Below are 225763 nucleotides of genomic sequence, written 5' to 3'. Positions count from 1 at the left end.
CTGGCATCTCGTCGGTGGCCGACCTCAAGGGCAAGACCGTTTCGCTGGACGAGCCGGGGTCGGGCACGCTGGTCGATGCCCGTATCATCCTGGGCGCCTATGGCCTGAGCGAGGATGACATCGACGCCGCGTTCCTCAAGCCCGATCAGGCTGCCGACCGTATGCGCGACGGCGCAATGGATGCGTTCTTCTTCGTCGGGGGATTCCCTGCGGGTGCCATCGCCGAACTGGCCAGCCAAGAGGACATCAGCCTCGTCCCGATCACCGGTGCCGAGGCCGATGCAGTGACAGGCGAATACACCTTCTTTGCCGAGAACGTCGTGCCCGGCGGTACGTATGAGGGCGTTGACGAAGATGTCACCACCCTGTCCGTCGGCGCCCAGTGGGTGACCAGCGCCGATCAGCCCGAAGACCTGATCTATGGCATCACTGCGGCCCTGTGGAACGACAGCACCCGCAAGCTGCTGGATTCCGGGCACCAGAAGGGCAAGGTCATCACGGCCGAAACCGCCCTTGATGGCGTTGGCATCCCGCTGCACCCCGGCGCGGAAAAATTCTATCGTGAAAAGGGCCTGATCGAGTAATCAGCCCTGACCGGCCCGCCCCACGCGGGCCGGTTTTTCCATCCCCAAATCACGGCAGCGAGGCATTAATGTCCGAGACAACCGAGCCCGAACGCGTCAAGGCAATGACCGACGCGGAAATGAAGGCTCTGGAAGAAAAATACGACCCGGAGGTTCGGTTCAGACCCCTTTTGCCCGGCATGGGATGGGTCGTCGGCGGCGTCCTGTTTGCGCTGTCCTGCTATCACTTCTACACTGCCGGACACGGCATTCCGCAGGCGACACTGCACCGGGGCGCGCATCTGGCGTTCACCTTGGGCCTGATCTTTTTCTCCTTTACGGTTTTTTCCCATACCGAAAAGCCACGAAATACTCTGCTGACGCCGTTGGGCGTTTCGCTACCTGACTGGATCCTCGCCATCGCCGGCATCACCGCCGCGCTCTATGTGCCGTGGGTGTTCAACGATCTGGCATTCCGTGTCGGCAACCCGCTGATGATCGATGTGGTGATGGGCACCATCCTGATCGTCGTCCTGATGGAAGCGACCCGCCGCGCCATGGGATGGCCCCTGCCGGTCATCGCGATCCTTTTCATGGCCTACGCCTATTTCGGCCGCTCAATGCCGGGCGTGCTGACCCACCCCGGCGCCAGCTGGACCAACATCGTCAACCACCTATACCTGACATCTCAGGGCATATACGGCACCGCGCTGGGTGTGATTGCGACCTATGTGTTTCACTTCGTTCTGTTTGGCGTGATGGCAACGCGCATCGGCCTTGGCCAGCTGTTCATAGACCTTGCCTCGGCGCTCGCGGGCCGGTTCGCGGGCGGCCCGGCCAAGGTGTCGGTGGTGTCTTCGGCCATGCTGGGGTCTATCTCGGGCTCGTCCATCGCCAATACGGTCACCACCGGATCGCTGACCATCCCCGCGATGATCCGCATCGGATACCCCCGCCACTTCGCCGCAGCGGTCGAGGCCGCCAGTTCGACCGGTGGCCAGATAACACCTCCCGTCATGGGCGCGGTCGCGTTCCTGATGATCGAATACCTGGGCGTTCCGCTGACCACGATCCTGACGGCGGCGCTGGTCCCGGCCTTCATGCACTTCTTCGGCGTGCTGGTGCAGGTCCACCTTGAGGCGCGCCGTCGCGGCCTGCGCGGCATGACCAAGGACGAGCTGCCCGTCGCGTGGACGGTATTCAAGGCCGGCTGGCTGACCACCCTGCCGCTGTTCGTGCTGATTGCGACGCTGCTGTCGGGCAAGACGCCCTATCTGGCCGCCTACTACGGTATCTTGTCGTGCATCCTTGTGCTGGTGATCCAGAACCTGCTGCGCCACGGAACCGACATCGCGGGGTTTGCGAAACAGACCATGTCCGAGCTGTGGGACAGTTTCGTCACCGGCGCCAAATTCTCGCTGGCGGTCACGGCTGCTGCGGCGCTGGTGGGGGTCATCATCGGCGTCGTCACCCTGACCGGCGTCGGCTTCAAGATCGCCTATATGGTCACATCCGTGGCGGCGGGCTGGGCCGAGGATGTCTGGGGCGTCCTGTCATTCCTGCCGTTTGAGGTGATGTCGGTGTCCGCCCTTACGCTGCTGTTCACGCTGATCATGACGGCGGTCGTCTGCATCCTGATGGGGTGCGGCATCCCGACGACGGCGAACTACCTGATCATGATCGCCGTCGCGGCGCCGATCCTGGGGATGTTGGGGGTGCAGCCGCTGGTCGCCCACTTCTTCGTCTTTTACTATGGGGTCATGGCCGATATCACGCCGCCCGTCGCGCTGGCCGCCTATGCGGCGGCGGGCATCGCGGATTCCAACGCGTTCAAGACGGGCAACACGGCCTTCCGTCTTGGTATGGGCAAGGCACTGGTGCCGTTCGTCTTCGTCTTCTCGCCCTCTCTGCTGCTGGTGGTCGACGGGTTCACCTGGACGCAGTTCTTCATTGGCGTATCAGGCGCGATGGCGGGTATCTGGATGCTGTCGGCAGCCTTCGCCGACTGGCTGATCGGCCCGATGCGCGGCTATGAGCGTGCGCTATTGGCCGTGTCGGCGATCCTGCTGGTTGCACCAAACCTTTACGCGACGCTTGTAGGGCTTGCCCTGATCACGCCGGTTGTCCTGCGCCAGCTGCCGATGCTGCGTATGTCCCCGACCGAGCGGAACACCATCTGAAACGCAAAAGCCGGGCCAACGGGCCCGGCTTGCGTCCATTGCCAGAAGCGATCTTATAGTCGGCTGCCTGCTGCCCAATCCCAATACATCTCGCGCAGTCGACGTGTGACGGGGCCGACCTGATAGGTGGTGGTGTCAAAGGCTGACACCGGCGTCACCTTGGCCATGTTACCGGATAAAAACACCTCGTCGGCGCTGTGAAAGTCGTCAAAGCTCAGCATTGTCTCATGCACAACCATGCCCGCCTTGCGCATATTCACGATATGGCGCGCCCGCGTGATTCCGGCCAGAAACGTCCCGTTGGGTGCAGGCGTGAACACCTCGCCATCCTTGACCATGAAGACGTTGGCGGTCGCACTTTCGGCCACATTTCCCAGCGCGTCAGCGCACAGAACATTGCCAAAGCCCTTGGCCTGCGCCTCGGCCAGCATGCGTGCGTTGTTGGGATAAAGGCAGGCCGCCTTGGCGTTGACGACGGCATCCTCCATAACCGGGCGGCGGAACCGGGTGCGCGTCAGCGTCGTCGCCGCACCCTCCGGCGGCATCGGGATTTCCTCCAGGCAAACGGCAAACCCGGTCGAGGAACGATTGGGCATGATCGCCATATAGCCCGTATCCTGCCCCCAATACATCGGCCGGATATAAACCGCGGCGCCCGGTGCATAGGCCCGCAGCCCCTCGCGAACAATCTCTACCATGTCATCCACCGCGACAGTGGGGTCCAGCATCAGCGCCTCCGCTGACCGGTTCACCCGCGCGCAATGCAGATCCAGATCCGGCACCAGGCCATGTGCCAGCCGTGCGCCGTCAAATACGGCGCTGCCCAGCCACATACCATGATCGGCGGCCCGCATGATCGGCGCGTCGCCCTCACGCCAAGCGCCCTCGAAATAGGTCCGAATGTTAGTGCCTGTCGCCATTGCGCGCCCCTGCTTTCATCGTTCCAAAAATACTCCCGCCGGAGGCGCCCGAGAAAATTCGCGAATTTTCTCACTAAAGCGTTTCGCGAAATGCTTTAGCGGCCGACCATACCGACAATCTCGTAGGTCTTGTGCAAGATCGGCGCTGCGATCTCGCGCGCGCGATCCGATCCGCGGCACAGGATAGCGTCGATTTCGCTGACATCCTGCATCAGGCGGCCCATTTCGTCGGAAATGGGTGCCATGCGGTCGACGGCCAGATCGGCCAGCAGCGGCTTGAACTCCGAAAATGCCCGTCCGCCCATGTCACGCATCACTTCCTCGGCGCTCATCCCGGCCAGACCGGCATAGATGTTGACCAGATTGCGCGCCTCGGGGCGTCCTTCCAGCCCCTCCAGATCCGACGGCAGCGGCTCGGGGTCGGTCTTGGCCTTGCGGATCTTCTTGGAAATGGTGTCTGCGTCATCGGTCATGTTGATCCGGCTCATGTCCGAGGGGTCGGATTTCGACATCTTTTTCGACCCGTCCCGCAGGCTCATCACGCGCGTGGCGGCGCCTTCGATCACCGGCTCGGGGCTGGGGAAGAAATCGACGCCGTAGTCGTGGTTGAACTTGGCCGCGATGTCGCGGGTCAGCTCCAGATGCTGTTTCTGGTCCTCGCCCACCGGCACATGGGTGGCGTGATAGACCAGAATATCGGCGGCCATCAGCGCGGGATAGCCGAACAGCCCAAGCGAGGCGTTCTCGGCGTTCTTGCCCGCCTTGTCCTTGAACTGGGTCATCCGCTTCATCCAGCCCATGCGCGCGACGCAGTTGAAAATCCACGCCATCTGCGTGTGCTCGGGCACCTGGCTCTGATTGAACAGGATCGACTTTTCCGGATCGAGCCCCGAGGCGATGAACCCCGCCGTCAGCTCGCGCGTGGCGTGGCGCAGCTTGGCCGGGTTCTGCCAGACGGTGATCGCGTGCAGATCAACCATGCAGTACAGCGACTGCACCCCGCGATCCTGCGCATCGGCGAACCGCTTCAGCGCGCCCAGATAGTTGCCCAGATGCAGATCGCCCGAAGGCTGGATGCCCGAAAACACCCTTGGGGTGAAGGCCGCATCGCTCATTGCTCATCTCCGTCTGGATTTCCGTGCACGCCTCGCTTACCCATGCGCTAATGTCCCGTCAAGCAAAGGCCAGAGCAGCCCCATGAGCCATCCAGACGATTCCAGCCCGTTCAATCCGTTGCCGCCCGTCGTGGTGGTGCTGTTTCTGGCCGTCGCGATCCCCGAGATCGCGTTCTTCCTCGGCTCCAAGGGGCTGATCGGCGGCCCGCAGGCCGTGGGCTGGCGGCAGGCGGCCATTCAGGACTACGGATTCAGCGGCGATCTGCTGCGCTGGATGATCGCGAACGGGATCTACCCGCCCGAGCATCTGTTGCGTTTTGTGACCTATCCATTCGTGCACGGCAGTTTCAGCGAAATGTTGTTTGCCGCCGCGCTGCTGCTGGCGATGGGTAAATTCGTGGGCGAAGTTTTCCGCCCCGTCGCCACGCTGGCGGCGTTTTTCATCCCTGCCATCTGCGGAGCGCTGGCCTATGGGCTGATCGCGCGGGACAATCCGTGGCTCTATGGTGCGTTTCCCGGCATCTATGGCCTGATTGGCGCGTTTACCTACCTGCTCTGGCTGCAGCTGGGCCAGACGGGGGGCAGCCAGTCACGCGCCTTTGTGCTGATCGGGTTCCTGATGGGCGCGCAGCTGCTGTTTTCGCTGCTGTTCGGCGGCACGCTGCGCTGGGTCGCGGACGGGACCGGGTTCCTGACCGGGTTCATCGCGTCCTTTGTCCTGCGTCCCGGTGGCTGGACCAAGCTGCGTATGAAACTGCTTCAGCGCTGACGCTTCAGCGCTGCTTTCAGCTCGGATTTGCGGAAAGCGCCGACCATGCGCCCTACGTAGTAGTAGACGACCGAACCCAGCACGATCAGCAGCAGCAGCGCCAGCCCGCGCCAGCCGGGGATGCCGAAGAAGGGCGACAGCGCCACCATCAGCCCCCAAAGCGCGGCGCCCATCACCGCCGAGGCCACGCAGATCCGCCACAGTCGGCTGCGGAACCGGTCGTCGAACCGCGCGACATCCCCAAATGGGCGCACGCCGCGCGCCAGCAGCCATACCATCGCCCAGCCGGCAATGGTCGTGCCGAGCGCCGCCGCTATCCAGCCGATGGCAGGGGCAAGGCCGATGGCCAGGCCTGCGTTCACGACCAGCGACACCAGCGCATAATAGAACGGCCGCTTGGTATCCTCGCGGGCGAAATAGATCGGTTGCAGCACCTTTTGCAGCACGAAGGCCGGCAGGCCCAGGCCATAGATCGCCACTGCCAGCGCCGTCGCGGCGGTATCGTCATAGCCGAAATTGCCACGCTGGAACAGCACCGTGATCAGCGGGATCGGGATAACCACCAGCGCCACGGCGGCAGGGATGGTCAGGGCCAAGGACACCTCGCCCGCGCGGCTGAGGGCCATGCGCGCGCCAGTGCTGTCATCGGCGCGCAGGCGGCGTGACAGGTCCGGCAGCAGCACGATGCCCACGGCGATGCCGACCACACCCAGCGGCAGCTGGTACAGGCGGTCGGCGGCGTATAGCCAACTGACCGCGCTCTCGAAATTGCTGGCCACCTGCTGGCCCACCAGCAGGTTGATCTGCATGACCCCGCCCGCCAGCGCGGCGGGGACTGCGACGCGCACCAGCTGGCGCATCGCAGGCGTCCAGCGCGGGCGCACCGGGCGCACCGAATGACCGCCGCGCCGCGCCGCGACCCAGACCAGCACCAGTTGCGCGACACCCGCGAACGGGATCGACCAGACCAGCGCGCCCGGCACGCTGCCCCCCGTCCAGACGGCCACGCCCATCGCACCGCACAGGATGACGTTCAGCAGCACCGGCGCGGCGGCGGCGGCAACGAACCGCCCGCCCGAATTCAGCACGCCCGACAGCAGCGCTGCCAGCGATATGAAAAAGATGTAGGGAAACACGACGCGCCCGAATTCGACCGTCAGGTCGAACCGTTCGTCCCCGGAAAACCCCTCGGCGGTGGCCCAGACCAGCGCGGGCATGAAGATCATCGCCAGCGACACGACGAACAGCAGCACCAGCGCCAGCCCGCTGAACGCCAGAGAGGCAAAACCGTTCGGATCTTCGCCCGCCTCCAGCCGTTTAGAAAACATCGGCACGAAGGCCGCGTTGAACGCGCCCTCGGCGAAAAAGCGGCGGAACATGTTGGGCAGGCGGAACGCGGCGACGAACGCATCCATGACCGGCCCCGGCCCGATCAGCCCCGCAATCATCACGTCGCGCACAAACCCCAGTACGCGGCTGAGCATGGTCCAGCCGCCCACGGTGAAGATGCTGCTGATCAGCCGCACGGGGCGCGCTGTCTGGGGGATATCTGCGCTCACTCAATGGCCCTTTGCGTGCCTTCGGTAATGGCCGCGCGCAGCTTCGCTTCCAGCGATTTCTGCTTGGCCTCCGAGTAGAATTTCAATCCGAACATGTCCTTGACATAGAAGGTGTCGACGACCTGTTCTCCGAATGTCGCGATGACCGCGCTGGCGATATAGACGTTGTTTGCCGCCAATGTGCGGGTCAGGTCATAGAGCAGCGCGGGCCGGTCGCGTGTATCGACCTCGATGATCGTATAGATCTCGGATCCGTCATTGTCGAAGGTGATATGCGTCGGCACCCGAAAGGCGCGCTCGCGCTTCTTCAGCTTGTCGCGCGATTTGATCGCGTCGCGCGCCACCACCTCGCCGCGCAGCGTTTTCAGGATGGTCCGGCGCAGGCGCGGCAGGCGCTCGTCCGCGAAGGGGTGGCCTTCGCTGTCCTGTATCCAGAACACGGCGGTCGCAAACCCGTCCTTGGACGTATAGGTGCGCGCGTCGACCACGTTGGCCCCCACCAGTGCAAGCGCGCCGGCAAGGCGCGAAAAGATACCGGGATGGTCGGCCAGCACGAAACAGGCGCGGGTGGCATCGCGGTCCTCGTCGGGGTGCATGTCGATGCCGATGTTGTCACGGTTTCCCTCGTGGTCGATCTCACGCAGGAGATTGGCGAAAATGACATGCGCGGTGACGTGCAGGCCCTGCCAGTAGGGGGGGTAATGGCGCGCCGTCTCGGCCTTCAGCGCCTTGACGTCCCATCCTTTCAGGGCCTTGCGCAGGCCGTTCTTGGCGTCCGAGCCGCGCTGTTCGCGGTTGATATCCTCCAGCCCGTTTTCCATCGCGCCCAGCGTCTGACGGTAGAGCGCGCGCAAGAGCGACGCCTTCCAGTTGTTCCACGTCCCCGGCCCGACGCCGCGAATGTCGCAGACCGTCAGCACGCACAGCAGGTCCAGCCGCTCGCGCACCTGCACCGCCTTTGCAAAATCGCGCACGGTGCGCGGGTCGGCAATGTCGCGTTTCTGCGCCATGTCCGACATCAGCAGGTGATAGCGCACCAGCCATTCGACCGTGTCCACCTCGCGCGGCTTCAACCCCAGACGCGGCGCCACCTTGCGCACGATCTTGGCGCCCAGGATCGAATGATCCTCGGGGCGGCCCTTGCCGATGTCATGCAGAAGCAACGCGACATAAAGGATGCGCCGGTTTACCCCGTGTTTGAGGATGGACGAGGCGATGGGCAGCTCTTCGATCAGTTCCTCGCGCTCGATCCGGGCAAGGTGGCTGATGCATTGGATCGTGTGTTCGTCGACCGTGTAGTGGTGATACATGTTGAACTGCATCATCGCGACGATGGGTTCAAATTCGGGGATGAAGGCGGACAGCACGCCCAGCTCGTTCATGCGGCGCAGCGCGCGCTCGGGGTTGCCGTGTTTCAGCAGCAGGCCGAGGAACAGCTTTTGCGCGTCCGGATCATTGCGCACATCGTCGGTAATAAGGTCAAGATTCGCCGTGACCAGCCGCATCGCGTCGGGGTGGATCAGCAGGCCGGTGCGCAAGCCCTCTTCGAAGACGCGCAATATGTTCAGCGGGTCGGCCAGAAAGGCCGCGTCGTCGACGATGGCAAGCCGCCCATGCAGCTGGGTATAGCCGTCCTTCAGCTTGCGTCTGCGGCGCAGCAGGCGTTGCAGCAGGGGCTGGGATTTGACATGCGCCGCTTCCAGCTTGCTCAGGAAGATGCGGGTCAGATCGCCCACCGCTGTGGCATGGCGAAAATAGTCCTGCATGAAGATTTCCACGCCCCGGCGTCCGGCGCGGTCGGAATATCCCATCCGCTCGGCGACGTCGACCTGTAGATCGAACGTCAGCTTGTCAACGGGTCTGCCCGTGATCAGATGCAGCTGGCAGCGCACCGCCCAGAGAAAGTTCTCGGCCTGCGTGAAGGTGCCGAATTCCTCTTCGGTGAACAGCCCGTGGTGCACCAGCTGCGCGGTGTCGGGAACGCGGTAGATATATTTGGCGATCCAGAACAGCGATTGCAGATCACGCAGCCCGCCCTTGCCCTCCTTGACGTTGGGCTCGACCATGTAGCGCTGGCCGCCCTGTTTTTCATGGCGGGTCTCGCGTTCTTCCAGCTTGGCCTCGGTGAATTCGCGCTGGGTGCCGGAAAAAAGGTCGTTCCACAGGCTATGGTTCAGCTTGGCGGCCAGCCGCCTGTCGCCGGTCAGCCAGCGGTTTTCCAGCAGGGCGGTGCGGATAGTGAAATCCTCGGCGCCAAGGCGCAGGCAATCGCGGATGGTGCGGCTGGAATGGCCCACCTTCAGCCGCAGATCCCACAGGATATACAGCATCGATTCGATCACGCTCTCGGCCCAGCCGGTAATCTTGTAAGGGGTGAGAAACAGCAGATCGATGTCCGAATGCGGCGCCATGTCACCCCGCCCATAGCCACCGACCGCCAGCACGCTGAGATGCTGGCCGCTGGTCGGCGTGGGCAGGGGGTGCAGCACCTCGGTCGCCAGGCGATAGGCGGCCAGCACAATGCAATCGGTCAGCCAGCTATAGCTGTGGACGGCTTCGCGCGCGCGCAGCGGATTGTCGGCCAGCGCGGCGGCGATGGCATCGCGCCCGCGCTGCATCGCATCGCTCAGTACGCCCACCGCCATCTTGCGCAGATCGCCGGGGGGCACGCAGATGCCGTCGTTCAGCGCAGCCTGTACCGCCCCCCGGTCAAAGATATCCTGCGCCGGACAGATCAGGTCGTCCGGGGCCGGATCACGCGCCGGCGTGGTGTTCCTCAGCTGTGACATGTGGCGCCGCTTGCCGCCGGATCAGAAGCCCGCACCGCCAAAGCCTTGCGGCGCCGGATCAAGGATCACGACCTTGCTGTTGCGCACCGTGGCCACGGCCAGACCGCGCTGGTTGGTGCCGTCGCTGCGCAGGCGGAACACGCCGTCGACGCCCTGAAAGCCCGCCGATTGCGTCAGGCCCGACTTGGACAGCGCATCACGCTTGCCGGTCTTGATCAGCGCACCGATGGCGGCGATGCCGTCATAGCCCAGTCCGGCGATGGGATGGGGTCGGTTGCCATTTGTCTGCTGGAACCGCGCCTGGAACCGCGCCGCCTTGCCTGTGTCGGGCACGGCGAACCAGCCACCCTGGACGCCGGGCAGGTCCAGCGTTTGCGCTGGGGTATCCCAACGCGCAAGGCCGATATACTGGATCGACGCCGGGCTCAGCCCGTTTTCGGGCAGCATCTGCGAAAACAGCGGTAGCGCACCAGCAGAGTTCGCGGTCAGGAAAATCGCATCGGCTGCGGTACTGTCGGCGGTGCTGGTGATCTGCGGCACGGCGGCAACGACGCCCTCCTGCGAGAAATCATAGCCGATGTTGCCGACGATCTGCGCACCCGCGCGCGAGGCGGCTGATGCAATGGCCTGCTGGCCCAACTGACCGGCGAGGTTGTTGGAATACACCGTCAGGATGCGTTTTTTGTTTTGCCGCACGGCAAAGCGCGTCAGCCGCTCTGCGGTGTTGTCAAAGGTCTGGCCGAGGATGAACAGGTTGCCGCCCGCGATGGTCGGGTTGTTCGAAAAGGCCAGCACGTTCACATTCGAGGGCGCCACCGCGACAGCCACGGCATTGGCCGATTCGGCATGCAGCGGCCCGATGATGATCTTGGCCCCGTCTGCCACGGCGTTCAGCGCCGCCTTTTGCGCCTGTCCGGGCTGGCCAGCGGTGCCGTATACCCTGAGGTCAATCTTGATGCCGCCCAGATCCGCCACGGCCATGCGCGCCGCCGCTTCGAGGTCGCGCGCCAGCGCCGCCTCGCCCGGTGCGGAAGAGCCATGCGGCACCAGCAGCGCCACCGCGACCGGCCCGGAGGGGTCGATGGGCTGCCCTTGCCCGCCGCCACTACCCGGCCCCATAGGCTCGCACGCGGCGATCCAGAGAATGGACAGCACCGCGATGATACGGGCCAGCAGCTTGCGGGCGATTGGCAAAACAGCGAACATGGGGGATACCTCGTTTCGGGATGAAAGGCGCCTGTTGGGGCGCCCGTGTTTCCCGGTCAATCATAAACGTCATGTGGGGCGGGTCCAGTGGTGAATCTGAACAGGCAGGCCCTGGCGGCTGGTATTTATCTGGTCGCGACCCCGATAGGGGCCGCGCGCGACATCACGCTGCGCACTCTGGACATACTGGCCAGCGCCGATGTGATCGCTGCCGAGGATACACGCAGCCTGCGCAAACTGATGGATATCCACGGGATCGCGCTGGAGGGGCGCCCCCTGATCGCCTATCACGATCACAACGGCGCACAGGCCCGCCCCCGCCTGATGGCGGCGTTGGAGGCAGGAAAGTCAGTCGTTTATGCGTCCGAGGCAGGCACGCCCATGGTGGCCGATCCCGGCTTTGACCTCGCCCGCGCGGCGATTGCCGGGGGGCATGGACTGATCTCGGCGCCCGGCCCGTCGGCGGTGATTGCGGCGCTGACGCTGTCGGGGCTGCCGACGGACCGGTTTCTTTTTGCCGGGTTTCTGCCCAACACCAGCTCTGCGCGAAAAACCGCGCTTCGCACGCTGGCCCCGGTGCCCGCGACGCTGGCCTTCTATGAATCACCCAAGCGTGTCGCCGCAATGCTGCGCGATGCCGCCGAGGTTCTGGGCGCGGACCGCCCTGCTGCGGTGTGCCGCGAATTGACCAAGAAATTCGAGGAGGTCCTGCGCGGCACGCTGTCCGATCTGGCGGAGGAACTGCGAGGCAACCCGCGCAAGGGCGAAATGGTCGTGCTGATAGACAGGGCGGGGGAACTTTCTGTTAACCAGTCTGATATAGAACAGGCCCTGCGCGCTGTGATGGGTGATATGTCGGTACGCGACGCGGCGGATGCAGTGTCGCATGATCTGGGGCTGAAACGGCGTCAGGTCTATCAGATTGCCCTGCGTCTGGGTGCCGGTGACGGAGGGGCCGATGACTGAAATTCTGAATCAGCGCGATGCGGCGCGCGCACCCTCGGCGGCGCGGCGGGATCGCGGCAAGCGCGCATATAACAGCGGGCTTGCGGCCGAAGAGCGTGCCGTTGCGCTCTACACCGCCGCCGGATTGCGCCTGCTGGAAACGCGCTGGCGTGGCAAGAGTGGCGAGATTGACCTGATTTTCGCCGATGGTGACGACATCGTTTTTGCCGAGGTCAAACAGGCCCGCACCCATGACGCCGCCATCGCCAGTCTGCGCCCCGCTCAGATGCGGCGCATTCACGCCGCCGGGTCGGAGTACCTCGCGCATTGCCCCAAGGGACAGCTGACAGATGTACGGTTCGATCTGGCGGTGGTCGATGGTTCGGGGCGCTGTGATATCCTGAAAGGCGCGTTTTCGCATTTCTGAATTGCGCCCCATCTGCCCATGGCGCATGTAGGCTGGACAGCAAACCGGGGGCTATTGCCATGAAAGTTGCGTTCCAGATGGACCCGATCGGTCCGATCGATATCAACGCCGACAGCACTTTTCGCCTGGCCGAAGAGGCGCAGGCGCGCGGACATGAGCTGTTTTACTACACGCCGCAGCACCTTGCCTTTGACGAGGGACGTATCACCGCACGCGGCCAGTCGCTGAATGTGCAGCGCGTGAAGGGGGATCACGCCATTCTGGGCGAGATGCAGACCGTCGATCTGGCCGATTTCGACGTGGTCTGGCTGCGGCAGGATCCGCCATTCGACATGTTCTACATCACCACAACGCATCTGCTGGATCGCCTCGCGCCCGGCACATTGGTGGTCAATGATCCCTTCTGGGTGCGCAATTTTCCTGAAAAACTGCTGATTCTCGACTTCCCCGATCTGATGCCCCCCACGGCCATCGCGCGCGATCTGGCGACGATCCGCGCGTTTCGTGACCGGCACGGCGACATCATCCTGAAGCCGCTTTATGGCAATGGTGGCGCAGGCGTGTTTTTGCTGAAAGGTGGCGACAGCAATCTCAGCTCGCTGCACGAAATGTTTACAGGGTTCAGCCGTGAGCCGCTGATCGTGCAGAAATTCCTGCCCGACGTGTCCAAGGGTGACAAGCGCGTGATTCTCGTCGATGGCGAACCCGTGGGCGCGATCAACCGGGTGCCCGCGAAGGGTGAGACGCGATCGAACATGCATGTGGGTGGACGGCCGGAGAAGGTTGAGCTGACCGATCGGGACCGCGAGATTTGCGCCGCGATTGGCCCGCTTTTGCGCGAAAAGGGGCAGGTATTCGTGGGAATCGACGTGATTGGCCGCTACCTGACCGAAATCAACGTGACCTCGCCCACCGGTATCCAGGAGCTGGAGCGTTTTGACGGGGTCAATATTGCGGGCAAGATATGGGACGCGATCGAGGCCCGTCGCGGGTGAGCCTGCGCGCCCGGCTGCTGTGCGGCTGGCTGCGCCAGACCGAAAAGCGCATCATCGCCCGCGCGGAGCAGCCCGCGCAGCTGCGCCGTCATATGGAGCGCAGTGCGCGGCTGTTTTTCCATCCGCCAAAGGGCGTGACATTTGATGACATCACGCTGGGCGACTCGACGCTGGCGGCGACGCGCGTAACGCCGGTGGATCCGTGCGTTGGCCCGCTGATCCTGTATCTGCATGGCGGCGGGTATATTTTCGGCTCCCCGCGCACCCACCGCGCCATGATGGCGCACTTGGCGGCGCGCACGCGGCTTTGCGCCGTTCTGCCACGTTATCGGCTGGCGCCGGAGCATCCCTTTCCTGCGGCGCCCGAGGATGCGCTGACCGCGTATCGCGCTGTGATGGATCATCCGGGCGGGGTTATCCTGGGCGGCGACAGTGCGGGCGGGGGGCTGGCGCTGGCCCTTCTGGCGCAAATCGGCGGGTTGGGATTGCCGCAGCCGCTGGGCACGTTCTGTTTCTCACCTCTGACCGACATGACGTTTTCCGGGGATAGCTTTGCGGCCAACGCAAAGGCCGATCCGCTGCTGCCGGCGCATCGGGCGCGGGACATGGCGCAGATGTATTTGCGGGACGGTGACGCCGATGATCCGCGCGCGTCGCCGCTATACGCCGATTTCGCGGGGGCCGGGCCTGTGTGGCTGACCGCCGGGGATACCGAAATCCTGCTGGACGATACCCGCCGCATGGCGAAACGCCTGTTGACGCAAGGTGTCGATGTGACCTGCATCATCGAGCCGGGTCTGCCGCATGTCTGGCCATTGATGCATGCGCTGCTGCCCGAAGCGCGTCAGACGCTGTCCGGACTGGCGGGATGGATTACATCTCTTTCGCGGTTGTGATGCGGTAGCTGGCGGCCTCGGCCACATGGGGGCGACGCACTGTTTTGGACCCGTCCAGATCGGCGATGGTGCGGGCCACGCGCAGCACCCGGTGATAGCCGCGTGCCGAAAGACCGAAGCGTTCCGCCATGCGCGACAGCAAGGCACGGCCCTCTTCATCGGGTGTTGCCACCGCGTCGAGTGCGGCGCCTTCGACATCCGAGTTGAGCCGGATGTCCGGCGCGCCCTGGTAGCGCGCCATCTGCAGCGCGTGGGCTGCCGCAACACGCGCTGCCACATCGGCCGAGCTGTCGCCGGAAGAGGGCAAATCCAGATCGGCAAAGCTGACGGGGGGCACCTCGACCCGCAGATCAAAGCGGTCCATGAGCGGCCCGCTGATCCGGCCCAGGTAATCTTCGCCGCAGATCGGGGCCCGGCTACAGGCGCGACTGGGTTCGCTGAGGTAGCCGCATTTGCAAGGGTTTGCCGCAGCGATCAGCATGAAACGGCAAGGGTAGGTGACATGCGCGTTGGCGCGGGCGATCATGACTTCGCCGGTCTCGATGGGTTGGCGCAGGGTTTCCAGCACGCTGCGGGAAAATTCGGGGAATTCGTCCATGAACAGCACGCCGTTATGCGCCAGGCTGATTTCGCCGGGGGTGGCCCGGCGTCCGCCACCGACCATGGCCGCCATGGAGGCGGTGTGATGCGGCGCGCGGAAGGGGCGGGTGCGGCTGATCCCGCCCTCGTCCAGCAGACCGGCAAGCGAGTGGATCATCGAGGTTTCAAGCGCCTCGCGCGCGCTGAGCAGCGGCAGGATACCGGGCAGGCGCGCGGCCAGCATGGATTTGCCCGAACCGGGCGTGCCGACCAGCATCAGGTGATGGCGCCCGGCGGCGGCAATTTCCAGCGCGCGTTTTGCACGCTCCTGGCCTTTGACATCACGCAGATCGCGGCCCAACGGGGGCGCCACCACCTCGCCCGGCTGGGCGGGGGACAGGGGTGCCTGACCGGTATAGTGCCGCACGACGTCAGCCAGAGTCGCCGCGCCGATCACATGCGCGGCGCCGACCCAGGCCGCCTCCGCCCCTGATGCCCTGGGGCAGAGCAGTGTGCGGTCCTCCTCGGCGGCGGCCATGGCGGCGGGCAGGGCGCCGATCACGGGCATGATGGTGCCGTCCAGCGACAGCTCGCCCAGTGACGTGGTGCCCTCGATCGCGTCCTTGGGGATGATGTCCAGCGCGGCCAGCAGGGCCAAGGCGATGGGCAGGTCGAAATGGCTGCCCTCCTTGGGCAGGTCGGCGGGGCTGAGATTGACCGTGATGCGTTTGGACGGCAACGCGATCGCCATCGAGGTCAGCGCCGTGCGCACCCGGTCGCGCGCCTCGCTGACCGCCTTGTCCGGCAGGCCGACAAGGCTGAAGGTCGGCACGCCGGGCGTGACGGCGCATTGCACCTCGACATGGCGGGCCTCTACCCCCTCGAAGGCGACGGTGTAGGCGCGCGCGATCATCTCCTGCCCCTCTGGCTTTTGGTTAACGCTACGGTGACAGGGATTTAAGAATGGTTAACGAAGCCGTAGAACAATGCAGTATCAAGGCAGATAATTGATGCCCTCCGCATGCCAGCGCCTGCCGTCATGGCGCAGGGCCGTGATGGACAGGTTGTCGATGCGGTGCCCAAATGCCTGATAGGCGCTGATCCCCAGCGCGGTCTGCACCTGCGTCAGGATTGCGCCCATATGCGCCACGGCGATGATGTCGCGCCCCGGATGGGCGGCGCGCAGAGTGCCCACCGCCGCCGTCACGCGGGCGCTGGCGTCGTTCCAGGATTCGCCGTCGGGCGCAGTCAGATCACCGGGGGTTTCCCAGAAGGCGCGCAGGCGCTCGGGCTGCGGCGCGCTGTCGAAACTGGACATTTCCCACGCGCCGAAGTTGATTTCGCGCAGGCGGGGATTGTCGGGCAGGCGCAGGCGGGCGCCCTGAATGGCGGTGGCGGTATCATGTGCGCGGATGAGGTCGGACGACACCACCAGCGCATCCTGCGGCAAATGCGCCGACACGCGCGCCAGCTGCGCGGTATCGCTCAGATCGGCGGGCAGATCCGTCCAGCCGACCATCGCGCGGGCATGGGTCGGCCCGTGACGAACCCAGAAAAAGCGGCTCAAGGCAGCGTTCCCTTCAGCGTCATCGGCAGCCCGGCAGCGACAAAGACGACCAGTCCGGCCTGCTGGGCCAGTCGCTGGTTCAGCGCCCCTTGCGCGCGCTGGAACCGCCGGGCCAGCGCGTTTTCCGGCACGACGGACAGCCCGACCTCGTTCGAGACCACGACGACCGGCGCGGCGCAGGTGGCCAGCGCGTGCAGCAGGTTTGCCTCGGCTTTGGCAACGGTGGTCCCGGCCAGCATGTGATTGCTGAGCCATAGCGTCGCGCAGTCCAGCAACACCGCCTGTTCCGCACCTGCATTGGCCAGCGCCGGGCCAAGGTCCATGGGCGCCTCGACCGTATCCCAACCGTCACGCGCACGCGCCTGCCGGTGGCGCGCGATCTGAGCGCGCATCTCATCGTCATGCGCCTCGGCGGTGGCCAGATAGAGCCGCCGGTCGCTGGCGCGGCGCACCAGCCCTTCGGCAAAGCCGGATTTCCCCGAGGCCGCGCCCCCTAGCACCAATGTCAGGCTTGGCAACATATAAGTATGAACCTTTTATGATCCGAAACGTTATCTTTCTCGTAACAGCTAGCAAATCACTGAGGAAGAGCGCGCATTGGCGTGCCCAGCCGGGAGAAGATCGATGGCGTTGGATGTCCACCACACCAGCTCGATGTCGCGCAAGGCCATGAAGGCCGAATTGCTGGATGCCGAGACCGAGCTGAAACTGGCCTATGCCTGGCGCGACCAGCGCGACGAAGAGGCGCTGCACCGCCTGATTACGGCCTATATGCGGCTCGCCATATCGATGGCGTCCAAGTTCCGTCGCTACGGCGCCCCGATGAACGACCTGATCCAAGAGGCAGGTCTGGGCCTGATGAAGGCGGCGGAAAAGTTTGATCCCGATCGCGGTGTGCGGTTTTCGACCTATGCCGTCTGGTGGATCAAGGCTAGCGTGCAGGATTACGTCATGCGCAACTGGTCAATGGTGCGAACCGGCTCCACATCCTCGCAGAAATCGCTGTTCTTCAACATGCGCCGCGTTCAGGCCCGGCTGGAACGCGAGGCGATGGCGCAGGGCGCGGAACTGGACGGCTATCAACTGCGCGAGATGATCGCGCAAGTGGTGGGCGTGCCGCTGCGCGATGTGGAGATGATGCAGGGGCGGCTGTCGGGGTCCGATTTTTCGCTGAACGCCACACAAAGTTCCGATGACGAGGGTCGCGAGTGGATCGACGCGCTGCAGGACGATGCGCCGCGCGGCGATGAGCTGGTCGAGGTCGATCACGATCTGGCGGCGCTGCGCAAATGGCTGCGCGCCGCGATGGACCAGCTGAACGAGCGGGAGCGCTTTATCGTGCGCGAGCGCAAGCTGCGCGACGAGCCACGCACATTGGAGAGCCTCGGGACCGAGCTGAACCTGTCCAAGGAGCGTGTGCGCCAGCTTGAGGCGGCGGCGTTTCAGAAAATGCGCAGGACGCTGGAGGCGACCGGTACCGAAGTTCAGAGCCTTCTGACGTGAGGCTGGCCGCCATTGTTGCTGCGCTGCTGTTGGCTGGACCGGCAGCAGCGCAGGACGTTATCGTTTTGGGCGAAGTGCATGACAACCCCGCCCACCATCGCGTGCAGGCGCAGCGGGTCGCGGCGCTAAGGCCCAAGGCACTCGTGTTTGAGATGCTGACGCCCGATCACGCCGCGCGCGTATCGCCCGACCTGATAGGTGATGCCGATGCGCTGGCCGATTTGCTTGACTGGGCCAACAGTGGCTGGCCGGATTTCTCATATTATTACCCGATCTTCGCCGCGGCGCCGGACGCCGTCATGTATGGCGCGGGCGTTTCACGCGATGCTGCGCGCGGCGTGATGGAGACGGGTCTGGCGACCGCTTTTGGTGCGGGCGCCGCCGAGTACGGGCTGGATGCGCCGCTGCCCGATGACCAGCAGACGGCGCGCGAGGCGCTTCAGGCGCGCGCCCATTGCGGCGCCCTGCCGCCGGAAATGCTGCCCTCTATGGTCGACGTTCAGCGCTTGCGCGACGCCAGCCTGGCCCGCGCCGCGCGGCAGGCGTTTGACCAGACCGGCGGGCCGGTTGCCGTGATCACCGGCAACGGCCATGCGCGCATGGATTGGGGCATGCCCGCGCTGCTGGCGCTGGCCGCGCCGGATCTGGTGGTGCGCGCCCTCGGTCAGGGTGAAGATGGCATCCCGCCGGGCGGCAGTTTTGACGAGGTGACGGACGCCCCGGCGCCCGAACGGGGCGATCCCTGCGCGGTGTTCAACTAGCCGCGCCCTTGTCTTGGGCGCGGGGCGGCCCTAGTGTCGCCCCGCGCGCTTGAGGAGTATATGATGCTGGCTTCCAAACGGATTTTGCTGATCATCGGGGGGGGCATCGCCGCCTTCAAGGCGCTGGATCTGATCCGCCGTCTGCGTGAACGGGGCGCCACCGTCACGCCGGTTCTGACACGCGCCGGGGCCGAATTCGTCACGCCGCTGTCGGTGTCGGCGCTGGCGGGGCGCAAGGTGTTCACGGATCTGTTCGATCTGACCGACGAGGCCGAGATGGGCCATATCGAGCTGAGCCGCAGCGCCGATCTGATCGTCGTCGCCCCCGCCACGGCGGACCTGATGGCAAAGATGGCGCAGGGGCAGGCGGGTGATCTGGCCTCGACCCTGCTGTTGGCCACCGACACGCCGCTCCTGATCGCGCCCGCGATGAATGTGCGTATGTGGCAGCACAAGGCGACACAGCGCAATATCGATACCTTGCGTGGCGACGGCATTATGTTTGCTGGTCCCAATGACGGCGACATGGCCTGTGGTGAACATGGCCCCGGTCGCATGGCCGAACCGCTGGAGATCGTCGCCGCAATCGAGACCGCTCTGGCGGATGGGCCGCTGAAGGGGCGGCGCATTCTGGTGACGTCCGGCCCGACGCACGAGCCGATAGACCCGGTGCGCTACATCGCCAACCGATCTTCGGGCGCGCAAGGCACCGCTATTGCCCGCGCGCTGAGTGCCCTTGGCGCCGATGTTGTGTTCGTCACCGGGCCTGCGGATATCGCCCCGCCCGAGGGGGTCGATCTGCACCGCGTCGAGACCGCGCGTGAGATGCTGGCCGCCTGCGAGGCGGCGCTGCCGGTCGATGCGGCCATCTGCGCGGCGGCTGTCGCGGATTGGCGCATGGCCAGCGCCGCAATGTCCAAGATGAAAAAGACCGCAGGCGGCCTGCCGCAGTTGGAGTTTGCCGAAAACCCCGATATTCTGGCCACGCTGTCGCAGCGCACGCAAGGTCGGCCCGCCCTCGTCGTCGGTTTTGCCGCCGAAACCGACGATCTGGAGGCGAACGCAACAGCCAAGCGGTTGCGCAAGGGCTGCGACTGGATCGTCGCCAATGATGTCAGCGCGGCAACCGGCATCATGGGTGGCACCGAAAATGCCGTATTGCTGATCACGGACACCGGGACCGAGGCATGGCCGCGTATGCCGAAGGACCGCGTCGCGGCGCGTCTGGCACAGCGTATCGCAGACGCGTTGGCGCCCGAAACGCAATAGCGCATCCATGTTGCAAGTATTCTGAATGACAGCGCGTGATCGCGACCAACGCGCGTCAAGAACAAGAGTGCTCTGCCGCTGATGCGGTGTGGGCCTTGTGCGATTCTACCCGACGTGCAACTGTCGTCACGCATGTGACCGGCGATTGCAGAATTTGTGATCACGGCCAGATGCGTGTGATCACAAATAGCGGTTCTTCGGACCGTGCCTGTTGTTTTAGTCAATTTGGGGCTGGGCAAGCGCGTCTGGACAGCTAGAACAATCTGTAAGAGATTGCTTCGGTGCAGTGCACGCCCGACGCAAGTGCCAAGCAAAGGATTGAACGATATGGCAGATGTGAACCGGGGCGACCGTCCGCTTTCACCGCATATTTCCATCTACCGCCCGCAGCTGACCTCGATGACGTCGATCCTGACGCGGATCACGGGCAATGCCCTGCTGGTCACGGCGCTGCTGATCGTGTGGTGGTTCCTTGCCGCCGCAACATCGCCCGAGGCTTTCGCGACAGCGAATGGCGTTCTGACCAGCTGGTTCGGTGATCTGGTCATGGTCCTGTCGCTGCTGGGCATCTGGTATCACACGCTGGCCGGCGTCCGCCACCTGATCTGGGATACCGGATCGATGCTGGAAATCGACAAGGCGGAAATGCTGGGCTGGATCTGCATCGGTGGATCGGTCGTGCTGACCATCCTGACAATCATCATCATCTGAGGGAGCTGGCACATGCGCTATCTGACAGATCGCAAACTGGCCGAGGGGCTGGGATCGGCAAAATCGGGGGTCAAGCACCACTGGTCGATGATCCTCAGTTCGGTCGCGCTGCTGGTGCTGATCCCGCTGTTCATCTTTACCTTCGGCCCCATCCTGGGCGCGCCCCATGCCGAGGTGGTGGCCTATTTCGGACGCCCGTTCCCGGCGATCGTGGCCGCGCTGACGCTGATCGTGGGCTTTCGCCATTTCGCGGGCGGATGTCAGGTGATGATCGAGGATTATGTTCATGGGCTGGCGCGGAAGGTGACGATCCTTCTGGTGTATTGCCTATCCTATGCTGCGATGGCGGTGGGCGTTTTCGCCATTGCCCGCCTCGCCCTGTAAACAGACCGGAGTGACGACGAATGGCCGAATACCAATACGAGACGCATGATTATGACGTCGTGGTCGTCGGGGCAGGCGGTGCGGGCCTGCGCGCCACGCTGGGCATGGCCGAACAGGGGCTGCGCACCGCCTGCGTGACCAAGGTTTTTCCGACCCGCTCGCATACCGTTGCGGCGCAGGGCGGCATCGCCGCATCGCTCAGCAACATGGGGCCGGACCATTGGCAGTGGCACATGTATGACACGGTCAAGGGCTCTGACTGGCTGGGCGATACCGACGCGATGGAGTATCTGGCGCGCGAAGCGCCCAAGGCCGTCTACGAGCTAGAGCATTACGGCGTGCCGTTCTCGCGCACCGAAGAGGGCAAGATCTACCAGCGCCCCTTTGGCGGCCACACCACCGAATTTGGCGAAGGCCCCGCCGTGCAGCGCACCTGCGCCGCCGCCGATCGTACCGGCCACGCGATTCTGCACACGCTCTATGGTCAGAGCCTGAAGCAGAAGGCCGAGTTCTACATCGAATATTTTGCCATCGACCTGCTGATGTCCGATGACGGCGCCTGCACCGGTGTTGTTTGCTGGAAACTGGACGACGGCACGATGCATGTCTTCAACGCCAAGACGGTGGTTCTGGCCACCGGCGGCTACGGGCGCGCCTATTTCAGCGCCACCTCGGCGCATACCTGCACCGGCGATGGCGGTGGCATGGTGGCGCGGGCGGGCCTGCCGCTGCAGGACATGGAGTTCGTCCAGTTCCACCCCACCGGCATCTACGGCGCGGGCTGCCTGATCACCGAGGGGGCGCGCGGCGAGGGCGGCTATCTGACCAACTCCGAGGGCGAGCGGTTCATGGAGCGCTACGCGCCCCAGTACAAGGATCTGGCGCCGCGTGACTATGTCAGCCGCTCGATGACGATGGAAATCCGCGAGGGGCGCGGCGTCGGCAAGGAGGGGGATCACATCCACCTGAACCTGTCGCACCTGCCGCCCGAGGCGCTGCACCTGCGCCTGCCGGGCATTTCGGAATCTGCCCGGATTTTCGCGGGCGTCGATGTCACCAAGGAACCGATCCCGGTTCTGCCCACCGTGCACTACAACATGGGCGGCATCCCCACGAATTACTGGGGCGAGGTGCTGAACCCGACGGCGGATAACCCGACCGCCACGGTTCCCGGCCTGATGGCCGTGGGCGAGGCGGGTTGCGCATCGGTGCATGGGGCGAATCGCCTTGGCTCGAATTCGCTGATCGACCTTGTGGTGTTCGGCCGCGCCGCTGCGATTCGCGCCGGCAAGGTCGTGGACCGCGATGCCGCCATTCCCGCCACCGACAAGGTCGGCGTTGACAAGGCATTCGAGCGTTTCGACAGCATTCGCAACGCAGATGGCGGCACCCCCACCGCCGAGCTGCGCATGGAAATGCAGAAAACCATGCAGGCGGACGCCGCCGTGTTCCGCACGTCGAAAACGCTGGCCGAGGGCGTCGAGAAGATGAAGGTCATCGCGGCCAAGCTGGACGATCTGCACGTCACCGACCGCAGCCTGGTGTGGAATACCGACCTGATGGAATCGTTGGAACTGACGAACCTGATGCCCAACGCGCTGGCCACAATCAACGGCGCCGAGGCCCGCCAAGAGAGCCGCGGTGCCCACGCGCACGAGGATTTCTCCACGCGCGACGACGAAAACTGGCGCGTCCACACGATCGCGCGGGTGCATGGCACCACCGTCGATCTCAGCTATCGCCCGATCATCGAGACCCCGCTGACGACCGAGGCCGAGGGCGGCATTTCGTTGAAGAAGATCGCGCCGAAAGAGCGCACGTTCTGATGAAGGCGCTGGCCATATTGGGCCTCGGCGCGATGGTGCTGACCGGCTGCGCGACGGCCAATGACATGGCCGACGATCTGGCGCGGGGCCGGGCCAAGGCCGTGGTCAACGGCTATGTCGGGGACAGGTATCCGGGCCTGAACTCGGCGCCGATCACAGATTGCATCATCGATGCGGCGGATGCCCGCGAGATCCTGCAAATCGCCAGCGCCACGGTGACGGGCCTTGATGCGGGAACGGCCGAACAGATCAGCCGGATCGCCCGGCGTCCCGAAGCCTTGCAATGCATTGCCCAAAACGGCCTGAGCCTTTTGGGTTGAGAGGAGTAGAAGATGGTTCAACTCACACTGCCGAAAAACAGCCGCATGGTGACGGGCAAGACGTGGCCCAAACCCGAGGGCGCCACCAACCTGCGCAAGTTCAGCATTTACCGCTGGACGCCCGATGACGGCAAAAATCCGCGCGTCGACACCTATTTCGTCGACATGGACGATTGCGGTCCGATGGTTCTGGATGCGCTGATCAAGATCAAGACCGACATCGACCCGACATTGTCGTTCCGCCGGTCCTGCCGCGAGGGGATCTGCGGCAGCTGCTCGATGAATATCGGCGGGATCAACACGCTGGCCTGCATCTATGGCATGGATGAGGTGAAGGGCGATGTGAAAATCTACCCGCTGCCGCATATGCCGGTCGTGCGTGACCTGATCACCGATCTGTCGCATTTCTACGCGCAGCACGCCAGCATCCAGCCGTGGCTGGAGACACAAACCAACGCCCCCGCCAAAGAGTGGAAGCAGTCGATCGAGGACCGCGAGAAGCTGGATGGCCTCTATGAATGCGTGATGTGCGCCTGCTGTTCGACCGCGTGCCCCAGCTATTGGTGGAACGGCGACAAGTATCTGGGACCGGCGGCCCTGTTGCACGCGTATCGCTGGATCATTGATTCTCGGGACGAAAATACCGGCGAGCGGCTGGACGATCTGGAGGATCCGTTCAAATTATACCGCTGCCACACGATCATGAACTGCACCAAGACCTGCCCCAAGGGGCTGAACCCCGCCAAGGCGATCGCGAACATCAAAAAGATGATGGTAGAACGCGCAGTTTGATCCTGAAGTGACGCAAACAGTATGGCACGCCGTATCGCGGCCTGCTTTTCTGTGCCATGGTCATAGACCTTGTGAACAATCTGCGCACCCGGCAGTTGACTGCTGGGAAAATAAGTTAAACACTGGGAATGTCAGAGTGGGGAATCGTCATGGGCGCAGATCAAGGTAGTGGTGTATGGAAATCCGGGCGCGGCAAAGGTCGCGTTACGCCCAAGGGCCGTCAGCTTGACGATCAGGCCTGGAGCGAAGTTCAGGCGCTTCTGGACGGGCGTGACATCCGGCGTGACCATCTGATTGAGTATTTGCACTTGATTCAGGACAAATTCGGCCACCTGTCGGCCGCGCATCTGCGCGCTCTGGCCCAGGAGATGCGTCTGGGCATGGCTGAAGTCTACGAAGTCGCAACCTTCTACGCGCATTTCGACGTGGTCAAGGAAGGCGAAACACCCCCCCCCGCGCTGACGATCCGGGTCTGCGATTCGCTCAGCTGCGAACTGGCGGGCGCACAGGAATTGAAGGCGGCGCTGGAAAAGGGACTGGACCCTGCCGAGGTGCGCGTGCTGCGGGCGCCCTGCATGGGGCGCTGCGATACCGCGCCGGTTCTGGAACTGGGCCATGCCCATATCGACCACGCCACTCCCGAAAAGGTAAACGCGGCGATTGCCGCCGGTGATACTCACCCCCATATTCCCGATTACGAAACGTTCGAGACCTATCGCGCCGATGGTGGCTACGAAGTGCTGGCGCAGCTGCGCAAGGACGGCAATTTCGAGACGCTCCAGCAGACGTTGCTGGATGGCGGCCTGCGCGGCCTTGGCGGCGCTGGATTCCCGTCAGGCAGGAAGTGGGGCTTTGTCCGCGACGCCCCCGCTCCGCGCTATCTTGCCGTGAATGGCGACGAGGGCGAGCCGGGTACGTTCAAGGATCGCTATTATCTGGAACGCACGCCGCACCCCTTCCTGGAGGGGATGCTGATCGCGGCCTGGGCCGTCGAGGCGCAGACCTGTTTCATCTACATGCGTGATGAATATCCCGCCGTGCTGGAAATCCTTGCCCGCGAAATCGCGGCGCTCGAAGATGCGGGGATCGTGACCAAAGGGTATATCGAAGTGCGCCGCGGTGCCGGCGCCTATATCTGCGGCGAAGAAAGCGCGATGATCGAATCCATCGAAGGCAAGCGCGGCATCCCGCGCCACCGCCCGCCCTTTGTGGCGCAGGTCGGCGTGTTTGACCGCCCGACGCTGGTGAACAACATCGAAACCCTGCACTGGGTCACGCGCATCCTGCGCGAGGGCGGCGAGATCCTGTCGGGCGTTGAAAAGAACGGCCGCAAGGGTATGCGCAGTTATTCGGTTTCGGGGCGCGTCAAAAATCCCGGCGTGCATCTGCTGCCTGCCGGATCGACGATAACCGATATCATCGAGGCCGCCGATGGCATGCTGGACGGGCACGCCTTCAAGGCGTATCAGCCGGGCGGACCGTCCTCGGGGCTGCTACCCGCGTCGATGAGCGATATTCCGCTGGATTTCGACACGCTGCAACCGCACGGCACCTTTATCGGATCCGCTGCCGTGGTTGTTCTCAGCGACAAGGACAGCGCCAAACAGGCGGCGCTGAACATGCTGCGGTTTTTCGAGGATGAGAGCTGCGGCCAGTGTACCCCCTGCCGGGTGGGCTGCGAAAAGGCCGTCAAGCTGATGGAAGCTGACACGTGGGACCAGCCCTTGCTGGACGAACTGTGCACAGCCATGGTCGATGCGTCTATCTGCGGTCTGGGACAGGCGGCTCCGAATCCGATACTCTCGACGATGAAGCATTTCCCGGAGGAAATCTGATGCTCGACACCACAACGGAGACAGTCACTTTCACGCTCGACGGCGCCGAAGTTACCGCACCCAAGGGCCTGACGATCTGGGAAATCAGCCATGGCCGTGGCCTGATCATCCCGAACCTGTGTCACAAGCCGCAGCCGGGCTATCGCCCGGATGGCAACTGCCGCGCCTGTATGGTCGAGATCGAGGGCGAGCGCGTGCTGGCTGCCTCTTGCATCCGCGAGCCGGGCGATGGGATGGTGGTCAAGACCGACACCGCCCGCGCCAAGCAGGCCCGCAAGATGGTGATGGAAATGCTGGTCGCCGACCAGCCTGAGCAGGATGTCGCGCACGATAAATCCAGCCACCTTTGGGATATGGCCGCGATGCAGGGCGTCGAGGCCAGCCGCTTTCCCAAACTGGAAGACGGGCGCATCCCGCTACTGGACGACAGCCACGTCGCGATGAGCGTCAATCTGGATGCCTGCATCCAGTGCGGCCTGTGCGTGCGCGCCTGCCGCGAGGTTCAGGTGAATGACGTGATCGGCATGGCGGGTCGCGGGCATGACGCCTACCCGGTGTTCGATTTCGACGATCCCATGGGCGAATCAACCTGCGTCGCCTGTGGTGAGTGCGTTCAGGCCTGCCCCACCGGCGCGCTGATGCCGTCGAGTGTGGTTGACGAGAACCAGGTCGGTGACAGCGCCGATTTCGACTCTGAGACCAAGAGCATCTGCCCGTTCTGCGGTGTTGGCTGCCAGATTTCGCTGAAGGTCAAGGATGGCAAGGTCAAGTATGTCGAGGGCATCAACGGCCCCGCAAACGAGGGGCGGCTGTGCGTCAAGGGGCGCTTTGGCTTTGACTACATCCACCACCCCCACCGTATGACCAAGCCGCTGATCCGCCGCGATGATGCCCCCGCCAAGGGGCTGAACGTCGACCCCGGCAACTGGAGCACGCATTTCCGCGAGGCAAGCTGGGACGAGGCGCTGGATTTCGCCGCGAACGGCCTGAAGGGCCGCGGGCGCGAAGTGGCTGGTTTCGGCAGCGCCAAATGCACCAACGAAGAGGCGTATCTGTTCCAGAAACTGATCCGTCAGGGCTTTGGTCATAACAACGTCGACCACTGCACGCGGCTGTGCCATGCGTCGTCGGTGTCCGCGCTGATTGAAAACGTCGGATCGGGAGCGGTTACCGCGACCTTTAACGAGATCGAAAATGCCGATGTCGCCATCATCATCGGCGCCAACCCGATCGAGAACCATCCCGTTGCGGCCACCTATTTCAAGCAGTTCACCAAACGCGGTGGCAAGCTGATCGTGATGGATCCGCGCGGCGTGGGCATGAAGCGTTTCGCCACCCACATGCTGCAATTCCGCCCCGGCGCGGATGTCAGCATGCTGAACGCGATCATGCATACGATCGTCGAGGAAAACCTGTACGATCAGCAATATATCGACGCCTATACCGAGAACTGGGAGGCGGAAAAGGCCCATCTGGCCGATTTCAGCCCCGAGAAAATGGAAGGTATCTGCGGCATCCCGGCGGATGAGTTGCGCGAGGTCGCGCGCACCTTTGCGGGCGCGAAATCTGCGATGATCTTCTGGGGAATGGGCGTTTCGCAGCACATCCACGGCACGGACAATTCGCGCTGCCTGATTTCGCTGGCTCTGATGTGCGGTCAGGTCGGGCGCCCCGGTGCCGGACTGCACCCGCTGCGCGGCCAGAACAACGTGCAGGGCGCGTCCGACGCGGGCCTCGTGCCGATGTTCCTGCCCGACTATCAGAGCGTGACGGATGACGGCGTGCGCCGCGCGTTCACCGAGGTCTGGGAAAGCGGCGATTTCAGCGCTGAAAAGGGCCTGACCGTGACCGAGATCATGGATGCGGTCCATGATGGCGACATCAAGGCGATGTATATTCTGGGCGAAAACCCGGCCATGTCCGACCCCGACGTCGAACATGCCCGTGACGCGCTGGCCAAGCTGGATCATCTGGTCGTGCAGGATATTTTCCTGACCGAAACGGCGAACTATGCCGATGTGATCCTGCCCGCCTCGGCCTTTGCGGAAAAATCGGGGACGGTTACCAATACCAACCGTCAGGTGCAGATCGCCCGCCCCGCCGTGCCGCCGATGGGCGACGCGCGCGAGGATTGGAAGATCACCATCGATCTGGCCAACCGTCTGGGTCTGGGCTGGTCCTATGACACGCCCGCCGATATTTTTGCCGAGATGAAGCTGAACATGCGCAGCTTTGACAACATCACGTGGGAACGGCTGGAAAACGAGGGCGCGGTGACCTATCCGTCGCTGTCGCCGACGGACCCCGGTCAGCCCATCGTGTTTGGCGACGGCTTCCCTCGGCCCGAGGGGCGCGCGCGATTCACGCCTGCATCGGTCATCGCACCGGACGACGTGCCGGACGCGGAATATCCGATGATCCTGACCACGGGCCGCCAGCTGGAACATTGGCACACCGGGTCCATGACGCGCCGGTCCAGCGTTCTGGACGCTGTCGAGCCCGAGGCGAACTGCTCGCTGCACCCGTCGACCCTGCGCAAGCTGGGCGTCGAGCCGGGCGAGCATGTGAGACTGACCACCAAGCGTGGCAGCATCAGCATCATGGCGCGGGCCGACCGCGCCGTGGCCCCCGACATGGTGTTCCTGCCCTTTGCCTTTGTCGAAGCGGCAGCCAACATCCTGACCAACCCGGCCATCGACCCTTATGGCAAGATCCCAGAGTTCAAGTTCTCTGCCGTTAAGGTCGAAGCGGACAACACCTCATCCGTCGCTGCTGAGTGACGAACGAATAACCCCAGGAGAGTACCTTAATGTCCTACAAGAGCGATATCGAAATTGCGCGCGCAGCAAACAAGAAACCGATCCAGGAGGTCGGTGACAAGCTGGGCATCCCCAGCGAACACCTGCTGCCCTATGGCCACGACAAGGCCAAGGTATCTCAGGCCTATATCGACAGCGTTCAAGGCAACAAGAACGGCAAGCTGATCCTGGTCACAGCGATCAACCCGACCCCGGCGGGCGAAGGCAAGACCACGACGACGGTTGGTCTGGGCGATGGCCTGAACGCGATCGGAAAAAAGGCGATGGTGTGTATCCGCGAGGCATCGCTCGGGCCGAACTTCGGCATGAAGGGCGGCGCCGCAGGTGGCGGTTATGCGCAGGTCGTTCCGATGGAGGACATGAACCTCCATTTCACGGGTGACTTCCACGCGATCACCAGCGCCCACTCGCTGCTGTCGGCGATGATCGACAACCACATCTATTGGGGCAACGAGCTGGAGATCGACATCCGCCGCGTCGTGTGGCGCCGCGTCGTCGACATGAACGATCGTGCGCTGCGTCAGATCACGGCATCGCTGGGCGGCGTTTCCAACGGCTTCCCGCGGGAGACCGGCTTTGACATCACCGTGGCGTCCGAAGTCATGGCGATCCTCTGCCTTGCCAACAACCTCAAGGATCTCGAAGAGCGTCTGGGCGACATGATCGTGGCCTATCGCCGCGACCGCAGCCCCGTTTTCTGCCGCGATATCGAGGCACAGGGCGCGATGACCGTCCTGCTGAAAGACGCGATGCAGCCCAACCTGGTGCAGACGCTGGAAAACAACCCGGCCTTCGTGCATGGCGGCCCGTTTGCCAACATCGCACATGGCTGCAACTCGGTCACGGCCACGTCGACTGCTTTGAAGATCGCGGATTTCGTGGTCACCGAGGCGGGCTTTGGTGCGGATCTGGGTGCCGAGAAGTTCATGAACATCAAGTGCCGCAAGGCGGGCCTTGCGCCTGATTGTGTGGTGCTGGTCGCCACGGTGCGCGCGATGAAGATGAACGGCGGCGTCGCCAAGGGCGATTTGGGTGCCGAGAATGTCGATGCGGTCAAGGAAGGCTGTGCCAACCTCGGGCGTCACATCGGCAACCTCAAATCGTTCGGCGTGCCGGTGGTCGTGGCGATCAACCACTTCGTCAACGACACCGATGCCGAGGTTGAGGCGGTCAAGGATTACGTCAAGGGTCAGGGGTCCGAGGCGATCCTGTCGCGTCACTGGGAGCTGGGCAGCGAAGGTAGCGCCGATCTGGCCCGCCGCGTCGCCGAAATTGCGGAGAGCGGCGAGGCCAAGTTCAAGCCGATCTATCCCGACGACATGCCGCTGTTCGAAAAGATCGAAACGATTGCCAAGAACATCTACCATGCCGACGGTGTGGTGGCTGACAGCAAGATCCGCGATCAGCTGAAGCTGTGGGAAGAGCAGGGTTATGGCAATCTGCCGATCTGCATGGCCAAGACGCAGTACAGTTTTACCACGGATCCCAATCGTCGCGGCGCGCCCACGGGCCATTCGGTGCCTGTACGCGAAGTGCGTCTGAGCGCCGGTGCCGGTTTTGTCGTCGTCGTCTGCGGCGAGATCATGACCATGCCGGGCCTGCCGCGCGCACCTGCCGCACAGTCGATCCGCCTGAACGATGGCGGCGAGATCGAAGGGCTGTTTTAAACAGCGCGGATCGCCGGGGGCACCCCGCCCCCGGCGATCCGGTCACCGCCCGTTGGGCGGCTCCTGCGCTCCGCGCGGGGATATTTTCAGCAAGAAGAAAGCGGGGGCGATGCCCCTTGTTGCATAGGAAGGGCGCGCGATGACGGCTCAGGTAATTGACGGCAAGGCCTTTGCGGCCGAAGTACGTGGCAAGGTGGCGGAACATGTGGCCCGCCTCAAGGATAAGCACGATCTGGTGCCCGGCCTTGCCGTGGTTTTGGTGGGCGAGGATCCGGCCAGCCAGGTCTATGTGCGCTCGAAAGGCAAGCAGACGACCGAGGTCGGCATGAAAAGCGTCGAGCATAAGCTGGATGTGGACACCTCCGAGGCGGATCTGCTGGCGCTGATTGATCAGTTGAACAATGATGACAGCATTCACGGCATTCTGGTGCAGTTGCCGCTGCCGAAGCATGTGGACGAGGATCTGGTCATCAATTCCATTGATCCGGCCAAGGATGTGGACGGGTTTCACATCTCGAATGTGGGCCTGTTGGGCACGGGGCAGAAAAGCATGGTCCCCTGCACGCCCTTGGGTTGCCTGATGATGCTGCGTGACCATCATGGATCGCTGTCCGGCATGAACGCGGTCGTGATCGGACGGAGCAATATCGTCGGCAAGCCGATGGCGCAGCTGCTTCTGGGCGATAGCTGCACCGTGACGATCGCGCATTCGCGGACCAAGGATCTGGCCGATGTCGTGGGCCGCGCCGATATCGTCGTCGCCGCTGTGGGCCGGCCCCAGATGGTGCCGGGCGACTGGATCAAGGAAGGTGCAACCGTCATCGACGTCGGCATCAACAGGATCGAGAAGGACGATGGCAAGACCAAGCTGGTTGGCGACGTTGACTATGCCAGCTGCGCCGCACGCGCCGGGGCGATAACGCCCGTTCCAGGCGGTGTGGGGCCAATGACGATTGCCTGCCTTTTGGCTAATACGTTGACGGCTGCCTGCCGCGCAAATGGTCTGGAAGAACCGGAAGGCCTGACTGCTTAACGCTGCGCTAACATTTTTGACTGTACCCTCGGGTCATTCCTTTGATTGGGAATGGCCCGACTTTTTTGCGGAGCATGGGAGTGGCGTAGGCCGCTGTGCCGATCGGAATCGTCAGCGGCCCGCCTTGCCCCTCCAACCGAAAGTGCGATTGGGACACCGAGATCCAGCAGCAGGCCGCACACCTAGCATACCAAAGCTGTCCTATGGTTGACCAAGCGGCGACGGGCCAGGTGCAGGGCCTGAATATCCTGCTGCGCTTCGGATTTGGTCGGCGCAAACTTCATAGTGTGGTGTATGAGGGCCGTGCTAATTGCCTCGGCATCATTGGGATCGTTCTTTTGGCGTTTCAAGAACGGCTTCAAATACTGCGGCGCGATCACCTCGATCGTATGGCCAAATACCTCAAGCTGCCCTTGCCAATTGAAGACTTCTGTGCAGGCCTCGACGCTTGTGAGCAGGGCCCCGGCTCAGCAATCACTGCCAGAAACCCTTACCGGCGGCGGATCCCCGACGGCGACCGGGGGCAGCGAGTACCGTCGGTCAAATATACCGAAGGGCTGGCTGGGGCCATCGGATACATCACGTACAAAAACCAGAAGAGGTGTTTTGTGACACTTTGAAAGCAAATGAAAAAGCGGCCTGTTTTTGAACGAAACATTCTCCGGTAGATCCGGGGCGGTTCAATATGCCTTGCCGTGTCAGGCTGAGGTCGATCCGGTATCGACCGACCATCGACATGCGTTCAGGAGGGTTCACCCCCTTTCGGCAGAATGCTGTGCGTTTGCCGGCCCGATCCGCGGGACAAAAACGATTTGTAACGCCAGATTTCCGATCTTGCCACGAAGCTCCCTGACTTCGGCCTCGGTGTCCTCGACTTTTTTCGCCTCGCCCAAAAATACCCTTTTAACTGTCAATTGCCTGCTGTTTTCACCTGGTTACATGCGTTGGATGACTCTGGTGCTTTACGGCAATTCTTGCGCGATCCTGCCACCACAAACTGCCTCAGGGGCTACCAGTGGTTTTGAACTCGTCCGGAAATCGGCGTCTCGTCGTCATTTGCGTATCCAGCCCTGAAGGTCGAAAACACCTTGGCAGGTCACCCAGTTTTTCCGGGTCACTATCCCGATAGGGCTCTGAAAAGTCTCAATGTTTCGCGAATTATCTCGCCTCAAACATCCAGTTCCTCCACGAAACGCGCATTCTCCTGGATATATTCGAAACGCAATTCCGGCTTTTTCCCCATCAAACGTTCCACCAGATCGCTGGTTTCACCCGGTTCGTCCTCGTCGATGGTCACGCGGATCAGTTTGCGGGAGTTTACGTCCATCGTCGTCTCTTTCAGGTCTTTCGCGTCCATCTCGCCCAAGCCCTTGAATCGGCTGACGTCGATTTTGCCCTTGCCGCCCAGACCCTTGGCCAGCCACATGTCGCGCTCGGCCTCGTCGATGCAATAGACACGGCGCGCACCTTGGCTGAGGCGATAGAGCGGCGGGCAGGCAAGGTAGAGGTGGCCCGCGTCGATCATCGGGCGCATCTGGGTGAAGAAAAACGTCATGAGCAGCGCCGCGATATGAGCGCCGTCAACGTCGGCATCCGTCATAATGATGATTTTGTCATAGCGCAGATCGTCGAGGTTGAATTTCGAGCCGAGGCCGACGCCAAGGGCCTGCGTCAGATCGCTGATCTCCTGATTGCTACCCAGCTTCGAACTGGCGGCGCCCAGCACGTTCAGTATCTTGCCCCGCAGCGGCAGCAGCGCCTGAACCTTGCGGTCGCGCGCCATCTTGGCTGAGCCGCCGGCCGAATCCCCCTCGACGATGAACAGCTCTGTCCCGTCGCGGGTATTGGATGAGCAATCGACCAGTTTGCCGGGCAGGCGCAGTTTCTTGGTCGCAGTCTTGCGCTGGGTCTCTTTTTCCTGACGGCGGCGCAGCCGTTCTTCGGCGCGCAAGACCAGAAAATCGAGGATGGCGCCGGCCGATTTCGTGTCGGCGGCCAGCCAGTTGTCGAAATGGTCCCGGACGGAGTTTTCGACCATGCGCTGCGCATCGACGGTGGCCAGCCGGTCCTTTGTCTGTCCGACGAATTCCGGCTCGCGGATAAAGCAGGACACCAGTGCCCCCGCCCCTGTCATCAGATCCTCGCGGGTGATGGTCGCGGCCTTCTTGTTGCTCACCAACTCGCCGTAAGCTTTGATACCCTTGAGAATTGCCGCCCAAAACCCTGCCTCATGCGTGCCGCCCTCGGGGGTGGGGACGGTGTTGCAATAGGATTGGATGAACCCGTCGCGCGCAGGCGTCCAGTTGATCGCCCATTCGACCTTGCCCGGCACCTTGAATTTTTCAAAGCTGACGGACCCGGCAAAGGGCGTATCGGCATATGTGGTCGCACCGCCCATCGCCTCGGTCAGGTAGTCGGACAGGCCGCCGGGGAAGTGGAACTTGGCCTCGCGCGGGGTTTCGCCATCGTCGATGTCTGTTTTCCAGCGGATTTCCACGCCCGAGAACAGATAGGCCTTGGAGCGGGCCATCTTGAACAGGCGCGCGGGTTTGAGCTTCAGCGTGCCGAAGATGTCCGGGTCAGGGTGAAACGTGACGGCCGTGCCGCGCCGGTTGGGGGCCGCGCCGATCTTCTCCAGCGGGACCACCGGCAGGCCGCGCGAGAATTCCATCGCAAAAAGCTCCTTGTTGCGGGCAACCTCGACGCGCAGATGATCCGACAGCGCATTCACGACCGAACTGCCGACCCCGTGCAGGCCGCCCGACGTCTCGTAGCTGTCTCCCGAAAATTTGCCGCCCGCGTTGAGCGTGCAGAAAATGATCTCCAACGCGGATTTTGCCGGGTCCTTGGGGTGCGGACCGGTCGGAATACCGCGCCCGTTGTCGCGCACCGATACGTGGCCATTCTCGTGCAGCTCGACTTCGATCCATGTGGCGTGACCGGCCACCGCCTCGTCCATCGAGTTGTCGATGATCTCGGCCACCATGTGGTGCAGCGCGCGGTCGTCCTTGCCGCCGATATACATGCCGGGACGCAGGCGCACATGCTCCATGTCCTCAAGGACTTGGATAGACGATGCATCATAGTCGCCCGAAGATGTGGCGGCGGTCAGAAGGTCGGACATGGGGTGCGCTGCTCTTTATTTTTGAGGTCTCGCAATTATGACAGAGCGGCGGGCCGGTTAAAAGCAGCGCGTGTCATCATCCGGGCATTACGCGCTGCAATGTCAGGGTGGCCCCGTGTCCCAGATCAACAACCCGAGAAGATTCATCGACAACAGGCCAACGGTAAGACACGCCAACCGCCAACGGGTGCGTCCATGTCCAGGATCGCGGATGAAACGCCGAAACTCCGCCAATTGTTCACCAAGCGTCGGCCACATGCCGCCGCGCGCCTCGGCGGCCTGGCGGGCGGCGCGGGACAGCGAGAACAGCCCGCTGAACATGCACCAAATCCACAGCACGAACAGAACCGATGATACAGCCAGCCACAGCGATTGAACCAACGGTATCATTGGGCCTGCCGACTTGGCCATGAACGCGCCATCTTTCACCCTTTCACCCGTTACGCGGCGGAAACCATCGCAGCTTCCGCAAGCTCATCAACACCCTGTCGTGCCGCCCGAACGCGGCCACCGCTTTACTTTGCGGCGATTCGCATGAACAGATCGCTAAGATGACCGAGCATATGAAGGGCCTTCTGATCACCGCGCTCGGCGTGTTGATGGTTGTGCCCGACTCCCTTTTCGTGCGTTTGATCCAGGCGGACCCGGTGACGATCGTGTTCTGGCGGGCGTTTGTAGCAGGCAGCCTGATCTTTACCGGATGCCTTTTGTTTCAGGGGCTGGCAGGGTTTCGTGCTGTTTTGAAAACGGGCTGGCCCGGCGCGCTGTATATCGCCCTGATGTCGACGACGGCGCCGGGTTTCGTCATGGCGATCGCGCTGACCAGCGTGGCAAATGTCGTATTCATCTTTGCGTCGATGCCGATCTTTGCCGCGATTTTCAGCCGCATTTTCCTGCGCGAGCCTTTCAGCCTGCGAATGATTTTGACCATGGCCGCCGTGCTGCCGGGCCTTGGTATCATTGCCTACGGCAGCACCGAAAATGCCATCGCCAACTGGCGCGGCGATCTGATTGCGCTGACAGTGTCGGCCAGTTTTGCCGCGGCTTTGACCACCGTGCGCAAGGTGCGGGCGACCTCGATGGTCCCGGCCATCCCGATATCGTATTTCCTGTCGGCGCTGATCATGCTGATCTGGGCCACGCCGGGGCAGGCGATGCCGTCGCAATGGCCGCTGGTGCTGGGCCATGGCGGGTTCATTGCCCTGTCCACCTGCCTGCTGACGCTGGGACCGCGCTATCTGGCCTCTGCCGAGGTGTCGTTGCTGATCTTGCTGGAATCCGTGCTGGCGCCGCTGCTGGTCTGGGTCGCCATCGGCGAGGATCCGGGGCCGTGGGCGATATCGGGCGGCGCCGTCGTGATCAGCGCGCTTCTGGTGTCGAACATGGTTGCACTGCGCAGAAGGCCGCAAAGGCGCGCCTAAAAGTTCGCGTCGATCCCCGGCAGTTTCAGCGCCAAAATCAGATCGCGCAGTTCCTGACGGGCGGCAATATTCGAGATGTTCAGCTGCTTGACGCCCACGTCCTTGAGGTCCAGCAGGGTCAGGCCGCGCGGAAACAATTCGCGAAAGATCACCCGTTCGTTAAAGCCGGACGCGACGCGAAACCCAATCCGTTTGGCCAGATTATCCAATGCGGCGCCCATTTTTTCCTTGTTTACCATGGCCTGTGCGCCAACGCGGTTGCGCACAACCACCCAGTCGATGGGTTTCAGCCCCGCCTGCGCGCGCAGCTGGCGCGCGTTCCAGACCATTTCGGAGTAGACCGACGGGCCCAGAATCTTGCGCCCGTCCGCGTCAACATGGGCCAACAGGTCGAAATCGACAAAGCTGTCATTGAGCGGCGTGATCAGCGTATCGGCCAGACTGTGCGCCACCTGGCTTAGGCGCGTATGCGAGCCGGGGCAGTCGATAATGATAAAGTCGCTATCAGGCTCCAGTGACGCGACCGCCTCGGACAGGCGGCGATCATAGAGATTTTCACCGGGGTCGAGGACGGATTGATCGACCTCGGGTAATTCGTGATAAAACGGGCTGGGCAGGTCGACGCCGGATTTGGCAACGAACGCCTTGCGGTTATCCGAGTAGCGCCCGAATGTCTTCTGCCGCAGGTCCAGATCCAACGCGCTGACGGTCTTGCCCATCCGCGCCAAAGCGGTCGCAACGTGCATCGAAACGGTCGATTTACCCGCGCCGCCTTTTTCGTTTCCGACGACGATTATATGCGCCATGTCCCAAGATCCCTTGCCCCGCGCCCTCGGCACGGGGCGTTTTTTTTGCATAGTATCGCGCGGCCCTGGAATAGGAAAGGGCAGGTGCTGCGCGTCGTTGCCCCGTGGCGTTTGAACCAGCAGCGAGCGTGCTGCAATGCAAAAGAGCGGCCCTTTGCGTGGGCCGCTCTTGAAGGTTGTCAGTCTGGTGCGCTCAGCCTTTCATGCTGTCCCAAAACGATTTGACCGACCGGAAGAAGCTCTTGCTTTCGGGGTTGTTGTCCTCCGACAATGCCTCGAATTCGCGCAGCAGGTCTTTTTGCCTGGAGGTCAGGTTCACCGGGGTCTCGACCGCCATTTCGATGAACATATCGCCCGCCCCGCCACCGCGCAGGGCTGGCATGCCCTTGGATCGCAGGCGCATCTGTCGGCCTGACTGGCTTCCGGCGGGGATCTTTACCTTGCTGCGGCCACCGTCGATGGTGGGCACCTCGATATCGCCGCCAATCGCTGCGGTGATCATCGACACCGGCACCTTGCAGTAAAGGTTGCTTTCCTCACGCTCGAACAGCTTGTGCTTGGTCACCTCGATAAAGATGTAGAGGTCCCCCGGAGGGCCGCCGCGCATGCCGGCCTCGCCCTCGCCGGACAGGCGGATGCGTGTGCCGGTCTCAACCCCCGCGGGGATGTTGACGCTGAGCGCGCGGTCCTTCTCGACACGGCCCTGACCGCCGCAGCCCTTGCACGGGTTCTGTATGATCTGGCCCATGCCCGAACATGTCGGGCAGGTCCGCTCGACGGTAAAGAAGCCCTGCTGCGCGCGCACCTTGCCCATGCCCGAACAGGTGGGGCAGGTCGTCGGCTCGGCGCCGCCCTCGGCGCCCGATCCGTCGCAGGATGTGCACTGAACCGAGGTGGGCACGTTGATCGTCTTTTGAAGCCCCCTGAAGGCCTCCTCGAGCGTGATGCGCATGTTGTAGCGCAGGTCGGATCCGCGTGCGGCCCGCTGCCGCCCGCCGCCGCCGCGTGCGCCCATGAAATCGCCGAACAGGTCGTCGAACACGTCGGAAAAGGCGCTGGCGAAATCGCCCTGGCCCTGTCCGGGTCCGGGGCGCCGGCCGCCGCCGCCACCACCACCCATGCCACCCTCGAATGCGGCGTGGCCAAAGCGGTCGTAGGCTGCTTTCTTCTCGGCGTCCTTGAGGACGTCATAGGCCTCGCCCGCTTCCTTGAACTGTGTCTCGGCGTTAGGATTGTCCTTGTTGCTGTCGGGGTGCAGTGCCTTCGCCTTCTGGCGGTAGGCCTTTTTGACTTCATCTGCCGAAGCCCCGCGCGCAACGCCCAGGACCTCGTAATAATCGCGTTTGGCCATTCGAGAACTCCTATACCTGAAACCAATCGGGCCGGCCTGACAGAGGACCGGCCCGAAGGTTTCTTAGCGGTGCATTAGCCGCGCTTGCTGTCGTCGAGGTCCTCGAAATCGGCATCGACGATATCATCGTCGCCCGGTCCTGTGGCCTCATCGGTCGCTTTCGGGCCGCTGTCGTCATCGTCCTGCGCGGCCTTGTAGATCGCCTCGCCCAGTTTCATGGCTGCCTCGGTGACGTTCTGGATACCCGACTTGATCTTGGCCGCGTCTTCCTTTTCCAGATCGTCCTTCAGTGCGGAAATCGCCAGCTCGATGGCTTCGATCGTGGTCGGGTCTACCTTGTCGGAATGCTCTTCCATCGACTTTTCGGTCGAGTCGATCAGGCTTTCGGCGTGGTTTTTCGCTTCGACCAGCTCGCGGCGCTCCTTGTCGGACTCGGCGTTCTCCTCGGCGTCCTTGACCATATTTTCGATGTCCTCATCGGACAGGCCGCCCGACGCCTGGATCGTGATCTTGTGTTCCTTGTTGGTGCCTTTGTCCTTGGCGGAAACAGATACGATGCCGTTGGTGTCGATGTCGAAGGTCACTTCGATCTGGGGCATGCCGCGCGGTGCGGGCGGAATGTTTTCCAGATTGAACTGGCCCAGCATCTTGTTGTCGGCTGCCATCTCACGTTCGCCCTGGAACACCCGGATCGTCACGGCGCTCTGGCTGTCCTCGGCGGTGGAAAATACCTGAGACTTGTTCGTCGGGATCGTCGTATTGCGGTCGATCAGGCGGGTGAACACACCGCCCAGCGTTTCGATGCCCAGCGACAGGGGCGTAACGTCCAGCAGGACGACGTCCTTGATATCACCCTGAAGAACGGCAGCCTGAATGGCGGCGCCCATCGCGACGACCTCGTCGGGGTTCACACCCTTGTTCGGTTCTTTGCCGAACAGTTTGGTCACCTCTTCGATCACCTTGGGCATGCGGGTCATGCCGCCGACCAGAACGACCTCGTCGATGTCGGACGGGGACAAACCTGCATCCTTCAGCGCAGCCTGGCACGGCTTGAGCGACGCCTTGATCAGATCGCCAACCAGCGATTCCAGCTTGGCGCGGGTCAGTTTCATGACCATGTGCAGCGGCTGGCCGCTGGAACTCATCGAGATGAAGGGTTGGTTGATTTCCGTCTGCGAGGACGAGCTCAGCTCGATCTTGGCCTTTTCAGCGGCCTCTTTCAGACGCTGCAGCGCCATCTTGTCCTGCGTCAGGTCGACCTGATGCTCTTTCTTGAACTCGGCCGCCAGATAGTTGACGATCCGCATGTCAAAATCTTCGCCACCAAGGAACGTATCGCCATTGGTCGCCTTGACCTCGAACAGGCCATCCTCGATTTCCAGGATGGTCACGTCAAATGTACCGCCGCCAAGGTCATAGACCGCGATTGTCTGTGCGTTGTCCTTGTCCAGACCATATGCCAGCGCGGCTGCTGTCGGCTCGTTGATGATGCGCAGCACTTCGAGGCCGGCAATCTTGCCCGCGTCCTTGGTTGCCTGACGCTGGGCGTCGTTGAAATAGGCCGGAACGGTGATGACGGCCTGCGTGACAGCCTCGCCCAGATAGCTCTCGGCGGTTTCCTTCATCTTGCCCAGAATGAACGCGCTGATCTGGCTGGGCGAATACTTTTCGTCGCGCGCCTGTACCCATGCGTCGCCATTGCCGCCGTCGATGACGGTGAAGGGCATGTTTTTCTTGTCTTTGGCCAGATGGCTGTCATCGGCGCGGCGGCCGATCAGGCGCTTGACGCCAAAGACGGTGTTTTCGGGGTTCGTGACCGCCTGACGTTTGGCCGGCTGGCCGACGAGGCGTTCATTCTCGGTGAAGGCGACGATCGACGGCGTCGTGCGCGTGCCCTCGGAGTTTTCGATCACGCGTGCGGTCTTGCCATCCATGATGGCGACGCAGCTATTGGTTGTTCCCAGGTCAATACCAATGACTTTGGACATATTTTAATCCCTTTCTCTTAGGCGATATGACAGGGCGCGACCCATTACGGCATCCCGGCCCCGGTTTGGTTGGCAACGTAGCCGGCATGTGCTGGCCCAGGCTCTGGGCGTATATAGGGAGCGGTTCATAACCCTGCAAGCGGTGCAGGGCTATGCATTTTGCACTTTTGCGCTAAATTTCTGCTCGGAGGGGCGCCATGATCGAGTTGGAACTGCGCGGCTTTCGCATCCTGCCCGGCTATCTCGGTGCGGGCCGACAGGCGGCGTTGGTGGCCGCGCTGCGGGATATCGTGGCGCAGGCGCCGCTATTTGCGCCGGTTACGCCGTCCGGCAAGGCGATGAGCGTGCGGATGACATCGGCCGGGCGCTTTGGCTGGGTGCCCGGCCCGTCCGGCTATCGCTACGCCGAAGCGCACCCGCAGGGGCAGGCATGGCCCGCAATTCCGGATGCGGTGTTGAACATCTGGCGCGATCTGGTCAGCGACGCGCGCGATCCCGATTGCTGCTTGCTGAATTATTATGGCGAGGGCGCGCGCATGGGGCTGCATCAGGACCGTGACGAGGCTGATTTCAGCTGGCCGGTGTTGTCGGTTTCGCTGGGTGACGAGGGGCTTTTGCGCGTCGGGAACACAGCGCGCGGTGGCAGCACCGTGTCGCACTGGCTGCGCTCGGGCGATGTGGTGGTGATGGGCGGCGCCGCGCGGCTGACATACCACGGTGTGGACCGGATCAGGTTTGGCTCGTCCACCTTGCTGCCCAAGGGTGGGCGGATCAATCTGACCTGCCGCGTGGTGGAGTGACAGGCGCTTGCCAGACTGCGCCCAATGTTCAAAGCTAAAGACCCTAATTGGAGAAACACCCATGGAATATAATCCGACGACCGACACTTGCCCGCTGCCCTATTCCCCGTTCAAATCCTGCACCGTGCCGCGCCCCATCGGGTGGCTTTCGACAGTCAGCGCGGCGGGGCAGCACAACCTTGCGCCCTACAGCCAGTGGCAAAATCTCACCTTTGATCCGCCGATGGTGATGTTCGCCGCCAACCGCTATCCCGATGGGCGGCGCAAGGATACGGTTCTGAACGCCGAGGAGACCGGCTGGTTCGTGTGGAACATGGCCACCTATGATCTGCGCGAGGCGGTCAATATTTCGGCCATGGCCGTCCCTTTTGGCGAAGACGAGTTCGAGGCGGCAGGCGTAGCGCGCGAGGCTTGCGTGCTGGCGCCCGGTGGCCGTGTCGCCGCCAGCCCCTGTCATTTCGAGTGCCGGTATCTCAGCACACACCATCTGCCGGGCGCCACGGCTGTGGGCAGCGTCGATGTGGTCTATGGCCGGGTCGAGAATATCCATGTGAAGGACGAGGCGCTGACACCCGAGGGCAAGCTGGACATCCCCCGCATCCAGCCGCTGGCGCGGATGGGATATTACGACTACACCGTGGTGCGCGACACCTTCGAGATGCGCATCCCCAGTGCCTCGGGCGCCGAGGCGGACGGGCTGGAGGGACGGGCGTAGGCGTGGCGGCGCCGTTTAAGCGAAGAAAAGCGGCGCGGAGTTGATGTGCGATCGGGCGGCGCTCAGAAGGGGGGCGGCGCCCAGCGCCTTAACCGGCCTTCTTTGGCTCCACATTCACCTGATGCGGGAAGGGGATGGAAATGCCCTGCGCGTCGAAATCCTCCTTGATGGCTTTGGTCAGTTCGAATTTCACGTTCCAGAAATCATCGGTCGAGGTCCACAGCCGCGCCGTGATATCGACCGCGCTGTCGCCAAGGTTCGTCACACGCGCCCACGGCTCCGGCTCGCTCATCACGCGTTCATCGGCGCGGGCATTGTCGAGGATGATCTGCATCGCAGTATCGGCGCTGTCCGCGTAGTCAATGCCGAACACCAGATCCAGCCGCCGCGTGTCATGCGCCGAGTAATTGGTGATGATCGATCCCCAGGCCTGTCCGTTTGGAACGATGATCTGCACGTTCTGCGGTGTCGTCAGCTCGGTGAAAAACAGCGCGATCTCCGTCACGGTGCCGCTGGTGCCGCCGATGTCCACATACTGCCCCAGACGGTAGGGGCGGAAAATCACCAGCATGATCCCCGCCGCCAAATCGGCCAGAGTGCCTTGCAGCGCCAGGCCGATGGCCAGCGTCGCAGCACCCAGCACGGCAACCACGCTGGTTGCCTCAATGCCGAACAGGTTCAGCACCGCCAGCAGCACTATGATGCGGATCGCCCATGTCGCGACTGTGGCGGCGAAGTTGCCCAGCGTCTTGTCGATGCGCTTGTGCTTGTTGACCTGCCGCCGCACGAAGCTGCCGACAAATCCCGCGACCGTCCAGCCGACGATCAGCACGACCAGCGCCTTGACCGCGGCGATGATCAGCGGCGTATAGGCGCCCAATTCTTCGATCACGTTTTCCATATACATCCTCTAAATCGTAAAAGTTTATTTCGGGTTTGGGCGCGTATAACGGGCCCTTTCCGATAGAAAAAGGCCCCGGAATGTCCGGGGCCTTGCGCCAGCTTCGCATTTCGGCGCAATCAGCGGGTTTTGAGGGCGTCGCGGATCTCGATCAGGATGTCCTTTTCCGACGGGCCGGTATGAACCTCGGGCGCGACCTCGTCAGGTTTTTCCGCCAGCGATTTCACCTTGTTGACGTATCGCACCAGCATGAAGACGACGAAGGCGATGATGAAGAAATTGATGACGGCCATCAAGAAGGATCCATAGGCAAAGACGGAGGCCCCCGTCTCGCGGGCCTGTTCCAGCGACGCGCCGGCAGGGACCTCGCCTGCCAGAACGGCGTAGTTGTTGGTAAAATCCACACCGCCGGTAAAAAGCCCGATAATCGGATTGATCAGATCCCCCACCATCGATGTGACGATCGCGGTAAAGGCCGCACCGATGATGATGCCGACGGCCATGTCCATGACATTGCCCTTGGCGATGAAATCCTTGAATTCATTTAACATAAAAGCTCCTGGTTAAAAATTGTAGTACGTGACGCTATTTTGGCAGGGTGCCTTCCAGCACATAGCGCAGCATCTGCACCACCTGCTGCGGCGTGCGCGCGACGGCCAGTGCGGCGGCATTGACCTCTTTCAGCGCGTGGTCATGCTCGGGCGGTTGCAGGATGATCAGGGACGTGCCCAGAGCGGCGGCATAGCCTGCATCAAAGGCGGCGTTCCACTGCTTGTACTTGTCACCGAAGCGCACGACGACGATGTCGGCCTCTTCGATCGCCTGCCGCGTGCGGATCGCGTTCAGTTTGGCGCCCTTGTGGTCGTGCCAGAACTTGTCCGGCTCGGCGCCCAGGATCGCCACGCCACAATCGTCGCTGGCGCCGTGATCGGTGACGGGGGATGTGAACGTGACGTCCAGATCCTTTGCTCCCTGTTCGATCTGGTCGCGCCAGTCGGTGTGAATTTCGCCGCTCAGATAGACGTTCAGCATCTCATTTCTCCTTGGTTCAGCCGCGCAGGACGCCGCCGGTCGCCTTGGCGACCTTCTCGACGATCCTGGCCGATACGGCCTCGATGTCCTTGTCCTTCAGCGTCGCCTCGGTCGGTTGCAGCCGCACGGTGACGGCCAGTGATTTCTTGCCCTCGCCCAGCGATCCGCCGATGAATTGGTCAAAGACACGCACATCCTCGATCAGGGCCTTGTCGGCGCCAAGTGCCGCATTGACCAGCGTCAGCGCCTCGACATCCGCCTCGACGACAAAGGCAAAATCACGCTCGACCGCTTGCAGATCGCGGATCTGCGCGGCGCCGCGATTGGCCGTGGCGTTGCGCGGCAGCGGGATTTCGGCAGGCCAGAGGGTAAAGCCGACGGCCGTGCCCTTGATGCCCATTGCGCGCAGCGTCTTGGGGTGCAATTCGCCGAAGATGCCCAGCACCTTTTTCGGGCCCAGACAGATCATGCCGTGACGGCCCGGATGCCACCAGTCGCGCGCGCCGCGCAGGATCTGGACCTTGGCGGGGGTGCCGATGGCGGACAGGATCGCTTCGGCGTCGGCCTTGGCGTCATAAAGATCAACGGCGCGGGCGGAGCCATGCACGTCCTTCGGCCCGGTGCGCCCCATCAGGAGACCCGAGACCTGCAAATGCTGCTCGCCCGGCTCGCCGCCGTGGAAGGCATGGCCGACCTCGAAAAGCGCCATGTCGGAAATACCGCGCGCCTGATTGCGCGCTGCCGCCTGCAACAGGCCTGGCAGCAAGGCAGGGCGCATATGGCTCATCTCGCTGCTGATCGGGTTGGCCAGCATCGTGGCATCATCGCCGCCGCCGAACAGCGTGGCCGAGGCATAGTCGATGAAGCTGTAGGTGACGCATTCATTATACCCCAGCATAGCCGCCGTGCGCCGCGCGATCTGCTCGCGCTTTTGCATCGGCGACAGGATCGGGGCAGGCACGCCGGCCTGCGCGCGGGGCAGGGGGCGACCGACCAGCTTGGTCAGGGACGCGATGCGCGCCACTTCTTCGACCAGATCAGCCTCGCCCTGCACATCGGGGCGCCAGCTGGGAACGGTGGCCATGTCGCCTTCGAGGCGGAAGCCGAGGGCCGTCAGCGTCTGGCGCTGCTCGGCCTCGGGAATGTCCATTCCGACAAGCGATTGCACGCGTGCAGGGACCAGCTTGTAGGCGCGGGCCGTGTCCGGCACCTTGCCCGCCTGCACCACGTTCGAGGGGGTGCCGCCGCAGAGGTCCATGATCATCTGCGTCGCCAGATCGACCGCCTCCATGTTGAAGGCCGGGTCGATGCCCCGCTCGTTGCGATAGCGCGCATCGGAGTTGATTTTTAGCGCGCGCCCCGTGCTGGCGATCTGGACGTGATCCCAGACAGCGGCCTCAAGGAACACATCGGTCGTCTCCTCGGTGCAGCCGGCTGCCAGTCCGCCCATGATGCCGCCGATGCTTTCGATGCCATTGTCATCGGAAATCACCACCTGACCGGGTTGAAACGTATAGTCTTTCTCATCCAGCCCGGTCAGCGTCTCGCCGCCCCTGGTGCGGTGGATGCGCAGATCGCCCTGCACCTTGCCTGCGTCAAAGACATGCAACGGGCGGTTGCGGTCATAGGTGAAGAAGTTCGTCACATCGACGAGCGCCGAGCGTGGGCGCAGCCCGATGGCGCGCAGGCGGTCCTGCAGCCATTCGGGGCTGGGGCCATTTTTCACGCCGCGAATGAGGCGCCCGGCGAACACTTCGCAGCCGCTTTGCTGCGTGTCCTCGTTGATGGTGACGTTGATCGGGCAGGGGAACTGCCCTTCGACATGGGCGGTGGGGGCGTCTTTCAGCGTGCCCAGACCGCGCGCTGCCAGATCGCGGGCGATGCCGCGTACGCCCAAGGCGTCGGGGCGGTTGGGGGTGATGGCGATCTCGATCACCGGATCGACCTTGGCCGGGTCATTTTGCGCCAACCAGTCGATGTAACGCTCGCCGACCTCGCCCGAGGGCAGCTCGATGATGCCGTCATGCTCCTCCGACAATTCCATCTCGCGCTCCGAGCACATCATGCCGTGGCTCTCGATGCCGCGGATCTTGCCGACGCCGATGGTGGTGTCGATGCCCGGAACGTAAACGCCCGGCTTGGCGACGACGACGGTGATCCCCTCGCGCGCGTTGGGCGCGCCGCAGATGATCTGAAGCTCGCCCTCGCCGGTGGCCACTTTGCACACGCGCAGGCGGTCGGCATCGGGGTGCTGCTCGGCATGCGTTACCTTGCCCAGCGTGAAGTCGGCCAGCCGCGCGGCGGGGTTGGTGACGCCCTCGACCTCAAGGCCCAGATCGGTCAGCGCATAGGTGATCTCATCGACACTGGCCGTGGTGTCGAGATGGTCCTTGAGCCAGGAAAGCGTGAATTTCATGTGCCGTCATCCGCAGGTCATTAGGGTCGCGCCCCGCATACCGCAGAAGGCGCCAAGGGGGAAGGGCGGAGGCTGGGGCGCCCCTTCGTCCGGAATCAAGGCGAAGCCGCCGGACGAGCGCCTGCCCGTTCCGGCGGGCTGGCGCTTTGGAGGCGTAGCGCATCGCTGATGGGGTGGAGGGGCTTGGCGGGCATAAAGCGCGCTGTATGAGCGTTGCAGCGCCACCCCACGGGCAGGCGCTCGTCCGGCTTGGGTGAGTACGTCGAAGATTCTAATTTTGCCGCAAAGAAGAAACTGAATTAGGCGCCAATTGTATTCGATACGTCAGAGGAGCTTAAATTACTGACTCCCAAAGCTTTATGGTTGCAAGTATTGGCAGAATTAAGGCGTACAGTACCGCTGCTCGTTGAGATATCCATAGCATCTCCTCTTTAAGCAAAGCATCTTTCATGAGTGCATCTTGTAATAAAATGCTGCTTTTACGAACATCGCGAACATTTTGCCAACTACCGACCAGAAAATTGTCGATCTGCCGGGTTCCAATGATCGAGGCAACAAGGAATGGAATTCCCATTATGATAAAAAGTGATGATGTGGCAGCAAACGCCTTAGCGTTGGTTGCAGCTTCAGACTGTGTTTCCAAGTAGAAACCAGCTGATGCCGCGGTGATGATGCCGGCGAAGAAAAGCGACCAGATGGTAGCTAGAACTCCGTTCTTAGCTTCTACTTTTTTCAGAATGCCGAGCAGAATCTCATGTTCACCGGGACTTAACAACAAGTTGATGTTGGAAATTTGGCAACTTGAAGTTAGTTGATTTCTATCTTTCATCACTGCGTAGTCACGCAGGCGCTTTCTCAGCACCGACATCTTATCGTGACAGCCCGTTAGCCGGACGAAGCGCCAAACCAACAATGACGTCCAAAAGAATATCGTTATCGCGCAAGCAAGATAGAAGGAGTTCACCGACTCAACCCACCTCGCAACGTCGGCACATCCAGCGCCGCGAACCCGTAATGCCGCAGCCAGCGCAGGTCTGAATCAAAGAACGCCCGCAGATCGGGAATCCCGTATTTCAGCATCGCGATCCGGTCGATCCCCATGCCGAAGGCAAAGCCCTGCCATGCGGTCGGGTCGATATTGCTGGCCTCCAGCACCTTCGGATGCACCATGCCGCTCCCCAAGATCTCCAGCCAGTCATCGCCCGTCCCCACCTTCAACGTGCCGCCCTCCCATGAGCAGCGGATGTCGACCTCGGCGGACGGTTCGGTGAACGGGAAATGTGAGGCGCGGAAGCGCAGTTCGACGTCGTCGACCTCGAAGAACGCCTTGACGAACTCCTCCAGCACCCATTTCAAATTCGCCATCGAAATGTCCTTGTCGATGGCGAGGCCCTCGATCTGGTGGAACATCGGCGTGTGCGTCATGTCATAATCGGCGCGGTAGACGCGGCCCGGCGCGATGATGCGGATCGGCGCGCCCTCGGCCTGCATCGTGCGGATCTGCACGGGGCTGGTATGGGTGCGCAGCACATGCGGCGGGCGCTCGTCCCCCTCGCCGCGATGGGTGTAGAACGTGTCCATCTCGGCCCGCGCGGGGTGGTGGCCGGGAATGTTCAGCGCGTCGAAATTGTACCAGTCGCTTTCGATCTGCGGCCCTTCGGCCACGGCAAAGCCCATGTCGGCGAAGATCGCGGTCACTTCCTCGGTCACCTGGCTGATCGGGTGGATGGTGCCGTGGCGCCGTGCGCGCACCGGCAGCGTCACGTCAAGCCATTCACCGCGCAGACGCTCGTCCAGCGCGGCGTCGCCCAGCGCCTCTTTCTTGGCGGCGAGGGCGGAGTTGATCTCATCCTTCAGCGCGTTCAGCTTCGGCCCGGCGATCTGGCGCTGCTCGGGCGTCATCTTGCCCAGTTCGCGCATGTGCAGGCTGATTTCGCCCTTCTTGCCGACGGCCTGCACGCGCAGATCCTCCAGCGTGGCCTCGCCAGCGGCGTCGGCTATGAGACGGATGTATTTATCGCGCAGATCGTCCATCGGGGCATCCTCGGTCTGGTATGATGTGCGAGTTACCGCGCATCCCCCTTGCTTGCAAGCCTGCGTGCGGATCTGGTGCGGCCGGGCAAACGAAAAACGCCGCCCCCGGGGGAGCGGCGTTTCCAAAAGCGAAAGGCGGGTGGCTCAGAAGCCGAGGCCTTCGTATTTCTTCTTGAACTTGGACACGCGGCCGCCGGAATCCATCAGGCGTCCCGAGGCGCCGGTCCAGGCCGGATGCACGGTGGGGTCGATGTCCAGCGACAGCTGGTCGCCTTCCTTGCCATAGGTCGAGCGCATCTTGAGCATCGTGCCGTCGGTCATCTTGACGTTGATCTCGTGATAATCGGGGTGGATGTCTTTTTTCATCGGTCCGCTCCTCAGGCTTTCTTGGGCTTATAGGTGCTGTCTTCGGCGATACGGGCCGACTTGCCGCGACGCGAGCGCAGGTAGTACAGCTTGGCGCGGCGGACGCGGCCACGGCGCACGACCTCGATGCTGTCGATATTGGTCGAATAGAGCGGGAACATACGCTCCACCCCTTCGCCAAAGGAAATCTTGCGGACGGTGAACGATCCGGCAATGCCTGCGCCATTCTTGCGGCTGATGCAGACACCCTCAAAATTCTGCACGCGGGTGCGCGTGCCTTCCGTCACCTTGAAGCCGACGCGGATGGTGTCGCCGGCCTTGAAATCGGGAATGGATTTGCCAAGCTCGGCAATCTGTTCCGCTTCGATCTGAGCGATTAGGTTCATCGCTGGTCTCCTGGGTTGCTTGCGGTTTTGTTCCGCAAAGGTTTTCGCGCCCCGAGAGCTGGTGGTCTTTAACCGGATTCCCCTGACCAGATGTCAGAAGTCCGCCCCAGATCGGATCGTCCTTTATATTCGAGGTGCCGGGGCGGGCCTGTAACGGATGCAAAGATCATCCGGCAAGGTGGCACGCCTTACGGCGCCCGACTCGGGCTGTGCCGGGACGGGATGCGCGGGATTTAGGGCAGATGGGGGGATAATGCAAGTGCCGCCATGTGCCGGTGGCGCGCGTCACTTTTGGCGTTTTGCCCACAGATCGGGGCGCCGCTGTTGGGTGATGCGTTCGGCCTGCGCCTGCCGCCACTTGGCGATTTCGCCGTGATTGCCCGACATCAGCACATCGGGGATCGTCCGCCCCTGCCATTCGGCGGGCCGTGTATATTGCGGATGCTCCAGCAGGCCGCCTGAATGGCTTTCATCCACCGCGCTTTGCGCATTACCCAGAACACCGGGCCGCAGCCGCAGGGCCGCGTCGATCATCGCCTGCGCCGCGATCTCGCCGCCGGTCATGACGAAATCCCCCAAGGAGACCTCAATAGCGCCGTAATGTTCGATCACGCGTTCGTCCAGCCCTTCGAACCGCCCGCAGATCAGGGTCATGCCGGGGGCCTGCGCCAGATCCTGCGCCATCGCCTGATCAAAGGGGCGGCCCCGCGGGCTGAGGTAGATCAGCGGGCTGCCCAGCGCGGCGCTGGCTTGTGCCGATTCAATCGCCGCGCCCATGACATCGGCGCGCAGCACCATACCGGCGCCGCCCCCCGCCGGCGTGTCATCGACATTGCGATGCTTGCCGATGCCATGGTCGCGCAGGTCAGTCGTGCCCAGCGACCACAGGCCATCTGCCAGCGCGCGCCCCGTCAGGCTGAGGCCCAGAACGCCCGGAAAGGCCTGCGGCAACAGCGTGATAACCTGCACGTGCCACGCCCGCGCCAGCCTTTCAGGCGCACCCATCAAATCGCGCGGCTGCGCGCTGAGGGTGACGGATTTGCGGCCCAGCGACCGTGTGGGGATATCGGGATCGGACATGCGCCTGTCTTAGCGCAGATTGCGGGCGGAGCGACAGGCGAATTCGCCTGCCGCCAACACGTCACGCGATCGCAACGACACCAAAGAGCAGCAACAGGAAAAAGATCAGCGCAATTGCGATCAGAATTTTGGCGCCTGATAGCGCGACACCTGACAATCGACCAAATCCCAAAATCGCGGCAATAGCTGCGATGGCCAGTAGAATGAGAATCCACTTGATCATGGGGTATATCCTTCCGTGAGGACGCGGGGCGTCATGCCGCCGCCTAGAAGGTTCAACTCACTGACGTGTTTTAGGTTCCCGCGACGTCACCGCCTGCAAAAAGGCCCTCGGGCGGATCGGCCACAATGCGCTGGGCGCGCAGATCGACTGTCGGCACGGCGGCCTTGGTGAAGGGCAGCAGCACCGTCTCGGCGGTGCCGGGCACGGACAGCTCCAGCAGATCCGCCGCGCCGTGGTTCAGCACGGCCTTGACCACGCCCAGTACCGCGCCGCCGGTATCGACCACCTCCAGCCCGACCAGATCGGCGTGATAATATTCGTCATCGGGCAGGCCGGGCAGAACGGCGCGGGCCACGAACAACTGGACGCCGCGCAGGGCGTCGGCCTCTTCCTTGGTGGTGATTCCGGTCAGGCGGGCGGTAAAGCCGTTCTTGGTCTGGCCTGTCAGGGTCACGTCATAGCTGTGATCGCCAGTCTCGGTCGTCAGCGTTCCATAGGCCGCGATATCCTCGGGCCGGGCGGCAAAGCTTTTCAGGCGCACTTCGCCGCGCACGCCAAAAGATCCGGCAATCGCGCCGATACAGATAAGATCGCTGTCACCCGTCATCGCGTTTCTCCCTCGCAAAGGCCTTGTGTGACCTGCCCGCCCGCTGCCGTGCAGCGCTCGGAATGTTGATGTTTCGCGTATCCCCAACCGGCAAGGAAAAGGACACCCCAAAAGATGAGCTTGCGCAACATCTGTCTAGCGTCTCAGCACGGGCAGGGACGGTGCGCGTGTCTCCCAGCCGGCTGTTTCCAGCTCGGGGGTCAGGCTGTCTGCTTCGGGCCATCCGATGCACAGATAGGCAATCAGGTGCCAGTCCTGCTGCGCATCCAGATCGCGCGCCAATCGCGCGGGGTCGAGGATCGACACCCAGCCAACGCCTGCGCCCTTGTCGGTGCTCTCGTCGCACCAGATTGCCAGATGAACAGGGGCGTCGCGCATGCCCGACAGTTTCAGCCCTGCATAGAGCGCCGCCCGCTCGCCGTTATATCCGGCCAGCGCATCGGCATTGGCCGCCTCGAAATTCGCCAGTGCGGCGGCGCGGGCAGCATTGCTGTCCACCCGCATCAGGCGCCAAGGCTCGCTGAGTCCCACCGACGGGGCCAGGTTAAACGCATCGAGGCAGCGCGTCAGCGCTGCCTCGTCTACTGGATCGGTGCGAAAGCGGCGCACATCGCGCCGCCAACGCATCAGATCGGCCAGCTGCGCCTGGAAGTCTGGTGTGAACGCGGACATCCCGGCGCGCCCTGGCTTATTCTTCCGCGGCGGCCTCGGCGGGGGCTTCCTCGGCGGGGGCGTTGGCGGCCTCAGTCGCTGCGGCGGCCTTGGCTGCGCGCTCTTCTGCGCGGTCCGTTGCCTTCTTGCCGGGCGTACCCTTTTTCAGGTTGGCGCGCTCTTTCTTGTCGCGCACACCTGCAGCTTCCAGCATGCGGGCGACCCGGTCGGTCGGCTGCGCGCCCTTGTCGAGCCATGCCTGAATGCGCTCGATATCCATCTTGACGCGCTCTTCGCTGTCTTTCGGCAGGAGCGGGTTATAGGTGCCCAGCTTTTCGATAAAGCGGCCGTCGCGCGGCATGCGGCTGTCGGCGGCGACGATGGAATAATGCGGGCGCTTTTTGCTGCCGCCGCGGGCGAGACGAATTTTCATGGCCATGGGGGTATCTCCTAAGGGGGTTGTTTACGATTGGTGCTGTTTATGATGCTGAATGACTTCAGCGATGATGAAGTTCAGGAACTTCTTGGCGAATTCAGGATCCAGATCGGCCTGATTCGCCAAATCCTCCAGTCGTGCGATCTGTGCGGCTTCGCGCGCGGGATCGGACGGGGGAAGGTCGTGTTCGGCCTTGAGGCGGCCGACGGACTGGGTGTGCTTGAACCGCTCGCCCAGCGTATAGACCAGAATCGCGTCCAGCCGGTCGATGCTGTCGCGGTGATCCTTCAACAGCTGTGCGGCCCTGGCGGCGCAATCGGTCACGATGCGGTCCCCTTGGCGGTGGGAGCAAGGCCCAGATCGGCGGGGGAGGGGTGACGATAAATCATGTCCTCGCCCATATAGGGGTTCTTGTAGGTCCGCTCGTAACTCGCGCCCATCCGCTGGGCCAGCGCGATGGAGCGGGTGTTGCCGGGCACGATGTGCGATCCGACGGATGAGAGGCCGAAATCGGTATAGGCCCATTCGCGGGCACGCATCGCGGCCTCATAGGCAAAGCCGCGCCCCTCGAACCCCTCAAAGACGACATAGCCCAGCTCGGGCTCGGGCCAGCCTTCTGGGCACCAGATGCCGGTCAGTCCGCAGGGCTGGCCGCTGGCCTTGTCCTCGATGATGAAATAGCCGCAGCCGCGCAGCGCCCAATGGCCGATATTCATCGCGAACCAGCGCCATGCGCGGCTGCGGTCCGGTTCCACTCCGAAGCCATGGGCGCGGACCGGGTCCATCAGGAAGCTCGCCACCGGCTCGTAATCAGCGGCCTCGGGCGCGCGCAGGATCAGCCGGTCTGTTTCAAGGCGGGGAATGTCGAGAATCATCATGCGTCCTTCACTGCCTGAGCTTGCTCGGGGCGGGGATGCCTCCGGCGGGAGTATTTGAGGAACATTGAAAGCACCGGTTTATTTCTTTTTACCAAAGCCTGACAGGCCGGGCGGCAGGGCGCCGCCGCCCATGCCGCCGAGGCCACCCAGACCGCCGGGCAGCTTGCCGCCCATTTTCTTGGCAGCCTGTTCCAGCGCCTTGGGGTCCATGCCGGCCATGTCCTCGGGCGACGGGCCGCCGCCTTTGCCGAACATGCCCTTCATGGCCTGCTTCAGCATGCCGCCCTTGCCCATTTTTTTCATCATGTCGGCCATCTGACGGTGCATCTTCAGCAGCTGGTTCAACTGGCTGACTTCCAGCCCTGCGCCCTTGGAGATGCGCTTCTTGCGGCTGGCCTGAAGGATCTGGGGGTTGGCACGCTCTTTTTTCGTCATCGACTGGATCAGGGCGACTTGGCGCGCGATGATCTTGTCGTCAAAACCGGCGTCCTGCACCTGTTTGGCCATTTTGCCCATGCCGGGCATCATGCCCATCACGCTTTCCATACCGCCCATCTTTTGCATCTGCTCCAGCTGCATCCGCAGGTCGTTCATGTTGAACTGACCCTTCTGGAAGCGCTTCATCATGCGCTCGGCCTGCTCGGTCTCGATGGTAGCTTGAGCCTTTTCTACAAGGCTGACGATATCGCCCATGCCGAGGATGCGGCCCGCGATCCGCTCGGCCTCGAACGTCTCGATCGCGTCCATCTTTTCGCCGAGGCCGACAAAGCGGATCGGCTTGCCGGTGACGGCGCGCATCGACAGGGCGGCGCCGCCGCGTCCGTCGCCGTCCATGCGGGTCAGGACCACGCCAGTGACGCCGATCTTGTCGTCGAATTCGGTGGCGACGTTGACGGCGTCCTGCCCGGTGAGGCCGTCGACCACCAGCAGCGTTTCGCGCGGGTTCACGGCGTCGCGCACGGCAGCGGCCTGCGCGATCAGCTCGGCGTCGATATGCAGGCGTCCGGCGGTGTCCAGCATGTAGACGTCATAGCCGCCCAAGGACGCCTGCGTTTTCGCGCGCTTGGCGATGGCAACGGGATCTTCGCCCTTGACGATGGGCAGGGTGTCGACGCCGATCTGGGTGCCAAGGATCGCCAGCTGCTCCATCGCAGCGGGGCGGTTGACGTCGAGCGACGCCATCAGCACGCGCTTGCCCTCGCGCTCGGTCAAGCGCTTGGCGAGTTTCGCGGTCGTCGTCGTCTTGCCCGAACCCTGAAGGCCGACCATCAGGATCGGCGCGGGCGCGTTGTCGATTTTCAGCGCGCCGGGATCGCCCTCGCCGCGCAGGGTGTCGATCAGCGCGTCATGCACGATCTTGACGACCTGCTGGCCTGGGGTGATGGATTTCAGGACCGACTGGCCGGTTGCCTGTTCCTGCACCTTCTTGACGAAATCACGCGCGACGGGCAGCGATACGTCCGCCTCCAGCAGGGCAACGCGGACCTCGCGCAGGGCGGTTTTCACGTCGTCCTCGCTGAGCGCGCCCTGTTTGGTCAGGCGATCAAAAACCCCGGAGAGGCGTTCGGATAGATTTTCAAACATCTGCCGGGCTCCTTGCGCCGCTCATCTATAGTGCAGCCCGCAAGGCCGCGCGAAGGACCAAACCAGTAACGCCCCCGTGGGCGCAGACGCGCTGACGGAGGGCGATCCCGGCCTAAGGCCATGGGACCGGAAGGTATGACGCTTCCGGGTATTGAGGCGCTTTTTACGCAGCGCATCTGCCCGAGTCAAGGCGGGCGTGGCGGTGCTGGCCGGGGCAAGGCTGCGGCGGCGCGATTTTGCGGTTCCCTGGCGCCCTGGCGGGTTGATGGGACTCTAACTTTGTGCCGACGTTCGAGGCGCTGAAAATCGCGCCGTCGGCGTCGGCTGTGCTCACACTGCAACATGCCTCTCTTGCGCCATCCCTTGCCGGGTGCGTTGATTCTGGCCGGTGTCGGGCTGACAGCGCTGGCATCGATGCTGCTGAAGGTCGAAGGATAACACAGTGTTGTGGAACCAATCATGCCGACCCGCGTTGTGGCCCGGTAAACAACTGGAAAGAGGGCTCAATGCGCAACATTATTTATCTCGTCGGTCTCGTCGTCATCGTTCTGGCCATCGTCAGCTTCGTTTTGTAGGGCAAGAGGGGGCCGGTCAGGCAGTTCAGCAGCCAGAAAGGTTTCGAACGCTTCCAGATCCACGGGCTCGAACTGACCAAAGCCCTGCATCCAGACCGATGCGGCGCGCAGGGCGCCCGGCTCCAGCTTGCACCATTTGACGCGGCCGCGCCGCTCTTGACTGATCAGGCCTGCCCGGACGAGGATGCCAAGATGTTTAGATATCGCGGTAAGGCTCATCTCGAACGGTTCGGCCACATCGGTGACGGCCATGTCGTCCTCAAGCAGCATCGACAGGATGGTGCGGCGGGTCGGATCTGCCAATGCAGCGAATGTCAGATCAAGCGGTCCGTTCACATTAAGCCCTCCCTGGGTGCGCCTGTCGCGCCCGGGGCGACGGGCGTTTGTGGCCGCAGATGCACTCATAGCAAAAGGAAAGCGCATGTTCAGCCATATCATGGTTCCCGTCGATCTGGTCCACAAGGACAAGTTGCAGAAGGCACTTGATGTCGCGGGCGACACTGCGAAGCGTTACTCGGCGCCGGTACACGTTGTTACCGTAACCGGCGATCTGCCCGGCCCGCTGGGGCACACTCCGGCACAGAAGATTGAGGCGCTGAACACCTTTGCTGCTGAGTTGAGGGAAAAATACGGCGTCGAAGTCGAAGCGCATCCGGTCATGTCCAATGATCCCGCGACAGACACGACACGGCGCCTGTTGGCTGCGATTGATGATATCGGGGTTGATCTGGTCATCATGGCATCGCACCAGCCGGGCATCATGGAGCATATCTTCAACTCGCATGGTGGCTATATCGCCCGCCATGCCAAATGTTCGGTCTTCGTGGTCCGTTGATCTGCGACGATCGGGCTAAGTGAACCATCCGGTTGAATAAGGTTTGGCTGCTCAGATGGCGCGTCTTGGTTCGTGTGGCGGACCTTGCACGCTTTCATCTCTCGGAAAGTTCTGAATAAAAACATGGTCTTGCGTGTCTGGCGTCGTGTTAATCCGCGCGCTTGACTCACTGCGCCCCGCCGCTTAGCAATGCGCCAACCGTTACGGGTGAGGGCAGGTGTTGTGACAGACCCCGATGAGCGCGCCAAACTTCGCGATCTCGAAGACCGGATCAACGCATTGAAGGCCCCGAAAGGGGTCAAGCCCCATACGGACGAACATTATTCCCAGGCACATCTTGCCTGGCGGATGGTGATTGAATTGGTGGCCGGTCTCGCGATCGGCTTTGGTATCGGATACGGGCTGGATCACCTTTTGGGGACGCTGCCCGTCTTCTTGGTGCTGTTCACATTGCTGGGCCTCGCCGCAGGGATCAAGGTGATGATCCGCAGCGCGCAGGAAATCCAGCAGACAAAAGAGGCCGAAGAGGCCGCAGGCAAGCCGCCACCCGGTGGCTCAGACGTGAGGGTGAAAGATGGCGACTGATGTGAATGGGGCCGCAGAGCAGTCCGGCGGGCTGGTGTTCCACCCGATGGATCAGTTCATTATCAAGCCCCTGTTCGGTGACGGCGCCGTCGGCATCTTTACCGTGACCAACATCACCCTGTGGATGGCGATCACCGTGCTCGCGACCATCGCGCTGTTGGTGCTGGGCTCGTCGGGCCGCTCGACCATCCCGACGCGGATGCAGTCGATTGCCGAGCTGGCCTATGGTTTCATTCGCAAGATGGTCGAGGATGTCGCTGGCCGCGATGCGCTGCCGTATTTCCCCTATATCATGACGATCTTCATGTTCGTCGTCATGGCGAACTTCGTCGGTCTGCTGCCCGGCGCGTTTACCGCGACCAGCCATATCGGCGTGACAGCCGTGCTGGCGTTGCTGGTGTTCATCTCGGTCACCCTGATCGGCTTTTTCAAACATGGCGCGGGGTTTCTCAGCCTGTTCTGGATCAGCGCCGCGCCGCTGCCGCTGCGCCCCATTCTGGCCCTGATCGAAGTCATCTCCTACTTCGTGCGCCCCGTCAGCCACTCCATTCGTCTGGCAGGCAACATGATGGCCGGTCACGCGGTGATGAAGGTCTTCGCGGCCTTTGCCCCGATGATCATCATCTCGACGGGCATCGGCCTTGTCGTCACGCCGCTGTCGATCCTGGCCATCGCCGCGATCTACGCGCTGGAAATCCTCGTGGCCTTCATTCAGGCCTACGTCTTTACCATTCTGACCTGCGTCTACCTCAAGGACGCGCTGCACCCGGCGCACTGATCCGCAGGTTGAAATACCGAACAATACCGGCGGGGCGACCCGCCGATCGACCAAACGACATACCGCAAATTCCAAAGTAAGGAGACATCTCATGGAAGGCGATATCGCAACAATGGGCGCATATATCGGCGCAGGTCTGGCATCCGTCGGCATGGGCGGCGCAGCCGTCGGTGTGGGCAACGTTGTCGGCAATTTCCTGTCCGGCGCCCTGCGCAACCCCTCGGCTGCCGCAGGCCAGACAGCGACCATGTTCATCGGCATCGCGTTCGCCGAAGCGCTGGGGATCTTCTCGTTCCTCGTCGCGCTTCTGCTGATGTTCGCCGTCTAAGAACCACGGTAGACTATCCTTACGGGATGGGTGAAGGGCATCGTGCCTTTCACCCTCTCTGACTGACAGGTTCTCTGAGAAAGGACGTAAAACATGGCTACCGAGACCGCTGCCGCGACAGGCGGGCATGTCAGCCCCATCGCCCTCGAAGAGGCCGGCATATGCGTTGATTCGCATGGCGGGGCGATCGGCCTGCCGCAACTTTGCCCCGACTGGATGGCCAATCAGATCTTCTGGCTGGCGGTTGCGCTGGTCGTGATATTCTTTGTGCTGTCGCGCATCGCGCTGCCGCGCATCGCTGCGATCCTGGCGGAACGTCAGGGCACCATCACCAATGATATTGCCGCCGCCGAGGACCTCAAGGTCAAGGCGAGCGAGGCCGAAAAGGCCTATGACAAGGCGCTGGCCGACGCGCGCAGCGCAGCGCAGACGATCGTCGCCCAGACCAAGACCGAGATCAAAGCCGACCTCGACGCCGCCATGGCCCATGCCGATGCGGAAATCGCCGCCAAGACCGCCGAAGGCGAGAACGCGATTGCCGAAATCCGCGCCGGCGCTTTGGAAGCCGTCAAGGACGTGGCCAAGGATACGGCCCGCGAAATCGTCGCGGCCATGGGCGGGAAGGCAGATGCCAAAACCGTCAATGCCGCCGTCACTTCGCAGATGAAAGGGTAACGCCATGCGCATGATCGCAACCTTGATCGCGGCCGTCGCAGCCAGCCCCGCGCTGGCGGCAAGTGGCCCGTTCATCTCGCTGTCGAATACGAATTTCGTGGTAACACTCGCGTTCGTTCTGTTCGTCGGTTTCCTGATCTACATGAAGGTGCCCGGCAAGATCGGCGAGCTGCTGGACAAGCGTGCCGACGGCATCAAGTCCGAGCTGGATGAGGCCCGCGCCCTGCGCGAAGAGGCGCAGGCGCTGCTGGCCACGTATGAGCGCAAGCAAAAGGACGTGCAGGACCAGGCAGACCGCATTGTCGCCCAAGCCAAATCCGAAGCAACGACCGCAGCCGAAGAGGCGCGCGAGGATCTGAAAAAATCCATCGCCCGCCGTTTGCAGGCCGCCGAAGACCGTATCGCATCCGCCGAGGCCGAAGCCGTGCGCGAAGTGCGCGACCGTGCTGTCAGCATCGCAATCGCCGCAGCGCGCGCTGTCATCGCCCAGCAGATGACAGCGGCCGAGGCGAACAAGCTGATCGACAGCGGTATCGATACAGTCGCGGCCAAGCTGCACTGATTTCTGGGTACAAGCCCAAATGAAATGGCCCGGTGAGTTTCCTCGCGCCGGGCCATTTTGTGTTGCGCGACACGGGTCGACGTCAGCCTGCATATTTAGGATTGAACAAATGAAAGGGGGCCGTTGAACCGGCCCCTCAATCACGTCTGCTACGATCGTTCCGTCGTCGTCTGCCTGTCGTTCGTCGTCTTCTGAACCGGTGGTGGGGTGATCAGCCGCTGGCCGATCTCAAGCACCGGATTTACCTTCCGCTATCCGCGATGGCGGCATGTGAATCGCCTGATTTCACCGTGTAAAACCATCGCTTATTGCGGCTCTGCGAGGCGGGGTCGGGCGCGCTGGTATCGCCGCGCTCGTGCGCTGTCGGTTGAACCAAGAAAAGCGTCATCAAGGTGCCCGGAAAACCCATTGAAAGCAAAGTGATATGGGTCATTCGGTGCGCGCGCGTGTCACGGGGCGGGCGCAGTTCGATGCCTGACATTCCGCGCCGCAAGCCATTCTGCCGACCCCTCCTGAAAATTGGGCACAGTGCCCATGTTGCGAATACATATTGAAGTCGTCGCAAGATATAGAGGCAAAGCCGCGAATCGGTCAATGGCCGCAGGCGCTGAAAAACGGGCTGGGCGGGCCAGATTCATCCCCCGAGGGCGAAAAACCGAATCGATACGGAGGGTTGAGCGTGTGAAATTTTTTTACATGCCTTAGGTGTTTTCTCGCAAAATATGCCCGGCTAGGTAGAGCGATCCGCAGATCAGGATACGGGCCCGAGGGGCCTCGGCGACGATCCGGGCCAGCGCGGCGCGAATATCGGGCGCGCACTCCGCCTGCATCCCCACAGTCCGTGCGGCTTTGGCGGTGTCCTCGGCGGGCAATGTGTTGGCCTCGCCGGGGATCGATACCGCGATCAGGGTGTCAGCCTCGGCCGCCAGCGGGCGCAGATAGCCGCTGATGTCCTTGGTGTTCAGTATGCCGCAGATCAGATAGGTCGGACGCTTTGGCAGGCTGGCCAGATGCCGACCCAACGCCTGCCCGGCCGAGGCATTGTGCCCGCCGTCCAGCCACAACTCCGCCTCGGGCGCTGCTTCGGTCAGGGAGCCGGTATCGAGCCGCTGCATCCGGGCGGGCCAGACCGCGCGCGTGACGACGGCAGCCTCGGCCACGTCTTCGCCCGTGTTCAGATGGCGCAGGGCGGCCAGTGCGGCGCCGGCGTTTTCGATCTGGTGCGCGCCCGGCAGGTTCGGCAGGGGCAGGTCCAGCAGGCCGTTCTCGTCCTGATAGGTCATGCGCCCGGCCTCGGCCTGGACATGCCAGTGCTGCCCATGCGCCAGCAGCGGCGCGCCATGACGCGCGGCGACATCTTCGATCACAGCCATCGCCTCGTCCGGCTGGGGGCCGACGACGCAAGGCACGCCGCGTTTGATGATGCCGGCCTTTTCAAACGCGATCTTGGCCAGTGTATCACCCAGATATTGTTCGTGATCGATGCTGATCGGCGTGATGATCGTGAGGGCAGGCCTGGCCACGACATTGGTCGCATCCAGCCGCCCGCCCAGCCCGACCTCGAGCAAGGTGTAATCGGCGGGCGTGCGCGACATGGCCAGCAGCGCGGCGCATGTCGTGATTTCGAAATAGGTGATGCTATCGGTGCCGTTGGCGCGGTAGCATTCGTCCAGCACAGCGCTCAGCGCGTCCTCGGATATCAATTCGCCCGCCAGCCGGATGCGTTCGTGGAACCGGGCCAGATGCGGGGAGGTATAGGCGTGCACGCGCCGTTCCGCCGCCTCCAGACCCGCGCGCAGCATGGCCTGCGTGCTGCCCTTGCCGTTGGTTCCGGCGATATGGATGACCGGCGGCAACGCATCCTGCGGATTTCCCAGCGCCTCCAGCAGTCGCCACACGCGGTCCAGTGTCAGATCGATGATCTTGGGGTGCAGCGCCATCATCCGATCAAGAATGACGTCCGAGCCTTGGGCGCTCATTTCTTGGCCTGTGCCTTTGCTTGTTCGTCCGGTTCGTCCGGTTTGGCCGGGGTCGGCTTGGCGTCCTTCGGCGCAATTTTCGGGCCTTCGGGTTCGTTTTCCGTCAGGGTGGGCGGCGGCAGATCGCCGGCGATGGCAGGTGTCAGGCCCAGCAGCATCCGGGTGATCGTGATCAGTTCGTCCCGCATCTTGGGGCGGGGCGTGACGCGGTCCAGCATGCCGTGGTCCAGCAGGTATTCGGCGCGCTGGAACCCTTCGGGCAGCTTCTCGCGGATGGTCTGCTCGATCACGCGCGGCCCGGCAAAGCAGATCAGCGCGCCCGGTTCGGCGATCTGCACATCGCCCAGCATCGCGTAGGAGGCGGTGACGCCCCCCGTCGTCGGATGGGTCAGCACCACGATATAGGGCAGGCCGGCCTCTTTCAGCATCTGGATCGCGACAGTCGTGCGCGGCATCTGCATCAGCGACAGGATCCCCTCCTGCATGCGCGCGCCCCCGGCGGCGGAAAACAGGACCAGCGGTCGTTTCAGCCTCACCGCCGTTTGGGCCGCCGCGATGATCGCGTTGCCGACATACATGCCCATCGAGCCGGCCATGAACGAGAAATCCTGCGCGGCAGCTACGATGGGGGTACGGCCGATTTCGCCTGTGGCGACCAGCATCGCCTCCTTCTCACCCGTGGCCTTCTGGGCGGCCCTAAGGCGATCGGGATATTTCTTTTGATCGCGGAAATGCAGCGGGTCGGCCTTGGGTGCGGCCACGGGCACCTCGGAAAAGGTGCCGCTGTCGAACAGCGCCTGAAACCGCGCACGCGGCGCGATGTTCATGTGATGCCCGCAGGAGGTGCAGACGTTCAGGTTCAGGCTGAGTTCGCGGTGAAACAGCATGGTGCCGCATTCGTCGCATTTGGTCCACAGGTTCTCGGGCATCTCGCGGCGCGAGAAGATCGAGTTGATGCGCGGACGCATGTAATTGGTGATCCAGTTCATGTGGCCTGCCTATGGGACGTTGCGGATTGGCCCTGAAATAAGCCGCGCGGACGGGAAATGCAATCAGACCCGCAAGGCCAGCCTTGCCGCCAGCCACGAACACAGCAGCACCAGCAGGTCGACGGGCAGCCATTGCAGCAATAGCGCGGTATTGTTTGGTCCGAACGGATAGGTGTATAGCGCCAGACCGTCAAAATTGCCCTGCGGCGCGATCAGCGCGATGGCGCTGAGGTTGTTGATCAGGTGCAGCGCGATTGCGGGGCCGAGCGTTCCGCTGCGCGCGGTCAGATCAGCGGCAGCAAGGCCGAAAAGGATCGCCCAGACCACGATCAGCCACGCCGCATCGCCCATGATACCGGGCTGATAATGCAGCAGGCCAAACAGGACCGACGGCAGGATCATCCAAACTGCCGGGTGGGCGAAACGCGCGGCCAGCTGACTTTGCAGATAGCCGCGAAACAGGATTTCTTCGGCGCTGACCTGAATCATCAGGCCCAGCACCGCCGCCGGCAGGAACATCAGCCATGTGCCGGTGGGCAGGTTGGGCAGGATGGCAAACGCATCGGGCATCGGCAGCAGTGACACCACGACGTAGATCGCCAGAATAAACACCAGCGCCCGCCGCGCCTGCGCCCATGCCAGCGCGCGGGGGCCGATGATGTCGGGCAGGTTGCGCCGATGCAGTATCGGCAGCACAAGCGCCAGCGAGACGATCAGCAGGCCAAAGACGAACAGATTGACCAGCGCGCCGATGGGGGTGGTCGCCGCGGTAATCCCGTCCCCGTCCGGCCCCCATGCAGAGGCGGGCAGAACCATGCTGCACAGCCAGCCATAAAGGACCGACAGGGCCAGAAATATCACCACAACCAGCGCGCAGCCCGCCAGCAGCCGCCACAGGGCGGCAGACGGCAGGGCGGGGGCGATCAGGCGTCGGTGGGCAGGATAGCGCATGGCGCGACGCTACCTGTGCGCCGCGCGCTGTGCAATCGCGGATGCTTGCGCCCTGCGCGCCGCTCGCTTATTCCAAAGCCAGCATATTCTCAGCCCAGTTTTTCGCGAGGCCATCATGACCAAGTTCGACAAATCCAAACTGCCCAGCCGCTACGTCACCGAAGGCCCGGCCAAGGCGCCGCACCGCTCGTACATGTACGCGATGGGTCTGAGCGAGGAGGAGATTCATCAGCCCCTCGTCGGTGTCGCGACCTGCTGGAACGAGGCCGCGCCGTGCAACATCGCGCTGAGCCGTCAGGCGCAGGCGGTCAAGATGGGGGTCAAGGCGGCGTCCGGTACGCCGCGCGAATTCACCACCATCACCGTCACCGACGGCATCGCCATGGGCCACGAGGGCATGCGGTCGTCCTTGGCCAGCCGCGAGGCGATTGCCGACACGGTCGAGCTGACGATGCGCGGCCATGCCTATGACGCCCTTGTCGGCCTTGCCGGCTGCGACAAATCGCTGCCGGGCATGATGATGGCGATGGTGCGGCTGAACACGCCGTCGGTCTTTATCTATGGCGGGTCGATCCTGCCGGGACGTGCGCCCCAGATCGACGAGATCCCCGAGGATTTCCGCACCCGCGATCTGACCGTGCAGGACATGTTCGAGGCGGTCGGCCGCCACCAGAACGGCACCATGTCCGACAAGGCGCTGGACGTGCTGGAACGTGTCGCCTGCCCCAGCGCTGGCGCCTGTGGCGGCCAGTTCACCGCCAACACCATGGCCTGCGTTTCCGAGGCGATCGGCCTTGCACTGATGAACAGCTCGGGGATGCCCGCGCCCTACGAGAGCCGCGATCAGTATGGCGAGGCGTCGGGCCGCGCCGTGATGACCCTGCTGGAGAAGAACATCCGCGCCCGCGACGTGGTGACGCTGAAATCGCTGCAAAACGCCGCGCGCGTCGTCGCCTGCACCGGCGGGTCCACCAATGCGGGTCTGCACCTGCCCGCGATTGCGCATGAGGCCGGCATCGATTTCTTCCTTGAGGACGTCTGCGACATTTTCCGCGACACGCCTTATTTCGTCGATCTGAAACCGGGCGGCGCCTATGTGGCCAAGGATCTCTATGATGTCGGCGGCATCCCCGTGGTGATGAAGGAACTCCGCAAGGCCGGCCTGATCCACGAGGATTGCATCACCGCCTCTGGCCGCTCCATCGGCGAAGAACTGGACCTGATCGACCGCGAGGCGGATGGCAAGGTGATCTATCCCATCGAGACGCCGATCACCAAGACCGGCGGCGTCGTTGGCCTCAAGGGCAATCTGGCCCCCGAGGGCGCAATTGTGAAGGTCGCGGGCATCGCGCCGGAAAATCAGGTCTTCACCGGTCCCGCCCGCGTGTTCGAAAGCGAAGAGGATGCGTTCGAGGCCGTGCAGAACCGTGGCTATTCCGAGGGCGACGTGATTGTCATCCGCAACGAAGGCCCCGCAGGCGGGCCGGGCATGCGCGAGATGCTGTCGACCACCGCCGCCCTGTCGGGTCAGGGCATGGGCAAAAAGGTGGCGCTGATCACCGACGGCCGTTTTTCCGGCGCGACGCGCGGTTTCTGCGTGGGCCATGTCGGCCCCGAATCCGCCTATGGCGGGCCGATCGCGCTGCTCAACGACGGCGACATGATCACCATCGACGCGATCAAGGGCGTGCTCAGCGTCGATCTGAGCGATGACGACCTGGCCCAGCGCAAGGCCGCATGGCCCGGCCCGCGCGAGACGATGTATGCGACGGGTGCGATCTGGAAATTCGCCCAGCTGGTCGGTGCCACCTACAAGGGCGCCGTCACCCATCCCGGCGCCGAGGCCGAGCGTCACATCTACATGGATATCTGAGGCACGGCTTGGTCCGCCGCGCTTTCATGCTGCGCGCCGCACTGGTCGCGGCGCTGATCCTGCCCCTCGCTGCTTGCCTTGGCGGCGAGGGCGCGACCGGCCTTGCCGCCAAGGCTGGGGGCGGACAGCGCAGCGCGGCATTCTATGGTGGTGATGTGATCGTGACCGGCCCGCCGGGCTATTGCGTCGATCCAAATAGCGTTCAGCGCAGGGCCGACAGTGGCTTTGCCCTGATGGCCAGCTGCGGACATCTGAGCACCGCGCCCAGTGGCTATGTCCCCGCCGCCGTCATCACCGCGTCTGTCCTGCCGCGTGACGCGAGCGCGTCGATACCGACAGCTGCGCGGCTGGCCGGGCCTTGGGTGGATGCCGGGGTGGCGCAGCAGATCGACACGGATGACATTGCCCTGATTCAGGTCGCCCGAGGCGGCGACAGCCTGCTACCCTCAGGTGATCCGCGTCACTGGCGCGGTGCGATGTTGATCGGCGGGCACTTGATCGGCCTTGCCGTATACGGCGATGCAGGCGCGGACGTTTCGGGCAATGCGGGCCGGGCGCTATTGACTGATACGGCCGCGGCGATGCTTGCGGCCAGCCCCGTGCGTGCGCCGAAATAGACAAAGGCGCGCGCGTCCCCGAAGGCCGACCCGCAAGGGCGGCACCCTCGGGCAAGATGGTGTCGCGCCAAAATCTGCGCGTCAGACCTAGGTAAGCCGAATAAATGTCGGCAAGGTTTCGTAAGCCGACTTAATTTTATAGAAGGCATCGCTAGTGCAAGGTAGAAACAGGGTAGAGGGGAAGGGGTTACAGTATATGCAACTGCGCAGTGCTTTTGTGGACTGGATCGTGCATCGGCGCGGGCTGCGCCGCTGGACCCGCGCTGCCCGCCGCGCACCCGAGATGCCCCTTGCCGAACTGCGGAGCGAACGTAGCAAGGCCCGCCATCTGCTATATTTTCTGCATGAAATGGTGGCCATCGCGGAAAACCGGCTGGCGCGACCGATCGTTGGGTCGAACGCGTTTCCCACACCACACGGCACCGATTGGGAATGGCGCCCGGCGTTGTGGAACCTGCCGCTGGCCAGCCGCGGCCTGTCATCTGTCGCCAGCAAATCCAAGCTGGGCGATGATCTGACATTGTTTCACGATTGTGCATGGTCCGAGTTGATATTGCGGCAGGTGCGCAACAGCCGCGCGGCGGATCTGGCGCCCTACGGGCTGCGCATGGATGTCTTTGCCTTCGATGGCTCGTTCCTGTCGGTCGTTCTGGACCTGCCGCAGAGCGCGGTCGACGGGCTGAAAAAGTCCCACCTGCTGCGCATGACGACCATCGTCGAGCTGGAAAAACCGCTTGAGGTTTTTGCCCGGATCAACATCAAACACGGCCCGAACACCGAACAGATCGTGCGCAAACTGCCGCCGGACGACGGCGAGATCGTCGTCGAATTCGATCTGGCCTATACCGGCCTCAACGAAAAACGGATCGAGCGTGCCTGGGTCGACCTGATCTTTGAAACCCCCGAGATGAGCCAGATCACCTTGCGTGACCTTACTTTCAGCCGCCGCCCGCGCGCAGAATTCTGAACCGGGAAGGCCCAGACATGAGCATACTGAGATGAGCAATCTTACACTCACCAAGATCCGCCTGTTCGAAGGCGTCTGGGAAGGTCAACTGACCCATGAGGGTGTCAGTAAGGCCCGGCCCGATATCGAGGTCACGCATCTGGAGCGGCCCATTCCCGACGTCCAAATCATCGAAAGCAAGGCAGACGGAGTCTGGACGTTGCGTGTGCCGATCCCCGCCGAAGTCATTGCCGACGGTGTCCAGACCTTCCTGATCCGCGACCGGAGCGCCGACGTGATACTGGACAGTTTCACGCTGATGTCGGGCGATGCGCTGGGCTATGATATCCGGTCCGAAATGGCCCTGCTGCGCGCAGAGCTGGACATGCTGAAACGCGCCTTTCGCCGCCACTGTCTGGAAACGACCTGAGCTACCGGCGCGTGATTCTTCGCGAAAAATGGGGGTGCGGCCTCAGGCGCCCTCGGGTGTGTCATCCGGTCCGGTGAATTCATGCGCGGTCAGGCTGCGCGGGGCGGGCTCGACGTTGGCGGGCTTTTCAACCAGCTGCGATGTGGACGACACGACGCCCAATTCCTCGAACTTGCGGGCAGAGGGCAGAACGCGCCCTTCCAGCGATCCGACGGCCCTGTTGTAGTGATCCACGGATTGGCCCAGCGAGCGGCCGACCTTGCCCAGATGCTCGGCAAAGACGCGCAGGCGGTCGTAGATCTCCTTGGCGGTCTTTTGCACCTCTTCGGCGTTCTCGGCCATCTTGTCCTGCTGCCAGCCATAGGCGATCGCCTTGACCAGCGCCATCAGGGTGGTCGGCGTGGCAATCAGCACCTTGCGCTCGAACGCGTATTCGATCAGGCCGGGGTCGGCCTCGGCGGCGGCGGACACGAACGTCTCGCCGGGGATGAACATCACCACGAAATCGGGGGTCGAGCTGAGGTTGTCGTGATAGGCCTTGGACGACAGATCATTCACATGTTTGCGGACCTGAACCGCGTGCTGCTTGATGAACTGGCTTTGCAATTCGGGCGTGTCGGCCTCCAGCGCGTCCAGATAGGCCGATAGCGGCGTCTTGGCGTCAATGACGATGCTCTTGCCACCTGGGATATGCACGATGGCGTCGGGCCGCCGCTGGCCCTCGTCGGTGTCGAAACTTTTCTCAAGGTGGAAATCGACCCGCTCGGTCATGCCGGCCATCTCGAACACCTGCCGCAGTTGCATTTCGCCCCAGCGCCCGCGCGTCTTGGGCGCGCGCAGGGCCTGCACCAGGCGGCGGGTTTCCTGACCCAGATTGGCCTGTCCCTCGGTCAGCGACAGGACCTGCTGCTTGATCGTGCCATAGGCCTCGTTGCGGGCCTTTTCGATTTCGCCCATGCGCAGGTCGAACTTGCCCAGCTTGTCATCCAGCGGCTTCACCAGATCGCGGATCGCGGCGTGGCGGCGGTTCAGATCCTCGTCGGCGGATTGCTTGTGCGTCTTGAAGCGCTCGGACACCAGCGACAGGAATTTTTCGGAATTGGCCGATAGGGCGCCCGAGGCCAGCGCGTGAAAGCGGTCCTCCAGCTGTTTTTTCATGTCCGCCAGATCGGCCAGCCGCTGTTGATGCGTCTCTTGCAGGCTCTCCAGCCGTTGCGCCAGAGACGCGGTTTGCACCTGCTCGTCCAGCAGTTCAGCGCGCAGCGCCTCGATGCGATCCTCCAGCGCGGGAACCCGGTCGGCGAGGGGCTGAATACCGGCCAGATGCCGGTGCAGTCTGTTCGCCTCGGCCTCGTTTCGGCGGGCGCGGCGGGCGGCCAGAAGGGCCACCAGCGCAAGCACCAGCGCCAGCGCGGCGGCGCCTGCGGCGACGGCCTGCCACTGGGGGAGGGTCAGATCCAGATACTGCTGCATGCGCCTGTCCTCGTCGGTGCGGAGATTTGGGCCAACTGGCGTCAAACCCTGCGGGACCGCAACCCGCAAAACGGTTTAGGTGCGCCCGAAAAGCCGTTCGATATCGCTGAGCTTCAGCGCGACATAGGTGGGGCGCCCGTGGTTGCACTGGCCCGACATCGGGGTAGCCTCCATCTCGCGCAGGAGGGCGTTCATCTCGTCCGCCTGCATCCGTCGCCCCGACCGGATCGAGCCGTGGCAGGACATGCGGCTGAGGATCGCGTCGATGCGCGCGCGCAAGGTGTCGCTGCCGCCCTGATCGCTCAACTCGTCCAGCACGTCGAGAATCAGCGCACGCGCATCCACATTTCCCAGAATGGCAGGGGTTTCGCGCACGGCGACGGCGCTGCCGCCGAACGGTTCGATCGTCAGGCCAAGGGGGGCGAGGTCGGGCGCGGCATCGGTCAGGGTGGCGCAATCGGCCTCGGGCAGGTCGATGATCTCGGGGATCAGAAGGGCCTGCGCCGCGATGCCGTGTTCGCCCATCTGGCGTTTCAGCCGCTCGTAGACCAGCCGTTCATGCGCGGCGTGCTGATCGACGATGACGATGCCCTCATCCGTCTGGGCGATGATGTAATTCTCATGCACCTGTGCGCGCGCGGCGCCCAGCGGGGCAGCGGTGAGGGGCTCGTCCGCCGGGTGCTGGTTGGCTGGCACAGGCTCGGCGCGCGCACTGTAGCTGCCCTGCATTTCGGCAAAGCTGGGGGCCTGACCGGCATAGCTGGCGGCGCGGGCCTGCGCGGATGGGCGGTCCATCTGGTAGACGCGCGGGGGGCCTGTCGGCTCGGGCGTGAACGCGCCCAGCGTGCCCGCAGCGACAGTCGAGGAGGCACGATGCCCCGCGCCGGCCAGCGCATGGCGCAGGCCCGACACGATCAGCCCGCGCACGGTGCCGGGATCGCGAAAGCGCACCTCGGACTTGGCTGGATGCACGTTGACGTCCACCAAGTTGGGCGCGCAATCGATGAACAGCGCCGCCACCGGATGCCGGTCGCGGCTGAGAACGTCCATATACCCCGCACGCAGGGCGCCGATCAGCATGCGGTCGCGCACCGGGCGGCCATTGACGAACAGATACTGCGCCACCGCCGCGCCGCGCGAATAGGTCGGCAGGCCCGCGTAGCCGGTCATGTGAAACCCGTCCCGCTCGGCATCGATGCGCATGGAATTGTCAGCAAAATCGCGGCCAATGACGCGGGCCAACCGGGCGTGCAGCGCATCGAACAGATCGCCGGTTTCGGCGTCGGCGCGGAATGTCTGCCGCCCGTCGCCGCCCCCGGACACATCACGCAGGCTGAAACTGATCGACGGCTCGGCCATCGCCAGCCGCTTGATCACGTCGCCAATCGCCTGCGCCTCGGCGCGATCGGTGCGCATGAATTTCAGCCGTGCAGGTGTGGCGTGGAACAGATCGCGCAGCGTGATGACCGTGCCGCCGTTCAAGGCCGCGGGGCGTATATTGCCCACCTTGCCGCCCGTTACGGCGATTTCGGCGCCGTCATGCCCGGCGGCGCGAGACGTCACGGTCAGTCGACCTACGGCACCCAAGGACGCCAGAGCCTCGCCGCGAAAGCCGAAGCTGTGGATGTTCAGCAGATCGCTGCCGTCGATCTTGGACGTGGCGTGGCGGGCCAGTGCCAGCGGCAAATCGCCGGGCGTCATGCCGCAGCCGTCGTCGGCCACCCGGATCAGGGTTTTCCCGCCATCCGCGATGTCGACGGAAATGCGCCGCGCGCCCGCATCTATCGCGTTTTCGACCAGTTCCTTGACCGCCGAGGCGGGCCGCTCCACCACTTCGCCGGCGGCGATACGGTTGATCGCGGCGTCGTCCAATTGGCGAATGACAGGGCCGGGGTGGCCGATATGGGGGGCGTGATGCATCATGCCACAAAACCTAGCATATCGGCGTTCGATTCGGCCACCCGATTGCGCTGTGATGCAAGACGTCCGCCGGTGAGCAAAAAATGGCATGTGGGGCTGTGCGCCCTCCACATTCGGGGTAAAGGACGATAGGGTCGTCCCAATCAGGGGCCAAGCCTCGAAACCGGCCGGGCAGGGCATAGATGAGCAATTCAGGACGCCGCAAGCCACCCTTGGTGGCAGACAAGCGCAAACCCAAGACGAAACCCAAGCCGCCGGCCAAGCCGAGCAGCCCGCGCAAGCCGCGTAAACGCGCGGCGACCAAACCGCGTGGCGGAAATTTCCTCACGCGCGGGATCTTTGGCGTGCTGCGCTGGATCTTTCGCATCGTTTGGGGTGTCGGCTGGCGGTTGACGGCTGTTGCGCTGCTGATGCTGGGCGGCTGGGTCGGCTATTACTACTCCACATTGCCCGAAGCCTCGGCCCTGCTGGACGGGCGGGCGCGGGGATCGGTCACACTACTGGACCGCGACAGCGACGTGTTTGCCTGGCGCGGCGATCAGTTCGGCGGGGCGGTGAACGCGCAAGCGGTGTCGAAACACCTGCGCAACGCGGTGATCGCGACCGAGGACAGGCGATTCTACATGCATCCCGGCGTCGATCCTGTCGGCATCGCCAGCGCGATCAGCATCAACCTGAGCGAGGGGCGCGGGCCGCTTTCGGGCCATGGCGGATCGACGCTGACCCAGCAGACAGCCAAGCTTTTGTGCCTTGGCAACGAATATGTCGAGGCCGACTGGGAGAGCCAGACCGCCTACGAGGCCGATTGCCGCCGCGGATCGCTGGGCCGCAAGGCCAAGGAGGCGGTCTATGCGCTGGCAATGGAGGCCAAGTATTCCAAGGAAGAAATCCTGTCGATCTACCTGAACCGGGCCTATCTGGGCGGCGGCGCCTACGGCGCCGAGGCGGCTGCGCAGCGGTATTTCGGCAAACATGCGGCGCAGTTGAACCCGGCCGAGGGCGCGATGCTGGCGGGGCTGTTGACCGCGCCTTCGACGCTGGCGCCGACCAGTAATATCGAGCGTAGCCAGAACCGCGCGTCGGTCGTGGTCGGCCTGATGCGCGATCAGGGGTTCTTGTCGGATTCCGAGGCCGCCGTTGCACTGGCCAATCCCGCCGAACTGTCGCAGGCAGCCGAGCGGCAGGCAGGCGGGTATTTCGCCGATTGGGTCATGTCGTCCGGTCCCGAATTTTTCACGCGCGACACGACCGAGGATGTCATCATCCGCACCACGCTGGACCAGCGCATCCAGCGCGCCGCCGAGGCCGGGCTGGAGGCAGTTTTCGACGAAAAGCTGCGCAAGGGGTCCAAGGTACAGGCTGCGGTTGTCGTCATGTCGTCGGACGGTGCCGTAAGGGCGATGATCGGCGGGCGCCAGACCAAGGTATCGGGCGCGTTCAACCGCGCAACGCAGGCCAATCGGCAGACCGGCAGCAGCTTCAAACCGTTCGTTTATGCGACCGCGCTGGAGCTGGGCTATTCCAGTCAGGACACGGTGGTTGACGAACCGTATTGCATCAACATCCCCGGCTCGGGTCAGTGGTGCCCCAGCAACTACGACAGGCGGTTTCATGGCCGTGTCACGCTGGCCGATGCGTTGAAGAAGTCCTACAACATTCCCGCCGTCAAGGTCGCGGAAAGCGTCGGACTGGACCTGGTCCGCAAGGTCGCCAGCGATTTCGGCATCCAGAGCGATCTGGCCGCCGGCCCCGCGCTGGCGCTAGGCGCGTCGGAAAGCACCCTGCTGGAAATGACGGGCGCCTTTGCCGGTATCCTCAATGGCGGATCGTCCGTGACGCCCTACGGCCTGATCGAGCTGAAGCTGCTGGGATCGGACCAGCCCGTCATGGGCGCGGGCGGCGGTATTGGCGAGCGTGTCATCCGCGAGGATGCCGCGCGCGAACTGACCTGGATGATGAGCCGTGTCGTCGATGGCGGCACCGGAGCACGGGCCAAGCTGCCGGACCGCGAGGCGGCAGGCAAGACGGGCACGACGCAAGCGGCCCGGGATGCGTGGTTCCTGGGCTTTACCGCCGATTACGTGGCGGGCGTGTGGATGGGATACGACGACAATACGCCACTGACCGGCGTCACCGGCGGCGGCCTGCCGGCCGAAATCTGGCGCGAGGTGATGGTGCGCGTCCAGGAGGGCATGCCAGCCACCCCCCTGCCAATGGATCGCCCCCGCGTGCAGCCCGTTCAGCCGCAGGTGGCCGAGCAGCCACAGCAGCAGGGCACCCAAGGCCGCCAGCCCGCCCCACGTCGGCAACAGAACCGCGAGGGACCGATCACCAGCATCCTGCGCCAACTGTTCGGCGGGTAGTCGGGCGGGTCTGCAGGCGCTGGACAAAAAAATGCGCGGCCCCGAAAAGGCCGCGCGCTGAAACTCTTGAAATGCGCGGGGATTATCCCGCCTGACGCAGATCCGCGATCAGCGCGTCGATATTGCCCTGCCTGCGATCCAGCATCGAGCCGATTTCGGTCCGCTCGCTCAGGCGCAGGCTGATGCCTTCGATCACCATGTCGAAAAACAAATCCCGTCCCGACCGGTCCGACACCAGAAACCGCACGTCAAAAGGCGCCTCGCCGCGCAGGTTCACAAGGCCTTGGACTTCGTACCACGATTTCACCGTGCGCACGCCCTGCACCTCGATCTGGCCGCCCACGAATTCCTTGAACCGCTTGCCGTATTTGCGCGCGATATAGCCACGGAATGCTTCGGTAAACGCGCGCATCTGGGCCGCACTGGCGCGGTTGGCGTCGGCGCCCAGCGTGCTGCGCGCGATCAGGTCGACATCCCCGTACTGGCGAAAAATCGCTTCGAAACCGGCGGTCATGGCGGCCGACGATCCGCGCGAGGCGATGACGCGATTGATTTCACCGACCAGGCCGTCGACCAATTGGCGTGCGCCCGCTTTGGTCAGGGCCATGGCGCCGCGCGGTAATGCGGCGACGCAGGCTGCGCCAAGGCCGACGGTCAATATGCTGCGGCGGGTGACATTACTGCTCATAAGGATCCTCAAAATCTGCACTCACGGCGGGGCGCACGGCCTGCGTCGCCGCATCTGACCCGGTTGTATCGTTGGGGTCGAGATAGGCGTCGCTGCCGCCCCTTCCAACCTTGTAGCGGCGATTCTGCAAGTAAAGCGACCGGGTGGCAGCATAGCTGTCGGCGCTGTCATCGAGGACCGAGTTGATGGATTCACTGTAGCGCCCGCGCCCGGTCAGAGCCCGCGCGCCGCGCGCTGTGGTGGTATAATAGATCTCGGGTTCTTCGATCACATAGCCAAGCGGGTTGGTGAACAAGTCCACCACACGCCCCGCCACTGCCCGGCTGGTCGACGGTCCCAGCAGCGGCAATTCGATATAAGGCCCTTCGTTCACGCCCCATGTATAGAGCGTCTGCCCGAAATCGGCATCGGTCGCGGCGGGCATGTTGAGTTTCGTCGCGACGTCGATCATGCCACCAAGGCCCAGCGTCGAGTTGACAAGAAACCGGTAGAAATCCGAGGTCATGCCCACGCCGTTGCCCTGCAGTGCGCTGTTCACCATGGCGCCGGGCAGCGACAGGTTGGTCGCGAAATTGCTGATCGCCGTTTCGGCGGGGTCGGGCATAATGGCGCTATATCCCTGAGCTACAGGGCGTATAATTGCGCGGTCGACCCGTTTGGAGTTTTCGTGATTGATGCGATTCGATTCCTCGAAGGGATCGTATGGCGCCGCGCGCGTCAGCGCCGGGTCGGGCGAGGCGCAGGCCCCAAGCAGCGCCAGCGCCGTGGCACAAACGACCGCGCGAGGCGTCCAAGTCGCGGAAATAATGGAAAGTCTTGTCAACTGATCACCTTTGGCCAGACTTGATCCGCCACCGTGCAGCGGTGCGAACTTCTGAAAAATGGCACCGTGTCAAAAGGGTGCCGCGACAGGAGCGATGATGATTGCGCGCACACCTTGCCCGCAGGCGCGCCAGCGCCCAGCGCTCTATCCTTCGCGAGTTACCGTTTTTCGCGTCTGCGCGCAAGTATGGCCACTGCCGCGCCGTTTCGCCTGTTCCCTGTTTTTGCCGTTTTCATCTGCCGCCCCAAGCGTTAGCGTCCGGCCCGGAACGATCCGTATCAACCCATCATTCAAGGAGCACGGCACATGGGGAAATTCGAGACGAAACTGGCCGAGATGGGCGTCACCCTGCCGGACGCGCCGGCCCCGGCGGCCAATTATGTGCCGTTCGTGCAGGTTGGCGATATCGTCTATGTGTCGGGGCAGATCTCGCAGGACGCATCCGGCCTGCTGACCGGCAAGCTGGGCGATGACGTGGACGTCGCCGCTGGTGCTGCCGCGGCGCGCGCGTGCGCGATTTCGCTGCTGGCGCAGGTCAAGGCGGCCTGTGGCGGCGATCTGGACCGGCTGGTGCGGGTGGTGAAGCTGGGCGGCTTCGTCAATTCGACGCCCGAGTTCACCCAGCAACCGCAGGTCATCAACGGCGCGTCCGATTTCCTGGCCGAGGCGCTGGGCGACGCGGGCAAGCATGCGCGTGCTGCCGTCTCCGCTGCCTCGCTGCCGCTGGGTGTTGCGGTCGAAATCGAAGGCGTGTTTCAGATCGCATGACGGCCCTCGATCCGGCCTTTCTGCGGCTGCCGCTGGCCCACCGTGCCTTGCACGATCTTCGGGCGGGGCGGCCAGAAAATTCCTGTGCGGCGATCCGTGCGGCGGTGGATGCAGGCTACGGCATCGAGATCGACGTGCAGGTGTCGTCGGACGGCGTCGCCATGGTGTTTCATGACGACGATCTGGATCGACTGACGGATGCCACCGGTCCGGTCCGCGCGCGCAGCGCGGCCGGGCTGGGGGGCATCCCGCTGAAAGGCTCGGATGAGGGCATCCCGACACTGGCCGAAGTGCTGGCGCTGGTCGCAGGGCGTGTGCCGCTGCTGATCGAGGTGAAGGACCAGCACGGCCAGATGGGCCCGGTGGATGGCGTGCTGGAGCAGGCCGTCGCACGCGATCTGATGGGTTACAGCGGCCCCGTCGCCGTGATGTCGTTCAATCCCCATTCCGTTATCGCGCTAAGGAATGCCGCCCCGAATGTGCCGCGCGGGCTTGTCAGCGGCGCCTTCAGGCCCGAGGATTGCCCCGAACTGCCCGAAAATATGCGCGCCCGGCTGCGCGGCATCCCTGATTATGCCGAGGCGGGCGCCTGTTTCATCAGTCACAGGTGGGACGATCTGGACCGCCCCCGCGTGCGCGATCTGGCCGCAGCGGGGGCTGCGATCCTGTGCTGGACTATCCGCAGCAGGCAGTCCGAAGCTGCCGCGCGCCGTGTGGCCGCGAATATCACGTTCGAGGGGTATCTGCCGGATCTGCAACCTTGAATTGCGCACCGGAAGGCACAGGTTAAGCCGGGGCAGCGGGGCGACCAAACCATGACAACCGGCAGCGAAATCACCATCCGCGCCCATGGCGACCTGAGCGGAATTTCCGCCGCCGCGTGGGACGCCTGTGCCTGCCCCGAGGCGGCGGCGTGCGGTCGCCCCGCCGATCCCTTTACCACCTACCGGTTTCTCAAGGCGCTGGAGGATAGCGGCTCGGTCGGGGTCGGCACTGGCTGGCAGGCGCAATACCTGACTGCCGAGACGGGCGGGCAGATTATTGCCTGCGCGCCGCTTTACGCCAAATCGCACAGTCAGGGCGAATACGTCTTTGATCACGGGTGGGGCGATGCCTATCAGCGGGCCGGCGGGCGCTACTACCCCAAGATGCAGATGGCGGTGCCGTTCACGCCGGTGACGGGCCGCCGTTTCCTGACCCGTCCGGGGTTTCAGGATATGGGCCGCGCCGCGCTGATGCAGGGCGCCGTGCAGATCGCCGAGGGCAACGCGCTGTCATCGCTGCACATTACCTTTTGTACCGAAGACGAGGCCAGGGCCGGCGCCGATATGGGCCTGATGCAGCGCACCGGGCAGCAGTTTCACTGGGTGAACGACGGCTATGGTGATTTTGACGCATTCCTTGCCGTTCTAAGTGCGCGCAAGCGCAAGAATATTCGCAAGGAACGGCGCATCGCGCAGGATTTCGGCGGGCAGATCGTGCACCTGACCGGGGACGCGATAGAGCCCGCGCATTGGGACGCGGTCTGGCAGTTCTATCAGGATACCGGCGCGCGCAAATGGGGCACACCCTACCTGACGCGCGCCTTTTTCGACATCGCGAATCAGACCTTGCGGGATGACATTCTGTTGATCCTTGCGCTGCGGGATGGGCAACCGGTGGCGGGTGCGGTAAACTTCATCGGTGCATCGGCATTATATGGCCGCTACTGGGGCTGCGCCGAGGATCATCCGTGCCTGCATTTCGAGCTGTGTTACTATCAGGCGATTGACTACGCGCTGACCCATGGCCTGACCCGGGTCGAGGCCGGCGCGCAGGGCGAGCATAAGCTGGCCCGTGGATACCTGCCCGTGCCCACCCGTTCGCTGCACTGGATCCGTGATGCGGGTTTTGCCGAAGCGGTGGCGCAGTTTTTGCGCGCCGAGGGCGCGGCGGTAGAGCAGGATATAGAGATACTGACGTCCTACGGGCCGTTCAGGAAAACCCCGAAGGAGGATCACCAATGACCGAGAAGCTCAGCGATACCGCGCGTACGACCATGATCGACCCTCTGCTGAACGAGGGATGGAGCCTGGTTGACGGGCGCGATGCGATTACCAAGGAGTTCAAGTTCGCAGATTTCACAGAGGCGCTGGGCTGGATGGTGCGCGCCGGCGTCTGGGCCGAAAAATGGAACCACCATCCCGAGTGGAGCAACGTCTATAACAAGGTTTCGGTGACGTTGAGCACGCATGATGTCGACGGGTTGAGCGCGCTGGACGCGAAACTGGCACGTAAAATGGATATTCTGGCGGGCTGACAGCGGCGCGCGGGCGAAAATTCGCGAATTTTCGGGGTGGTTTTGCAAGCGGCGGCGCGGATGGTAGACGCCGCCGCTTTTGGTGGGAAGAGAAGAGGGGCGTTGCGCGCGTTTCGCCTCAAGTGAGTGTCTCAAGTTTAAGGCGAAACGCTTTAGGATATTTTCAGCAAGAAGAGTGGGCGCTTACATCGCTTCCAGGAGAGCCTCGCCTGCGGATACGTTACACAGGCCCGGGTTTTCCTCTTCGTGGAGCAGCGTGACGGTACCATCCTCGACCAGCATCGCGTAGCGCTTTGAGCGGTCGATCAGGCCGGCCGGGGGGGCGGTGAAGTCCATGCCCATCGCCTTGGTGAAGGTGCTTTCGGCGTCGCCCAGCATGGTGATGCCGGCGGCGGTGGCGCCTGTCGCCTCGCCCCATGCGCCCATGACGAAGGGGTCATTGACCGAGATGCAGATGATCTCGTCCACGCCTTTGGCGGCGAATTGGTCTGCGGTGCGCACGAAACTGGGCACGTGTGCGGTGGTGCAAACGCCGGTATAGGCCCCCGGAACGGCAAAGATCACCACCTTGCGGCCGGCTGTCTGGGCTGCCAGATCGACAGGTTCTGGGCCGTCTGCGCCAAGGCGGGTGAGGGTGGCGGTGGGCAGTTTGTCGCCCTTGGAAATGGACATGATCGCATCCTGACTGTTGATTGCACTGATATGGCCAATCGATATAGGCTATGTGCTGGCTGAGCCAATGAAAAGTACTGGCGCCCCAAGCGGACAGGAGCGGGACATGTCGAATATCGTGGTCATCGGTGCGGGGCAGGCGGGTGCGTCGCTGGTCGCACGTTTGCGCAAGAACGGGCATGAGGGCACGATCACGCTGATCGGTGAAGAGACGTCGCCGCCCTACCAGCGCCCACCGCTGTCCAAGGCGTATCTGCTGGGGGATATGGATCTGGAGCGGCTCTATCTGCGTCCGTTGAGTTATTACGCGGAGGTGCGTGTTGATCTGCGTCTGGGCACACGGGTGGATCGGATAGACCCTGCCACGCGGCAGGTGCATATCGGGGATGAGGTGGTGCCTTTTGACACGCTTGTGCTGACCACGGGGTCGGCGCCCCGGCGCCTGCCTGCTGCTATTGGCGGCGCTCTGGAGGGCGTGCATGTGGTGCGCGATCTGACCGATGTGGATGCGATGGAACCGCGGTTTGGCCCCGGCGCGAAGGTTCTGATCGTCGGTGGCGGTTATATCGGGCTGGAGGCGGCGGCGGTTGCGGCCAAGAAGGGCCTGAACGTCACGCTGGTCGAGATGGCCGAGCGGATCCTGCAACGGGTCGCGGCCCCGGAGACGTCGGATTTCTTTCGCGCGCTGCACCGCGAGAACGGCGTCGATATTCGCGAAGGTGTGGGGCTGGACCGGTTGCTGGGCGAGGGGCATGTTTCCGGCGCGCGGCTGAGTGACGGGACCGAAATCGAGGTGGATTTCGTCATCGTCGGGGTTGGCATCGCACCCGGCACCGCACTGGCCGAGGCGGCGGGTCTGGAGATCGACAATGGCATCAAGGTGGATGCGCAGGGCCGCACCAGCGATCCGGCGATCTGGGCAGCGGGCGATTGTGCGTCCTTCCCGCATGGCGAAGGGCGGTTGCGTCTGGAAAGCGTGCCGAACGCTATCGACATGGCCGAATGCGTTGCGGACAACATCATGGGCGCGGGCAAGGTATATGTGCCGCAGCCGTGGTTCTGGTCGGATCAGTATGACGTCAAGTTGCAGATCGCCGGGCTGAATGTGGGCTATGACCGCATTATCGCGCGACCCGGCAGCAGCGAAGGCTCGGCGTCGTTCTGGTATTACGCGGGCGATCGCCTGCTGGCTGTGGATGCGATGAACGAGCCGCGCGCCTACATGGTGGGAAAACGGCTGATCGATGCTGGAAAATCGCCGTCGCCTGACGCCGTGACGGATCCCGAAACCGACCTCAAATCTTTGCTGAAGTGAGGATCATCGCCGGAGAGGCGCGCGGCCGCCGCCTGGCCGCGCTGGGCAAGGGCGACGCCGCCGCGCAGCTGCGCCCCACGTCCGACCGGGTGCGCGAAAGCCTGTTCAGCGTTCTGACGGGATTGGGCGTGGTCGAGGATGCCGAGGTGCTGGACCTCTTTGCCGGTACGGGTGCGCTGGGGCTGGAGGCGCTGTCGCGCGGCGCGACATCGGCCCGTTTTGTGGAAAATGGGCGCACCGCGCTGGGTTTGCTGGATCAGAACATCCGCCTGACGGGCATGGCGGATCGCGCAACGGTGCTGCGCCGTGATGTCGGGCGTCTTGGCCCTGTCTCGGGCGCGCCCGTGACGCTGGTGTTCATGGACCCACCCTATGGCCGCGGTCTGGGCGAGGTGGCACTGGGCGCCGTGATCGCCGGTGGCTGGCTGGCCCCCGGCGCCCTGATCGTGTGGGAGGAAAGCGCAGCGATCACCCCGCCAACCGGCTGCACCCTGCGCGACCAGCGCCGTTATGGCGATACGCAGATTTCGCTGATGGACTGGGCGGGATAGCAGGCGGGGGTGCCCAGCGTTCAGAACGGCAGGTCGCGCCCTTCAAGGACGTGAAACGGATAGGCCTTGCCGTCCATCACCCAGGCAAAGCCTGCATCGGTGTGCAGCACAGTGTATCCGGTCCAGCCGACTGCGTCGAAAAAGCTCTCATATTGATGGCTTTCCGGGTTGACGCGCCACTTGCCTGTCAGGGGGTCGGCGTTCGCGGGGACGAAGATTGTCGTTCCATCGGGGGCGAAATAGGATTTATAGGCAGTCCCGTCCCACTGTCCTTCGACGGTGTTGCCCGACAGGAGGCGCGCGATCTCGTCGGCGCTCATTCTGGTTTCCTGAGCAAAGGCAGACGCACCCAAGCTGCTCAGTGCGAGCACGCAGAGCGCGGCGGCGTTGAAGAAAAAGCGACGTCTCATGGCGGTGATGTCCTTTTGTCTACGGTCGGAACTGACCCCGCGATATGCCGGTTGGCTTGCCCCGCAAGGTTCAACCGAGTGAGGATAGCGCAGCACCGGGCATTTTCAAGCTGCCTCTGAGCGGCGCGGCTGGATCAGGATGGCGCGAAAATCGTTGACGTTGGTCAGCGTCGGGCCGGTCACGACCTGCGCGCCCAGTGCCCCGAAAAAGCTGTGGGCGTCATTCTGTGCCAGAGCATCGGCGGGGTCGACGCCGCGCTGCGCGGCGCTGGGCAAGGTGTCCGGGCCGACTTGGGCACCGGCGACTTCGGCGGCGCCGTCGACGCCGTCGGTATCGCAGGCGATGGCGCTGATGCCCGGCGCGCCGTTCAGCGCAATGGCCAGTGCCAGCGCATATTCGGCATTGGGTCCGCCGATGCCATTTCCGCGCCGCGTCACCGTCAACTCGCCCCCGGTGAGCAGAAGGATGGGCGCGTTGCCCGGTGCCATGTCGGCCTGAACCTCCAGTGCCTGCTGCGCGTGCAGGGCGGCGACCTCGCGCGCCTCGCCCTCCAGATCGTCTGCACCGATCCGGGCGTCCAGCCCTTCGGTGCGGGCCAGTTCGGCAGCGGCGGCCAGCGATTGAGACGGTGCGGCGTACATGACGTTCTGCACATGCGAGAGGCGGGAATCACCCGGAGGGACCGCATCGCCCGGCCCCGTCAATGCGGTGCGCACGGATGCGGGAATGTCGATGCCGTAACGGTCGAGAATCGCCAGCGCGTCCTGTGGTGTGCTGCCTTCGCCCACGGTCGGTCCCGATCCGATCATCGCCGGATCGTCCCCCGGCACGTCCGATATCAGCAGTGCCAGCATAGGCGCAGGATGGGCGGCGGCGGCCAGCCGCCCGCCTTTGACGCGGCTCAGATGCTTGCGCACCATGTTCATCTGCCCGATGGGCGCGCCCGAGGCCAGCAGCGCCTGATTGACCGCCTGCTTTTCGGCCAGCGTGATGGTGCCGGCCGGGGCGACCAGCAGCGCCGACGCCCCGCCCGAGATCAGCGCCAGCACGAAATCGTCTTCGCCGGCGCCGTGCAGTAGCGCCATCATATCGGTGGTGGCTGCCAGCCCGGCGGCGTCCGGCACCGGATGGGCCGCCTCGACGATGCGCACGCCCTTGCAGGGCCGACCATAGCCGTAGCGGGTGATGACCAGCCCCTCGCAGGGGCCCCATTCGGCCTCGACCGCCTCGGCCATGCGAGCCGACGCCTTGCCCGCCCCGACCACCAGAACGCGCCCGGCGGGGCGGGGCGGCAGGGAGGTGGCCAGGCTTTGCATCGGGTCGGCGACCTCGACCGCGCGGTCAAACAGGCGGCGCAAGAGCGTTGCGGAATTATCGGTCACGGGGCGGCCTCATTTTTATGTCACAGCGGCTATGTTAGCGATCACATGCGCCGACAGACAAGAGCTTTGTGCATGTGGGGTGCCGCCCGCGCGCTTGACAATGGCGGGGCGCCGCGCGACAGAGCGGCCATGTTCATGACCTTTCTTCACGTGGCTCTGGGCGGTGCCATCGGCGCCAGCCTGCGTTTTGGCGCTGGGCTGTGGCTTGCGCGCATGGCAATACCCAACTTACCGCTGGCCGTGATGTCGGTCAATGTCATCGGATCGTTCCTGATGGGCGCGTTTGCCGTCTGGTCGCTGGAGCGCGGACATGAGGCCCTTAACCCGTTCGTGATGACCGGTATTCTGGGTGGGTTCACCACCTTTTCGGCGTTCTCGCTCGAGGTGCTGACTCTTATCGAACTGGGGGAATTCGCCATGGCGCTGCTGTATGTCGCGCTGTCAGTGGGACTGTCGATTGGCGCCTTGGCGCTGGGATTATGGTTAATGCGGGGTGTGCTGGCATGAGCGGCGTTCAGACGATCTATGTATCAAAGGACGACACGGATCAGCGGTTGGACCGCTGGTTGCGTCGCCAGTTTCCGCATTTGCAGCAGGGCCGTATCGAGAAGATGTGCCGCAAGGGCGACCTGCGCGTCGATGGCGGTCGGGTCAAGGCCGCGACGCGGCTGGAGGTGGGGCAGGCCGTCCGCATCCCGCCGCTGCCCGACCCGGCCGAGGCAAACGCGCGGGCGCGCGCCCACGTCACCGATGCCGACGCGGCGATGATCCGCGCCTGCGTGATCTACCGTGACGATCACGTGATCGCGCTGAACAAGCCGCCGGGGTTGCCGGTGCAGGGCGGCTCGAAACAGACGCGCCATGTTGATGGTCTGGCCGAGGCCCTGCGCTTTGGCATGGAAGAAAAGCCGCGGCTGGTGCACCGGCTGGACAAGGATACCTCCGGCGTTCTGGTGCTGGCCCGCACGCGCGAGGCGGCCAAGGGGCTGACCGCCGCGTTCCGCCATCGCAACACCCGCAAGCTGTACTGGGCCGCCGTTGCCGGTGTGCCGACGCCGCGCATGGGCACGATCAAGTTCGGTCTGGTCAAGGCGCTCGGCCACGGCGCCAAGGGCGAGGGCGAAAAGATGCACGCCCTGCATCCGCGCGATGTCGAGGACACCCCCGGCGCGAAACACGCCACCACCGATTACGCAGTGCTGGAGGCGGTGGGCGCGCGGGCATCCTGGTGCGCCTTGGTGCCGGTTACGGGCCGCACCCATCAATTGCGTGCGCATATGGCCGAGCTGGGGCATCCGGTGGTTGGCGATGGCAAATATGGCGGTTCGGGGCAGGAAAACCTGGGCGATGGCTGGGGCGCGCAACTGGGCGGCGACATCAGCAAGAAGCTGCATCTGCATGCCCGCTCGCTGAAGATCGAGCATCCGGTGACGCGCGCGATGTTGCATCTGACCGCGCCGCTGCCAGCGCATATGCAGCATACCTGGGACACCTTCCAATGGTCGCCCGCCGACGTGCCCGCCGATCCGTTCGAGGGACTGGAATGACGGCACCGCTGCGCCTGATCATTTTCGACGTGGATGGTACGCTGGTCGACAGTCAGGGCGATATCGTCGCGTCCATGCACCACGCCTTTGCCGAGGTTGGCGCACCCGTGCCTGACCGCGCGGCGATCATAGGCATTATCGGGCTGTCGCTGGATGTGGCGATGGCGCGGCTTGCACCGGATCTTGGGCCAGCTGCGCATGATGCCCTCGTCGAAGGGTACAAGCGCAGCTACATGGGCCTGCGCGCGCAGGCGGGCGCGGCGCAATCCTCGCCGTTGTTTCCCGGCACGCGCGGCATGCTGGAGGCGCTGGCCGCGCGGAATGATCTGCTGCTGGGTGTCGCCACCGGCAAATCGCGTCGCGGGCTGGACAAACTGCTGGAGGGGCACGGCCTGAATGGCCTGTTTGTCACAGAGCAGGTCGCCGATCATCACCCGTCAAAACCTCACCCGGCCATGCTGCACACCGCGCTGGCCGAGACGGGGACAGACCCGCGCGATGCGGTGATGATCGGGGACACGACATACGATATGGACATGGCCCGCGCGGCCGGTCTGCGCTGCATCGGCGTTGAATGGGGATATCACCCCGCCGCCGATCTGCGGGCCGACCACATGTTGACCGGTTGGGCCGATCTGCCCGGCTGCCTTGCGCAAATGTGGGGCGTGCCGGCATGACCGAGTGGGCCGCCAAGAGGTTCTGGACGGGCGCGACCGTTACCGAAGCGGAAACGGGCTATGGCATCGCGCTGGATGGCCGCGCGGTGAAAACACCGGCAAAGATGCCGCTGGCCGTGCCGACCCGCGCGCTGGCTGCTGCCATCGCCGCCGAGTGGGACGCCGTGGGCGAGCGGATAGATCCGCGCGCCATGCCGATGACCCGCTCGGCCAATGCCGCCATCGACAAGGTCGCACATCAGCACGGCGAAGTGGCCGACATGATCGCCGCCTATGGCGGGACGGATCTGCTGTGCTACCGCGCCACCAACCCGCAGGAACTGGTCCTGCGCCAGTCCGAGGAATGGGATCCGTTGCTGGATTGGGCCGATTCGGCGCTGGGCGTGCGGCTACGCCCGGTCACGGGCGTAATGCCCGAGGCGCAGGATCCTGCGGCGCTGGCCGCATTGCGCGCGCGTGTCCATGCGCACGATCCGTTCGCTCTTGCCGCGCTGCATGATCTGGTGGCGTTGTCGGGATCGCTGATCATCGGGCTGGCGGCAGAGGCAGATGCACGGGACATCGCAACGCTCTGGCAAGTCTCGCGTCTTGACGAGGCATGGCAAGCCGAACTGTGGGGCGCGGACGAAGAGGCCGAGGACATGGCCGCCGTCAAGCGCGCGGCGTTTTTACACTCTAAGGAATTTTTCCTGCTTCTGGGTGAAGCCAGTGCCCCGTCAACCCCTACCTAACTTGGGGTCAAGGGGTGAATAGGCAACTACTTTTGATCATGCGATACTTGACCTAGAAGAGTAAACTCCGCCAGACTGTGCCGCACTGTGTGGGCCTGTTCTTGCTGTTTTTCCTTGGTCTGTGCACGCCAAAAAAAATCCACTCGATTATGAAGTGTGAAAAATCAGGAAGAGTAACGATGAACAAATCTGCAATTCTCGGCGCGCTGGCATTGGTTTGCCTTTCCGCCGGGGCCTCTGGCGCTGGGACGCTGGATGATGTGAAGGCGCGTGGTACGCTGAATTGTGGCGTCACGACAAGGCTTGTGGGCTTTGCCGCGCAGGATGCGAACGATGAATGGCAGGGCTTTGACGTGGCAATCTGCCGGGCGGTTGCCGCTGCGGTGCTGGGCGATCGCAACGCTGTCAAATTTGTCCCGACGACCGGCAAGACGCGCTTTGACGCATTGTCCACGACGGAAGTTGATCTTTTGGCGCGGAACACGACATGGACGTTCAGCCGCGATGTTGACGAGAGGTTTGAGTTCGTCGGCGTCAATTATTACGATGGTCAGGGGTTCCTGGTCCCAAAGGAAATGCCCGTTACGTCTGCCAAGGATCTGAATGGCGCGACGATCTGCGTTCTGAACGGCAGTACGTCCGACCTGAATCTGGCCGATTATTTCCGCAAGAACAATATGGGTTTCAAACGCTTGGCGGTCGAGAGCAACGTAGAGGGCCAGAAGGAGTATCTGGTCGGCGCCTGCGATGCCTATACCGCCGACATGTCTGGTCTGGCCTCGATCCGGGCCACATTCGAAGTGCCGGGCGAGCATATCCTGCTACCAGAAATCATCTCGAAAGAGCCGCTTGCGCCGCTGGTTCGCCAGGGCGACAGCGAGTGGGCCGATGTCGTCCGCTGGACGCTGAACGCGCTGATCGCCGCCGAGGAACTGGGCATCACCAGTGCCAATATTGTCGAGCTGTCGGCGCAGGTCGGCGACGTACCTGAAATCAACCGGATCCTCGGCACCGAGGGCAATCTGGGCGAGCAGCTGGGCCTTACCGCGGACTGGGCCAAGAATGCGATCATTGCCGGCGGCAACTATGGCGAGATCTTTGAGAAGAACATCGGCGAAGCCTCACCCATCGGTCTGGCGCGCGGTTTGAACGCACAATGGACGGATGGTGGCCTGCTGTATGCGCCCCCCTTCCGCTAAATATATCTGCCCCAAGGGCAGAGCTGTACAGGATACTTGAATCGCGATTCTTGTTGACGTCAGGGTAGGGGCTTATTCTACTTCCTCCGACACCCTTTTGCGGAATACCTCGGCGGGTCTCTTCCAGCCGAGGTATTTGCGGGGGTGCGTTGTTGGGGCGATCACTGATCATCTTCGTGGATCAGGGCCAGATCGTAGAACAGAACCGAGCCGGAGGCGTTTTTCAACAACCCCAGATCCGAACGCACGCAGCCGTTTCTGAGGCAGTTTTAGGGCGCTGACGCGAATGGCCACCGGGCGCGGCGCTACGCCCGGCTCAGCGGTGGAAATACGTCATGTGAAACGCCGACTGTTCGGGATCGCGCCCAAACGTCTGCGACACCGGGCAGACACGCCGGGCCTTGCAGCCCTCAGACAGGCAATCCCTGCCTGCCTGGGTATTCAGAAATCCATGGCAGGCCGCAACGTCATAGCCCCGTGCGGCACTTAGCGCATCCACCGGGCACGCGGTCATGCAGGGCTGATCCGCGCAAGTCTCGCAGGGCGACCGTCCCGTCGCAGGCAGCACGATTTTCTGCGAAAATCGCAGCGCGCCGCGATAGGATACCATCATTCCGGCAACGTCATGCACCAGCATCCCCGCCGGGCTTTGCCATGCGCGGCCCGACTCCACCGCCCAGCGCAAGAACGGCAAATACGGCGGCCCGCCAAATGGAAATAGCGCCTCGGCCCCCAGTGCCAATGCAAGATCGCCGATCACCCGCCGCGACCAGCGATCGATAGGGTCGGGGGCGCCGTCCTGCATTTCCGGGGTGGCGATCATCATCGGCCAGAAACCGGGTGAGGGCCCCAGCAGAATTACTGTGCCGTCATCCTCATGCACGCCGCCCATGACATCGAGGCAATGCCCGGCGGCGGCCCGGACGATGTCATCGTAATCCGGCGCGTTCATGCGCGGATCATCGAGCCTGCGCCATGGTCCGTGAACAGCTCCAGCAGCGGCGCGTTGGGCACGCGGCCATCCAAAATAACGACCGCCCGCACGCCGCCCTCTATTGCATGCAGGGCCGTCTCTGTCTTGGGGATCATGCCGCCCGAAATCGTGCCATCGGCGGTCATCGCGCGCACCTGATCCGCCTTGAGGTCGGTGATCACATTGCCATCGGCATCGCGCACCCCGTCGACATCGGTCAGCAACAGCAGGCGGTCAGCCTTCAGCGCAGCCGCAATGGCGCCCGCCATCGTGTCGCCGTTGATATTGTAGGTCTCGCCATTTCGGCCTGCGCCAAGGGGGGCGATCACCGGGATCGCATCGTCGCGGAACAGCGTTTGCAGAATGCCCGGATCGATCTTGCTGGGCACGCCGACCAGCCCCAACGCGGGATCGGCCGGATCGCATGTCACCAGATGCGCGTCCTTGCCCGACAGACCCACGGCGCGCCCGCCCTGCGCATTGATCGCCTGCACGATCCGCTTGTTCACGCGGCCCGACAGGACCATTTCCACCACTTCCATCGTGGCCTCATCTGTCACCCGTTTGCCGTTCACGAAGTCGGATTGGATCGCCAGTTTCTCCAGCATTTCGTTGATCATGGGGCCGCCGCCATGCACGATCACCGGATTCACGCCGACCTGCCGCATCAGCACGACGTCGCGCGCGAATGTCTCCATCGCTGCGTCGTCACCCATCGCGTGGCCGCCGAACTTGATGACGACGATCGCCTCGTCGTAGCGTTGCAGATAGGGCAGGGCCTCGCTCAGGGTGCGGGCGGTCGAAATCCAGTCACGGTTCATGTCACGTTGCTTCATCGTTTGATCCATCCTCGGTCCGTTATCCCCACTCGCGGCGCGGTGCGCAAGGCTCAGACCAGATCAGCAATGGTGGCGCGCAGCGTGGCGATGCCCTCGCCCTTTTCGCTGGAGGTCAGGATCATCTCGGGGAAGGCGGCTGGATGGCGCGCAAGCTGCCCGCGCACCTGTGTCAGGATATCGTCCAGTGCCGTGCCGCGCAGCTTGTCCGCCTTGGTCAGCACCACCTGAAACGTGACTGCTGCGCTGTCGAGCAGTGACATGATTTCGTGATCCACGGCTTTGACGCCGTGACGCGTATCGATCAACACGAACGCGCGGCGCAGGTTCTGGCGCCCTGACAGGTAGCGTTTCAGCAGCGCCTGCCATTTTTCGACGACCGGTAGCGGCGCGTTGGCATAACCATAGCCGGGCAGATCGACGAGGTAATGACTATCGGCCAAGGTGAAAAAGTTCACCTCCTGCGTGCGGCCCGGTGTGTTCGATGCCCGCGCCAGTGCCTTGCGGCCCGTCAACGCGTTGATCAGCGTCGATTTTCCCACGTTCGAACGGCCGGCAAAGCAGACCTCGATCCGGTCCGCCTCGGGCAGGCCCGACATGGCGACGACGCCCTTCAGGAAATCCGTTTCGCCCGCGAACAGGATGCGGCCCCGCTCGGCGGCATCCTGCTCGGGCTCATCCGCAATGGGGAAGGGAAGCGTTTCCATCACAGAACCTCTGCGGTGTCTTGAACGGCGATCTCGCCGCCCTGCATTACAACGGCGTAAACGCCGAATTCCTGAGTGCCCCGATATGTCTTCAACGCGCCCAGCGTATCGGCGTCCCGTTCGCCCGTCTGCGGGTTCGCGGCGGTGGCAAGGCAGCGCACGATATGCTCGCGCACCTCCAGTTTGGTACCGCCGATATGCAACGTTTTGCCGATCCACTCCCGCTCGGTCCAGGGGGCCAGACCGTCCAGAACAATATTGGCGCGCCAGCGCGTCAGATCCAGATCCTGCCCGATCTTCTCCGAAAGATCACGGCTTGAGGCGCTGTTGACGATGCTGACGGAGGCAAAATCGCTGTCGGTGATGCCGCGGTCCGTTGCCTGTACGAGGCGCGCCGGTGCTGCCCGGTCTTCGGGCATCAAAGGGCGGACCCAATCCAGAAACGCCTGCGCGTCGCCGTCCGGATCGAACGTCAGATCGGGGCGGTCGGGGTGGCGCAGCGTGACGGTGCCGGCTGCTTCATCCGACACCGCGCTGATCGCCATGAGTTGCGGCGCCTTTGCTGCGCGGGTGAAGTTCTGGCATGGCGCCCAGCCCGTATCGCTGACGCGGGCCTGTTCATGGGCGACGGCCCAGCGGCGATCCCACGGGATCGTTTCCCCTTCGGTCAGGATCACGCGGCCCAGCGCCTCGCGACCATGGGCCTTGATCGGGTGCCGCCAGATCGCGCCCACGCGCGCCGTCATTTATCGCCCTTGGTCGTCTTACCCGGCGCCTCGGTCTTCGGCTTGCGCTTGAACCCATCGAGGATGTTGCCGAACACGTCAGGCTTGTAGCCTTGGCTGCGCATGATCGCATATTGTTGCGTAAAGGTGATCGTGTTGTTCGCGATCCAGTACAGCACGAGGCCGCTGGCAAACTGGCCCAGCATGAACATGAACACCCATGGCATCCAGGCAAAGATCATCTTTTGCGTGGCGTCGTTCGGTGTCGGGTTCAGCTTTTGCTGCAGCCACATCGAGATACCCAGAAGGATCGGCAGCACACCCAGCGAAACGATGGCCAGCGGCGAATCGGCGCCGGGGGCCGCGTAGGGCAGCAGGCCGAACAGGTTCAGGATCGACGATGGGTCCGGCGCGCTGAGGTCTTGGATCCAGCCCAGCCACGGCGCATGGCGCAGCTCCAGCGTGACGAAGATCACCTTGTAGAGCGAGAAGAAGATCGGGATCTGAAGCAGGATGGGCAGGCAGCCCGATGCGGGGTTCACCTTTTCCTTCTTGTAAAGCTCCATCATCGACTTTTGCATTTTCTGCTTGTCGTCGCCGGCCTCTTCCTTGAGCTTTTCCATCTTCGGCTGCAGCTCTTTCATGCGCGCCATGGACACGTATGATTTGTAGGCCAGCGGCAGCAAAAGCGCCTTGATCATCAGCGTCAGGCCGATGATGGCCCAGCCCATGTTGCCGATCATGTTGTTCAGGTAGTGGAGGACGGCAAAGATCGGCTTGGTCAGGAAAAAGAACCAGCCCCAATCGATGGAATCGACGAATCTGTCGACGCCGTCATCGTTCTGATACTCGCGGATCGTCTTCCATTCCTTGGCACCGGCGAACACCTCCAACCGGGTGCTGGCGCTTTCGCCGGGGGCGAGGGTCTGGGTCGGCATACGTGTGGTGGTCTGGTAGATATCGCGCGCTGAATCATGCAGCGTGGTGACGTTGAAGCCGCCCGTGTCGCGCGGAATCAGCGTCGTCATCCAGTATTGATCGGTTATGCCGGTCCAGCCGTTCTGCTCGACCGCGATGGTGCGGACATTGTTGGCCGGGTCGAAATCGTCGTAATCGGTTTCCGTCAACTCGCCGTCGGCCATACGGATGCCGCCCTCGTGCAGGATGAAGAAACTCTTCAGATCCTTGGGCAATCCGTGGCGCGCCAGAATGCCGTATGGCGCCAGCGACACCGTGTCGGTTCCGGTGTTGCGGGCCGATTGCTGGATGTCGAACATGTATTTGTCGTCGACCGAGATGGTGCGGGTGAATTGCAGGCCTGCGCCGTTGTCCCAGGTCAGCGTCACAGGCGTTTCGGGCGTCAGAATCGCGCCATCCTCGACCTGCCAGGACGTGTTCGCGCCCGGTACGAGGTCGCGGTCCAGTCCAGTGCCCGGCGCCCAACCAAACAGGGCGTAATAGGGCGCATCGCTCCCGACGGGCGACAGAAGATCGACAATTTTCGAGTCGGGCTTGATCGTCTCGCGATAATTTTTCAGCGACAACTGATCAATGCGGCCGCCCTGCAGCGAAATGCTGCCTTTCAGGCTGGGCGTGTCGATTTCGACGCGCGGTGCATCCGCGACCTGTAGGTCGGTGTTGTCGGCGTCGGGCGCTGCGCCGGGGGTGCCATCAGCCACGCCGGGTGCGGCAGCGATACCCGGCTCAACCGCGGGGCCATCTGCTGGCTGGCTGGTTGCGGCAGGCGCACTGACATCCTCCGGGGGGGCGTCCGGGGCTGGGAACAGCACGAACCACAGCATGATCACGACGAAGCTCAGCGCGGTGGCGAGAATTAGGTTCTTGTTCTGATCGTCCATTCCTGGAGGCCACTCATCTGTTGGGAAGTCACGGGTGGTTCAACAGAGTGCGGCCCCAAAGGTCAAGGAGATTCCGGGCAAAGCGTCCATCCGGCACAGGGTTCATCGCGTTCTTCAACTGATCCGGCGGCGAATTGGCGGCACAGCCGTCAGCTTGGCGAGGTGGGCATGCATCCAGTCCGCCGTCTGGTCCAGCGGCATCGGACGCCCGATACCATAGCCCTGGACATGGCCGCAGCCCAGCCGCGCCAGCACCGCATGTTCGCCCGATGTTTCGACCCCTTCGGCCAGCGTGGCAAGGCCCAGATGCTCGGCCATGGTCAGGATCGCCGCGACCATGCGCTGTTGTTCGGGGTCGCGGTCGACCTTCATCACGAACGACCGGTCGATCTTCAGCCGCTGTACATCAAACCGCCGGATGGACGAGATCGAGGCATGCCCGGTGCCAAAATCGTCCAGATCGATCTGGCAACCCAGCCGCGATAGCCCGGCAATGTTGCGCACAACGGTGTCATCAGGCGATGATGCGACGACAGTCTCCAGTATTTCGACGGCCAATCGGTCAGCCGACAGCCCGAAGCGGTCCAATTCCCATTCGATTTTTTTGACGAGGCCCGGATTGCGCAGTTCTTCGGGGGCGAAGTTGACGCCGACATGCGGCACGTCCAGCCCGGCCGCGTCCCATGATTTCAGCGCCGCCAGCGCGTTATACAGTATCACCTCGCCCAATCGCTCCATTTTGCCTCCTTGCTGGAGGGCGGGCAGAAATTCGGCTGGGGAAATGAGGCCGCGTACCGGGTGCGACCAGCGCGCAAGCGCCTCGAAGCCGCTGACGCGGCCTGTATCCGTCGAGATTTGCGGCTGATACCACGGCTGAATCTGGCCGTTTTCCAGCGCCTCAGCGGCTTCGCGTATCAGATCGGCATCGCAGGTGGTCGATGGTCGCGTCATGTCGCGACTGTAAGCGCGGGTGGCCGATGGCCCGTGGCGGCGTGCCTCGGCCAGGGCAATGATGGTCGCGTTCAGCAGGGCCGGTCCGGTCCGGTCCTGCGTGCTGGCATCTTTGAGCCCGGTGTCGATGGCAAGGCCGACAGAGGCGGTGACATAGGCGGTCGCGCCGTCGATGGCGATGGGGTCCTCCAGCGTGGATTGCAGGCGACCGGCCATGTGCAGCATGTCGCCGAGGTCCAGTTGCCGCACCGGTGCCACGCAGATGGCAAAGATATTCTGCTCTACCCGAAAGACCGCATCGCGGCTGCGCAGGGCCGAACGCAGGCGGTCTGTCAGTTGCGTCATCATTGCATCGCACGTGCCGTCGCCGAACCTGCCCAGCAAGGCGTCGTACTCGTCCAGTTCCAGCAAGATGCAGCCCGTTCGGCGCGACGTTTCCACCGCATTGCGGACCGCCGCGTTGATCGCCTGATCGAATCCTTCTTCGCCCGGTTCCGAGGCGGGCGACCGACGGGGACTGAATAATGTGGGCCAAAATACGCCTGAAAAGGCGAGGCATATGGGAAAGCCGAGCGCGATCATGATCAGCATATCTTCGCCGCCGAGCCAGAAGCCGCACAGCACCAGCGCAGGCAGGAACGCAAGGATCGCAGGGCCAGTCTGCATCTCGCGCAGGCTGGCACGCAGGGCAGTCAGTAACGGTCGGAACGGCAGGGACATCGGGCAGCGCCTTCTCAGATTGCCCGGCCACCCTACGAACGCCCTATCAACAGTCGCTTAACGCAAACGTGGAACATCCCCAAAATTTTCATCGCTTTTTACAGACCCCAAGGAAAGCCCGGCGAAATCAAATAGCTGAGGGTCCAGAAGGTGGGATGGCCGCGCGTTCATCAATGCGCGGAACATCACTTGACGGCGCCCGGGGCTGTTCGCCTCCCATCCGTCGAGGATCTGTTTGACCTGCTGGCGTTGCAGCCCGTCCTGACTGCCGCACAGATCGCAGGGGATGATCGGATAGTTCATCGCGCGCGCAAATCGCTCGCAATCGGCCTCGGCCACATGGGCGAGGGGCCGGAAGACGAACAGATCGCCCTCCTCGTTGACCAGTTTGGGGGGCATCGTGGCAAGGCGCCCGCCGTGAAAGAGGTTCATGAAGAACGTTTCGAGGATATCGTCGCGGTGATGGCCCAGCACGACTGCGCTGCACCCTTCCTCGCGCGCCACGCGGTACAGATTGCCGCGCCTGAGCCGCGAGCAAAGCGCGCAAAACGTGCGCCCTGCCGGGATTTTGTCAACCACGATGGAATAGGTGTCCTGATACTCGATCCGGTGCTTTACCTGCATCTTTTCCAGAAATTCAGGCAGCACCGTCGCCGGAAATCCCGGCTGTCCCTGATCCAGATTGCAGGCCAGCAGATCGACCGGCAACATGCCGCGCCATTGCAGCTCGTGCAGGACGGCCAGCAGCGTATAGCTGTCCTTGCCGCCCGAAAGGCACACCAGCCAACGCGCGCGCGGACCTTCGCGGTCGACCATGCCGTACTGGTCCACCGCCTCGCGCGCGAGGCGCACGATGCGTTTGCGCAGCTTGCGGAATTCCGTACTGCGGGGCGCCCCGTAAAAGAGCGGGTGAATGTCGTCGGCATCATCCAGCATGGGCTTGCTGTAATCCACACATGGCGGCCAAACAAGGGGGGAACGTTGCCTTGCGGTGGCGCGTTGTCGGCGTGAATGTATCATGAAAGGAGACTCCATGACCCGCTCAGGATTGATGATGGCAACAGCCATGGCCGGGGTAATCGCCAGCAGCGCCAGCGCGCAGCCCGGCGCAATGGCGATGCTTAAGGGGCAGGACGGGCAGGACGTCGGCCATGTCATCATCAGCCAAGGGTCAGCCGGCACGCTGTTTCACGCCGAATTGTCTGGCCTCACCCCCGGTTGGCACAGCCTTCACGTGCACGAAGTCGGCTCTTGCGAGGAAGGTTTTGAAGCTGCGGGCGATCACTATGCGCCGGATGGCAACGGCCATGGCCAGCTGGCCGAAGACGGCGCCCACGCGGGTGATTTGCCCAACATCCACGCAGGATCGGATGGCACGGCCATGGCCGAATTCTACAGCAGCCGGTTGACGGTGGCGGAAGGCGCGGCGCCGCTGATGGACGAAGACGGATCGGCCATCGTGATTCATGAAAATGCCGACACCTATCAGACAGATGCAGGGGCCGGAGGGCGCGTAGCCTGCGGTGTGATCACGCAGACCAAGTAACAGATGCGCTTGCAGGCGCGTCAGTCAGGTCGTCTCAGTCGGGTACATTATCGATGCCCGATCCGCCCCACGGGTGGCACCGCGCGATGCGTCGCAGCGTCAGCCACCCGCCTTTGACACCGCCATGTCGCGCAAGCGCCTCAAGCGCATAGGCGCTGCATGTCGGATGGTATCGGCAACCATGACCCACCCATGGGCTGAAGATCAGACGATAGCCACGCACCGGCAGCGCAAGGCACCACGCCAGCGGGGTCATTTGGGAGGTTGGTGAAGTTTGCGCAGGGCATAGGCCAAATCGCCCTTGAGCGCGTCAAACGGACGCGAGGCCGTCGCATCTGCGCGGCCTATCAGTACGTAGTCCCAACCGGGAAGACCCTTGTCAGACAGAACCGCGCGGGCGGCCTCGCGCAGGCGGCGTTTGGCACGGTTGCGCGCCACTGCGTTGCCAACCTTTTTCGAGCAGGTAAAGCCAACGCGAATGCCCTCTGCAACCTCGGTATCGGGGCGGCGGCGGGCCTGAACCATCATCGAGGCGGTGCCTTGCCGACCGGCGCGGGCCGCGCGCAGGAAATCCTTGCGCGTTTTCAGCACGGTCAGCGGGCGTTGCGCCTGATCTGTGGCAACAGGACACGACAAAACCGCCGGGGACGTGCACCCGGTCGATGGAACGGGGGCCTCCGGCGGTGTCATCTCGTCGTCCAGTCTACAGGCGCTTATGCGCTCAGCGACTTGCGGCCACGGGCGCGGCGCGCATTCAGGATCTTGCGACCGGCTTTGGTGGCCATGCGCGCACGAAAGCCGTGGCGCCGCTTGCGAACCAGGTTCGAGGGTTGAAAGGTGCGTTTCATCGCTCCGTCTCCAAACTTTGTGCGGATGGACGCGTTCTTGAGGAATCGCGCAGCATCCGGGTATATCCGAAGCCCGGTCTATAGTAGGGGCATTTACCCAAGTCAAACCCCGGCCAGCCATTTATTGCAACAAAATCGCAGCGCCCGCCGCCGCGATGTTACAAAGGACGCCCAAGTACGCCTAGGAGCGGCCTCCGTGGTCACAGGTGATCAATGGCGCGTGATATGGCTATTCAGCGGGCCGGGATGGGGTCATCTAGGAAGGCAGGCGTATCAGAAAAGGAATTTCCATGCAAAAGGCCGGCCCGACCCGCAAGCATCCGGTGCTGCGCCACGCGCCGCTGGCGTTGATCGTTCTGATAGCGGCCATTGGTGCGTTCACCTTGCGGGACTACCTCAGCTTTGAGACGCTGCGCGAGAATCGCGAGGCGCTGCTGGCGTATCGGGATGCGCATTTTGCGATGATGGTGGCAGTGTTCATCGGGGTCTATGTTCTGATCGTTGCGTTTTCATTGCCCGGCGCGGCGGTTGCGTCGGTCACCGGGGGGTTCCTGTTCGGGATCGCATGGGGAACCACGTTTAACGTCGTCGCGGCATCCCTGGGCGCCATCGCGATATTTCAGGCGGCCCGCATGGGGCTGGGTCAGTCGCTGGCCGCCAAGATGGAGGCAAGCGACGGTACGCTGAAGCGTATAAAGGACGGGTTGAACGAGAATGAGATCAGCGTTCTGTTCCTGTTGCGGCTGGTGCCTGCGGTGCCGTTTTTCGTGGCGAACCTGCTGCCGGCGCTGGTTGGCGTGAAATTCCGCAACTTTGTGCTGACGACGGTGCTGGGGATCATCCCCGGCGCGCTGGTGTTCACATGGATCGGCGTCGGGTTGGGTGAGGTGTTCGACCGGGGTGGTAGCCCGGATCTGAGCCTGCTCTGGGAGCCGCAGGTGATCGGGCCGCTTCTGGGCCTCAGCGCCTTGGCCGCGCTGCCGATCGTGTTGAAGGCGTTTCGCCAGAAGAAGGGTATTTAGGCCAATGAAAAACATCGAAACGGATATTCTGGTGATCGGGGCAGGATCGGGCGGCCTGTCAGTTGCGGCGGGGGCGGCGCAGATGGGCGCGCGCGTCGTGCTGCTGGAAGGGCACAAGATGGGCGGCGATTGCCTGAATTACGGCTGCGTGCCGTCCAAGGCGCTGATCGCGGCGGGCAAGTCGGCCCATGCGCAGGCCCATGCCAGCCGCTTTGGCGTGGCCGATGTTGTGCCGGATGTGGATTACGGGGCCGTCATGCAACATGTGCAGGACGTTATCGCCACCATCGCCCCCAACGACAGCGTCGAGCGGTTCAAGGGGCTGGGGGTGAAGGTCATTCAGGAATACGGCGCGTTTATCTCGGGCAGCGAAGTGCAGGCGGGGGAGGTCGTTATTACCGCGCGGCGCATCGTGATCGCCACCGGGTCCAGCCCGTTGGTGCCGCCCATTCCCGGTCTGGATACCGTACCCTACCTGACAAACGAGACGCTGTTCGATCTGCGCGAGCGCCCCGAACATCTGCTGATCGTCGGCGGCGGGCCGATTGGCATGGAAATGGCGCAGGCACATCGGCGGCTGGGCTGCGCCGTGACGGTGATCGAAGGCGCCAAGGCGCTGCTGAATGACGACCCTGAAACCGCCGCTATTGTGCTGGATGCCCTGCGCGGTGAGGGGGTCGAGATCGCCGAGGATGCATTGGCCAGTGAAATCCGCGGAACGGCGGGTGCCATCGAGGTCGAAACCAGGGACGGGCGCGTGTTCAAAGGTTCGCATCTGTTGATGGCGGTGGGGCGCAAGAGCAACGTGGACCGGCTGAACCTGACTGCGGCGGGTATCGAGACGACGAAACGTGGCATCAAGGTGGACGAGCGGCTGAAGACCACCAATAGCCGCGTTTACGCCATTGGCGACGTGGCGGGCGGCCTCCAATTCACCCATGTTGCGGGGTATCACGCGGGTATCATCATCCGCTCGGCCGTGCTGGGCCTGCCTGCCAAGGCAAAGACCAGCCACATCCCATGGGCCACCTATACCGCACCCGAGCTGGCGCAGGTCGGTCTGACCGAGGCCGAGGCACGCGAGAAACACGGCGCCCGGCTGGAGGTGGTGCGGCACGAATACACCGAGAACGACCGCGCCATCGCCGAGCGCAAGACAGCCGGGCTGATCAAGGTGATGGTCGTGCGCGGGCGCCCCGTCGGCGCGTCGATCGTGGGGGCGCAAGCGGGCGAGTTGATCAATCTGTGGGCTTTGGCGCTGGCAAACGACATGAAGATGAGCCAGATTGCAGCCATGGTCGCGCCCTATCCAACACTCGGCGAGGTGAACAAGCGTGCCGCCGGCGCCTATTTCAGCCCACGTTTGTTTGACAGCGTCTGGGTCAAGCGCGCGGTGCGCGCGGTTCAGCGCTGGCTGCCATAGGCAAGGGGCGAGGCGGCAGATGAACACACTCTCCGGCCGTTTTCTGATCCTGACGGCGATCTTCGTGATGCTGGCCGAGGTGCTGATTTTTGTGCCGTCGATCGCCCGCTTTCGCGAGGATTTCCTGCTGTCCAGGCTGGAGCGCGCGCAGATCGCATCGCTTGCCCGGCTGGCCGGCGACGACATCAGCCCCGAGTTGGAAGAAGAGCTGCTGGCCAATGCCGGCGTCTACAACGTCGTCCTGCGCCGCAATGATGCGCGCCAGCTGGTGCTGTCGTCACCGCTGCCCTCGGCCATCGCGGCGACGTTTGATTTGCGCGATGCCGGTGCGGTGACCCTGATCCGCGATGCGCTGATGCGGCTATGGCGTCGCGGCGACGAGGTGGTACGCGTGATCGGCTCGCCCGTGCGCAGTGCCGGCATGCTGATCGAGGTCACGATGGAGACGGGCACCCTGCGCACCGCGATGATAGATTATGGCCTGCGAATTCTGGTGCTGTCTGCCGTCATTTCCATCATCACCGCGGTTATGCTGTTCCTTGCCGTGCGCGTGTTTCTCGTGCGGCCCATCAGCCGCGTCGTCACCTCGATGAAGACCTATGCCGGCGCCCCGGAGGACGCGCGCGGCGTCATGGTGCCGGGCTCGTCCATAACCGAGCTGCGCGAGGCCGAGGAAACGCTGGCCCTGATGCAGAACCAGCTGATCAGCGCCCTGCGCCAGAAGGAGCGTTTGGCCGGCCTGGGCGGCGCGGTGGCCAAGGTCAGCCACGATCTGCGCAACATCCTGACCAGCGCGCAACTGTTCACCGACCGGCTGGAGACGTCACAGGATCCGATGGTCAAACGCATGGCGCCCAAGCTGGTCAATTCCATCAGCCGTGCCGTCAACCTGTGCGAATCGACGCTGGCCTATGGCAAGGCCGAAGAACCGGCGCCGCGCCTGTCACGGTTCGCCCTGCTGGATATCGTGACGGACGTAATCGACAGCGAACGGCTGTCGGCAGGGGATGTCGATATCAGCTTCTCCGAAGATGTACGCGCGGGATTTCAGCTGCGCGCGGACCCCGAGCAACTGTACCGTGTCATCGCCAATCTGGTGCGCAACGCCCGTCAGGCCATCGTAGCAAGCGGTAAACCCGGCGAAATCTCTGTTCAGGCGGACGACACCGACGATGCCGTGCTGATCCGTATCAGCGACACCGGCCCTGGCCTGCCGCCCAAGGCGCGCGAGCATCTGTTCACCCCCTTCCAGGGCGGCGCGACCAAGGGAGGATCGGGGCTGGGCCTGACCATCTCGGCCGAACTGGTCCGCGGCCACGGCGGCACCCTGACGCTGGAGCACACCGGAGAGGGCGGTACGTCGTTCCTGATCGTGTTGCCCAAAGGTGATCTGGCCTAGCGCCATATTTTCTGCCGATCCCCTCTTGCAAAGCCCAATCCCAGCCGGTAATCCCTGCCGCGTGGACCGATAGCTCAGCTGGATAGAGTACCTGACTACGAATCAGGGGGTCGGGGGTTCGAATCCTCCTCGGTCCGCCACAATTTCCCCCTGAAAATCCAGGTAAGCATCTGAATACAATAGATAATATCGCGATTCTTGCGTCTTGACTCTAACTATTTGCATGACGTTTCGCATGACAAATTGCATGACATTGGTCTATAAGTGTGGAGCCGATGTCATGGGGTTTCGCGATGCAAAAAGACTTGAAGCTGACCAACCGGGGCGGTGTCTGGTATCTTGTGAGGCGCATCCCGAAGCGGTTTGAACCCGTCGAGACCCGTAAACGTATCGTGTCAATCTCACTTGAAACGGACTCCCACCGACTAGCACGGGACAAGGCGGCTGGCGTCTGGCAGGCGCAGCTTGACCATTGGCAGGCCAAGCTTGATGGGCGGTCCGCGGATGCCCGTATTGCATATGAGGCAGTCCGCAAGGTGGCACAGGGACGGGGCTACAACTATCTTCCGGTGTCGCGGGTTGCGAATCTTCCTGACGACACGTTGTTGAATCGGATAGATGCCATCACGGAAACAGACGGCAGCTTCGACCCGATCGAAGTTCAAGCCTTGATGGGGACGGTCGAAGATCCTCCGCTCCTTATGTCCGAGATCTGGAAGGAGTTTTACAAGTTGACGCCGGACCGAAGATTGGGAAAATCCCGCGACCAGATCAGGAAGTGGGAAAATCCATTCAAGCGGGCGATTAACCGCTGGATTGCGGTAAACGGTGACGGTGCGTTGACCGCCGTCAGGCGGGACGACTTTCTATCGTTCCGGTCTTTCTGGATTGAAAAAGTCGATCTTGAGGACCGTTCCAACAATACGGCGAACAAGGACTTTGATAAACTAACCAACGCCCTTCATACGGTGATGGACGGTTTGGGGTTGGATCTGATTCTGCCCATCCCCAAGCGCAATTGGCGACTACCGAAAGTCGATCCGGTTTCGCCGCCGCCGTTTTCCTCGGAGTGGATTCAGGACAAGATTCTTGCTCTCCGAGCGCTCGATGGGCTCAACGATGAAGCGCGCGCAATCCTATTGATTTGCGTAAATACAGGAGCACGTCCTTCCGAAGTCGCGACCCTCATGCCTGAGCGTATCGCATTGAGTGCAAACACCCCGCATATTCAGATTCGGGCAGACGGGCGTGTGGTGAAGACCAAGAGAGCTGTTCGCGACATTCCACTTGTCGGTGTCGCCCTGGAGGCCGCCCGGAAGTTTTCCAATGGGTTTCCACGGTATCGCGATACCCCGTCATCGCTATCCGGTATCCAACTCAAATACATGCGCAACAACGGCCTGATGGAGACAGAGGATCATGTTATCTACAGTCTGCGCCATTCATTTGAAGGCCGGATGCTGAAGGCCAACTTCCCGGAGCGTGTCAAAGCGGACCTCATGGGGCATGATATCAACCGTGAACGCTATGGTGCGGGTTTGCCGCTGGCAGACATGGCGGCACTGTTGGACAGCATCTCGTTCTGAGCTGCCAGCACGTGCGGGCGCTGATCTGAGCCTTTGTCTCTTTTGCCTGTCTTGTCACGGCCTCTGCACGCATTTCCTCCAATCGTGCCCACACAGGGCCTAGGGCTGGATCATGAGGGAGGGCGCGAGCGATCTTGGACATTGCGGCTTCGATGCGCGTGATATGAACGGCGTCGGAAGATGCAGCGGTGGAAGGCAATGCTGTTGGCAGTGACTCCCTCTGCATGTATGTCTTCCGCTTGCGCGCCATGGCGTGCCGTCTCCGTGCGCCGCAAGCTGTTGAAAGCGGGGGCGTTCTTGATGTGTCTGGTTGTGAGGTCTGTGGGACCGGGCTGGGTTTACATTACCGCAGACGGCATCATGATTGCGCCTCCTAAATCCGGGTCGGAGCGTCAAACCTGTGGAAAACTATGGCAAAAATACGGAAGACTCGCGCTTGGGAGAGCGCCGCTTTCGGAGATTTGAAACCGCGATGCCCTCTATCCGCCCAAGACACGATCAACCGGGGCTGCAGGCAGGGGTACATTATTGATGTGCGGCCATGGAGCGGCCCGGCTGCCGACGCAGTTGATGAGCGCGCACCTATTACAATTGGGGATCACTCTGCCGCTCAGCTGGGCATGGGGCTGGCAATGTTTGAGATGAGCCATGCCCTACATTGCGTGTCCAAGCCGACGCGCGGATCTGCCGCCGCTGGTGGCATCTACCAGAACCCGTCTGCCGCAGGGTGACCTAACTTCCTCTGAAGGCAATTAACCTGTGGAAAAATATGGGAAATCTGCAAGATTCACGTTTGACTTAACATTGCCCGACCTAAGCTCCGCTTGCTTGTAAAGGAAACGCGCCGCGCTCCCTTTTGAGGAAGTCGGATTTGATGCCAGATACTCAAAATTAGCATTTTCGATTTTCACGGTCCTCGTTGATCTTGACATCAAGGCTCCTCTAACGCCGGGGGTAAAACCCGCTGGAGCCATGTTGATCCCCGAAGGAGGAGCGGATGGCACGTCCACGCAAACACGACAGTATGAAGGTGAAGCGGCGCGAAATCTCAGCGACCGATGCCGAATGGAAGGCCGTGAAGGCCGAAGCCGAGGAGGCGGGTCTCAGCGTCTCGAGCTACCTGCTCGATCGACGCGCGACGGCGCGCTCTAGGATCTCAGGCTCGAGGCCGTGCGGTGTGCTTTGACCCTCTCGTGGTTTGTAGGCAAACCCCTGTCGGGCAGCGGATAGGTTGCATCAATCGAGATTGTCTTGTGGTCGGGTGCCTCGGCGGCCAGGCCCGTCATGATTCGCGCGAACACCCCCAATGTCGCTCCACCGTTTCCAGCGGTTGTAGAGGGTCTTGTGCGGACCATACTCCCGGGGAGCATCGCGCCAGCGCAACCCATTGCGATTTATGAAGATAATGCCACTCAGAACGCGCTGGTCACCGACACGCGGTACCCCATGGCTCTTCGGAAAATATGGCCGAAACCGCGCTATCTAATCTTCGCTCAGCCCGTAAAAATTGCTCATCAGCACCCCCCATCACTCCGGGAGCTTGAATCATCAAGGACTCGTAGCTTCAAGCCAATCAATGGGTCCAGAGCCTAGTCACCTGAATCTGAAGTTCCTGCCAGTGTTTTCTGACAGAACCTTTTGACGGAGGCTAGGATTTCGTCGGCGGACTTGACCCATTTGTAGGGCTTGGGGTTCTCGTTGTGGGCATCGATAAATGCGGCGATATCGGCTTCGAGTTCCGCGACAGAGCGGTGAACGCCGCGCTGGATTTGTTTGCGGGTTAACTCGGCAAACCAGCGTTCGACCTGGTTCAGCCAGCTTGCCGATGTCGGTGTGAAATGCACATGCCAGTGCGGGCGGCGCGCCAGCCATGCCTTGACCCCCGGCGTCTTGTGGGTGGCGTAGTTATCCATGACGATATGCACGTCCCGCCCCTTGGGTATCCTGCGGTCGAGTTCCTTGAGGAAGTCGAGGAACTCCGTCGCGCGGTGGCGTTTGTAGCACTTCCCGATCACCGCTCCGGTGGCAATGTCGAGGGCGGCAAACAACGATGTCGTGCCGTTTCGGGTGTAGGTATGGGTTCTCCGCTCGGCCACGCCGGGGGCCATGGGCAACACCGGCTGTTCGCGATCCAGCGCCTGAATCTGGGATTTTTCATCTACACAGTCCGTCCTGAACATCGCCATCAGGTTGCCAGTTTGCCGCCCTGACCTCTTCGATCACGTGCCATTTCCGCGTGAACGATCATGCATGCTTGGCAGATCAGCCAAATCAGTTGAGACAAAAGGACCCTAAGGTGCCTGAGGATCATGCGAATGTTGTGACCACAGCCGCAAAGGACGGCGAAGAGGGCATCTCCGGCGGTTCCCTTCAAGGGGCTTCGCGTCAGGCGTCCGTCGTTCTTCATGTGGCCGATCATCGGTTCGATTGCGCTTCGCCGTCGCAGGAGCCTGGCGATGGTTCGGGTTACGCCACGCTTGGCACCGCTGAGGAAGACCTTCACATTCTCGACGCCGTGGCCACGGTATCCGCGATCGACAAAGGCCATCTCGGGCCGCTGGTCGGTCAGGATTTCGACCTGCTCCAAGGCCTCGCTCAGCGTGTGGCCATCGTAGGGATTCCCCGGCAGCGCCCGCATCCCGACCACGAAGCCGCCTCGGTTGGTCGTGGCCACGCTGACTTTGGTGCCGAACTCGTAGCGTTTGTGCGCCTTGCCCTTGGAGATGCAGTCCACCGCCGGTTCATGCAGGCTGTAGAGCTTGCCCCTGTCCTTCGGCTTCTGCGCCAGCAGCCGGCTCACCAGCACGATCATCTCCACCAGGCGCGCCCTCAACGCCCCTTCCGGAACCTTGTCCAGTTGCCGCTCGACGTCGCGCAGCACGCGACCGGTGTAGCCCTTGAGACGGCGCAGTGCCTTGCGCATCCGCTTGAATTGGCGGGCATGGGCATAGCGGCCCACCTGGCCGGCCAGCCGGGGTGCGAGGCGGTTGTAGTTCTGGCGCAGGCCGATCCCGGCCTCGCGGGCCAGCCCGACCAGCTTGCGCCGCGCCGTCTCATACAGCCGCGCATCCGTCGGGTGTGCGATGTTCTTTTCCATCACCGTGGTATCCACCGTGACCCGCTTGAGGTCATCGCTCTTCACCGCCCCGGCGCGTTTCCCGGCCTCGATCGTCTGGGTCAGCAGCCACTCGACACCTTCCTCGCCGATCCGTTTGCGCCACCGGGTCAGCGACGACGGGTCGATTGGCAGGCGGTGCTGAAAGAACGTCTCGCCGCAGAAATGCTGCCAATACGGGTTTTCGGCCCACCGGGCCACGACCGCCTCGTCCGAGAGCGCGAAGGCATGCTGGAGGTAGCACAACCCCGCAACCAGCCGCGGCGGCGTCGCCGGGCGGCCGGTATGGGACGGAAAGAACCCGGCCCATTCCCGCTCGAAGATGTCCCAGTCAATCAGGGCGGCCAGCTTCACCAGCTCATGGCGCATGTCGATCATCTCGACCAATCGGGCGCGCAGAAGATCGTCTTGTTCCGGGGGCGGTTTTCGCGGCTTCATATCACGGCTCATAATTGCAGAGTTTCTGCCCACACAATACCAAACCCTGCACTTATGACTCAACAAAATCGACCTGTTTCCCAGCAAAATCAGATGTCTGGAAGTTGTTCAGATTGGACTACACACAATACGATAGCCCGGTTCGGCGGCGACATGTAGAGGCCGACCACGTCCTGCACCTTGTCCACGAACAGCGGGTCGGTGGACAGCTTGAAGGTTTCAGCGCGGTGCGGCTGCAGCCCAAAGGCGTTCCAGATGCGGCGAATCGTGGTGTGTGACAGGCCGATTTCTTCGGCCATCGACCGGATCGACCAATGGGTTGCATCCTTTGGCGTGGTTTCCAGCGTTCGTTTGATCACATCGGCAACCTGTTCGTCCGAGATCGTTCGTGGGCGGCCCGCGCGATACTCGTCAGAAAGGCCTTCGATGCGCTGCTCGGCAAACCGCCGCCGCCACTTGCCGACCGTATGCTCGGAATGGCCGAGTTCGGCGGCGATCTCCTTGCTGGTCAGGCCGTCAGCGCACCTCAACACGATCCGGCACCTGTCGGACAGCGACCGCGCCGCCTTGTGCCTGCGCAACTGCGCTTCCAGAAAACCGCGCTCCTCATCGCTGAGTGAAATCGCAACAGATGCCCGACCCCGCATGCCGTACCCCCCAAAATTTGCCTCATATCAATGATGGCAAATTTGGTTCCGGGTGACTAGCATTAAATATGGACCGCAATATTAAAGCCCTTTTGCTTTGGAGACCTGATCTGAGTTTCAACTGATACTTAGAGGTGGTTCGGTGTGTCTGAACAGTTCCGCGCCGTTTCTTGGTGGATTTCCCGCTCGGTTATGCCGCCACCGGGATTGGCTGCGGCTTGATGTGATATGCCTGATGGGGCGTCTGCCCGTCCAGCGATGAATGCGGTCTCCTTGTGTTATAGAACGTCAGGTAGCGGGCAATGCCGCTGCGGGCTGCCGACACGCTGTCGTAGGCGTGCAAATAGACCTCTTCGTATTTTATGCTCCGCCAGAGGCGTTCGACAAAGACGTTGTCGCGCCAGGCCCCTTTGCCGTCCATGCTGATCTGGATGTCGGCGTCCTTCAGCGCCTTGATGAAGTCGATGGATGTGAACTGTGACCCCTGATCCGTATTCATGATCTCCGGTTTGCCATATCTGCGCATGGCTTCATTCAAAGCCTCCAGGCACGGTGCGGTTTCCAGCGTCACCGACAGCCGCCAGGCCAGCACTTTGCGGCTGAACCAGTCCAGAACCGCAACCAGATAGACGAACCCTCGGGCCATTGGGATGTATGTAATGTCCATCGCCCAGACCTGATTGGGGCGGGTCACGGCCAGTTTGCGCAGCAGATAGGGATATATCTTGTGGCCGGGTGCCGGTTTCGACGTGTTTGGCCTGCGATAGAGCGCCTCGATGCCCATGATCTTCATGCAGGTCGCGACATGCAGCCGCCCGACGGTGAAGCTTTCCTGCCTGAGCAGGCCCTTCATCATCCGACTGCCAGCAAACGGATATTCCATGTGCAGCGCGTCGATCCGGCGCATCAGCTTGAGGTCCGCGTCGCTGGTCGGGCGTGGTTCATAGTAGAGACTCCCTCGGCTGATCCCGAGAAGCCTAGCCTGCCGTGTAAGGCTCAGCCTGTGGTTCGGGTCCGTCATTTCCTTGCGCTCCCTCTCGGCAGATTGCTATGCAATCGCCTGCCGGGCAGCGGGACAACAGACCGGCCTTGTCGAGCGCTCCTTCTGAAAAATCATTTTCCAGCGCTAGCTGGCCAATCTTCGCATGCAGAGATTTGACATCGATCTCCGGCTCCCTCGACGCATTGGGCTTATCGTCAAACACATCTGACACGCCGTCCAGGAGCCGGTCCTTCCACTGCTTGATCTGGTTGGCCTCTCATGACATTCGCTGTGCGAATGCACTGCCGGTAATAGATGCAGATCAAACTGTGTCGCCAGCTCGCTCATCGTTCTGTCGCCCTTCAACGCCGCCAATGCGACCTTCGCCTTGAAGGCTGGGCTGTGGTTCCGTCTGGGACGTCTTGTCATCTTCGCTCCTTAATCCCGACAAAGCTGCCGGATTGGGAGCAGAAAATCCACCTAACTCAACTGTTCAGATTTGTCAGGCCACCTCTAACCCCTGCGACCCGGTGCGCATTTTCTTGATCGCCGCCGTTGGATTGTCAGGCCGCCAGCCGATTTCAACGCCGTGGTTGAGCAACATGCGCAACATCCGCAGGCGGTTGTTGCGAGCTGAGGGCCGATCTGTCAGCGGCTCCAAGAGCTTCACAACGTGCTGACGTTTCATCTGCTCGACCAGCCGGTGCCCATGCTCATCGCGCAACCGTTCGATCTCGCGCCGATATGTCGCCTTTGTGCTGTCACTCAGCGACACATACTGGACCTGTCGCGCTTTAGTGCCGCTCCTTTGATAGCATTTACTGCAACAAGGGAGACTGACTATGGGACTGAAGCGGACAGACGAATTTAGGCAAGATGCGGTGCGGATCGCACTGACCAGTGGGTTGACGCGTAAGCAGGTGGCTGATGATCTTGGTGTCGGTATGTCGACGCTGAACAAATGGATCACAGCACACCGAGACACTGATGTGGTGTCGAAAGAGGATTTGGGACTGGCTCAAGAGAATGACCGCCTCCGGCGCGAGAACCGTATTCTCAAGGAGGAAAGGGAAATCCTAAAAAGGGCCACGGTGTTCTTCGCGCGCCAAAAGCCGTGAGGTTTAAGTTCATCGAGGAGCCCCAATCTACGTTTTCCATTGGCCGGATGTGCCATGTCATGGATGTCGGTCCACGCGGCTTGCGTGCTTTGCGCACCCGCCCTGCCAGCCGTAGGCAGCGATCTGATCTGGTCACGTTGGCTCATATCAAAGAGCAGTCGCGCCTCAGCCTGGGCAGGTATGGCAGGCCACGGATGACGGAGGAGTTGAAGGAGATCGGCCTAGATGTTGGCCACCGTCGCGTCGGCAGATTGATGCGTGAGAATGGCATATCCGTTGTCAGAACCCGCAAGCACAAGGTGACAACAGATAGCGATCACAAGTTTAACATCGCGCCAAACCTGCTGGATCGTGACTTCAGCGCGAACAAGCCCAATCGAAAGTGGGCGGGCGACATCAGGTATGTTTGGACCCGTGAGGGTTGGCTGTATCTCGCTGGGATCCTTGACCTGCATTCGCGGCGTATCATCGGTTGGGCCGTCTCAAATCGGATGAAGCGTGATCTGGCGATCCGGGCATCGAAGATGGCAATTGCGTTCCGGTCACCGCCCCAGGGCTGCATTCATCACACGGACCGTGGCAGTCAGTATTGTTCACACGACTACCAGAAAATCCTACGCCAACATGGGTTCAAGGTATCGATGAGTGGCAAAGGCAATTGCCATGATAATGCAGCTGTCGAGACCTTCTGTAAATCCATCAAGGCTGAACTGATCTGGCGACATCCGTGGGAAACACGGCGGAAGGCCGAGATGGCAATCTTTGAATACATCAATGGCTTCTACAATCCGCGCCGCCGACACTCAGCACTGGGCTGGAAAAGCCCTGTCGCTTTCGAACGAAAGGTCGCTTAAACGAGCACTTGGGCCGGCACTAAAGCGCGACAGGTCCAAACTCAGGGCTCTTGTAGTAAGAGACAACAAGGGCGTTGATCGTGCCGCGCTTGGTGGCCGCTGCGCCGATTTCCTGCGATCTGTGACCTCTGACCGCCCGCTCACCGTTTTCAGCCGGTTCTCTGAGGACGAGCGAGCCAATATTGGCATTCATACCTGCCCGGATGGCGATCACAACGCCACGCATTTCGCTGATGTCGACTATTCGGAGTTCTTGCCCGACCTCTTTCAGATGAACCCAGGCCGCTTTTATCTCCGAAAACGGTCGGCATTCTACCGTTCTGCAAGGCGCGACATATCGCGCAATCCAAGAGATTTAAACTTAAAGTTGTCGTAACGGCAGGGGTTGAGTAGGCTGTTCTTATACCGCGCAACTGGAGAGAATATCATGAAGAAAACACTCGCATTACTTGCAGGTAGCGCACTGGCGCTGATCCCTGTCGCAAGCCTGGCACAAGAGGCCGCGATTTACAGCGGGATGGACCGAATTCACCCCGCATGGGCCGAAAACGGCATGGTCGTGGCCCAGGAACAAATCGCCGCAGAGGTTGGTCGTGACATTCTCGCGGCAGGCGGCAATGCGGCCGATGCTGGCGTGGCCGTGGCGTTTGCATTGGCGGTCACGTTACCCCGTGCAGGCAACCTTGGCGGCGGTGGTTTCATGATTGTGCATGACGCAGACTCCGGCGAAACAAAGGCCATTGATTACCGCGAGATCGCGCCCATGAGTGCCGACCGCGACATGTTCCTTGATGATGAAGGTAACGCAGACAGCCAGAAATCCCGCTTTTCCGGTCTAGCCACGGGGGTGCCGGGCACTGTGGCAGGGATGCAAATGGTATTGGAGAAATACGGCACCATGACCTTGGCCGAGGTGATCGCCCCTGCCATCGAACTGGCGCGCGATGGGATCGTCGTCACTGCGGATCTTGCGGATAGCCTTATCGGACTTGAGCAGCGGCTGAAGGCATGGCCGTCGTCAGAGGCGATCTTTTACAAGGAAGGCGGTGCGTTCTTTGAACCGGGCGATACCATCGTTCAGGCCGATCTGGCCGCGACGCTTCAGCTGATTGCCGATCAGGGGCCTGACGGCTTTTATACAGGTGAAACGGCGCAGGCTATCGTGGATGCAGTGAGCGCCTCAGGGGGCCGTATCACGATGGAAGACATGGCAGCCTACGAGGCCGTCAGTCGCGATCCTGTCAGTGGCACCTACCGCGGTTACGAGATCGTCTCGATGCCGCCCCCGTCATCCGGTGGTATCCACATCGTCCAGATCCTCAACACGCTTGAGGAATATCCTATCAGCTTTCTGGGGCATAATTCGGCTGAAACAATTCACCTGATGGCCGAGGCGATGAAACGCGCCTATGCCGACCGGTCCGAATATCTGGGCGACCCGGAATTTTATGATGTGCCACAGGCCGAGCTGATTTCGAAAGAATACGCTGCTGATACGCGCGACGGCATATCGCGCAGCCGGGCAACCCCGTCGGATCAGATCAAACCCGCCGATCTAACCCCATATGAAAGCGATCAGACCACGCATTTCTCGATTGTCGACAAAGATGGGAACGCCGTTTCCAACACCTATACGATCAACTTCTCCTACGGGTCGGGCATGGTTGCGGACGGCACCGGCGTTTTGATGAATAACGAAATGGACGATTTTGCTGCCAAACCGGGCGTGATGAACGCTTATGGCCTGATTGGTGGCGATGCGAACGCGGTCGAGCCGGGCAAGCGTCCTTTGTCGTCGATGAGCCCGACAATTGTGATGAAAGACGGTGAAGTCTTTATGGTCACGGGCAGCCCGGGTGGGTCGCGGATCATCACGACCGTGCTTCAGATCATCATGAATGTGGTCGACCATGGTATGAACGTGGCCGAAGCCACCGTCGCGCCGCGCATCCACCACCAGTGGTTGCCGGAAGTGCTGCGCGTGGAAGAGGGGATCAGCGCTGATACAGTCGCGGCGCTGGAAGCCAAGGGTCATGTCGTCGAAGTGATGGATACTATGGGATCGGCCCAGTCTATCGTCGTCGACGGCGACGCCGGTCTGTTGCTGGGTGGCGCGGATACACGCCAGACCAGTTCAGCTGCGCGCGGCTATTAAGGCGTTTCGCCTCAAGCTTGAGGCGCTCACTTACGGCGAAACGCGTGCAACGCCAACATGTTGCGCTTTAACGTAAATTGCCGGGCGGCCCCCAAGCCGCCCGGCCTGCTCACGTCGTGGGGCGGAGGTCTGATGCCCGGCGAGGCGCAAACAGCGTGATCGCCGCCAACGCAAATCCAGCCTTGCGCAAACCTGCCACCACACATCACAGCGGCTATTGATCGCCGGGCCACCGCAGCGGAACGGCCGCAAAAATCAGCCGCCGTGCGCAGCGCGTTTCGCGGCCATGATCGTGTGCGCCAGTTGCTTGGTATAGGTTTCGAGCCGCTCCAGTTGTTCGATCGCGTTTGTGCTGTCGCGATGCTCCAATGCCGTGATGATAGCCGAGTGGATCGCGACAATCTCGGCCCGCGACCGGGCGGTGAAGGTGATCATGTTCATCAAGGGCTGCATCGCCTCGATGGAGCCTGACAGCTGGTAGGACAGCACCGGGTTCTGTGCGCCATCGACCAGCGCCCGGTGAAATGCCACGTCCGAAGCGCAGAACGCCTCGTCGGTCAGCTCGGGCGTCGCTTGTCGCATGATCTCGTTGCGCATGAGGGTCAGGTGTTCAGGCGTTCGGCGCGCTGCCGCCAGCGGCGCACAGGCCCGTTCAAGCGCAAAACGGGCTTCGCAGGCGGTGTCGAAACTGACCCGGTTCATGCTGAGAAGAAGGGTCGATGTCGTGATCAGTTGCGCGCGCGCCTCTGCGTAGGACAATCGCTGGACGAAAGCCCCGCCAAAAGCGCCGCGCTGCGTGCGGATCAGGGACTGTGCGGCCAAGCGTTTGAGCGCCTCCCGGATGGTCGGGCGCGAAACGCCGAATTGGGTGGCCAATTCGGCCTCGGAGGGCAGGCGCTCATCGACGATCAGATCGCCCGAAACGATCGCGTCTCGAATGGCTTTCGCAATCTGCGCAGGCAGGCCCACTGACTTGTCAGGATCAATTTTCATTTGTCAGACGTTTAAAAGTCTGACATCTAAAAAGCAACCACTGGTTTTGACAGCAATCCCTGACCCGGAGGTCATTGTGCTCGCAGACCGCATTCGATCCATGCTTGGCGTGCATTGGCTGATGCTTTTCGGAGTGATCATGCTGTCATGGGCTACGCTATACGCGATGGCGATACCGTCGGATCTGCGCGAAGCATCGCGCATTTTCGGGTCCGAGTTCTGGGTTACGCTTTGCAACGTCACCCCTGATCTGGCCGGGTTCGGGCGCGTCATGCTGATGTGGCTGTTGATGTCTACTGCGATGATGTTGCCCACCGCACTGCCGGCCTTCGCCGCCTATGACGACATCGGACAGTCGGGGGCGCATACAGCGCTCTTTCCGCTCGTTGCAGGCTTTTTGGCGGTTTGGGGGGGCTTTGCGCTGGGTGCTGCCGGCCTTCAGATGGCCCTCTTTCGCTTCGATTTGGTCAGCAGCTTTGGCGACAGCCGCTCGTACTGGCTGTCGGTCGCGCTTCTGGCAATCGCCGGGGGGTATCAGCTCACACCGCTGAAGGACGCGTGCCTGAGCAAATGCCGCGCGCCGCTGACCTTCTTTCTACAGCACTGGGACGTCGGCCCGTGGGGCATGGGGCTGCGCCTTGGCGCGGCGTGCCTTGGGTGCTGCTGGGCGCTGATGCTGCTGGCGTTTGTGGGCGGTGTCATGAGTCTTGCCTTCATGGGGATCGCGACCCTGTTCATGATACTTGAAAAATTGCCTGAAATCGGGCGCTGGCTCAGTCGACCGTCGGGCTATGCATTATTGGGCGGGGCCGGTTGGCTGGCCGTCACGGGACTTTAACGGGAGGATTACACATGGCGTTGGACGGACAGATCGGGACGGTCCCGTGGACAATGAAGGGGGAGTTGATCCTCAACTGCAACTGCACGGTCTTTTGCCCTTGCGTGATTTCGCTGGGCCAGCACCCGCCGACCGAAGGGCATTGCCAAACCTGGGGGGGCATTCGCATTGATACGGGCCAATATGGCGATGTGGATCTGGCGGGCCTGAATGTCGGTCTGATGATCGAAATCCCCGAGCGCATGGCGCGCGGCAACTGGAAAGTCGCCCTCTTTATCGACGACCGTGCCAGCGACGATGCCTATGACGCCCTCGTCACCATCATGTCGGGCAAGGCGCGCGGCACCACGGGCCTGTTCAGCATTCTGGTAGGCGAACTGCTGGGTCACGAGCGCCAGCCGGTCACCTATGAGACCGAAGGCAAGACCCGCCGCCTTGTGGTCGGCAAACGCATCAAGGGCGAGGTCGTGCCTGTCGCGGGCAAGAACCCCGAGGACGATCTGGTGGTGACGAATACCCAGTACTGGATGGGCGCGGACATCACCGTCGCTACGGCAAATCAGGGCCGTTTGCGTGCCTTCGGGCGGGTTTGGGACTTTGAAGGGCGCTCGGCCGAGATTTGCCAGATCGACTGGCACGGACCCAAGTAGGCGACTTTTAGCGGAGGAGGAGACGCGATGCGGGTTCATTTCGAAGCCGGGGCGGCGAATGCAGCAAACTACGTGCCACTGTCGCCGATCTCACATCTCAACCGCGCGGCCAAGGTCCACGGATCACGGCCTGCGGTCGTCTATGGCGACCTGCGCTATGATTATCGGACGCTTGCCACGCGGGTGCGCGCCGTCGCCGGGGCGTTGCAGGCGCGCGGCATAGGGCGGGGCGATACCGTTTCGGTCATCTGCCCCAACATTCCCGAACTTTACGAGTTGCACTATGCCGTCCCGATGATCGGGGCGGTGTTGAACGCAGTCAATACCAGACTCGAAGCGCAGACCATTGCCTATATCTTCGACAATGCCGACACCAAACTGGTCATCGCCGATAGCGTTTACACCAGCCTCGTCCACGCTGCGTTTGACATCTCGGGCACTACCCTGCCGCTGGTCACGATTCGCGATGGGCAAGGCCCCGATGCGGGATCGGTGGGCACATCCGACTATGGCCGCCTCCTTGACGGTCCGGCCTTTGCCGGATCGGGCCTGCCCGAAGATGAATGGCAGGCGCTGGCGCTAAACTACACCTCCGGCACGGCGGGGCTGCCCAAAGGTGCGGTCTATCACCATCGCGGTGCTGCGTTGATGGCCATGGGCACCGCAAACGCATGGCAGATGCCGCACTTTGCCTCGTATCTGTCGGTGGTGCCGATGTTTCACTGCAACGGCTGGTGTCATCCTTGGATGCTTCCACTTATGGGCGCAAAGATGGTCTTTACCCGCGATCCGGTCCCGCAACGGATTTTCGACGCGATCGAGGCCGAGACCGTGACGCATTTGGGCGCCGCCCCGATCGTGCTACAAATGCTTGCAGAAAGCCCGCACGCGCCAAAAACACCCTATGCCCCCCGCCTGCGGGTGATGACAGCCGGGGCGCCGCCCCCGCCCGCCATCCTTGAAAAGACCGGCGCGATGGGCCTTGATGTCATGCACGTCTATGGCCTGACGGAAACTTTCGGCCATATCACCCAGTGCCTCTGGCAAGAAGAATGGGCCCGTCTGACCCCCGCCGAGCAGGCCGAGTTGCAAGCCCATCAGGGCATTGCCTTCCCCATGGTGGAAGAGGTCGCTGTCCTTAATCGCGAGACCGGCGATCCTGTGCCGATGGATGGCGAGACCCAGGGAGAGGTGGCCATTCGCGCGAACACGGTGATGAAGGGCTACCACAAGGACGAGGCCGCAAGCGCGAAGGTCTTCGCGAATGGCTGGTTCTGGTCGGGCGATGCCGCTGTCGTCCACGAAAATGGCTACATGCAAATACGGGACCGGTTGAAGGACGTGATCATCTCCGGAGGCGAGAACATCTCGTCCGTCGAAGTGGAGGCGGTGCTCTATCGCCATCCCGATGTACTGGCCGCCGCCGTGGTCGCGAAACCTGACACCAAATGGGGCGAGGTGCCCTGCGCCTATGTCGAACTGCGTGAGGGGAAAGCCCCCAGCGCGCAGGACATCATCAGATTCTGTCGCGGTCATCTGGCGGGATTCAAGACCCCCAAGGCAGTGGTGTTTGGCGAGCTGCCCAAGACCGCGACCGGCAAAATCAAGAAGTTCGAGTTGCGCCAGCAAGCGCGTGCAGAAGGATAACGCCCGATGGCCTTGATCTCCCCTTCGCGGCGGTTGCGCCGTACCCCCTTCTCGGACGGGGTCGAAGCCGCCGGGGTTGGCGGCTACACCGTCTATAACCATATGCTTTTGCCGACATTCTTCGAAAGCCCCGAGGCTGACTATCGCCACCTGAAGATGCATGTGCAGGTTTGGGACGTGGCCTGCGAGCGGCAGGTCGAACTGCGCGGCCCGGACGCCGCGCGCCTGATGCAACGCCTGACGCCCCGCGATCTGCGCGCAATGCTGCCCGGGCAGTGTCTGTATATCCCGATCGTGGACGAAACTGGCGGAATGCTGAACGATCCCGTTGCAGTAAAAATCTCTGACGAGCGCTACTGGATCTCGATCGCGGATTCGGACCTGTTGCTATGGGTGAAGGGCATCGCCAACGCCCACGGCTATCAGGTGCTCGTGGACGAGCCGGACATCAGCCCACTGGCGATCCAGGGGCCCAAGTCGGATGATCTCGCCGCGCGGGTCTTTGGCGAGAATATCCGCCTTCTGCGTTTCTTCCGGTTTGGTATTTTCAGCTTTGAAGGTCATGACGTGATTGTCGCGCGGTCCGGCTATTCCAAGCAAGGCGGGTTCGAGATCTATGTCGAAGGATCCGAGCTGGGCATGCCCCTCTGGAATGCCCTCTTTGCTGCGGGCGAGGATCTGAACGTCCGCGCCGGGTGCCCCAATGCCAGTGAACGGATCGAGGGCGGTTTGCTGAGTTATGGCAATGACATGACTCGCGAAAATACCCCCCATGAATGTGGTTTGGGCAAGTTCTGCGATACGCAGACGGCCATCGGGTGCATCGGGCGCGACGCGTTATTGCGTGTCGCCAAAGACGGCCCCATTCAGCAAGTGCGCCCCATCAGGATAGAGGGGCGTGTGGCCCCCTGCGACCGGGCGTGGCCCATAATGGCCAAGGGGCAGAACATCGGTCAGATCACCTCAGCCGCGTGGTCGCCGGATTTCGATTGCACCGTCGCGATCGGGATGGTGCGGATGACCCATTGGGACCCCGGCACCACGTTACAAATCGATACGCCCGAGGGCACGATCCAAGGGGTGGTCCAAGAGACGTTCTGGATTTAGCGTCATGGAGCGTTGTGGCGAAAGCACTCCAAAGCCTATCAGCCCCACTGTGTAATGGGCTTGCGCGCGCTGGCCCTGCTGGGACCCAAGGCCAATCATGCGCTGACGTTATGCAACGTCGGGGATAGTCAAGGCACTGATCTGCCTTTTCTCAAGCCAGGAAAAGAAGACGGAACGGCATCAAAACGTCAACATTAAAGGGAGGTTACGATATGTCTGGATCGAATGGAAGCTGCTGCGCAGGCCCCGGCTATGCATCGCCGCAAGACGCCATAAAGGCGCCACGCGAGAAAGTCGTCTACACGATTTGTATCTACACCGGCACCGGAGTTGAAAAGCCTGACTACCTGGCCACCATCGATGTTGATGAAGGCAGTCCCACTTATGGCAAGGTCATTCATCGCACCGAAATGCCCATCGTCGGCGACGAGTTGCATCACATGGGTTGGAATGCCTGCTCATCGTGCAACACAGACGGCAGCATGGAACGCAAATACCTGATCATTCCCGGCGTTCGCACCACGAATTTCTATATCGTCGATACCGCCACCGATCCGCGCAAGCCGACCCTGCACAAGACGATCGACGGGGACGAGATCAAGGCGAAAACCAATCTTTCCGCCCCGCACACGGTGCATTGTCTGGGCGCGGATATCATCGTGTCAATGCTGGGTGACGCCGACGGAAACGGGCCGGGTGGCTTCCTGCATCTGGACAAGGACTTCAACATCATCGGCCGCTGGGAAAACGACCTCGGCGAGATGAAGTACAACTATGACTTCTGGTATCAGCCACGCCACAACATGATGATCTCGACTGAATGGGCGTCGCCCAACACCTTCATGCCGGGGTTTGATCTGGAGGATGTGGCGCGCGGAAAATACGGCCAGCACGTCCATTTCTGGGATTTCAAGAACCGCAAGGTCGAGCAATCGGTCGATCTCGGCTCTGAGGGCCTCATCCCGCTTGAGGCGCGCTTTCTTCACAACCCGGACAGCACGCATGGCTTCGTCGGGGCGGCGCTGGCGTCGAACATCTTTCACTATCACAAGGATAACGGCAAGGTCGAGATCACCAAGGTCATCGACGTGCCCACAGTGGATGTCGAGGGGTTCCCCGTGCCGATGCCCAGCCTGATCACGGACATCCTGATATCGATGGATGACAAATATCTCTACTTCTCGAACTGGCTGCACGGCGACCTGCGCCAGTATGATATTTCGGATCCGGCGCACCCCCAGCTGACCGGTCAGGTGTGGATCGGCGGGTTGCTTGGCAAGGCGCCAGAGGTCAACGGCCGGACGGTGGACGGGGCGCCGCAAATGATCCAGCTATCGCTGGACGGCAAGCGCATGTACGTCACCACGTCGCTGTTCTCGACCTGGGACAACCAATTCTACCCATCGATGAAGGACAAGGGCGGCCTGATGGTGGTGGTCGATTGCGACAATGTGAATGGCGGCATGAAGATCCGCGATGATTTTCTGGTGGATTTCAACGACGAACCGCATGGACCGTCCCGCGCCCACGAAACGCGCTATCCCGGCGGCGATTGTTCGTCCGACATCTGGATCTGACGCGGCACTTTACCATTCCCCGGCCTGCACCGTTTGGCCGGGGCTGCTTTGCACGGAGGTCATATGCGTAAACACAAAGTCACATTCCGTAACCGCGATGGCCTGTCTTTTTACGTTGGCGAGGACGAGGCAATTATCGATGTGGTCGAGGCGGCAGGTTACGTCCTGCCCATCGCCTGCCGATATGGCGGTTGCATCACGTGCGCGGCCAAATTGATTTCGGGGTCTGTGCGTCAGCCAAAGGGCACAGCGCTGAACAAGCGGCAGGCATCCGAGGGTTACGTGCTGCTTTGCGTCGCCCGCCCGAACGAGGATTGCACTTTGGACGTGGGCGTCGAAAGCCACGACCGTCTTTATGTGAACCCATTTGCCAGCGCCGCCGCCGTTAAGCAGCTTGCGCGGGTGCGCGTGAAGTGACGCTCTGGCCCAATGGCAATGTGTTCGATCGCAGGAATGGCGCCATTGCGAAGTTGTCGTTCAGTTTGATCGCATCTGGCTGGATGGGTTGTGCCTGGGAAACCGGACCGTCGTAACCCGTCTATGACCCTTGCTGAAGCCTTTGGTGGCAAACGACACCTTATCGTTTCGCTGACACCAGAAGCATCATCGGCCGTTCCATTTCGTCGGCCAGCGATGGATTCTCCGCGATCTGCTCAGGTGTCGGGGCGAATTCTTTGACCTGCACAATCTGGAATCCGGCGCCGATCAACGTATTGAGCGTCGTGCCTAGTGTTCGATGATGTTTGAGGACACCTTTGGCAAACCAGTCCGTCCGGCGCTCACCTTCGACAGAGTAGCCGTTGACAGGCCAAATCTTGTCCCCATCGTCACCTACAATCCAATCCGGGTGAGATGTCGCCATGAAGATCGGATGCTCTATGGTGAAAACGAAATCGCCGCCCGGCGTGAGGGTTTGATGGATCACACGGACGAGGCGGGCGAAGTCGTGGATATAGTGGAAGGTCAGGGCACTATATGCGACGTCAAACGCCGCCGGCGGCAGGTCCAGGGTATCGAGATCGGCGATGCGGTATTCGATCGCGGGATCGGTCGTATCCGTCTTCGCGCGTTGAATCATCTTCTCTGAGACATCCAGCCCCAGCACCGAATCCGCACCCTGCTCGCGCATCCAGCGCGAGGCCCAACCGAAGCCGCAGCCAAGATCGACGACGCGCTTGCCGGATAGCGCAGGTAGCATCGCGCGGATGGCGGGCCATTCGGGCGCGCCATCAAGGCCCCGAACCTGCCGGGGAAGCTGGCTGTAGCCCGCGAAAAAATCAGGGTTGTCATAAATGTTCTGTGCGATGTTGTCCTCCATCGGGTTAATGCCCGCGCCATGAAATCAGGGGCCAGCGGGCGTAGGAACTGAGGTATGAACGCGCCCGGGGCCGGGGGCAGCGATGGCTTCGGGCTGTGAAGGGAGAGGCCATACTGTCAATCACAACGCAAAGACTCTTGTCAAACTATCCCAGAAACGGGCCACTTCATTCTAACTTGTCGTGAGAAAGGCCAGTCAGGGCGCGGGCAGATGCTCCAGCTTGCCTGGATTATCGAATATATTGTGCTCTATGTTACCATTGGTCAAAATGGTCATGTCAGAAAAGCGCAGCGTATTGGTGGCACCCAAGCCGTCCGCCTCGACCCAGGTCAGCAGGACGATATCATCGCTCAACCGGCTGTAGATATAGCTTTCCTTGTCGCCAGCGTGGTTTGTGCGGGACGCCAGCGTCCTGTCAGAAGTTGTATTGACGGTTCCTTGTTCCGGGTTCCCCAATTCATGTGCCCACACTGAATGAACGGAGATTGCAGGTTGTCCAGTTACGCCCTGTTGGATGCTTCTATTGGGAATCATCCTCCCAACCTTCATCAAGGTGTGATCCGTCACAGAACGGTTTGTTGTTCGAAAGCCCGCAGCGGCACAGGACATATTTGGCCTGGCTTGCCCCGGCGCCATTGAAGTCCGCACCAAGGGCGACATTTTTGACGCGATAGGGCCCGTTGCGTTCTACCATCACATCAATGTCGCCGTTCACCATGTGCTGAGGATCGGTTTTGCTGACTTCAAGCCGCAGGGCACCAGATGGGCAGTTTGATATCGCCGCGAGCAGATCGGCGATCTTGCCGTTCTCGGGTATCACCCACGGCTTGCGGCTTGGATCAAATATCGCACGGGATGCTTTCACACATTCAGCAGCATGCGAGCACAGGACGGGTGTGTAGTGCACGGTCACATCAGTGCCTTCGACGTTGCCGTCATATTTGATCGGGGTGTTGCGTATTCTGGATCTGTCTGACGTGCTGGAAAATCCAGCCGCCTTATGAGAGCCGTCGCAAAATGGCTTTTTCGACGAATGCCCGCATCGGCAAAGCGCCGCCTTCTCGCCAGCGTCAATCATGTTGCCCGCACCGTCGCGTAGGTTGGGCACGCCCGTGACCATCAACGGGCCATCAGAGACGGGTGTGATCCTGGGTTGATTTGTCAAGACGACATCTCCTTTTGGGGGTGAATTCACGCTGAAGCGCAAGTCCCGCGTGGTCAACTCGTCTGGGTAGTATCTCACTTTCCACTAGTTTTGTCTGCAAGCCACTGTCGGCGCTTGATCGTCCCCGCCTCGCGACCTGAGCTTGACCATCCCATGCTTGGGGCGGTCGGCCAAGGCCGACGCGTTCGACCCTTTGGAAAAGCCGAATGCCCGGTATGAAAAATATGATTCTCATCAAGGGGTAGAACCGCAAACGCGCTCTGGGCTGCCGAGGCTTCACTTGCAGGTGCCATATCGGTGGAAGAAACAAGTCCGAGGCTGTCCGCCGGGTTACTGTTGAACAGGCCATCTGCGACGGAGCAGCGCGTGGCGGCAAGTGTCGCTTTTAGTGACAGGAGTCAAATTGTGACAAACCCAAGCGCCGCAACAACGCTTGAATTTGAAAAATGGCATGAATATTTGAACATGGGAAGTTTTCATTAAATTCAGGCGGATAACTGAAAGTGATGACAGGAGTACTGGCCGGATTTTTGATGGCTGTTGTGTTCGGTGCGACCGCCTTCTGGGCAGGCTCCGAATTCGGAAAGGCGCGCTATGACGACCCGCGCCTTCAGTCAGGTTATTTGCCTGTCGTGTCAGGATCTGGTTCCTTTTGGCGGTTTCTCCGCCAGTTGGGCGTAGTTGCAGCCGCTGGCAGTTCGAAGGTCGGGAACACGCATCCGTCCGCCTCGCCCCGGCGGAGCAGTGCGGAGTATCCTGCGTTATCCGAATGCGGATTATTTCGCCTTGGCCGCGTCGCGGAGCAGTTCACGTGCCATCGACGCCTCTTGCGTGTCGCCCACGGCAATTTCTGCGATCCGGTCCATAAGGTCACCGCGAAGAGAACGGGAAGCGAGGCTGTCCAGGGCGGCTCTGCGAAGACCCGTGCGCTTTGCCGACAACGCCGCAAGAAACGCAGCGTCGACCGCGCCCGTCTGCGGCATCCGGCGCAATGCTCGAATGGCCGCGACTGCAGCAGGATCGCCGTTTGCGATGGCCGCGGCGATTTCATCGACCGCTTCGGGGGCACCGGCATTGCCCAGCGCGTTAAACCAGCGGACGCGATCTCCTGACCACCGCGACAGCAAGGGGGCCAGCGCCCGGTGCCCGTCCAGAGTGCCGCGCCTGCGATAGGCCTCCGCGCCCAGACCATATGCTGCCTGGGTGCCGACCAGCGTGTCGTCGATATGGTCTACGAGAAAGGTGCGCGTTGCGGGGGTCATCCTACCTGCAAGCCGCGTGCCCAGCGCGCGCACGACCTCGCGCCGCAGTTTGGCCGCACCGAGCGTACCATCGCCCGCCAGGTCATGAAAAAGACGTCGAAGCGCGGTCTGCGCCGCGTCCGTGCCCGCCTGTCCAAGCGCATGGATATAGATTGCGCAGGTCTGCTCCCCGCCTGACGTGCAGGTAGCGGCCAGATCCTCTGCGGCCTTGTGATCGATTGAAAGCAACGACCGCAAGGCGATGAGCGCCTGCCGTTTTTTTGTATCGTTCAGGGTTCCGTCGGCGAGCGTCGCACGTAGATCGGCCAGATCCCGTCCGCCGAGAATTGCCATGGCCGCCGCATGACGCCGCGCGTCCTCTGTCGGTGGATCAAAGAGGCGCTGCGAGGCGCCCGCCGTCGGTGACAGATGCTCGGGTCGGTGTTCGCGCCATGTCATTGTCATGTGCGACCGGGCCTCGGCGTCAGGTATGTTCGAACCCGACGCTTGGCGCGATATAGTCTCGTCGGTCTGTTGAAAGACGATGCGGCCCTCGTCGAGCCTCGCCTCGCTGTGCGACACCAGACCCGCCTCACCGGGCCGCACAGCACGCAAGGCCCCGTTGCTGGCGATCATCAGATATTGATCCTTTCGCCGGGATATAGTCGATCCGTTTCGCCGGTAATGTGCCCGCGCGAGACCGACCGTATCGGGCTCGATCGTGGTCCAATCCGATGATTCCCGCACGATAAATGGTACCATCGCCGCGAGCCCCGAAAGGAGCGTTCCGCCCCCCGCTGAAATCCCGCTGGGCAGCCGGACCGAGGCCAGCGCACCATCGTCAAGGAATGCCCAGCCCACTGTGCCTGCGATCTCGTCACAGGCCGCCCGCATCTGCGGACCCGGAGCGCCGCCCACGGCATCTGTGCAAGTCAGTTGCGACAAAGCGAATGCGGCTTGCTCGATTTCAAGCGCGCCCTCCACGCGAAAGCCGCCGGAAATTTCGGTGCCCGCAATCGACAACGTCGCCCGGTAGGTGAATGTATAAATCTCACCCGCTGCCGAGGGATCGGCAAGCGCCAGCAGGCCTGTTAGGGCCAGTAATCTATGGAACCGGGGTGCCACAGAAACCCAGCACATCCCAGCGGTCGGGATCGGTGATGTTGGCATTGAACTCCTCGCCCAGAACATCGAACGGAACGGAATCGGGGGACGGATTGGTCAGAATTGTGTCCGGCATGGCGGCGAAGAACGGCCCGTTGCGCTGTTCGCCAAGCGGCAGACCGGCCATGCCAAAGCCCGGCAGGGTGCCAGCGATGACTGTGCCGGATGCATCGAACATCCGACCGCCGCAGGTGGCGCCCAGCGGATCGCTGACATCAACCGTGCCGCCATCCCCGCAGGACAGGCCCCGTCCGTCTGGCAAGCAGCACCCCGAGGCCGGTATTGCGCCACAGAGGTTGCCGGGCTGCACCGTGGCGCCACAAGTAGGCAGGCTGGGCGTGATCGACAGAAAACGCGAGCGCGGACCTTCCCAACTGGCCAGCGTCTTGTCCCATTGCCGCGTCACGAACAGGAACCGTGCACGCAGGAATGCCTTGATCCGCCCGTCGAGCCATGCGCCGTCGCCCGCGATATTGTAGCCCCATGTGCCGCGCCATTGTGCGCCGGTCGGCGGGACAAGTGCCGACTGCCCGGCCAGACCGGCCGGCGTCGGAAGTGCCAGCGGAGAACCGGGAATGGGGATGCTGACGGGGAACCCTCCCGGGTCGATCGGCACCAGGGCCCGGTCAAGCCCGAAATCCGCGACCGTGGGCAGTTCGACTCCCGCCAGCAGCAATTCGCCCTGAATACCCGCCGTGACAGCCGCGATCAGGATGTCCAGCCCGCCATAGAGGCTCATATAGGTCCACAGACCGGCCCGCGGCGTCACCTGAACCCCGGCGGCAATCTCGGGTTCGATGACCGGCGCGTTGTCCGGCGCGGTCCAGTCGGTCTTGCTTTTGGCGGTTGCTTCGAAACCGATCTTGCCGACGACATCCAGTTCGACCCCGATACGGAACGGCCCGATATTGTGCTCGATCCGCTGCGCGGCCCGGCTGTAGCCGATATCGAGTTCGATGATTGACTGCACCCAGGCATTTTCTGACGCTTGCGGCTGTACCGCCTCATAGGCGGCGAGGGCTGGAAGATAGCCATCCTGCACCCGGTCGCGATAGGTGGCGAGGATGGCGACCGCGTCGGCGCGTGTGGTAATCGACCGGTCGCCTGCGGGGCCGTAACGATTGTGCAGGTCCGCCGCTATCAGGGCATCCCAGAACGCCTGGTTGGTCGCCTCCTCCTCGTCGCGCAGGGTTTGCAATGCGGCTTCGCATTGTGCGCGCAAGGCGGGTGCGGTGGCGCCGCTGTCCGACCCCAGCCCACTGATTTCAACGAATCCGCCGCCAGCGCCAAGCACGATGCCGTCGAAGGATTCGCTTTGATCGTCGATCTGCAATTCATAGTCACGCGACCAGCCACAATTGCGCAGATCGACACGCGCGCGGACCTCGAACAACTCACGCGCCAGCCCGTCGGCGCGATAGTCGATCCTGTATTCGGCCCCCGCGCGGGCGCTATAGCCGATGGATGGATAGTAAAGGCCCTGAAGCCGCAGATGGGCATCGGTCAGCCCGCCGCGCCCGCGGATGAACCACCGATCGTTGCCTTTCTCGAAATCCCAGTCAAACGGGTTGTCCGCTGCCTGTCCGGGCAGGCAGATCTGCTGGACATCTAGCGGATCCTCAAGATCACATGTGCCGCTGAGGCAGTCTTGGTCGAACCGGCAATCGTCACCCAGCGGCAAGCCGACGAAGTTGTAAGGTTCTACCGGCACCGGCGAGAACTGGCTGAAATTGGCCGCGTTGGTGCCTATGTCGAACGCGCTGTCGGCGCGCTCTTGCACGCTGTCCCAGATGCAGGGCCAAATCAGCCGTGTTCCGTCAGTGCCCAGATCCGTCCCCGGCGTCGGCCCGGTGGGCGGTGGCAGAGGTTGAAGCGCCGGAAATGACGGGTCATCCGTCTGATCGGCTGCCGAAGCGCCGCCGATATCGTTTTCGTCGGGGCAGACAGTGATCGCAGTGCATTCGGCCAGCGGCGGCGCGCTGCCGCACGCGACGGGAAGGGCGCCGCCAAACAGCGGCTGGCAAACGGTCGTTGCAAACCCCTCGCAACCCTCCTGGCTTGCCTCGTCCAGCGAAACCTCGGTGAACTGGCCGTCCACTTCCCGGCAATAGCGTGGCTCCTCAACGCAGTCCTCTCCCGGCGCGCGCTCGGCGGTATCCACCAGATTGCCGTCTTCGTCGAATATCAGCTCCAGGCCCGGCAGGCATTCCTCAGGTGTCAGAACCGGCGGTCCCGCCGGTCCGCCCGGTGGCCAGTCACGGTCAGGATCGAACGGATCCCACTGTGCCACGCAGCCGCTGTCATCAATGGTGGGCACACAAAGCATCGCCTCGGCGGTCAGCCGAAGCCGGTCAATCGCGCTGACGTCTCCGCCATGTGGGCGCGCGGTGTAGGTAACGTCGACCTCAAGCGGGGCATCGGCCGCGATCAGCAGAGTGCCTGCGCGATATTGTTCCACCGCCGACAATTCCAGCGCGCTGCGGATCTCGTCGCATTCGACCGACAGGCCGGCCCCGGCTGGCACGCTGTCCTCGATGGTGTCGCTGGTATCTCCGGACGATTGAAATGGCAGCGCCCGCACGAACCGTTTGGCTATTGCGACGGGCTGACTGGATGGATTGTAGATCTGCACCATGGTGGCATAGACGCCACGTCCCACACCTTCCTGCTTTGTCTCGTCGGAGGGGCCGCAAAGAAAGCTCGCCGCATAGATGGCACTGCCGGTCAGTGCTTCTTGCGCGGCAGCACCTGAGGGAAATAGCAGCAGCGCGAAAATACCAAAAGCATGCCGCATCGCACCTACTCCTGACGCTCAACGCAAAGCATGTTGTTGGTCTCGTCGCTTTCGATCACCATCGGGGGCGCGTCGACGGTGGCGCAGATCTGGCAATTGGGGTCAAAGCAATTTCCGCCCGGAGGTGACGTAAGCGGCACCTTCACCGTGGCGCCCGCCGCCAGACCGCCGGGTTGATCCAGCGTAACAGCAACCGATTGCGAGGGGTCCAGCAACACCCGGGTCGTGAATGCGCCAGCATCCCCGGCGCCGATATTGGCCAGACTGATACGTGCGGTCGTCACGCAGCTTCCTGTTCCGGTCGGGCAACGAACATTGATGGAGTTGATCGAGCGCACCACAAGATCCGGTAGCTCCTCCGGTTCGGATGGAGGGGTTTTAATCCGCTGCGCCTCGACTGTCTCGACGTCGATCGTCGACACGTCGCCATCATGCGGGCGCGAGGAATAGGTCACGGTGACGACAAGATCGCCGTTCGCGACGACGTGCAGGATGCCGGTCCGAAACTGAGTCGTCATGGAGGCCGGCAGCATCATCCGCAATTCATCGCATTCGATACCGATCGCCTGCTGCGGGCCTATTCTGTCCCTTGCCGGATCGCCAACCGTGCCAGCTGTCTGAAACGGCAGTGCTCTGGCCACATTCTTGGAGAACGCGACGGTCCGTGCAGGCGCCGGATTGAACAGCAGGATCGACGTGGCGTGGACACCACGCACCACCCCCTCCTGAAAGCCTTCGACCGAGGGACCACAGAGGAATTGTATAGGATAGACGGCCGTGTCAGCCGCGCTGTCAGCCGATTGAGCAGAGGCCGGTGAGGCCAACATACAAAGCGTTGCGGGAACGGTCAGAAAGCAATGTGTGAAAATCTGTTTGAACATGACTGGCTCCTTGTGGGATCCGCGTGTAAATCACGAGTCGTGCAATAGGCGGCAATTCGGCGGTGTGCCAAGCCACGCGCCCGCCATTTGGAACGGACAATACATTGGCAATTCGCTAAAGCGTTTCGCGAAAAACCTGACGCGCAGCTTTTCGCGAAACGCTGCGCAACATGTTGGCGTTGCGCGCGTTTCCGCCTCAAGTGAGCGCCTCAAGTTTAAAGCGAAACGCTTTAGGCGGCAGTGGTCTGCAACGATCCAGAAAATTAATCGGAAACTGGGAAAGCGTGCTGCATCGAAGCACTTACGCGCAACTGGTTGAGCTATAATGAGCCGCTACAAATCTGATCCAAGCATATCACAAAAAAGTCAATCAATCCAGAACCCGTCCCCCAAGCGCGCCGGAGCCCCCCCCGCGCAGGGCGGCGTAGGTGCCTCGCCTTTATAAACGAGCGATCCTATAAACGAGTTGGCATGTTGAACAAGCGTGTCCTGCAAATGAACCCTTCACGCCGAGAGGTTGCCAATGCCATCAAGTAGCTGGTCAGGAAAGGTTTCTGATGGAATGTAAAGTGGAAGAAAAGCGGCAGGGACTGTTCCCTGCCCGCTATAGTGACGGTCGGGGCAAGCAGCGCGATCAGGCTTTCAACCTGCGCCTCCGGCAGCGCGATAACAAGCTCCGTGCCTTCTATGGCTTCCGCGACTTGGACAGAACTGACCTGCTCACCGTGAATCCATATGTTCAAATTCCGACCAATCGATTGCGCAGTAAACCCCTCCAACGCACCTGCAATCGCCGGTCTCAGTTTCAGGTAAACTTGCGGTTGCCCTGCAAAAATTAATTTGCGCCTCAATACCGGGAATATCCCGGTCGGTCACCCGGATAGGTCCCAACCGGAATTCTGCGACCTGCGCTCGCACCTCCTCAGTTGGGTGTAGTTCTCCACCCGCCTCAACCCTCCAGTTTGTGAATCGGCATGCGAAAGTGACCCACTACCCATCAATGGCGCGGTACACCTGAGACGGTCAGGGTCAACAATAATAGGCAGTACGCCAGTTGACCGCTGATTCAGTGGGCCGACAACATTCGCACTGCTGAGTGTCGGTTTCTATGGCTTGTCTAGGTCATGTTGACAAAAGGCGCACCCAGAGGCGGATGGACGTGATGTCTATGAAGCCAAGGAAACTTTCGGCGGTTTTGTCGTAGCGGGTTGCGATGCGGCGAGCGTTTTTCAGTATCGATGACGGGTCGTTCGTCCCACAAGGTGCAGCGCGAGTTCTCTGGGCTGCGCAGGCGCTATTGGGGCCGCAGGTGCTGGGGTCGCGGGTATTTCTCGCCCACTAACGGTGCCATCACGGAAGACATCGTACTTCCAGTACTTGGAAAAACACATCGACGATCCTACCGGCGCCAGCCAGTAGTGGTTCAGTTCCTTCGTCGAACAGAGCTCATACCTCGGCAAATGACCAAGCTAAGCGACCCAAATGACCAACAGCATGCGCAAACTGGTCAACTATCGTGATTAGTCACAAACAAGAAAAGTGGTGAGCCGGTCGGGATCCGAACCCGAGACCTACTGATTAAAAGTCAGTTGCTCTACCAACTGAGCTACCGGCCCACTAGGTGGCGTAATTAGAAAGACATGGGCCGGGGGTCAACCCCAATTCTGCCACTAATCCTGCGCAATCTCTGGATTCATTTCGGGCAGGGGTTTATATGCCGCCGCATGGATATGCGCGCGCACATCGGTCTGCCCTTCATGAAGATGCATGGGCTGGGAAACGACTTTGTCGTTTTTGACGCGCGCACGCGCGATGTGCCGATGAATGCGGCGCTGGCGCGGGCCTTGGGGGATCGGCGGCGCGGGATCGGGTTTGATCAATTGGCGGTTATAACGAAGGGCGCCGGGGATGCACATCTGACCTTCTGGAACACCGATGGCAGCATCGCGGGCGCGTGCGGCAATGCCACCCGCTGCATCGCGCGCTATCTGATGGACGAAGGCGGCAAGGACGCGCTCCACCTGACGACCGCACGCGGCGATCTGTATGCGCGGGACGCGGGCGGCGGTCTGACGGCGGTCAACATGGGCGCGCCACAGCTGGATTGGCAGGATATTCCGCTGGCCGAGGCGATGGATACGCTGCAATTACCCATCGAGGGCGGGCCGGTTGCCAGCGGCATGGGCAACCCGCATTGCACCTTTTTCGTCCCCGATGCCGAGGCAGTTCCGCTGGACCAGTTCGGCCCCCGTTACGAACACCATCCGCTGTTCCCCCAGCGCACGAATGTGCAAGTGGCCAGCATCATCGGCCCCGATCACATTCGCATGCGGGTTTGGGAGCGGGGGGTCGGCCTGACGCTGGCTTCTGGCTCCTCCTCCTGCGCAGTGGCGGTTGCGGCGGCGCGGCGCGGGCTGACGGGGCGGGCGGTGCGGATTGATCTGGACGGCGGCACGCTGATGATCGACTGGCGCGATGATGGCGTCTGGATGACCGGCCCGACAATGCATGTGGCCAGCGGCACCCTGACGCCGCAATTTCTGGAGAGCTTGCGATGAGCGCGCCGATCTTTTCCAACCATGGCTGCCGCCTGAACGCGTATGAGACGGAAGCGATGAAGGAACTGGCCGCAGGGGCCGGGCTGGAAGCGGCCGTGGTGGTCAATACCTGCGCCGTGACGTCCGAGGCCGTGCGCAAAGCGCGTCAGGACATCCGCCGCCTGCGCCGCGACAACCCAAACGCGCGAATCATCGTCACCGGCTGCGCCGCCCAGACCGAACCCGCAACGTTTTCGTCGATGCCCGAGGTCGACGCCGTCATCGGCAACACTGAAAAGATGCAGGCAGACACCTGGGCCGGGTTGGCGGGTGATTTCGGGACCGAGCCGGTGCAGGTGGACGACATCATGTCCGTCACCGAAACCGCGGGCCATCTGATCGACGGGTTCGGCACGCGCAGCCGCGCCTATGTGCAGGTGCAGAACGGCTGTGACCATCGCTGCACGTTTTGCATCATACCCTATGGCCGGGGTAATTCGCGCTCTGTGCCTGCGGGCGTTGTGGTGGACCAGATCAAGAGGCTGGTGCAGCGCGGCTATAACGAGGTGGTGCTGACCGGCGTCGATCTGACCAGCTGGGGCGCCGATCTGCCCGGCCTGCCAAGGCTGGGCGATCTGGTGATGCGCATCCTGCGGCTGGTGCCGGATCTGCCGCGCCTGCGCATCAGCTCGATCGATTCGATCGAGGTGGATGACAACCTGATGCAGGCCATCGCGACCGAATCGCGGCTGATGCCGCATCTGCATCTGAGCCTGCAACATGGCGACGATCTGATTCTCAAGCGGATGAAGCGGCGCCATTTGCGTGACGACGCGATTGCGTTCACCCAAGAGGCGCGGCGCCTGCGCCCCGACATGACCTTTGGCGCCGACATCATCGCCGGTTTCCCGACCGAGACGGAGGCGCATTTTGAAAACTCCCTTGCGTTGGTCACTGACTGCGATCTGACATGGCTGCACGTGTTCCCGTATTCTCCGCGCCCCGGCACGCCCGCCGCGCGGATGCCGCAGGTGAACGGCGCCGCGATCAAGGCGCGCGCGGCACAGTTGCGCGCGGCGGGCGATGCGCAGGTGGCGCGGCATCTGGCGGGGCAGGTGGGACGCGATCATGCGGTCCTGATGGAAAGCCCGCATATGGGTCGGACCGAGCAGTTTGCCGAAGTCGCCTTTGACGATCCCCGCCCCGAAGGGCAGATCGTGCCGGCGCATATCACCGGGGCGCGCGACACCCGGTTGATCGCGGCCTGATGCATCCGAACCCTGTCTATCGCGGTGCCAGCGCTGTCTTTAACCTCGATTTTGCGCGGCATCAGGGCTTTGGCATGTTGGCTGTCGCGGCAGATGGTGCGCCGCTGATCAGTCATATTCCGTTCATCCTGAACGCTGGCGGTGACGTGGCCGATTTCCACCTTGTCCGCTCGAATCCCATCGCGCGGATGATCAAGACGCCGACGCCTGCGCGACTGGCGGTGCAGGGCCCGCATTCCTACATTTCGCCCGATTGGTATGGGGCCGAGGATCAGGTGCCGACGTGGAACTATGTCGCGGTGCATCTGGTGGGCGAGATCGCATTGCGGCCACAGGGTGAACTGCGCGATTTGCTGGACCGGCAATCGGCGGTATTCGAGGACCGGCTGGCGCCCAAAACGCCATGGACCACGGCCAAGATGACGCCCGAGGTGCTGGACCGCATGATGCGCCAGATCGTGCCCTGCCGTATGCGCATCGCCGAAGTGCATGGCACCTGGAAGTTGAACCAGAACAAGCCCGATCCGGTACGCGAATCGGCGGCGGACCATGTCGATGCCTACGGCATGGGGCAGGAGATCCGGCTGCTGGCGGCGCTGATGCGCGGCGCCTGAGCGCTATGGACAGGCCTTGGGTGGCCTTCTACGCTGCGCCGCGTGACGCCAGCAAAAGGAGCGCACCGAGATGAAGCTGTTGATGGGGCCCACGTCGCCCTTTGCCCGCAAGGTTGCTGTTGTTCTGCACGAGCTGGACATGACCAACGCAGTCGAGCAGGAGGTCGTGTCCACCACCCCGATCCAGAGCGACCCCGCCGTCGTCGTCGCCAATCCGCTGGGCAAGATCCCGGCACTGATTCGCCCCGATGGCCCGGTGCTCTATGACAGCCGGGTGATCTGCCGATACCTCGATTCGCTGGCGGGCGGCACGCTTTATCCGCAGACGCGCCTGTGGGAGACGCTGACGCTGGAGGCGACGGGCGATGCCATCATGGATGCGGGTGTGCTGATGATCTACGAGATGCGGGTGCGCCCCGAAGACAAGCAGTGGGACGGCTGGCTCGATGCGCAATGGACCAAGGTCACCGCCGCCATGGACGCGCTGGAGGCGCGCTGGATCAGCCATCTGGCGGGGCCGCTGGACATGGGGCAGATCGCCGTTGCCTGCGCGCTCAACTATATCGATTTCCGGCAGGGCGATCGCGGCTGGCGCGATGCGCGCCCGCAACTGGCGGCGTGGCTGGATGGGTTCTCGCAGCGCGCCAGCATGCAAAAAACCCGGCCTGAATAAGCCGGGTTTCGGTACATCTGGTCGCCAATGGCAGATCAGAAACTATAGCTGACGCCGACATTCACGGCATGCGTCACCAGTTTGGTGCGCAGCTTGCCGTTCGCCCCGCCGGGGTCGCCATTGATCGTCACGTCATTGTCCGACCAGGTGATCTGATATTCACCGAACAGCGCCCAGTTGTCGCTGAGCGCATATTTCATGCCCGCAATGCCACGCAGGGCAAGGCCGGTCATCTCGTAATCATGGGTGCGGTTCGTCGCGCCGACGGCCAGAATGTCGACATGCGGAATGGCGACCCCGATGCCTGCACCGGCATATGGGGTGAAATTGCTGCCCTCGAGCGCGCCGGGGAAACGCTTCATCACGTTGGCGGTGATGATGTTGTGGCCGTCGGTGAACTCCAGCCGACTGACGCCGATCGCGGCCTGATCTGCGGCACTGGCATAGGCCTTGGTATGGGTCCCTTCGATGCCGAACCCCAGATTGCCGCTGGTCCACCACATCGCACGGCCGCCATAGTAGAACGGGTTGTCAAAGGGTTTGCCCTTCCAACTGACGTTGCGATCAAACGCCGCGCCGCCGTTTGGCAGATAACCGGACGCGTCGCTGTCATTCGCGCTCTGGGCGCCCAGATAGAGACTGAGTTCGAATTCGGCGGCAGCGGGGGAGGCCATCAGCAGAATCGCTGCGGCTGCGGTCGGGAGTGTCTTATGCATGTCGGGCGCTTTCTGCTGGGACGGGATTTGCCCGTCACATATACCTCCCGGGCCGCTGTCTCAAGCGCGACACATGCGCGCTGGGCCATTGGACACTGGACGCGCTGGAAAACCCTCGCTAAAACCACGCAACGTAAAGGTCGCGGGTCTTCTGTGGCCCAAAAACCGTACGGGTCTTTTTTTTGGCCCTTGAGAATGGAGTAAACCTCGTGTCCCACGCAGACGATCACGAAGGCACCCGGAGGGACTTCCTCTACTATGCCACTGCCGGCGCCGGCACTGTCGCAGTCGGCGCTGCCGTATGGCCGCTGGTCAACCAGATGAACCCTTCGGCTGACGTTCAGGCGCTTAGCTCGATCCGGGTCGATGTCGCGGATGTCGAGGTCGGCACCCAGATCACGGTCAAGTATCTGGGCAAGCCTGTCTTTATCCGCCGCCGCTCTCAGGCCGAGATCGACGCCGCGCGCGACGTGGATGTCGCCAATCTGATCGATCCCACGTCGCAAAACCCGAACCTGAACGGCATTCAGCCCGCGACCGACGCGAACCGCACGCTTGCCATGCCGGGCGCCGAAGGCGACGCTGCCGAAGAGTGGCTGGTGATGATCGGGGTCTGCACCCATCTGGGTTGCGTTCCCATCGGCGATGGCGCCGGCGATTTCGGCGGGTGGTTCTGCCCCTGCCACGGATCGCACTACGACACTGCCGGGCGCATCCGCAAAGGGCCCGCGCCCGAGAACCTGTGGATCCCTGTCGCCGAATTCGTCGACGACTCAACGATCAAACTGGGATAAGGACAGAAATAGATGGCTGGTATTCCGCACGATCATTACGAACCCGGCACGCGGGGCGAAAAGTGGCTGAACAGCCGCTTGCCCATTGTCGGGCTGCTGTATGACACATTGATGCTTCCGACCCCCAAGAACCTCAACTGGATGTGGATCTGGGGCATCGTTCTGACCTTCTGCCTCGCGCTTCAGATCATCACGGGCATCGTCCTGGCGATGCATTACACACCGCATGTCGATTACGCCTTTGCGTCGATCGAGCATATCATGCGCGACGTGCGCGGCGGTCACTTTATCCGATATCTGCACATGAACGGTGCCTCGCTGTTCTTCGTCGCCGTCTATCTGCACATCTTCCGCGGTCTCTACTACGGCTCCTACAAGGCCCCGCGCGAAATTACGTGGATCATCGGCATGCTGATCTACCTTTGCATGATGGGCACCGCCTTCATGGGCTATGTTCTGCCATGGGGTCAGATGTCGTTCTGGGGCGCCACGGTCATCACCGGCCTTTTCGGTGCAATCCCGTTCATCGGCGAGCCGATTCAGACATGGCTGCTGGGCGGACCGGCGGTGGACAACGCCACCCTGAACCGTTTCTTCAGCCTGCACTACCTGCTGCCGTTCATCATCGCGGCGCTGGTGGCTGTCCACATCTGGGCCTTCCACAGCACGGGCAACAACAACCCGACCGGTGTCGAAGTGCGCCGCACGTCCAAAGCCGAAGCCGAAAAGGACACCGTCCCCTTCTGGCCCTATTTCGTGATGAAGGACCTCTTTGCGCTGGCTGTTATCCTGGTTGTTTTCTTTGCGATCGTCGGTTTCATGCCGAACTATCTGGGCCACCCTGACAACTACATCGAGGCGAATTCGCTATCGACGCCTGCGCATATCGTGCCGGAATGGTACTTCCTGCCCTTCTACGCGATCCTGCGTGCCTTCACCTCTGACGTCTGGGTCGTGATGGCGGCCAGCTGGATCACCGGCGGTATCGTCGACGCCAAGTTCTTTGGCGTGCTGGCGATGTTCGGCGCGATTGCGGTCATGGCTCTGGCACCGTGGCTGGATACCTCCAGCATCCGGTCGGGCCGCTACCGCCCGATGTTCAAGTGGTGGTTTGGCCTCTTGTGCCTGGATTTCATGGTGCTGATGTGGGCAGGCGCCATGCCGGCGGAAGGGATCTATGCGATCATCTCGTTGATCGCATCGGCCTACTGGTTCGTTTACTTCCTGATCATCCTGCCGCTACTGGGTGTGATTGAGAAACCGCAGGCGCAGCCCGTGACGATCGAAGACGACTTCAATGCGCATTACGACGCGCCGACCGGTGGTACCCATACCACCGTCAAACCTGCCGAATGAGAGAGGACATGAAACCAATGTTCAGTAAAATTGGCGCGCCTCTGGCCGTCGCCGTCGCCCTCTCGGTTGCTTCAGTCTCGGGGAATGTGGCCTATGCCGCAGGTGCCGAGGCGCACATTGACGATATCGATTTCTCCTTCGAGGGACCGTTCGGCAAGTTTGACACGCTGCAGTTGCAACGCGGCCTGAAGGTGTACACCGAGATTTGCGCAGCCTGCCATGGCCTGCAATATGTGCCCATCCGCACATTGCATGACGAGGGTGGTCCGCACTTGCCAGAAGATCAGGTGCGCGCCTATGCGTCCCAATTCGAGATCTTCGACCCCGAGCTGGACGATTACCGCGAGGCAAAGGCGTCGGACCATTTTCCCGGTTCGGGTCTGGAAACCGCGCCCGATCTGTCGCTGATGGCGAAAAAGAGGGCTGGTTTCCACGGGCCGTACGGCACCGGCATCAACCAACTGGTCAAGGGCATCGGCGGGCCCGAGTATATCTACACCCTGCTGACCGCCTATGAGGATCCCCCCGAATGTGCCCCCGAAGACTTCCCGGGCAGCTATAATACGGCCTTCGCCGTTGGCGGGTATCCGGACGAGTGCAAGGACGAAGCCGGCCACCACACCACACCCGGCAGCTGGATCTCGATGGGCCAGCCGCTGTGGGGGGACGACGTCGAATTCGACGACGGCCATCCCGCTGACATGCATAACGAGGCCAAGGATGTCGCTGCGTTCCTGATGTGGACTGCCGAGCCCAAGCTGATGGCACGCAAGTATGCCGGCTTGACCGGTGTTCTGTTCCTGACGCTCCTGTCCGTCCTGCTTTACCTGACGAACAAGCGTCTTTGGGCGCCGATCAAAGGTAAGAAACGCAAGCACTGATACGGACACGCCTTTCCGGCACCGAATCACACCCCGTTCGCCCCGGCGAGCGGGGTTTTTCGTATTTTTTGTCCAAATGTCGGAACTCTCCCGCGCTGGGGCGTCGTTGCTCCTTCAGTGATGTAAAGGATGGAGAAATGCCCAAGACAGCAAAACTATACCGAATGGCCATGCCGGATCATCTCTGTCCGTTCGGCCTGAAGTCCAAGGCCCTTTTGGAGCGACGGGGATACCAAGTCGAAGATCACAAGCTGACGACCCGTGATGAAACGGACGCCTTCATGCAAGAGGCGGGCGTCGACACAACGCCGCAAACCTATATCGACGGTGACCGAATCGGTGGCCATGACCTGTTGCGCAGCCACTTTGGTCAGCATGTGCGCGAGGAAGGCGAAACGAGCTATACGCCGATCGTCGCGATCTTCACCACGACTGCCCTTATGGCGCTGGCGCTGTCATGGGCGGCGTTTGACACGTTGCTCACCATCCGTACATTGGAGTGGTTCATCGCGCTATCCATGACGGTTCTGGCGATCCAGAAGCTGCAGGATGTCGAACGCTTTTCCACGATGTTCCTGAATTACGATCTGCTGGCCCGTCGATGGGTACGCTACGCCTATCTCTATCCATTCGGCGAGGCGCTCGCAGGCGTGTTGATGTTGTCGGGCACGGCGATCTGGCTGGCATCGCCGGTCGCGATCTTCATCGGGGGTATCGGTGCCGTATCGGTCATCAAGGCCGTCTATATCGACAAGCGCGAGTTGAAATGCGCCTGCGCGGGCGGCGATAGCGATGTGCCGCTGGGGTTTGTTTCGCTGACGGAAAACCTGATGATGCTGGGCATGGGCTTCTGGATGCTGCTGACCTGATCGAAGCCCGGGCTCAGGGTCTGCGCAGCGTGTCCCCATAGCTGATCGTCGGCTCCAGCGCGACATGCACCGGCGATTGATCGGCGTCCGGCTGGACACGGTCCGCTATGATCTGCGCGGCGCGGCGTCCGATCTCGTGTCGGCACGCGTCCATCGTCGCCAATTCGCGCGGCAGTCCCTTGATCATATCCAGACCGTTGAACCCGGCAAGCCCGATCTGGTTCGGGATATCATAGCCATGCTCCAGCAACCAAAGCAATCCGCCTGCGCCGATCATATCATTGGAATAATAGAGAAAATCCAGCTCTGGGTCGCGCTCCAGCAGCACTTGGGTCATCTCGCGCCCTTTGACCAGCGCCGAACCGCCAGAGTAGAACTCGCGCTCGGTGATCTCGACACCGGCCTTGGCCAGCACGCTGGTCAGGCCCTCGTACCGTTTACGTGCCCGGTGGTCGCGCGGCATCGTCGTCCCCATGAAGCCGATGCGCCGATACCCCCCCTTGAGGATAGCACGCCCCATCTGTTCGCCCGCCCGACGATGCGAAATACCAACGACCGAATCGACGGGCGTGCCGTCGACATCCATGATCTCGACGACGGGGATACCGGACGCCCGCAACATGGTGCGCGATGCCTCTGAGTGTTCCAGCCCCGCGATGATGACACCAGAGGGGCGCCATGACAGCATCTCGTACAGGACCTTCTCTTCCTTCTCGCGGGTATAGTCGGTCAGCCCCATGACGGGCTGCAGTTCGGTTTTTTCCAGAACCTCATTGATGCCGGTCATTACCTCGGGAAAAACCATGTTGGACATCGACGGGATGATGACGGCGACCAGATTGACACGGCTCGACGCCAATGCGCCGGCGATTTTGTTCGGCACGTAGCCAAGCGCCTTGGCACTGGCCAGCACCCGCTCGCGGGTGGCCTCGGATACGTCTCCGCGGTTCCGCAGCACGCGGCTAACGGTCATTTCCGACACGCCCGACGCTTCGGACACATCACGCAAAGTCAGGGGGCGATCATGGCTGGAAGTCACTTTATGGATCCTGCTATTTTTTTTGATGTTACCGCGAACATCTGTGCCGGATCAAGCACCCTGCAAGATCATGCTGCACGGCGAATTCTAACATGACAATCTTGGTTCACCACGCTATTCAAACGCCTACGGCCCCGTGGCTCAACTGGATAGAGCAGCCCCCTCCTAAGGGGCAGGTTATTGGTTCGAATCCAATCGGGGTCACCAAGTTTTATGGGTATTGTTGTGTCGCGTCATTTGCTGCACCCGTGGCTGGGGTGATTTCCTGTTTTCTAGCGCCCCCAGCGCCCCTGATTGGTGTGCGGGCTGTGGGGCCAATAGACACGTTCTTTGGTCACGATGCTCGTTGAAAAGAAGCCAGAGGCGTCGGCAATGCTGGCGCCGCTTCAAGCGCCTAAGTGATCGCGGGGTGGTTGAGCGTGTGCGGTGCCGGGCGCCATCTCAGGTCGACCTTGATCATGATTTGCGCCCATGCGGTTTTGATTGGTGTTACGCGCTGGCCTCTCCAAGACACGGCCCAAATATCGCCGAGCGCATGCCAGCGGCGAACGTGTCCGAGCAGTTGGCGGGGGAGCCGAGCGGGCGGTCGTCGCTTTTTGGTGGCGCGCCCGACTTCGCCCATTCGGCATAAAACGCCCGCGTTATCCGCAGGCAACGCTGGCCGGTACAGCGAAGATGCCTTCCAGGAGGCGTTAGGCGATCTTGCGGACGGTCTGGCGGGCACGCTGTCTAGTTCGCACGCCTATGATGTGTCTCGTACCTACGCGACGGGAAGCGCCTTGCGCCCGTCGAAAATATGCGGTGCAGATGTGTACGTCGGACTGGTGGTGCTATCTCGGCCGCCGCCGCATTTTTCGATAGGACGCTATTGGTTTTGGCGTCGCGCGTGTCGTCGTCCGAAGGAAATATCAGGCAATCCTTGCTTCGACGAAAACCTCGCTGGCCAGATTGGGCAGTCGTTTGCCCAGCTCGTATAGTCCGTTCATCACCTCCCGCCCCAGGTCGCTGACCAAGGGTTCCATTTGCTGATGCGTGAACGGTTTGACCAAATGTCCGCCGGTGGCCGTGACCGACAGGCCGTGATCCTCCAGTTGGGCGACCAGATCAGGCAAGTCGTATACGCGGGGTTGTTGCAGGCTCGCGTTGCGGGGGCTTATCGCCTTGACGTCATCGATCAAACCCATCGCCTGCGCCAGTTGGCGATGGATGGACTGGGCATTGGGCACGTTGATGTGCAGGACGGTTTCGGGGCCCATCCGCTGGCGCATGGCAGAGATCAGCTGATCCGAGTCCGGGACTTCATGCAGCAAACCTGAACAGAGCATCAGATCAGCCGCATTCGGAACCTGCTCGGTCACGTTCTCGAAGAAACCCTGGATCACCCGCAGGCCGGGCAGGGGGCTTGCGCGGGCATGATCGGAAAAAAACTGCGAGGGCTCGATAATGGTCCAATCGCTCCAGCGTCCCCCGGCATCCCAATATCCCTTGGCCTGCAAATCGGCGCCGCAGCCCAGTTCGATGACCGTTTGCGGGCTGTGATGGGCCAGACGCTCGAGCACAAGCTGGCGGCGGTAGCGCACCATTTCAGCCTCAAATCCAAAATCATCCAGGTATTCGGTCGTGTAGGACGTGATACTTTTTGTCATTCCAACCCTCTGCGTGAAGCTGATCGGGGTTTAAAGGCTTGATGAGTCCGAAAGCTGTTTGATGATACGCGCGCGGTCCTGACCGAGCAACCGGCGAAGCCTGCGCTTGAACCTTTTGATGGGGCGGTTCTGAGACGAGGCCTCGTAAGGCGTGACCCCGTCCGCGGCCTGCTTGCCGACAAGCGCCTTCTGAAAGAAGGCGAACTGCTCTGCGTTTACGGCCGTTGAAAAGGCGTGATGAAGGTGCGGAGCACGGTCCGCCAGAAGATCACGGATGATTCGGATATGCGTGGCGGCGAAAGAGCAGTTGGCGCCAAGTGTTGGCAGCATCGTCGTCAGGGCGTCACCGACGGCCAGATAGTTTGCAGGCGCGGCCCCGGTTTCAAAAACGCTGACATTCCATGTGTTGCGCGGGTTGATGTAGATCTTGTTGGGGCCGACCGGCTCGGCCGCCTCGATCCAGGCCGCGACATGCGGGCTTTGGCGACAAAACGACATAAACGCCTCGCGGTCGCGCATTTCACGCAGCAGCGCCTTGTGTGCGGCGTCAATGGCCAGAGAGATCGAAAACCAGCCCCCGGCACCGGGATAGAGCATCATGGCGATGGCGCCGAAGTCGTGGGGGCATTCGATCAGCGGATCTGGAAGAGGCCGCGCGCGCGTATCAAGGCCGCGAAAGAACTGGGTGATATACACGACATTACCGGGCTGGTTGATCACACCGCTCTCCGTGTCGGCCAGCGTGGTCATGATGGGCGACTTGGTCCCGGTTGCGTCCAATACCAGTGTCGACGGGCAAATCGGAATAGGATCACCAGACGTCAACGAAATGGCCGTTATTCTGTCAGCCTCTGTTTTTGCACCGGAAACGGTGGCGTCGACATGGCGTGTTTGGATCCGTTGTCTGAAAAGCGTTTCGACAACCTCGTCAAACTGCCAACGGGTTGCGAACATCCGGCGGGACCCGGCGGGGGCGTCACCGCTCAGGCGGTAGGAGCCGGGAACAAACCGGCAGCCATGGTCAGCCATGGCAGGTAACAGGCTTTGATCAATGCGCTCCAGTTCCTGCTCAAGGCGCGGCAAAAAGATGTGACTATGCGCATGTTGCCCCACCAAACCGTCAAGCGTTTCAGCCCCCACGTTCCTTTTCGGCGGCGCGATCATCGACCTGACCGGCAGAACGGGATCCAGTGCGATCGCCGCCAGATGCGCGGAATATCCGTTTCCCAGAATGAGAAGATCGCTGAAGTCACTCTGCCTTGTCATCGCGCCTCAATCGGTTTTGATGTTGGATCTAGTGAGTCGGATATGGCTCAAACCCATCGAGTCGCCAATTCCTTGCTTATCCTGCTCTTGATGTCCTCTGGCAAGGCGGCGCGCCTGATTTGCAGGTACAAGTGAAGCCGTGCACCAGCAGAGAGATCCCGCCAAAGCCGCTTGGGCAGGGCAATCTCATGCTGATCGACCCATCTGCGCGCATTGTAGTCAGAGTCGCGACGACCGAGCGGCGGTAGGTAGTCGAGCGGCGCGACGACGTTGCCCTGCGCGGCAGATATAACGCGCTCGGCCACCGCAGCGTTAGAAAAATCCTGAACGAGGCTTTTCTGGACTGCCCCCAGATCGAAAGGATAGGCCCCTCCGTTCAAGAATGTCTTAAGCGCGGACGCAAGCGCATCGACGGTTTCGAACCTCAACTTTTCGGAAGGGCTAACCCCTGATGCATTGCTGGCGTTGGGCGCAAAGCAGGGAACGCCAAGTGCGGCTGCCTGTGGATAGGCCGTCCCCCCATCGAGGGGGAAACTGTCAATATAGCAAGATGCGGATTTTAGGATGTCCTCGACCTCACCTTGCGGCAATGGGCCGCGTAGATGAACGCGGTCCGGATAGGCGGTCGTGACGTCTGCCCACCAGTCATCTTTGTGCGATGGGCCGATCAGGATGACATCGTTGGCGACGTGCGGCAGTAGCTCCATTAGAAAATCAGGAAAGCTCAGACCCGGTGTCGGGCGGAACTTTCCCGGTCCGCCCATGGAGACGATGGGGCCGTTTCGCGGAGCTATGTGGCTTGATACAGAGGCGACATCATCATCAACGATCGGGATGCCCATGAAGCTCTGCGTGCGCGCCGCGCGGCGGTCGCGGGTCGTCTTCCATCCTGTCATGCAGATTTCCAACACGACATCGGCGGCTCCCGGCCCTAGGCTGAAGACATGATCGGCGTGATTAACGAATAGGATCTTTTTGTTTTGCGCCCACAAAACGCGCGCGGCAAAGGCCGCCGCAGCATCATCGGGATGCGTATGCAGGAGGATCGTCCCGGCGTTCTGCGCCGCTGCAACGATGGCCGCTGCCCGCGCGGATGGCTTGCCTTTCAATCTGGTAACGGGGCCCGGAAACTCGGCCACATGATTGCCTTTGCGGGCGTCGGTCAGCAGCAGCGCCTGCGTCCCATGGCCAGATAGCCCGGCGCTCAATCGCCAAATCAGGCGCGAATGCCCCCCTTGGACATGGGTCTGCGTGGCGATGTGCAGAAAGTCGGCCTTGGGCAAGGCGGGCTGCGTGGATTTCAGGGAACTGTCTGCCCATTTCTCGAAAAAGGACTCTTCGAGGCTCTCGTTGCCGAAATGGCCCGAAATATTGTCCCAGTGCAGCCGCGCATAGAGACGTAGCAGCGCCAGCCCGTCGTTCAGACTGCCGCTCGACAGGACGGCGGACGCAAGTATGCTGGAAAAGGTCTTGAGAGTTACACAGGACTGCGATGTTTTCACGTCAAACCCCAATTACACTGATTGAACAAAATGCTTCGCTCGCCGAGCATGTCCATTTGCCTCAATAGGGCGCCGCATGCCAAGTGGGTCAATCCGTCACATGAATCGCTACAGATAGCCTTCGGTGCGAAAGCTCAGCTCGCAGGATTTGCCGATGATCAGATGGTCGTGCAGGGTGATTCCCATGACCTCGGCGGCGTCCTTGATTTTTTGCGTCATCACGATATCGGCTTCCGACGGGGTCGGATCGCCTGATGGATGATTATGAACCAGGATCAGGGCCGAGGCATTCAGCTCCAGCGCGCGTTTTACGACCTCGCGGGGATAGACCGGGACGTGATCGACGGTGCCGGTTGCCTGCTCTTCGTCCGCGATCAGCACGTTTTTTGTGTCCAGAAAGAACAGTCGGAACTGTTCGGTGTCGCGATGGGCCATGGTGGTGTGGCAATAATCCAGCAGGGCGTCCCAAGAGGAAATCACCTGCCGCCGCATGACGCGCGCGCGCGCCAGACGCTGGCTGGCGGCCTCGATGATCTTGAGTTCGACGATGACAGCCTCGCCCACGCCGGATATTGTTTGCAGGCGTTGGGCAGAGGCCGACACCACGCCGTTGAAATCCCCGAACTGGTCCAGCAGGGCGCGCGCCAGCGGTTTGACGTCGCGCCGGGGGATGGCGCGAAACAGGATCAGCTCAAGCAGCTCGTAATCGGGCATCGGTCCGGCGCCGCCTTGCATGAAGCGGGCGCGCAGACGGGCGCGGTGGTCGCGGATATAGGACGGCTGCGCCGCGCCGGGCGTGACCACCGTGTCCGGCGCCTCGTCGCCGCCAAAGAGGGGCAGGGCAGCCTCGCTGAAATGGGAATAACCGCTCATGCAAGGTAGAATTGCCGAAACTGATTAACGCACGGTTAATATCACCCAGCCTTGGCCGCATCCGCAGCCTCCCTCAGTTTTCAAACCCGGTCGGGGCATTGATACCGGTCCGGGTTTGCCCCCATATTGGCGGCGTCATAACCCAAGGAGCGACCCCATGGACCTGCGCAGGATTTCCGACACTTTCAGCGTCTCGCCCCAGATTGATCCGGGCGATGTGCCCGGCATCAAGGCAGCGGGGTTTCGCGCGATCCTGTGCAACCGTCCGGACGGCGAGGAGGCGGGACAGTGCGACCATGCCCAGATCGAGGCCGCAGCGCAGGAGGCGGGACTGGCATTTCGCAGCGTGCCGATCACCTCGGGCGGTGTCACTGGCGCAGATATGGATGATTTCAACGCCGCTCTGGCCGAAATGCCCGGTCCGGTGCTGGCCTATTGTCGCAGCGGTACACGCTGCACAATGTTGTGGAGCATAAGCCAGATCGGCCAGATGCCAGCGGATCAGATCGTTGCAGCGGCGGCGGGTGCCGGATATGACATGCGCGGTGTCGTCGCGCAGATGTCGGGCCAGACTGGTCGCCAAGGCTGATGGATCAGCCATGGGGTGTCCTGAGCGAAGAGGGCGGACGCGTCACTCTGCATGAATTTCAGGGTGACAGGCTGCGCACCCGCGATTTCGCGACGATCGAGGCCGCGCAAACCGGATCGGGGGTGCCGGCCGGCAGGCTGGTGGGGTTGAAGGCGGCGCCGGACGCCGAGGTTCCCGCGCCGATCCTGCCCACGGCGCCGGGCGCCTTGGGCGCGGTACGGCAGCGCGCGCCCTATGGTTTGGTGCCTGCTGCCGCGCGTATTCTGATCGCCGGTGCGCTGGCCGAGCGGCCTGATTGGGATGGCATCATCTGCCTGCCGGGCGCCGGGCAGACGCTGTGGGTGCATGTCAGTGCGCGCGAAATCGTCAGCTTTCAGGGGGCGGCGACGCATCGTTTGGCCGCGGCATTCGGCGCCGGTGGTGGGCCTATGGACCGCGATGCGCTGGGCGATACACTGGCCCGGCCCGAGCGTCTGGCGGTGCAGTTACAGTCGGCCAGCCTGATGGGCGATACTGCGGCGATTATCGGGCATCTGATCGGGGCGGAGCTGGCGGCGATGCGCCCCTTTTGGCTGGGCCAGCAGGTGGTGATCGTCGGTGGGGCGATGCCTTATGGCGCAGCGCTGGCAGAGCAGGGCGTGCAGGCCGAAGCGGTGACTCAGATGCTGGCTTGGCGCGCGGGGCTGGCGGCGCTGGGACGTGCGGTGGGTTTGGTTGAATAAACTGTCAGATGCGGCGCGACTGGATTCTGAGGGATTTGGGTATTTCCACCAAGAAAAAGCCAAGCGCGCGGCAGGGGCTGGTGGCCAAGTAAGGGGCCGCTGAAGGAGCCCCTTACAGGATGGTTTCAGTGGCCCTTGGCGAAGGGGGCGGCATCGCCCCACAATTGGCGCACGCGTGCGTCGCGGCCGCAGGCGCTACGGTAACGCTTGTAGGCTTCGGCCTGATTCTTGATGCCGAAACGGGTGATTTGCAGGTCGCCGCCCTTGTAATAGCCCTGATGGTAATCTTCGGCCTCGTAGAAGGTCCGAAGCGGCAGGACGGGCGTCACAATCTTTTGCCCCAGTTTCTGCTGGGCCTGCGCGATGGCCTGTTTTGCATCCTCGGCCGCCTGCCCATCGGCAAATATAGCGGTGCGGTAGCTGTCGCCGCGATCGCAGAACTGGCCGCCCGCGTCAGTGACGTCGACCGAGCGCAGGAACATCGCCAGAAGCTGTTGGCGCGACACCTGGGCGGGATCGTACATGATTTCTACCGCCTCATAGTGGCCGGTATCGCCGCGTGTGACTTGTTTGTAGGTTGGATTTTTGGTGGTGCCGCCAGTGTAGCCGGACACGACCTCGGACACGCCCTTGACGGATTCGAAGTCTGCCTCGACGCACCAGAAGCAGCCACCGGCGACGGTCAGGGTTTCGGTGGCGGCCGCATGGGCCTGATTGCCCTGGGTGGCAAAGCCGACGACGATCAGCGCGCCCAGCAGGGATGTCTTGAGTTTCGTCATGGCCTTTGTCACGGGGGTCTCCTCCTGAAGTTCTGCGCGACCATGGCGCAAGGCAGCGCCTCCGCCAAGCCTGCGAAACACGGTCTCACGCAAGGGTGAGATCAGGTTACCGGCGCCAAGCGGCGGTTTCAGATCTCGTAGCGTTTCAGGATCTTGTCCACGCGCTGTCCAGAGGCCAGCGCGACATCTGCGCGGCGGGCATAGTCGCGAAAGCCGCGGCTTTGGTAATAGATCAGCCCGCCCTCGTTATCAGCGCGGATGTCGGCGCTGATCCAGACATATCCCAGCGCGCGGGCGGCCTGCGCCGTTGCCGTGAAGAGGGCCGAGCCGATCCCGAGCCCGGTGCGCCCGATCTGCACGAAGGTCGCGATATCGCAGGCCTCGGGCGGCAGGGCGGCGGAGGGTTCGATATACTGAAACCCGCGCAGGGCGCCTTCGCGGTTCAGCGCGACATGCCAGGCGGACCGGCCCGGCGCCGATTGCATCATCCGGGCCATGTCGCCGGTCGAGATGGGGCGGGTGCGGGCGGTGGTGCCACCTGCCGCGACGATTTCGTTCAGCAGTTCGGCCAGCGGCGCGGCATCGAGCGTGGTGGCGCGGCGCACGGTGATCATCCCATATGCTCCAGCAATTCGGCGGTGCGCGCGGTATAGGCGCCGCGCGTCTCCAGCGGGGGGCGCAGGCGGATTGTCAGCCCCTCCATCAGCGCCGGATCGGGGCGGCCAAAGAAGCGGTCAGCCTCGCCTGCCTCAAATCCGGCGATCTGGGTGGCCTCCATCCATGCGCTGACCCTGTCGGCCTTCTTGATCTGTTTCTTGACCGATTGAGGGATGGCGGCAGGCAGGCCGAAACGGATGTGAATGGCGACTGTCAGCCGTTTGTCCAGTTCCTCATAGCCGGGGCCGACGGCGTTTTTGACCGGCGATATCATGTCGCCGATCACGTATTCGGGTGCATCATGCAGCAGTGCGGCCAAGTGCCATTTCGGCGGTGCCTTGGGGGCGATTCGACCAAAAATCTGTTCGACCAGCAGCGAATGTTCGGCAACCGAATAGGCGTAATCACCCAGCGTCTGACCGTTCCAGCGCGCCACGAAGGCCAGGCCGTGGGCGATATCGGCAATCTCGATATCCACCGGGGTGGGGTCCAGCAGGTCCAGCCTGCGGCCCGAAAGCATTTTCTGCCAGGCGCGGGGTTTGGGCATGATTTTTCTCCGCCGACTCTTTGCGACCACCCATAAGGCCGGCGCGCGCGGGTTTCCAGCGCCTCGGCGCAGCCGCGCATTGCTGCATGGGCAGCCAAGTGCTATCTGCGCCTCAACCAAATTTTCTCAAGGAGCCGTTCAAGATGGCACAAGACTATATCGTCAAGGATATCAATCTGGCCGCCTATGGCCGCAAGGAATTGGATATCGCAGAAACTGAAATGCCCGGACTGATGGCGCTGCGCGAGGAATTCGGCGCGACAAAACCGCTGAGCGGGGCGCGCATCGTTGGCAGCCTGCACATGACGATCCAGACGGCGGTACTGATCGAGACGCTGAATGCGCTGGGCGCCGATGTGCGCTGGGCCTCGTGCAACATCTTCTCGACGCAGGACCACGCGGCAGCCGCGATTGCCGAGGGCGGTACGCCCGTTTTCGCCATCAAGGGCCAGACCCTGACCGAGCATTGGGATTATCTGGATCGCTCGTTCCAGTTCCCTGATGGCGCGAACATGATCCTCGACGATGGCGGCGATGCGACGCTTTACGTCCTGCTGGGCGCCCGCGTCGAGGCGGGCGAGACGGGCCTGATCGAAACGCCCACCTCGGAAGAGGAAGAGGCGATTTTCGCCCAGATCAAGAAGCGCATGGCACAAACCCCCGGCTGGTTCACCAGGACGCGCGATGCGATCAAGGGCGTATCGGAGGAGACGACGACAGGCGTTCACCGCCTCTACGATCTTCACAAGAAGGGCCAGTTGCCCTTCCCGGCGATCAACGTGAACGATTCTGTGACCAAGTCGAAATTCGACAACAAGTACGGCTGCAAGGAAAGCCTTGTCGACGGCATCCGCCGCGCGACCGATACGATGATGGCCGGCAAGGTTGCCGTCGTCATGGGCTACGGCGACGTGGGCAAAGGCAGCGCCGCATCGCTGAGCGGTGCTGGCGCGCGCGTCAAGGTCACCGAGGTCGATCCCATCTGCGCGCTTCAGGCGGCAATGGACGGGTACGAGGTGGTCCTGCTGGAGGATGTTTTGGCAACTGCCGACATTTTCATCACAACGACCGGCAACAAGGACGTGATCCGCATCGAGCATATGCGCGAGATGAAGGACATGGCCATCGTCGGCAATATTGGCCATTTCGACAATGAAATTCAGGTTGCCAGCCTGAAAAACCACAAATGGACCAACATCAAGGAACAGGTGGACATGATCGAGATGCCCTCGGGCAATCGTCTGATCCTGCTGTCCGAGGGGCGTCTGCTGAACCTTGGTAATGCCACCGGGCATCCCAGCTTTGTCATGTCGGCCAGCTTTACCAATCAGGTGCTGGCGCAGATCGAGCTGTGGAAGAATGGCGGGCAGTACGAAAGTCAGGTCTATATCCTGCCCAAGCATCTGGATGAGAAGGTCGCGCGCCTGCATCTGGACCGCATCGGCGTCAAGCTGACCCCGCTGAGCGCCGAGCAGGCCGCCTATATCGGCGTGACGCCGGAAGGCCCCTACAAGCCCGAGCATTACCGCTACTAAGCGGAAAATTTCCGTTTACTACCATGCAGACAGGCAGGTTTCCGCGCAGGAAGCCTGCCTGTTTTGCTTTGCGCCCCGTAGACGGGAACCAAACATGCGCGGCACGCCTTATCCGTTCGTAACGTGACACCAAGGAGGACGTACCATGAAACTCAAGACCCTTATGATGAGCGCCGCCATCTCCGCCCTGATTGCAGGCAGCGCGGTCGCGCAAACAGAGACCACGGACACCACCGCCGCTGATGGCACTGTCGCCGCAACCGGCGACACGGATGCCGCCGTGATTGCGCCGCAATTCACGTCGATCAGCGAGATGACGGTTGGCGATCTGGTCGGTCAGAATGTCTACGAACCCAATGGCGAGACGATCGGCGATATCGATTACGTCGTTGGCAGGGACGGCGGTGCGCTGGCTGTGATCGGCATCGGTGGCTTTCTGGGGCTGGGCGAATATACCGTCGGCCTGCCATTGAGCGACTTCACTTATGATGCATCGCAGCAGATGGTGACTCTGGACACGACCAAGGAGGCGCTGAAGGAGCAGGTCGAGTTCGACGAATCGGATGTCGAGAGCCTGCCCGACGAGACGCCGCTGGCCAGTCTGATTGCCAGCGCGGACGCGACTGGCAGCGACGCGGTAGTGGATGACATGTCGGACGACACCATGGCTGTAGACCCTGTGGTGCCGGATGAGGGCGCCGATATGAGTGATGAGGGCGCCGATATGAGTGATGACACCTCCGTCACAGGTGGCGCCGTCACGGATGACAGCGCAACGTCGATGGAGGCCCCCGCAGAGGCCGATACGATGACAGACGACACTGCGGTCGAAGAAAACACCACCACCGAATGACGCGGTGATGGCACGCGATTTTTGAGGCAAACTTTACCCCCGGCCCCTGCGGCCGGGGGTTTTTCGTGCGCAGATCTGCTGCAAAATACGCAGCAGGGATTTTTTCTTGGTCATGGTGTCGCGACTCAGTAGTGTCTGGGCAGGCCGGAGCGAGGCCATACAGAGTGGACAGCAGGACGCACCCTGCGGCAGAGGAGATTTGAGATGGGCAAACGTGATGATTTGATTGCGCGCTATGCAGAGGATCTGAAGAACAAGTGCGGCATCACGCCGGACATGGATCTGCTGACCAAGGTCACGATCGGCTGTGGCCCCTCGATCTACAATGCGGATTCGTCGACCGTGGCCGGCAGCCAGTCAGGCGAGTTGGAGACGGTCAAGAACAACTTCTTGGTCAAGAAGCTGGGTCTGGCCGATGGTCCGCAATTGATGGAGGCGATTAACAGCGTGCTGGACACCTATGGCCGGTCCGAGCGGAACAAGTATCGCGCGGTTGTCTATTACATGCTGACCAAACATTTCGGAAAAGAATCTGTTTTCGGCTGAGGCCCCTTTTCCGGCGTTCCTGTTCGTTTCGAGCCTTGGGATTTGGGTATTTTTACCAAGAAAAAGCAGCGGGCGCGCATGTCGGACTGGCCCGTTGGCAATTTGCGCCGTTGCGGCGTGGCAATCATCGGATCATCGCCTTAAGTATTGGTGGGACGGTCGTTGGGGAAGGATGATCCGGGCATGACACATCAATCGACAGAATTTCGCGCTCCGCCGGATCGCGGCGAGGCGCGGGATGCGTTGGCGCTGCTCCGGCGCTGGGCGGCGCAGGCCAGCCCCGAAGAGGTGGCGGATCTGGACCCGGCGATCTCGCGTCTGCTGCCGCGCGGCGAGGTCGCGAATTACCCGGCGCTGTCACGTGCCTATCCGGAAGACTTCAAGCCTGACGATGCGTATCGCGCCACGATGCCGGATTTGCAGAACGGGCCGGCGTCGCTGATCAAGGGATCGCACCAGCCGCTACAGCATGTGGGTATCTCGAATTTTCGCCTGCCGATCGGATTTCACACCAAGGGCGGCGGTGACCTGAGGCTGGAGACATCGGTAACCGGCACGGTCAGTCTGGAGGCGGGCAAGAAGGGCATCAACATGTCCCGGATCATGCGCAGCTTTTACAAGCATGCCGAACGCACATTCAGTTTCGAGGTGATCGCGGACGCGCTGGACGACTACATCAACGATCTGGGCAGCGTCGATGCGCGCATTCAGATGCGGTTTTCCTACCCGGCCAAGGTGCAGTCGCTGCGCTCGGGGCTGGAGGGCTATCAGTATTACAATATTGCACTGGAACTGGTCGAAACCAACGGCGTGCGGCGCGAATTCATGCATCTGGACTATGTCTATTCCTCCACCTGCCCCTGTTCGCTGGAGCTGAGCGAGCATGCGCGGCAGGCGCGCGGCCAGCTGGCGACGCCCCATTCACAGCGATCGGTCGCGCGTATTTCCGTTGAGGTGAAAGGCGGCGATTACCTGTGGTTCGAGGATCTGATCGAAATTGCCCGCAGCGCCGTGCCGACTGAAACGCAGGTAATGGTCAAGCGCGAGGACGAGCAGGCCTTTGCCGAGATGAACGCGGCAAACCCGATTTTCGTCGAGGATGCGGCGCGGCTATTTTGCGAGGGGCTGCTCGGGGATGCGCGCATAGGTGATTTTCGTGTCGTGGCCAGCCATCAGGAAAGCCTTCATAGCCATGATGCAGTCAGTGTTCTGACCGAAGGGGACACGTTCGTGACCCAGAGCATGGACCCGAAGCTGTTCTCGACGCTGTTTCATACGGGCTGAGCCACGCCTTGGGGGAATGAGGCGGACAGGCGGATTTCCGTTCAAATGGCCGGTGGCGTTCATATCGCTTGGGGGACGGCACACGTTATGCGATAGTGATTCGAGTTTAACCCTCTGCCAAGGGAGACAAACTATGTCCCGCTCATACGTTCCGCCCCACTATACCGTCGTTGGGATCCAGATGATGGGTCGCATGTTCGAACAACAAGTGCGCATTGCGCAGACGCTTGGCGCTGTTGCGCTTGCGAGCAACCCGTTGCTGAGTCGTCGAACTGCGACCGATGGCTCCGACGCGGTCAAGATACCGCATCCGGCATCCCCGACCTTTACGACACCAGCGCGCCGACCGCGCGTGCAGTCCGCGCGGCCGCAGAAAATGCCGCAAATGGCCAAGAGAACACACGCGATGCCAGTCTGATTCGGGGCGACAGCCGCGCCCGCGATCAGCTTGGACGGCTGCGTGTTCGACATGAAGGCCGCCCGCCGCTACTGACAATGTCCTTTTCAGACGTCAGAAGCGGCGTGACGATGCCGGTCAGGCGAGTACATCTTAGACGGCGTCGAGCGCCTGCAGGATATCGGCGATCAGATCATCGGTATCCTCGATTCCCAGCGACAGCCGCACCAACCCCGGTGTGATACCAAGCGCCGCGCGCTGATCTTCGGGCAGGCGTTGATGGGTTGTGGTTGCCGGATGGGTGATGATGGATTTAGTATCGCCTAGGTTGTTCGATATCAGCACGATTTTCAGCGCGTTGAGGAACCGGAATGCCTGCGGCTGATCGCCCAGGTCCAGCGCGACGACCGTGCCGCCCTTGCCAATCATTTGCGTGACCAGATCGAATTGCGGGTGGCTGGCATGGCCGGGATAGATCGCGCGGGTTAGCTTGGGATGATCCTGCAGCGCCTCGGTTAGTGCCAGCGCGGTCGCGGCCTGTGCGCGTACGCGCAGGTCAATCGTCTCAAGCCCCTTGAGCATGATCCAGGCGGTGAAGGGCGACATGGAGCCGCCGGTGTGCTTCATGTAGGGTTCAAGCGTACCGCGGATGAAATCGCGCGTGCCGAGGATGATACCGCCGAGCGCGCGGCCCTGACCGTCGATATGTTTCGTCGCCGAATAGACGACGACATCGGCGCCCTGACTGATGGCGCGGGAAAAGACAGGGGTGGCAAAGACGTTGTCGACAACCACCAGCGCGCCGTGTTCGTGGGCCAGCTGCGAAACCGCTTCGATATCGACGACCTCAAGCGTGGGGTTGGCGATGGTTTCGAAAAAGACGGCCGTGGTATCCGGGCGGATGGCGCTGCGCCACTGGTCCAGGTCGGTGCCGTCGACAAAGGTGACTTCGACACCGTAACGCACCAGAATATCGCTGAGCACATAAAGGCACGAGCCGAACAGCGCGCGCGCTGCGACGACATGATCGCCGGCCTTGAGCATCGAGATCAGCGCGCCCGATACCGCGGCCATGCCGCTGGCGGTGGCAAAGGCGTCCTCGGCCCCTTCCAGCAGGGCGATGCGTTTTTCGAACATCGACACCGTCGGATTGCCGTAGCGGGCGTAGATGAACTCGTCCGGCCCGGCCTCGACAAAGCGGGCCTGCGCGGCCTCGGCCGTGTCGTAGACAAACCCTTGGGTGAGGAAAATCGCCTCGCTCACCTCGCCCCACTGACTGCGGGACGTACCGCCATGCACCATCGCGGTGCGTGTGTTCCAATCATCTGTCATGTTCGACCTCCGGGGGCGACGCCCCAATAAAACCCCAGCCGGTCATGCGAAAAAGGGGGCCTTTTCCGTGACCTTTTAGCGGATATGTTTAACGTGGTCCGCAATCCGGTAACAAATCACCACGGTTTCCGCTTACTCTTGCCGTGTGCTTGCGTCAACCGGAGGAGCCTCCGGCGGGGATATTTTAAGCAAGAAGAAACGGGCGGTCAGTCTTTGGGCTGGGAGCTGTGTTCGGAGAAGAGTTTGGACTGGGTGACGAAGAAAACGAAGATCGCTGCCGTGAGGCCGAAGGTTTTGAAGTAAACCCATGTTTCCTCGGACTGGGTGCGCCATATGATCTCGTTCAACAGGGCAAGGCCGAAAAAGAACAGCATCAGGCGGCGGGTCAGGATCATCCAGCCCTCATGGGTCAGCGGCATGACGGTATCCATGACCGATTGCAGGTAGGACCGCCCTCGCAACAATCCGGCGCCGAGGATGCCACCGAACAGCAGGTAGATGATCGTCGGCTTCATCTTGAAGAACCTGGGATCGTTGAACCAGATACTGAGCCCACCGAACACGGTGATGAGGATTGCCGTCATCGCCTGCATTTTTGACAGGTGGCCGGTCAGCCCCCACAGGATGCCGATGGAGATCAGGAAGACAGGGATGAACCCGGCGGTGACGACGATGAAGCCGTCATATTCGGTGCCGGCAATCAGGAACGTGCGGTCCTTTAGCCAGATATACGCAACGAAGAAGGCCAGGATCGGGCCGAGTTCGAGCGCGGTCTTGAGGCTGCCGTTGATCTTGCGTTCGTTCATGTCGTCTCCTTTATCCGCCCATTTCTACTATCACGGCGCCGATGGCAATCAAGCACATCAGCGCGGTGCGGCGCGGGCCTACCGTTTCGCCCAGCACCAGCCAGCCGATAAGGGCCGCAAACACGGTCGAGGTTTCGCGCAGCACTGCGGCCTCGCCGACATTGCCCAGGCGGGTGGCCATCATGATCGACCCGAATGAAAAGAAGGCGACGATGCCGCCGATAACACCGCGCACCATCAGCGGACCGGGGGCGGGGGGCGCAGGCATCGCGCGCCAGCGGCGCAGCGCGATCACCGGCATGGTCAGCCCGTCGATCAGGAAAAACCACGCGAGGAATGTGAACGGATTGGCGGTCGCCCGAATGCCGTAGGCGTCGTAGGTGGTGTAGGCCGCGACCAGCAGGCCGGTCATCAGGGCCAGCGTCAGCGCGGCGTGCAGGGTGCTGCGTTCTGCCGTGAGATACATCAGATTATAGGCGGCCAGCCCGAAGATGCCCGTCAGAAGCACCGCGACGCCGGCCCATTGAATGAGGTTGAACTGTTCGCCAAAGATCAGATAGGCGCCGATCACCGCGAATAGCGGCCCGGTGCCGCGCACCACGGGATAGACCACCGTATAGGCTCCGCGCGTGTAGGCCATGGCCTGTAGCACCTTGTAGACGATATGGATCGCCCAGGCGCCGACGAAAATGGGCCACATATGCGGTTCGGGCCATGGCACCACGAAAAGGGCGAAGGGCGCGGCCATCACCGCATAGCTGGCGTCGATCGCGCCGCGCGTCAGCCATGGATCGTGCCGCCCCTTTTGCAGCGCGCCAAAGGCTGCGTGCAGGACTGCGGCCAGCAGGGCGAGCGCGAGCGCCAGATGGTGGCCCGATGGCGTGCCTTCCAGCGATATAAGCCAGTCGCTCATATGGGACGTCCGCACCGTTTGCCCATTCCCTTTGGCGCGGGCGGCAAGTTGGAAATCAACCCAATGCGGCTGACCGAAGGGGTGACGGCCTGGATCCTCGTTGCCTCGGGCGGCAAGGGGCGCAACACGGGCCCCGGTGCATCCATGTGGCTGGCAGGCGGCATCGGTTTGGCTTGCGGATCTGGGTAGATGTCGCTGGCGGCCCTAGTGGTCATGGTCACGATGCAGGCGGTGGTGGGGTGTGCCGGGCGACGGACCCGGTCGAAATCAGCGCGTTCATTCGGGGCCGAGGCCGGTCAGGGCGGCGGCAAACTCCTCGGGGTCGAAGGGGGACAGATCGTCGATCTGCTCGCCCACGCCGATGGCATGGATGGGCAGGCCGAACTTGTCAGCCAGTGCCACCAGAACGCCGCCGCGCGCGGTGCCGTCCAGTTTCGTCATGATGAGGCCCGAAACATCGGCGAGTTTCTGGAACGTTTCGACCTGGCTCAGCGCGTTCTGGCCGGTTGTGGCGTCCAGCACCAGCAGGGTGTTGTGCGGTGCGGTGGGGTCTTTCCTGCGGATGACGCGGACGATCTTGGCGAGTTCCTCCATCAGGTCGGCACGGTTTTGCAGGCGTCCTGCGGTGTCGATCATCAGCAGGTCCACGCCGTCCCGCTCGGCCTGCTCCATCGCGTCCCACGCGAGGCTGGCCGGATCGCTACCCTCGGGCGCGGTCAGCACCGGCACGCCTGCGCGGTCGCCCCAGATCTGAAGTTGTTCGACTGCTGCCGCGCGGAATGTGTCGCCGGCGGCGATCACCACTGTCTTGCCCGCCGCCTTGAACTGGCTGGCCAGCTTGCCGATGGTCGTCGTCTTGCCCGAGCCGTTGACGCCGACCACCAGCACCACCTGAGGCGTCTTGGCGTAGAGCGGCATAGGGCGGGCGACAGGGTCCATGATGCGGGCGATTTCGCGGGCCAGAAGCTCCTTGATCTCCTGCGCGGACAGGCGTTTGCCCATGCGCCCCTCGGCCATGTTGGCAGTGACGCGCAGCGCGGTGTCGACGCCCATGTCGGCGGTGATCAGCAGCTCTTCGAGCTGTTCCAGCATGTCGTCGTCCAGCAAGCGGCGTGGCGCCTTGGCCAAGTCGCGGCCCAGAAGGCGGCCCATCAGGCCCTTGCGCGGCGCGGTATCGGTACTTGGCGGTGTCTCGATCGGGATTTCGATAGGCGTCGGGGTTGGTGGCGGTACCGCACGCTCCATGGGGATTTCTGCCGGGGGTGTCGGCGGCACCTCGGATGGCGGCGGGGGACTCTCCTGTGGAGGCTGCTCTGGCTCCGGTTCCGGCGCTGGCGCAGGTGTTGGCGCAGCTGCCGGGTCCGGCGCTTGGTCCGCGTCCTGCATGATGGCGTCCAGTCCTTCGTCCAGCTTGGACGAGGAGTTGAACAGTCGATCCTTGAGCTTTTTGAAAAACGCCATGACGCCCCCGAAATTGCAGACCTCACATGACCTAATCCGCTTGGCGCCGATATGGAAGGGATGCGATGCGTACCGGGCATGCGATGCCGTCGGTAGATCAGGAACGCCGCGCGGGTTTTTCCTGATATATGTGTCCTCTGTTAATACCATAGGGATATCGTAGATGTTTGCGGAGACGGGCAGAGGTGTCGGAATGCTCCTTTTCTACTGCGCCACGCTTGCGCCTGCGGGGTTGATTGCGCTGGGCGCTATGATTGGCGGCCCATGGCCGACGTTGGCGGTCGTGTACATGACCGTTCTGGTTACTGCGCTGGATCGGCTGTTGTCTGCCGTTGCGCGCGACGATACGGAGGGGGACGGCGACTTTCCCGCAGCCGTGCCATTCTGGCCCTTCTCGGAAGTGTCCCTTTCATCCTGCTGGCGCTCGCGGCTGCGCTGATCTTTGGTCAGATCGCGCATCCGGTAGCGCAGAGTGTGATTCACAAGCCCGCGCGCGCGGCCCGTCTGCTGGGCCGGTTGGTCTATACCAGCCTGCTGGTCGGGCACCACGCCAGCGCTCATCGGCGCGTGGACAATTGGGCGCCGCCGCCGGGCGCGACGTGAAACATCGCTGGCCAGCGCCCCTGTGCTTGTGGCAAGATTGCCTGATGCGCACCCTCGTACTTGCCTGTTGCATGATTGCTGCCCCGGCCTCGGCCGAGGACCGCCTGACGGCGGAGCAGTTCGACGCCTACACACGCGGTCAAACCTTCGTTTACGGCAGCATGGGCACGCCCTACGGCGCCGAGCAATACATGGAGGGCCGCCGGGTGCGCTGGTCCTTTCTGGATGGCCGGTGCCTGGAGGGTGAATGGTACGAACGTGGAGATCTGATCTGCTTTGTCTACGACTTGGAGCCTGATCCGCAATGCTGGAGCTTTCGGCACGGCACCGATGGCCTGATCGCCCAATTCGCCAACGATCTTGCACTGGACGAGCTTTATGAAGTCGAGCGCAGCGCGCAGCCGCTATCCTGTCCGGGGCCGGACGTCGGCGTCTGACAACAGGGCGCGACCGCTTTGCCAAAAGAGATCTTATGCCTTCGGCGAGGATATTTTGTGCAAGAAGAACGAATACCCCCAAAGGGCTTTCATCGTTCTGTAAATACTAAAATTCTATTGCAGATCAAATAGATGCCGCTTGTTGATCCATGTGTCTGGCCCGGATTCAGATCCGCAGGAAAGGCTGCGCGATGCGCGGTATCAACCCCCGAAACCTGAGCGGTGCGTCGGTCGCGGCAAGGCAAATGCAATCAGCGCCGATGTCGGCGACCGGAGTATGATCCAGATCTTCGTCCGCGATCTCAATGTCGCCCTTGGCAAAGCGCGCTGTATCATCCGCAAAGGCGCCTTGCAGGACCAGCGTCATTTCCATTCCGCGATGGCCGTGATCCGGCACGGCGCTTCCGGCAGGGATATACAGCAGGCGTGCCGTCGCGCGCCCATCCGTGGGCAGGATCGCCTGACGGATCCCCATGCCGACAGGGCGCCATTTGACGTCCTGAAGATCGCCGCCGATATAGCTGAGCAACGGCGCGGGCAGGACGCTGCGGCATTGCGGCGCGGCGAGCGCGGGGCGCCCCGCCTTGGCCGCAGCCAGGCAGGCTTGCAGACTACCCTTTGCCATCGGGGCGCTGTCCTGACCTGCCAGCAATGCGCCGCCGATGCTGTCGAACGCGCCCAGATGCGCGCGGCAGGTATCGCACATGGTGATGTGCGCGGCGATGGTCAGGTTGAACGCCTCGGGCAGGGTGCCGGCGGAATAGGCCATCAGCAGGGCATCAGTCAGGTGGTGTTGAATGGTCTGTGTCATGGCTGTCTTCAATTCATCGCGTGGCGCAAACGGTCCAGCGCCAGTCTAATGCGGGATTTGATCGTGCCGAGCGGCAGGCCCGTCTGATCGGCGATTTCGGAATGGCTGAGGTCGTGGAAATATGCGGCTTCGATCAGCGTCTTCTGCTTGACTGGCAGTGCGGCTATGGCCCGGGTCAGATCTTCGCTGGCCTGTTCCAGCGCCAGGACATCTGCCTGGTCCGGCGGCGCCTCGGGGGTCCAGTCAATTTCCTCTGGTTGGGGGCGGCGGGATTTGCGCAGCGCGTCAATGCGCCGGTTGCGCGCGATGGTAAAGATCCAGGTGGCGGGGCTGGCGCGCGAAGGGTCGAACTGATGCGCCTTTTGCCACAGCGTCGCCATCACGTCCTGCGCGCATTCCTCGGCCAATGTTGCGCTGGCGCCCGATTTGATCAGGTAGCCTTTGATGCGCGGCGCGAAATGGGCGAAAAGATCGGCAAATGCGGCCTCGTCCGCGTCGTCGCGGATGCGCGCGATGCAGGCGGTCCAGCGGCTGTTTTCGCTTTGCCTGTTGGCGGACACGTGGCGAATTCCTGACTTTTGCATGGGCATGACGCCAGGCAATCGGCATCGGGTTGCGGGTGCGCTCTCAGACGCGCCAATGAAAGATGCCAAGTCATGGTGGCCAGTGTCAATTGTGCAAATCATGCAATTCTTACGCTGGACAGGTGCGATTGGATCACACTGACCGCGTAAAAAAAATAATATGCATCCGAAACACGTCCCGCCGCGTAGACCCCTGAACAAACAAGAAAAATGGATTCACCGCCTTATGCCATTCGAGCTACAGCCCGCCGCGCGGCGCAAGATTGCAATAATCGGTGCGGGCATTTCGGGGATGGGCGCGGCGCACAGGCTGTCCGAAATCCACGACGTCACCCTCTATGAGGCCGAGCCGCGACTTGGCGGACATGCGCGTACCATCATGGCCGGAAAGAACGGTGATCAGCCGGTGGATACCGGGTTCATCGTGTTCAATTATGCCAATTACCCGCATTTGGCCGACCTGTTTGAGCAATTGGACGTGCCGGTGGTGCCCAGCAACATGAGCTTTGCCGCGTCGATCGACGGCGGGCGGCTCGAGTATGGGCTGGCGGGCGCCGGAGCGGCCTTTGCGCAGTGGCGCAACGTGGCGCGTCCGGCATATTTGCGGATGTTGCGCGATATCTTCCACTTTAACGCCCGTGCGGTGGGCGCAGCCCAAGGCGCTGATATGACCATCGGCGATCTGCTGGTGCAGTTACGTTTGGGGCCGTGGTTTCGCGACTATTACCTGCTGCCGCTGTCCGGTGCGATCTGGTCGACGCCGACCGAAAGGATCATGGATTTCCCGGCCGAGACGATGATGCGGTTTTTCGAGAATCACGCGCTGCTCGGGTATGCAGGCCAGCACCAGTGGTACACGGTTCAGGGCGGATCGACGCAATATGTCCAGCGGCTTGAGGCGCATTTGCGCCGCCTTGGCGCGCGGCTGCGTACCGGGTGCCCCGTGCAGGCCGTGCGGCGGTTCCCCGGCGGCGTCGAAATCAAGGCACGCGGCGATTGGGAGCGGTTCGATGATGTCATCATGGCCACCCATTCGGACGATTCACTGCGCTTGCTGGCCGATCCCACCCCGGATGAGGCGCGCCTGCTGGGCGCGATCGCCTACCAGCCCAACGATATCGTGCTGCACTCCGATCCGTCGGTGATGCCGCGGCGCCGCGCTGTCTGGTCGTCCTGGAACTACACCGAAGAGAGGGGCAAGGCCCATAATCGCATCGATCTGACCTATTGGATGAACAAACTGCAACCGATCCCGCTGAATGATCCGCATTTCGTCACGCTGAACACGGCGCGCAACATCCGCGAGGATCTGATTCATGACCGTGTCACGCTGCGCCATCCGGTGTATGATCGCGCGGCGCTGGCGGCGCAGGGACAGATTGCCGCGATGAATGGCGCGCGGTCGACATGGTTCTGCGGGGCGTGGATGAAAAACGGTTTTCACGAGGACGGGCTGGGCAGTGCCATCGATATCGCCGACGCGATTTGCGCGCGCGGAGCGTTGGCGGCGGCATGAGCCGGGTTGATCATATTGCAGGTCACACCTGGCACGGGCGCAAGGGGGCGGTGCGCAACGCGTTTCGCTATTCCATCGACTACGTGCTGCTGGACGCCGAAGATCCCGCGCCCGCCGCGCCGCGCCTTTTTTCCCGCAACGGCGCCGGGCTGGTCAGCCTGCATGATCGCGACCATGGCGGCGCGCCTGGGCACGGTATCGGGTCGGCATGGGTGCGGCAGGTGCTGGAGGAATACCAACTGCCCTCACCTTCGCGGATTGAGCTGCTGGCGCAACCCCGCCTCCTCGGGCATGTATTCAACCCGGTGTCGTTCTGGCTGTGCCGCGATGCGACCGGTGGGTTGCGGCAGGTCATTGCCGAGGTCAGCAATACGTTCGGGGATAGGCACAGCTACCTGTGTCACAAGGAAGATGGGTCTGTCATCGAGGCCAGTGATCGCTTGCGCGCGGCCAAGATGTTCCACGTATCGCCGTTTCAGCAGGTCGATGGCGGGTATGGATTCCGCTTTGACATTCGCGCTGACCGGATCGGGATCTGGATCGATATGACCGGCGGCGATGGCGGGTTGACTGCCACGCTGGTCGGGCCGCGACGCCCGCTCAGCAATCGCGGTCTGCTGCGCGCGATGTTGCGCCGGCCCTTGGGCTCGCGTCGGGTACTGGCGCTGATCCACTGGCAGGCGCTGAAACTATGGTGGAAAGGCGCCAAATACCGCCCCCGCCCCGAGCCGCCGGAGCGCGAGGTATCGCGTTGAGCGGCGGAAATCGTCATCGACGGTCCTACCGGCGTCAGCCGGTCGTTCAGGATGACCCCGGAAGTGGCCGCACAGGAGATGATTGAGATGATGTATGGCGAGGGCGCGACGCCGCGCCATTTTCCGCGGCTATTCAGCAATCTTTTCCGATTCAGCCGGATCTGGCCCGATCGGATGAATAACCGGGTTTTCGCCAGATAAGTAACGCCTTCAACCAAGTCAGGCGTTGGGATTTGGGTATTTTAACCAAGAAAAAGCCGGAATCAGCGCCCAGTCCAGTGCCCTCAATGCGCTGCAAATCGCCGCGTTCCACGTAAAGAACTGGACAAGCGCCGCGCCGCTTCGCAGGGTGCATCGCGGATGGATCAGGAGATAGGTGCGATGACCAAGGGTATGACACGGCGCGGGGCGCTGACCACTTTGGCAGGGGGCGCTGCGGCGCTGCCGCTGTGGGCGCGCTATACCCATGCGCAGACGGTCGAGCCGATCAAGATCGGGTTTCAGGTGCATCGCACCGGCATTGGCGCGGCCTACGGGCGCTGGTACGACCGGACTACAAACGCTGCGGTCAAGTTGATCAACGAGGGCGGTGGCATCAATGGCCGCATGGTGGAAATGGTCGCCGAGGATGACGGCACCAACCCCAAGCGTGGCGCCGAAGTGGTCGAGAAATTCGCCAACCAGCATGGCTGCGACGTGGCCTACGGCACTCTGTTTTCCCATGTCGTGATCGGATCGGCTCCGCGCGCGGGCGAGCTGAAGCTGCCTTATTTCGTGGTGTCCGAGGGGCATCACGTGGCCAGCGGGATGCTCAACCGCTACACGCTTCAGCCCGGTATCACCGATGTGAAAAGCCAGGTTCTGGCGATGGCGCCCTTCGTGGCGGAAAATCTGGGCAAGAAAGTGACGATGATTTTCGCCGATTTTGCGTTCGGGCATAACCACCGCGATTTCTTTACCCAAGCGATCGAGGCGCAGGGCGGCGAGGTGCTGGCGCATATCGCGATCCCGCCGAATGAAACGTCGTTCACCCGCTATTTCCCCAAGATACCGCGCGAAACCGAGGTTCTGTATCATGTGATGGTCGGGCCGTCGGTGCTGACGTTCGTCAAGGAACTGGGCGAATTTTTCGGCCCGTCGGCGCCTGCGCTGTTCGGGTTCATCGATTCTCTGGAGGCAGTGGATATCACCAGCCCCGGTCTGGAATTTCTGGAAGGCACCTATTTCTGGGAGGGGATGTGCCGCGACGCCCAGCCGGACGAGACCGAGGACGAGGCATTCTATCGCGCCGCGGTGGGGGTGGATGCACATGGCGCCGCCATCGAGGACCCGAGCGACGTGTCGGCCTACGGGCATATGTTCGGCTGCTGGGTCACGCTGCACGCGATCAAGGCGGGAATGGAGGCCGCAGGCTATCGCGGGCCGCAGGACCGCGCCGCGCTGATCGAAGCGACCGAAGCGCTGGGCGATATGCCGCACAGCCGGGCCTATCCGCAGGGCCCGATGCGGTTCAACGGGCGCACGCACCAGGTGTTCGGGCAGCAATATATCAGCCGTGTCGAGGACGGGCGGCTGGTGCGGGTGCATACCACCACCATCGACGAATCGCTTTATCCGGACGAGGTGGATTATACGCAGCAGCCGCTGTAGGGCTGCTGGTTGTAGCCCCAAAAGGGAAACTTGATATGAAGCTGAGTGATTACAAGGCGTTGAGCTTTGACGTCTATGGTACGCTGATTGACTGGGAAAGCGGGATGATCGCGGGGCTTGCGCCGCTGACCGATCAGCTGAACCTGCCCCGCGACGCCATACTGGAGGCGCATGCTCATCACGAGAGCACCTGCCAGCGCCTCACCCCCGGCAAGGACTATCGCGACGTTCTGGCGACCGTCTATAAGCGGCTGGCCGAGGAGTGGGGCTTGCGCGCGACATGGCAGGAGGCGCAGGTTTACGGCCGCTCGGTCCAGCATTGGCCGGCCTTTGCCGATAGCGCCGACGCGCTGGCCTATCTCAGGGACCACTTCAAGCTGATCGTGCTGTCCAATGTCGACAATGCCAGTTTCGCGTTTAGTGATGCCAAGCTGGGCACGCCCTTCGTGGCCAGCTACGTCGCCGAGGATATCGGCAGCTACAAGCCGGACTCGCGCAACTTCGATTACATGCTGGTGCAGGCCGCGCGGCTGGGGCTGTCGCCGGGCGATATCCTGCACACCGCCGAAAGCATGTTTCACGACCATGCCCCGGCCAATCGGCATGGGCTGGCAAATTGTTGGATCTATCGGCGCCACGACAAGGACGGGTTCGGCGCCACGATGGACCCCGGCGATATGCCCAGCTATGACATGATGTTCCATTCGATGGCCGATCTGGTCGCCGCGCATCGCGACGAACTGGCCGAGGCGGGCTGACGCAGGTGGAACTGGGCCCCTATCTGCTGCTGGCGACGCTGGAGGGCGCTGTCATGGCATCAGTTCTGGCGCTGACGGCGGTTGGGCTGAGTCTGGTGTTCGGCGTGATGCGGGTGGTCAACATCGCGCATGGCGAGTTTTTCATGCTCGGCGCGGTTCTGGCGTGGTACGTCACGCAGTTGGTGGGCGGGCCGCCCGCAATCGGCTTTGCCGTGGCGCTGGTGGTGGCACCGCTGATCGTCGGGGCCATTGCCGTGGCCGCCGACATGACGATCCTCAAGCGGCTGGACTATGACCCCGAGCGGACCATCGTTGCCACGATTGGCCTGCTCTATATCATCCAGCAGTTGACGCTGATGGGGTATGGCCCCGAGGCGCGGCCTGTCGCGCCGCCCTTTAACACCCGCCTCGCGTTGCCGTGGTTCGAGGTGAAGGAGGGCGCGCTGGCGCTCTATTGGCCATGGGGGCTGAGCACAACCAGTTACAAGCTGGCGGTGATCGGCGCCGGGGCTGCCGTGCTGCTGGGCGTCTGGGCGATGATGGCGCGCACGCGCATCGGGCTGGTGATGCGCGCGGTGCAGGCGGATCGCGACATGGCGCTGGCCTTCGGTATCCCGGTCGAGCGGGTCTATGCCATGGTGTTCGGCATCGGCGCGGCGCTGGCGGCGCTGGCGGCTGTGCTGATCGTGCCGATTTCGCAGGCGCATTACCTGATGGGGGCCGATCCGCTGCTGCTGGCCTTTACGGTGGTCATCATCGGCGGACTGGGCAGCCTGCCGGGCACGGTGGTCGCGGCCATCCTGATCGGGCTGAGCGACGGGATCATATCGGTCTTTTTCTCGCCCACGCTGGCCAAGATACTGGCGACGCTGCTGGTGGCGCTGGTGCTGGTGTTTCGCCCGCAGGGCCTGTTCGGCACGCGCGCCGCATGAGGGTGCGGTCGCGTATTCTGGCCCTGCATGGTGGTCTGTTGGCGTTGCTGCTGGTGGGGCATTTCGTGCTGCCGGTCTATCATCACGGCAACATGGCGCGCATCATGGTGCTGGCGAGCTATGCCATCGGATACAATATCGTCTTTGGCTACACTGGTCTTCTCAGCCTTGGGCACGCGCTGTTCTTTGCCGCCGGGATGTATGGGATGGGGCTGAGCGTGCAGCATCTGGGTGTCGGGCCGGGGGCGGCGCTGGTGATCGGGGTTGTGGCCGGTGCCGCGATCTCGGCGCTGCTGGGGCTGCTGGCGCTGCGCACGACCGGCGTGGCCTTCATGATCGTCACGCTCATGTTTGCGCAGGCCGGATACCTGAGCGTGCTTTACTTCGGGGACTGGACGCGGGGCGACGAGGGGTTTGTCATCGCGCGCGCGTCGCGTGTGCTATGGGGCATTGATCTGGCCGACGCTGGCAACCGGTATCTGGCCGCGCTGGCGCTGTTTTCTGCAGCGCTGGGGGCCTGTCTGTGGCTGGTGCGCGCGCCCTTCGGGCGCAGCCTGATCGCCATTCGCGAGAACGAGGCGCGCACACTGATGCTGGGCTACGATACGTTTCGGCTAAAGCTGGCGGCGCTGACCATTTCCGGCGCGATTTCGGGCGCGGCGGGCGCGGCATATGCGGTGCTGTTCGGTTATGCCGGGGCCAGCTTTGCGGGTGTCGAATACTCGATCCTGCCGCTATTGTGGGTGCTGCTGGGCGGGGCGGGCACGGTGCTGGGGCCGTTCATCGGCACGCTTTTCATGTTCTACCTGATCGATCTCAGTTCAGGCGTGACGACCGCGTATATGCTGATCGCCGGCGTCGCGTTGGTGCTGCTGACGCTGTTCGCGCCGCAGGGCCTGATGGGCGAGCTGCGCCGTCGCATCTGGGGGTGGCTGCCATGAGCCTGCTTAGCGTGCGGGGTTTGAGCAAGGATTACGGCGGTGTGCATGCTGTCAGCGATGTTACGCTGGACGTGCCGCAGGGCGAGGTGCGCGCGCTGATCGGCCCGAATGGCGCGGGCAAGACCACGTTGGTGGGGATGATCAGCGGACGGATTGCCCCCAGTGCGGGGCGGGTTGCATTCGCCGGGCGCGACATCACGCGCCTGCCCGCGCATAGGCGCACGCTGCTGGGCATGGCCTATACGTTTCAGATCACGTCGGTCTTTGCGCGGTTGCCCGTGGCCGAGAATGTTGCGCTGGCAGCAAGGCGCCACATGCCGGGCCACGAGGTGCCGGGGGCGGTGCGCGCGGCCCTGGCGCGTGTCGGGCTGGAGGATACGGGCGCACGCGCGGGCGATCTGAGCTACGGACATCAGCGCCTGCTGGAGATTGCCATGGGGCTGGTGCAGGCGCCACGCCTGTTGATCCTGGACGAACCGACGCAAGGGCTGTCCGAGGGCGAGATTGCGGCATTTATGGCGCTGGTGCGTGAGTTGGCCGACCAGACGACCATCCTGCTGATCGAGCATAACATGGACGTTGTCATGGCGCTGGCGGACCGGGTGACGGTACTGAGCGCGGGCGAAGTGCTGTTCGAGGGCACGCCCGCCGAAGTGCGCGCCGATCCGGGTGTGCAGTCGGCCTATCTGGGGACGCCGTGATGCTGAAGCTGGACCGCATCAGCGCCGGATACGGCGCGGCGCAGGTGCTGCGCGAGGTGTCGCTGCATGTCGGCGCGGGCGAGATCCTGTGCCTGATGGGCCGCAACGGTGCAGGCAAGACGACGCTCATGCGTGCGATCATGGGGCTGTTGCCGCTGATGGGCGGGCGGGTGATGCTGGACGGCGCCGAGGTCAGCGCCTTGCCCGCGCACAAGGTGGCCCGCGCCGGGATCGGCTATGTGCCGCAGGGCCGGCGCCTGTTTGCCGGGCTGTCGGTGGCGCAGAACCTTGAGATCGGGATACGCACCCGCGCCAGCCCGCCCGAGGTGCTGGACGAGGTGCTGGAGCTGTTTCCGCGCCTGCGCGAACGCTATCGCCAGTCGGCGCAGACCCTGTCGGGCGGCGAGCAGCAGATGCTGGCCACCGCCCGCGCGCTGTGCCTGCGCCCCAAGGCGCTGCTGCTGGACGAGCCGACCGAGGGCTTGCAGCCGTCGATGGTGGAGGCGATCCGCAGCGTGACGGTTGCCATGCGCGCCAAGGGGGTCGCCATCCTGCTGGTCGAGCAGCGCATCGACGCGGTTCTGGCGGTTGCGGACCAGGTCGCGTTTATCGAAAACGGGCGCGGGGGCGAAGTAGTGCCAGTGGATGCGCTGAACAGCGATCGCAGCCTGGCGTCGCGGTATCTGGGTGTTTGACAACCCGAACAAGCGCCGGGCGATCAGGCCCGGCGTTTTAGATTGGCTGCGACCGCTGCGGATTACAGGGTGATGACGAAGTGCTTTGTCACATCCTCAAGGATCTTCCATGTTCCCTTGAAATCGGCTTCGACGACAAACGCATCGCCCGGCCCAACCTCGACCGCGTCGCCGCCGTCGGGCGTGATGATGATCCGCCCTGAAATCATATGGACGAATTCGTAATCGGTATATGTGGCATGGAAGGTGCCGACAGTTGCCTGCCATGTTCCGGACAGTACCTTGCCATCCTCGGTCGTGTGCTGGACCGTGGTTGTCATGGTCGGCTCGCCTTCGACGACTTTCCAACCCGGCAGGTTATTGGTGTCGCCGCCTGATACGGCTCCGAATTTAACGAGAGTATCGCGTGCCATAGAAAAATTCCCTGTTTTTATGCCAAAGCAATGGTGCTCGAAGCTCACCATAGCCAATGGGGGGAACTAAACAACTTGGATTTCAGGCGGAACGTGGGTGTTGAATTTATTCGGAAATGGCGCCTGTATCCGGGCCGGGCGGCGCTTCTAACCCTTCGGGTTTACCAGCGACGACAAAGCTCAGCTTGGCCGGGTCCAGCAGATCACGCGCGACGCGGTTGATCTGCTCCAGCGTGACGGCATTTACCTGATCGTTGCGGGTGGCGATATAGTCGGTCGGCAGCCCCTCGACCTGCATTTCCACGGCGATGTTGGCGATAGGCGCGTTGCCGTCAAAGCGCAGCGGGTAGGCGCCGGTCATGTAGGTCTTGGCGTCCTCCAGCTCCTGCGCGGTCACGCCGGTGTCGCGCATTTTCTGCCACTCGTCCTTTATCACCTCGATTGCCTGCGCAACGCGGTCATTGGCCGAGGCAACCTGCCCCATCCAGAGCTGCGCGCCGTCCTTGTCGACGAGGTAGGAATAGACGCCGTAGGTCAGGCCACGTTTTTCGCGGACCTCATGCATCAGGCGGCTTTCAAACCCGCCGCCGCCCAGGATCTGATTCAGCAGATAGGCGGCAAAGAAATCCGGATCGTCCCGGTCGATGCCGGGCTGGGCGAAGGTCACGACGGATTGCGGAGTTGCATAGTCGATCACGGTGATCCCGCCGGGCAGATCGGTCTTGGCGCCGCCGGGCAGGTCGATATCGGAGGATTCAGGCAGGCCATGGGTCAGACCCGCGACCAGCGCGGTCAGCTGATCTGCCGTGATGTCGCCCACGGCAGCGACATAGAGACGGTCGCGCACCAGCGCGGCGCGGTGGGCGGTGATGATATCATCGCGCGTCAGCGCGGCGACACTCTCCAGCGTGCCGTCCTTGGAGGTGGCATAGGGATGGTCGCCAAAGGTCTGCGCATCGAACGTGCGCGCGACGATCGCGCTGGGGTCTTTTAGATCGGATTCGATGATCGAATTGACCTGTGCGCGCACCCGGTCGATGGATTTCTGGTTGAAGCTCGGAGTCACGAGGCTTTCCCGCAGCAGGCCGACCGCCTGATCGCGGTTCTCGCTGAGAAAGCGGGCCGAGACGGCAAGCATGTCGTCACCCACGCTGTAGGAGAAGTTGGCGGCCAGCGCCTCGGCTTGGCGGGCAAACGCGCGGCTGTCCATGTCGCCTGCGCCTTCCTCCAGAAGGCCTGTCATCAGGTTCGTCGCGCCGCGTTTGCCCGGCAGGTCCAGCGAGGCCCCGCCGCGAAAGCGCAATTCAAGCGCGACAAAGGGGATCGTGTGATCCTCGACCAGCCACAGGTCGATGCCGCCGGGGGTGGTCAGGTCCTGCACCTTGATTTCGGCGCTGGCAGGCGCGGCCAGAAGCGCGGTGGCCAGAGCGGCGGCCAGATGCATCATGCGGGAAAGGGTCATTGCGCAACCTCCGGGGCGGCTGTGGTAGTGGGTGTTTCGGGGGTGCTGAGATATCCGGTGACGGAATTTCTGTCGTCGAACAGATCGCGTGCGGCCTGCATCACGTCATCTGCCGTGACGCTTTGCAACACGTCCGGCCATGCCTGCACGTCAGCGACTGTCAGCCCCGAGGTCAGCGCCGCGCCATAGCGATTCGCCAGCCCGTTCACGTCGTCGCGGGCATAGACCTGCGCGGCGCGCAGCCGCATCTTGATCCGCTTCAGCTGGTCCGTATCGACGCCGGTTTCCAGGAACTCGGCGATGACGCCGTCCATCGCTGCCTCGGCCTGCGGCAGAGGGGTGCCGGGGACCGGCACGACGAGCAGGGTAAAGCTGGTGTCGTCCAGCGAGATACCATCATACCATGCTGCGGACTGGACCGCGATCTGGCTGTCGAATTGCAGCTTTTCGGCCATCACCGATGTGGTGCCGCCGCCCAGGATCTCGGCCAGCACCGACAGCGCGGCGGCGCGGGACTGATCGCCGCTGTCGCGTTCGGGGGCAAGGTAGCTGCGCGTCAGGTAGGGCTGCGCAACGCGCGGATCCTGCATGGCCAGTCGGCGCGCGGCCATCTGGCGCGGCTCTTGCGGGCGCACGCGATCGGGAAGGGCCGGGTTGGCGGGCAGGGGGCCGTAATATTTCTGGGTCAGTGCGTATACGTCCTGCGCCACCACATCCCCCGCAACGACGACGATGGCGTTGTTGGGCGAATAATACTGGCCGTAGAAGTCCGTGGCATCCTCCAGCGTCAGCAGCGGCTGTTCGTGCTGCCACCCGATGACGGGATCGCCGTAAGGGCTGTTCAGATACTGGGCTGCGTTCTGCTGTTCGCGAAACAGCGCGCCGGGGTTGTTTTCAACGCGCGAGTTACGCTCTTCGATGATGACGTCGCGTTCGGTGGCGACGTTCTGTTCATCCAGTTGCAGGTTGACCATGCGGTCGGATTCCATCTGCATCATCAGCTCCAGCCGGTCCGCTGCGACCCTCTGGAAATAGGCGGTATAATCATAGCTGGTAAAGGCGTTGTCGTTGCCGCCCTGCTTGGCCACGGTGGACGAAAATTCGCCCGGTGCCAGTTTCTCGGTGCCCTTGAACAGCAGGTGTTCCAGAAAATGCGCCACGCCGGACGCGCCCGGCGGCTCGTCCGCGGACCCGGCGCGATACCACACCATATGGGTGACGACCGGCGCGCGGTGGTCCTCGATCACGACAAGGTCGAGGCCATTGTCCAGCGTGTAGGTTGTGACGTTATCCGTCATCGGGGCGGCGTCGCTGCCTGCCCCGTCCTGCGCCGTGGCGGTGAGGGGGAAAAGGGCGGTCAGGGCGATCAGCAGGGCGCGCATAGGGGCCTCCGGTTGGGACGGGCATGGCGCATAGATACAGTCGCAGGGTGCGTGTGCAACCTGCGATGCCGCATCTGTGATTTCAGCGAAACACGCGGCCGGGCAGGCCGCCGCGCATTACCGTGCCGGTGGGGACGAGGGGGTGACGACGCCGCTGCGCTGCATGCGCTGCTTTGCGGCCTGCGCGTCCAGCCACTGCTTTTTGTAGGCGTCGGTATAGTCGTCGTAGGGGCCGATATTGAAGATGTTCACGCGGCCGTGGCGGCGACGTGTGTCGGCATCCTCGTACGCCAGTTCCTGACGGATGGCGGGGTTCACGCCGTATCGCTGGGTCTGATTGAGCAGCCCCGCATCGCCGCGGCCGACGCCCGCAGGCACCGTCGCAGCCGGATTGCCACCGAGGGCGGCGATGCCTTCGGCCCTGGGGTTCGTGTCGACCAGATTTGCGCCGCCGGGCGTGGGGGCGGGCAGGGTGTTGTAGGTTTGCGGCGTCTGCAGCGGCTTGGTGGGCAGGACGGTGAATTCGTCAGGCCCGTCGCTGGTGTTCTTGATCCGGGACAGCTTCCCGTTCTGCCCGCAGCCAGCGACGGCGAGGGTCATGATCGTCAGTGCAATGATGCCGCGGCGCATGGTCGAGGCCCTTCTGTCATAGATGTTTGCAAGATGGTCTATCGCATGTTCGCCCCGGCGTCACGCGGGCTTTTTGCCCGGAGTGAAGATCACCATGCCCAGCGCGCCGGCAAAGATCGAGATATCGGCGATATTGAACGCGAAAGGATTGTTCAAACCACAGCAGGACATGTTCAGGAAATCCGCGACCGCGCCATAGAGAACCCGGTCGATCACATTGCCCAGCGCGCCGCCGACCAGCAGCCCGGCGGCGATTTTCTGCCACTTGCCGCCCGGTTCATGATGCGCCCACCACAGCACCGCGCCCGAAATGACCAGCGCGACGGCGATCAGCACCCAGCGCGTCACGGGCGACTCCCCGGCCATCAGGCCAAAGTTGATGCCGTAATTCCACGCCATGCGCAGGGTCAGGAAGGGCGGCGCGACCTCGATCGTGCCCAGGGCGCGCAGGTCCATCCAGTGGACCACCAGCCATTTGCTGGCCTGATCCAGAAGAAAGACCCAGAAGGCTGTCCAGAATGCCGTTTTCATCGCATCCTCCTGCGCGTGCTGCGTATCAGTGCCGGAAATGGCGCATGCCGGTCAGCACCATTGCCAGCCCGGCGTCGTCTGCGGCGGCGATCACATCGTCGTCGCGCATTGATCCGCCGGGATGGATCACCGCCGTTGCGCCGGCCTCGGCTGCGGTCAGCAGGCCGTCGGCAAAGGGAAAGAACGCATCCGACGCCACCACGCTGCCCTGGGTCAGCGGCGCGGGCAGGCCCAGTGCATCTGCCATGTCCTGCGACTTGCGCGCGGCAATACGGCAGCTGTCGACGCGGCTCATCTGGCCTGCACCAACGCCGACGGTTGCGCCATCCTTGACGTAGACGATGGCGTTGGATTTGACGTGCTTGGCAACCTTCCAGGCGAACAGCATGTCGGCCATCTCGGCCTCCGTCGGCTGGCGTTTGGTGACGACCTTCAGATTGCCCGCCTCCAGATGGCCGTTATCCTTGTCCTGCATCAGGTATCCGCCCGATACCTGCCGGATCGTCTGGGCGGCGGCGCGCGGATCGGCCATGCCTTCGGTAATCAGCAGGCGCAGGTTCTTCTTGGCCTCGAAGATGCGGCGCGCATCGTCGTCCGCGCCGGGGGCGATGACGACCTCGGTAAAGATCTGCACTATCTCCTCGGCAGTGGCGCCGTCCAGCGGCTGGTTCAGTGCGATGATGCCGCCGAAGGCCGATGTGCGGTCGCAGTCGAAGGCGCGCATATAGGCGTCCTTCAGCGTTGTTGCGCGGGCCACGCCGCAGGGGTTGGCGTGCTTGATGATCGCGCAGGCAGGGCCGTCTTGCGGGCTGAATTCGCTGGCCAGTTCGAACGCCGCGTCGGTGTCGTTGATGTTGTTGTAGCTCAGCGCCTTGCCCTGAAGCTGCAGCGCGGTCGCCACACCGGGGCGGGCGCTGCCGTCGAGGTAGAAGGACGCGCCCTGATGCGGGTTTTCGCCGTAGCGCAGCTTTTGCGCCAGTGTGCCCGCGACCGTGCGGCGACGCGGAGCAGTATCGCCCTGCTGTGCGGCCATCCACGTGGACACCGCCGAATCATACGAGGCGGTGCGCGAATACGCGGTCATCGCCATTTTCTGGCGGAAGGCGAGCGTGGTGCCGCCGTCATGCGCATCCATCTCCTCCAGCAGGGCTGCGTAGTCTTCGACATCGACGACGACATTCACAAAGCCGTGGTTCTTCGCGGCGGCGCGAATCATCGCCGGGCCGCCGATGTCGATATTCTCGACGCAGGTGTCATAGTCGGCACCCGCCGCGACGGTGGATTCGAACGGATAGAGGTTCACCACCAGCAGATCGATCGCGGCGATGCCATGCTGTTGCATCGCTGCCACATGATCGTCGTTGTCGCGCAGCGCCAGCAGGCCGCCATGCACCGCAGGGTGCAGCGTTTTGACCCGCCCGTCCATCATCTCGGGAAAGCCTGTCACATCAGCCACATCGCGCACGTCCAGCCCTGCATCGCGCAGCGTTTTCGCGCTGCCGCCGGTGCTGAGCAGTTCGACGCCGCGCTCTGACAGGGCCCGGCCCAGATCGATCAGCCCGGTCTTGTCGGACACGGACAAAAGGGCGCGGCGGAGGGGAACGATATCGGTCATAGGGTTTCCTGCGTGTTTGACGTCTTAGCCGGTTTCGGGCGCAAGGTACGGCGCGTCCTGCGCCAGATCGCGAATGCTGATCGGGGTATCCTGCGCCTTGGCCAGCGACCATCTGATGCGGCCCGCATACTCCAGCGCGGCGCCAGATAAAACTATCTGTTTGCTTGCACGGGGCTTAAGCCGGGTTTTTTCCAGATACACCGACGGCTCCAGCGTGATATGCGCCCGCGCGTCGGTGCGGAATACCCAGATTTCACCGCTGCGCAGGGCCAGCGATACGGCGGCGCCGCCCATGTCCAGTGCGGCGTCGACCTCGGGGTGGAGATGAAAGTGGATCTGGTAGGGCACGCCCTGCATGGCCCCCGCAACCAGCGCCCGGTCAAACCGGCGCTTATCCGTGTCCGACAGCGCCAGCAGCATGTCCTCGCCCGCGACACCGCGCCCGTCGAACGTCATTTCGATGGTGCGCGCATGGGTCAGGCCGAACCGAGCGGCATAGCCATCATGCCCCCCTTCAAAACGCAGGCCATCGGACGCCTGGCTCATCTGCGAGGGCACATCGCAGGGGCCGCTGACCAGCCAATCCGCCTGCGCACCCTCGCCCAGCCGCGCGCTGGAGTCGCCCGCGATCACCAATGTGGAGTGTGACGGCGTTGCGCGCCCGGCGCGCCGCCATTCGGCGCCAAAGCTGGCGCCTGATCCGCAGTTGACGATCAGCTGCCGACGCCCCGATGTCAGCTCGAACGCCAAGGTCGAAGCATGCGCGTTTGCCGAGGCCGGCCCGGCAGGCGGCGGCGCCGCATCCACAATGACCGAGGTGCGCCCGGCGCTCAGCCGTGCATAGCCCATCGCCAGCCCGTCCTTTTGCCGCCCCTTGACGCCACTGGCCGCCAGCGCGGTATCCAACCGCCCCTCCAGCCCGTGCCCGCCGCCATGAAAGCGGGCCAGTCCGCCATCGGCATGGCGCAGGGTGCGCAAGGTGGGAGCGATGCGCCCGGTTGCGGCGCTCAACGATAGGGGCGGTGTCTGGCCTGCATCCTCCAGCGCGGCGATGGCCCATGTCAGCAGGGTAAAGATGTCCAGCAATTCCTCGGGGTTGCGGGTCGCCAGCAGCCCTTCTGCGCCGATATGCGCGTCACATTCGCGGCCCAGCGCAGTTGCGGCGACAGGCGCGTGCCCCTGCATCCCCTCCAGCGCGAGGCCCGCATGGATCAGGCCGGTCAGGGCCTCGATCCGGGGCAGGCCGGGGGCGGTGGAGTGCCAGCGTTGGCTAAGAAACAGCGTCTGCTGCGCGAGCGCGCGATAGAACACGTCCCACGCCGCCTTGTCCTGTCCGCCCAGCAGGAACAGCGCGTGGTTGATCCAGCGGATCAGGCGCCGCCCGGTCAGCTCGGGCGTCCAGCCGGGGCCGCGCCCGGCGCCGTAGCGGGCGATCCACCCGGTGGTCCACCCTTGGGCACAGGCGCGTGCGGGGGTATCGCCGACGGCGGCCAGATCGTCCAGCCAGGCAAAGCCGTGCATTTCAGCCTCGAACGCGGCATCGGGCGCGACCAGATCCCAGATCGCGGCACCGGGCCGTTCCAGCAGGTGGCCCGCGAACATGAAATTGCCCGCCGTCAGTTGCCGCCCACGGGCAAAGCTGCCGATCATACGCGGCTCGGGCGAGGACGCGAAGGCGGTCGCGGGATTCGTCCGCCCCGCACGGCGCGCGGCGACGCGGTTCGCCCAATGCGTCCATTTCGCCCGATATGTGCCGGAAAATCCCATGCGCCTCGCCTTTGGGCGCTCTTTGCGGCGCCATTTCAGCAGAGCATATCGCGCAGCGTAGGCCGAGTCACCGCAGGATTGCGAAAATTAGCCGAAGCGGGTCAGGGGCGCAGCACGGCGATGTAAAACCCGTCCATGCCGCCGATATCGCCCCAATAATCGGGGCGCAGGCGCAAGCCGCCCTCTTCGGTGATCCAGTCGGGGTCGATGCCGGGCATGTTCAGCGCGTCGCGGTCGACCGTCAGACCCGGATGGCGCAGCAGCGCGTCGTCCACCTGACATTCGCCCTCGTCCGGCAGCAGCGAGCAGGTGCAATAGACCAGCCGCCCACCGGGTTTCAGCAGGCCCAGCGCGCGGTCCAGCATCGCCGCCTGAAGCGCGATCAGATCGCCGATTTCCGAGCCGTCGCGCGCATGGGGCAGGTCGGGGTGGCGCCGGATCGTGCCGGTAGCCGAACAGGGCGCGTCCAGCAGGATCGCGTCATAGCTGCCATGATGTGTCAGCGCGTCACCCGTCACCAGACTGGCCTCCAGCCCGGTGCGCGCAAGGTTTTCGCGCACCCGCGCCATGCGCGCGTCCGAGATATCCAGCGCGGTGACGTTCGCGCCCGTAGCCGCCAGTTGCAGCGTCTTGCCGCCCGGCGCGGCGCACATGTCCAGCACCGCCTCGCCCTTGGTCGCGCTCAGCGCGCGGGCCGGGATCGCGGCGGCGGCGTCCTGCACCCACCAATCGCCGGTGTCATAGCCCGGCAATGCGCTGACCTGCCCCGCATTATGCACGCGCACAGACCCCGTGGGCAGCACAATGCCGCCCACAGCATCCGCCAGTTCGGTCACGTCGCTCTTGGGTGTCAGGTCCAGCGGCGCAGCTGCGAAATGCGCGGCCTCGAACCCGGCGACGGCCTTGGCGCCATAGGCCTCGGACAGGGGGGCGCGCAGCCATTTGGGCAAATGCGGCACGCGCAGGATGGCCCATTCGGCAGGCCCATCGGCGGCGACCTTGCGCAGCACGGCGTTCACCAGCCCCTTGAGCCGGACAAAGCGTTTGTCGCCCGCGACCAGCCCGACGCAGTCGTTGACCACCCCATGCGCATCGCCGCCAAGGCACAGTTCGACCGTGCCCAGCCGCAGGATGTTCATCACCGGCAGGGGCGGTGGTTTGCGCAGATGTTTGCCCAGCACGCGGTCGGCCCGCTCCATCCCGCGCAGCGTTTGCGTGGCAAGGCGCTGGGCGCGGGCGCGGTCGGGCGCTTCCAGCCGATCCAGCGCGCCGGTGGCCAGAAGGTCCGCCATCTGGCGATGCTCGCCCAGGATCTGGTCCAGCAGGCGGGTGGCGGCGGCGCGCGGCGATGGCGGGGGCATGGCAAATCCTTGCTGAATGGTGACGGCGGCGTATATCAAGGGGCAGCGCCAAAAGGAACCCTTGCCATGTCCGACCGCCCCGATCTGCCACCCAGTTTGCCACCTGAGGCCATCCGCGCCCTCGCCGAAGCAGAACAGCGCCGCGCCGCCGCCGATGACCGCGCGTTGCCCAAGGAACTGGGAGGTCGCAAGGACGGACCCGAGGCCGTGCGCTACGGCGATTGGGAAAAGAAGGGCATCGCCATCGATTTCTGATGGCTTGACGCCGCTGCATCGCGCGCTCATCTTGGCCCAAGTAACAGGGGCGCCGCGACGAGGGCTGAGATGCACCCTTCGAACCTGAACCGGATCATACCGGCGGAGGAAGTTGCAGCGCAGGCAGGGCCATATCGGCGCCTTGGAGCGATGTTTCCCTCTGCGGCCAAGGGGGACCATGATGATTGACGCAGGGCACTATCTGGCGCAGATGCGCGCCCGCGCACCGCTGGTGCAGAACATCACCAATTATGTCGCGATGAACGTGATGGCCAATATCATGCTGGCGATCGGGGCCAGCCCGGCCATGGCTCATGCCCAAGGCGAAGCGGGCGAATTCGCTGGGCTGGCCGATGCTCTCAGCGTCAATATCGGCACGCTCGATCCCGACTGGGTGATCTCGATGGAGGAGGCCGCGCGCGTCATGGCGCAGGCGGGCAAGCCGTGGGTGCTGGACCCGGTCGCCGTCGGCGCCACCGCCCTGCGCCGCGATGCCGGTGCGCGCCTGCTGGCGCTGAAGCCGACGATCATTCGCGGCAACGCCTCCGAAATCATCGCGCTGGCAGGGGCCAATGCGGCGGGCAAGGGTGCTGATACCGCCGATACCGTCAGCAATGCGACAGGCGCGGCGCAGACGTTGGCCCGCCAAACCGGTGGGGTCGTCGCGGTCACCGGCGCGGTCGATTACGTCACCGATGGCGATGCCGCGTATCGCATTGCCGGGGGGCATGCGCTGATGCCGCGCATCACCGCTCTGGGCTGTTCGCTGACCGGGGGTGTCGTCGCCTTTGCGGTGGATCAGCCCGCGCTACCTGCGACCGTCGCCGCGCTGGCCAGCTATGCCGTTGCCGGTGAAATGGCAGGCGATGCGGCCAAGGGGCCGGCCAGCTTTCAGGTGGCGTTTATCGATGCTCTCTACGCGCTGACGCCTGCCGACGTGACGAAGCGCGCGAGGATCACCGTAGCATGAGGCTGGGTCCGGTCTATTTCATCACCGATCCCGATGCGCCCGCATCCGTGCCTGATCAGGTGCGCGCCGCCGTCGCCGCAGGTGTCGGCATCGTGCAACTGCGCGACAAACATGCCAGCGATGCCGAGATGGTCGCGCTAGCCCGCGAGGTGCAGCAGATCACCCGCGCGACAGGCGCGGCGCTGGTCATCAATGACCGGGTGCAGGTGGCCATCGATGTTGGCGCCGACGGCCTGCATGTGGGGCAGGGCGATGGTGATATCGCCGCCATTCGCGCCCGGATCGGGCCGGATATGGCTCTGGGCCTGTCGATCGAAATGCAGGCGCAACTCGGCGCTATCGCGCCAAACAGCGTCGATTATCTGGGCGTCGGCCCCTTGCGCGCCACGGCGACCAAGCCGGATGCGGCGCAGCCTCTCGGCATGGACGGGCTGGCGCGGATCATTGCTGCCACGCCGCTTCCTTGCGTTGCAATCGGCGGTATCAAACCCGGCGATGCGGGCGCGATCCGGCAGGCGGGCGCGGCCGGCATCGCCGTCGTTTCCGCCATATCGCGCGCGCCGGACATGCAAGCCGCAGCGCGCGCCCTGATCCACGAATGGAGCGTAAAATGATCCCCAATATCCTGTCCATCGCCGGGTCTGATCCGTCAGGCGGAGCCGGTATTCAGGCCGACATCAAGGCGATTTCGGCCAATGGCGGCTATGCCATGGCCGCGCTGACCGCGCTGACCGCGCAGAACACGCGCGGCGTGCAGGCGGTGCAGCTGGTCTATCCGGCCATGGTGTCCGCGCAGATCGTCGCGATCCGCGAGGATATCCGCATCGACGCGGTCAAGATCGGGATGCTGGGCAATGCCGAGATCATCGGCGTGGTCGCGGATGCGCTCGCCGGGCTGGATGCGCCCATCGTTATCGACCCGGTCATGGTGGCCAAGGGCGGCGACCGCCTGCTGCATACCGATGCGGTGGCCGCCCTGTGCGAGCGCCTGTTGCCCATGGCCGCGCTGATCACACCCAACCTGCCGGAGGCGGGGGATCTGCTGGACGTTCCCGAGGCGCAGAATGAGAACGAAATGCACGCCCATGCCGAAGCTCTGCTGGCGCTGGGTGCGCCTGCCGTTTTGCTGAAGGGCGGGCATCTGGCGGGCGATAGCAGCCCCGATCTGTTGCTGTCGGCGCAGGGCGCGCATTGGATGACATCAAAGCGCATCGACAGCCGCAACACGCACGGCACCGGCTGCACATTGTCGTCGGCTATCGCCGCCCAGCTGGGGCACGGGCATACGTTGCCCGCTGCCGTCGCACGCGCCAAGGAATATGTGACGCAGGCAATCGCCTATGCCCATCTGCTGAGTGTCGGCGCCGGGCATGGCCCGACCCATCATTTTCACGCTACGGCGCGCGGCGACTAACCCAGCGTCCTGACCTATCGCATGACTTTCCCCATGGAATGTGGTTTGTCGGTGCATTGAACGCCCCCAAGAGGCACGACATGACGCAGCTCCCTGATTTTCGGCTGGAAACCCATTTCGCCAAGTGGGAGTTCAGCGCCCGCCATCACATGACCGCCTCGGACGCCGAGGCGATGTCGCTGGCCGACCTGCTGGAGATGGCCAGCGACGCGGATCGCGACGCATTCCAGACCATGTGGCTGGGCTATACCGAAACATGGGGCGCGCCTGCGCTGCGGGCTGAAATCGCGCACATTTATGCGGGCCGCGCACCGGAGGATATCCTGTGCTTTGCCGGGGCGAGCGAGGGGATATTCGCCGCCAATTCCGTGCTGCTGGAGCGCGGCGATCATGCCATCGTGGTGACGCCCAACTACCAGTCGCACGAAACCCTGCCCAGTATGATCTGCGCGGCGACGGGCGTGCCGCTGGACCCGGATGATAACTGGTCGCTGGATATCGACCGGATCAAGGCCGCGATCCGCCCCAACACCAAGCTGGTCACGATCAACTTTCCACATAATCCGACCGGAGCGATCCTGCCGCTGGACCGCTACTGCGCGCTGATAGATCTGTGCCGCCATCATGGCATCTGGATCCTGCATGACGAGATTTTCCATGGGCTGGGACCATCGGGCGCCCGGCATCTGCCCTTTGTTGCGGACGAATACGAACGCGGGCTGTCGCTTGGCGTGATGTCCAAATCCTACGGCCTGCCGGGGCTGCGCATCGGCTGGATCGCATGTCAGAACCGCGATGTCCTAAGCCGTATGGAGCGGATGAAACACTACCTGTCGATCTGCAATTCCGGCCCGTCCGAGCATCTGGCGCGCATCGCGCTAAAGGCGCGGGACCGCATATTGGCGCGCAACAATGCCATCGTCGACGAGAACCTGCCGAAATGGGACGCGTTCTTTGCCCGTCATCCCGATCTGTTCGACTGGTCGCGCCCGGACGGATCTTGCATGGGTTACCCGCGCTATCTGGGCGCCGAAGGTGTCGAGGAGTTCGCCCGGAGGCTGGTCGAGGAGGCGGGCGTGCTGGTCCTGCCCAGCACGATCTACCGCTCTGATCTGGGCGCGACGCCGGTGGACCGGTTCCGCATCGGGTTCGGGCGCAGCGGGCTGGACGAGGGGCTGGCGGCGATGGAGGCGCATGTCACGCGGAACAGGGCCTAGCGACGGCACCGGCTCAGCGGTCGGGCGGGGTCCAGTCCTTTTCCATGTCGGCGTTGCGCCGACGCAACCGCAGGGCCAGCCCGACGGACACACCCACGCCGATGGCGATGGTCAGATCCGCAAACACCGTCAGCACCAGCGTCAGGACCAGCAGCACGCGATCCGAAACACGGCCCTGCATGTAGCCGCGCCACTTATGCGGCTCGCTCATGTTCCACGCGGTCAGAATCAGCAGCCCGGCCAGCGCGGGCATCGCCAGATAGCCCGCCAGCGGCGCGGCCAGCAGCATGATCAGCAGGATTGTCAGCGCGGCAACGATGCCGGCCACGGGCGTCTTGCCACCCGCGCGCACGTTTGTCGCGGTGCGGGCGATGGCTCCGGTGGCGGGCAGACCGCCGAACAGGGCTGAACCGATGTTGGCGCAGCCCTGCGCCAGCACTTCGGCGTTCGGCCTGTGCTGGCCGCCGATCATCTTGTCCGCGACCATCGCCGACAGAAGCGATTCGATACTGGCGAGGAAGGCGATGACAAACGCGGAGGGCAGCAGTTCGATCATCCGCTCAAGGCTGATGTCGGGCATCTGCGGCATGGGCAGCGCGCCGGGCAGGGCGCCAAAGCGGGAAAAGATCGTATCGACCGGCAGCATGGCGATGGCGACGATGGCCGATGTCACGCCCACGGCGACGATCAGGCCGGGAAATTTCGGCGCAAGGCGGCGCAGCGCGACGATCATTGCCATCGTCGCCAGCCCGATCCCCAGTGCGGTGATGTTCAGCGTGTCCCGCGCAGCCCAAAGCGCCTGTGTCTTGGCAATGAATTCCGCCGGGATTTCGGCGATGGACAGCCCGAACAGATCGCTCAGCTGGCTGGTCGCGATGATGACGCCGATCCCGATGGTGAAGCCGTTGATCACCGCCTCGGGCACATAAGCGACAAGGTTACCCGCCCGCAGATACCCCGCAACCAGCATGATGATCCCGGCCATGAAGGTGGCAAGGACCAGCCCGTCATACCCGTATTGCTGGATGACGCCGAACACGACAACGATGAACGCGCCGGTCGGCCCGCCGATCTGCACCCGGCTGCCGCCCAGCAGCGAAATCAGAAGGCCGCCGACGATGGCGGTCACCAGCCCCTTTTCCGGCCCCGCCCCCGACGCGATGGCGATGGCAAGGCTGAGTGGCAGCGCCACCATGGCCACGGTCAACCCGGCGATCAGATCGCTGGTGAATTGCTGGCGGTCATAGTTGGCCAGCGTGGTGAGGATTTTGGGTTTCATGCGAAGATCTACCCGCAACTTCAAGCTGTGATAATGCAATGCTGACATGCGCACGGCGCGCAGTTAGCCGTCGCCCAGCCCCAGCACGTCCAGCATGTCATACGCGCCCGGATCGCGCCCCTGACCCCAGAGCGCGGCCTTGAGCGCGCCGCGCGCGAACACGGCGCGGTCGGTGGCGATGTGGCGTAGCACGATCCGCTCGCCCGCGGCGGCGAAAATCACGTCATGTTCGCCCACGATGTCGCCACCGCGAATGGCGCTGAACCCGATATGCCCCCGCTCGCGCGGGCCGGTGATGCCGTCGCGGGCGCTGTCGGCGACACGGTCCAATGCCACGCCGCGCCCGGTGGCCGCAGCGTCGCCCAGCATCAGGGCGGTGCCGGACGGGGCGTCGACCTTTTGATTGTGGTGTGCCTCGACGATTTCGATGTCGAAATCCTCGTCCAGTGCGTGTGCGACCTTTTGGGTCAGCAGGGTCAGCAGGTTGACCCCAAGGCTCATGTTCCCGGCGCGCACCTGCACCGAATGGCGCGCGGCGGGTTTCAGCGACTCCAGCTCCTCATCGCAAAACCCGGTCGTGCCGATGACATGCACGGCGCGGGCCTGCGCGGCCAGCTTGGCAAAGGCAAGTGTGGCGCTGGGGGCGGTGAAATCGATGATGGCCTGCGCGGGCGCGAACGCCTCCAGCGCGTCGCCTGTCACCGTCACGCCCAGCGGCGCGCCGCCCATCGCCGTGCCGACGTCCTGCCCGATCCACGCGTGGCCGGGCCGCTCGACCGCACCGACCAGATGGGCGCGGCCACTATCGCGGATGGTCTGGATCAACATCCGGCCCATCCGGCCCGATGCGCCTGTCACTGCAATGCCCGGTCCTGTCGTCATGTCGCGCCTCCGTGAAAATCGCAGCGTTCAAAATCACAGCCTTGATAGCGCGGGCATCACGGCTTGGCAAAGGGCGGTATAGGGACTAAATGCATGGGCATGGCAAAGAACAAGTTTTCAGATGGCGCAGGCCCGACGCAACGACAGCTACAGGTGGGCGAAAATGTCCGCCGCACGCTAGCCGACGTGCTGATGCGCGGCGATATCCACGATGCGGACCTTGCCCGCATGTCGGTGACGGTGGGCGAGGTACGCATGTCGCCCGACCTCAAGATCGCGACGGCCTATGTGATGCCGCTGGGCGGGCGGGGCCAGGATGAGCTGGTCGGCCTGCTGGCCCGCAACAAACACGAGCTGCGCCGCATCGTCGCGAAAAAGCTGGGGCTGAAATACGCGCCCGACCTGCGGTTCCGGCTGGACAGCACGTTCGATCAGATGGACGAGACGCGCCGCCTGTTCGCGCAAGGCGAGGTTCGCCGTGACCTGGAGGATTAGGGCACCGCTCTGGGCCATGCTGGCCCTGGTGTTTCCGGTCCAGTTGTGGGCGGCAGAATGCCGCAACGATCAGTTCGAGAATGCACGTTATTCCATCTGCGAAGTGGACATGACCCGGGGCGATCTGCGCGTGTTCCTGAATGACCCTGACACTGGCAAGACGCTGGGCAGCTTCAGCGCGGTCAATGGGATGCTGGGCAAGGACGGGCTGGCGCTGGATTTCGGCATGAACGCGGGCATGTACCATTCTGATCGTCGGCCTGTGGGTCTCTATATCGAGGACGGGCAGGAGGCAGCGGGCATCGTCACGCAGGAGGGGCCGGGGAATTTCGGCCTGCTGCCCAACGGTGTGCTGTGCATCCGCGAGGGCCGCGCCGATGTGTTCGAGACGCTGCGCTATGTGGATGAGGCCCCGGCGTGCCGCCATGCCACGCAATCGGGGCCGATGCTGGTGATTGACGGCGCGCTGCATCCGCGTTTCCTGACAGACAGCGACAGTCTGTATGTTCGCAACGGGGTGGGCACCACGGCGGACGGCACGCGGGCGGTGTTCGTGATTTCGACCGATCCGGTGAATTTCCACACCTTCGGTCGGTTTTTCCGCGATCATCTGGGCCTGCCTCAGGCGCTGTATTTCGACGGCAATGTCTCGCGCCTCTATGCGCCCGACCTGGGGCGCAGCGATATCGGGTTTCCCATTGGTCCGATCATCGGCAGCGTGAGCGCCGCGCCGCAGGGCTGATGCGACCCGGCTCAGGCAGGCAGGTGGCAGGGCGCGCGATTGACAGCCACCGGGGCTTGGGCTAGCCCCCGCACCTTGGAGACAAAGGGGCAAGGCATGGCACGCAAGCGCAAGGGTCGCGACATTTCCGGGTGGCTGGTAGTGGACAAACCCGCCGGCATCACCTCGACCTCGGTCGTGAACAAGGTGCGCTGGGCGCTTCAGGCGAAAAAGGCCGGTCATGCCGGCACGCTGGACCCCGAGGCGACCGGCGTTCTGGCCATCGCGCTGGGCGAGGCGACCAAGACGGTGCCCTACATCACCGACGCATTGAAGGCGTACAAATTCGAGGTGCGGTTCGGGGCCTCCACCAATACCGACGATGCCGAGGGCGAGGTGATCGCCACCAGCGATACCCGCCCCACGGATTCCGACATCAAAGAGGCGCTGAATGGTTTCGTCGGTGACATCATGCAGGTGCCGCCCAAGTTTTCGGCGGTAAAGATCGACGGCGAGCGCGCCTACAAGCTGGCGCGTGATGGCGAGGACGTGACGCTGGCCGCGCGCCCGCTGTGGGTCGATGAACTGCTGCTGGCGGACCGCCCGAGTCCGGACAGCGCCGTGCTGGAAATGGTCTGCGGCAAAGGCGGCTATGTGCGCGCCATCGCCCGCGATCTGGGCGATATGCTGGGCTGCAAGGGGCATGTCACATGGCTGCGCCGGGTGTGGTCCGGCCCGTTCGAAGCCGAGGACGGTTTGACGCTGGATCAGATCGACGCGATGGCGCATGACCCGGCGCTGGATGCCCATCTCCTGCCGCTGGAGGCGGGGCTGACCGATCTGCCCGAACTGCGATGCACGCCCGAAGGCGCGGCCAGACTGCGCAACGGCAATCCCGGCATGGTCTATCCCGGTGACGCCGAATATGGCGATGAATGCTGGGCCTCGCTGGAGGGCCGGGCCGTCGCCGTGGGCATCTACAAGGCGGGCGAGATGCACCCTTCCCGCGTGTTCGTGGACCCGGTGTGATCACCCGGACGCACCAGAAGGGTGACGCGGCATCGACCGCCGTCTACTCCGATTGCGAACGCTACCGCTATGCGTTGACCCGCGTCTGGGACGAGACGGGCAAGCGGGCCCATTTCATCATGTTGAACCCCTCGACCGCGACCGAAGAGGCCAACGATCCCACGGTCGAGCGGTGCGAGCGCCGCGCGCGTGCGCTGGGGTTCGGCGCGTTTCGCGTCACGAATATCTTTGCCTGGCGCGACACCGATCCGCGGGCGATGCGCGCTGCCGCCGATCCGGTCGGCGCCGCCAACGACGCCGCCATTCTGGAAGGTTGCGACTGGGCCGATACCATTGTCGCTGCATGGGGCACACATGGCGCGCATCAGGGGCGGGGCGCGAGCGTGGCGGCGTTGCTGGCCGCAACCGGGCGCGACGTACATCATCTGGGCCTGACCAAGGACGGGCACCCGCGTCATCCGCTTTATATTTCCTACGCACGGCAGCCCGACCTGTGGGACATGCCGCACAGGCGTTAACCACCGGGGCGCAAATTGCTGTCAAAAGAACGCTGCCCGGCGCAATGTTGAGCCGGGTAGATGGGATTGCTGACATGTTCTTGCTTGCGGGCCTTATGGGAATGATGGCGCTGGGCGCGACGGCCTTTCTCGGCATGTCGTCCGATGACGAGGATGGGGTCACCGCGCAGGATGTGCCCGATGACGATATGCCCGACGTCGAGGTGCCGGATACAGACTCATCCGAGGGCGGCACCAGTATCATGGATTTCGCCACCGCAGCGCCGGGGCCGACTGACGATTCCGAAACGGCCGAGCAAGTTGCGGTGGGAACATCGGGCGACGACCATATGGACGGCTCGGATGCGGTGGATGTGGCGAACGGTTATGACGGCGACGACGCGATGACCGGGGCAGAGGGCGATGACGACCTTTGGGGGTCGCTGGGCGATGACACGCTGAGCGGTGATGCCGGGAACGATACGCTGCACGGCGGCGCCGGAAACGATGTGATGCAGGGCGGTGACGGCGACGACCGGATGTTCGGCCATGGCGACGATGACACGTTAACCGGCGGTGCAGGCGACGACAGTCTGGTCGGAGGCGCAGGTGACGACGTGCTGGATGGCGGCGCAGGCGCTGACGCGCTCCACGGCGGTCTGGGCGACGACGCGCTGCGCGGCGGGGCGGGTCACGATACCCTGTTCGGTGGCTGGGGTGACGACACGCTGACCGGGCTCGAGAGCGATCAGGAAACCGAAGGCGTGACCGATACCGACGTCGCGGACTACCTCAACGGCGGCGGCGGCGACGATCTGATCACGGCTGGGGTCGGCGATATCGTCACGGGCGGGACCGGCGCCGACACCGTGCTGCTGGGCGACTGGCTAAGCGCGGATCATCAGGCCGAGATTCTGGATTTTGTACCGGATGAGGATACGCTGATGGTCGTTTATGACGACCTCGAAGATGCCGAGCCTGACGTCGATCTGGTCCCCGATCCGGATGATTCGGGTGTCCAACACGTCATGCTGAATGGTGTCGCCATCGCGGTCGTGAATAACGCTGCCGGGTTGAACGCGGGGCATATCACGCTGGTCGGGTCCAGCCAGCTGCCTGCGGGCGCGATGCTGTAATATTGCGGCCCTTTCCAAGCGCCGGAAATTCCCCTATATGCCGCCGATGCGTCTGCCGCTGCATGGCGCAGATTCTCTATGGACCTTGCTGGACGACATCCCGGCTTGTGCCCGCAACCTTTGATGACAAGGAGACACCGATGTCGATCACAGTCGAAGAAAAGCACCGCCTGATGAAGGAATTCGCGACCAAGGAAGGCGACACCGGTTCGCCCGAAGTTCAGGTTGCCATCCTCACCTCGCGGATCACCACCCTGACCGAGCACTTCAAGACCCACAAGAAGGACAACCACGGCCGCCGTGGCCTTCTGAAAATGGTCGCCCTGCGCCGCAAACTGCTGGACTACACCAAGTCCAAGGACGAGGCCCGCTATCAGGACCTGATCAAGCGTCTGGGCATCCGCCGCTAACGGTCAAACATGGTTTGAACGCAGATTGAATGATCCCGCACTCTGTTGCAGTGGAATTTCAGAAAACGCCCGCTTGAAAAGCGGGCGTTTGTCGTTTGGCACGGCGCCTTGTCCTTGAATCTGTGTCGCGCCACGCAAACCTACTGCCAGGCGCAAATTCCCAAGGTCGCGCCATTTTCGATGGCCGTGTCCTCGTCGCCCCCAGGCACCAGCTTTGACTCGCCGTCCATGCAGATGACAAACTGGTCGCCCATGCCCGCCATATCTACAAGGATCTGATCCCAGTGCCGGTACTGCACGTCGTGACCCCCATCGGGATAATCGCGCCGCGCGGCGATGTTGGGATAGACCTGCTCCCACCGATCGGCGTGGGCCGGTGTGACCAGCGTATCCTGCCCGCCCTGATAGATGTAAACCGGCGCCTCGACCTGTGACACATCCGGCAAGGGCAGGTCGCAATAGCGACGATATTCGGCGATTTCTGCCGCGCCGCTTCCCTTTTGGCCGGCCATTCCGAACGTGCGCGCACCATCATCACCCGCAGCCGAGGCAAAACCGGGGATGCGATGGGTCGGGCTGTCTTCGGGAAAGGCCCACCATTTCAGCGGGTGGGCTGCGTAATCGTCCATAACCTCCTTCATTTTTTCCGGGGCGGCATCACAAAGGCTGGATCGCGTTGCCAAGGACGTCGCCGCCGCGAGGTGTATCGAGCGAATACGCTCGGGATTGCGCGCCGCAAAAGCAGCGCTGTAGGGACCACCGCCCGAGATCGCCATCACCGACACCTCCGCGATGCCAAGTTCATCGAGAACCTGTTCCGCTTCGCTCGCATAATCGTCGAAGGTCCAATCCTCGGCAGGATCGGACTGACCGAAGCCCGCACGACCAACCGAGATCAGCCGCAGGTTCAGGTCTTCGCGCATCCCGCGCAAAAAGTCGGTGAGCCGGGTAACGGCCGCGCTGGTGCCGGTGCCACCGATGAAAAGGACCGCCTTTCCATCCGCCGGCCCGGTATCGACATAGGCGACCTGCCGCCCGCCTTCGACATCGATCGTTTGAACCGTCGGACCCATGAAATCAAATGCCTCGGGCAGGTCCACCTCGGCCATTGCCGTTCCGGCCCCTGCGATGGCGATTAACGCCAGATATCCACTTTGAAAACGCATCATGTCGTACTCCTTTCGTATTGAAATTCGTCGCTTCCAAAGGCTATGCGCTCGCCATTTGTTCCACAATCACTGAGTGGTTCCCTCCTGCCGGACTTTCCTGTATAGCCCGCGCATCTGAGACTGCGTGCCATGGCCCCGGCACCTGGAAGACATGATGATTGGGGTCGGCGGCAATGGGGCCGCCAGTGTAACGGAGGACCGGGCAGGGGTCCGGTATGCCTCCAGATAGGAAACGATAGATGTTCAACGAAGTGAAAAAATCGATCCAGTGGGGCGAAGAGACGCTGACACTGGAAACGGGCAAGGTTGCCCGTCAGGCCGACGGTTCGGTCATCGCCACTCTGGGCGAAACCAGCGTCATGGCCAACGTGACATTCGCAAAATCGCCCAAGCCGGGAATGGATTTCTTCCCGCTGACGGTGCACTACCAAGAGAAATACTATGCGGCCGGCAAAGTGCCCGGCGGCTTTTTCAAGCGCGAGGCGCGCCCGTCGGAAAAAGAGACGCTGACCGCGCGTCTGATTGACCGTCCGATCCGCCCGCTGTTTGTCCCCGGTTTCAAGAACGAAACGCTGGTGATGTGCACGGTCCTGTCGCACGATCTGGTCAATGACCCCGACATGGTCGCGATGATCGCCGCCTCGGCTGCGCTGACGATTTCGGGCGCGCCGTTCCGTGGCCCGATTGCCGCCTGCCGCGTCGGATATGAGGGTGGCGACTACATCCTGAACCCGACCGTCGACGATATGCACGACCTGAAAAACAACCCCGATCAGCGCCTTGATCTGGTTGTCGCCGGCACCAAGGACGCCGTGATGATGGTCGAATCCGAAGCCTACGAGCTGACCGAAGAGGAAATGCTGGGCGCGGTGAATTTCGCGCACGAGCAGATCCAGCCGGTGATCGACCTGATCATCGACCTGGCCGAAGACGCAGCGAAAGAGCCGTTTGATTTCCAGGCCGCCGATTATTCGGACCTCTACGCCGCCGTCAAAGCCGCGGGCGAGGACAAGATCCGCGCCGCCTATGCGATCACCGACAAGCAGGAGCGCACCGGCGCAGTCTCTGCCGCCAAGGACGCGATCAAGGCATCGCTGACGGACGAGCAACTGGACGATGCCAACCTTGGCGCCGCCCTGAAAAAGCTGGAAGCAGCGGTTCTGCGCGGTGACGTCGTGAAGACCGGCAAGCGGATCGATGGCCGTGCGCTGGACACCGTGCGCCCGATCGTCTCGCAAACCGGCCTTCTGCCCCGCACGCATGGTTCGGCGCTGTTCACACGCGGCGAAACGCAGGGTCTGGTCGTGACCACGCTGGGCACCGGCGACGATGAGCAGTTCGTCGATGCGCTCTATGGCAACTTCAAATCCAACTTCCTGCTGCACTACAACTTCCCTCCCTATTCGGTTGGCGAAGCCGGGCGCGTGGGCCCTCCGGGTCGCCGCGAAATCGGCCACGGCAAGCTGGCATGGCGGGCGCTTCAGGCGGTTCTGCCTGCGGCGACGGATTTCCCCTACACCATCCGCGTCGTGTCCGAGATCACTGAATCCAACGGCTCCAGCTCGATGGCGTCGGTCTGTGGCGGCTCCTTGTCGATGATGGATGCGGGCGTTCCGCTGAAAACCGCGGTTGCCGGTGTGGCGATGGGCCTGATCATGGAAGAGGATGGCGACTATGCCATCCTGACCGACATTCTGGGCGACGAGGATCACCTCGGCGACATGGATTTCAAGGTCGCAGGCACTGAAAGCGGCATCACGTCGTTGCAGATGGACATCAAGATCGCAGGCATCACGCCCGAAATCATGCAAAAGGCGCTTGCGCAGGCCAAAGAGGGCCGTTTGCACATTCTGGGTGAGATGAACAAGGCGCTGACCGGGGCTCAGGAATTCTCGGTTCACGCCCCGCGCATCGAGACGATGCAGATCCCCACGGACAAAATCCGTGAGGTTATCGGTTCGGGCGGCAAGGTCATCCGCGAGATCGTCGAAGTGTCGGGCGCCAAGGTCGATATCAACGACGAGGGCATCATCAAGATCGCATCGCCCAACGGCGAGGCCATCAAGAAGGCCTATGACATGATCTGGTCGATCGTGGCCGAGCCGGAAGAAGGCCAGGTTTACGATGGCAAGGTGGTCAAGATCGTCGATTTCGGCGCCTTCGTGAACTTCTTCGGCAAGCGTGACGGGCTGGTGCATGTCAGCCAGATCGAAAACCGCCGTCTGAACCATCCCTCGGACGTGCTGAAGGAGGGCCAGGACGTAAAGGTCAAGCTGCTGGGCTTTGACGATCGCGGCAAGGTGCGCCTGTCGATGAAGGTCGTCAATCAGGAAACCGGCGAAGAAATGAAGCCGGAAGCGGCTGAAAAGGCCGACGACTGATACGCGTCACTTTCTAGCGACAAGGCCCCGGTGGAAACGCCGGGGCCTTTTTCATGGGTGGTATGCGCCCGAATTGGCGGCCAGGTTACCGCTGTATCTGGCCGCGCTTGATAAACAGCCTTGCCATGGTCAGCACCAGCGCAAAGGACACAAGTCCAAGATAACGTTCGTAAATGCCGTCGATACTGTCCGGCAGAAAGAAGAAAACCGGCGCGGAGACGGCCCAGACAATAGCGATCCCGATCAGGATGCGGCGATAGTGCCAGCCTGCACGATGCGCGCCTTGCGCCATCAAAGCCGGAATCGCCGTCATCAGCGCGCCGATGGCATAGACCAGATAGATATGAATGACGAAACCCTCATTATCACTGTCGCCATATTCGTTGCGCGCGCCGATGAGGAATACGATCAGCCCCATAAGCGCCAGACCCAGCACCCCAAGGCTCCATTTCCAGTCTCCCAGATGGACATGCGCCGCCAGCAGCGCGGTTGAAACCAGCGCGGCAGAAAAGGCATAAATGCCAATGTCGACGATAAATTCGTAGCGCCCCGCGCCCAGATCGCTGATCGTGTCGGCGATCCAGTCGTGATCAGGCACGACGACATCGGCAATCAGGATCGACAGCGCGAAAATGATGCACCCCGCCACGGAATACCATCCCAGCGCAAGCATGAGCATGGGCTGCTCTTGGGTTTTGGGGGCGGCTGTGCGGCTCATCTGGTGATCTCCTTGGGTTGGATCGGTCGGCTGGATAGACTGCGATCACACCGGCAGCGCGGTTGTCATGCAAACGGTGCGCAGGGCAAAACTGCTCTGCATATTGGCCACGCCGGGCAGGCGGGTCAGGTATTGGCGGTGGATACGGGCGAAATCGTCGGTATCTTCCGCGACGATCTTCAGGATGTAGTCGGCGGTGCCGGCCGTCAGGTGACATTCCAGCACATCGGGCACGCGCGCGACGGCCTTCTCGAACGCATCCAGCACATCGTCGGCTTGCGCTGACAGGGTGATTTCAACGAAAACGGTGGTGGGCACGCCCATCTTGCGCGCGTCCAGCAACGCGACGTAGCCAACGATGTAGCCTTCGGTCTCCAGCCTCTGCACGCGGCGATGGCAGGCGCTGGGCGACAGGTTGACCTTCTCGGCCAGATCGGAATTCGATATCCGGCCGCTTTTTTGCAAGACGGACAACAGGCGGCGGTCTATCGTATCGAGGGACATTATTGCAAATACTCCGGTGGCGCAGGGCAGCTTATCGAAGATCCTTGCGATGAAAACCCTTCGGTCCAGGAAAATTTGTTTCCTATTAGGCAAATCGTGGGCCATACTTGGATCATGTAACAGGAGATACCCTTATGAGAATCGGATGTCCCACCGAAATCAAGGCGCAGGAATTCCGCGTTGGCGTGACGCCAAATGCGGCGACGGAGGCTGTCGCGCACGGTCATGACGTGCTGGTCCAATCAGGCGCCGGTTTGGGCGCGGGATTTAGCGATGATGATTATACCGCCGCAGGCGCGCAGATCGCCGAAACCGCAAAGGAGATCTACGACAGCGCCGACATGATCGTGAAGGTCAAGGAACCTCAGGCGCAGGAGCGCAAGATGCTGCACGAGGGGCAGGTGCTGTTCGCCTACCTGCATCTGGCCCCCGATCCGGACCAGACGCGCGACCTGATCGAGTCAGGCTGCACCGCCATCGCATACGAGACGGTGACGGACCGCAACGGCGGCCTGCCTCTGCTGGCGCCAATGTCCGAGGTTGCGGGCCGCCTTGCGCCGCAGACGGGATCATGGGCGCTGCAAAAGGCCAATGGCGGCAGCGGTGTGCTGCTGGGGGGGGTGCCTGGGGTGCGCCCGGCGAATGTGGCGGTTCTGGGCGGCGGTGTCGTCGGCGCTGCGGCGGCGCGCGTGGCGGTTGGCATGGGCGCGAACGTGACCGTGCTGGACCGGTCGGTGCCCCGGTTGTCATACCTTGACGATATGTTCATGGGTCGCATGACCACGCAGTTTTCCGACAAGGCCGCAATCGAAGAACTGCTGCCGCGCATGGATCTGGTTGTCGGTGCCGTGCTGATCGCCGGCGCTGCCGCGCCCAAGCTGATCAGCCGTGACCAGCTGTCCCTGATGAAGCCGGGGTCGGTTTTGGTGGATGTGGCCATCGATCAGGGCGGCTGTTTCGAAACGTCTCGCGCGACGACCCATCAGGACCCTATCTACGAGGTGGACGGAATCGTGCATTACTGCGTTGCCAACATGCCCGGCGCGGTTGCGCGCACGTCGACCATCGCGCTGGGGAACGCCACGATGCCCTTCATGCTGGCCATCGCCAAAAAGGGTTGGAAAAAGGCCTGCGCAGACGATGCGAACCTGCTCAACGGGGTGAATGTTTCTGGCGGGCATCTGACCTACGCGGCGGTGGGCGAGGCGCTGAATATCCCATCGGTCAAGGCCGAGACGCTGATCTGATCGCGTCGGCCGCCCGAAGCCCGGGCGGCCGCATTTCAAAATGGCTTGAGGCATGCTGGCGGTATCGCTAGACCGGGCGCCAAAGGAGCCGCGTCATGAGCCTCAATACCTTCGGTCATTTGTTCCGCGTCACCACATGGGGCGAAAGCCACGGTCCCGCCCTGGGCGCGACGGTCGATGGCTGCCCGCCGGGTGTGGCCGTGGACGAGGCGATGTTGCAGCATTGGCTGGACAAACGCCGGCCCGGCCAGAACAAGAACATGACCCAGCGGAACGAACCCGACGCGGTGCGGATCCTGTCTGGCGTGTTCGAGGGCAAGACAACGGGAACGTCGATCCAGCTGATGATCGAGAATACCGATCAACGCAGCCGCGATTACGGCGACATCGCCAATACGTTCCGGCCAGGTCATGCTGATATCACCTATCACCAGAAATATGGGCTGCGCGATTATCGCGGAGGCGGGCGCAGCAGCGCGCGCGAAACGGCGGCGCGGGTCGCGGCGGGTGGTATCGCCCGCGCGGCACTGGATCAGCTGATACCGGGGATGCAGATCAAGGGGTACATGACGCGAATGGGGGCCATGGCGCTGGACCGTGCGGCGTTTGACTGGGACGCCATCGAGGGCAACGATTTCTGGCTCCCGGACGCCAAGGCAGCGCCAGAATGGGAGGCGTATCTGCAAAAGCTGCGCAAGGATCACAACTCGGTCGGGGCGATCGTCGAGGTGGTGGCGCGGGGCGTGCCCGCGGGCCTTGGCGCACCGGTCTATGGCAAGCTGGATACAGATCTGGCCGCGGCGATGATGTCGATCAACGCCGTGAAGGGCGTCGAGATCGGCGAGGGGATGGCCGCCGCCGAGCTGATGGGCACCGATAACGCGGACGAGATTTACATGGGCGCGGACGGGCCGGAATACAGCAGCAACCATGCGGGCGGGATCTTGGGCGGTATCTCCACCGGGCAGGAAATTGTCGTGCGCTTCGCGGTCAAGCCGACATCGTCGATCCTCAGCCCGCGCGCGTCGATCCGCATGGATGGGACCGCGACCGAGGTGGTGACGAAGGGCCGACATGACCCGTGCGTAGGTATCCGCGCGGTGCCGGTGGGCGAGGCGATGATGGCTTGCGTTCTGCTGGATCATTTGCTGCTGCATCGCGGCCAGACCGGCAGCATCGGCCCGGTGGGAAAAATCGGATAGCCGGGAAAGCCTGCGCTTTCCCGGCCCTGGTATCAATCGGCCATGTCACCAGTCATGTAGATCAGTGTCGGGCCATCGGCCTTGAACGCCGCTGTCACGGCCTTTTTCAGCGCGCCCAGCGATTTGGGTGCCGCCGATTTCGCGCCATAGGCTTCGGCCAACGCGCAGAAATCTGGGTTATGCGCGATCACTGAATTGGGGGCGATCTGGGCGGCGACCATGCTGTCCTCGATCTCTTTCAGCTTGCCGTTATCCCATAGCAGGATCGGCAGAGGCTGGCCCAGCTCGACCGCCGTGCCCAGTTCCTGCACGGTATATTGAAACCCGTAATCGCCGGCGATCACCACGGTCGGCAGGCCGGGGCGCGCCGCCGCGCCACCGATGCCGGCGGGCAGGGCATAACCCAGCGTGCCAAAGCCGTAGGGGTGGTGCCAGTGGCCGGGGCGATCCATGTCCCAGAATTCCTTGCCGGCATAGGCAAACTGGGTCATGTCCGAGAAGAACATCGTGTCCTCGGGCATCACATCGCGCAGGGCGTCGCAGATACGCGCGATGCCCGGACGCTCGGAATCCGATTCGGCGCGCCAGCGCTTGCGCGCCTTGGTGACCTCATCGGCGGTCCATGACGTATGCGCGTTGTGGCCGTCGATGGCGGCATTCAGCCCGGCAAAGAAATCGTTCGCGTCCATCGGCACGGCGATGCTGCCGGGTTCCTGGCCCAGCACTTCTGGGTCGATATCGACGCGGATCATCTGGCAGGTATGCTCCAGCTTGTCGCGCCACAGGTCGGTTTCCGACAGCTCGCTGCCGACAACGATCACCAGATCGGCGCTGGCCGCGACCTTCGCCGTCTCGGGGCGGCCCAGAAAGCCGCCGAAATGCAGCGGATCTTCGGCGACCGAGATGATGCCACGCCCCGCGTCGGTGGGAAAGCTGGCCGCCTTCAGCGTGGCCAGCGCACGGCGCGCCTGTTCAGAGGCACGCACGGCGCCGCCGCCAAGGATAAACAGCGGGCGATTGGCCGCCATGATCTGACCCGCGATCCCCTCGGGCAGGACGTGGCGCACGGGCTTTACCGTGGGGGGGGCATTGGGCGCGGCCTCGGCATTGCCTTCCAGCGCGGCGATGGGCACTTGGATATGCTTGGTGCGGGGGCGCTTGGTCTGAAATTCACTCAGGGCGCGGTCGATCAGCGTATAGGCGGCGCTGGCCGTGTTTGCCGTATAGGACCAGTCGGACACGGTTGCGCCTGCGGCCTGCTGGTCCAGCATCTGGTGCAACTGGCCGCGTGTCGCCGCCGTGTCATCAAGGCACGAGGACAGCACCAGCACGGGCACGCTGTCGGAATAGGCCTGACCCATCGGCGTCATCGTATTGCACAGACCCGGCCCGGTGATCACATAGGCGACCCCCGGCCGCCCGCTGGCGCGTGCATAGCCGTCAGCCATGAAGCCCGCGCCCTGTTCGTGACGGGCCAGAAAATGCCGGATGCCGGCCTCTTCGATGCCGCGATACATTTCCTGATTATGCACCCCGGGGATGCCGAAAATCGTGTCGACCCCGCGCGATTTCAGCATATGCGAGATTTGGGCCCCCAAAGGGCGCGTTTGCGAAGTATCGGGCATCAGTTCCTCCAGAAAGATACGGTGAATATGGCATAGACGACCAGCACCTCCAAGCGCCCGATCAGCATGGCGGTGGACAGAACCCACTTGGACGTGTCGCCCAAGGTGGAAAAATTTCCCGATGGTCCGATCGTGTCCCCCAGACCGGGGCCGATATTGCCCAGCGCGGTCGCGGCACCCGAGACGGCGGTCGTGAAATCAAGGCCGGTCAGCCCCAGCAGCACCGATATGATGCCCAGCGTGACGGTGAAGAAAACGAAGAACGACATGACCGAGTTCAACACGTCGGCATCCACGTTGCGCCCGCCATATCGTGGCGTGAACACGCCATGCGGGCTGTGGATGCGGGCCAGTTGCACGCGGATTGACGCGAATAGCAGTTGATAGCGGAAAATCTTGACCGAGCAGGCGGTCGATCCGGCGCAGCCACCGATCAGCCCGGTGAAAAAGAAGATCGATACCGCAAAGGGGCCCCATAACATGTAGTCTTCGCTGGCATATCCGGTGCCGGTGATGATCGACACGACATTGAACAGCACTTCGCGAAAGGTCTCTTCGGTCAGGTGCTCGCGCTGAATGAACTGCCAGATGGTCAGCGCGCCGACAATGCAGCACACCGTTTTGAAGAACCCATGCACCTGCGGATCCATCAGCAGCGGGCGCGCCGTGCCGGCCATCAACTGCACAAAGCGCACAAAGGGCAGGGCAGACAGCACCATGAAGACGACGGCGACATATTCCGCCGACGGGTGCAGGGCGCCGAAGGACGCGTCGAAATTGGACATGCCGCCGGTTGCGACCGTGGTCATGGCGTGGACCGTGGCGTCGAACGCGGTCATTCCTGTCGCCACGTAGCATAGCGAACAGGCCAGCGTCAGGGCGACGTAGATCACCGATATGCGGCTGGCAATCTCACCGGCGCGGGGCAGAATCTTGCCCATCGTGTCGAACGCCTCGGCGCGGAAAATCTGCATGCCGCCGACCCGCAGTTCGGGCAGGAACACCATGGCGACGACAATGATACCCACTCCGCCCAGCCACTGCATGATACCGCGCCAGAGCAGTATTCCCTTGGGCAGGTCATCCAGCCCGGTGATCACGGTCGATCCGGTGGTGGTCAGAGCCGACATCGCCTCGAAAAAGGCATCGGTAAAGTCCAGCGTGGTTGCGCCCAGCATGAAGGGCAGCGCGCCGAACAGTGGCAGTACCACCCAGACGCCGGTTGTCAGCAAAAATGTCTGCCGGATCGTCAGACCCTGGCCCACACCGTTGCGGCAGGCCCCGGCAACCAGGCCACCGATCAGGATGGTCAGGATCGATGTTTGCGCAAAGACATGCCAGTTGCCGCGCGCCTGCGCGATATCCACGAGCAGCGGCAACAGCATGGCGAGACCCAGCGCCATGGTCGTAAGGCCGATCACATATCCTACCGGGCGCAGATCCAACATGGCGCAGAGCGTTGAACCGTGGCTTGCCCGGTGTCAAGTGCCCGGTGTCGTTGTCGTTGCCGGTGTCGCCGCCGTCAGCCCGACAGGTCGCGCAGGATCGGGCAGTCGGGCCGCTCATCCCCTGCGCAGGCATCGACCAGATGGGCCAGCGTATCGCGCATCTGCGCCAGCGCGTCGATCTTTTGCTGGATGTCGGCCAGATGGCGGGCTGCGATGGCGCGCACATCTGCGCTGGCGCGCGACTTGTCGTCGTAAAGGTCCAGCAGATCGCGGCATTCTGCAATGGAAAACCCCAACGCACGGGCGCGGCCCAGAAAGGCCAGTTTATGGACCTCTTCCGCGCTGAAGCTGCGATAGCCGTTGGCGGCGCGGGTCGGGCGGATCAGGCCGATGTCCTCGTAATAGCGGATGGTTTTCGCGGGCAGGCCGGTGGCTTTGGCGACATCCTTGATGGTCATGCCGCGCCCTCCGGCCTTTTGAGGCCTTTCAGGCGCAGCGCGTTGCCCAGCACGAAGACGGAACTTAGCGCCATCGCCCCCGCCGCCAACATCGGTGACAGCATCGTGCCGGTCAGCGGATAGAGCACGCCCGCCGCCACGGGGATCAGCGCGGCGTTATAGGCGAAGGCCCAGAACAGGTTCTGCCGGATGTTGCGCATGGTGCGGGCCGAAACATGGCGCGCGGTGACGACGCCCAACGGGTCGCCGGACATCAACACGATATCAGCCGATTCCATCGCCACGTCGGTGCCGGTGCCCATGGCGATGCCGACATCGGCAGCCGCCAGCGCCGGCGCGTCGTTGATTCCGTCGCCGACAAAGGCAACCGCGCCGTGCCGGTCGCGCAGCGCCTCCAGCGCGTCCACCTTGCCATCGGGGCGTACGTCGGCGACCACATGGTCAATCCCGATCTGCGCCGCGATATGGCGTGCCGCCGCATCGCTGTCGCCGGAAATCATCGCAATGCTCAGCCCCGCGTCATGCAGCGCATCAATCGCCGCCTTGGTGCCGGGTTTGATCGCGTCCGAGATCGCCAATGCCCCGGCCAGCGTGCCGTCGATGGCGATCAGGACCAGGCTATGGCCGTTTGCCTGCCACGCCTCGGTCTTGGGCGCGAGCGCCGCCATGTCGATGCCCGCATCGCGCAGCAGGCGGGCCGACCCGATATGGACGCGCTGGCCCGCCACATCCGCAGTCAGACCATGACCGGCCTCGGCCTGCATGTTCTGAACGGCGGGCAGGGTCAGCCCCTCGGCGGCAGCCTCGATCGCACGGGCAATGGGATGTTCCGACTGCGCTTCGGCAGCTGCCGCAATGGCCAGCACGTCATCGCCGCTGCGTCCCTCGGCCAGCGCGATATCGAAGACCTGCGGGCGCCCTTCGGTCAGCGTGCCGGTCTTGTCGAACGCAATCACGCGCGCGCCCTCCAGCCGTTGCAGCGCATCGCCTTTGCGAAACAGCACGCCCAGTTCCGCCGCGCGGCCCGTGCCGACCATGATCGATGTGGGCGTGGCAAGGCCCATCGCGCAGGGGCAGGCGATGATCAGGACCGACACCCCCGCGACCAGCGCCATGGGCAGCGTGCCGAAGGCCAGCCAGACCACGATGGTCGCCGCCGCCACCGCCATCACGACGGGGACAAAGACGCGCACGACCTTGTCTGCCGTTGCCTGAATCGGCAGTTTTGCGCCCTGTGCCTGACTGACCATGGCAACGATGCGCGCCAGAACGGTGCCCTCGCCGACCTGCGTGGCGCGATAGATCAGCGCGCCCGCGCCATTGGTTGTCCCGCCGATCACCGGATCGCCCGGCGCGCGGCGCACCGGCATCGGCTCGCCCGTTATCATGCTTTCGTCAATATGGCTGTTGCCGCTGGTGATTTCGCCATCCACGGCAATCCGCTCGCCCGGCCTTGCGTGGATCAGGGCGCCGACCGTCAGGCTGTCGACGCTGCGCTCGGTGATCTGGCCATCCTCCTCGACGCGCACGGTGTCGGGACGCAGGCCCATCAATGCCTCGATCGCCGCGCCGGTGCGCCCGCGCGCGCGCGCCTCCATCCAGCGGCCCAGCAGGATAAGGGTGACGATCACCGCCGCCGCTTCGAAATAGACGGCGCGCGCGTTCCCCGGCAGCAGGGCAGGGGCGAACAGCGCGACGGTGGAATACCCCCACGCCGCCAAAGTGCCCAGCGCGACAAGGCTGTTCATCTCCGGCGCGCCGCGCAACAGGGCGGGGATGCCGATGCTGTAGAACTGCCGTCCGGGCCAGATCAGCACCAGCGTGGTCAGCACGAACTGGATCAGCCACGCGGTCTGCATGCCGATACTGTTGTTGATGGCATGGTGCAGCGGCGGGAACAGGTGACCGCCCATTTCCATGATGAAAACCGGCAGCGTCAGCACCCCGGCGATCAGGGTCACGCGCAGGGCGCCGCGCGCCTCGTCGTCATTCTGCGCCGATTGGGGGGCGCCGTCTGCCTGCACCTCGGCGGGATAGCCCGCCTTGGTCACGGCATCCGCCAGCGCTTGGGGTGTGGTCGCGCCGTCCAGATACATAACTCGCGCGGCCCGTGTCGCCAGATTGACGGACGCCTGCGTTACGCCGGGCACGGCCTGCAAGGCTGCCTCGGTCCGTGCGATACAGGACGCGCAGTGCATGGTGGGAATACTCAGCCGCGCCTCGGCCTCATGCGCGGGATAGCCCGCGCCTTGCGCCGCCTGCGCCACATCCCCCAGCGATGCCTGCCCCAGATCGACCTGCGCGCTGCGTGTAGCCAGATTGACCGACGCGGCGCCGATGCCCGGCACCGCCGCAATCGCCCGCTCGGCCCGTCCGGTGCAGCCTGCGCAGGTCATCCCGTCCAGACGAATCGTATATGTGCCCGCCATGGCCCGACCCCTTTTGCCAATCTCTTGCTGGCGATATAGGGGTTCCAGTCACTGGAAGGTCAAGAGGCCCCGCCAACCAAAGGCCCGCTGCGGTAGCGAAAGACGCCTGTTGCCGTGGCCAGCCGTGCGCCAGTGTCGTCCGTCACGTCGGCCACGGCGAAATAGACCTTGCGCCCGCCCCCGGTGCGCCGCCCGGTGGCGATCAGGCGTGTGCCCTGCAACTGGCCGACATAGTTGACCGTCATCGACAGGGTCAGCGCGTTCTGCTGCACGCCCGGCTGACCAGTGTAGCATCCGGCGTATCCCATCGCCGTATCCAGCAGCAGCGCATGGATGCCGCCATGCAGCAGGCCCTGCCGGTTTTTCAGAATGTCGGTAAAATCCGCCTCGACCACGGCGAAATCGCGGGACCATTCGGTCAGGGTATAGCCCAGCACCTCCTGCAATTTGTAGGGCGCCTCCAGTTCGGCGGGATCGCGGGGCGTTTCGGTCATTTTCGGGCCTCTCGGACGGGGATTGCCCCGCTTGGTCGCATAAACACGGTGGCGCGGCAATCGCGCGGCCTTGACCTTGGCCCTGCGCAGGCCCCATTTACCCCTCAGCAGCAACCCCGGAGCCAGCCCATGACATTTGACCGCAAGATCAAGATCGCCCCGTCGATCCTATCCGCCGATTTCGCCGATTTCGGCCGCGAGATACAGGCGATTGAGGCAGAGGGCTGCGATTGGGTGCATGTCGACGTGATGGACGGGCATTTCGTGCCGAACCTCACCTTCGGCCCGCCCCTGCTGAAGGCGATCCGCCCGCATATCAAAACGGTGATGGACGTGCATCTGATGATCGCGCCGGTCGATCCCTATATCGACGCCTATGCCGACGCGGGCGCCGACATTCTGACCGCGCATCTGGAGGCCGGGCCGCATATCCACCGGACGTTGCAGGCCATTCGCGGGGCGGGGTGCAAGGCGGGTCTGGCGCTGAACCCCGGCACGGGGCTGGACGCGGTGACGCATCTGCTGGACATGATTGATCTGGTCTGCGTGATGACGGTCAACCCCGGTTTTGGCGGACAAAAGTTCATTCACAGCCAGATCGAAAAGGTGCGCAGCCTGCGCGCGATGATCGGCGATCGGCCCATCCATATCGAGATCGACGGCGGCATGACACCCGAAACAGCGCCCCTGATGGCCGAGGCGGGGGCGGATGTGCTCGTCGCCGGATCGGGCGTGTTCAAGGGCGGCAGCGTCAGTAATCCAGCGGTTTATGGTGCGAATATCCGCGCCATCCGCTCGGCTGCCGAGGGCGCGCTTTAATCAAGCCGGATGTTCACCCGGGCGCTGCGCCCCAGCGCGTCGATCACCGCGATCTGGCTGAATCCCGTGCCAAGACCGGCCAGATTGGCCTGATGCGCCTGCACGCCGGTCAGGAGCGGCTGGCCGTTCGCCATGAACGTGTAGGGCGGCCTGCCCCCGCGCACCTTGACGGCCAGACCCGTTTCGCCAGTGGCCATGCGCGCGCCGTCCGGCGGAAAGATCACCTCCGGCGTGCCGCGATCGGGGGCAAAGATGGCGTTGCGCCGGGTAAAACGCTGCAACGGTTGCGGCAATTCGGCGGTCGAGACGATCAGCGTCTCGGGCGGCGGCGCGGGCAGGGGATCGGGGCGGGATTTCAGCCGCTGGAACGCTTCGAACAGGATCGGCGCCGCCAGATCGCCGCCGAACGCGCCGGGCACGGGCGTGCCGTCGGGCCGCCCGATCCAGACACCCGCCACATGCGCGCCGTCCCATCCCAGCGCCCAGGCGTCGCGGTGGCCGTAGGACGTGCCCGTCTTGTAGGCCAGCGCACGGCGCGGGGCGCCGGGGGGCGGGGCCAGACCGGCCAGAATGTCGCCCACCTGCCACGCGGCGGCGGGGCTGAGGATGCGGGTGGAAGTCGGCGTCTGGTTTCCCTGCCGCCAGCGCAGCGGGATCGCCTCACCGCCGCGCGCGAGGGCCGCATAGAGCTGCACCATGTCCGTCAACGTCACGCCGATGCCGCCCAGCGCGACGGCAAGGCCCGCGTGATCGCCGGGTAGTTTGGGCTGTGCGCCCGCGCGGCGCATTGAATCCATCAGATGGGCCGGGCCGATCTCGTCCATCAGGCGCACGACGGGGATGTTCAGCGATTGGCGCAGCGCGTCTGTCACTGTCACATCGCCGCGAAAGTGGCCGTCGAAATTTTGCGGCGCGTAGGCCCCGAACCGGACCGGCGCGTCATTGATCAGGGTCTGCGGGTGGGCAAGGCCGCGATCAAACGCCATGCCGTATATCAGCGGTTTTAGTGTCGAGCCTGGCGAGCGCAGCGCGTCCGTCATATCGACAAAGCCCTGCCGCGCGCCAAGGTCGTAGCCCGCCGATCCGACCGACGCGAGGATATCGCCGCTGCGGTGATCGGCCAGCACGATGGCCACAGATACCGCACCCGGCAGGTCGCGGACGGCGCGGGCGGCCAGCACCTCCAGCTTGGATTGCAGGCCGGTGTCGATGGTCAGATCGTGGCGAAGCGTAGCGGGATTATCCGCAATGGCGCGGTCGGCCAGATGCGGCGCGAGGGCCGGGAATGGGCGGCGCGTATGCGGGATGGGGTCCAGCTTGGCCGCCTGCGTCGTTTCGATATCCAGCCGCCCCTGCCGCGTCATGCGATCCAGCACGCGGTCGCGCGCGGTGCGGGCCACATCGCGGTGCCGGTCCGGGCGGCGGGTTTCGGGCGATTGGGGCAGGGCGACCAGCAGCGCGGATTGCGCGGGCGTCAGGCGTGCGGGCTCCTTGGCGAACCATGCGAGGGTTGCGGCGCGGATGCCCTCGATATTGCCGCCATAGGGCGCGCGGGTCAGGTAGAGGTTGAGGATCTGCTGCTTGGATAATTGCCGCTCCAGCGCCAGCGCCAGCCGGATCTGGCGCAGCTTGCCCGCCCATTGCCCGGTACTGCCCTCCTCCATCAGACGCGCGACCTGCATCGTCAACGTCGAGCCGCCCGACACGATACCGCCATGCCAGACGGCCTGCACCACCGCGCGCGCCATGGCGCGCAGATCGACGCCGGAATGGGTGTAAAAACGGCGATCCTCATAGGCGATCAGCATCTCCAGATACCCGGCATCAACCGCCCCCGGTGCCAGCCGCCAGCGACCGTCCGCCACTGTATAAACGCGCAAGGTATTGCCGTTGCGGTCCAGCACCTGCGCCCCCGTCGCGCTCAGCAGCGGGGGCATCGGCGTGCGATCCACCCAAGCGTCCAACCCGTCGCGCGCAGCCGCCACCACAGTCAGCGACAGGGCGAGCGCGAAGGTCCAGCGATGCGCGCGCATGGGTCTACTCGGTCACAGTCATGGCGCCGGTATCGGTGTGCGCGCGGTATTCGGGGCGGTACATGTCCTCGACCGTGGCGGCGGGGTGATGGTACTGCCCCGGCGAAATGGCGCGCACGATATAGGCCAGGTTGAACGCGTTGTCCTGCCGCCAATCAACCGCTGCGATAAACCGGTCTGACCGGAATTCGCTATGCTCCGCGTAGGCCGTTTCCAGCCAGTCCAGCGCGCGCACATCGCCCGAACTGACAAGGTTCGGGTTGTCGATCTCCAGCCCCGCCGGCAGCGGATCGTCGATGATCAGCCGCGCCTGAGACTCCTCGAACGGGGTCACGGTCAGCACGGCCACCAGACGGGTGCCGGAGGGGACGCCCTCCAGCGAGACCCGCGCGCCGTCCATGTCGTAATACTGCCGCGCGATCCGGTAGCCATAGCCATCCGCCGGGCCGGGCACCAGCGGCACGCCAAAGGTGGTCAGCGTGATGTCCGTATCGCGCTGCGCGGTGTTGGTGATCGTCTGCGGCTGAATTGTGTCGGCCTCCAGCGTGCGGATAAACGGCCCGGTGACGGGATCGCCGTTCAGCGTCAGGCCCTGCGCCGAGGTGTCATCGATCAGGGCGCGGGCTGCCAGAAGGCTCCACGCCTCCTCCTGCGTGGACAGGTGCGGGCCGTCTGTGTTCAGGCCGCGGGCCAGCGCGTCGCGGTCGCCCACGTCGCTGCCCGCCTCGACCAGCAGCGCCAGCACACCGGCGCGGTCGCGCAGGGCGGTGCCGTAATCGGCGCGCCAGACATGCGGGCCGTCGGTATCATCCGCGCTGCGCGCCAGTGCGACGTTGAACATCCGGTCGGCGCGCGTCTGATCGCCGTAGAACGCCAGCGCCGCACCCAGTTGCGCCTGCGCAAGGGGGGTGGCGAAATCGCCCGATTTGACGTCGGCGTAGTAGCGCAGATCGCCCATCGCCGCCGCGCCCTCGCGCGCGAGAACCACAAGGGCATAGGCGATATCCTGGCCACCATTGTCGAAATCTGGGGCGTAGTTCACGCGGTTGCGCAGGTTGTCCATCGCCATGGTAAAGGCGCGGTCCGGCACGTCGAAACCCTCGGCGCGGGCGCGTGACAGGAAATCTGCGACATAGGCATCCAGCCAGAAGTCGCCGGATTGCGCGCGCCACATGCCAAATGCGCCGCTTGACGTCTGGCGCGTCAGCACGCGCGCCACGGCCTGATCAATACGGGCCCTGATCGCGCCGTCATTGCCAAGGCCGAGGGCCGAGGCGACCTGATTGAAATAAAGCAGCGGCAGCGCACGCGATGTCACCTGTTCGGTGCAGCCATAGGGGTAGCGATCCAGCGATTGCAGCAGGCCCGGGACGTTCAGCCGCGCCAGCGCCCCGGCCGAGATCACTGCCTCGCCCGTGCCGGGGCGGTAGCCGGCGAATATGTCATCGGACAGGGTGAAGGTACCGCCTGCCGCCAGCTGGAACTGGCGGGTCTGGGAAACGGGCGGATCGTTGGCACGCACCGGTAGGGTCAGCGATTTGGTCAGCCCCTTGCCGTCAGGAGTGGTCAGGGCGATACGGATATCATAATCGCCGGCCTCGCCTGCGGTGACGGGCAGGCGGAAGGATTGTTTCTGCCCCTCGCCCAGATCGAAGCCTGTCGGGACGCTGCCCGCCAGCGTCAGGCCCGGCGCCGTGATGTCCAGCCCGACGCGCCCGGTGGGGCCGGTGGCGTGGACGATTTCCAGCAACATCGAACTGCGGTCGCCCGGCGCAAGGAATCGCGGCACCGACGCGGTCAGAACGACCGGATCGCGCACCAGCACGTCACGGTCCGCCTGCCCGACGCCCTGAGCGCTCCACGCAATCGCCATCAGGCGCACGGTGCCGTTGAAATCGGTGATGTCGAAGGATGCCTCGGCGGTGCCGTCCGCACCGACGGTCAGCGGGCCGGTGAAATAAGCCACCAACTCCTCGGTCGGGGGGGGCGATTGACGGGACATGCTGTTTCCGGCATCCCCGCCCGAGCGCACGCGCCCTTCGGCGCCGTTCATGCCGTCGATGAGGCGGCCATAGATATCGCGGATTTCGACCCCCAGTCGGCGCTGGCCAAAGTAATGCGCCGACGGATCGGGGCTGTCGAATCCGGTCAGGTTGAGGATGCCCAGATCGACGGCGGCAAGCGTGACAAAGCCCGTCTCGCCCTCCAGCCCGTCCACCTTGACCTTTGCGGTCAGCGGGCCGCGCGGGTCCGAGGTGTCCGGCGCGTCGATGGTGACGTTCAGCTGCTGTTTGCCGGGATCGATCGTGGCATAGGCCAGCCCCAGCGACCGGGCCGGGTTCTGGCCCGCCGCGACATCCATCGGGCGGATCACCTGTGCGCTGACATAGGCGCCGGCGCCCCAATCCCCGGTCACGTCGATGGGGATGACGTTTTCGCCCTCGCGCACGTCGACCGCCCTGCGGGAAATGACGCGGTTGGACATCACGGTAATCAGCGCTGTGCCGGCATAGCGCGGCACGATGCGCAACTGCGCGGTGTCGCCTTGGGTGTAGGTCTGGCTATCCAGCGACAGGTCCAGCGTGTCGGGCGTTTGGCTGCTATCGGCGGGCGCATACCACCCGGCGTAGAAATCGACCGAGGAGGCCACATAGGGGCCATCGCTGCGTTCGACCAGCAGCTCGTACTGGCCCCATTCGACGGGGGCGATCACTGTCAGCGGCGCTGCGCCCAATACGCCCTCGCCGGTGGCGATGCGGGCGCGGGTGGTGATCGGCTCCCACTCCCAATTGCCGTATTGCTGATACCACTGATAGCGCGTGGTCACGCGGTTCAGCGTCCATTTCACCGGCATGTCCGTGCGGGTCAGATCCGGCGCAACGCCGATAACGTCGAACCGCGCCTCGCTGCCCTGCGGCACGACGCCGTCGAACGCGGGCTTGATCCCGATTATCGGTTTGGTGGGGGCCAGCGTGCGGGTTATCTGCCGCTCGACCGGGCGGCCCGATCCCTCGCGCAGGCGCAGCACGACGGTCGCCTCGTGCGGCTGATCCGTGTCGATCCCTTCGGGCAGGTCCAGCGGCTGGGTCAGCCTGCCGTCCGTGTCGGTCAGCCCGGTGTCAAAGACTTGCACCTGCGGACCGGTTTCGGAATCATAGCGGCCAAAGAGGTAACCGGGAAATTCACCTAGGCTACGGGTCGGGCGCAGTACCAGCTGGCCCTCGGATTTCAGCCCAGCGCCGGGCGCACCAAAGAGGTATTTCGCCTCGACCTTGAGCGGCGGCAGCGCGTCCGCGCTAAGCGTGCCTTCGGGCAGGGACAGGGTGAAATCGATCCGCTCGGGCAGGAAGTCCTCGACCAGAAGCTGGGTGCTGGCCAGCGCGGGGGCATCCAGATCGGCCTTGATGTCCAGCGTCCAGGTGCCGCGCGGCGCCGTCTCCCCCACGGGCAGGTTGAAAACGTGACCGCCTGCCGCGTCCTTGGCAGACAGGTGGCGGGCGTATTCCACCCCGTCCGGGCGCGTCAGGATCGCGGTCAGCGGCAGGCCGGTGATGGCATCGGCATGGTCATCGCGGGCCAGTGCCGTGGCATGGATCACCTCGCCCGCGCGATAGGCGCCGCGGTCGGTGGCCAGGAACACGTCGACGGGCGGCGCGGGCGGGCGCCCCTCGACCCCGCGATCGGACAAATCAAAGGCTGGGTCGGTCAGTGTCAGGAACGCCGCATCCTCGTCGCCGTTCTTGGCGATCACCAGCGCAGGTGCGGCGCCGCCGGTGCCGCGCGTCAGCCCGGCATCAAACTGCACATGGCCGTCCGTATCGGAGGTCGCCGTTCCCAGCACCGCATTGGCGCGCGACAGCAGCGTGACCTCAATCCCTTCCAGTGCGCCGGCGCTGGCAAGGCTGCGGGCAAAGACATGCAGGCCGTCATTGCCCATCAGCGTCGTCAGGCCCAGATCGGTCAGCACGAACCATTGGGTCGCGCCGGAGTCCTCATTGCTGTCGCCGCCTTCAACCTTGGCCGTCAGGGTGTAGATGCCCGGCGGCTGATCGGCCAGCACGTCACCCAGTGGCAGGCGTGTCGTCATGGTCTGGTTCAGCTGGTTCTGCACCTCGCCTGTGCCGGTCCAGATATCCTGTGCGATATTGTCCGAGAAATTGTTGAGGTCATAGCCGTTCAGAGGACGGCCGAAATAATCGTCCTGAATGGCGCGCAGCAGATTGCGGTCGCTGACGCGGCGCAGGGCCAGTTCGATTTGATCAAGGTTCACCGTCTCGACCGGCAGCGCGGTGTCGGCGGCGCGGGGCAGCACATAGGCCCGGCCGGGAAACCTGACCTGCGGCGCGCGGTCGCGCACATAGGCGGTGATTTCGACATCTTTCAGCAGCGTTTCACTCGTTGCGGCGGGCAGGCCCCGGCGGAAAGTAATGCGATACCGTTCGCCATGCTGGACGCCGTCGATGCAGATCTGGCGCCCCTCTGGGCGCACCACGAGGCCGGGATCAGCCAGGCGCACATAGGGTGCGTAATCGGTGCCCGCCTCGATCAGATCTTCGGTGAATTCGGCACAGATCCTTGGTGTTGCGCTTTCGTTGTCGGTGGTGTTTTCGCTGATGCGAAACCCGTATTTCGCCGCGGCCACGTCCAGCGCGGCGACAACATCGGCGCGCGGGTCTATGTCATTGGCAAGGCGCAGCGCCTGAACCATCTCGCGGCCCCGTCCGGTCCGCTCCAGGGCGTCCGCAAGGATCAGCAGCGCGTTGACGCGCGCCCCATCCGATAGCCCGCGCAGATACCCGTTGGCGGCAGCGGTGACGGCCCGCTGCGCGTGCCGGGATTTGTCCTGCGCGATCAGCAGCGACAGGCGGGCATATTCCGTCCACTGATCGCTGGCATCGCTGCTGGATGCGGCGGCGCCTGTCCAGCGCATGGCGTTCACGATGTCACCCTCGGCGATCCGGTCTTGCGCGGCCTGTATCATGGCCTGCGCCGTATAGCCGCCGCCGGGATGGGTGCGCCCGATATCCTCGGCCTGCTTGCGTACCTGTTGCAGGGTATAATCGCCCAGAAATTCCAGATCGTCTGCGCGCGCGGCGGATTGCGCCAGCACCCGGGGGCTGGTGTCCGCGATGCGCGCGGAATAGGCGCCATTGAACGGGCTTTCCGCACGTATCGCGCTTTTGGGAAAGCAGGCTTTTGATTTCGTGTTGAACGTAAAGGCGCGGCATTCGGGATTGGCAAGACATGCTGCCTGACAGGCCGGGTAGGTCGTGTCGAACAGCGCAGTCAGATCCGAGCCGTAGAAATCGACATCGCGCGTGATGATCGCGCGGCGCTCCGGCACAGCGGGGTCAGCAGCCAATGGCGCAGCGAAACAGACAAGGCAGAGCGACAGCAGAAATTGGCGTACCATGGGAACCCTCCGGACAGCGAAGATGCATGGTGCCATGCGTCCCGCCCCAGGGCAATGATTCAGGCATTGAACTTAAAGGCTTGTTCACCTTCGTAGGCGATGGTCCGGATCGCCCAACAAGGCGGCGCGGTTTAGGCCGCTGCCGTTTCGGAGGTGCGCACGAAAACCGGTTTGTTTTCCTCTGACATGTCCGGGCGGTATGAATAGCCGCCGGTGTCGAAATCCGTCAGGGCATCTGCGTCGGTCAGGCGGTTCTGGACAATGAACCGCGCCATCGCGCCGCGCGCCTTCTTGGCGTAGAAGCTGACGATTTTCGGGGTGCCGCCCTTGTCTTCCATGAAGACGGGCGTGATCACACGCAGGTTCAGCGCGGCCTCATCGACCGCACCGAAATATTCCTGACTGGCGCAGTTGACCAAAACATCGGCCCGCACATCGGCCGCGTGCCGGTTCAGCGCCTCGGAGATGCGGGTGCCCCAATACTCATACAGCGATTTGCCCTTGTCGGTTTTCAGCCTGCTGCCCATCTCCAGCCGGTAAGGCTGGATCGCGTCGCGCGGGCGCAAAAGGCCGTAAAGGCCCGAAAGGATGCGCAGGTGATCCTGCGCCCAATCCATTTCATCAGCGTCGAGGCTGCCGGCCTCAAGCCCCTGATAAGTGTCCCCGGCAAAGGCCAGCGCGGCGGGCTTGCTGTCCATATCGCCGAAATTGGAGAACCGCTCGGCGTTCAGTTTGGCCAGATCGGCGCTGATGCTCATCAGTTTCTGCAATTTGGCCTGGCTCAGCTTGCCCGCGACATTGGCCAGCGCATTCGCGTCCTTGGCAAAGCCGGGCACGGTGGCTGCGGTGTCGCTGGGCGACATATCCAGTTTCTTGGCGGGCGAGATGACGACGAGCATGGAAGATCCTTTCAGATTTTCCTACATCTAGTCCGCCTCTTGCAGAACGTCCAGAAAGGCAGGGCCAAACCGTTCGGCGCGTTTGTCGCCCAGGATACGCGCCATCTGCGCGGCGTCGCGCGGTCGCGTTTCGGCAATGCGGGTGATCAGGGTTGTCGAGCAACTCAGAGGTTTTTCCAGACCCTCCGCGCCGCGCGCCAGTTGCGCCTGCGTTTCAATCAGCCGGTCATAGACGCTGCCCGCTGCGCGCCCGGCCAGCTTGCGCCGGGAAGGGTGCATCTGGGCCGCGTCGCCGTTGATGACCGACAGGAAGGCGTCGCCGTATTGCTCCAGCTTTTTCGCGCCGACACCGCCGATGCGCGCCATCTGATCCAGCGTGGCGGGGCGCAGCTCGGCCATTTCGATCAGTGTGCGGTCGTTGAAAACGATATAGGCCGGCACGCTCTGCGCCTCGGCAAAGGCGCGGCGTTTCGCCTTGAGCGCCGACAGCAGCGGCGCGTCCTCGTCCGAGACCAGCGCCTTGACCGCCGGGCGGCGGTCGGTGCTTTGCACCGTGTCCTTGCGCAGTGTCACCCGCTCCTCGCCCTTGAGGATCGGCACGGCGGGGTCGGTCATGCGCAGCGCACCGTGGCGTTCGGGATCGGGACGCACCAGATCATGCCCCATCATCTGGCGGAAAATTCCCTGCCAGCTTTGCTTGGACATTTCCTTGCCGACGCCGAAGGTGGGCAGATCGTCATGGCCGCGCTGGCGGACCTTTTCGGTGGCTTTGCCTGTCAGGATGTCAATCAGGTGGCCCGCGCCGAAATATTCGCCGGTGCGCAGGATGGCCGACAGCGCCTTGCGCACCGCCTCGGTACCGTCGAACGTGGCGGGGGGCGTGTCGCAGAGGTCGCAATTCTTGCAAGGCTCTGTGTCCTCGCCGAAGTAGCCCAGCAGTTTCACGCGGCGGCATTCCAGCGCTTCGGCCAGACCCAAGAGCGCATTCAGGCGCGCGTGATCCGCCATGCGGCGTTCGGGCGGGGCCAGCCCCTCGTCGATCTGGGAGCGGCGCAGGCGGATATCGTCTGGACCGTAGAGCGTGAGCGTCTCGGCGGGGGCGCCGTCGCGGCCCGCGCGGCCGATTTCCTGATAGTAGGATTCGATGGATTTGGGCAGATCCGCATGGGCGACCCAGCGGATGTCGGGTTTGTCCACGCCCATGCCGAAGGCGACAGTTGCGACCACAATCAGTCCGTCTTCGGCATTAAAGCGCGTCTCGACCTCGCGGCGCAGACCGGCTTCCATGCCGCCATTATAGGCAACCGCGTTATGTCCTGCCTCGCGCAGCGCCTGCGCCAGCGTTTCGGTGCGCGCGCGGGTGCCGCAATAAACGATGCCGGACTGGCCCTTGCGCGCCTTGGCGAAGTCCATGATCTGGCGGCGGGGGCTGTTCTTGGCCTCAAAGGCGAGGTGGATGTTGGGCCGATCGAACCCGTGCAGGAACCGTTCGGGCGCGGCGCCATCGAACAGCTTTTCGATGATTTCGTCTTGGGTTTCGCTGTCCGCCGTCGCGGTGAACGCGGCCAGCGGCACGTCCAAGCTGCGGCGCAATTCGCCGATGCGCAGGTAATCGGGGCGGAAATCATGGCCCCATTGGCTGACGCAATGCGCCTCGTCCACGGCGATCAGCGACACGCCGATGCGGCGCAACATGCCCATGGACGACCCGGCGGCGAGGCGCTCGGGCGCGATATAAAGCAGTTTGAGGCGCCCGGCTTCCAGCGCCTCCCAGACGGCGGCTGTCTCCTCCTCGGTATTGCCGGAGGTCAGCGCGCCGGCCTCGACGCCCGCCGCGCGCAGGGCGCGGACCTGATCGCGCATCAGGGCGATGAGCGGCGAGATCACCACCGTCACCCCCTCGCGCATCAGCGCGGGCAGCTGGAAGCACAGGGATTTGCCGCCCCCCGTCGGCATGATCGCCAGCACGTTGCGCCCATCCGCGACGGCGGTCACGATGTCCTCCTGCCCGGGGCGGAAGGCGTCGAATCCGAAGATGTCCCTCAGAAGGGCGGCGGCGGGGGGCATGGGGATATCCTGCAAGAATGTGTCGGGCTGCTCTTACAAGAGTATTTTCACACTAAGATTCGGTGAACAAGCCCCGGATGCCGGTCAGGCGAAGCCGAAAATCACCGGCAGCACATAGGCGCGCAGCGAAATCACCACGATCAGCGCGACCAGCGGCGCCAGATCCAGCGGGCGGGTGTCGGGCAGGATGCGGCGGATGGGCTGATAAATCGGCTCCAGCAGGCGGTTAAGCCCCTCCCAGATCTGCGCGACCAGCGGCTGGCGCAGGTTCAGCACCTGAAAATTGATCAGCCAACTCATGATGATGTGAACGATCATCACGAAATAGATGATGCTGAGGATCAGTTGCAGCGGTCCGTAAATTGCCAGCATATCGAAAACAGTCCTTTCCAAAGACGCCTTGGAGGTAAGCCGGAGCGGCGCAAAGCGCAAGGGCAGGCTGCATGGCAAAGCCATCGCAGGAAAACCTTGCCGTGGCAGAGGTGGCGCTGTCATATCGACGCCATTGCGCAGGTGGCACCTTTCGCTGATTTGAGGATGACATGGGATTTTCGACATTTCCGCGGCGGGTCTGGGGCTGGTTCTTTTTCGACTGGGCCAGCCAGCCCTACAATACCCTTTTGATAACGTTCATCTTTGCCCCTTATATAAAGGAATTGATCGGCGACGGCGCCAAGGCCCAGACGGTCTGGGCGACGGGTATTGCCGTGGCGGGCATCATCATCGCGCTGGGCGCGCCGATACTGGGCGCGCTGGCGGATCATTCTGGCGCACGAATGCAGTGGATCAAGGTGTTTTCGGTCATGTATGTGATCGGTGCCTTCGGCATCTGGTGGGCGACGCCCTATGATCTGAACCTTGTGTTGGTGCTGGGCTTCTTTGTCATCGGCATGATCGGGATGGAGTTCGCGACGATTTTCACCAACTCGATGCTGCCGGATATAGGCGACAGATCCGAAATCGGACGCATTTCGGGCACAGGCTGGGCCTTTGGCTATGTCGGCGGGTTGGCGGCGCTGATGGTAATGCTGCTGTTTTTCGCCGAAAGCGCCAGCACGGGCAAAACGCTGCTGGGGCACGATCCGGCCTTTGGGTTCGATGCGGCGCAGCGCGAGGGTACGCGGTTTGTCGGGCCGCTGACGGGGTTTTGGTACATATTGTTCATGGTGCCGTTTTTCCTGTGGGTGAAGGAGCCTGCCCCCAAACGGGGCGGCGCAATGGCCGTGCGCCGGGCGCTGGGCAGCGTGGCGCGGACCGTCCGGCATCTGCCGAAAACGCCGTCGATGTTTGCCTATCTGGCCTCGTCGATGTTCTACCGTGACGCGCTGAACGGGATGTATTTCTTTGGCGGGATCTATGCCGCCGGAGTGCTGGGCTGGGACGTGGTGCAGACCGGAACTTTCGGCATCCTTGCGCTGATTTCAGGAGCGGTGTTTGCGTGGCTGGGCGGCCATGCAGATGATCGGTTCGGGCCAAAGCCGGTGATCGTGTCGGCCATTCTGGCACTGCTGCTGGTCGCTGTGTCGATCGTATTCATCTCGCGCACGCGGGTCTATGGGATCGCCCTCGCGCCCGGCTCGGTCCTGCCGGATGTGCTGTTTTACCTCTGCGGTGCCGTGATCGGCGCGGCGGGGGGCGTGATACAATCGGCCAGCCGGACGATGATGGTGCGCCAGGCACGGCCCGGCCATATGGCCGAATCCTTTGGCCTTTACGGGCTGGCGGGGAAGGCGACGGCGTTCATTGCGCCCGCGCTGATCGGGGTGGTGACGGCGGCGACAGGCAGTCAACAGATTGGCGTCAGTCCGCTGATCGGGCTTTTCCTGATCGGGCTGGTGCTGTTAGTCTGGGTGAAACCTCAGGGAGATTCAGCCGAATGATTGCATATCTCAGGGCGCTTGCCCTTGCCGCCGCCGCTGCGCTGATCTGTCCGCTGGCCCTACCGGCGGCGGCGCAGGGTGTTCCCGCTTCAATGCAGGGCAAGCAGGCCAAGCAGTTCTTTGGCGCCGCGCGCACCGGATCGCGCCAGCAACCCGCACCCTTTGGCAGCTATGCCAAGGGCTGCATATCCGGCGGTGTGCAATTGCCGCAGACCGGGCCGACATGGCAGGCGATGCGCCTGTCGCGCAACCGTAACTGGGGCCATCCGCAACTGGTGGATTTCGTTGCCGACCTGTCGGCCAAGGCGGCGCGCCTGCCGGGGTGGAACGGCCTTTATGTCGGGGACATGAGCCAGCCGCGCGGCGGCCCGATGCTGAGCGGGCACCGGTCGCATCAGTTGGGTCTGGACGCGGATATCTGGCTGATGCCGCCGCCCCGCCTGAACCTGAGCATAAACCAGCGCGAAAACCTGTCGGCCGTGTCGATGCGGCGCGCGAATGGCGCCTATGTCAATGCGGGCTGGACGCGCGGCCAGCACGAGGTGCTGAAGGCCGCCGCCAGCGATGCGCGCGTCGCGCGCATTTTCATCTTTCCCGGCGCCAAGGTGAAGATGTGCAACGATGAGACGGGCAACCGCGACTGGCTGCGCAAGATCCGGCCATGGTGGGGGCACCACTATCATTTCCACGTGCGCCTGGCCTGCCCCAGGGGCGCAAGCGGTTGCGTCGATCAGGCGGCCCCACCGCCGGGCGATGGCTGTGCCGAGGCGCAGCAATGGGTCAACAACATCCTGAACCCCCCAAAGCCCAAGCCCCGCGATCCGAATGCGCCCAAGCCCAAGCCGAAGCGCGAGCTGACAATGAACGATCTGCCGCAGCAATGTGTCAGCGTGTTGCAGTCGCAATAATCCGTCGCAAGAATTGTTTTGACATATCAAAAAAATCTGGCAGGCTATCTCTTGAGTTCAACAAGTGAAAGGAGGTGCCCCAGTGTCTACAGAGGTATTGGAGCGAGGTGTCGGAACAGTTCGGGGGGATCGTATCTGAGGCAGCCCTCGGATATTTGAGCCAACCTTATTGGTGCGCCTAACCGGCCCGCCTCCGAAAAACTTCTAGAGGGCCGTCCCGTATCGGGGCGGCCCTTTCGATTTGCGCCGCGGCGGGATAAACATGGCATCATGTTGCGCATTACAGACACCATAGCGATCGAGGATTGGGAGCTGACCGAGCAGTTCGTGCGCGCCAGCGGCCCAGGCGGGCAGAACGTGAACAAGGTCGCCAGCGCGGTCGAACTGCGGTTCGAGGCCGAACGATCGCCAAACCTGCCGGACCCGGTGAAGCGGCGGCTGAAGCGGCTTGCCGGGCGGCGCTGGACGTTGGATGGCACGCTGATCATCCAGTGTGACGAGACCCGTCATCAGGCCCGCAACCGCGACATCGCGCGTGACCGACTGGTCGAGTTGATCCGCAAGGCTGCCGAAAAGCCCAAGCGGCGCATCCCCACACGGCCCACGCTGGGGTCCAAAAAACGCCGCCTCAAGGCCAAGAAGGTGCGCGGCGACGTCAAGGCCCTGCGCGGCAAGGTCGAGGGCGACGGGTAGGGCGCGTGAGCCTCAACGGATTCTAAACAGCCTTGCGACGGGTTTTTTGCGCGGCGACCGTCCGGGATGCCAGATATTGGTGGTCGGCCCCTTTGATCCTATATAACGCATGTCCAAAGGCACGAAGGGGCTGACATGACGAATACACTTTACAAGGGTGATCTGCCTGACGGGCTGGATCTGGGGCCTGTGGTCGCTATCGATTGCGAAACGATGGGCCTGCATCCGCACCGCGACCGGTTGTGCCTGATCCAGATGTCGGGTGGCGACGGCAACGCGCATCTGGTGCAGGTCGCCAAGGGCCAGACCGAGGCGCCGAACCTGTGCGCGATGCTGACAAATCCCGACGTGCTGAAACTGTTTCACTTTGGCCGCTTTGATATTGCCGCGATGCAGAACGCCTTTGGTGCGATCACCGCGCCGGTCTATTGCACCAAGATCGCCAGCAAGCTGATCCGCACCTATACCGACCGGCATGGCCTGAAAAACCTGCTTCAGGAACTTGTCGGCGTCGATATCAGCAAGCAACAGCAAAGCTCGGACTGGGGCGCGTCAGATCTGAGCAAGGCGCAATTGGAGTATGCAGCGTCAGATGTGCTGTATCTGCACCGGCTGCGTGACGAACTGAACACGCGACTGGTCCGTGAAGGACGGATGGAACTGGCGCAGGCCTGCTTTGATTTTCTGCCGACACGTGCGGCGCTGGATCTGGCTGGCTGGCCCGAACAGGATATATTTTCACATTGATCCGCAGGGGCGACAATTTCCACACGCGCTTGGTCAATTGGGCCAAGATCATCCTGCCGCTGGTGGCGCTGGGCCTTTTGTCGACGCTGTTTTTGCTGTCGCGCAAGGTTGATCTGAACGATCAGATCCCCATCGCGGGTGTGGATCTGGCGCAGCGTGCGCATGATCAGGGGGTGACCAACCCCAGCTTTTCCGGTGTCACGCGGAGCGGCGAGGAAGTATCGTTCCGCGCGCAATCCGTGCGCCCCGATCCGGCGGATCGCGATATTTTGCGGGCAGAAAGGGCGCAGGCGAAGCTTAGGCTGAACGGCGGCGGGGTGGTGGATATTTCGTCCCAGCGCGGCGCGGCCAATCAGGCGGACATGACCGCCCTGCTGGAGGGCGACGTGCGGTTCGAAACCACGACTGGCTATGACATCCGCACCGACAGCATCAACACGCGGTTCAACACCCTGTACGTCGAAACGCCCGGCGCCATTACCGGCACAGGCCCGCCCGGCGATCTGAGCGCGGGGCGCATGCTGCTGACCTCGGACCCCAAGACCGGCGACGCACATTTGCGGTTCACGGATGGGGTCAAGCTGATATACATGCCCGCAAAGTCAAAGGACTGACCGACGTGCAGCGTTTCATCCAAACGATCCTTCTTATTTGCGCCACCACCTTTGGTAGCATTGCGCACGCGCAGGGCATGCAGGTCGCCTTTGGCAGCACCGTGCAGGACAGCGGCCTGCCGGTCGAGGTGACGGCCGAAAATCTGGACGTCGACCAGAGCGACGGCACGGCGGTCTTTACCGGCGATGTACTGATCGGGCAGGGCCAGATGCGCCTGTCGGCGCCGCGCGTTCTGGTGATTTATCTTGAGGATCGGTCGGGCATCGCGCGGCTGTCGGCGACGGGCGGCGTCACCCTGGTCAGCGGCGAAGACGCCGCCGAGGCGCGCGAGGCCGATTACAACGTGCAGTCAGGCATGATCGAAATGTCGGGCGACGTGCTGCTGGTGCAGGGCACCGCGGCGCTGACCGCAGACAAGATGGCGGTCGATACGGCTGCCGGCACGGCGCGGATGACCGGACGGGTCAAAACCGTGCTGCAACCCGGGACGACGCAATGACCGGGCCGGATCTGCATGTCGCGGGCGACAGCGACACGGATACCTCCGGGCTGATCGTGCGGAACCTGCGCAAAAGCTACAAGAAACGCACCGTCATCCGCGACGTGTCGCTGCGCCTGCGCCAAGGCGAGGTGGCGGCCCTGCTGGGGCCGAACGGGTCGGGCAAGACGACGACATTTTACGCCATCGCCGGGCTGATCTATCCCGAAGGCGGGCACGTGGCGATCGACGGGCGCGATGTGACCAACCTGCCGATGTATCGCCGGGCCAAGCTGGGGGTTGGCTATCTGCCGCAGGAAATGTCGATCTTTCGCGGTCTGTCGGTCGAGGATAACATCATGGCGATTCTTGATATCTCGATCAAGAATTCGCACAAGCGCCGCGAGCGCCTGGAAGAGTTGCTGTCGGAATTTTCGGTCGAGCATCTGCGCCGTGCCCCCGCGCTGGCCCTGTCGGGCGGCGAACGGCGGCGCGTCGAAATCGCGCGCAGCCTTGCTGCGGACCCGAAATATCTGCTGCTCGATGAACCCTTCGCCGGGGTCGATCCAATCAGCGTCGCCGACATTCGGCACCTTGTCGCCGATCTGAAAAAGCGCGGCATCGGAGTGTTGATCACCGATCATAACGTGCGTGAGACGCTGGAAATCGTCGACCGCGCCTATATCCTGCATGACGGGCAGGTTTTGATGTCGGGCACGCCCGCCGAAGTCGTGGAAAACGAAAATGTGCGCCGGGTCTATCTGGGTGAAAACTTTCGTATTTCCTGACAAATATCGGCAGATTTCACCGCCGCCGCCGCGAACGTCATTGACAAAAGCGCCGGAAAGCGCCTCAATCAATGTATGGTATTTGGAGGTTTCAGACGCGGCATTCGACTGGTGTCGTGTTGAAATCGTTAACGAAATGCCGCTTTTCAGCGGCCCCTCCCCACAGCCCGAGGGGCGCGAATGCGTTATCGGGCAGGGACGGGTGCGCCCTTTGAAGGAGACACCATGCGCTATCAAATCTCTGGCAAACAGATCGACATTGGCGAAGCCCTGCAAACTCATGTGAAGTCTGAACTGGGCGAGGCGGTGGCGAAATACGCTGAACGTCCGGTCAATGCGACAGTCGTCTTTTCCAAAAGTGCCAGTGAATATTCATGCGAAGCGATTGTTCACCTGTCCACGGGTCTTTCGGCCCAGGCGACGGGCAAGGCGCACGAAATCTATGCCGCATTCGATGCCGCCCGCGAAAAGATGGACAAGCAGCTGCGCCGTTACAAGCGCCGTCTGAAGGATCACCACAAGGATCGTTCACAGCCGGTTGAGCTTTTCGGAGCATCCTCGTATATCCTCGCCTCAGAAGCCGAAGGAGTGGAATCGGAGCCCGATAGCCTTCAGCCCATCATCGTCGCCGAAATGCAGGCGCAGATCCCGTCCCTGTCCGTTGGAGAGGCCGTGATGCAGATGGAGCTGGCAGGGGCCCCTGTTCTGGTGTTTCGAAACGAGGCAAAAAGCGGTGTAAACGTGGTCTACCGCCGTGATGACGGCAATATCGGGTGGATCGATCCGTAAAACAGGTCGGGTGACGCGGGGTTTGAACCCAGGCGGCCTTGCCGTCGGAGCAGTGAATGGACATTCCCATGATCCTGAAGCCAAGGGCCGTGCGCGTTTTGGGCGCCGCAACCAGCAAAAAACGTCTGATGCACGAGCTGGGCGATATCGCCCACGCCGTCTATGGCGTGAATGCGCAGGCCGCCGTCGAAGCGTTGCAGGAACGCGAATCGCTGGGGCCCACAGCTGTGGGGCACGGCGTGGCGTTGCCGCATGCGCGTCTGGACGATATCGACCGGGTGGTCGGTGCGCTGGTCCTGTTGGAAAAGCCGATCAATTTTGACGCGGTCGACCGCCAGCCAGTCGATCTGGCGTTTGCCCTGTTCGCGCCGCGCGAGGCCGGGGTGGAGCATCTGAAAGCGCTTGCGCTGATTTCCCGCACCCTGCGCGACGCACAGCTATGTGCAAAGCTGCGGGCCAATCCTGATCCTGCAACGCTGTACACGATCATGACCGAAGCGCAGTCCATGCTGGCGGCCTGACACCGGCTTGACGTCGAAACGCTTTAGCGCCAGCGATCCCAACCGAACATGGTGTAGTCCCGCTGATAGATGTCGGCGACCCGCGCCTCGATGTCGTCGTCGTAGATGTCTGCCAGCGCATAAGGCTGGTCGGGGGGCGCTGGTGCGGCCGACGCCGCGCCGGAATAGCCCACCTGTTGCGCCAGCGCGCTCAATTGCAGCGGCATCTCGTCCTCGCGGATGATGACGTCGGGCAGGCAGAACTGCGCCATCCCTTGCAGGATCGCGGTTTGCGTGGCCCAGTTTGCATCGACACGCACGCTGGTCTGGCCCCGCAAATTGGCGCGCAGGAAGTCCAGAAAGGCGGTGAACGCCACGTGATGCGCGTGCTTATCATAGGTTTCATCCGGGCCGGGGCCGGGTATGGGCAGTTTGTGAAAGTTGCGCAGAACGCGCCGAACCTCGCCCAGCGACCCCGGCCCGCGATGCAGGATTCGCCGGCAGAATGCTGCATGCGCGCGCGCCGCAGGATGGCGCAACACGGTAAAGCTGCGATGCCCCTTGGCCTGCCGCATCCAATCGCGCAGCCCCTTTTGGTTCATCATGGTTTGCAAATCCTCGACGTCGACGTCGTCGAGGGCGGCCATCCATGCCTGCACCTCAGCCTCGGGGCCGGATCTGATCGGCATGTACAGCAGCGGCGCGTGGCGTGCGATGATGTGTGATGGCACCGCGGGGCCGCGGCGCGGCTCGAAATCAGGGGTGCGGGTCAGGTTGAACCGGTCGATCCCGGCCAGCGCCTGTGTCATGTCATCAAAGTTGGCCACCTTGTCGGCCAGAGGCTGCGGATTCTGGATCTTGAGCGCGCTGTCCAGTGTCTCCAGCCGCTCGTCGCTGCCGAGAAACTGAGCGAGGCCGTTGATGATGTCCAGATCATTCAGATCCTCATAAGAGATGTAGAACGCCGTCTGCCCCGACTTTTGCAAGCTGTTCAGAACCTCGGCCTGAAATGCCTGTAGCCGGGTGAGGTGCTGTTCAAACTCTGCCGCGTCAAAGACCGCCTTGGCTTCCTTGCGGCGCTTGATGTTGGTCAGTTTCCACTGGCCGGTTTCCTGCGCGATTTTCCAGCTGACATAGCTTTCGGCTGGGTTGCGCGTCAGGATGACCTTGGCGCAGCGAACGTCGGTCAGGCAGATTTTCAGCGCGCGGGCGTCGTGGTCGTGAAACAGACGAAACCCGCCCATCCCCGTCGATCCGGTTTTAATGGTGTCGATCAGACGGTCAGGATCAGCCTCGCGCATCGCCTGCGTGAAGCCGAGGATTTCGGTCCGGTTCGGATAACCGATAAAGGCCGGGTTGAATGCCTCGCCATGGCAGTCAAAGCTCTGAAATGCGTTCAGGTTCGATTCAAGCAGGTTAGAGCCGGTGCGCATTTCAGCCAGCACCACGAAATAGTCAAATCGGGACATATGCTACCGTACCAAATAGGGTTTGCGCAGGTTGGTTTGCGTGTCTTGCGGATCGTGCGTGACCGGAAAGTTGCCCGTCAGATATGGGTGCATTCCCTGATTCTTGAGGCTCTGCAAAAATTGACCAAAGCCGGTGAGATCGGTCATTTTCGGCACTTCTGACAGGCCGCTTTGGGTGTGCTGGGGGCTGATTTCGTCGATTATGGTCTGAAGTGGCTCCATAGGGGCCTCGACGAATTCCGCCAAGGTCCAGATGCGCACGCGCGCCTTGGCCGCGTTGGAGCGCAGGATTTCCAGATGTTTCGATTCGATTTGTTGCAGTAGTGCAGCCTCGCGGCGGGTATCGGAAAAATTCTGGTTCGACTTGAACAGGGGCACTGCCCAAGCGCCTGAAATGACTGAAATCTGCGCGTTCGGATCCTTGGCGATATCCCAGATGATGCGTTGATTGTCGCGCGGCCCGAATTGAAAGCATTGCCGCTCGCCCCGTGTGTTCCAGATCAGACTGGTAAGGAAGGCGCGTGGATTGTAGTCGCGCAAGGCGGCGCTGTCCGAAAGCGCGCCATTCATCACAGTTTCGCCCTGGCTGAATTCGGCGCGTTCGGGGGCAAAGATATGGCCATGCACGCGCGTCCCGGTGGCGCGGGCCAGCCATGGTTCAAAAGTCTCCAACAGGTCGGAAAATCCCTGGAAGACTGAATATTCTGACGATGTCAGGCCATTTTCGCGCGGTTGCGCCGGAAACCGGCTTTGCATGTAGAGGCCCGGTCGACCACGCGTGCGCCGCTCGACCGCCTTGGCGAAGATGCGGTCGATCTTGGCCGGGTTCGGCTCGGTCCGTTTCATCGCGCTGGCCTCGTCGGTGAGAAAGGCGTCATATAGACGGTTGGCACGGGGCCAGATCTTGCGCGCGACAAAGCAATCGGAGCGGCGCAGCAATTGCAGATGGTCGTCGTAGAAGATGTGCGGTTTGCCCTGATAGTCGAATTTCGACAGGGTCAGGGACCGGCTTTCGATCTGGCGCGAATGCTGGCGGGCGAGAGTCTGAAAATAGCTTTCGTCCGGGATCCAGACCTTGGAGAAATAGCGGTCATACGTGCTGCGTTCGGGGTCGGACAGGATGGCCGACAGGGTCTGGCGCGTCAGGCACCACCACTGGCTGCCCATATGCGGGACAATGCCATTCGGGATGCGCCGTTTCAGGCCAAGCCGTCGCTGGAGCGCGACATAGCGGTCAAAGAGATAGCGGTTATTGCGCCAGGAAAACGGGAAACGCAGGGTGAACCGTTCGGTGTCGAGGCCGCCGATCGTCCAAGGCACGTCGGCGGTTGTCGCGCTTTCGATGAAATCGGTTTGCGGGCGGGCCTTGAGGTAGTCGATCAACTCCTGCACCGGGCGCAGCGGCAGGCACGCGCCGGAGGCGAGGTAGATGTGCCGCACATCGGGAAATTCGGTCAGCATCAGTTCGGACGCGCTCTGCGATGCGGCGACGAGGCCCCATGTGCCCCATTCGCAGCGATGGCGACGGGAGAACCGCACGTCGGGCAGATCCGCCATGGAGTCCTGAAATGCGCGATGCGTCTTGTCGGGCACCGATACATCCGTGTGGATGACCACCGGACAGCCCGCATCCGACCAGTGCCGCGCCACCTGTTCGGCGCGGTCCAGTGCCGTGTGGACCAGCATGACAATACCGACGCTCACCTTGGCCAAGCCCCTTTTGTCATGCCCAGTTCCCCTTGGACATCAGGCCCAAGATCTCTAGCTGGCGCCAGTTTATATATTTTTCAGACCATTTGCACCACAGCTCTGGCATGGCGTCCATCTTTTGGGCGTAGGCCTCGTATTCCAGTGAGGCGCGGTAATGCTGTTTGCGCGTCATCTCATCCTCAGCCTTCCGGGCGAAGGTGTCGAGGAATTTGGCATGCAACAGGACGCCGCTGGCCGCCTCCCCGCCTCCTTGGTCGTAGACCAGGTTCAGGCCACGCGGCAGCAGCATATGGGTCGAGCTGATATAGGCGTATCGGCGGTGCCATTTGACCAAGGGTATCTTGTTCAGGGCAGGCGCCTTTTTCGGCGTATCGGGAAAGAAGACGCGCGCGCGGGGGCCGCCCTGAATCCACAGGTTGCCGAATTTCCTGTTCTTTGAAATCATGTAATTGCCGGGGTCGAACCAGTCGGCAATTTCCAGTGGATCCTGCCCGCGCCGGTAGGGCACCGCATCCATCCGCCCCTTGGGGTACATGTCCAGTAGCATCGTGCCAAAGCTGCGCACGTTCGATTCGTCCAGCCAATCGGTCAGCGCCCTGATCGGGCGCGTGTCGCAGAACGGGTAAATGAAAAACTCGTCCGGATCGACGACGAGGGTCCAGTGCCCGTGGCCATATTTCCCCTGTAGCCCGTTCAGCCAATCCACACCAAAGCGCGACCCTTTGTAGCTGGCGGCGGTGTGCCACAGGGACACGTCGGGCTGTTCGGCCAGATACGCGCCGCTGCCGTCGCCGCTGTCATTGTCCACGATCAGGAAATGATCGACGCCCATGCGCCGATAGTAGTCGAGGAAATAGGGCAGGCGCACGTCTTCGTTCCGCAGGGTCGAAAAGAGCAAAACGTTGCCCGGTTTGATCTGGGCCGTTCGATCCACCACAGGGCGCAGCGACAGACCCTTGCGGGCGGCGCGCGCCTTGGCGTGCCTGCGGCGCAGACGCATGCGGTATGATTGCACGAAACTCACGTCAGTATGTCCCCGATCCCGGCCTGGTATGCAGCATGGATACCGGGGATCAAGGCGCGGTTGCCTTGGGTCCGATAGGCCGTGTGACTGCCGCAAAGACGATAAGATGTTGGCGCGCTTGGGTAAACTGTTATTGCGCCGCCTACAGCCATGTTCCACGCGACATCAGGCCCAGTGCCTCTATATGACGCCAGCCGCGATAGCGGGTCGAGCGGGCGCACCACAGGTCGGGGTCACCCGTGAGCCTGTCATAATAAGCATCATAAAGCGACGAATTGGCGAAATGCTCGCGCCGCTGTTTTTCCTCTGCGGATTTTTCTTTGATCATATGCAGGAACTTGGTGTGCAGCAGGATGCCACTGGCATATTCGCCGCCCGCCGCGTCATAGACGCGGTTCAATCGCCGCGGCAGGATCGCGTGGGCCGAGTTGACATAGGCATAGCGGCGGTCCCACTTGACCAGTGGCACCTTGCCCATCGTGGGGGCGCGGCGCGGATTTTCATCAAAGAACAGCCGCGCGCGCGGGCCGCCCTGTATCCACAGGTTCTCCAAGCGGTCCTGTTTTTGGATCATGTAGTTACCCGCATCGAACCATTGCAGCGTGTCGCAGGGGTCATCGCCCGCCGCGTAGCTGTGCGCGCTCAGCTTGCCCTTGGGGTACATGTCCAGCATCAGCGCCCCGAAGGATGCCACGCCCTGCCGGTCCAGCCAGTCGGTCAGCGCGGGCAGGGGGCGGGTGTCGTGGAAGGGATAAATCAGCATCTCGTCCGCATCGACCGTCAGGCACCAATGGCCATGCCCGTGACGCATTTGCAGCCAGGTCAGCCAATCCACCCCGAAACGCGACAAACGGTAGCTGTGTGGCGTGTGCCACAGCGACACATCGCCCTGCGCCGCGAGGTAATCGCGTGTGCCGTCACTGCTGTCATTGTCCACGATCAGGAAATGATCGACACCCAGTTTGCGGTGATGGTCAAGGAAAAAGGGCAGGCGGAGCGCCTCGTTGCGCATCGTTGAAAACGCCAGAATTGCGCCGGGCCGGATCGCGCGGGTCCGGTCTGCGATCGAAGTCAGCTGCCGCCGCTTGCGAAAGCTGCGCCACAGCAGGCGCCGCCGTTTCCAGCGCAGGCGGTAGGCCATCGACAGCGTCGCCGCCTGTGCCCTGAATTGCGCGCCAGATCCCATACTGCTCCGCCGGTTTGATGTGCGGCAGGGTTGCGCCTAACGCTCGTAATGTCCAGATTTATGCCAGCGCCAGGCATCTTCGATCATTTGGTCCATCGTGCTGCGTCCGGGCGTCCAGCCCAGTTCGGCTTCGGCGCGGGTCGACCCGGAGACGAGTTTCGTGCAATCGCCCGGTCGGCGCGGTCCCTCCGTCACCGGCACGTCACGGTTGGTCACAGCGCCCGCCTGCCTGATCACCTCGCGCACCGAAAAACCCGAACCGGTGCCAAGGTTGAACACGCGGCTCTCCTTGCCGCCCTCCAGCCATTTCAGGCCCAGCACATGCGCGTCGACCAGATCGCACACATGCACATAATCGCGGATGCAGGTGCCGTCGGGCGTGTCGTAATCGGTGCCGAAAACTGTCAGCGCGCTGCGCTTGCCCTGCACCGCATCCAGCACGAGCGGCACCAGATGCGTTTCGGGCCGGTGGAATTCGCCCACCTCGGCCTCGGGGTCGGCGCCAGCCACGTTGAAATAGCGGAAAATCACATGGCGCAGGTTATGGGCGGTCTCGAAGTCGGCCAGCATATCCTCGATCGCGCGTTTGGATTTGCCATAGGCATTGATCGGATGCTGCGCGCAATCCTCGTCCAGCACCACATTGTCCTGATCGCCGTAGGTCGCGCAGGTCGAGCTGAAGACAAAGTCGAGGCACCCGGCCTGCACAGCCGCCTGCATCAGCGTCAGCGATCCGGCGACATTGTTATGCCAGTAGATTTCCGGCTGGCGCATCGAGTCGCCGACCTGAGACAGGGCCGCAAAATGCATGACGGCGGCAGGATTGTAGGCGGCGAATACCTGATCCAGCCGATCCCGATCTGTCAGATCGCCCTGCTCGAACGGGCCGAATTTGACCGCGTCCTGCCAGCCGATGCTGAGGTTGTCATAGGTCACGGGCGTATAGCCCGCCGCTGCCAATGCCTTGCAGGCGTGGCTGCCGATGTAGCCCGCCCCGCCCGTCACCAAGATATTCGTCACGCCGTTCTCATCCCCGTCTTGCCCGCCTCAGACGGATTTTTCCGCTGCTTTGTCTGCTGCCACAACCTCGTGGATGAAGTCCCGCAGATCGTCGCGCAGATCGTCGCGCGCCAACGCAAAGGCAATCGTCGCCTGAAGGAACCCGGCCTTGGAGCCGCAATCGTAGCGATGCCCCTTGAAGCGGAATCCGTAGACCTCTTCGCCGGCGTTGCGGGCGTCGTCAATCGCATCGGTCAACTGGATCTCACCACCCGCGCCAACCTGTTTCTTGTTCAGCATCTGCAAGACGGTCGGCGTCAGGATGTAACGGCCGATCACCGCCAGATTTGACGGCTGCGTCCCCGGCGCGGGTTTTTCCACCATTCCTTTGGACAGGACCAGATCGCCCCTGTCCTCCTGGATGTCCAGGATGCCGTAGGACGATGCCTTGTTGTCGGGCACTTCCATCGCAGCGACGATGTTGCCTTGGGTTTCGTCGAACGCCTCGACCATCTGCTGAAGGCAGGGCGTTTCGCCCGCGATCACGTCGTCCGGCAGAATGACGGCGAAAGGCTCGTTTCCGATCAGGCGGCGCGCGCACCAGACGGCATGACCCAGACCCAGCGGTTTGTGCTGGCGCATATAGGCGACCTCGCCCGAATCCATATTGGTGGATTTCAGGATATCCAGCAGCTCTGTCTTGCCGGACTTGCGAAGGGCTTGCTCCAGCTGCGGGGCATTATCAAAGTAATCCTCCAGCGCGCCTTTGCCGCGCGATGTGACAAAGAGAAATTCCTTGATACCGGCGGCGCGCGCCTCATCGATGGCGTATTGCACCAAGGGGCGGTCGACCAGTGTCATGATTTCCTTGGGCACCGATTTGGTTGCCGGTAGAAATCGGGTGCCCATGCCGGCGACTGGAAAAATTGCTTTCGTGACTTTGCTGCGCATCGCGTATTCCTTAGAAAATTGCTTTCGAACTTGCATAAATTGACATCAGCAGCCCCATGGATCAGCGCCGACGTGTGCGGTCTCTATCCGAATTGCGCTGCCCGGTGAACAGCCCCGCTGCGGGTCATGCAGTTTTTTGCCAACCGTTGCAGGGTGACTGCGCGCGCGGAATATCATGCATTCTTCAGTACGACGCCCGGTGAATGGGCGATGAAAAAGGGGTTCTCATATCCCTGCTTGCCATAAATCAGCGGGCTGTGGTCATCCCAGCGGACAACCTGGCCGCCGGCCCCTGCCAGCACGGCATGTCCGGCGGCGGTGTCCCATTCCATCGTGCGCCCGACACGCGGATAAATGTCAGCCTCGCCGGTGGCGACAAGGCAGAATTTCAGCGAAGAACCGGCGCTGCGGCTGTCCTTGACCGCATATTTACCGATGTAATCGTCGGTCGCCTGATCGCGGTGCGATTTGGACGCGACCACCATCAATGCGTCATTGTCGGGGGCGGACACCTTGATTGGCGTCACCGCGCCGACCGTCGTTTTGTCCAGAGGGCCGGTTTCCTCGACGGTGGTGCCGTCAGGCTGCGTATAGAACATGCGGCCCTTGGCCGGGGCATAGACGACACCGCGAGTCGGCGTGCCATTCTCGACATAGGCGATGTTGACGGTAAAATCGCCGCGGCGGTGGATGAATTCCTTGGTGCCGTCCAGCGGGTCGACGATCAGAAAGGTATCGGCGCGCTGGGTGTGCGATTCGGCTTGCTCCTCCGTGATCAGCAGCACATCGGGAAATGCAGTGCGCAGCCCGGCAGATATCAGCGCGTCTGCGGCCTCATCTGCGGCGGTGACGGGGCTGTCGTCGGATTTTGATTTCACGTCGAAATCGTCCTGCCCGTAGATCTGCATGATCGCGTCGCCGGCCTCCAGCGCGAGGCGCCGCATCACGGTGGTCAGCTGGGTGTAATCCATATCGAATGCTCCGGGCGGTGGGGGCGCAACGCAGTGTTGCGGGAAAGTACCGCGCCCCTTATGGTGCCTTGCTAACGGAACAGCAAGAATTCCGTGTCATCATGGGCGGCGGCAACGGCACGGAAGCAGATAAATGTTTCAACAAATCAAGCCAAAATCGACACTGCAAACCGCAGTGTCCATTCTGGAACTTATCTATCACGCCACAGTGCGCGACGTGCGCAAGACGCATGGCAATGCGCTGATGGCAATTGCGCTGAACATCCTTCAGGCGCTGGTGTTTCTGGCGACATTCTACGTCATGTTTTCGGTGCTGGGTCTGCGCGGTGCGGCGCTGCGCGGGGATTTCCTGCTGTATCTCATGTCGGGAATTTTCCTGTTCCTCACCCATGTCAAAACGCTCGGTGCCGTCGCCGGGGCCGAGGGGCCATCGTCGCCGATGATGAAACACGCGCCCATGACCACGGCCATTTCCATCAGTTCCGCCGCGCTGGGCGCGCTATACGTGCAGGTGCTTACCATGGCGCTGATCCTGTTCACGTATCACGTCGCAGTGCATCCGTTCGTGGTGGAGTATCCGTTTCCTGCCATGGGCATGCTATTGCTGGCATGGTTCACGGGGGCGGCGATCGGGCTGGTCCTTTTCGCGGTCAAACCGTGGTTTCCCACATTCGTTTCGACCTTTGCCACCGTCTACCAGCGGGCCAACATGATCGCGTCCGGCAAGATGTTCGTTGCCAATACGCTGCCGGCCTACATGGTTAAAGTGTTCGACTGGAACCCACTGTTTCACACCATCGATCAGGCGCGCGGGTATGTGTTTGTCAATTACACGCCCTTCAATTCGAACGTGACCTACCCGATCGTCGTGGGAATCGTGTTGACGATGATTGGCCTTATGGGCGAATTTTACACGCGCCGCCACGCCTCCAGCAGTTGGGACGCGCGGCGTTGACAGGCTTTGAAGGGTGGCTGTCGGCCCCTGCAGCGGCATCCTCATGCCGGGCGTGGCCGCCTCTATTGCAATGCCGAAGCCCAGCAGGCAGTAGGTGCGCCTAACCGCCGATAGCCCGGAGCCCCGATCCATGCGTCTTCCGTCAACATTGCACCGCGCCGCGCCATGGGCATGGGCGGCAACCGTTATTCTGGCGGCGCTCTTATGCGTGCTTACCCTCAGCCCCCAAGGCCCGGCAGTCGGCCCGCCCCGCCCCGACAAGTTGTACCATTTCATTGGCTTCGGGCTGTTGGCGGTGCCGCTTTGTCTGGTTTACCCGCATCGCGCGTGGACGGTGGTGGTGGGGGTGATTGCGTTCGGTGCTGCGATCGAGGTGATCCAGCCCTATGTCGGGCGCGGAGCCGAGTGGGGCGATCTGCTGGCCGATGCGCTGGGCGCGGCGGGCGCGGCCGGTCTGGCGCGTATGTTGCCTCGCAAGCGGCCTAGATCAGTGTAGCGCCTGCCGCGCGCATTCCGGCCAGCGCGGCGTCCATAGACCCATGCGCGTCGATCCCTCGGCATAGGGCCGTTTCGACACGCACGTCATACCCCAGGCGTGCCGCATCCACCGCCGAAAAATTGACGCAGAAATCCAGCGCCAGCCCGACCAGCGTCACAGCATTGATGCCGCGCGTCCGCAAATAGCCGTGCAAGCCTGTGGGCGTCTGATGATCATTCTCGAAAAATGCCGAATAACTGTCCAGCGCGGGACTATACCCCTTGCGGATGATCATGTCGGCGCGGTCGGTGTCCAGATCGGCATGAAACCGCGCGCCGCGGCTGCCCTGAACGCAGTGATCGGGCCACAGGATCTGCGGACCATACGGCATCTCAAAGACATCCATCGGCTTGGCGCCCGGATGGCTGGAGGCAAAGGACGCATGCCCCGCCGGGTGCCAGTCCTGCGTCAAAATGACGGCACCGAAATCGGCCATACGCGCGTTGACGCCGGGGATCAGCGTATCGCCGCCGTCCACACCCAGCGCGCCGCCCGGGCAGAAATCGTTCTGTATGTCGATCACGATTAGCGCTTCGGTCATTGTCATCTCCGTTGCCACTCTGCTCATGGGTAGGGGTGCGCCTGCGCCGCGTCAACAACGCCCCTCTTGCCGGGCGCGTGACTTGGGCCTAAACCCGCACGCATGTTTACTGTCGCTGCCCTTTATCACTTTACCACGCTTGGCGATCCTGCCGCGCTGCAACCGCCTCTTTTGGCGCTGTGCCGGGCCGAGGGTGTTACAGGCTCGCTCATCCTTGCGCATGAGGGGATCAACGGCACCATCGCCGGCAGTCGCAAGGGGATAGACGCGGTGCTGGCCCATCTGCGCGCATGGCCCGGCTGCGCCGATCTGGAGCACAAGGAAAGCCACAGCAGCGTTCAGCCCTTCGGCCGGCTGAAAG

General features: G+C 62.8%; 220 protein-coding genes, 3 tRNA genes, 5 pseudogenes and 2 riboswitches (2 of these 230 cut by a window edge). Of the genes and pseudogenes, 114 read left to right on the top strand and 114 right to left on the bottom strand.

The features are described 5' to 3' along the window. Together FGD77_RS05755 and FGD77_RS05750 are read left to right on the top strand one after the other, a co-directional pair. A protein-coding gene (locus tag FGD77_RS05755) for a TAXI family TRAP transporter solute-binding subunit (protein WP_255007314.1) crosses the window boundary here: on the top strand, positions 1 to 584 show its 3' portion. 433 nt of this gene lie to the left of the window's left edge; only the last 584 of its 1017 coding nucleotides appear in the window; the start codon falls outside the window, past its left edge; the stop codon is at positions 582 to 584. A 68-nt stretch (positions 585 to 652) separates the two neighbouring features. Further along, on the top strand, positions 653 to 2743 hold the full coding sequence (locus FGD77_RS05750; RefSeq protein WP_255007312.1) for a TRAP transporter permease: 2091 nt from the start codon (positions 653 to 655) through the stop codon (positions 2741 to 2743). Between the two features lie 53 nt (positions 2744 to 2796). On the opposite strand, the gene FGD77_RS05745 is transcribed toward FGD77_RS05750, so the two are convergent. After that, on the bottom strand, positions 2797 to 3663 hold the full coding sequence (locus FGD77_RS05745) for a branched-chain amino acid aminotransferase (protein WP_255007310.1): 867 nt from the start codon (positions 3661 to 3663) through the stop codon (positions 2797 to 2799). A 95-nt stretch (positions 3664 to 3758) separates the two neighbouring features. Next, positions 3759 to 4778, bottom strand: a complete 1020-nt coding sequence (gene trpS / locus FGD77_RS05740; protein ID WP_255007307.1) for a tryptophan--tRNA ligase — start codon at positions 4776 to 4778, stop codon at positions 3759 to 3761. 82 nt (positions 4779 to 4860) lie between these two features. On the opposite strand from trpS, the gene FGD77_RS05735 reads away from it, so the two are divergent. Further along, complete coding sequence (locus FGD77_RS05735; protein WP_255007304.1) at positions 4861 to 5547, top strand: rhomboid family intramembrane serine protease; 687 nt, start codon at positions 4861 to 4863, stop codon at positions 5545 to 5547. Here the strand turns inward: FGD77_RS05735 and murJ are convergent. From murJ to FGD77_RS05720, 3 genes are read right to left on the bottom strand one after another with little or no spacing between them, the layout of a single operon-like run. Then, complete coding sequence (gene murJ, locus FGD77_RS05730; protein ID WP_255007301.1) at positions 5538 to 7106, bottom strand: murein biosynthesis integral membrane protein MurJ; 1569 nt, start codon at positions 7104 to 7106, stop codon at positions 5538 to 5540. The two genes, FGD77_RS05735 and murJ, sit on opposite strands and share 10 nt — an antisense overlap. After that, the gene (locus tag FGD77_RS05725) at positions 7103 to 9895 is read right to left on the bottom strand and encodes a [protein-PII] uridylyltransferase (protein WP_255007299.1); all 2793 of its coding nucleotides are present in this window, start codon (positions 9893 to 9895) and stop codon (positions 7103 to 7105) included. The genes murJ and FGD77_RS05725 overlap by 4 nt, the downstream gene beginning before the upstream one ends. A 21-nt stretch (positions 9896 to 9916) precedes the next feature. Continuing rightward, positions 9917 to 11101 (bottom strand): penicillin-binding protein activator, encoded by a 1185-nt coding sequence (locus FGD77_RS05720; protein ID WP_255007297.1) that lies wholly within the window; start codon positions 11099 to 11101, stop codon positions 9917 to 9919. Between the two features lie 87 nt (positions 11102 to 11188). On the opposite strand from FGD77_RS05720, the gene rsmI reads away from it, so the two are divergent. Genes rsmI through FGD77_RS05700 form a run of 4 tightly spaced genes read left to right on the top strand, consistent with a single transcriptional unit; the run spans position 11189 to position 14364 of the window. Then, positions 11189 to 12067 carry a 16S rRNA (cytidine(1402)-2'-O)-methyltransferase gene (gene rsmI / locus FGD77_RS05715; protein WP_255007295.1) on the top strand — a complete coding sequence of 293 codons (879 nt, stop codon included), beginning with the start codon at positions 11189 to 11191 and terminating at the stop codon, positions 12065 to 12067. After that, complete coding sequence (locus FGD77_RS05710) at positions 12060 to 12473, top strand: YraN family protein (protein WP_255007293.1); 414 nt, start codon at positions 12060 to 12062, stop codon at positions 12471 to 12473. The genes rsmI and FGD77_RS05710 overlap by 8 nt, the downstream gene beginning before the upstream one ends. A 59-nt stretch (positions 12474 to 12532) precedes the next feature. After that, a complete protein-coding gene (gene gshB / locus FGD77_RS05705) occupies positions 12533 to 13468 on the top strand; it encodes a glutathione synthase (RefSeq protein ID WP_255007290.1) in 936 nt (311 codons plus the stop codon). Beyond that, a complete protein-coding gene (locus FGD77_RS05700; protein WP_255007287.1) occupies positions 13465 to 14364 on the top strand; it encodes an alpha/beta hydrolase in 900 nt (299 codons plus the stop codon). Before gshB ends, FGD77_RS05700 begins: the two co-directional genes overlap by 4 nt. On the opposite strand, the gene FGD77_RS05695 is transcribed toward FGD77_RS05700, so the two are convergent. The 3 genes from FGD77_RS05695 to cobU form a co-directional block, all read right to left on the bottom strand. Next, a complete protein-coding gene (locus tag FGD77_RS05695; protein ID WP_255007285.1) occupies positions 14342 to 15856 on the bottom strand; it encodes a YifB family Mg chelatase-like AAA ATPase in 1515 nt (504 codons plus the stop codon). The genes FGD77_RS05700 and FGD77_RS05695 overlap by 23 nt on opposite strands. Before the next feature lie 81 nt (positions 15857 to 15937). Continuing rightward, a complete protein-coding gene (locus FGD77_RS05690; RefSeq protein ID WP_255007283.1) occupies positions 15938 to 16510 on the bottom strand; it encodes a histidine phosphatase family protein in 573 nt (190 codons plus the stop codon). Beyond that, complete coding sequence (gene cobU / locus FGD77_RS05685) at positions 16507 to 17031, bottom strand: bifunctional adenosylcobinamide kinase/adenosylcobinamide-phosphate guanylyltransferase (RefSeq protein ID WP_255007280.1); 525 nt, start codon at positions 17029 to 17031, stop codon at positions 16507 to 16509. The genes FGD77_RS05690 and cobU overlap by 4 nt, the downstream gene beginning before the upstream one ends. Before the next feature lie 103 nt (positions 17032 to 17134). Here cobU and FGD77_RS05680 point away from each other — a divergent pair, with 103 nt between their 5' ends. From FGD77_RS05680 to folD, 12 genes are all read left to right on the top strand, one after another. Next, positions 17135 to 18013, top strand: a complete 879-nt coding sequence (locus FGD77_RS05680; protein WP_255007279.1) for an RNA polymerase factor sigma-32 — start codon at positions 17135 to 17137, stop codon at positions 18011 to 18013. Continuing rightward, complete coding sequence (locus FGD77_RS05675) at positions 18010 to 18774, top strand: ChaN family lipoprotein (protein WP_369682706.1); 765 nt, start codon at positions 18010 to 18012, stop codon at positions 18772 to 18774. Before FGD77_RS05680 ends, FGD77_RS05675 begins: the two co-directional genes overlap by 4 nt. 63 nt (positions 18775 to 18837) lie before the next feature. Then, positions 18838 to 20043, top strand: a complete 1206-nt coding sequence (coaBC, locus tag FGD77_RS05670; protein WP_255007277.1) for a bifunctional phosphopantothenoylcysteine decarboxylase/phosphopantothenate--cysteine ligase CoaBC — start codon at positions 18838 to 18840, stop codon at positions 20041 to 20043. Positions 20044 to 20370: 327 nt separating this feature from the next. After that, on the top strand, positions 20371 to 20754 hold the full coding sequence (sdhC, locus tag FGD77_RS05665) for a succinate dehydrogenase, cytochrome b556 subunit (protein WP_255007274.1): 384 nt from the start codon (positions 20371 to 20373) through the stop codon (positions 20752 to 20754). Between the two features lie 12 nt (positions 20755 to 20766). After that, positions 20767 to 21138: a succinate dehydrogenase, hydrophobic membrane anchor protein gene (gene sdhD, locus FGD77_RS05660; RefSeq protein ID WP_255007271.1), complete on the top strand. Its 372-nt coding sequence runs from the start codon at positions 20767 to 20769 to the stop codon at positions 21136 to 21138. Positions 21139 to 21158: 20 nt separating this feature from the next. Next, positions 21159 to 22964: a succinate dehydrogenase flavoprotein subunit gene (gene sdhA, locus FGD77_RS05655; protein WP_255007269.1), complete on the top strand. Its 1806-nt coding sequence runs from the start codon at positions 21159 to 21161 to the stop codon at positions 22962 to 22964. Then, positions 22964 to 23284 carry a succinate dehydrogenase gene (locus tag FGD77_RS05650; RefSeq protein WP_255007267.1) on the top strand — a complete coding sequence of 107 codons (321 nt, stop codon included), beginning with the start codon at positions 22964 to 22966 and terminating at the stop codon, positions 23282 to 23284. Before sdhA ends, FGD77_RS05650 begins: the two co-directional genes overlap by 1 nt. Positions 23285 to 23296: 12 nt before the next feature. Continuing rightward, positions 23297 to 24076, top strand: a complete 780-nt coding sequence (locus FGD77_RS05645) for a succinate dehydrogenase iron-sulfur subunit (RefSeq protein WP_255007265.1) — start codon at positions 23297 to 23299, stop codon at positions 24074 to 24076. Positions 24077 to 24225: 149 nt separating this feature from the next. Next, positions 24226 to 25911, top strand: a complete 1686-nt coding sequence (locus tag FGD77_RS05640; protein WP_255007262.1) for an NAD(P)H-dependent oxidoreductase subunit E — start codon at positions 24226 to 24228, stop codon at positions 25909 to 25911. Next, the gene (gene fdhF, locus FGD77_RS05635) at positions 25911 to 28691 is read left to right on the top strand and encodes a formate dehydrogenase subunit alpha (RefSeq protein ID WP_255007260.1); all 2781 of its coding nucleotides are present in this window, start codon (positions 25911 to 25913) and stop codon (positions 28689 to 28691) included. The genes FGD77_RS05640 and fdhF overlap by 1 nt, the downstream gene beginning before the upstream one ends. Positions 28692 to 28720: 29 nt before the next feature. Further along, positions 28721 to 30397, top strand: a complete 1677-nt coding sequence (locus FGD77_RS05630) for a formate--tetrahydrofolate ligase (protein ID WP_255007258.1) — start codon at positions 28721 to 28723, stop codon at positions 30395 to 30397. A gap of 139 nt (positions 30398 to 30536) precedes the next feature. Further along, positions 30537 to 31430: a bifunctional methylenetetrahydrofolate dehydrogenase/methenyltetrahydrofolate cyclohydrolase FolD gene (folD, locus tag FGD77_RS05625; protein WP_255007256.1), complete on the top strand. Its 894-nt coding sequence runs from the start codon at positions 30537 to 30539 to the stop codon at positions 31428 to 31430. A gap of 182 nt (positions 31431 to 31612) precedes the next feature. Here folD and FGD77_RS22390 read toward each other — a convergent pair whose 3' ends face one another. The 3 genes from FGD77_RS22390 to FGD77_RS05610 all read right to left on the bottom strand — a co-directional run bounded on the left by FGD77_RS22390 (position 31613) and on the right by FGD77_RS05610 (position 34965). Further along, positions 31613 to 31810, bottom strand: a complete 198-nt coding sequence (locus FGD77_RS22390; protein ID WP_369682705.1) for a transposase — start codon at positions 31808 to 31810, stop codon at positions 31613 to 31615. A gap of 788 nt (positions 31811 to 32598) precedes the next feature. Beyond that, positions 32599 to 34554, bottom strand: coding sequence for a type IIA DNA topoisomerase subunit B (locus FGD77_RS05615; protein ID WP_255007252.1), 1956 nt, complete (start codon positions 34552 to 34554; stop codon positions 32599 to 32601). A gap of 102 nt (positions 34555 to 34656) precedes the next feature. Further along, the gene (locus FGD77_RS05610; RefSeq protein WP_255007250.1) at positions 34657 to 34965 is read right to left on the bottom strand and encodes a hypothetical protein; all 309 of its coding nucleotides are present in this window, start codon (positions 34963 to 34965) and stop codon (positions 34657 to 34659) included. 140 nt (positions 34966 to 35105) lie between these two features. Between FGD77_RS05610 and FGD77_RS05605 the strand changes: the two genes are divergently transcribed. Further along, positions 35106 to 35975 carry a DMT family transporter gene (locus tag FGD77_RS05605; RefSeq protein WP_255007247.1) on the top strand — a complete coding sequence of 290 codons (870 nt, stop codon included), beginning with the start codon at positions 35106 to 35108 and terminating at the stop codon, positions 35973 to 35975. Here FGD77_RS05605 and FGD77_RS05600 read toward each other — a convergent pair. The 3 genes from FGD77_RS05600 to dnaK form a co-directional block, all read right to left on the bottom strand. Beyond that, positions 35972 to 36781: a division plane positioning ATPase MipZ gene (locus FGD77_RS05600; protein ID WP_255007245.1), complete on the bottom strand. Its 810-nt coding sequence runs from the start codon at positions 36779 to 36781 to the stop codon at positions 35972 to 35974. The two genes, FGD77_RS05605 and FGD77_RS05600, sit on opposite strands and share 4 nt — an antisense overlap. Before the next feature lie 193 nt (positions 36782 to 36974). Next, positions 36975 to 38132 (bottom strand): molecular chaperone DnaJ, encoded by a 1158-nt coding sequence (dnaJ, locus tag FGD77_RS05595; RefSeq protein WP_255007243.1) that lies wholly within the window; start codon positions 38130 to 38132, stop codon positions 36975 to 36977. A gap of 74 nt (positions 38133 to 38206) precedes the next feature. Next, positions 38207 to 40120 carry a molecular chaperone DnaK gene (gene dnaK, locus FGD77_RS05590; RefSeq protein ID WP_255007240.1) on the bottom strand — a complete coding sequence of 638 codons (1914 nt, stop codon included), beginning with the start codon at positions 40118 to 40120 and terminating at the stop codon, positions 38207 to 38209. A gap of 197 nt (positions 40121 to 40317) precedes the next feature. Here dnaK and FGD77_RS05585 point away from each other — a divergent pair, with 197 nt between their 5' ends. Continuing rightward, entirely contained in the window at positions 40318 to 40920 is a 603-nt protein-coding gene (locus tag FGD77_RS05585) for an alpha-ketoglutarate-dependent dioxygenase AlkB (RefSeq protein WP_255007229.1), read from the top strand. A gap of 61 nt (positions 40921 to 40981) precedes the next feature. Further along, positions 40982 to 41635, top strand: coding sequence for a flavin reductase family protein (locus FGD77_RS05580; RefSeq protein ID WP_255007227.1), 654 nt, complete (start codon positions 40982 to 40984; stop codon positions 41633 to 41635). A gap of 88 nt (positions 41636 to 41723) precedes the next feature. On the opposite strand, the gene FGD77_RS05575 is transcribed toward FGD77_RS05580, so the two are convergent. The 17 genes from FGD77_RS05575 to FGD77_RS05495 all read right to left on the bottom strand — a co-directional run bounded on the left by FGD77_RS05575 (position 41724) and on the right by FGD77_RS05495 (position 55140). Next, positions 41724 to 42536: a mechanosensitive ion channel family protein gene (locus FGD77_RS05575; protein WP_255007224.1), complete on the bottom strand. Its 813-nt coding sequence runs from the start codon at positions 42534 to 42536 to the stop codon at positions 41724 to 41726. Positions 42537 to 42655: 119 nt separating this feature from the next. Beyond that, positions 42656 to 43087 (bottom strand): large conductance mechanosensitive channel protein MscL, encoded by a 432-nt coding sequence (gene mscL, locus FGD77_RS05570; protein WP_255007222.1) that lies wholly within the window; start codon positions 43085 to 43087, stop codon positions 42656 to 42658. A 34-nt stretch (positions 43088 to 43121) separates the two neighbouring features. Then, entirely contained in the window at positions 43122 to 43568 is a 447-nt protein-coding gene (locus FGD77_RS05565; RefSeq protein ID WP_255007219.1) for a YtoQ family protein, read from the bottom strand. Between the two features lie 16 nt (positions 43569 to 43584). After that, positions 43585 to 45984, bottom strand: coding sequence for a phenylalanine--tRNA ligase subunit beta (gene pheT, locus FGD77_RS05560; RefSeq protein WP_255007217.1), 2400 nt, complete (start codon positions 45982 to 45984; stop codon positions 43585 to 43587). A 334-nt stretch (positions 45985 to 46318) separates the two neighbouring features. Further along, positions 46319 to 46852, bottom strand: a complete 534-nt coding sequence (locus FGD77_RS05555) for a hypothetical protein (protein WP_255007214.1) — start codon at positions 46850 to 46852, stop codon at positions 46319 to 46321. A 92-nt stretch (positions 46853 to 46944) separates the two neighbouring features. Next, positions 46945 to 48018, bottom strand: coding sequence for a phenylalanine--tRNA ligase subunit alpha (gene pheS / locus FGD77_RS05550; protein ID WP_255007212.1), 1074 nt, complete (start codon positions 48016 to 48018; stop codon positions 46945 to 46947). 144 nt (positions 48019 to 48162) lie between these two features. Beyond that, a complete protein-coding gene (gene rpmE / locus FGD77_RS05545) occupies positions 48163 to 48384 on the bottom strand; it encodes a 50S ribosomal protein L31 (protein ID WP_108692216.1) in 222 nt (73 codons plus the stop codon). Between the two features lie 11 nt (positions 48385 to 48395). Continuing rightward, positions 48396 to 48770, bottom strand: a complete 375-nt coding sequence (gene rplS / locus FGD77_RS05540) for a 50S ribosomal protein L19 (RefSeq protein ID WP_255007202.1) — start codon at positions 48768 to 48770, stop codon at positions 48396 to 48398. A 285-nt stretch (positions 48771 to 49055) separates the two neighbouring features. Further along, complete coding sequence (gene trmD / locus FGD77_RS05535; protein WP_255007201.1) at positions 49056 to 49850, bottom strand: tRNA (guanosine(37)-N1)-methyltransferase TrmD; 795 nt, start codon at positions 49848 to 49850, stop codon at positions 49056 to 49058. Between the two features lie 61 nt (positions 49851 to 49911). Continuing rightward, positions 49912 to 50073, bottom strand: a complete 162-nt coding sequence (locus tag FGD77_RS05530) for a DUF1328 family protein (RefSeq protein ID WP_255007200.1) — start codon at positions 50071 to 50073, stop codon at positions 49912 to 49914. A gap of 70 nt (positions 50074 to 50143) precedes the next feature. Further along, the gene (rimM, locus tag FGD77_RS05525; protein ID WP_255007199.1) at positions 50144 to 50680 is read right to left on the bottom strand and encodes a ribosome maturation factor RimM; all 537 of its coding nucleotides are present in this window, start codon (positions 50678 to 50680) and stop codon (positions 50144 to 50146) included. A 135-nt stretch (positions 50681 to 50815) separates the two neighbouring features. Continuing rightward, positions 50816 to 51352: a nitroreductase family protein gene (locus FGD77_RS05520; protein WP_255007198.1), complete on the bottom strand. Its 537-nt coding sequence runs from the start codon at positions 51350 to 51352 to the stop codon at positions 50816 to 50818. A 16-nt stretch (positions 51353 to 51368) separates the two neighbouring features. After that, a complete protein-coding gene (gene rpsP, locus FGD77_RS05515; RefSeq protein WP_255007196.1) occupies positions 51369 to 51770 on the bottom strand; it encodes a 30S ribosomal protein S16 in 402 nt (133 codons plus the stop codon). A 24-nt stretch (positions 51771 to 51794) separates the two neighbouring features. Continuing rightward, positions 51795 to 52091: a chorismate mutase gene (locus tag FGD77_RS05510; protein WP_255007193.1), complete on the bottom strand. Its 297-nt coding sequence runs from the start codon at positions 52089 to 52091 to the stop codon at positions 51795 to 51797. Then, positions 52088 to 52645 (bottom strand): GNAT family N-acetyltransferase, encoded by a 558-nt coding sequence (locus FGD77_RS05505; RefSeq protein WP_255007191.1) that lies wholly within the window; start codon positions 52643 to 52645, stop codon positions 52088 to 52090. The genes FGD77_RS05510 and FGD77_RS05505 overlap by 4 nt, the downstream gene beginning before the upstream one ends. A 78-nt stretch (positions 52646 to 52723) precedes the next feature. Further along, on the bottom strand, positions 52724 to 54229 hold the full coding sequence (ffh, locus tag FGD77_RS05500; RefSeq protein ID WP_255007188.1) for a signal recognition particle protein: 1506 nt from the start codon (positions 54227 to 54229) through the stop codon (positions 52724 to 52726). A 503-nt stretch (positions 54230 to 54732) separates the two neighbouring features. Further along, entirely contained in the window at positions 54733 to 55140 is a 408-nt protein-coding gene (locus tag FGD77_RS05495) for a metalloregulator ArsR/SmtB family transcription factor (RefSeq protein WP_255007187.1), read from the bottom strand. Between the two features lie 85 nt (positions 55141 to 55225). Between FGD77_RS05495 and FGD77_RS05490 the strand changes: the two genes are divergently transcribed. From FGD77_RS05490 to FGD77_RS05465, 6 genes are all read left to right on the top strand, one after another. After that, the gene (locus FGD77_RS05490) at positions 55226 to 55639 is read left to right on the top strand and encodes a universal stress protein (protein ID WP_255007177.1); all 414 of its coding nucleotides are present in this window, start codon (positions 55226 to 55228) and stop codon (positions 55637 to 55639) included. 222 nt (positions 55640 to 55861) lie between these two features. Then, positions 55862 to 56224 (top strand): AtpZ/AtpI family protein, encoded by a 363-nt coding sequence (locus tag FGD77_RS05485; RefSeq protein ID WP_255007174.1) that lies wholly within the window; start codon positions 55862 to 55864, stop codon positions 56222 to 56224. Continuing rightward, positions 56214 to 57002: a F0F1 ATP synthase subunit A gene (locus FGD77_RS05480; RefSeq protein ID WP_255007172.1), complete on the top strand. Its 789-nt coding sequence runs from the start codon at positions 56214 to 56216 to the stop codon at positions 57000 to 57002. The genes FGD77_RS05485 and FGD77_RS05480 overlap by 11 nt, the downstream gene beginning before the upstream one ends. A 91-nt stretch (positions 57003 to 57093) precedes the next feature. After that, complete coding sequence (locus FGD77_RS05475) at positions 57094 to 57330, top strand: F0F1 ATP synthase subunit C (protein ID WP_076530926.1); 237 nt, start codon at positions 57094 to 57096, stop codon at positions 57328 to 57330. 93 nt (positions 57331 to 57423) lie between these two features. Beyond that, complete coding sequence (locus tag FGD77_RS05470; RefSeq protein ID WP_255007165.1) at positions 57424 to 58005, top strand: F0F1 ATP synthase subunit B'; 582 nt, start codon at positions 57424 to 57426, stop codon at positions 58003 to 58005. 4 nt (positions 58006 to 58009) lie between these two features. Continuing rightward, a complete protein-coding gene (locus tag FGD77_RS05465; RefSeq protein ID WP_255007163.1) occupies positions 58010 to 58567 on the top strand; it encodes a F0F1 ATP synthase subunit B in 558 nt (185 codons plus the stop codon). Between the two features lie 241 nt (positions 58568 to 58808). Here the strand turns inward: FGD77_RS05465 and FGD77_RS05460 are convergent, their stop codons facing one another. From FGD77_RS05460 to FGD77_RS05445, 4 genes are all read right to left on the bottom strand, one after another. Next, positions 58809 to 59000 (bottom strand): hypothetical protein, encoded by a 192-nt coding sequence (locus FGD77_RS05460; RefSeq protein ID WP_255007160.1) that lies wholly within the window; start codon positions 58998 to 59000, stop codon positions 58809 to 58811. Positions 59001 to 59268: 268 nt separating this feature from the next. Continuing rightward, a complete protein-coding gene (locus FGD77_RS05455) occupies positions 59269 to 60546 on the bottom strand; it encodes a folylpolyglutamate synthase/dihydrofolate synthase family protein (protein WP_255007158.1) in 1278 nt (425 codons plus the stop codon). Then, on the bottom strand, positions 60543 to 61535 hold the full coding sequence (gene accD / locus FGD77_RS05450; RefSeq protein WP_255007156.1) for an acetyl-CoA carboxylase, carboxyltransferase subunit beta: 993 nt from the start codon (positions 61533 to 61535) through the stop codon (positions 60543 to 60545). The genes FGD77_RS05455 and accD overlap by 4 nt, the downstream gene beginning before the upstream one ends. A gap of 63 nt (positions 61536 to 61598) precedes the next feature. Further along, positions 61599 to 62486 (bottom strand): CPBP family intramembrane glutamic endopeptidase, encoded by an 888-nt coding sequence (locus FGD77_RS05445; protein ID WP_255007154.1) that lies wholly within the window; start codon positions 62484 to 62486, stop codon positions 61599 to 61601. Between the two features lie 115 nt (positions 62487 to 62601). On the opposite strand from FGD77_RS05445, the gene ilvD reads away from it, so the two are divergent. The 4 genes from ilvD (at position 62602) to FGD77_RS05425 (ending at position 66352) form a co-directional block, all read left to right on the top strand. After that, complete coding sequence (gene ilvD, locus FGD77_RS05440; RefSeq protein ID WP_255014103.1) at positions 62602 to 64359, top strand: dihydroxy-acid dehydratase; 1758 nt, start codon at positions 62602 to 62604, stop codon at positions 64357 to 64359. A gap of 8 nt (positions 64360 to 64367) precedes the next feature. Next, positions 64368 to 64976 (top strand): hypothetical protein, encoded by a 609-nt coding sequence (locus tag FGD77_RS05435; RefSeq protein ID WP_255007147.1) that lies wholly within the window; start codon positions 64368 to 64370, stop codon positions 64974 to 64976. Positions 64977 to 65172: 196 nt separating this feature from the next. After that, entirely contained in the window at positions 65173 to 65943 is a 771-nt protein-coding gene (locus FGD77_RS05430; protein ID WP_255007146.1) for a DUF6478 family protein, read from the top strand. 31 nt (positions 65944 to 65974) lie between these two features. Then, positions 65975 to 66352 (top strand): hypothetical protein, encoded by a 378-nt coding sequence (locus tag FGD77_RS05425; protein ID WP_255007145.1) that lies wholly within the window; start codon positions 65975 to 65977, stop codon positions 66350 to 66352. Positions 66353 to 66394: 42 nt separating this feature from the next. Here the strand turns inward: FGD77_RS05425 and rmuC are convergent, their stop codons facing one another. Both rmuC and mutL read right to left on the bottom strand, forming a co-directional pair. Continuing rightward, a complete protein-coding gene (gene rmuC, locus FGD77_RS05420) occupies positions 66395 to 67825 on the bottom strand; it encodes a DNA recombination protein RmuC (protein WP_255007144.1) in 1431 nt (476 codons plus the stop codon). A 75-nt stretch (positions 67826 to 67900) separates the two neighbouring features. Beyond that, on the bottom strand, positions 67901 to 69748 hold the full coding sequence (mutL, locus tag FGD77_RS05415; protein WP_255007142.1) for a DNA mismatch repair endonuclease MutL: 1848 nt from the start codon (positions 69746 to 69748) through the stop codon (positions 67901 to 67903). Between the two features lie 179 nt (positions 69749 to 69927). Between mutL and FGD77_RS05410 the strand changes: the two genes are divergently transcribed. After that, complete coding sequence (locus FGD77_RS05410) at positions 69928 to 72108, top strand: transglycosylase domain-containing protein (protein ID WP_255007140.1); 2181 nt, start codon at positions 69928 to 69930, stop codon at positions 72106 to 72108. A gap of 82 nt (positions 72109 to 72190) precedes the next feature. Here the strand turns inward: FGD77_RS05410 and FGD77_RS05405 are convergent, their stop codons facing one another. Together FGD77_RS05405 and FGD77_RS05400 are read right to left on the bottom strand one after the other, a co-directional pair. Next, the gene (locus FGD77_RS05405; RefSeq protein WP_255007138.1) at positions 72191 to 72796 is read right to left on the bottom strand and encodes a phospholipid-binding protein MlaC; all 606 of its coding nucleotides are present in this window, start codon (positions 72794 to 72796) and stop codon (positions 72191 to 72193) included. Next, on the bottom strand, positions 72786 to 73619 hold the full coding sequence (locus FGD77_RS05400; RefSeq protein ID WP_255007136.1) for a VacJ family lipoprotein: 834 nt from the start codon (positions 73617 to 73619) through the stop codon (positions 72786 to 72788). The genes FGD77_RS05405 and FGD77_RS05400 overlap by 11 nt, the downstream gene beginning before the upstream one ends. Before the next feature lie 306 nt (positions 73620 to 73925). On the opposite strand from FGD77_RS05400, the gene FGD77_RS05395 reads away from it, so the two are divergent. From FGD77_RS05395 to FGD77_RS05380, 4 genes are read left to right on the top strand one after another with little or no spacing between them, the layout of a single operon-like run. Then, on the top strand, positions 73926 to 74387 hold the full coding sequence (locus tag FGD77_RS05395; protein WP_255007134.1) for a RidA family protein: 462 nt from the start codon (positions 73926 to 73928) through the stop codon (positions 74385 to 74387). Further along, positions 74384 to 75151: a glycerophosphodiester phosphodiesterase family protein gene (locus FGD77_RS05390; RefSeq protein ID WP_255007132.1), complete on the top strand. Its 768-nt coding sequence runs from the start codon at positions 74384 to 74386 to the stop codon at positions 75149 to 75151. The genes FGD77_RS05395 and FGD77_RS05390 overlap by 4 nt, the downstream gene beginning before the upstream one ends. Positions 75152 to 75202: 51 nt before the next feature. Then, entirely contained in the window at positions 75203 to 76393 is a 1191-nt protein-coding gene (locus FGD77_RS05385; RefSeq protein ID WP_255007129.1) for a GNAT family N-acetyltransferase, read from the top strand. After that, positions 76390 to 76686 carry a 4a-hydroxytetrahydrobiopterin dehydratase gene (locus tag FGD77_RS05380; protein WP_255007126.1) on the top strand — a complete coding sequence of 99 codons (297 nt, stop codon included), beginning with the start codon at positions 76390 to 76392 and terminating at the stop codon, positions 76684 to 76686. Before FGD77_RS05385 ends, FGD77_RS05380 begins: the two co-directional genes overlap by 4 nt. Before the next feature lie 183 nt (positions 76687 to 76869). Here FGD77_RS05380 and FGD77_RS05375 read toward each other — a convergent pair whose 3' ends face one another. Then, on the bottom strand, positions 76870 to 77358 hold the full coding sequence (locus FGD77_RS05375) for a peroxiredoxin (protein WP_255007124.1): 489 nt from the start codon (positions 77356 to 77358) through the stop codon (positions 76870 to 76872). A gap of 106 nt (positions 77359 to 77464) precedes the next feature. Here FGD77_RS05375 and FGD77_RS05370 point away from each other — a divergent pair, with 106 nt between their 5' ends. Both FGD77_RS05370 and rsmD read left to right on the top strand, forming a co-directional pair. Further along, positions 77465 to 78673: an NAD(P)/FAD-dependent oxidoreductase gene (locus FGD77_RS05370; protein WP_255007122.1), complete on the top strand. Its 1209-nt coding sequence runs from the start codon at positions 77465 to 77467 to the stop codon at positions 78671 to 78673. Beyond that, on the top strand, positions 78670 to 79224 hold the full coding sequence (rsmD, locus tag FGD77_RS05365; RefSeq protein WP_255007120.1) for a 16S rRNA (guanine(966)-N(2))-methyltransferase RsmD: 555 nt from the start codon (positions 78670 to 78672) through the stop codon (positions 79222 to 79224). The genes FGD77_RS05370 and rsmD overlap by 4 nt, the downstream gene beginning before the upstream one ends. A 20-nt stretch (positions 79225 to 79244) precedes the next feature. Here rsmD and FGD77_RS05360 read toward each other — a convergent pair whose 3' ends face one another. Together FGD77_RS05360 and FGD77_RS05355 are read right to left on the bottom strand one after the other, a co-directional pair. After that, positions 79245 to 79634 (bottom strand): hypothetical protein, encoded by a 390-nt coding sequence (locus tag FGD77_RS05360; RefSeq protein ID WP_255007117.1) that lies wholly within the window; start codon positions 79632 to 79634, stop codon positions 79245 to 79247. Between the two features lie 105 nt (positions 79635 to 79739). Continuing rightward, positions 79740 to 81017, bottom strand: a complete 1278-nt coding sequence (locus tag FGD77_RS05355; RefSeq protein ID WP_255007116.1) for a glycerate kinase — start codon at positions 81015 to 81017, stop codon at positions 79740 to 79742. A 129-nt stretch (positions 81018 to 81146) separates the two neighbouring features. Between FGD77_RS05355 and crcB the strand changes: the two genes are divergently transcribed. The 5 genes from crcB to FGD77_RS05330 all read left to right on the top strand — a co-directional run bounded on the left by crcB (position 81147) and on the right by FGD77_RS05330 (position 85171). Beyond that, complete coding sequence (gene crcB / locus FGD77_RS05350) at positions 81147 to 81524, top strand: fluoride efflux transporter CrcB (RefSeq protein ID WP_255014093.1); 378 nt, start codon at positions 81147 to 81149, stop codon at positions 81522 to 81524. Continuing rightward, positions 81521 to 82564 carry an RluA family pseudouridine synthase gene (locus tag FGD77_RS05345; protein WP_255007114.1) on the top strand — a complete coding sequence of 348 codons (1044 nt, stop codon included), beginning with the start codon at positions 81521 to 81523 and terminating at the stop codon, positions 82562 to 82564. The genes crcB and FGD77_RS05345 overlap by 4 nt, the downstream gene beginning before the upstream one ends. After that, a complete protein-coding gene (locus FGD77_RS05340) occupies positions 82561 to 83241 on the top strand; it encodes an HAD-IA family hydrolase (RefSeq protein ID WP_255007113.1) in 681 nt (226 codons plus the stop codon). Before FGD77_RS05345 ends, FGD77_RS05340 begins: the two co-directional genes overlap by 4 nt. Next, positions 83238 to 83972, top strand: a complete 735-nt coding sequence (locus tag FGD77_RS05335; protein WP_255007111.1) for an ATP12 family chaperone protein — start codon at positions 83238 to 83240, stop codon at positions 83970 to 83972. Before FGD77_RS05340 ends, FGD77_RS05335 begins: the two co-directional genes overlap by 4 nt. Before the next feature lie 179 nt (positions 83973 to 84151). Further along, a complete protein-coding gene (locus tag FGD77_RS05330) occupies positions 84152 to 85171 on the top strand; it encodes an amino acid ABC transporter substrate-binding protein (RefSeq protein WP_255007109.1) in 1020 nt (339 codons plus the stop codon). Positions 85172 to 85487: 316 nt separating this feature from the next. Here FGD77_RS05330 and FGD77_RS05325 read toward each other — a convergent pair whose 3' ends face one another. The 7 genes from FGD77_RS05325 to ttcA form a co-directional block, all read right to left on the bottom strand. After that, complete coding sequence (locus FGD77_RS05325; RefSeq protein ID WP_255007107.1) at positions 85488 to 86123, bottom strand: ferredoxin; 636 nt, start codon at positions 86121 to 86123, stop codon at positions 85488 to 85490. Next, positions 86120 to 86980, bottom strand: coding sequence for an acetylglutamate kinase (gene argB / locus FGD77_RS05320; protein WP_255007105.1), 861 nt, complete (start codon positions 86978 to 86980; stop codon positions 86120 to 86122). The genes FGD77_RS05325 and argB overlap by 4 nt, the downstream gene beginning before the upstream one ends. 53 nt (positions 86981 to 87033) lie before the next feature. Continuing rightward, entirely contained in the window at positions 87034 to 87687 is a 654-nt protein-coding gene (yihA, locus tag FGD77_RS05315) for a ribosome biogenesis GTP-binding protein YihA/YsxC (RefSeq protein WP_255007103.1), read from the bottom strand. Then, positions 87687 to 88433, bottom strand: a complete 747-nt coding sequence (locus tag FGD77_RS05310; RefSeq protein WP_255007093.1) for an MOSC domain-containing protein — start codon at positions 88431 to 88433, stop codon at positions 87687 to 87689. Before FGD77_RS05310 ends, yihA begins: the two co-directional genes overlap by 1 nt. Beyond that, positions 88430 to 90271: a membrane protein insertase YidC gene (gene yidC, locus FGD77_RS05305; protein ID WP_255007090.1), complete on the bottom strand. Its 1842-nt coding sequence runs from the start codon at positions 90269 to 90271 to the stop codon at positions 88430 to 88432. Before yidC ends, FGD77_RS05310 begins: the two co-directional genes overlap by 4 nt. A gap of 114 nt (positions 90272 to 90385) precedes the next feature. Further along, entirely contained in the window at positions 90386 to 91942 is a 1557-nt protein-coding gene (locus FGD77_RS05300) for a bifunctional diguanylate cyclase/phosphodiesterase (protein WP_255007088.1), read from the bottom strand. A gap of 57 nt (positions 91943 to 91999) precedes the next feature. Beyond that, positions 92000 to 92878: a tRNA 2-thiocytidine(32) synthetase TtcA gene (gene ttcA, locus FGD77_RS05295; RefSeq protein WP_255007086.1), complete on the bottom strand. Its 879-nt coding sequence runs from the start codon at positions 92876 to 92878 to the stop codon at positions 92000 to 92002. A 97-nt stretch (positions 92879 to 92975) separates the two neighbouring features. On the opposite strand from ttcA, the gene FGD77_RS05290 reads away from it, so the two are divergent. Further along, positions 92976 to 93488 carry a superoxide dismutase family protein gene (locus FGD77_RS05290; protein ID WP_255007084.1) on the top strand — a complete coding sequence of 171 codons (513 nt, stop codon included), beginning with the start codon at positions 92976 to 92978 and terminating at the stop codon, positions 93486 to 93488. Positions 93489 to 93522: 34 nt separating this feature from the next. Here the strand turns inward: FGD77_RS05290 and yidD are convergent, their stop codons facing one another. The 3 genes from yidD to rpmH are packed head-to-tail and all read right to left on the bottom strand — an operon-like array spanning position 93523 to position 94336. Then, positions 93523 to 93744 carry a membrane protein insertion efficiency factor YidD gene (gene yidD / locus FGD77_RS05285; protein ID WP_255007082.1) on the bottom strand — a complete coding sequence of 74 codons (222 nt, stop codon included), beginning with the start codon at positions 93742 to 93744 and terminating at the stop codon, positions 93523 to 93525. After that, positions 93741 to 94178, bottom strand: a complete 438-nt coding sequence (gene rnpA / locus FGD77_RS05280; RefSeq protein WP_255007080.1) for a ribonuclease P protein component — start codon at positions 94176 to 94178, stop codon at positions 93741 to 93743. Before rnpA ends, yidD begins: the two co-directional genes overlap by 4 nt. A 23-nt stretch (positions 94179 to 94201) precedes the next feature. Further along, positions 94202 to 94336: a 50S ribosomal protein L34 gene (rpmH, locus tag FGD77_RS05275; protein WP_012177012.1), complete on the bottom strand. Its 135-nt coding sequence runs from the start codon at positions 94334 to 94336 to the stop codon at positions 94202 to 94204. A 290-nt stretch (positions 94337 to 94626) separates the two neighbouring features. On the opposite strand from rpmH, the gene FGD77_RS05270 reads away from it, so the two are divergent. From FGD77_RS05270 to FGD77_RS05245, 6 genes are all read left to right on the top strand, one after another. Continuing rightward, the gene (locus FGD77_RS05270; protein WP_255007078.1) at positions 94627 to 95358 is read left to right on the top strand and encodes a TVP38/TMEM64 family protein; all 732 of its coding nucleotides are present in this window, start codon (positions 94627 to 94629) and stop codon (positions 95356 to 95358) included. 4 nt (positions 95359 to 95362) lie between these two features. Further along, positions 95363 to 96781, top strand: coding sequence for an NAD(P)/FAD-dependent oxidoreductase (locus FGD77_RS05265; protein WP_255007076.1), 1419 nt, complete (start codon positions 95363 to 95365; stop codon positions 96779 to 96781). Between the two features lie 19 nt (positions 96782 to 96800). Then, a complete protein-coding gene (locus tag FGD77_RS05260) occupies positions 96801 to 98180 on the top strand; it encodes a sensor histidine kinase (RefSeq protein WP_255007074.1) in 1380 nt (459 codons plus the stop codon). A gap of 63 nt (positions 98181 to 98243) precedes the next feature. Next, positions 98244 to 98320, top strand: a tRNA-Arg gene (locus tag FGD77_RS05255). Between the two features lie 153 nt (positions 98321 to 98473). After that, a complete protein-coding gene (locus FGD77_RS05250) occupies positions 98474 to 99766 on the top strand; it encodes a DUF6538 domain-containing protein (RefSeq protein ID WP_255007071.1) in 1293 nt (430 codons plus the stop codon). 997 nt (positions 99767 to 100763) lie between these two features. Further along, the gene (locus FGD77_RS05245) at positions 100764 to 100952 is read left to right on the top strand and encodes a hypothetical protein (protein WP_255007069.1); all 189 of its coding nucleotides are present in this window, start codon (positions 100764 to 100766) and stop codon (positions 100950 to 100952) included. A 40-nt stretch (positions 100953 to 100992) separates the two neighbouring features. Here FGD77_RS05245 and FGD77_RS05240 read toward each other — a convergent pair. The 6 genes and pseudogenes from FGD77_RS05240 to FGD77_RS05215 form a co-directional block, all read right to left on the bottom strand. Beyond that, positions 100993 to 101248 (bottom strand): annotated as a pseudogene (locus tag FGD77_RS05240) (transposase); the annotation flags it as partial. 107 nt (positions 101249 to 101355) lie between these two features. After that, positions 101356 to 101931: pseudogene (locus FGD77_RS05235) on the bottom strand (IS630 family transposase); the annotation flags it as partial. 20 nt (positions 101932 to 101951) lie between these two features. Further along, the gene (locus FGD77_RS05230; protein ID WP_255007067.1) at positions 101952 to 103319 is read right to left on the bottom strand and encodes an IS5 family transposase; all 1368 of its coding nucleotides are present in this window, start codon (positions 103317 to 103319) and stop codon (positions 101952 to 101954) included. A 125-nt stretch (positions 103320 to 103444) separates the two neighbouring features. Continuing rightward, positions 103445 to 103966, bottom strand: a pseudogene (locus FGD77_RS05225) (IS630 family transposase); the annotation flags it as partial. 190 nt (positions 103967 to 104156) lie between these two features. Continuing rightward, positions 104157 to 105377, bottom strand: a pseudogene (locus FGD77_RS05220) (IS3 family transposase). A 73-nt stretch (positions 105378 to 105450) separates the two neighbouring features. Continuing rightward, on the bottom strand, positions 105451 to 105723 hold the full coding sequence (locus FGD77_RS05215) for a hypothetical protein (RefSeq protein ID WP_255007065.1): 273 nt from the start codon (positions 105721 to 105723) through the stop codon (positions 105451 to 105453). A gap of 67 nt (positions 105724 to 105790) precedes the next feature. Here FGD77_RS05215 and FGD77_RS05210 point away from each other — a divergent pair. Then, positions 105791 to 106920, top strand: a protein-coding gene (locus tag FGD77_RS05210; protein ID WP_255007062.1) for an IS3 family transposase whose coding sequence is annotated in 2 segments (ribosomal slippage) — positions 105791 to 106034 and positions 106034 to 106920 — 1131 coding nt in all. Because the reading frame shifts where the segments join, the coding sequence is not laid out codon by codon here. 427 nt (positions 106921 to 107347) lie between these two features. Then, complete coding sequence (gene ggt / locus FGD77_RS05205) at positions 107348 to 109075, top strand: gamma-glutamyltransferase (protein ID WP_255007060.1); 1728 nt, start codon at positions 107348 to 107350, stop codon at positions 109073 to 109075. A 255-nt stretch (positions 109076 to 109330) separates the two neighbouring features. Here ggt and FGD77_RS05200 read toward each other — a convergent pair whose 3' ends face one another. Then, positions 109331 to 110068, bottom strand: a complete 738-nt coding sequence (locus FGD77_RS05200; RefSeq protein WP_255007057.1) for a FadR/GntR family transcriptional regulator — start codon at positions 110066 to 110068, stop codon at positions 109331 to 109333. Positions 110069 to 110168: 100 nt separating this feature from the next. On the opposite strand from FGD77_RS05200, the gene FGD77_RS05195 reads away from it, so the two are divergent. From FGD77_RS05195 to FGD77_RS05170, 6 genes are all read left to right on the top strand, one after another. Continuing rightward, positions 110169 to 110906, top strand: a complete 738-nt coding sequence (locus tag FGD77_RS05195; protein ID WP_255014091.1) for a DUF2182 domain-containing protein — start codon at positions 110169 to 110171, stop codon at positions 110904 to 110906. Positions 110907 to 110920: 14 nt separating this feature from the next. Continuing rightward, positions 110921 to 111556, top strand: coding sequence for a DUF1326 domain-containing protein (locus tag FGD77_RS05190; protein ID WP_255007054.1), 636 nt, complete (start codon positions 110921 to 110923; stop codon positions 111554 to 111556). A 27-nt stretch (positions 111557 to 111583) separates the two neighbouring features. Beyond that, on the top strand, positions 111584 to 113203 hold the full coding sequence (locus FGD77_RS05185; protein WP_255007053.1) for an AMP-binding protein: 1620 nt from the start codon (positions 111584 to 111586) through the stop codon (positions 113201 to 113203). A gap of 6 nt (positions 113204 to 113209) precedes the next feature. Next, positions 113210 to 114310 carry a dimethylsulfoniopropionate demethylase gene (locus FGD77_RS05180; RefSeq protein ID WP_255007052.1) on the top strand — a complete coding sequence of 367 codons (1101 nt, stop codon included), beginning with the start codon at positions 113210 to 113212 and terminating at the stop codon, positions 114308 to 114310. Between the two features lie 212 nt (positions 114311 to 114522). Continuing rightward, positions 114523 to 115887 (top strand): selenium-binding family protein, encoded by a 1365-nt coding sequence (locus FGD77_RS05175; RefSeq protein WP_255007051.1) that lies wholly within the window; start codon positions 114523 to 114525, stop codon positions 115885 to 115887. A gap of 63 nt (positions 115888 to 115950) precedes the next feature. Continuing rightward, a complete protein-coding gene (locus FGD77_RS05170; RefSeq protein ID WP_255007050.1) occupies positions 115951 to 116304 on the top strand; it encodes a 2Fe-2S iron-sulfur cluster-binding protein in 354 nt (117 codons plus the stop codon). 160 nt (positions 116305 to 116464) lie between these two features. Here the strand turns inward: FGD77_RS05170 and FGD77_RS05165 are convergent, their stop codons facing one another. The 8 genes and pseudogenes from FGD77_RS05165 to FGD77_RS05130 form a co-directional block, all read right to left on the bottom strand. After that, positions 116465 to 117205: a bifunctional 2-polyprenyl-6-hydroxyphenol methylase/3-demethylubiquinol 3-O-methyltransferase UbiG gene (locus FGD77_RS05165; protein WP_255007049.1), complete on the bottom strand. Its 741-nt coding sequence runs from the start codon at positions 117203 to 117205 to the stop codon at positions 116465 to 116467. A 195-nt stretch (positions 117206 to 117400) separates the two neighbouring features. Continuing rightward, positions 117401 to 117739, bottom strand: a complete 339-nt coding sequence (locus FGD77_RS05160; protein ID WP_255007048.1) for a hypothetical protein — start codon at positions 117737 to 117739, stop codon at positions 117401 to 117403. After that, on the bottom strand, positions 117726 to 118370 hold the full coding sequence (locus FGD77_RS05155) for a CDGSH iron-sulfur domain-containing protein (protein ID WP_255007047.1): 645 nt from the start codon (positions 118368 to 118370) through the stop codon (positions 117726 to 117728). The genes FGD77_RS05160 and FGD77_RS05155 overlap by 14 nt, the downstream gene beginning before the upstream one ends. 776 nt (positions 118371 to 119146) lie before the next feature. Beyond that, complete coding sequence (locus FGD77_RS05150; protein WP_255007046.1) at positions 119147 to 120736, bottom strand: HEAT repeat domain-containing protein; 1590 nt, start codon at positions 120734 to 120736, stop codon at positions 119147 to 119149. Beyond that, positions 120717 to 123569 (bottom strand): hypothetical protein, encoded by a 2853-nt coding sequence (locus tag FGD77_RS05145; protein WP_255007043.1) that lies wholly within the window; start codon positions 123567 to 123569, stop codon positions 120717 to 120719. The genes FGD77_RS05150 and FGD77_RS05145 overlap by 20 nt, the downstream gene beginning before the upstream one ends. A 5-nt stretch (positions 123570 to 123574) precedes the next feature. Further along, positions 123575 to 124450: a CARDB domain-containing protein gene (locus FGD77_RS05140; RefSeq protein ID WP_255007041.1), complete on the bottom strand. Its 876-nt coding sequence runs from the start codon at positions 124448 to 124450 to the stop codon at positions 123575 to 123577. A 455-nt stretch (positions 124451 to 124905) separates the two neighbouring features. Further along, positions 124906 to 125301 (bottom strand): hypothetical protein, encoded by a 396-nt coding sequence (locus tag FGD77_RS05135; protein ID WP_255007038.1) that lies wholly within the window; start codon positions 125299 to 125301, stop codon positions 124906 to 124908. A gap of 271 nt (positions 125302 to 125572) precedes the next feature. Next, a pseudogene (locus FGD77_RS05130) lies at positions 125573 to 125683 on the bottom strand (IS5/IS1182 family transposase); the annotation flags it as partial. A gap of 5 nt (positions 125684 to 125688) precedes the next feature. On the opposite strand from FGD77_RS05130, the gene FGD77_RS22385 reads away from it, so the two are divergent. Then, on the top strand, positions 125689 to 125970 hold the full coding sequence (locus FGD77_RS22385; RefSeq protein ID WP_369682704.1) for a transposase: 282 nt from the start codon (positions 125689 to 125691) through the stop codon (positions 125968 to 125970). Between the two features lie 20 nt (positions 125971 to 125990). Here FGD77_RS22385 and FGD77_RS05125 read toward each other — a convergent pair. Continuing rightward, positions 125991 to 126066: transfer RNA gene (locus FGD77_RS05125), tRNA-Lys, on the bottom strand. Positions 126067 to 126174: 108 nt separating this feature from the next. Between FGD77_RS05125 and dapF the strand changes: the two genes are divergently transcribed. The 4 genes from dapF to FGD77_RS05105 all read left to right on the top strand — a co-directional run bounded on the left by dapF (position 126175) and on the right by FGD77_RS05105 (position 129542). Further along, on the top strand, positions 126175 to 127008 hold the full coding sequence (gene dapF, locus FGD77_RS05120; protein ID WP_255007034.1) for a diaminopimelate epimerase: 834 nt from the start codon (positions 126175 to 126177) through the stop codon (positions 127006 to 127008). Beyond that, entirely contained in the window at positions 127005 to 128255 is a 1251-nt protein-coding gene (gene mtaB / locus FGD77_RS05115) for a tRNA (N(6)-L-threonylcarbamoyladenosine(37)-C(2))-methylthiotransferase MtaB (RefSeq protein WP_255007032.1), read from the top strand. Before dapF ends, mtaB begins: the two co-directional genes overlap by 4 nt. Then, complete coding sequence (locus FGD77_RS05110) at positions 128255 to 128869, top strand: FMN-binding negative transcriptional regulator (RefSeq protein WP_255007031.1); 615 nt, start codon at positions 128255 to 128257, stop codon at positions 128867 to 128869. Before mtaB ends, FGD77_RS05110 begins: the two co-directional genes overlap by 1 nt. Before the next feature lie 70 nt (positions 128870 to 128939). After that, complete coding sequence (locus FGD77_RS05105) at positions 128940 to 129542, top strand: glutathione S-transferase (protein WP_255007030.1); 603 nt, start codon at positions 128940 to 128942, stop codon at positions 129540 to 129542. Positions 129543 to 129577: 35 nt separating this feature from the next. Here the strand turns inward: FGD77_RS05105 and FGD77_RS05100 are convergent, their stop codons facing one another. Then, positions 129578 to 130258, bottom strand: a complete 681-nt coding sequence (locus FGD77_RS05100; RefSeq protein ID WP_255007029.1) for an outer membrane protein — start codon at positions 130256 to 130258, stop codon at positions 129578 to 129580. 209 nt (positions 130259 to 130467) lie between these two features. Here FGD77_RS05100 and petA point away from each other — a divergent pair, with 209 nt between their 5' ends. The 4 genes from petA (at position 130468) to FGD77_RS05080 (ending at position 134158) form a co-directional block, all read left to right on the top strand. Further along, positions 130468 to 131052: a ubiquinol-cytochrome c reductase iron-sulfur subunit gene (gene petA, locus FGD77_RS05095; RefSeq protein ID WP_255007028.1), complete on the top strand. Its 585-nt coding sequence runs from the start codon at positions 130468 to 130470 to the stop codon at positions 131050 to 131052. 12 nt (positions 131053 to 131064) lie between these two features. Then, the gene (gene petB / locus FGD77_RS05090; protein WP_255007025.1) at positions 131065 to 132408 is read left to right on the top strand and encodes a cytochrome b; all 1344 of its coding nucleotides are present in this window, start codon (positions 131065 to 131067) and stop codon (positions 132406 to 132408) included. A gap of 17 nt (positions 132409 to 132425) precedes the next feature. Continuing rightward, a complete protein-coding gene (locus FGD77_RS05085) occupies positions 132426 to 133289 on the top strand; it encodes a cytochrome c1 (protein ID WP_255014089.1) in 864 nt (287 codons plus the stop codon). A 137-nt stretch (positions 133290 to 133426) separates the two neighbouring features. Then, positions 133427 to 134158, top strand: a complete 732-nt coding sequence (locus FGD77_RS05080) for a MauE/DoxX family redox-associated membrane protein (protein ID WP_255007023.1) — start codon at positions 133427 to 133429, stop codon at positions 134156 to 134158. 13 nt (positions 134159 to 134171) lie between these two features. On the opposite strand, the gene FGD77_RS05075 is transcribed toward FGD77_RS05080, so the two are convergent. Further along, entirely contained in the window at positions 134172 to 135197 is a 1026-nt protein-coding gene (locus FGD77_RS05075) for a LacI family DNA-binding transcriptional regulator (RefSeq protein WP_255007022.1), read from the bottom strand. 130 nt (positions 135198 to 135327) lie between these two features. On the opposite strand from FGD77_RS05075, the gene FGD77_RS05070 reads away from it, so the two are divergent. After that, a tRNA-Arg gene (locus FGD77_RS05070) sits at positions 135328 to 135404 on the top strand. Between the two features lie 701 nt (positions 135405 to 136105). Here the strand turns inward: FGD77_RS05070 and FGD77_RS05065 are convergent. The 4 genes from FGD77_RS05065 to radC form a co-directional block, all read right to left on the bottom strand. Beyond that, positions 136106 to 136843, bottom strand: a complete 738-nt coding sequence (locus FGD77_RS05065; RefSeq protein WP_255007021.1) for a bifunctional 2-polyprenyl-6-hydroxyphenol methylase/3-demethylubiquinol 3-O-methyltransferase UbiG — start codon at positions 136841 to 136843, stop codon at positions 136106 to 136108. A 30-nt stretch (positions 136844 to 136873) separates the two neighbouring features. Then, positions 136874 to 138109 carry a hypothetical protein gene (locus FGD77_RS05060; protein WP_255007020.1) on the bottom strand — a complete coding sequence of 412 codons (1236 nt, stop codon included), beginning with the start codon at positions 138107 to 138109 and terminating at the stop codon, positions 136874 to 136876. A gap of 47 nt (positions 138110 to 138156) precedes the next feature. Beyond that, positions 138157 to 139611, bottom strand: coding sequence for a hypothetical protein (locus FGD77_RS05055; protein ID WP_255007018.1), 1455 nt, complete (start codon positions 139609 to 139611; stop codon positions 138157 to 138159). Positions 139612 to 139719: 108 nt separating this feature from the next. Beyond that, a complete protein-coding gene (gene radC / locus FGD77_RS05050) occupies positions 139720 to 140484 on the bottom strand; it encodes a DNA repair protein RadC (protein ID WP_255007015.1) in 765 nt (254 codons plus the stop codon). Between the two features lie 157 nt (positions 140485 to 140641). Between radC and FGD77_RS05045 the strand changes: the two genes are divergently transcribed. Together FGD77_RS05045 and FGD77_RS05040 are read left to right on the top strand one after the other, a co-directional pair. After that, on the top strand, positions 140642 to 141073 hold the full coding sequence (locus FGD77_RS05045) for a TIGR01244 family sulfur transferase (RefSeq protein WP_255007012.1): 432 nt from the start codon (positions 140642 to 140644) through the stop codon (positions 141071 to 141073). After that, the gene (locus FGD77_RS05040) at positions 141073 to 141795 is read left to right on the top strand and encodes a 2-dehydro-3-deoxygalactonokinase (protein ID WP_255007009.1); all 723 of its coding nucleotides are present in this window, start codon (positions 141073 to 141075) and stop codon (positions 141793 to 141795) included. Before FGD77_RS05045 ends, FGD77_RS05040 begins: the two co-directional genes overlap by 1 nt. 125 nt (positions 141796 to 141920) lie before the next feature. On the opposite strand, the gene msrA is transcribed toward FGD77_RS05040, so the two are convergent. The 3 genes from msrA to FGD77_RS05025 form a co-directional block, all read right to left on the bottom strand. After that, positions 141921 to 142574, bottom strand: a complete 654-nt coding sequence (gene msrA / locus FGD77_RS05035) for a peptide-methionine (S)-S-oxide reductase MsrA (RefSeq protein WP_255014087.1) — start codon at positions 142572 to 142574, stop codon at positions 141921 to 141923. A gap of 128 nt (positions 142575 to 142702) precedes the next feature. Beyond that, positions 142703 to 143188, bottom strand: coding sequence for a GNAT family N-acetyltransferase (locus FGD77_RS05030; RefSeq protein WP_255007006.1), 486 nt, complete (start codon positions 143186 to 143188; stop codon positions 142703 to 142705). After that, a complete protein-coding gene (locus tag FGD77_RS05025) occupies positions 143185 to 143781 on the bottom strand; it encodes an HD family hydrolase (protein WP_255014085.1) in 597 nt (198 codons plus the stop codon). Before FGD77_RS05025 ends, FGD77_RS05030 begins: the two co-directional genes overlap by 4 nt. Positions 143782 to 143921: 140 nt before the next feature. Here FGD77_RS05025 and ahcY point away from each other — a divergent pair, with 140 nt between their 5' ends. From ahcY to folE2, 4 genes are all read left to right on the top strand, one after another. Continuing rightward, positions 143922 to 145313, top strand: a complete 1392-nt coding sequence (gene ahcY / locus FGD77_RS05020) for an adenosylhomocysteinase (protein ID WP_255007004.1) — start codon at positions 143922 to 143924, stop codon at positions 145311 to 145313. Positions 145314 to 145458: 145 nt separating this feature from the next. Beyond that, positions 145459 to 146166 (top strand): PRC-barrel domain-containing protein, encoded by a 708-nt coding sequence (locus tag FGD77_RS05015; protein ID WP_255007003.1) that lies wholly within the window; start codon positions 145459 to 145461, stop codon positions 146164 to 146166. 204 nt (positions 146167 to 146370) lie between these two features. Then, positions 146371 to 146712 carry a DUF2853 family protein gene (locus FGD77_RS05010; RefSeq protein ID WP_255007002.1) on the top strand — a complete coding sequence of 114 codons (342 nt, stop codon included), beginning with the start codon at positions 146371 to 146373 and terminating at the stop codon, positions 146710 to 146712. A 183-nt stretch (positions 146713 to 146895) separates the two neighbouring features. Then, positions 146896 to 147996 (top strand): GTP cyclohydrolase FolE2, encoded by a 1101-nt coding sequence (gene folE2, locus FGD77_RS05005; RefSeq protein WP_255007001.1) that lies wholly within the window; start codon positions 146896 to 146898, stop codon positions 147994 to 147996. Between the two features lie 550 nt (positions 147997 to 148546). Here the strand turns inward: folE2 and metZ are convergent. From metZ to FGD77_RS04990, 3 genes are all read right to left on the bottom strand, one after another. Then, the gene (metZ, locus tag FGD77_RS05000; RefSeq protein ID WP_255007000.1) at positions 148547 to 149725 is read right to left on the bottom strand and encodes an O-succinylhomoserine sulfhydrylase; all 1179 of its coding nucleotides are present in this window, start codon (positions 149723 to 149725) and stop codon (positions 148547 to 148549) included. 55 nt (positions 149726 to 149780) lie between these two features. Further along, a riboswitch (SAM riboswitch) is annotated at positions 149781 to 149858 on the bottom strand. Positions 149859 to 149931: 73 nt separating this feature from the next. Next, on the bottom strand, positions 149932 to 150531 hold the full coding sequence (locus FGD77_RS04995) for an inner membrane-spanning protein YciB (protein ID WP_255006999.1): 600 nt from the start codon (positions 150529 to 150531) through the stop codon (positions 149932 to 149934). Between the two features lie 10 nt (positions 150532 to 150541). After that, entirely contained in the window at positions 150542 to 151444 is a 903-nt protein-coding gene (locus tag FGD77_RS04990; protein ID WP_255006998.1) for an EamA family transporter, read from the bottom strand. Here FGD77_RS04990 and FGD77_RS04985 point away from each other — a divergent pair, their 5' ends adjacent. Next, positions 151445 to 151633 carry a hypothetical protein gene (locus FGD77_RS04985; protein ID WP_255006997.1) on the top strand — a complete coding sequence of 63 codons (189 nt, stop codon included), beginning with the start codon at positions 151445 to 151447 and terminating at the stop codon, positions 151631 to 151633. A gap of 87 nt (positions 151634 to 151720) precedes the next feature. On the opposite strand, the gene ftsY is transcribed toward FGD77_RS04985, so the two are convergent. Further along, positions 151721 to 152905, bottom strand: coding sequence for a signal recognition particle-docking protein FtsY (gene ftsY / locus FGD77_RS04980; RefSeq protein ID WP_255006994.1), 1185 nt, complete (start codon positions 152903 to 152905; stop codon positions 151721 to 151723). 193 nt (positions 152906 to 153098) lie between these two features. Here ftsY and FGD77_RS04975 point away from each other — a divergent pair, with 193 nt between their 5' ends. From FGD77_RS04975 to FGD77_RS04965, 3 genes are read left to right on the top strand one after another with little or no spacing between them, the layout of a single operon-like run. Beyond that, positions 153099 to 153344 (top strand): hypothetical protein, encoded by a 246-nt coding sequence (locus FGD77_RS04975; protein WP_255006991.1) that lies wholly within the window; start codon positions 153099 to 153101, stop codon positions 153342 to 153344. A gap of 35 nt (positions 153345 to 153379) precedes the next feature. Continuing rightward, on the top strand, positions 153380 to 153508 hold the full coding sequence (locus FGD77_RS04970) for a hypothetical protein (protein WP_255006989.1): 129 nt from the start codon (positions 153380 to 153382) through the stop codon (positions 153506 to 153508). Between the two features lie 44 nt (positions 153509 to 153552). Next, positions 153553 to 153945, top strand: a complete 393-nt coding sequence (locus tag FGD77_RS04965) for a hypothetical protein (RefSeq protein ID WP_255006987.1) — start codon at positions 153553 to 153555, stop codon at positions 153943 to 153945. A 166-nt stretch (positions 153946 to 154111) separates the two neighbouring features. Here the strand turns inward: FGD77_RS04965 and FGD77_RS04960 are convergent, their stop codons facing one another. Further along, positions 154112 to 154756, bottom strand: coding sequence for a ChrR family anti-sigma-E factor (locus FGD77_RS04960; protein WP_255006986.1), 645 nt, complete (start codon positions 154754 to 154756; stop codon positions 154112 to 154114). Positions 154757 to 154764: 8 nt separating this feature from the next. Then, complete coding sequence (locus tag FGD77_RS04955; protein WP_369682703.1) at positions 154765 to 155316, bottom strand: sigma-70 family RNA polymerase sigma factor; 552 nt, start codon at positions 155314 to 155316, stop codon at positions 154765 to 154767. A 250-nt stretch (positions 155317 to 155566) separates the two neighbouring features. Here FGD77_RS04955 and FGD77_RS04950 point away from each other — a divergent pair, with 250 nt between their 5' ends. The 8 genes from FGD77_RS04950 (at position 155567) to FGD77_RS04915 (ending at position 163288) form a co-directional block, all read left to right on the top strand. Then, the gene (locus tag FGD77_RS04950; RefSeq protein ID WP_255006984.1) at positions 155567 to 156856 is read left to right on the top strand and encodes an NAD(P)/FAD-dependent oxidoreductase; all 1290 of its coding nucleotides are present in this window, start codon (positions 155567 to 155569) and stop codon (positions 156854 to 156856) included. Next, on the top strand, positions 156853 to 157611 hold the full coding sequence (locus FGD77_RS04945) for a DUF1365 domain-containing protein (protein WP_255006982.1): 759 nt from the start codon (positions 156853 to 156855) through the stop codon (positions 157609 to 157611). Before FGD77_RS04950 ends, FGD77_RS04945 begins: the two co-directional genes overlap by 4 nt. A gap of 360 nt (positions 157612 to 157971) precedes the next feature. Next, positions 157972 to 159261, top strand: coding sequence for an ABC transporter substrate-binding protein (locus FGD77_RS04940; RefSeq protein ID WP_255006980.1), 1290 nt, complete (start codon positions 157972 to 157974; stop codon positions 159259 to 159261). A 35-nt stretch (positions 159262 to 159296) separates the two neighbouring features. Next, positions 159297 to 160019, top strand: coding sequence for a haloacid dehalogenase type II (locus tag FGD77_RS04935; protein ID WP_255006978.1), 723 nt, complete (start codon positions 159297 to 159299; stop codon positions 160017 to 160019). A gap of 5 nt (positions 160020 to 160024) precedes the next feature. After that, a complete protein-coding gene (locus tag FGD77_RS04930) occupies positions 160025 to 160951 on the top strand; it encodes a branched-chain amino acid ABC transporter permease (protein ID WP_255006977.1) in 927 nt (308 codons plus the stop codon). Further along, positions 160948 to 161892 (top strand): branched-chain amino acid ABC transporter permease, encoded by a 945-nt coding sequence (locus tag FGD77_RS04925; RefSeq protein WP_255006976.1) that lies wholly within the window; start codon positions 160948 to 160950, stop codon positions 161890 to 161892. The genes FGD77_RS04930 and FGD77_RS04925 overlap by 4 nt, the downstream gene beginning before the upstream one ends. Next, a complete protein-coding gene (locus FGD77_RS04920; RefSeq protein WP_255006975.1) occupies positions 161889 to 162593 on the top strand; it encodes an ABC transporter ATP-binding protein in 705 nt (234 codons plus the stop codon). The genes FGD77_RS04925 and FGD77_RS04920 overlap by 4 nt, the downstream gene beginning before the upstream one ends. Next, positions 162593 to 163288, top strand: coding sequence for an ABC transporter ATP-binding protein (locus FGD77_RS04915; RefSeq protein WP_255006963.1), 696 nt, complete (start codon positions 162593 to 162595; stop codon positions 163286 to 163288). The genes FGD77_RS04920 and FGD77_RS04915 overlap by 1 nt, the downstream gene beginning before the upstream one ends. 62 nt (positions 163289 to 163350) lie before the next feature. Here the strand turns inward: FGD77_RS04915 and FGD77_RS04910 are convergent, their stop codons facing one another. From FGD77_RS04910 to FGD77_RS04875, 8 genes are all read right to left on the bottom strand, one after another. Next, positions 163351 to 163701 (bottom strand): cupin domain-containing protein, encoded by a 351-nt coding sequence (locus tag FGD77_RS04910; protein WP_255006960.1) that lies wholly within the window; start codon positions 163699 to 163701, stop codon positions 163351 to 163353. 106 nt (positions 163702 to 163807) lie between these two features. Continuing rightward, positions 163808 to 165163, bottom strand: a complete 1356-nt coding sequence (locus FGD77_RS04905) for a pitrilysin family protein (protein ID WP_255006959.1) — start codon at positions 165161 to 165163, stop codon at positions 163808 to 163810. Beyond that, positions 165160 to 166461, bottom strand: coding sequence for a pitrilysin family protein (locus FGD77_RS04900; RefSeq protein WP_255014083.1), 1302 nt, complete (start codon positions 166459 to 166461; stop codon positions 165160 to 165162). Before FGD77_RS04900 ends, FGD77_RS04905 begins: the two co-directional genes overlap by 4 nt. A gap of 201 nt (positions 166462 to 166662) precedes the next feature. Further along, positions 166663 to 167175, bottom strand: a complete 513-nt coding sequence (locus FGD77_RS04895) for a DUF3035 domain-containing protein (RefSeq protein ID WP_255006958.1) — start codon at positions 167173 to 167175, stop codon at positions 166663 to 166665. 60 nt (positions 167176 to 167235) lie between these two features. Beyond that, entirely contained in the window at positions 167236 to 167706 is a 471-nt protein-coding gene (gene lspA / locus FGD77_RS04890) for a signal peptidase II (protein WP_255006956.1), read from the bottom strand. Between the two features lie 25 nt (positions 167707 to 167731). Further along, the gene (purH, locus tag FGD77_RS04885; protein WP_255006934.1) at positions 167732 to 169321 is read right to left on the bottom strand and encodes a bifunctional phosphoribosylaminoimidazolecarboxamide formyltransferase/IMP cyclohydrolase; all 1590 of its coding nucleotides are present in this window, start codon (positions 169319 to 169321) and stop codon (positions 167732 to 167734) included. Between the two features lie 24 nt (positions 169322 to 169345). Next, positions 169346 to 171088, bottom strand: coding sequence for a heparinase II/III family protein (locus FGD77_RS04880; protein WP_255006928.1), 1743 nt, complete (start codon positions 171086 to 171088; stop codon positions 169346 to 169348). Between the two features lie 101 nt (positions 171089 to 171189). Further along, the gene (locus tag FGD77_RS04875; RefSeq protein WP_255006921.1) at positions 171190 to 172449 is read right to left on the bottom strand and encodes an RsmB/NOP family class I SAM-dependent RNA methyltransferase; all 1260 of its coding nucleotides are present in this window, start codon (positions 172447 to 172449) and stop codon (positions 171190 to 171192) included. 66 nt (positions 172450 to 172515) lie between these two features. Between FGD77_RS04875 and FGD77_RS04870 the strand changes: the two genes are divergently transcribed. The 5 genes from FGD77_RS04870 to FGD77_RS04850 all read left to right on the top strand — a co-directional run bounded on the left by FGD77_RS04870 (position 172516) and on the right by FGD77_RS04850 (position 176305). Then, the gene (locus FGD77_RS04870) at positions 172516 to 172704 is read left to right on the top strand and encodes a DUF1674 domain-containing protein (RefSeq protein WP_255006918.1); all 189 of its coding nucleotides are present in this window, start codon (positions 172516 to 172518) and stop codon (positions 172702 to 172704) included. A 35-nt stretch (positions 172705 to 172739) separates the two neighbouring features. Next, positions 172740 to 172832: riboswitch (TPP riboswitch) on the top strand. 53 nt (positions 172833 to 172885) lie between these two features. Beyond that, positions 172886 to 173674 carry a hydroxyethylthiazole kinase gene (gene thiM, locus FGD77_RS04865; protein ID WP_255014082.1) on the top strand — a complete coding sequence of 263 codons (789 nt, stop codon included), beginning with the start codon at positions 172886 to 172888 and terminating at the stop codon, positions 173672 to 173674. Then, positions 173671 to 174288: a thiamine phosphate synthase gene (gene thiE, locus FGD77_RS04860; protein ID WP_255006915.1), complete on the top strand. Its 618-nt coding sequence runs from the start codon at positions 173671 to 173673 to the stop codon at positions 174286 to 174288. Before thiM ends, thiE begins: the two co-directional genes overlap by 4 nt. Further along, entirely contained in the window at positions 174285 to 175088 is an 804-nt protein-coding gene (gene thiD / locus FGD77_RS04855) for a bifunctional hydroxymethylpyrimidine kinase/phosphomethylpyrimidine kinase (RefSeq protein ID WP_303626349.1), read from the top strand. Before thiE ends, thiD begins: the two co-directional genes overlap by 4 nt. 80 nt (positions 175089 to 175168) lie before the next feature. Further along, positions 175169 to 176305: an aminotransferase class I/II-fold pyridoxal phosphate-dependent enzyme gene (locus tag FGD77_RS04850; RefSeq protein WP_255006900.1), complete on the top strand. Its 1137-nt coding sequence runs from the start codon at positions 175169 to 175171 to the stop codon at positions 176303 to 176305. Positions 176306 to 176318: 13 nt separating this feature from the next. Here the strand turns inward: FGD77_RS04850 and FGD77_RS04845 are convergent, their stop codons facing one another. Together FGD77_RS04845 and dapB are read right to left on the bottom strand one after the other, a co-directional pair. Further along, positions 176319 to 177584: a SulP family inorganic anion transporter gene (locus tag FGD77_RS04845; protein ID WP_255006882.1), complete on the bottom strand. Its 1266-nt coding sequence runs from the start codon at positions 177582 to 177584 to the stop codon at positions 176319 to 176321. Positions 177585 to 177647: 63 nt separating this feature from the next. Next, positions 177648 to 178466 carry a 4-hydroxy-tetrahydrodipicolinate reductase gene (gene dapB, locus FGD77_RS04840; RefSeq protein ID WP_255006878.1) on the bottom strand — a complete coding sequence of 273 codons (819 nt, stop codon included), beginning with the start codon at positions 178464 to 178466 and terminating at the stop codon, positions 177648 to 177650. Positions 178467 to 178565: 99 nt separating this feature from the next. Between dapB and rbfA the strand changes: the two genes are divergently transcribed. The 6 genes from rbfA (at position 178566) to rpsO (ending at position 182754) form a co-directional block, all read left to right on the top strand. Then, positions 178566 to 178961 carry a 30S ribosome-binding factor RbfA gene (gene rbfA, locus FGD77_RS04835; protein WP_255014080.1) on the top strand — a complete coding sequence of 132 codons (396 nt, stop codon included), beginning with the start codon at positions 178566 to 178568 and terminating at the stop codon, positions 178959 to 178961. 16 nt (positions 178962 to 178977) lie between these two features. Next, positions 178978 to 179703 (top strand): phosphodiester glycosidase family protein, encoded by a 726-nt coding sequence (locus tag FGD77_RS04830; RefSeq protein ID WP_255014078.1) that lies wholly within the window; start codon positions 178978 to 178980, stop codon positions 179701 to 179703. Between the two features lie 96 nt (positions 179704 to 179799). Continuing rightward, positions 179800 to 180711: a tRNA pseudouridine(55) synthase TruB gene (truB, locus tag FGD77_RS04825; RefSeq protein ID WP_255006871.1), complete on the top strand. Its 912-nt coding sequence runs from the start codon at positions 179800 to 179802 to the stop codon at positions 180709 to 180711. Next, positions 180708 to 181229, top strand: a complete 522-nt coding sequence (locus FGD77_RS04820; protein ID WP_255006869.1) for a DUF1643 domain-containing protein — start codon at positions 180708 to 180710, stop codon at positions 181227 to 181229. Before truB ends, FGD77_RS04820 begins: the two co-directional genes overlap by 4 nt. Positions 181230 to 181303: 74 nt before the next feature. Further along, positions 181304 to 182344: a calcium-binding protein gene (locus tag FGD77_RS22175; protein WP_303626348.1), complete on the top strand. Its 1041-nt coding sequence runs from the start codon at positions 181304 to 181306 to the stop codon at positions 182342 to 182344. Positions 182345 to 182484: 140 nt separating this feature from the next. Further along, positions 182485 to 182754, top strand: a complete 270-nt coding sequence (gene rpsO, locus FGD77_RS04800; RefSeq protein WP_076529993.1) for a 30S ribosomal protein S15 — start codon at positions 182485 to 182487, stop codon at positions 182752 to 182754. A 140-nt stretch (positions 182755 to 182894) separates the two neighbouring features. Here the strand turns inward: rpsO and FGD77_RS04795 are convergent, their stop codons facing one another. Next, entirely contained in the window at positions 182895 to 183923 is a 1029-nt protein-coding gene (locus FGD77_RS04795) for an alpha/beta fold hydrolase (RefSeq protein ID WP_255006847.1), read from the bottom strand. Between the two features lie 239 nt (positions 183924 to 184162). Here FGD77_RS04795 and pnp point away from each other — a divergent pair, with 239 nt between their 5' ends. Continuing rightward, positions 184163 to 186304, top strand: a complete 2142-nt coding sequence (pnp, locus tag FGD77_RS04790) for a polyribonucleotide nucleotidyltransferase (protein ID WP_255006844.1) — start codon at positions 184163 to 184165, stop codon at positions 186302 to 186304. A gap of 85 nt (positions 186305 to 186389) precedes the next feature. Here the strand turns inward: pnp and FGD77_RS04785 are convergent, their stop codons facing one another. Further along, positions 186390 to 187022, bottom strand: coding sequence for a DUF998 domain-containing protein (locus FGD77_RS04785; protein WP_255006841.1), 633 nt, complete (start codon positions 187020 to 187022; stop codon positions 186390 to 186392). Positions 187023 to 187067: 45 nt separating this feature from the next. Then, positions 187068 to 187526, bottom strand: coding sequence for an Lrp/AsnC family transcriptional regulator (locus FGD77_RS04780; RefSeq protein WP_255006839.1), 459 nt, complete (start codon positions 187524 to 187526; stop codon positions 187068 to 187070). 134 nt (positions 187527 to 187660) lie between these two features. Here FGD77_RS04780 and ald point away from each other — a divergent pair, with 134 nt between their 5' ends. Both ald and aroC read left to right on the top strand, forming a co-directional pair. Next, positions 187661 to 188773: an alanine dehydrogenase gene (gene ald, locus FGD77_RS04775; RefSeq protein ID WP_255006837.1), complete on the top strand. Its 1113-nt coding sequence runs from the start codon at positions 187661 to 187663 to the stop codon at positions 188771 to 188773. 95 nt (positions 188774 to 188868) lie between these two features. After that, positions 188869 to 189975 carry a chorismate synthase gene (aroC, locus tag FGD77_RS04770; RefSeq protein WP_255006834.1) on the top strand — a complete coding sequence of 369 codons (1107 nt, stop codon included), beginning with the start codon at positions 188869 to 188871 and terminating at the stop codon, positions 189973 to 189975. A gap of 32 nt (positions 189976 to 190007) precedes the next feature. On the opposite strand, the gene FGD77_RS04765 is transcribed toward aroC, so the two are convergent. The 5 genes from FGD77_RS04765 to FGD77_RS04745 form a co-directional block, all read right to left on the bottom strand. Further along, entirely contained in the window at positions 190008 to 191600 is a 1593-nt protein-coding gene (locus FGD77_RS04765; RefSeq protein WP_255006830.1) for a thiamine pyrophosphate-binding protein, read from the bottom strand. Then, positions 191600 to 193048, bottom strand: coding sequence for a TrkH family potassium uptake protein (locus tag FGD77_RS04760; protein WP_255006829.1), 1449 nt, complete (start codon positions 193046 to 193048; stop codon positions 191600 to 191602). Before FGD77_RS04760 ends, FGD77_RS04765 begins: the two co-directional genes overlap by 1 nt. Positions 193049 to 193122: 74 nt before the next feature. After that, positions 193123 to 193506: a Cu(I)-responsive transcriptional regulator gene (cueR, locus tag FGD77_RS04755; RefSeq protein WP_255006827.1), complete on the bottom strand. Its 384-nt coding sequence runs from the start codon at positions 193504 to 193506 to the stop codon at positions 193123 to 193125. Further along, positions 193503 to 195935: a heavy metal translocating P-type ATPase gene (locus tag FGD77_RS04750; RefSeq protein ID WP_255006826.1), complete on the bottom strand. Its 2433-nt coding sequence runs from the start codon at positions 195933 to 195935 to the stop codon at positions 193503 to 193505. The genes cueR and FGD77_RS04750 overlap by 4 nt, the downstream gene beginning before the upstream one ends. Positions 195936 to 195994: 59 nt before the next feature. Next, entirely contained in the window at positions 195995 to 196429 is a 435-nt protein-coding gene (locus tag FGD77_RS04745; protein WP_255006824.1) for a PaaI family thioesterase, read from the bottom strand. Positions 196430 to 196558: 129 nt separating this feature from the next. On the opposite strand from FGD77_RS04745, the gene rpe reads away from it, so the two are divergent. Next, positions 196559 to 197248, top strand: a complete 690-nt coding sequence (gene rpe / locus FGD77_RS04740) for a ribulose-phosphate 3-epimerase (RefSeq protein WP_255006822.1) — start codon at positions 196559 to 196561, stop codon at positions 197246 to 197248. Here the strand turns inward: rpe and pbpC are convergent. The 5 genes from pbpC to FGD77_RS04715 form a co-directional block, all read right to left on the bottom strand. After that, positions 197245 to 199281: a penicillin-binding protein 1C gene (pbpC, locus tag FGD77_RS04735; protein ID WP_255006820.1), complete on the bottom strand. Its 2037-nt coding sequence runs from the start codon at positions 199279 to 199281 to the stop codon at positions 197245 to 197247. The genes rpe and pbpC overlap by 4 nt on opposite strands. A gap of 4 nt (positions 199282 to 199285) precedes the next feature. Beyond that, complete coding sequence (locus tag FGD77_RS04730; protein ID WP_255006819.1) at positions 199286 to 204694, bottom strand: alpha-2-macroglobulin family protein; 5409 nt, start codon at positions 204692 to 204694, stop codon at positions 199286 to 199288. 131 nt (positions 204695 to 204825) lie between these two features. Next, the gene (gene yaaA, locus FGD77_RS04725) at positions 204826 to 205593 is read right to left on the bottom strand and encodes a peroxide stress protein YaaA (protein WP_255006817.1); all 768 of its coding nucleotides are present in this window, start codon (positions 205591 to 205593) and stop codon (positions 204826 to 204828) included. 27 nt (positions 205594 to 205620) lie between these two features. Next, positions 205621 to 207660, bottom strand: a complete 2040-nt coding sequence (gene recQ / locus FGD77_RS04720) for a DNA helicase RecQ (protein ID WP_255006815.1) — start codon at positions 207658 to 207660, stop codon at positions 205621 to 205623. 84 nt (positions 207661 to 207744) lie between these two features. Continuing rightward, complete coding sequence (locus FGD77_RS04715) at positions 207745 to 208032, bottom strand: YggT family protein (RefSeq protein ID WP_255006813.1); 288 nt, start codon at positions 208030 to 208032, stop codon at positions 207745 to 207747. Positions 208033 to 208202: 170 nt separating this feature from the next. Here FGD77_RS04715 and FGD77_RS04710 point away from each other — a divergent pair, with 170 nt between their 5' ends. The 9 genes from FGD77_RS04710 (at position 208203) to FGD77_RS04670 (ending at position 215079) form a co-directional block, all read left to right on the top strand. Beyond that, positions 208203 to 209540, top strand: coding sequence for an MFS transporter (locus FGD77_RS04710; protein WP_255006810.1), 1338 nt, complete (start codon positions 208203 to 208205; stop codon positions 209538 to 209540). Further along, positions 209537 to 210448: a penicillin-insensitive murein endopeptidase gene (gene mepA / locus FGD77_RS04705; RefSeq protein ID WP_255006807.1), complete on the top strand. Its 912-nt coding sequence runs from the start codon at positions 209537 to 209539 to the stop codon at positions 210446 to 210448. The genes FGD77_RS04710 and mepA overlap by 4 nt, the downstream gene beginning before the upstream one ends. A 270-nt stretch (positions 210449 to 210718) precedes the next feature. Beyond that, positions 210719 to 211141 (top strand): alternative ribosome rescue aminoacyl-tRNA hydrolase ArfB, encoded by a 423-nt coding sequence (gene arfB, locus FGD77_RS04700; protein ID WP_255006806.1) that lies wholly within the window; start codon positions 210719 to 210721, stop codon positions 211139 to 211141. A 135-nt stretch (positions 211142 to 211276) separates the two neighbouring features. Beyond that, positions 211277 to 211888 carry a ribonuclease D gene (locus tag FGD77_RS04695; RefSeq protein WP_255006804.1) on the top strand — a complete coding sequence of 204 codons (612 nt, stop codon included), beginning with the start codon at positions 211277 to 211279 and terminating at the stop codon, positions 211886 to 211888. Beyond that, the gene (lptC, locus tag FGD77_RS04690) at positions 211885 to 212502 is read left to right on the top strand and encodes an LPS export ABC transporter periplasmic protein LptC (RefSeq protein WP_255006803.1); all 618 of its coding nucleotides are present in this window, start codon (positions 211885 to 211887) and stop codon (positions 212500 to 212502) included. Before FGD77_RS04695 ends, lptC begins: the two co-directional genes overlap by 4 nt. A 77-nt stretch (positions 212503 to 212579) precedes the next feature. Then, a complete protein-coding gene (locus tag FGD77_RS04685; protein ID WP_255014074.1) occupies positions 212580 to 213002 on the top strand; it encodes an LptA/OstA family protein in 423 nt (140 codons plus the stop codon). Further along, complete coding sequence (lptB, locus tag FGD77_RS04680) at positions 212999 to 213769, top strand: LPS export ABC transporter ATP-binding protein (protein WP_255006800.1); 771 nt, start codon at positions 212999 to 213001, stop codon at positions 213767 to 213769. Before FGD77_RS04685 ends, lptB begins: the two co-directional genes overlap by 4 nt. 225 nt (positions 213770 to 213994) lie before the next feature. Further along, positions 213995 to 214558 (top strand): ribosome-associated translation inhibitor RaiA, encoded by a 564-nt coding sequence (raiA, locus tag FGD77_RS04675; RefSeq protein WP_255006792.1) that lies wholly within the window; start codon positions 213995 to 213997, stop codon positions 214556 to 214558. 56 nt (positions 214559 to 214614) lie between these two features. Beyond that, positions 214615 to 215079: a PTS sugar transporter subunit IIA gene (locus FGD77_RS04670; protein ID WP_255006790.1), complete on the top strand. Its 465-nt coding sequence runs from the start codon at positions 214615 to 214617 to the stop codon at positions 215077 to 215079. A gap of 23 nt (positions 215080 to 215102) precedes the next feature. On the opposite strand, the gene FGD77_RS04665 is transcribed toward FGD77_RS04670, so the two are convergent. From FGD77_RS04665 to cysQ, 7 genes are all read right to left on the bottom strand, one after another. Further along, on the bottom strand, positions 215103 to 216527 hold the full coding sequence (locus FGD77_RS04665) for a sulfotransferase family 2 domain-containing protein (protein ID WP_255006788.1): 1425 nt from the start codon (positions 216525 to 216527) through the stop codon (positions 215103 to 215105). Between the two features lie 3 nt (positions 216528 to 216530). Continuing rightward, positions 216531 to 218231 carry a beta-1,6-N-acetylglucosaminyltransferase gene (locus FGD77_RS04660; RefSeq protein ID WP_255006783.1) on the bottom strand — a complete coding sequence of 567 codons (1701 nt, stop codon included), beginning with the start codon at positions 218229 to 218231 and terminating at the stop codon, positions 216531 to 216533. A gap of 19 nt (positions 218232 to 218250) precedes the next feature. Then, positions 218251 to 219237, bottom strand: a complete 987-nt coding sequence (locus FGD77_RS04655) for a glycosyltransferase family 2 protein (RefSeq protein ID WP_255014072.1) — start codon at positions 219235 to 219237, stop codon at positions 218251 to 218253. Between the two features lie 166 nt (positions 219238 to 219403). Continuing rightward, positions 219404 to 220447, bottom strand: coding sequence for a glycosyltransferase family 2 protein (locus tag FGD77_RS04650; protein ID WP_255006781.1), 1044 nt, complete (start codon positions 220445 to 220447; stop codon positions 219404 to 219406). Between the two features lie 36 nt (positions 220448 to 220483). Next, on the bottom strand, positions 220484 to 221467 hold the full coding sequence (galE, locus tag FGD77_RS04645; RefSeq protein ID WP_255006779.1) for a UDP-glucose 4-epimerase GalE: 984 nt from the start codon (positions 221465 to 221467) through the stop codon (positions 220484 to 220486). Between the two features lie 27 nt (positions 221468 to 221494). Further along, complete coding sequence (locus FGD77_RS04640; protein WP_255006777.1) at positions 221495 to 222397, bottom strand: UTP--glucose-1-phosphate uridylyltransferase; 903 nt, start codon at positions 222395 to 222397, stop codon at positions 221495 to 221497. A gap of 173 nt (positions 222398 to 222570) precedes the next feature. After that, a complete protein-coding gene (gene cysQ / locus FGD77_RS04635) occupies positions 222571 to 223368 on the bottom strand; it encodes a 3'(2'),5'-bisphosphate nucleotidase CysQ (protein ID WP_255006776.1) in 798 nt (265 codons plus the stop codon). A gap of 133 nt (positions 223369 to 223501) precedes the next feature. Here cysQ and FGD77_RS04630 point away from each other — a divergent pair, with 133 nt between their 5' ends. Continuing rightward, complete coding sequence (locus FGD77_RS04630) at positions 223502 to 224323, top strand: ABC transporter permease (RefSeq protein WP_255006775.1); 822 nt, start codon at positions 223502 to 223504, stop codon at positions 224321 to 224323. Between the two features lie 130 nt (positions 224324 to 224453). Continuing rightward, a complete protein-coding gene (locus tag FGD77_RS04625) occupies positions 224454 to 224819 on the top strand; it encodes a VanZ family protein (RefSeq protein WP_255006771.1) in 366 nt (121 codons plus the stop codon). On the opposite strand, the gene pncA is transcribed toward FGD77_RS04625, so the two are convergent. Next, positions 224806 to 225402, bottom strand: a complete 597-nt coding sequence (gene pncA / locus FGD77_RS04620; protein ID WP_255006769.1) for a bifunctional nicotinamidase/pyrazinamidase — start codon at positions 225400 to 225402, stop codon at positions 224806 to 224808. The genes FGD77_RS04625 and pncA overlap by 14 nt on opposite strands. Positions 225403 to 225504: 102 nt before the next feature. Between pncA and FGD77_RS04615 the strand changes: the two genes are divergently transcribed. After that, positions 225505 to 225763, top strand: partial view of a rhodanese-related sulfurtransferase gene (locus FGD77_RS04615; protein WP_255006765.1) — the 5' portion only. It continues 656 nt past the right edge of the window; the window shows 259 of its 915 coding nt (coding positions 1-259); it begins with the start codon at positions 225505 to 225507; its stop codon lies off the right edge, out of view.

Source organism: Roseovarius sp. M141, assembly GCF_024355225.1.
Lineage (GTDB): Bacteria > Pseudomonadota > Alphaproteobacteria > Rhodobacterales > Rhodobacteraceae > Roseovarius.
The sequence above is the reverse complement of the archived record's forward strand: the minus strand, read 5'-3'. Positions and strand labels throughout refer to the sequence as shown.

What these genes read in the sequence shown, in the direction of transcription:
- FGD77_RS05750 (WP_255007312.1), top strand. Translation starts at nt 653, where the DNA reads ATGTCCGAGACAACCGAGCCCGAACGCGTCAAGGCAATGACCGACGCG.
- FGD77_RS05745 (WP_255007310.1), bottom strand. Translation starts at nt 3,663, where the DNA reads ATGGCGACAGGCACTAACATTCGGACCTATTTCGAGGGCGCTTGGCGT.
- trpS (WP_255007307.1), bottom strand. Translation starts at nt 4,778, where the DNA reads ATGAGCGATGCGGCCTTCACCCCAAGGGTGTTTTCGGGCATCCAGCCT.
- FGD77_RS05735 (WP_255007304.1), top strand. Translation starts at nt 4,861, where the DNA reads ATGAGCCATCCAGACGATTCCAGCCCGTTCAATCCGTTGCCGCCCGTC.
- FGD77_RS05725 (WP_255007299.1), bottom strand. Translation starts at nt 9,895, where the DNA reads ATGTCACAGCTGAGGAACACCACGCCGGCGCGTGATCCGGCCCCGGAC.
- FGD77_RS05720 (WP_255007297.1), bottom strand. Translation starts at nt 11,101, where the DNA reads ATGTTCGCTGTTTTGCCAATCGCCCGCAAGCTGCTGGCCCGTATCATC.
- FGD77_RS05710 (WP_255007293.1), top strand. Translation starts at nt 12,060, where the DNA reads ATGACTGAAATTCTGAATCAGCGCGATGCGGCGCGCGCACCCTCGGCG.
- gshB (WP_255007290.1), top strand. Translation starts at nt 12,533, where the DNA reads ATGAAAGTTGCGTTCCAGATGGACCCGATCGGTCCGATCGATATCAAC.
- FGD77_RS05695 (WP_255007285.1), bottom strand. Translation starts at nt 15,856, where the DNA reads ATGATCGCGCGCGCCTACACCGTCGCCTTCGAGGGGGTAGAGGCCCGC.
- cobU (WP_255007280.1), bottom strand. Translation starts at nt 17,031, where the DNA reads ATGTTGCCAAGCCTGACATTGGTGCTAGGGGGCGCGGCCTCGGGGAAA.
- FGD77_RS05680 (WP_255007279.1), top strand. Translation starts at nt 17,135, where the DNA reads ATGGCGTTGGATGTCCACCACACCAGCTCGATGTCGCGCAAGGCCATG.
- coaBC (WP_255007277.1), top strand. Translation starts at nt 18,838, where the DNA reads ATGCTGGCTTCCAAACGGATTTTGCTGATCATCGGGGGGGGCATCGCC.
- sdhC (WP_255007274.1), top strand. Translation starts at nt 20,371, where the DNA reads ATGGCAGATGTGAACCGGGGCGACCGTCCGCTTTCACCGCATATTTCC.
- sdhD (WP_255007271.1), top strand. Translation starts at nt 20,767, where the DNA reads ATGCGCTATCTGACAGATCGCAAACTGGCCGAGGGGCTGGGATCGGCA.
- sdhA (WP_255007269.1), top strand. Translation starts at nt 21,159, where the DNA reads ATGGCCGAATACCAATACGAGACGCATGATTATGACGTCGTGGTCGTC.
- FGD77_RS05650 (WP_255007267.1), top strand. Translation starts at nt 22,964, where the DNA reads ATGAAGGCGCTGGCCATATTGGGCCTCGGCGCGATGGTGCTGACCGGC.
- FGD77_RS05645 (WP_255007265.1), top strand. Translation starts at nt 23,297, where the DNA reads ATGGTTCAACTCACACTGCCGAAAAACAGCCGCATGGTGACGGGCAAG.
- FGD77_RS05640 (WP_255007262.1), top strand. Translation starts at nt 24,226, where the DNA reads ATGGGCGCAGATCAAGGTAGTGGTGTATGGAAATCCGGGCGCGGCAAA.
- fdhF (WP_255007260.1), top strand. Translation starts at nt 25,911, where the DNA reads ATGCTCGACACCACAACGGAGACAGTCACTTTCACGCTCGACGGCGCC.
- FGD77_RS05630 (WP_255007258.1), top strand. Translation starts at nt 28,721, where the DNA reads ATGTCCTACAAGAGCGATATCGAAATTGCGCGCGCAGCAAACAAGAAA.
- folD (WP_255007256.1), top strand. Translation starts at nt 30,537, where the DNA reads ATGACGGCTCAGGTAATTGACGGCAAGGCCTTTGCGGCCGAAGTACGT.
- FGD77_RS05615 (WP_255007252.1), bottom strand. Translation starts at nt 34,554, where the DNA reads ATGTCCGACCTTCTGACCGCCGCCACATCTTCGGGCGACTATGATGCA.
- FGD77_RS05610 (WP_255007250.1), bottom strand. Translation starts at nt 34,965, where the DNA reads ATGGCCAAGTCGGCAGGCCCAATGATACCGTTGGTTCAATCGCTGTGG.
- FGD77_RS05605 (WP_255007247.1), top strand. Translation starts at nt 35,106, where the DNA reads ATGACCGAGCATATGAAGGGCCTTCTGATCACCGCGCTCGGCGTGTTG.
- FGD77_RS05600 (WP_255007245.1), bottom strand. Translation starts at nt 36,781, where the DNA reads ATGGCGCATATAATCGTCGTCGGAAACGAAAAAGGCGGCGCGGGTAAA.
- dnaJ (WP_255007243.1), bottom strand. Translation starts at nt 38,132, where the DNA reads ATGGCCAAACGCGATTATTACGAGGTCCTGGGCGTTGCGCGCGGGGCT.
- dnaK (WP_255007240.1), bottom strand. Translation starts at nt 40,120, where the DNA reads ATGTCCAAAGTCATTGGTATTGACCTGGGAACAACCAATAGCTGCGTC.
- FGD77_RS05585 (WP_255007229.1), top strand. Translation starts at nt 40,318, where the DNA reads ATGATCGAGTTGGAACTGCGCGGCTTTCGCATCCTGCCCGGCTATCTC.
- FGD77_RS05580 (WP_255007227.1), top strand. Translation starts at nt 40,982, where the DNA reads ATGGAATATAATCCGACGACCGACACTTGCCCGCTGCCCTATTCCCCG.
- FGD77_RS05575 (WP_255007224.1), bottom strand. Translation starts at nt 42,536, where the DNA reads ATGGAAAACGTGATCGAAGAATTGGGCGCCTATACGCCGCTGATCATC.
- mscL (WP_255007222.1), bottom strand. Translation starts at nt 43,087, where the DNA reads ATGTTAAATGAATTCAAGGATTTCATCGCCAAGGGCAATGTCATGGAC.
- FGD77_RS05565 (WP_255007219.1), bottom strand. Translation starts at nt 43,568, where the DNA reads ATGCTGAACGTCTATCTGAGCGGCGAAATTCACACCGACTGGCGCGAC.
- pheT (WP_255007217.1), bottom strand. Translation starts at nt 45,984, where the DNA reads ATGAAATTCACGCTTTCCTGGCTCAAGGACCATCTCGACACCACGGCC.
- FGD77_RS05555 (WP_255007214.1), bottom strand. Translation starts at nt 46,852, where the DNA reads ATGTCGGTGCTGAGAAAGCGCCTGCGTGACTACGCAGTGATGAAAGAT.
- pheS (WP_255007212.1), bottom strand. Translation starts at nt 48,018, where the DNA reads ATGGACGATCTGCGCGATAAATACATCCGTCTCATAGCCGACGCCGCT.
- rpmE (WP_108692216.1), bottom strand. Translation starts at nt 48,384, where the DNA reads ATGAAAAAAGACATCCACCCCGATTATCACGAGATCAACGTCAAGATG.
- rplS (WP_255007202.1), bottom strand. Translation starts at nt 48,770, where the DNA reads ATGAACCTAATCGCTCAGATCGAAGCGGAACAGATTGCCGAGCTTGGC.
- trmD (WP_255007201.1), bottom strand. Translation starts at nt 49,850, where the DNA reads ATGTCCGATCCCGATATCCCCACACGGTCGCTGGGCCGCAAATCCGTC.
- FGD77_RS05530 (WP_255007200.1), bottom strand. Translation starts at nt 50,073, where the DNA reads ATGATCAAGTGGATTCTCATTCTACTGGCCATCGCAGCTATTGCCGCG.
- rimM (WP_255007199.1), bottom strand. Translation starts at nt 50,680, where the DNA reads ATGACGGGTGACAGCGATCTTATCTGTATCGGCGCGATTGCCGGATCT.
- FGD77_RS05520 (WP_255007198.1), bottom strand. Translation starts at nt 51,352, where the DNA reads ATGTCCGCGTTCACACCAGACTTCCAGGCGCAGCTGGCCGATCTGATG.
- rpsP (WP_255007196.1), bottom strand. Translation starts at nt 51,770, where the DNA reads ATGGCCATGAAAATTCGTCTCGCCCGCGGCGGCAGCAAAAAGCGCCCG.
- FGD77_RS05505 (WP_255007191.1), bottom strand. Translation starts at nt 52,645, where the DNA reads ATGATGATTCTCGACATTCCCCGCCTTGAAACAGACCGGCTGATCCTG.
- ffh (WP_255007188.1), bottom strand. Translation starts at nt 54,229, where the DNA reads ATGTTTGAAAATCTATCCGAACGCCTCTCCGGGGTTTTTGATCGCCTG.
- FGD77_RS05490 (WP_255007177.1), top strand. Translation starts at nt 55,226, where the DNA reads ATGTTCAGCCATATCATGGTTCCCGTCGATCTGGTCCACAAGGACAAG.
- FGD77_RS05480 (WP_255007172.1), top strand. Translation starts at nt 56,214, where the DNA reads ATGGCGACTGATGTGAATGGGGCCGCAGAGCAGTCCGGCGGGCTGGTG.
- FGD77_RS05475 (WP_076530926.1), top strand. Translation starts at nt 57,094, where the DNA reads ATGGAAGGCGATATCGCAACAATGGGCGCATATATCGGCGCAGGTCTG.
- FGD77_RS05470 (WP_255007165.1), top strand. Translation starts at nt 57,424, where the DNA reads ATGGCTACCGAGACCGCTGCCGCGACAGGCGGGCATGTCAGCCCCATC.
- FGD77_RS05465 (WP_255007163.1), top strand. Translation starts at nt 58,010, where the DNA reads ATGCGCATGATCGCAACCTTGATCGCGGCCGTCGCAGCCAGCCCCGCG.
- FGD77_RS05460 (WP_255007160.1), bottom strand. Translation starts at nt 59,000, where the DNA reads ATGACCCATATCACTTTGCTTTCAATGGGTTTTCCGGGCACCTTGATG.
- FGD77_RS05455 (WP_255007158.1), bottom strand. Translation starts at nt 60,546, where the DNA reads ATGAGCGCCCAAGGCTCGGACGTCATTCTTGATCGGATGATGGCGCTG.
- accD (WP_255007156.1), bottom strand. Translation starts at nt 61,535, where the DNA reads ATGAACTGGATCACCAATTACATGCGTCCGCGCATCAACTCGATCTTC.
- FGD77_RS05445 (WP_255007154.1), bottom strand. Translation starts at nt 62,486, where the DNA reads ATGCGCTATCCTGCCCACCGACGCCTGATCGCCCCCGCCCTGCCGTCT.
- ilvD (WP_255014103.1), top strand. Translation starts at nt 62,602, where the DNA reads ATGACCAAGTTCGACAAATCCAAACTGCCCAGCCGCTACGTCACCGAA.
- FGD77_RS05430 (WP_255007146.1), top strand. Translation starts at nt 65,173, where the DNA reads ATGCAACTGCGCAGTGCTTTTGTGGACTGGATCGTGCATCGGCGCGGG.
- FGD77_RS05425 (WP_255007145.1), top strand. Translation starts at nt 65,975, where the DNA reads ATGAGCAATCTTACACTCACCAAGATCCGCCTGTTCGAAGGCGTCTGG.
- rmuC (WP_255007144.1), bottom strand. Translation starts at nt 67,825, where the DNA reads ATGCAGCAGTATCTGGATCTGACCCTCCCCCAGTGGCAGGCCGTCGCC.
- mutL (WP_255007142.1), bottom strand. Translation starts at nt 69,748, where the DNA reads ATGATGCATCACGCCCCCCATATCGGCCACCCCGGCCCTGTCATTCGC.
- FGD77_RS05410 (WP_255007140.1), top strand. Translation starts at nt 69,928, where the DNA reads ATGAGCAATTCAGGACGCCGCAAGCCACCCTTGGTGGCAGACAAGCGC.
- FGD77_RS05405 (WP_255007138.1), bottom strand. Translation starts at nt 72,796, where the DNA reads ATGAGCAGTAATGTCACCCGCCGCAGCATATTGACCGTCGGCCTTGGC.
- FGD77_RS05395 (WP_255007134.1), top strand. Translation starts at nt 73,926, where the DNA reads ATGGGGAAATTCGAGACGAAACTGGCCGAGATGGGCGTCACCCTGCCG.
- FGD77_RS05390 (WP_255007132.1), top strand. Translation starts at nt 74,384, where the DNA reads ATGACGGCCCTCGATCCGGCCTTTCTGCGGCTGCCGCTGGCCCACCGT.
- FGD77_RS05385 (WP_255007129.1), top strand. Translation starts at nt 75,203, where the DNA reads ATGACAACCGGCAGCGAAATCACCATCCGCGCCCATGGCGACCTGAGC.
- FGD77_RS05380 (WP_255007126.1), top strand. Translation starts at nt 76,390, where the DNA reads ATGACCGAGAAGCTCAGCGATACCGCGCGTACGACCATGATCGACCCT.
- FGD77_RS05375 (WP_255007124.1), bottom strand. Translation starts at nt 77,358, where the DNA reads ATGTCCATTTCCAAGGGCGACAAACTGCCCACCGCCACCCTCACCCGC.
- FGD77_RS05370 (WP_255007122.1), top strand. Translation starts at nt 77,465, where the DNA reads ATGTCGAATATCGTGGTCATCGGTGCGGGGCAGGCGGGTGCGTCGCTG.
- FGD77_RS05360 (WP_255007117.1), bottom strand. Translation starts at nt 79,634, where the DNA reads ATGAGACGTCGCTTTTTCTTCAACGCCGCCGCGCTCTGCGTGCTCGCA.
- crcB (WP_255014093.1), top strand. Translation starts at nt 81,147, where the DNA reads ATGTTCATGACCTTTCTTCACGTGGCTCTGGGCGGTGCCATCGGCGCC.
- FGD77_RS05345 (WP_255007114.1), top strand. Translation starts at nt 81,521, where the DNA reads ATGAGCGGCGTTCAGACGATCTATGTATCAAAGGACGACACGGATCAG.
- FGD77_RS05340 (WP_255007113.1), top strand. Translation starts at nt 82,561, where the DNA reads ATGACGGCACCGCTGCGCCTGATCATTTTCGACGTGGATGGTACGCTG.
- FGD77_RS05335 (WP_255007111.1), top strand. Translation starts at nt 83,238, where the DNA reads ATGACCGAGTGGGCCGCCAAGAGGTTCTGGACGGGCGCGACCGTTACC.
- FGD77_RS05330 (WP_255007109.1), top strand. Translation starts at nt 84,152, where the DNA reads ATGAACAAATCTGCAATTCTCGGCGCGCTGGCATTGGTTTGCCTTTCC.
- FGD77_RS05325 (WP_255007107.1), bottom strand. Translation starts at nt 86,123, where the DNA reads ATGAACGCGCCGGATTACGATGACATCGTCCGGGCCGCCGCCGGGCAT.
- argB (WP_255007105.1), bottom strand. Translation starts at nt 86,980, where the DNA reads ATGAAGCAACGTGACATGAACCGTGACTGGATTTCGACCGCCCGCACC.
- yihA (WP_255007103.1), bottom strand. Translation starts at nt 87,687, where the DNA reads ATGGAAACGCTTCCCTTCCCCATTGCGGATGAGCCCGAGCAGGATGCC.
- FGD77_RS05310 (WP_255007093.1), bottom strand. Translation starts at nt 88,433, where the DNA reads ATGACGGCGCGCGTGGGCGCGATCTGGCGGCACCCGATCAAGGCCCAT.
- yidC (WP_255007090.1), bottom strand. Translation starts at nt 90,271, where the DNA reads ATGGACGATCAGAACAAGAACCTAATTCTCGCCACCGCGCTGAGCTTC.
- FGD77_RS05300 (WP_255007088.1), bottom strand. Translation starts at nt 91,942, where the DNA reads ATGTCCCTGCCGTTCCGACCGTTACTGACTGCCCTGCGTGCCAGCCTG.
- ttcA (WP_255007086.1), bottom strand. Translation starts at nt 92,878, where the DNA reads ATGCTGGATGATGCCGACGACATTCACCCGCTCTTTTACGGGGCGCCC.
- FGD77_RS05290 (WP_255007084.1), top strand. Translation starts at nt 92,976, where the DNA reads ATGACCCGCTCAGGATTGATGATGGCAACAGCCATGGCCGGGGTAATC.
- yidD (WP_255007082.1), bottom strand. Translation starts at nt 93,744, where the DNA reads ATGACCCCGCTGGCGTGGTGCCTTGCGCTGCCGGTGCGTGGCTATCGT.
- rnpA (WP_255007080.1), bottom strand. Translation starts at nt 94,178, where the DNA reads ATGACACCGCCGGAGGCCCCCGTTCCATCGACCGGGTGCACGTCCCCG.
- rpmH (WP_012177012.1), bottom strand. Translation starts at nt 94,336, where the DNA reads ATGAAACGCACCTTTCAACCCTCGAACCTGGTTCGCAAGCGGCGCCAC.
- FGD77_RS05270 (WP_255007078.1), top strand. Translation starts at nt 94,627, where the DNA reads ATGCAAAAGGCCGGCCCGACCCGCAAGCATCCGGTGCTGCGCCACGCG.
- FGD77_RS05265 (WP_255007076.1), top strand. Translation starts at nt 95,363, where the DNA reads ATGAAAAACATCGAAACGGATATTCTGGTGATCGGGGCAGGATCGGGC.
- FGD77_RS05260 (WP_255007074.1), top strand. Translation starts at nt 96,801, where the DNA reads ATGAACACACTCTCCGGCCGTTTTCTGATCCTGACGGCGATCTTCGTG.
- FGD77_RS05250 (WP_255007071.1), top strand. Translation starts at nt 98,474, where the DNA reads ATGCAAAAAGACTTGAAGCTGACCAACCGGGGCGGTGTCTGGTATCTT.
- FGD77_RS05245 (WP_255007069.1), top strand. Translation starts at nt 100,764, where the DNA reads ATGGCACGTCCACGCAAACACGACAGTATGAAGGTGAAGCGGCGCGAA.
- FGD77_RS05230 (WP_255007067.1), bottom strand. Translation starts at nt 103,319, where the DNA reads ATGAAGCCGCGAAAACCGCCCCCGGAACAAGACGATCTTCTGCGCGCC.
- ggt (WP_255007060.1), top strand. Translation starts at nt 107,348, where the DNA reads ATGAAGAAAACACTCGCATTACTTGCAGGTAGCGCACTGGCGCTGATC.
- FGD77_RS05200 (WP_255007057.1), bottom strand. Translation starts at nt 110,068, where the DNA reads ATGAAAATTGATCCTGACAAGTCAGTGGGCCTGCCTGCGCAGATTGCG.
- FGD77_RS05195 (WP_255014091.1), top strand. Translation starts at nt 110,169, where the DNA reads ATGCTTGGCGTGCATTGGCTGATGCTTTTCGGAGTGATCATGCTGTCA.
- FGD77_RS05190 (WP_255007054.1), top strand. Translation starts at nt 110,921, where the DNA reads ATGGCGTTGGACGGACAGATCGGGACGGTCCCGTGGACAATGAAGGGG.
- FGD77_RS05185 (WP_255007053.1), top strand. Translation starts at nt 111,584, where the DNA reads ATGCGGGTTCATTTCGAAGCCGGGGCGGCGAATGCAGCAAACTACGTG.
- FGD77_RS05180 (WP_255007052.1), top strand. Translation starts at nt 113,210, where the DNA reads ATGGCCTTGATCTCCCCTTCGCGGCGGTTGCGCCGTACCCCCTTCTCG.
- FGD77_RS05175 (WP_255007051.1), top strand. Translation starts at nt 114,523, where the DNA reads ATGTCTGGATCGAATGGAAGCTGCTGCGCAGGCCCCGGCTATGCATCG.
- FGD77_RS05170 (WP_255007050.1), top strand. Translation starts at nt 115,951, where the DNA reads ATGCGTAAACACAAAGTCACATTCCGTAACCGCGATGGCCTGTCTTTT.
- FGD77_RS05165 (WP_255007049.1), bottom strand. Translation starts at nt 117,205, where the DNA reads ATGGAGGACAACATCGCACAGAACATTTATGACAACCCTGATTTTTTC.
- FGD77_RS05160 (WP_255007048.1), bottom strand. Translation starts at nt 117,739, where the DNA reads ATGATTCCCAATAGAAGCATCCAACAGGGCGTAACTGGACAACCTGCA.
- FGD77_RS05145 (WP_255007043.1), bottom strand. Translation starts at nt 123,569, where the DNA reads ATGCGGCATGCTTTTGGTATTTTCGCGCTGCTGCTATTTCCCTCAGGT.
- FGD77_RS05140 (WP_255007041.1), bottom strand. Translation starts at nt 124,450, where the DNA reads ATGTTCAAACAGATTTTCACACATTGCTTTCTGACCGTTCCCGCAACG.
- FGD77_RS22385 (WP_369682704.1), top strand. Translation starts at nt 125,689, where the DNA reads ATGACGGGTCGTTCGTCCCACAAGGTGCAGCGCGAGTTCTCTGGGCTG.
- dapF (WP_255007034.1), top strand. Translation starts at nt 126,175, where the DNA reads ATGGATATGCGCGCGCACATCGGTCTGCCCTTCATGAAGATGCATGGG.
- mtaB (WP_255007032.1), top strand. Translation starts at nt 127,005, where the DNA reads ATGAGCGCGCCGATCTTTTCCAACCATGGCTGCCGCCTGAACGCGTAT.
- FGD77_RS05110 (WP_255007031.1), top strand. Translation starts at nt 128,255, where the DNA reads ATGCATCCGAACCCTGTCTATCGCGGTGCCAGCGCTGTCTTTAACCTC.
- FGD77_RS05105 (WP_255007030.1), top strand. Translation starts at nt 128,940, where the DNA reads ATGAAGCTGTTGATGGGGCCCACGTCGCCCTTTGCCCGCAAGGTTGCT.
- FGD77_RS05100 (WP_255007029.1), bottom strand. Translation starts at nt 130,258, where the DNA reads ATGCATAAGACACTCCCGACCGCAGCCGCAGCGATTCTGCTGATGGCC.
- petB (WP_255007025.1), top strand. Translation starts at nt 131,065, where the DNA reads ATGGCTGGTATTCCGCACGATCATTACGAACCCGGCACGCGGGGCGAA.
- FGD77_RS05085 (WP_255014089.1), top strand. Translation starts at nt 132,426, where the DNA reads ATGTTCAGTAAAATTGGCGCGCCTCTGGCCGTCGCCGTCGCCCTCTCG.
- FGD77_RS05080 (WP_255007023.1), top strand. Translation starts at nt 133,427, where the DNA reads ATGCCCAAGACAGCAAAACTATACCGAATGGCCATGCCGGATCATCTC.
- FGD77_RS05065 (WP_255007021.1), bottom strand. Translation starts at nt 136,843, where the DNA reads ATGACAAAAAGTATCACGTCCTACACGACCGAATACCTGGATGATTTT.
- FGD77_RS05060 (WP_255007020.1), bottom strand. Translation starts at nt 138,109, where the DNA reads ATGACAAGGCAGAGTGACTTCAGCGATCTTCTCATTCTGGGAAACGGA.
- radC (WP_255007015.1), bottom strand. Translation starts at nt 140,484, where the DNA reads ATGAGCGGTTATTCCCATTTCAGCGAGGCTGCCCTGCCCCTCTTTGGC.
- FGD77_RS05045 (WP_255007012.1), top strand. Translation starts at nt 140,642, where the DNA reads ATGGACCTGCGCAGGATTTCCGACACTTTCAGCGTCTCGCCCCAGATT.
- FGD77_RS05040 (WP_255007009.1), top strand. Translation starts at nt 141,073, where the DNA reads ATGGATCAGCCATGGGGTGTCCTGAGCGAAGAGGGCGGACGCGTCACT.
- msrA (WP_255014087.1), bottom strand. Translation starts at nt 142,574, where the DNA reads ATGACGAAACTCAAGACATCCCTGCTGGGCGCGCTGATCGTCGTCGGC.
- FGD77_RS05030 (WP_255007006.1), bottom strand. Translation starts at nt 143,188, where the DNA reads ATGATCACCGTGCGCCGCGCCACCACGCTCGATGCCGCGCCGCTGGCC.
- ahcY (WP_255007004.1), top strand. Translation starts at nt 143,922, where the DNA reads ATGGCACAAGACTATATCGTCAAGGATATCAATCTGGCCGCCTATGGC.
- FGD77_RS05015 (WP_255007003.1), top strand. Translation starts at nt 145,459, where the DNA reads ATGAAACTCAAGACCCTTATGATGAGCGCCGCCATCTCCGCCCTGATT.
- FGD77_RS05010 (WP_255007002.1), top strand. Translation starts at nt 146,371, where the DNA reads ATGGGCAAACGTGATGATTTGATTGCGCGCTATGCAGAGGATCTGAAG.
- folE2 (WP_255007001.1), top strand. Translation starts at nt 146,896, where the DNA reads ATGACACATCAATCGACAGAATTTCGCGCTCCGCCGGATCGCGGCGAG.
- metZ (WP_255007000.1), bottom strand. Translation starts at nt 149,725, where the DNA reads ATGACAGATGATTGGAACACACGCACCGCGATGGTGCATGGCGGTACG.
- FGD77_RS04995 (WP_255006999.1), bottom strand. Translation starts at nt 150,531, where the DNA reads ATGAACGAACGCAAGATCAACGGCAGCCTCAAGACCGCGCTCGAACTC.
- FGD77_RS04990 (WP_255006998.1), bottom strand. Translation starts at nt 151,444, where the DNA reads ATGAGCGACTGGCTTATATCGCTGGAAGGCACGCCATCGGGCCACCAT.
- FGD77_RS04985 (WP_255006997.1), top strand. Translation starts at nt 151,445, where the DNA reads ATGGGACGTCCGCACCGTTTGCCCATTCCCTTTGGCGCGGGCGGCAAG.
- ftsY (WP_255006994.1), bottom strand. Translation starts at nt 152,905, where the DNA reads ATGGCGTTTTTCAAAAAGCTCAAGGATCGACTGTTCAACTCCTCGTCC.
- FGD77_RS04975 (WP_255006991.1), top strand. Translation starts at nt 153,099, where the DNA reads ATGCTCCTTTTCTACTGCGCCACGCTTGCGCCTGCGGGGTTGATTGCG.
- FGD77_RS04965 (WP_255006987.1), top strand. Translation starts at nt 153,553, where the DNA reads ATGCGCACCCTCGTACTTGCCTGTTGCATGATTGCTGCCCCGGCCTCG.
- FGD77_RS04960 (WP_255006986.1), bottom strand. Translation starts at nt 154,756, where the DNA reads ATGACACAGACCATTCAACACCACCTGACTGATGCCCTGCTGATGGCC.
- FGD77_RS04950 (WP_255006984.1), top strand. Translation starts at nt 155,567, where the DNA reads ATGCCATTCGAGCTACAGCCCGCCGCGCGGCGCAAGATTGCAATAATC.
- FGD77_RS04945 (WP_255006982.1), top strand. Translation starts at nt 156,853, where the DNA reads ATGAGCCGGGTTGATCATATTGCAGGTCACACCTGGCACGGGCGCAAG.
- FGD77_RS04940 (WP_255006980.1), top strand. Translation starts at nt 157,972, where the DNA reads ATGGATCAGGAGATAGGTGCGATGACCAAGGGTATGACACGGCGCGGG.
- FGD77_RS04935 (WP_255006978.1), top strand. Translation starts at nt 159,297, where the DNA reads ATGAAGCTGAGTGATTACAAGGCGTTGAGCTTTGACGTCTATGGTACG.
- FGD77_RS04925 (WP_255006976.1), top strand. Translation starts at nt 160,948, where the DNA reads ATGAGGGTGCGGTCGCGTATTCTGGCCCTGCATGGTGGTCTGTTGGCG.
- FGD77_RS04920 (WP_255006975.1), top strand. Translation starts at nt 161,889, where the DNA reads ATGAGCCTGCTTAGCGTGCGGGGTTTGAGCAAGGATTACGGCGGTGTG.
- FGD77_RS04915 (WP_255006963.1), top strand. Translation starts at nt 162,593, where the DNA reads ATGCTGAAGCTGGACCGCATCAGCGCCGGATACGGCGCGGCGCAGGTG.
- FGD77_RS04910 (WP_255006960.1), bottom strand. Translation starts at nt 163,701, where the DNA reads ATGGCACGCGATACTCTCGTTAAATTCGGAGCCGTATCAGGCGGCGAC.
- FGD77_RS04905 (WP_255006959.1), bottom strand. Translation starts at nt 165,163, where the DNA reads ATGACCCTTTCCCGCATGATGCATCTGGCCGCCGCTCTGGCCACCGCG.
- FGD77_RS04900 (WP_255014083.1), bottom strand. Translation starts at nt 166,461, where the DNA reads ATGACGGATAACGTCACAACCTACACGCTGGACAATGGCCTCGACCTT.
- FGD77_RS04895 (WP_255006958.1), bottom strand. Translation starts at nt 167,175, where the DNA reads ATGCGCCGCGGCATCATTGCACTGACGATCATGACCCTCGCCGTCGCT.
- lspA (WP_255006956.1), bottom strand. Translation starts at nt 167,706, where the DNA reads ATGAAAACGGCATTCTGGACAGCCTTCTGGGTCTTTCTTCTGGATCAG.
- purH (WP_255006934.1), bottom strand. Translation starts at nt 169,321, where the DNA reads ATGACCGATATCGTTCCCCTCCGCCGCGCCCTTTTGTCCGTGTCCGAC.
- FGD77_RS04880 (WP_255006928.1), bottom strand. Translation starts at nt 171,088, where the DNA reads ATGGGATTTTCCGGCACATATCGGGCGAAATGGACGCATTGGGCGAAC.
- FGD77_RS04875 (WP_255006921.1), bottom strand. Translation starts at nt 172,449, where the DNA reads ATGCCCCCGCCATCGCCGCGCGCCGCCGCCACCCGCCTGCTGGACCAG.
- FGD77_RS04870 (WP_255006918.1), top strand. Translation starts at nt 172,516, where the DNA reads ATGTCCGACCGCCCCGATCTGCCACCCAGTTTGCCACCTGAGGCCATC.
- thiM (WP_255014082.1), top strand. Translation starts at nt 172,886, where the DNA reads ATGATTGACGCAGGGCACTATCTGGCGCAGATGCGCGCCCGCGCACCG.
- thiE (WP_255006915.1), top strand. Translation starts at nt 173,671, where the DNA reads ATGAGGCTGGGTCCGGTCTATTTCATCACCGATCCCGATGCGCCCGCA.
- thiD (WP_303626349.1), top strand. Translation starts at nt 174,285, where the DNA reads ATGATCCCCAATATCCTGTCCATCGCCGGGTCTGATCCGTCAGGCGGA.
- FGD77_RS04850 (WP_255006900.1), top strand. Translation starts at nt 175,169, where the DNA reads ATGACGCAGCTCCCTGATTTTCGGCTGGAAACCCATTTCGCCAAGTGG.
- FGD77_RS04845 (WP_255006882.1), bottom strand. Translation starts at nt 177,584, where the DNA reads ATGAAACCCAAAATCCTCACCACGCTGGCCAACTATGACCGCCAGCAA.
- dapB (WP_255006878.1), bottom strand. Translation starts at nt 178,466, where the DNA reads ATGACGACAGGACCGGGCATTGCAGTGACAGGCGCATCGGGCCGGATG.
- rbfA (WP_255014080.1), top strand. Translation starts at nt 178,566, where the DNA reads ATGGCAAAGAACAAGTTTTCAGATGGCGCAGGCCCGACGCAACGACAG.
- FGD77_RS04830 (WP_255014078.1), top strand. Translation starts at nt 178,978, where the DNA reads ATGCTGGCCCTGGTGTTTCCGGTCCAGTTGTGGGCGGCAGAATGCCGC.
- truB (WP_255006871.1), top strand. Translation starts at nt 179,800, where the DNA reads ATGGCACGCAAGCGCAAGGGTCGCGACATTTCCGGGTGGCTGGTAGTG.
- FGD77_RS22175 (WP_303626348.1), top strand. Translation starts at nt 181,304, where the DNA reads ATGTTCTTGCTTGCGGGCCTTATGGGAATGATGGCGCTGGGCGCGACG.
- rpsO (WP_076529993.1), top strand. Translation starts at nt 182,485, where the DNA reads ATGTCGATCACAGTCGAAGAAAAGCACCGCCTGATGAAGGAATTCGCG.
- FGD77_RS04795 (WP_255006847.1), bottom strand. Translation starts at nt 183,923, where the DNA reads ATGATGCGTTTTCAAAGTGGATATCTGGCGTTAATCGCCATCGCAGGG.
- pnp (WP_255006844.1), top strand. Translation starts at nt 184,163, where the DNA reads ATGTTCAACGAAGTGAAAAAATCGATCCAGTGGGGCGAAGAGACGCTG.
- FGD77_RS04785 (WP_255006841.1), bottom strand. Translation starts at nt 187,022, where the DNA reads ATGAGCCGCACAGCCGCCCCCAAAACCCAAGAGCAGCCCATGCTCATG.
- FGD77_RS04780 (WP_255006839.1), bottom strand. Translation starts at nt 187,526, where the DNA reads ATGTCCCTCGATACGATAGACCGCCGCCTGTTGTCCGTCTTGCAAAAA.
- ald (WP_255006837.1), top strand. Translation starts at nt 187,661, where the DNA reads ATGAGAATCGGATGTCCCACCGAAATCAAGGCGCAGGAATTCCGCGTT.
- aroC (WP_255006834.1), top strand. Translation starts at nt 188,869, where the DNA reads ATGAGCCTCAATACCTTCGGTCATTTGTTCCGCGTCACCACATGGGGC.
- FGD77_RS04765 (WP_255006830.1), bottom strand. Translation starts at nt 191,600, where the DNA reads ATGCCCGATACTTCGCAAACGCGCCCTTTGGGGGCCCAAATCTCGCAT.
- FGD77_RS04760 (WP_255006829.1), bottom strand. Translation starts at nt 193,048, where the DNA reads ATGTTGGATCTGCGCCCGGTAGGATATGTGATCGGCCTTACGACCATG.
- cueR (WP_255006827.1), bottom strand. Translation starts at nt 193,506, where the DNA reads ATGACCATCAAGGATGTCGCCAAAGCCACCGGCCTGCCCGCGAAAACC.
- FGD77_RS04750 (WP_255006826.1), bottom strand. Translation starts at nt 195,935, where the DNA reads ATGGCGGGCACATATACGATTCGTCTGGACGGGATGACCTGCGCAGGC.
- FGD77_RS04745 (WP_255006824.1), bottom strand. Translation starts at nt 196,429, where the DNA reads ATGACCGAAACGCCCCGCGATCCCGCCGAACTGGAGGCGCCCTACAAA.
- rpe (WP_255006822.1), top strand. Translation starts at nt 196,559, where the DNA reads ATGACATTTGACCGCAAGATCAAGATCGCCCCGTCGATCCTATCCGCC.
- pbpC (WP_255006820.1), bottom strand. Translation starts at nt 199,281, where the DNA reads ATGCGCGCGCATCGCTGGACCTTCGCGCTCGCCCTGTCGCTGACTGTG.
- FGD77_RS04730 (WP_255006819.1), bottom strand. Translation starts at nt 204,694, where the DNA reads ATGGTACGCCAATTTCTGCTGTCGCTCTGCCTTGTCTGTTTCGCTGCG.
- yaaA (WP_255006817.1), bottom strand. Translation starts at nt 205,593, where the DNA reads ATGCTCGTCGTCATCTCGCCCGCCAAGAAACTGGATATGTCGCCCAGC.
- recQ (WP_255006815.1), bottom strand. Translation starts at nt 207,660, where the DNA reads ATGCCCCCCGCCGCCGCCCTTCTGAGGGACATCTTCGGATTCGACGCC.
- FGD77_RS04715 (WP_255006813.1), bottom strand. Translation starts at nt 208,032, where the DNA reads ATGCTGGCAATTTACGGACCGCTGCAACTGATCCTCAGCATCATCTAT.
- FGD77_RS04710 (WP_255006810.1), top strand. Translation starts at nt 208,203, where the DNA reads ATGGGATTTTCGACATTTCCGCGGCGGGTCTGGGGCTGGTTCTTTTTC.
- mepA (WP_255006807.1), top strand. Translation starts at nt 209,537, where the DNA reads ATGATTGCATATCTCAGGGCGCTTGCCCTTGCCGCCGCCGCTGCGCTG.
- arfB (WP_255006806.1), top strand. Translation starts at nt 210,719, where the DNA reads ATGTTGCGCATTACAGACACCATAGCGATCGAGGATTGGGAGCTGACC.
- FGD77_RS04695 (WP_255006804.1), top strand. Translation starts at nt 211,277, where the DNA reads ATGACGAATACACTTTACAAGGGTGATCTGCCTGACGGGCTGGATCTG.
- FGD77_RS04685 (WP_255014074.1), top strand. Translation starts at nt 212,580, where the DNA reads ATGCAGGTCGCCTTTGGCAGCACCGTGCAGGACAGCGGCCTGCCGGTC.
- lptB (WP_255006800.1), top strand. Translation starts at nt 212,999, where the DNA reads ATGACCGGGCCGGATCTGCATGTCGCGGGCGACAGCGACACGGATACC.
- raiA (WP_255006792.1), top strand. Translation starts at nt 213,995, where the DNA reads ATGCGCTATCAAATCTCTGGCAAACAGATCGACATTGGCGAAGCCCTG.
- FGD77_RS04670 (WP_255006790.1), top strand. Translation starts at nt 214,615, where the DNA reads ATGGACATTCCCATGATCCTGAAGCCAAGGGCCGTGCGCGTTTTGGGC.
- FGD77_RS04665 (WP_255006788.1), bottom strand. Translation starts at nt 216,527, where the DNA reads ATGTCCCGATTTGACTATTTCGTGGTGCTGGCTGAAATGCGCACCGGC.
- FGD77_RS04655 (WP_255014072.1), bottom strand. Translation starts at nt 219,237, where the DNA reads ATGCGTCTGCGCCGCAGGCACGCCAAGGCGCGCGCCGCCCGCAAGGGT.
- FGD77_RS04650 (WP_255006781.1), bottom strand. Translation starts at nt 220,447, where the DNA reads ATGGGATCTGGCGCGCAATTCAGGGCACAGGCGGCGACGCTGTCGATG.
- FGD77_RS04640 (WP_255006777.1), bottom strand. Translation starts at nt 222,397, where the DNA reads ATGCGCAGCAAAGTCACGAAAGCAATTTTTCCAGTCGCCGGCATGGGC.
- cysQ (WP_255006776.1), bottom strand. Translation starts at nt 223,368, where the DNA reads ATGGATTACACCCAGCTGACCACCGTGATGCGGCGCCTCGCGCTGGAG.
- FGD77_RS04630 (WP_255006775.1), top strand. Translation starts at nt 223,502, where the DNA reads ATGTTTCAACAAATCAAGCCAAAATCGACACTGCAAACCGCAGTGTCC.
- FGD77_RS04625 (WP_255006771.1), top strand. Translation starts at nt 224,454, where the DNA reads ATGCGTCTTCCGTCAACATTGCACCGCGCCGCGCCATGGGCATGGGCG.
- pncA (WP_255006769.1), bottom strand. Translation starts at nt 225,402, where the DNA reads ATGACCGAAGCGCTAATCGTGATCGACATACAGAACGATTTCTGCCCG.